Origin of the sequence: Streptomyces acidiscabies (genome assembly GCF_020010905.1) — a bacterium.
GTDB lineage: Bacteria > Actinomycetota > Actinomycetes > Streptomycetales > Streptomycetaceae > Streptomyces > Streptomyces acidiscabies.
On sequence record NZ_JAGJBY010000002.1, the window covers coordinates 519,045 to 747,959 of the forward strand.

The following is a 228,915-nucleotide window of genomic DNA, read 5'->3' on the forward strand; positions in this document are numbered from 1 at the left end:
GGCGGGACCGACATCAACCGCGCGCTCGCGTACTGCCAGGCGCGCATCGAGCGGCCCGCCGGCACCGTCGTCGTACTGATCAGTGATCTCTACGAGGGAGGGATCCGGGGCGAGATGCTCAAGCGCGTCGCCGCGATGAAGGCGGCGGGTGTCGAGTTCGTCGCCCTCCTCTCCCTCTCCGACGAAGGGGCTCCGGCCTACGACCGGGAACACGCCGCCGCGCTGGCGGCCCTGGGCGTACCCGCCTTCGCCTGCACCCCGGAGCTGTTCCCCGAGGTGATGGCCGCGGCGCTGGAGGGGAGACCGCTGCCGGTGCCGGAGGCGGGCTGAGGGGCCGGGGGCGGGGGGAGGGGGGTTCCGGCTCCCCTCGTCCCGCCTCCCCTCGTACCCGTCCCTCCCCTCACCCCGCCACCCCCGTCTCCAGGACCAGCACAGACGGCACGCGGTGCCAGGAAAGGGGCCGTCAGACGGCATCATGTGACAGGTATCACCGCTCAGGTGTGACCCGCGATTTAGAGGGGGTCGCATGGCAGGGATAACCTGCGAGACGGACATGCCGCGCGCTCGGACACCGTGTGCGCCCTGCTTGTGACACACGCGGTCGTCACGTTGCCCTTCGCGGCACGCCCACGCATCCAACGAACCGCGAGATCACTGATAGGGACGGACGCGCGTGGACCTGTTCGAGTACCAGGCGAGGGACCTCTTCGCCAAGCACGATGTACCGGTGCTGGCCGGTGAAGTCATCGACACGCCTGAGGCGGCCCGCGCAGCCACCGAGCGGCTCGGCGGCAAGTCCGTCGTCAAGGCCCAGGTCAAGGTCGGTGGCCGCGGCAAGGCCGGCGGCGTGAAGCTGGCGGCCACCCCCGACGAGGCGGTCGAGCACGCGACCAACATCCTCGGCATGGACATCAAGGGCCACACGGTCCACAAGGTGATGATGGCCGAGACCGCGCCGGAGATCGTGGAGGAGTACTACGTCTCCTTCCTGCTGGACCGCGCGAACCGTACCTTCCTCTCCATCGCGTCCGTCGAGGGCGGCATGGAGATCGAGGAGGTCGCCGAGAAGCGTCCCGAGGCCGTCGCCAAGACGCCGATCGACGCCATCGAGGGCGTGACCCCCGAGAAGGCGCAGGAGATCGTCAAGGCCGCGAAGTTCCCGGCCGAGGTCGCGGACAAGGTCGCCGACGTCCTCGTCAAGCTGTGGGACACCTTCATCAAGGAGGACGCCCTCCTGGTCGAGGTGAACCCGCTGGCGAAGGTCGCCTCCGGCGATGTCATCGCGCTGGACGGCAAGGTCTCGCTGGACGACAACGCCGAGTTCCGCCACCCCGACTTCGAGGAGCTCCACGACAAGGCCGCGGCGAACCCGCTTGAGGCCGCGGCGAAGGAGAAGGGCCTCAACTACGTCAAGCTTGAGGGCGAGGTCGGCATCATCGGCAACGGCGCGGGTCTCGTCATGAGCACCCTCGACGTCGTCGCCTACGCCGGCGAGAACCACGGCGGCGTCAAGCCGGCCAACTTCCTGGACATCGGCGGTGGCGCCTCCGCCCAGGTCATGGCCAACGGCCTGGAGATCATCCTGGGCGACCCGGACGTCAAGTCCGTGTTCGTGAACGTCTTCGGTGGCATCACCGCCTGTGACGAGGTCGCCAACGGCATCGTCCAGGCCCTGAAGCTCCTCGAGGACCGCGGCGAGGACGTCTCCAAGCCGCTCGTCGTCCGCCTCGACGGCAACAACGCCGAGCTGGGCCGCAAGATCCTCACCGACGCCGCGCACCCGCTGGTGCAGCGCGTCGACACCATGGACGGCGCGGCCGACAAGGCCGCCGAGCTGGCCGCCGCCAAGTAAGCACTCAGGACGAGGACACCGACACACCATGGCTATCTGGCTCAACAAGGACAGCAAGGTCATCGTCCAGGGCATGACCGGCGCCACCGGGCAGAAGCACACCAAGCTGATGCTGTCCGACGGCACCAACGTCGTGGGCGGCGTGAACCCCCGCAAGGCCGGTACGACCGTCGACTTCGACGGCACCGAGGTACCCGTGTTCGGGACCGTGGCCGAGGCGATCGAGAAGACGGGCGCGAACGTCTCCGTCATCTTCGTGCCGGAGAAGTTCACGAAGGACGCCGTCGTCGAGGCCATCGACGCCGAGATCGAGCTGGCCGTCGTGATCACCGAGGGCATCGCCGTGCACGACTCCGCGTCGTTCTGGGCGTACGCCGGCAAGAAGGGCAACAAGACCCGGATCATCGGCCCGAACTGCCCCGGCATCATCACGCCCGGTCAGTCGAACGTCGGCATCATCCCCGGCGACATCACCAAGCCGGGCCGCATCGGGCTGGTCTCGAAGTCCGGCACGCTGACGTACCAGATGATGTACGAGCTGCGTGACCTCGGCTTCTCGACCGCCGTCGGCATCGGTGGCGACCCGATCATCGGCACCACGCACATCGACGCGCTCGCCGCGTTCGAGGCCGACGCCGACACCGACCTGATCGTGATGATCGGCGAGATCGGTGGCGACGCCGAGGAGCGTGCCGCCGACTACATCGCGAAGAACGTGACGAAGCCGGTCGTCGGCTACGTCGCGGGCTTCACCGCGCCCGAGGGCAAGACCATGGGCCACGCCGGCGCCATCGTCTCCGGTTCGTCCGGCACCGCCCAGGCGAAGAAGGAGGCCCTTGAGGCCGCGGGCGTCAAGGTCGGCAAGACGCCGACCGAGACGGCCAAGCTGGCCCGGGAGATCCTGGCCGGCTGACGCCGACCGGCTCCCTGTCGATGGGCCCGCTCCCCGAACGGGGGGCGGGCCCATCGGCGTACTCGGTGTCATCTGACGTCCGGTACGAGCCTCTCCGGGCCGTTGCTCGTCTCCTTGCGCAGCTTCGCCCGCAGTGCCAGCTCCGCGTCCGACAGCGCGCCCGGCGCCTGCCTCGGCGGGACCCCGCTGACCGTCGCCCCCGGCGGGACCGGCGGTTCGTAGTGCGTGGGCGCCGTGTTCAGGGTCAGGGCCGTCGCACCGATGATCGCGACCGTGAACGCGATGGCCGCACGCGTCCAGAAACTCGCCCGGCGCTCCCCCGACAGCCGTACCGTCCTGGGCCTCGGCGTACGCAGGCGCTCCGCCGAGGCGACCTCCGCCAGGCGCCGGTGGAGGGTGGCCGGGTCGGCGAGTTCGGGCAGGCGGGTGGCGAGGGCCTCGCGCGCGTGCAGCACGCGGTTGGCCGCCGCCGGGGTGCTCGACTCCGTCTCCGCCGCCGTCTCCGGCAGGTCGAGGCCGACCCCGTCGTACAGGACGAGCGTGCGGCGGTAGGACGGGGGGAGCCGCAGGAGTACGTCGAGGAGGGCGCGGTCGGGGGCGTAGGCGGGCGGGGGTTCGGGGTGCCGGTAGCGGGGGCGCAGCCGGTGCCAGGGGGAGAGCGCGTACTCGTACGCCGTGGCGCGGATCCAGCCCGCCGGGTCGCGGTCCGTCGCGACCTCGGGCCAGCGCTGCCACGCCGACTGGAAGGCGCGCTCCACCGATTCGCGGGCCAGCTCGCGGCGGCCGGTGAGGAGGTAGGCCTGGCGGACGAGGGCGGGGGCGCAGAAGGCGTACAGGGCGTCGAACGCCTGGGCCGGGGTGAGGGGTGAGCGCTCGGGCTCGCCGGGGGCGGGCTGTTCTGCCTGGAGAGACGCGGCCACCGGTGGTTGAGGTTGCGTCACTTCCTGAAATTTCGTCACTTCTTTTTCCAGCGACGCCAGGAGCCTCGCGTACGCCTCCCGTGTGGTGCCGCGCGGCGTCGTACGGCCGGTCTCCCAGGCGCGCACCGTCTCTCGGGTGACGCCGACCGTCGAGGCGACCTGAGCCTGCGTCAGCGCGTGGGCCTCGCGCAGGCGTCGGCGTTCCTTGGGAGGGGGGAGGGGAGCGGCTTGGCTCTGGGTCACCTGGCACCCTTCCGTACGAAAAAGTACATAAAACTATTTTGGGTGACACGGCGAACGTTCGCCTGTTACGCCGGGAAAGCGCGTGTCGTTGGGAGCATGACGGGCGTGAACCCGATGACCGTCCGCCGCCCGCTGCTGTCGTCCCTCCCCGCGCGCGTGCGCGAACGCTCGCCCGGACTCGCCGCCGGCCTCCTCGGCGGCGCACTCGCCGCAGGCCTGGGGCTCGGGTCGTTCGCGGTGCTCGTCATGGTCCTGTGGATCAGCTCCCCGTACCCCGACAGCGGGCCCGGCGGCGCGCTCCACGTCGCCGTCTCCCTGTGGCTCCTCGCGCACGGCGCGGAACTCGTCCGCGTCGACACACTTTCGGGTGCGCCCGCACCCATGGGGGTGACGCCGCTGCTGCTCGTCCTGCTGCCGGTGTGGCTCGTACGGCGCGCGGCGCGCGACGCGGACGGGGGCGGCGCCGGGTGGGCCGGCGTCGTCGCTGGGTACCTCCTCGTCGCGGCGGGGGCGGCCTGGTACGCGGCCGGGGGCGCGCTGCGGCCCTCCTGGGGGTGGACCGGCGTGTGCGTGCCGGTCGTCGTCGGCGCCGCTGCGGCGGCGGGCGCCTGGAGCGGTTCCGGGGGGATCGGCGCGGGGTGGTTCGGTTTCGGAGGGCTCGTACGGGGGGAGGACGCCGCATCCGTCCGTGTCGCCGCGCTTCTGCGGAGGCTCGGCGGAGGACCGTCAGAGCCGGGCGCCCAGAAGGCCGACGGCGAGGGGTGGGACGTCCGGGAGTGGTGCGGCGTCGCCTTCCGCGCCGGGTTCGCCGGTGCCGGGGTTCTCCTCGGCGGCGGTGCGCTGCTGGTCGCCGTCTCCACCGTCCTGCACGGGGGCGCCGCGCGCGGGTCGTTCCTCCATCTGACGGAGGGCTGGTCGGGGCGGTTCGCCGTCCTGCTGCTCTGCGTCGTCCTCGTCCCCAACGCGGCCGTCTGGGGCGCCTCCTACGCCCTCGGCCCCGGCTTCGTCCTCGGCGCCGGGCACCCCGTCACGCCCCTCGTCTCCGACCCCGCCGCCCTTCTGCCGCCCTTCCCGCTCCTCGCCGCCGTCCCCGACGTCGGCAACGGCGGACCGTCGACCTGGGCCGCCGCCGGCGTCGCCCTCGCGGGCGCGCTGGCCGTCGGGTGCTTCCTCGCGCGCGCGGGCGCCGCGTGGTCCTGGGGGCGGACCGCCGGGGGCGCCGTCGCGGCGGCCGTCGTCTTCGCGGTGGTCATGGCCGTCGCGGCAGGGGTCGCCGGGGGCTCGCTCGGGGTGGGCGCGCTGTCCCGGTTCGGGCCGGTGTGGTGGCAGGTCGGGGGCGCGGCGTTCGTCTGGGGGGTGGGGGTCGGGGTGCCTGTGGCTCTGGGGGTACGGGGGTGGTCCTGCCGGGAACGGGGGGCGAGGACCGTGCGGTGGTGGGGGGTTCGGAAGGTGTCGGGTGTGGGGGAGAGCGGGCGGGACGCGGGGAGTTCGGAGAGCGGGCGGGAGTGGGAGCTGCTGGTCGACGGGGCTGCTTGGGAAGCGGGGGTGCCGGGAGACGGGCAGGAGAAGGGGGCGGAGGAAGCCGGCCGGGAGGGGAGTGGCCGGCGGTGGTGGCAGCGGAGGCGTGGGCCGGAGCACGAGGTGCGGGAAAGCGGGGGCGAGCCGGGAGCGTTCGAGGACGGGTACGAGGGGGAGGCGGCGCGGCGACGCCGTACGTGGTTCCCGTCGCCGACCGGGCTGTTCCGTACGGCGGAGAAAGTGCCCGACCTTTCCGAGGCCGCGGTTCCCCGTACCGACGATCCCGTCTACGCGTCTCTCCTCAAAGACACCTCCGACGGCGCCGGCGCCTCCGACAGCCTTTTCGAGCCGTACGACTTCCTCACCACGTCCCCCGATCCGGCCTGGCACGACGACACGGCCCGCGAGGCTCGCTGGGCGGCGTTGAGGGAGGCTTCGAGGCCGTGGGAGGAGGCGGAGACGGGGCCGGAGGCGGAGCTGCCGGGGGAGAAGAAGGGGGAGAAGGGGGAGGGGTGAGGGGCGGGTTCTGGCGGGGCGGAAATTTTTTCGCGGGGAAGTGAACCGGGCGGCGGGGTCAAAACGATGAGGGGGTAGAGGGGCAGGGCGGAAAGGCCGGACAAGGAGGAGGTGAGGCCCAGGACCTCAGTCGTTGGTACCCAGGAATTCCCTCAACTTCTCAGGAAGGAGATCGTCGCAGGACTGCTGGGCCTCGTTGGTGAGGGCGTCCGCCCGGCAGGTGTAGTAGTCCCGGTAGACGAGCTGCGCGGTGAAGCCGGCGCCGACGAGAGCGAGGGCCAGGGACGCGGTGACGAGCCCGGTGATCGCGGCGGTCTTCTGGGGCCGGCCGCCGGAGGAGCCGGTGGAGTTGCCGAGGGCGGACGGGTTGGCGGGGCCGTTCGCGGCGGGGGCGTCGGAGCCGTTCTGGCGGGGACGGGCTCGCAGAGCACTGATCGCCCAGTAGAGGGAGAGCGCACCGAGAAGGAGGGCGACATAGGCCCAGCCGAAGAGGACGAAGAAGAAAGCCCACATGCCGCCGAGCAAGGAGTACCGCGCACGGCGCTGAGCCGGATCGGTCGGGTCCCACCGAGGACCGGGGGCCTGGTTGCCCCCCTGTCCCTCGGGCCCCGCACCGGGCCGATCCCCGAACCCGCCCTGCGAGCGCCCCGGCTGCCGGTCGCTCCACCGCCCCCAGGGTGAACCCCCCTCCCTGTCGCCCCCTTCTCCCTGCGCGGGTTCCCGGGGCCGCCAGGGCTGATCCGGAGCTCCCTCGGGCGGCGGAGCGAAGGGATTCTCACCCCGACCCCCCTGAGTCTCGTCACCCTCGGAGGAACCCCGCCCCTCCGGACTCTGATCCTTGTCAACTCCAGAGAGTGCCTGAGCCTCAGCGCCCTGGCCCTCCGCACCCCGAGCCCCTTGGCCGTCAGGCCCCTCACCCGGTCCAAGGGTCTCCGGCCCGGAGGTCTGGGGAGCCCGGCTCTCGTCGGTGCCCTGGGGGACCCGGTCCGTGTCGGAGGGGAGGTGGCCCTCGCGCAGGAGGGGGGAGTGGGTGGAGGGTCGCAGACTGCGGTCCGGCATCAAGTGAGCGTCTTCCCTAGGTGAGTCGGAGGTCAGTCGGACGGGCAGGGCGGTCCGGTGGACGCCCTGTTCGGACCGGCCGGTGAGGAGGGGGTGGCGCACCCACCCCCCATGTGCCGATCGGTCTGAAATGAGCTGTCACTCCGGGAACGTGCCACACCACCGCCGCGTTCCCGAGTCCGCTCCCCGCAGACGCTACCTCCCGGCCCCGCCCCCGTCCCGTGGGGGCCGCCGGGTGTGCCGGTATCGTTGCTGACGGTCGGCCGCTTCGTAGACTTCCCCGTATCCGAGGGCGCGAAGCATTCGTACGACCGCACAAAAACCGACCGTGAGAAAGGTCCCCGAACGTGGCCGACCCGGCCCCCGCCCCCAAACGCCTGGTCGTCCTGGTCTCCGGCTCCGGTACGAACCTCCAGGCCCTGCTCGACCACATCGCCGAGACCGGAGCGCGGGAGTACGGCGCCGAGGTCGTGGCGGTCGGCGCGGACCGTGCCGGGATCGAGGGTCTCGCCAGGGCCGAGCGCGCGGGGATCCCGACGTTCGTCGTCCGGGTGAAGGACCACGGGACGCGGGACGGGTGGGACGCCGCGCTCGCCGGGGCGGTCGCGGCGTACGAACCGGACCTGGTCGTCTCGGCGGGGTTCATGAAGATCGTCGGCAAGGAGTTCCTGGCCCTGTTCGGCGGCCGGTTCGTGAACACGCACCCCGCGCTGCTGCCGAGTTTCCCCGGAGCCCACGGAGTGCGGGACGCGCTCGCGTACGGGGCGAAGGTCACCGGCTGCACCGTCCACTTCGTCGACGACGGCGTCGACACCGGTCCGATCATCGCGCAGGGCGTGGTCGAGGTCCGGGACGAGGACGACGAGAACACGCTGCACGAGCGCATCAAGGAAGTCGAGCGAAGGCTGCTCGTCGAGGTCGTGGGGCGCATCGCCCGCAACGGCCACCGCATTGAGGGACGAAAGGTAGTTATCCCGTGACCGCCGAGGCTGTGACTTCAGAGGCCGTAATTTCTGAGAACGTGCGCCCGATCCGCCGCGCGCTCGTCAGCGTGTACGACAAGACCGGCCTGGAGGAGCTGGCCCAGGGCCTGCACGCGGCCGGCGTCCAGCTCGTCTCCACCGGCTCCACCGCCGCGCGCATCGCCGGCGCCGGTGTCCCCGTCACGAAGGTCGAGGAGCTGACCGGGTTCCCCGAGTGCCTCGACGGCAGGGTCAAGACCCTGCACCCCAAGGTGCACGCCGGGATCCTCGCGGACCTGCGGCTGGAGAGCCACCGTGAGCAGCTCGCCGAGCTGGGGGTCGAGCCGTTCGACCTGGTGGTGGTGAACCTGTACCCGTTCCGGGAGACGGTGGAGTCCGGGGCGAGCGCGGACGAGTGCGTGGAGCAGATCGACATCGGCGGGCCGTCGATGGTGCGGGCCGCCGCGAAGAACCACCCGTCGGTGGCCGTGGTGACGAGCCCGGCGCGGTACGCGGACGTCCTGAAGGCCGTCTCGGGCGACGGGTTCGACCTGGCCACGCGCAAGCGGCTCGCGGCGGAGGCGTTCCAGCACACGGCCGCGTACGACGTGGCGGTGGCGTCGTGGTTCGCGTCCGGGTACGCGCCGGTGGACGAGTCGCAGTTCCCCGACTTCCTGGGCGCGACCTGGGCCCGCGAGAACACGCTGCGCTACGGGGAGAACCCGCACCAGCCGGCCGCGCTGTACGTCGACGGCAGCGGGACCGGGCTCGCGGTCGCCGAGCAGTTGCACGGCAAGGAGATGTCGTACAACAACTACACGGACACGGACGCCGCGCACCGGGCCGCGTACGACCACGACGAGCCGGCCGTCGCGATCATCAAGCACGCGAACCCCTGTGGGATCGCGGTCGGTTCGGACGTCGCGGAGGCGCACCGGAAGGCGCACGCGTGTGACCCGCTGTCGGCGTTCGGTGGGGTCATCGCCGTGAACCGGCCGGTGTCGAAGGAGCTGGCCGAGCAGGTCGCGGAGATCTTCACGGAGGTCATCGTGGCGCCGGACTACGAGGAGGGCGCGCTCGAAGCGCTCGCCAAGAAGAAGAACATCCGGGTGCTGAAGGCGCCGCAGGGGCCGTCCGCGCCGGTCGAGCTGAAGCCCATCGGGGGCGGGGCGCTGCTCCAGGTCGCCGACCGGCTCCAGGCCGACGGCGACGATCCGGCGAACTGGACGCTGGCGACCGGGGAGGCCCTCTCCGCCGAGGAGCTGGCCGAGCTGGCGTTCGCGTGGAAGGCGTGCCGGGCGGTCAAGTCCAACGCGATCCTGCTGGCCAAGGACGGGGCGTCCGTGGGCGTGGGCATGGGGCAGGTCAACCGGGTCGACTCCGCGAAGCTCGCGGTCGAGCGGGCGGGCGCCGAGCGCGCGCAGGGTTCGTACGCCGCGTCCGACGCGTTCTTCCCCTTCCCCGACGGGCTGGAGATCCTCACCGCGGCCGGCGTCAAGGCGGTCGTCCAGCCCGGTGGTTCGGTCCGTGACGAGCTGGTGGTCGAGGCGGCGCAGAAGGCGGGCGTGACGATGTACTTCACGGGGACGCGGCACTTCTTCCACTGAGCCGCTTCCCGGGAAGACCGGTGCGAGGCCGGGGGCGGGCCCCTGATACCTGTCAGGTACCCAGGGTCCGCCTCGGCCGGAAGACTGACAGGCGTCACACCGAGTCAGAGGGAAGGAACACGGAATGCGACGCCTCGTTCTGTCGAAGGCGCTGGTCAGCGCGGCAGCAGTGGTCGGTCTCGCCGCCGGGGGGCTCGCGACGGCGGCCCCGAGTTTCGCGGCGCCGGCCGCGCAGGAGCGGGTGGTGGGGGCCGAGGCGGCGTCCACGCACGCTGTCGTCAACTTCGGCCTGAGCCGTGCGCAGGCCAAGAACGTCCAGCGCTGGCTGGCCGAGTTCTGGGGGTACGACGACGCCGTCGACGGCCTGCTCGGCGCCAAGAGCTGGAAGGCGTACCAGCGCTGCCTCCAGAACTGGGGCTACACGGGCCCGATCGACGGAATCGTCGGCGACGGCACGATCAGGGCGCTCCAGACCCAGTTGCAGTCGACGTCGGGTTACGCCGGCCCGGTCGACGGGTACGTCGGCCCGCTGACCCGGGCCGCGTTCGCCCGGTTCGCCGACGACCACGCCTAGGCGTATCAGGGCCCCTTCCGCAGCGCCGACCAGGTGCGCGGCCCCACCACTCCGTCCGCGTCCAGTCCCGCGCGTTTCTGGAAGGTGACGACCGCGCCGTGGGTCAGCGGGCCGAAGTCGCCGTCCGCCTTGCCGACTTCGGGGATTTTGTGCAGGTTCCGCAGCAGGCACTGGAGTTCACGGACCTGGCTGCCGCCGTCGCCGCGTTTGATGGTGAAGTCCCAGGTGCCGTTCCAGCCGGCGGTGTAGCCGCTGCCGTACGTCGGGTCGGAGTACAGCGCGGGTCTCTCGCAGGTCGGCGGGGCCGAGGTGGCCGGCTCCTGGTCGCGCAGGGCCGCGTACGTCGCGGAACCGGCGCCCAGCAGGGCCACGGTGAGCAGGGCGGCGAGGACGGGTCGCCGCCAGCGCGGGGGGCGCAGGCGGGGGAGGCGGGCCGAGCGGGTGGTGCCCGCCGCCGACTCCACCCGGCGCAGCAGCTCCTTCGCGGTGATGCGTGAGCTGTGGTCCGGCGTCAGGCAGTCCCGCACGATCTCCCGCCACTCGGCGGGGAGTTCGGCGCTGAGGCGCAGCTCCTGCGTGCCGCGGGCGTGGCGCAGGGCCGCGTCCGTGCGGGCCTGGGGGGTGGCGCCCGGGAGGGGGTGGGTGCCGGTGAGGAGTACGTGGGCGAGGATGCCGAAGGCCCAGGTGTCGGCGCTGGGGCGGATGAGGGTGCCGCGTTCGCTCACCTCCGGCCAGAGGAGCTCCGGCGGGGTGTAGTCGGGGGTGGTGAAGAGGGGCGCGTAGGCGTGGGTGCCCTCCAGTTCCGCCGCCGTGCTGAAGTCGGCCAGCCGTACCGAACCGTCCTTCATCAGCAGGACGTTGGCCGGTTTCAGGTCGCCGTGGACCCAGCCCGCGTGGTGCAGCTGGTGCAGGCCCTCGCAGATCTGGGCCAGGACCTGAGGGGTTCGTAAGGGGAGGGTGTCCAGGGAGCCTTCGGCGCGTTCGAGGACGAGGACGGTGGCGCCGTCCAGCTCCGGCCGTTCGGGGTCCTCCACCGTCACGACGTCGTGCATCCGGATCAGCCGGGGCGTCCGCAGCCGGGACAGCAACTCGACCTCGCGGTCGGCGAGTTCGCGCAGGTGGCGGAGTTGGCGGGGGGTGCGGGTGCCGGTGGGGAGGAACTTGAGGGCGACGTCGCGGGGGAGGCCGGGGGCGCTGCTGGAACGACTGGAGTGCCGCCCCGCGTACACCGTCGCGAACGCCCCCGAGGCCAGCGGCTCGCGTACCTCCCAGTCCCCGACCCGGTATCCCTTCGGCACGGTGGTGTTCATCGCGCCTCCCGCAAGGCCGGCGCCGACAGGAGGACGAGGTCGTCCTCCTGGACCAGGTCGAAGCGCAGGGCGAGGGAGACCAGGGTTTCCTTCTTGCCGTTGAGGCGTCGGCCGCCGGGCTCGGCCGTGTCCTCGCGCAGGCGGAGCTTCACCGCGAGGTAGTCGATGTTCCAGTAGACGGCGGAGCGGGTGACGCCGGGCCAGACGTCGCGGAGGCGGTCCACGAGGTCCTCGACGGCGGGCAGCGGGGCGTGGGGTTCGCCGCGCAGGCGGGGTTCGCACAGGGCCGTGAGGACGGCGAAGTAGCGCTTCGTACGGTCCAGGGAGAACGCCGGGGTCGTCGCCGCCCCGCTCAGCCCCCGCCGGGACACGCTGTGGAAGGCGTGGCGCGGGGCCCAGACGTCGAAGGCGAGGAGGTCCCCCGCGGCGGGCAGCACCACGCGGGCGAACTCGAAGGGGACCGGGGCCTCCAGCCGGCCCGGCGCGACCTTGACGTGCTCACCGGCGCCCTCGGGGTTCTCGACGACGTACGTCTGGTCCTCGCTGTGGTTGCTGAGCAGCCAGAACGTACGGTCGGGAACGATCTCGCCGGCGACCCGGGGCACCCCCTCGTGCGCGATGACGAGCCCGCCGTCCGCCCTCCCGAACGGCAGCCGGTCCCCCGCACCGAGTCTGATCTGGCCGTTCGCGCTCGCACACGACGGTGGTACGACGATGAGGCTGTGCATGGAGTCGTCCCCTTCTCCGGGCAAGCCAGGGGGCTCGGCCCCCCGATCCGATGGGCCTGAGAGTAAGGGGAGCTTGGTGGTGTCCGCCACGCTTTGCCCGATAACGCAATATCCGCGAGGGCGAACAGCACTCAGGCGTGCACGCCCGGAGCCGGTCCGAGGGTGCACGCCTGAGGGTCGAAACCGCCGGCCGCGTTACCGGTTGTGGATGACCATCGTCTTGGACGCCTTGTCGTGCCAGCCTTGCTGGCGGCCCGACTTGTCCCAGAACGGGGACAGGTAGACGAGGAGCTGACCGATGCCGCAGGCGAAGCTGCCGACCATCGGGATGATCCAGCGGATGAACGAGGACCCCATGCCGGGCTTCTGGCCGGTCTCGACGTTCACGACGCGCAGCCCCACGGCGAGCTTGCCGAGGGTGGCGCCCTTGAGGCCGACCATCAGCCACTCGTACACGAAGCTGACGACGGTCAGCAGGAGGGCTATCGCGGTGAACTTGCCCACGACGTCGCTCGCGGCGTCGTTCACGCACGCCTCGTAGACGGCCGAGGAGGCGTTCGCGTCACAGTCGTTGACGGAGCTGACGCTCCCCGCGAGACCGGCGATCGCGAAGGCCAGGTACACGACGAAGATGATGGCGCCGTCGATGAGGCGCGCACCGAGGCGGCGGCCCATCGACGCGACCTGCGGGGCGCCGGTGTTGTAGCCGGGCGGCGGGTAGCCGCCGGGGCTCTGCGGGTAGCTCGGGTAGCCCTGCGGCGGCTGCTGCCCGTACTGCTGCTGGTCCTGGGGGTAGCCGTAGCCCTGCGGGGGCTGGCCGTATCCGGGCTGCTGCTGCGGCTGGCCGTAGCCGCCGGGCTGCGGCTGCTGGGGCTGCTGGCCGTAGGGGTTGCCGGGCGGCGGCGCGCCGAAACTCATGGCTGGATTCCTCCGTTGGACTACGCGGGGACGGCGCGGGCAAGCGGAGGAATGTCGATAAGTGAGCGGTTCTTCCCCCGACCTGACCGCTGATGTGCGGTTTTCATCGTTGATGGTCGGGCGAGTTCTTGTCCAGCCCGATTCGCCGGGTGTTGTGCAAGTGCAACATCGGTGACAGGAGTGACCGGATTGGAAGCGGGGACCCGTCATCCGCGAGGATGGCCGCATGACCGCCCAGATTCTCGATGGCCGGGCCACCGCGGCCGAGATCAAGTCGGAGCTGACCACGCGCGTGGCGGCGCTGAGAGACCGGGGCGTCGTGCCCGGCCTCGGCACCGTCCTCGTCGGCGACGACCCCGGCAGCCGCAAGTACGTCGCCGGCAAGCACCGGGACTGCGCGGAGGTCGGCATCGCCTCCATCCAGCGTGAACTCCCCGCGACGGCCACGCAGGAGGAGATCGAGAAGGCCGTCCACGAGCTGAACGAGGACGCGTCCTGCACCGGTTACATCGTCCAGCTCCCGCTCCCCGCGGGCATCGACGAGAACCGCATCCTCGGCCTCATGGACCCGGCCAAGGACGCGGACGGCCTCCACCCCACCAACCTCGGCCGCCTCGTCCTCGGCGAACCCGCGCCCCTGCCCTGCACGCCGAACGGCATCCTCACGCTCCTGCGCCGCCACGGCGTCCGGATCGACGGCGCGGAGGTGGTCGTCGTCGGACGCGGTGTCACGATCGGCCGCCCGATGCCGCTGCTGCTGACCCGGCGCAGCGAGAACGCGACGGTGACGCAGTGTCATACGGGTACGAGGGATCTGGCGGCGCACCTGCGGCGGGCGGACATCGTCATCGCGGCGGCGGGGTCTCCCCACCTGGTCCGCGCGCAGGATGTGAAGCCGGGGGCGGCTGTGCTGGACGTGGGGGTGTCGCGGGGGGCCGACGGGAAGATCGTCGGGGATGTCCATCCTGACGTGCGTGAGGTCGCCGCGTGGATCTCGCCGAACCCGGGCGGGGTCGGGCCCATGACCCGAGCGCATCTGCTGGTCAACGTGGTCGAGGCGGCGGAGCGCGGTGCCGGGCGATAAGGGGGAGGCCGAGAAGGGGTCGGCCGGGGAAGGGACGGCTGGGGAGAGGATGGCCGGGGAGAGGGCGATCGGGGCGGGGAGGGCCAGGGCGGGGGCGGTCGGAGCGGGTGCGCCCGTGGCGGAGCCTTCCGCGACCGAACCCCCTGCGGCGGAACCTCCCGTGACACGGTCTTCCGCAACCGAACCCCCCACCCCCGGCCTCCCTACAAGTGCGGCCTCCCCGTCGCGCGACACTGGACAGCAGCGTACGAACGATCGAGGCGAGGAGCCCGTGGCCGAAGAGGCAGTCAACCGGCGTGGCAGCAGGCGGTTTCCGCGGATCACGCGGGACACGGCGCGGCCCGAGGGGAGTGGGCGGGCGGTCGCCGGGGCGTCGTCCGTGCCGGCGCGGCAGTGGCCGATGCTGGCGGTGTTCGGGACGGTGGCGCTCGGGCTGCTGATCACCGCGCTGGACCAGTTCCGGGTGGGGACGATCATCATCGGGGTGGCGCTGTTGGGCGGGGCCGTCATGCGGTGGCTGCTGCCGGGCGTGGGGATGCTGGCCGTGCGGTCGCGGTTCACCGACATCGTGACGTACGGGGTGCTGGGGCTGGCGATCGTGCTGCTCGCGCTGATGGCCCAGCCGAACCCGCTGCTCCAGATCCCCTTCCTCAAGGACACCCTGCACTTCACGGTCAAGACCTGAGGTGCTGTCGACTCATCGACAATTCCCTCCCGGTGCCTGTCGATTCCGGCGCTGAACCGGACTAACGTCTCTGAACGGGACGGACTGTCACTGGGGGGACACGATGGCTCGCTGGAAGCCTCTGCCGGACGAACTCGACCCGCGGATGGTCGAGTTCGTCGTCCACATGCGGCGTGCGGTCGACCGCAGCGGGCTGAGTACGCCGGCGCTGGCCGAGCGCACGGGCTACAGCCGTACGTCGTGGGAACGCTTCCTGGACGGCCGCCTCCTGGCTCCCCGCCGGGCGGTCGACGCCTTCGCCGAGGCCACGGGGATCTCGCCGGTCCACCTGACGACGCTGTGGGAACTCGCGGAACAGTCCTGGGGCCCCGGCTCCCACGACCGTGCGACCGCCCAACTCCGGGTACCTCCAACGGCGTTGCCGACGAGGGAGGTGGGCGGCCCGACGGAGGGGAACTCTTGGGGGTTGGCGGGGTACAAGGGGCCGTCGCGGGTGGGGGGTTCGGGGGAGGGCGGGGGTAACGGGGCGGCGGGGGCTGGGAGTTCGGCGGAGGGTGGTGGACAGGGGGCGGCGAGGGCCGGTGGCTTGGCGGAGAGCGGTAGCAAGGGGGCGGTGGGGGCCGGGGGTTCGGCGGAGGAGGGCGCCAAGGAGCCGGTGGAGCGCGAGAGTTCCCTCGCTACGGCCGTCCGTTCCGAAGCCGGCGTCAAGTCCGCCCCCCGCTGGCTCACCTTCGTCGCAGGGGCGCTCGGCGTCGTCGCCCTCGCCGGTGCCGCCTTCCTCCTGACGGATAGCGGCCCCGACGACACCCCCGCCGCAGCCACCAACTCCCCCTCCCCGTCCACGAGTTTCCGCCCCACCCTCCCACCCGGCGTCAAATGCAACGGCCCCACCTGCACCGGCAAGGACGCGGAGACGATGGGCTGCGCCGACGACCTGGTGACAACAACGGCAAGGGCGACGGTCGCCGGAACACAGGTCGAGGTGCGGTACAGCAAGACGTGCGGCGCGGCGTGGGGCCGGATCGTGCAGGCGGGCCCGGGGGACGTCGTACAGGTAACGGTGGGGAGGACACACCAACGGGGCGAGATCACGACGACGGACGACACGATCGCGTACACACCGATGATCGCGGTACGAACGCCGGGAGAGGCGAGGGCGTGCGCGGAACTGGCGTCGGGAAGGCGGGGGTGTACGGGGTAGGAGGCGCAGGGGCTATGTGCGGCTACTGCCGAGAGGACGCGACGGGCCACGCGTACCCGCAGCCGACCGCCGGACAGCCCCCCGTCTTTTAGGGGCGCGGGGCTGTATCGATGTGCGGCTCCGCCGCGTGGGCGCGACTAGCCACGACGCACCCGCACCCCGCCAAGCACAGTCCCACCCCCTCGGAACCCGCCCCCAACAAACCCGCCCCCGAAATTTCCGGCCCCCCGTGTTTGTCCCCCCAACTCCAGGGCACGCGCACTACAACCCCACGGGAGCCCGGCTCGCCCGGCCGCCGCCCCCGTCCTGGCGGTCGTCGGTCACTCCTCTCCCGGACCGGCGACCGCCATTTCGCGTACCCACCCCCCACCCACCAAGATCTGTGGGCTGAGCCACACAACCCCGCGCACCCCCCATCCCGGATGCGCGATAGCCTGACCGCTGGATTCTCTTGATGCCAAGAGATCGATCATCCGGGGCAGGGACGCCCCACCGCCAGCTGTCATACGGAGAACGCCATGACCCGCACTCCCGTGAACGTCACCGTCACCGGCGCGGCCGGCCAGATCGGTTACGCCCTCCTCTTCCGCATCGCCTCCGGCCAGCTGCTCGGCGCGGACGTGCCGGTCAAGCTCCGCCTCCTGGAGATCACCCCGGCGCTGAAGGCCGCCGAGGGCACCGCCATGGAGCTGGACGACTGCGCGTTCCCCCTGCTCCAGGGCATCGACATCACGGACGACCCGAACGTGGCGTTCGACGGCACGAACGTCGCCCTCCTCGTCGGCGCCCGCCCCCGCACGGCCGGCATGGAGCGCGGTGACCTCCTCTCCGCGAACGGCGGCATCTTCAAGCCGCAGGGCAAGGCGATCAACGACAACGCGGCGGACGACGTCAAGATCCTGGTCGTCGGCAACCCGGCGAACACGAACGCGCTGATCGCGCAGGCCGCCGCCCCGGACGTACCGGCCGAGCGCTTCACGGCGATGACGCGCCTGGACCACAACCGCGCGCTGACGCAGCTCGCGAAGAAGACCGGCACGACGGTCGCCGACATCAAGCGCCTCACCATCTGGGGCAACCACTCGGCGACGCAGTACCCGGACATCTTCCACGCGACGGTCGCCGGCAAGAACGCGGCCGAGGTCGTCAGCGACGAGCAGTGGCTGGCCGACGACTTCATTCCCACCGTCGCCAAGCGCGGCGCGGCGATCATCGAGGCCCGTGGCGCGTCCTCCGCCGCGTCCGCCGCGAACGCCGCGATCGACCACGTCCACACGTGGGTCAACGGCACGGCCGAGGGCGACTGGGTCTCGATGGGTATCCCGTCGGACGGTTCGTACGGCGTCCCCGAGGGCCTCATCTCCTCCTTCCCGGTCACCACGAAGGACGGCGTGTACGAGATCGTCCAGGGCCTGGAGATCAACGAGTTCTCCCGCGCGCGCATCGACGCGTCCGTGAAGGAGCTGGAGGAGGAGCGCGAGGCGGTCCGCGCGCTCGGCCTGATCTGAGTCTGATCGGTTACGACCGAATCGAGGCCCCCGGGTGACCGTATCGTCGCCCGGGGGCCGGCGTTTTTGGCGAACCCGGTCTCCCGCACGCCCCTTTCGGGCACGGTGGAGCCATGCGTGATTTCCGGGACAGCGCGCCGTCCTACCTCACCGTCCGCGTCACCCCGCAGGCGGGCCCGCTCGCCGCGTTCGCGGAGCAGGAGGCGGCGGAGGCGATGGAGCGGTACCCGATGGTCGTCGGCCTCGGGGCGCCGCAGTTCTTCCCCACCCGCGAGTGCGAGACGGGGGGTTGGGAGATCCTCAGCGCCGGATGCGGTGAGCCGCAGGGCGCGCGGGACGACCTCGGCAGCCACTTCCGTACGTACGCGGGGAACGCCGACGACGAGGCCGTGCGCCGTAAGTGGATGGCCGCGGCGGAGCGGATCGAGCGGGAGGTCGTCGACGAGTTCCGGGTACGGGGGGAGAGGTTCCGTATCGCGCGTGCGGGACAGTTCGTCCGTCTGGGCCCCAACGGCCCCGAGCCGCCCCGCCCTTCCGACCGCGACACCGCCGACGTCGGCGCGGCGTACCGCCTCGACCACCGGGACGACGGGTTCGTCATCGACCCCTACACCCCGACGGGTCTCTCCGACGGACTCCTCAAACTGGAGTTGCTCAGCCTCGCCGGGCCGGCCGGTGACGTACCGCAGGAGGTACGGGACGACGCCGTCGCGGCGCAGTACGACTATCCCGGCGGGGTGCTGCTGACGCCGGTCTTCGTCATCTCCCGGCGGGAGCGCGGCGGCGGTTGGTCCCCGGCGAACCCTGACGCGACGCACGCGACCCCCCAGGGCGCGCGGGACTCCCTCTCCCACTGGCTCCGGGTCACCGGCCCCTGGAGCAAGGACCTCGACGACGCGAAGAAGGCGGAGTGGGCGGCGCTGGCGGACCGCCTCGACGAGACCCGCAAGAACGTCCTGACCGTCGACGGCGTCCGCTACCGGATCACCCGGGTCGACCGCATCGTCCGCATGGGCCCCGACGGCCCCGAGACCCCCCGCCCCTCCGACCCGGACCCCGAGCCCCCCATCACCGTCCACGTCCAGCAGCTCAAGGAGGCGGGCCTGTGGGAGGACGACGAGCACAAGCCCATCGAACTCGACGAGAGAACTCTGGAGTACCAGTCCCTCGTGGAGGAGGAAGAGGCGAGGCAGAGGGAGTGGAGGAGGGCCCGGGGGCTGCGGGACCCGGACTAGCCGGTGTCACCCCCCGAACGCACGGTGGTGCGACCGAATCCTCAAGACAGGGCAATTGGCATGTCTGCCCACCCCCTCAACCGGGCACGGTACGTGCATGACCGATTACCAGGACAACCATCCGGCCTACCTCACGTTCCGGATGACCGTCCCGGAAAGCCCCCTCGCTCAGTTCGCGGACCAGGAAGCGTGGCGGGCACGGGACCGGTACCCGCAGGTGATGGGGCTGGGGCTGCCGGAGTTCTTCTACATGGGGGAGTGCGAGCAGGGGGGTTGGGAGGTGCTGGGGTACGGGAACATCACTCCCCAGGCCGCCCGCGACTCCCTCGGCAGCCACTTCCGCATGAGCGCGAAGGACGCCGAGGACGCCGGTGACGAGAAGAACCGCCGTAAGTGGATGGCGGCGGCGAAGCGCATGGACCGCGAGGTCGTGAACGACCTGACCGTCCAGGGCCGTCGCTATCGGATCGTCCGGGTCAGCCGTTTCCTGAGGATGGGCCCCAACGGCCCCGAGCCGCCCCGCCCTTCGGACCGCGACACGGGCGAGGTCGGAGGCGGTGACGTCCCCGGCCCGAAGGACCAGGGCCACATCGTCGACGTCTTCGCCTGGACCGGCCTCTCCGAAGGCATCCTGAAGATGGAACTCGTCGACTTCGTGAACGCCCGCGACCACACGACCGAGGAGGGGTACGAGGATTCCCGCAGGGCCCGCCGCGAGTACCCCGGCGGCGTCCTGATGCCCCCCGTGTTCACGGTCTCCGAGCGCCGCGACGGCCAGTGGGGCGCGTTCAACATCGCCTCCTCGTACGCGACGGCGCAAGGCGCCCGCGACGCCCTCGCCTCGTACCTCCGGCTGCACGGCCCGTGGGAACTCGGCCTCGACGAGAAGACGAAGGCCGAGTGGGCGGCGCACGCCGACCGGCTCGACGAGACCCGCGCCAACGCCCTTGTCGTGGACGGCGTCCGCTACCGCGTCACCCGCGTGGAACGCCTCGTCCGCATGGGCCCTGACGGCCCCGAGCCGCCCCGCCGCTCCGACTACGACCCCGACGAGCCCTCCGACGTCCAGGTCAAGCGCCTCAAGGACGCGGGGCTGTGGAAGGACGAGGAGGACGACACTCCGACCGACCCGGAGATCAGCAAGCAGATGGAGGAGTACCACGCCTTGTGGGAGGCGGAACGCGCGCGGAAGAAGGCGTGGCGGAAGGCTAGGGGGATGCGGGACCTGGACAAGTAGGTGCGCCGGGGACGCGCGTTGGGTCCCCGGCGTCTCAAGTGACGTCCGCTGCGAGGGACTTCAACGCCGGGTGCTGTTCACGTGGCGTTCGCCGGTGTGGATGCCGGTTCCTTTTCCTCTGTGGGCTTCGGCTTGCATGGTGCCCTGAACTCCGTTATTACCAAGGCCGTTGACACCAGGACCGTGATTCCTACGATCCGCAGTGCCGAGCCCATCCCCGACGCGAGGTCGGTGTGGTGGGCCAGCAGTGTGCCGGACACGGCTACTCCGAGCGCCGCGCCGATCTCCCGTGCGGATGTGCCGAGTCCGGAGCCGAGGCCGGTCTGGTGAGGGGGGAGGGATGTCGCGACGCCCAGAGTCAGCGCCGGCATCGCCAGGCCCGTACCCACCGAGATCGTCAACAGCCAGCAGGCGTACAGGAGATACGGCGTTCCCGCGTCCGCCGTCGACGTCCCCAGCAGGCCGAGGCCGATCAGTGCGAGGCCCGCGCCGACCACCGGACGCGGGTGCGCGGACCAGCGTGCCGCGAACTTCGGGACCAGCGCCATGCCGACGATCACGGGGAGGATCGCGACGCCGGTGACACCGGGCCCGTACCCCTTGACCTCTTGCAGGTACTGCGAGTTGACGAAGAAGAGGGCGAAGAGGCCGAAGAACCCGGTGGCCAACCCGAGGACGGTGGCGCGGAGTTGGGGGGAACGGAAGAGGCGGGGGTCGAAGAGGGGGGCTCTGTACGAGGGTTGCGCGCCGAGGCCGGTCTCCGGAACCGCTGAGTCCACCCGCCGCGCCGCCCTCACCGACCTCCCCGCGAACCCCCCGATCAACCCGGCCCCCACCCCGAACGCCGCCAGGATCACCCCCGACGTCCACCCGTGCTCGGGACTCTCGATGATCCCGAACAGCACCGCCACCAACCCGGCGGTGAGCAGCAACGTCCCCACCGGATCAAGGGAGTTGCGCGGCGAACGATCCGTACGCGGGGTCGTCACCGCGACGACGATCGCCAGCACCCCGGCAAGCGGCACCATCGCCCCGAACAGCGCCCGCCACGTGAGGAATTGGCCCACCAACCCGCCCCCGAGGTTCCCCACCATCCCACCCAGCCCGATCGCCAGCGTCCACGACGCCATCGCCTGCGCCCTGCGCGCGGGCCCCGCGAGGTGGACGACGAGGGACATGGTCGCCGGCGTGATGAGCGCGGCGCCGGCGCCGGAGACCCCCCGCCCGGCGATGAGCAGCGCGGGCGTCGTCGCCGACGCGCTGACCCCGGCCCCGATCGCGAACAGCGCGAGCCCGGCGAGAAGGGCACCCTTCCGCCCGTACCGATCCCCCAGCGCCCCCGCCGGGATCAGCAACCCGGCGAAGGCGATGACGTACGCGTCGACGGTCCACAAGATCTCGGCGTGCGAGGGCCGCAGATCCGACGCCGCGAGCTGCGGGATGAGGAGGTTGATCGCCGCGACCATGCTCTGCGCGACGAGCACGCAGGCGCACAGCGCGAGGAGGGTCGAGCGTTTCAGGGCAGGCGCGGACACGGCTCCTCCAGGGAGCTGGACGGTGTGGGATTCCCGGGTGCTTTCACCGTAGGCTCGACCTGTCCTGCTTTCCAGTGCAACCTTCGCAAGGGATGAATGCGTGTGACGCAATCCGTGGACCTCAACCTGCTCGTCGCGCTGGACGTCCTGCTGGAGGAGCGCAGCGTCCAGGGCGCGGCCCGGCGCCTGCACCTCTCCGAGCCCGCGATGAGCCGCACCCTCGGCCGCATCCGTACGGCGCTCGGCGATCCGGTGCTGGTCAGGGCGGGGCGGCGGATGGTCCCCACGCCGCGCGCGCTCGCCGTCCGCGCGGAGGTGAGTACGGTCGTCGAGCGGGCCCGAGCGGTGTTCACCCCGGCCGACACCGACCTCCGTACCGTCGTACGGACCTTCTCGATCCTCGGCCACGACGCCATAGCCGCTGCGCACGGGCCCGCTCTCCTCGCGCGCGCCGCCGCCGAGGCGCCCGGCATCCGGCTGCGGTTCCTCAGCGAGAGCCACCTCGACGCGCCGTTCCTCCGGGAGGGGACCGCCGACCTCGAAGTGGGCGTCGTCGACAGCACATCGCCCGAGGTACGGACCGAACTCCTCGCCGAGGACCGGATGGTGGGGGTCGTGCGGGCCGGACACCCGTTGCTGGAAGGGGAGTTGACGCCCGAACGGTTCGCCGTCGAGGCGGATCACCTGACCGTGTCCCGACGCGGCAAGCTGCATGGGCCGGTTGACGCGGCGCTCGCCGAACTCGGCTTGCAGCGCCGGGTGGTTGTGAGCGTCGGCTCGCTGCCCGCGTCCCTCTTCGTCCTGCGCGACACCGACCTCGTCGGGCTCAACACGGGGTGGGGGCTGTCGCTGGCGCGGACGTTGGGGCTCGTCCACTTCGAAGTGCCGTTGCCGCTGCCGCCGTTGAGGCTGGGGATGGCCTGGCATCCGCGCTATGACGCCGACCCGGCGCACGCGTGGCTGCGAGGGCTGGTGCGGGAGTGGATGCGCGGCGCACTGCCCAACTGAGTTTGAGGGTGCCCCCCGGACGATTCAGGTGCGTCCGGAAGGCACCCTCGCGAAAGCCGAGCCTTATGACCGGGGTGGAAACGAGAGCGGCTGAACCCGGTCCGCCGGCCCGGCGAAGGTCATACCTGCGGCGCGAGCCCCGCCGCGATCTCCCGCAGCGCCGCCGTCGCACACCGCTGCATCCCCGGCCCGAACGTCACCCGGGTGGCCCCCAGCGTGCCCAGATCCGCAGGCGTCGGGCCGTCCTCCGGGTGGCCGAGGACGTTGATCGGCCCCTTGACCCCCGCCCGCAGCAACGGCAGCGCGACCGGAGGCGCGAGGATCGGGTACACGCAGTCCGCGCCGGCCGCCACGTACAGCGCGGCCCGCTCGATCACCGCCTCCGGGGAGGCGATGCCGCGTACGAAGGTGTCGATGCGCGCGTTGACGAACAGCTCCCCGTCCGCCACCGCGCACACCTCCGCGAGCCAGTCGGCGTGCTCGTGCGGGTCCTTGAGGACTTCCCCACGTGAGTCCTCAAGGTTGCACCCCACGACGCCGGCCTCCAGGAGCCGTGCCACCAGCTCCCTCGGCGCCAGCCCGTACCCGTCCTCGACATCCGCCGACACCGGGACGTCCACCGCGCGCGCGATCCGCGACACCGCGGCGAACATCTCCAGGGCCGGGGTCTTCCCGTCCGCGTACCCGAGGCTCGCCGCCACCCCGGCGCTCGGCGTCGCCAGCGCCGGGAACCCCGCGTCCGCGAACACGCCCGCGCTCACCGCGTCCCACGCGCCGGCCAGGACGAGGGGGTCGTCCGGGCGGCGCCGCGAGTGCAGCGCGCGGAAAATCTCCACCTTGCTCATCCGGCGTCCACCGGCCGGGCCGAAGGCCTCCGCCCCGCTCATCCGGCGTCCTCCGGCAGGTACGTCCCCGCGACCATCCTCGTCGTCACGCCGATCCTGTTCCACGCGTTGATCACCGTGATCACCGAGATGAGCCGCGCCAGCTCCGTCTCCCCGAACAGCTTCGCCGCGTTGCCGTACACCTCGTCCGACACCGGGCCCTCCGTCAGCCGGGTCATTGCCTCGGCCAGCTCGATCGCCGCGACCTCGCGCTCGGTGTAGAAGTGCCGGGACTCCTTCCACACGGTCAGCTGCATCAGCCGCTCGACACTCTCGCCGTTCGCCAGCGCGTCCTTGCTGTGCATGTCCACGCAGAACGCACACCCGTTGACCTGCGAGACCCGCACCTTGACGAGGTACCTGAGCGTCGCGTCGACGCCCTGCTGAGCCGCCGCGTCCAGTCTCACCAACGCGCGATAGACCTCCGGCACCCTCTCCGCCAGCACCATCCGCGGACAGTGCGCCGCCCGCTCCCGCTCCGCTGTGCTCATGCAACCGACCCTAAAATGCAAGCAGCCCACGGATATGGTCCATTCCGTGACCGAAAACGTGGGCCAATCGGGAGGGGCCGAAGGTGGACGAGAACGGTGACGAACCCGTCGTCATGACCGGCCTGGCCGGTATCCCCACCTCCGAGGCCGTCCCCGTGTACGACAACCCCGGCCCCGACGAGCCCCAGGAAGCACCCCCCGCCCCACCCCCCGTCGGCCTAGGCATCGACCTCCACCTGGTCCCCACCGGCCCCCACCTCCGGCGCGGCCTCACCGACGCCCTGCGGGAGGCCGTACGCAGCGGCCGACTCGGGCCGGGGACGCGGCTGCCGTCGTCGCGGGTGCTGGCCGTCGATCTGGGGATCGCCCGGAACACCGTTGCCGATGCGTACGCCGATCTCGTCGCCGAGGGGTGGCTGACCGCGCGGCAGGGGTCCGGGACCCGGGTCGCCGAGCGGCCCGTGCCGCAACGGGAGACCAGGGGCGGCGGGCACCGGCGCGCTCCCGGCAAGCCGCGGTACAGCCTGCTGCCGGGCAGCCCCGACCTCGCCGCGTTCCCGCGCGCCGAGTGGCTCAAGGCGGCCCGGCGCGCCTTCACCGCCGCGCCCAACGACGTCCTCGGGTACGGCGACCCCCGCGGCCTGCCCGAACTGCGCGCCGCGCTCGCCGGTTACCTCGCCCGCGTACGCGGCGTCCGCACCGACCCCGAGCACCTCCTCATCTCCACCGGCTTCTCCCACAGCCTCCGCCTCCTCGGTGAACTCCTGCACGCGCGCGGCGTCCGCACCCTCGCCGTCGAGTCGTACGGCCTCCCGCCCCACTGGGCGATCCTCGAACGCGCCGGCCTCACCACGACCCCCCTCCCCTTCGACACCCACGGCACCCGCGTCGAGAACCTGCCCGCCAGTGCGGGCGCTGTCCTCCTCACCCCCTCCCACCAGTTCCCCCTCGGCGTCGCCCTGCGCCCCGAGCGCCGCGCGGAGATCGTCGACTGGGCGCGCCGCAGCGGCGGCCTGATCCTGGAGGACGACTACGACGGCGAGTTCCGCTACGACCGACAGCAGGTCGGCGCGCTCCAGGACCTGGCCCCCGACCACGTCGTCTACCTCGGCACCGCCAGCAAGTCCCTGGCCCCCGGCCTGCGCATCGCCTGGCTGGTCCTCCCCCCGTCCCTCACGGCGGAGGCGGCCCGCCTCAACGGCGCCCAATCGACCAGCGCCCTCGAACAGTTGACGCTCGCCGAGTTCATCGAATCCGGCGCGTACGACCGCCACGTACGCGCCTCCCGCCTCCGCTACCGGCGCCGCCGCGACGACCTGGTCACCGCCGTCACCACCCACGCCCCCGACGTCCGCGTCACCGGCATAGCCGCCGGCCTCCACGCGGTCCTCAGCCTCCCGCCGGGCACGGAGGACTCGGTCATCCACGCGGCGGCCTGGCAGAGCCTGGCCCTCTACGGCCTGACCCGCTTCCGCCACGCGACCCTGGACACACCCCGGGACGCGCTGGTCGTCGGCTACGGAACGCCGTCGGACCACACGTGGCCTGCGGCGCTGGCGGCGCTGTGCCGGGTGCTGCCTTGACATCCTCCCCTCCCCGAAAGGAGGGGATTTCTGGCTCAGGCTGCCTGCGGGAGCGGCGCTCCCGCAGGTCTTGTGCCTTCGGCACCAGCCGGGGTGAGACCAGCCCGGACGAGCATCACGCGGGCGGAGTTCTTGTCCCTGGGGGACGAGGCTCCGCACGTGGTGCAGGTGTAGGTACGTTCGGACAGTGGCAGTGCGTGCTTGGTTCTCGCTCCGCACGATGCGCAGTCCATGGTGGTGTGCGCGGGGTTGACGAGGCGGACGTCCCGCCCGTGTTTGCGGCCCATCTCGATCAGGGCCTTCTTCGTGGCGCCGATCGCCGCGTCAGCAGCTTTGCGGGCCATGGTGGTCTTCGCGAGGAACTTCGGCCGGAAGTTCTCGACAGCGATGGCGTCGTGATCGCGCACGACGCGCTTGGCCCACTTGCGGGCTGTGTCCTGCCGCTGCCGGGCGATCTTCGCGTACGTGTTCGCCCGCCACCTCTTCGCGTCCCGATACCCCTTCGACAATGCCTGCCCCCTCGCCGGCTTGCGACGGGACACCATCCGGTCGTACCGAGTCAGCCTGCCTTGAGTAGTACGCCCGTGCTGGGGGTGAGGAAGGTCGTAGGCGTCCGAGGTGGTGGTGGCGGTCTCTCTGACTCCCCAGTCCACGCCGAGCACACGGCCCGTGTCGGGCAACAGCTGGGTTTCGGTGGCGACGACGAACGAGGCGTACCAGTGCCCCACCGCGTCCCGGTACACCCGTACCGACGAAGGCACGGACGGGAGTTCACGCGACCACACCACGGTCAGCACGATGTCGCCCGCGAGATGCAGACGGCCGTCCTTCAGCCGGAACCCGCGCTGTGTGTAGTTGAGCGTGGGCAGCGCCTCACGCTTCTTCTTGTGCCGGGGCATGCCCGCGCGCTGCCGCATCGGCAGACGCTTCTCGACGTCCTTCAGTGCCTTCGAACGGGACCTGGCGAAGTCCCGGATGATCTGCTGTTGCGGCACCGAAGCACCCTCACGCAGCCACGGCGTGCGGGCGCGGGCCTCAGTCAGCATCCTGTCGAGCTGAGCCGGGCCGCACGTCAGCCTGCTCTCGGAATGCGCCCGATTATGGGCGTGTACAGCACGGGACTTGGCCACGCACTCGTTCCACACCCACCGGCACCGGTCCCACTCCACGAGCAGAGCGGTGCGGGCGGTCGACGACACACGAAGCCGGTAGGTGTACCGGGCGTGCCCGGTATCCTCCGAAACCTTCTTTGGTGTCGCCATGACGTCATTCTGCCGCTCAAACAGTGCCCATGACCCTCTAATCTGGAGTCATGGATGAAGAGAAGCGCATCACCCTTCGCCTGCCCGCCGACCTACACGGGTGGCTGGTCACCCAGGCCAAGTCCGCCCGCAGGTCCCTCAACTCCGAAATCGTCTACCGGCTGGAGACCGAGCGTGACGCCGCCGTGGCGGACGCCGAATTGCCCTGACGGCGCTTCGGCTTTCCCTGCCCCTCGGCCTCGAAGGCTCGGGCATTCCCGCAGGAACCCGGTGAACGCCGGCTGTGGGGACCGGTCAGCTGTTTACAGCGAGATACCCGTCCTCTTTGCGATCCTGGTCAACCGCTCGTTGCTCCGCTTGTGTTTCGACACCAGGACTCGGGTCAGTTCCTGAGACGTGGGGTGAACGGCGGCCATCTCGGGCGCCACCGCCCATGCCTTTTCGAGGCTCTCAAGAGTGCTTTCTTGATCCCCGAGAGCGAGCTGGGAACGTCCGAGGTTCATGTAGAGCGGCCCCACCCTTGTGGCGGGAAGGTTGAGTCCCGCCCGGATCAAGGCATCCGCCGTGTCCAACGCCTTACGGTGCTGTTCCATGTCGGAAGCCGTCGCGATGACATGTGTGGCCGTGTTTTCGGGGCCGAAATGGATGCCGTGCTCGACGATGTCCTCCGGGAATTCTTCGGCCACTTCCCAAGCCGCTTCGATGTGCCGGTTCGCCGTCTGCTTGTCCTTGAGCCGTCCGGCCAGGGTCAGGCCGCGAAGATGCAGGATCCCCAACGCGTACGCACGGTCCCGACCGGTGAGCATCGACTCCGTCCGGACGATCGCACGGTCGACGACGGCCAGGCCGCCGGCGAAATCCCCCGAGTTCAGGAACGTCCCCGCGTCATCGCGTGCCGCGACGATCGCCGCGATCGGGTCGGCCCGCTCGGAAGCCATGCGCTGTTTCATGGTCGCCAGCTCGGCAAGGTGCATCCACCTGTGCCTCGCGGCCAGCCAGTAGACGATCCCGTACACATCGGCGACCAGAGTCCAAGCCCCCGGACGCTGTACCAGATGAGCGTGGTTCGTGACCCTGGAGAGCACTCCGGGAAGCCTCTGGAGAACCAGGGACAGTTCTGTGTTCTGCCGAAGCTGGTTGAGGTCGTCGACTTCCCGCTGAAGAGTTTCGGGATGCTCAGGTGGCGGTCCGGGGACATCGAACCTGCGAATGACAAAGTTGAGTTCACTCAGATTCTTCTCGGGTGCGCTGCCCAGGAGTTCGTCAAGGGTGAGGTTCAATGCTCGCGCGATGGCGGCACCCACCCCTTGAGTGAGCGCTCGGTCCCCGACTTCGACCTTGCTCAGCAGGGACACGGACACCCCTGATTTCCGGGCGAGAGCCACCTGGCTGAGTCGTTGTTCCTTACGGCGCTTGGCCACGTTCGAGCCAGGCCCAGGTACGTGTGCAGCGTCCATGTCCGACGCCTTCCCCACTTGGTGACGTTCTCCCCTCCAGGGTCCCAAAACCTCGTTGAGCGCGCTGGGTGACTGTGCAAGAAGTGTGCAAGTCGCCTGCTGACCTCCGGCGTTGACTGTTGTAACGACAAACCCCCGCGACGTTCGAGCGTCCGGGGGCATGGCCACCAACCCCCAGAAGGACGGCGCACCGAACGAGAACTACGACCCGTCGGCCGCGAGCGACGCGGCCGTCCTGTGGAAGATGCACGTCACGAACACGCACCCCGGGAAGTCGAAGTGAGGCCCCCGAACCCATTGGGTGAACCCCGCCTCGTCCAACTCCTCGACGGCACCGAAGACCCCGACTGGCGAACCGCGTACGGCGGCACCCTCAACCCCACCACGGGCAAGGTCGAACTCCCCACCCCGGCCTACAAGAACTGCCCCGAGTGCGCCCGGGAGGCAACCCGTGGTCACCGCTGAACACATCGGCAAGACCGTCACCGACGGCCAACGCACCGGAATCCTCATGGACTTGATCCCGTGGGAGAACCCCGACCAACCTCCCGCCCACCGCCGCTCGCAACTCATGGCGTACGTCCGCCCCGAAGGCGGCGGCACCGAATGGGACGCACCCCCGTCCACGCTGGACCCCGCATGAAGGCCATGTGCACCATCGTCGTCGTCCTCGCAGCGCTCATGTGGGTCGTGACCGTCGCATGGATCGTCGCCGGAGTGACGACCTGGACCAGCACGGCTGAGAAGCACCCGCTGCGCCCCGATCGGCCCCGCCCGACATGGTCGTTCCCCCGAGACCTGTCGGGTGGGGTCTTCTCCGATCAGACCCGACTGGTGAACCCGAGTCGAGCAGAGCAGCCTCCGTTGTCGGTCGGTCCCCTGCGTGTCAGTCAGCGTCCCGTTCCCGGCCAGGGAAGAAGTCCGCGCTCTGGACGTACTCCATGGCCTTCGTGAACTCCGGGTCGGTCAGGCGGGGTTCCATCTCCTCCAGGGTCAGGTCCTCCACCCGGGTCTGGATCCAGTACAGGTTGCCCAAGGGGTCGCGGACCCGGCCCACCCGGTCGCCGAAGAACAAGTGGGTGACCTCCGTGACCGACGTGCCGCCCGCCGCGACGGCCCGGCGGTGGACCGCGTCGGCGTCCTCGACGTACAGGCGGAGGAAGCCGGGGGTCGGGGGCCACTCCGGGCGGGTGTCGAACATCATCACCACCGAGTCGCCGATACGGACCTCCGCGTGCGCGACGGAGCCGTCCTCGCCCTTGAGGCAGGCGAGTTCCTCGGCGTCGAAGGCGCGCTTCAGGTAGTCGATGAGCTGCACGGTGTCGCGCGAGATGAGCCACGGTGTCACGGTGGTGTAGCCCTCGGGAATCGGCTTGACGGGCATCTGACCTCCTGGGTTCCCGGCGACGCTAGGCCCCGGGTAGGTCAGTCCCGGTCCTACACGGAGCGGACGTACTCCAGGATCCGGTACCGCAGCCCCGACACCGAGGTCAGCCAGTCACCCTCCTCGGTGACCCGCCAACCGCCGTCCAGCGCGGGCGCGTACGTGTCGCCCGTCACCTGTACGTCGATCTCCGTCACCGAGAGCCGTGCAGCGAACTCCATCGCCGCCCGGTAGATCTCGCCCCCGCCGATCACCCACGCGTCCGGCGCTGAGGCAAGCGCCTCAGGAAGCGAGGCTGCTCGTTCAGCGCCGGACGCCGTCCATGAAGCATCCCGGGTCAGCACGATGTTGCGGCGCCCGGGAAGGGGCCGGAAGCGCGGCGGGAGGGAGTCCCACGTACGGCGACCCATCACCACCGGGTGCCCCAGCGTCGTCGCCTTGAAGTGGGCCAGGTCCTCGGGCAGACGCCAGGGAATCGTGGAGTCCGCGCCGATCACGCCGTCCAGCGTCTGCGCCCAGATGAGTCCGACGCTCATACCGCGACCGGCGCCTTGATGGCGGGGTGGTGCCGGTAGTCGACCACCTCTACGTCGTCGTAGGTGTACGAGAAGAGGTCGTCGGCCTGGCGCAGCTGAAGCCGGGGGAAGTCCAGCGGCGTACGGGAGAGCTGTTCCGTCACCTGCTCGACGTGGTTGTCGTAGATGTGGCAGTCGCCCCCGGTCCAGATGAAGTCACCCGGCTCCAGACCCGTCTGCTGCGCGACCATGTGCGTCAGCAGCGCATAGCTCGCGATGTTGAAGGGGACGCCGAGGAACAGGTCCGCACTGCGCTGGTAGAGCTGGCAGGAGAGGCGGCCGTCGGCGACGTAGAACTGGAAGAACGCGTGGCAGGGCGCGAGGGCCATCTCGGAGAGCTGGGCGACGTTCCACGCGGAGACGATGATCCGGCGCGAGTCGGGGTCGCGGCGGAGTGTGTCGAGGACCTCAGTGAGCTGGTCGATGTGACCGCCGTCCGGCGTCGGCCAGGAGCGCCACTGCACGCCGTACACGGGACCGAGTTCACCATCGGCGTCGGCCCACTCGTCCCAGATGCTGACGCCGTTGTCCTGGAGCCACTTGACGTTCGAGTCGCCGCGCAGGAACCACAGCAGCTCGTACACGATCGACTTGAGGTGCACTTTCTTCGTCGTGACCAGGGGGAACCCCTGCGCGAGGTCGTAGCGCAGTTGGTGTCCGAAGACACTCCGGGTACCGGTGCCGGTCCGGTCGGCCTTGGCCGTACCGGAGGTGAGCACTTGCCGCAACAGGTCTTCGTACTGGGTGTCCGCCACGTCGGCCGAGTCTACTGGGACGCCCGTGACGTGGGTGTCTCCCCCACCGGAGCCTCCTCCGGCGCCTCCCCGAACCGCGCCAGCGCCAGCGCCAGCGCCCCCGCCACAGCCACCCCGAACCCCAGCACCGCCAGCCACTCCAGCCCGCCCCGCGTCCGGTCCCCCAGCCAGATCACGCCGACGGCGGCAGGACCGACCGTCTCCCCGATCACCATCCCGGCGGTCGCGGCGGTCACCGACCCCCGCTGGATCGCCGAGGTGAGCAGCAGGAAGGCCGCCCCGCCACCGACGAGCAACGCGTACGAAGCCGGATTCGCCAGCAACGAAAAGGATTCCACGGAATCGATCAGCCGCACCCCCACCTCCACCACCCCGAACCCGAACCCGGCACCGAGCCCGAGAGTCAGCGCGCGCCCCCGCTCCGGCAGCCGCCCCCCGACGGTCCCCAGCAGCAGAATGCAGACGGCGGCCCCGAGCGCCGACCACTTCAGTACGTCGGACCCGTGCCGAGACCCTTCCTCGCCGGACGCCAGAGCCAGCATCCCCAGCCCCGCGCACACCACCGCGACCGCGCCCCACTCGGTCCGGCTCAGCCGCACCTTCAGCATCCGCGCCGCCACGACCGCCGTCACCGCGAGGCTCGCCGCGAGCGCCGCGCCGACCGCGTAGATCGGTACGGACCGCAGCGCCAGCACCTGGAACACGAACCCGAGCCCGTCGAGCCCGAGCCCGGCGACGTACCGCCACTGCCGTACGGCACGCAGCAGCAGCGCGGCGTCACCGCGAGAGGAACCGCCCGCCGCCGCTTCCCTGGTCGCCACCGCCTGCCACACCGTCGCCGTACCGAAACAGACCGCAGCGGCGAGTGCGCACACCATCCCAAACATCACAAACGGACTGTAGGGGAGGGGCGGGCGGCGGGGGTACTCGAACGGGAACTCTCACCGATCTCTAGGCTGATCGTCGAACACACGCATCCATTACACGGGGAGATCAGGACATGGCGGACACGACCAGAAGGCTGCGCTCGAACGCGGTCGTCCTCGGCGGCGTGGGGATCCTCGCGGTGGCGCTCACCGCGTGCTCCTCCGACCCGGACAAGCGGTGCGTCGACCGCGACAGCTACGACTCCCTGAAGGGCTACAAGGTCGTCTCCGACAAGAACTGCAAGTCGTCGAGCGGTTCGTCGCACACCGTCTGGTACTACGGCGGCAACCGGAGCAACGGCTACGTGGACGGCGGTTCGCTCACCAAGTCCCGTAAATCGTCCGGTGGTTCATCAAGCTCCAGCGGTGGGTCCGGCGGCGTCGACCGGGGCGGCTTCGGCGGCAGCGACGGCGGCCACGGCAGCTCCGGCGGCTGAGCGCGCCGTGATACGCCACCGCATCGAACCCCGCCCCGACTGGCAGCGGACGGTGGAGGCGCAGGGCCTCGTCTACCCGCTCTCCCGGTACCCGGACGGGGAGTTGTACCCCTACTGGGACGAGAGCGCGTACTACTCCTTCACCCTCGACGAGGTCGAGGCGCTGGAGGAGACGGTCGAGGAGCTGCACCGGATGTGCCTCGCCGCCGCCGAACTCATCGTCGCCGAGGGCCGTTTCGCCGACCTCGGCATCACCGATCCCCAAGTCGCCGACGCCGTCGCCGAGTCCTGGCGCCGACGGGCCGAACTCCCGTCCGTGTACGGCCGGTTCGACCTGCGCTACGACGGCACCGGGCCCGCGAAGATGCTGGAGTACAACGCCGACACGCCCACGTCCCTCGTGGAGGCGGCGTCCCCCCAGTGGTTCTGGATGGAGGACCGCTTCCCCGGCGCCGACCAGTGGAACTCCTTGCACGAGCGGCTCGTTGCCGCCTGGAAGCGACAGGGCGACCTGCTGCCGCCCGGCAGTCCCCTCTACTTCGCGCACTCCACCGCCGACGAACTCGGCGAGGACCTCATGACCGTCGCCTACCTCAAGGAGACGGCCGAACAGGCGGGGCTCGACACGGAGTGGATCCCCGTCGAGGACATCGGCTTCGACCGGCTCTCGGGGCGGTTCGTCGACAACAAGCTCCGGTTCATCCGGAGTTGCTTCAAGCTGTACCCCTGGGAGTGGCTCACGACTGACCGCTTCGGCGGGCATGTGCTGGACACGCTCGACAACGGGGGCGGCACGGGCAGCACGCTGTGGATCGAGCCGGCGTGGAAGATGCTGCTCAGCAACAAGGCGTTGCTGGCGGTGCTTTGGGAGATCTACCCCGGCCACCCCAACCTCCTCCCCGCATACCTGGACGGGCCCCGGGAGTTGGCCGAGTACGTCTCGAAACCCTTGCTGGGGCGCGAGGGTGCCGGGGTCGTGGTGCATCAGAAGGGCGCCGAGCCGGTCGTACCTGTAGAGCCTTGCTGCTACCAGCAGTTGGCGCCGCTCCCCGCCTTCGACGGGAACCATGTCGTCCTCGGCGCGTGGACCGTCGAGGGGGAGGCGGCGGGGCTCGGTATCCGGGAGTCGGCCGGGTTGGTCACGGATGTGTACGCGAGGTTCCTGCCGCACATCATCCAGTGAGATCCGGCCACCTTTCGTCCCGGAACATCCCGTTTTCGCCATTCATTCTTTGCTGTTATTTTACTCGGCGGCGGATGCTGGGATCGTTCCGGGCGGGAGCCCTGCCACGGGGGTGAGGGCGCCACACCCAGGGGGCCGGATGCTGCGTATCCACTTCACGCCCGAAGACCTCGCACGGGTCCGGATCGCCGGATCGCCCGACCCGCTCTGGGAGGTCGCCTTCAGCCTCCACCGGCTCCAGGACACCCGGGGGCGGCGGGCCTACGCCGACTGGTTCCGCGTGGCGCTGCCGAAGCTGACCCGTACGCCGCTCGGCGCCGCCGTACGGGGGACGCTGCACCAACTCCTGCCCCGCGCCGACTACTTCCCCGACTTCCTCACCCCGCCCGAGGCCGCCGACGGTCTTGACGCCGGGTTCGCGGCGATCCTCGACACGCCTCCCGAGCGGGTGCGGCGGGAACTGGAGACCCTCGCGAGACGGGTCGGGGCGCCGAGTTGGGCGGGCGGGCTGGTGCAGCGGCGGGCCCGCGAGGAGATCGTGGGCGTGCTGCGCGCCTACCACTCCGCCGTGATCGCACCCCACCACGACCGGATGCGGGCGGAGTTCGACAGCGAGCGGGCGACGCTCGGGCGGGCCCTTCTCGACGGGGGTGTGGACGGGCTGCTGGGCGGTCTCGGGCCGGGGGTGCGGTGGCGGTCGCCGGTGCTGGAGGTCGACTACGTCGAGGACCGCGACGTGTATCTGAACGGGCGCGGACTGCGCCTGGTCCCCTCGTACTTCTGCCGGTACCGGCCGGTCACCTTCGCCGATCCGGAGCGGGAACCTGCGCTGCTCTATCCGCTGAGCCACGCCGGTACGGGGGCGGCGCCCGGCGGCGCCTCGCTCGACGCGCTGCTCGGGCAGACCCGGGCCGCCGCGCTGCGGGTCGCCGGGGTGGGGGCCACGACCACGGAACTCGCCCGTGCGCTGGATGTTTCGCCGGCCACGGCCAGCTATCACACGTCCGTGTTGCGGGAGGCGGGGCTGATCTTCAGTCGGCGGTGCTCGAATACGGTGCTGCATACGTTGACGCCGACGGGGGCGGCGTTGTTGCGGACGAGGTGAGCTGGGTGTTTCTACCGCCCTCGAAAGTACTGTCTGGGCTGGTCGGCGGGGTGCGACGGTGGCGGGACAGCCGAAACAGATGGGGGCAGAACATGACGTCGTCCAGGAAAATCGCCGCGCTGGCCGGTGGGTTGGCCATGACCGCGGGACTTCTTGTGGGAGGGGCGGGGAGTGCGGGTGCGGCAGAGCAAGGGGTTCGGGCCGCTTGTCACGACGGGGACCTCACCTTCAACAAGGGAGCGGGCAGCTTCTACTACCCGATCAGCGCCAGCAGTCGCCTGACGACAAGTAGCAACTGCAACGACATCAACCTGCGGATCACCAACGGTGCGCGCAACGTCAAGGTGTGCTTCTACCCGAGCTCCGGCGGTGTGGACTGCCAGGAGAACTACACGTACGTCGGCTCCAGTTGGACCGTGGTCGCCGAAGACGTGCTCGACGGCACCAAGTACCGCTTCCGGTTCCTGACCGACCCCGCGGCAGGTGGCCAGTACGCCGACTGAGGTCTGCACCCCTGTTGAGACTTTTCGGCGATCCATCAGGGCCACTCGCCGAAAAGTCTCACAGGGCGCCTCAATGAAACGATAGAAGGCATGACGACCGCGAAATTCGTGCTCGAAGTCTCCGTCGACCCCGAACGTCCCGCCGAGGAACTCGGCCGCATCCTCCGTTACTGGGGCGGCAACCTCCACCACTACGACCTGAAACCCGGCGACGGCAGCGCCGTCTACGACTCCGCGCACCAGGACGTGGGCCAGTGGCGGATCGAGGTCACCGGGTAGGCTGACCGAGGGCCGTGACTGGCGCGCTGGGATGGGACCGACCATCGGGGAGCGGCCCGGAACGACGAGTGCCGTGCGCCTGGGCCGAACCTGAACGCCGAACGCCGTAGCCCTACGTCCGGAGGTCTCATGTCCGAGCCCCTGTCCCCCCAGTCCACCGCCTTCCGCGCCGCCCTCGACGTGATCCGCGCGGTCGAGCCGCGCGTCGCCGACGCGATCGGCCAGGAGGTCCACGACCAGCGCGAGATGCTCAAGCTGATCGCGTCCGAGAACTACGCGTCCCCGGCGACCCTCCTGGCCATGGGGAACTGGTTCAGCGACAAGTACGCGGAGGGCACGGTCGGGCGGCGCTTCTACGCCGGGTGCCGGAACGTCGACACCGTCGAGTCGCTCGCCGCCGAGCACGCGCGTGAGCTGTTCGGGGCGCGGCACGCGTACGTCCAGCCGCACTCCGGGATCGATGCCAACCTCGTAGCCTTCTGGGCCGTACTCGCCGACCGCGTCGAGGTGCCGTTCCTCGCGAAGACCGGGGTCCGCCAGATCAACGACCTCTCCGAGGCGGACTGGGCCGAGCTGCGGCAGGCCTTCGGCAACCAGCGGATGCTCGGCATGTCCCTCGACGCGGGCGGCCACCTCACGCACGGCTTCCGGCCCAACATCTCCGGCAAGATGTTCGACCAGCGGTCGTACGGCACGGACCCCGCGACCGGCCTCATCGACTACGACGCGTTGCGTGCCCAGGCGCGTGAGTTCAAGCCGTTGATCCTGGTCGCCGGGTACTCGGCGTACCCCCGGCTGGTGAACTTCCGTGTCATGCGGGAGATCGCGGACGAGGTCGGTGCGACGCTCATGGTCGACATGGCGCACTTCGCCGGTCTCGTCGCGGGCAAGGTCCTCACCGGCGACTTCGACCCGGTCCCGCACGCGCAGATCGTCACGACGACGACCCACAAGTCCCTGCGCGGCCCGCGCGGCGGCATGGTCCTGTGCGACGACTCCCTCAAGGACCAGGTCGACCGGGGCTGCCCGATGGTCCTCGGCGGCCCGCTCCCCCACGTCATGGCGGCCAAGGCCGTCGCCCTGGCCGAGGCCCGCCAGCCGTCGTTCCAGGACTACGCCCAGCGCATCGTCGACAACTCGCGCGCGCTCGCGGAAGGCCTGATGCGACGCGGCGCGACCCTGGTGACCGGCGGCACGGACAACCACCTCAACCTCATCGACGTATCCACGTCGTACGGCCTCACCGGCCGCCAGGCGGAATCGGCCCTCCTCGACTCCGGCATCGTCACCAACCGCAACGCGATCCCCGCCGACCCCAACGGCGCCTGGTACACCTCCGGCATCCGCATCGGCACCCCCGCCCTCACAACACGCGGCCTCGGCACATCCGAGATGGACGAGGTCGCGGGCCTCATCGACCGCGTCCTCACGGCAACGGAACAGGGCACGACGAAATCGGGCGCGGTGTCGAAAGCGGCGCACGTCCTGGACGAGAAGGTGTCCCAGGAGATCGCCCAACGCGCGACGGACCTCGTCCAGGGCTTCCCGCTGTACCCGGAGATCGACCTCGGCTGAGAAGCCTGACCGAAGTTCCGTCGCTGGAGTCGCCTTCCTGCGACGGAGCTTCACCGTTGGTTCGGAAGATCCTGCTCCACTCACAGCTCGATCAGCTCCTGCCGAGGCCCATCCCGAGGCGGCCCCCCTCCACGCCGCCCCGCCAAGCGGCGTACGAGGAGCATCCCCCCGGCCCCCAACACCACCCCCACACCGCCCGGCACCAGCCACCCCCCTCCAGAACCAGAACCCGGCGTCGAAGGCGCGACCCCCGTGAACCCCCCCTCCCGCTCCCACCGCTCATACGCCGACCGCGGCGCCGGATGCCACCGGATGTCCGCGTCCTCGACCTCCGGCGCGACATCTCTCCGTACCCACGGCGTCCCGTCCCCCGCCAGCACCACCTGATCCACCTGGTCGACCGCCACGTCCCCGCCCGGCGGCCGGTTGTCCTGGGGCCATCCGCCGACCCCGCTGCGGCCCCACACGACGGTGAACCGCACCGCCGGATAGTGCCCCGCCTCCCACCCCACAGGCACCCGCACCGTCCCCGTGTACGTCGGGTCGAGCAGCTCCCAGAGCCGGTCGAAGTCGGCCTCGCGGGAGCGTACGGCCAGGGTCTGTCCCGACGTGCCGTCGATGAGCATCGCCACATCGGGTATCCGCAGCGGCGGCCCCGGTCACGGGCAGCGCGGACAACGCCAGTGCCAGTACCGCGATCCGTCTCACAGACACCCCCGCCCTGTTCCCTACCTCTCCCCTGAACCTGAGAGAATGAACCCATGGCCTCTGCTCGACCCCGTGTGCTCTCCGGCATCCAGCCCACCGCCGGCTCGTTCCACCTCGGCAACTACCTCGGCGCGGTGCGCCAGTGGGTGGCGCTCCAGGAGTCGCATGACGCGTTCTACATGGTCGTCGACCTGCACGCGATCACGCTTCCGCAGGACCCGGCGGAGCTGCGGGCGAACACCCGGCTGGCGACGGCGCAGCTGCTGGCGGCGGGCCTCGACCCCGAGCGCTGCACGCTGTTCGTCCAGAGCCACGTCCCGGAGCACGCGCAGCTCGCGTGGGTGATGAACTGCCTGACCGGCTTCGGCGAGGCGTCGCGGATGACGCAGTTCAAGGACAAGTCGGCGCGCCAGGGCGCGGAGAGCGCCAGCGTCGGCCTGTTCACGTACCCGATCCTCCAGGTCGCGGACATCCTGCTGTACCAGGCGCACGAGGTGCCGGTCGGCGAGGACCAGCGCCAGCACATCGAGCTGACCCGGGACCTCGCGGAGCGTTTCAACGGCCGTTTCGGGGAGACGTTCACGATCCCGAAGCCGTACATCCTCAAGGAGACGGCGAAGATCTACGACCTCCAGGACCCGGCGGTCAAGATGAGCAAGTCGGCGTCGACGCCGAAGGGCCTCATCAACCTGCTGGACGACCCGAAGGCGACCGCGAAGAAGGTCAAGAGCGCGGTCACGGACACGGACACGGTCGTCCGCTACGACGCGGAGAACAAGCCGGGCGTCAGCAACCTCCTGACGATCTACTCGACGCTGACCGGCAAGAGCATCGCCGAGCTGGAGGCGGAGTACGAGGGCAAGATGTACGGCGCCCTCAAGACGGACCTCGCGGACGTCGTCGTAGATTTCGTGACCCCGTTCAGGGAGCGCACCCAGCAGTACCTGGACGACCCGGAGACGCTGGACGCGATCCTCGCGAAGGGCGCGGAGAAGGCGCGCTCCGTGGCCGCCGAGACCCTCGCGAACACGTACGACCGCGTCGGCTTCCTGCCCGCGAAGCACTGAGCGCGCACGCACGCACCGTACGAACACGGCGTCCGCCGGGGAAGAGCGCTGCACATCACTACGGCTGCGCCTGCCCACACGCGGGCCGTGGCCGTACAGTCGATAGCCGACTGCCACGGACGGCAGCGACCAGACGACCCGGACGACAGGGAGACGACGTGGGGACCGTAACGATCGGTGTGTCGATCGCGGTCCCGGAGCCTCACGGCAGCCAGCTCCAGGAGCTGCGCGCGGGCTTCGGCGACGCCGCCGCGCACGGCATCCCCACGCACGTCACGCTGCTGCCGCCGACCGAGGTCGACGACGAGGCGCTGTCGGCCGTACAGACGCACCTGACGGACGTCGCGCGCGCGGGGCGGCCGTTCCCGATGCGGCTGTCGGGGACGGGTACGTTCCGGCCGCTGTCGCCGGTCGTCTTCGTGCGGGTCGTCGAGGGCGCCGAGGCGTGCGCGTGGCTCCAGCAGCGGGTCAGGGACGCGTCGGGGCCGCTCGCGCGCGAGCTCCAGTTCCCCTACCACCCGCACGTGACGGTCGCCCACGGCATCGACGAGGCCGCGATGGACCGCGCGTACGAGGAACTCGCCGGGTACGAGGCGGACTGGTCCTGCACCGGCTTCGCGTTCTACGCGCAGGGACCGGACGGGGTGTGGCGCAAGCTGCGCGAGTACCCGTTCGGCAGCCCGGTGGTCCCGCCGCAGGCGTCGGCGCCGGTGGACTCGGTCCCCAGCCTCTAGAGGTTCTACTAGAGGGGCAGCCTGCGGAACACCCCGCGCGGGACGTGCCGCAGCGCCGACATCACCACCCGCAGCACCCCCGGCACCCACACCGTCTCCGCGCGCCGCCGCAGCCCCGCCTCGATCGCCGTCGCGACCGCCTCGGGGGTCGTCGCGAGCGGTGCCTCGGGGAGGTCCGCCGTCATCCTCGTCCGGACGAAGCCGGGGCGTACGACCATGACGTGGACGCCCGTCCCGTGCAGCGCGTCCCCGAGGCCCTGCGCGAACGCGTCGAGGCCCGCCTTGCTGGAGCCGTAGATGAAGTTCGCGCGCCGCGCGCGTTCCCCGGCGACGGAGGACAGGACGACCAGCGAGCCGTGGCCCTGCGTCTGGAGCGCGCGGGCGGCGACCAGGCCGGAGGAGACGGCGCCGGTGTAGTTCGTCTGCGCCACGCGCGCGGCGGCGAGGGGGTCACGCTCGTCGTTCGCCTGGTCCCCGAGCACGCCGAACGCGAGGAGTACGACGTCGATGTCCCCCTCCGCGAAGACCTTGCCGAGGGCCGTCTCGTGGGACTCGGCGTCGAGGGCGTCGAAGGGGACGGTACGGACGTCGGCGCCGAGCGCCCGGAGACTCTCGGCGGCGTCCTCCAGCGCGGGGGAGGGCCGCCCGGCGAGCCACACCGTACGCGCGCGGCGGGCGATCAGGCGGCGGGCGGTGGCGAGGGCGATCTCGGAGGTGCCGCCGAGGATCAGGAGGGACTGGGGGAGGCCGAAGGCGTCTTTCACGGTGTCTCCTAGAGATTGAGCCGGCGTGCGAGGTCCGACACGAACACCCCGCGCGGGTCCAGTTGTGCGCGCAGCTCGCGGAACGCGTCCGCGCGCGGGTACATCGCGTCGAGAAGATCCGGCCGCAGCCGTGAGTCCTTCGCGAGGTACACCCGGCCCCCCGCCCCCGCGACCTCCTCGTCCAGCTCGTCCAGGAACGCCGCGAGGCCGGGCAGGGCGGCCGGGATGTCCAGGGCGAGGGTCCAGCCGGGGCGGGGGAAGGAGAGCCAGCCGGGGTCGGACTCGCCGAACCGCTTGAGGACGGCGAGGAAGGACGGGCAGCGGCGCTCGGAGATGCGGTGGACGATCCGGCGCAGGGCTTCCTCCTGGCCGTGCCCGACGACGAACTGGTACTGCACGAAGCCGCCCCGCCCGTAGATCCGGTTCCAGTGGGGGACGCCGTCCAGGGGGTGGAAGAACGCCGGGATCCGCTGGAGCTCACCCGCACGCGCGCGAGGGGCGCGCCGGTACCAGAGCTCGTTGAAGAGGCCGACGGTCGTCCGCGTGAGCAGCCCGCCGGGGACGAAGGAGGGGGCGGCGGGGAGGACGGCGGGCCGGAAGGACAGCGGGGCCCGCCGCTTTCGCGCAGGCAGCGCGTCCAGCGGCGCGTGGTCCCCGCGCGTGAGGACCGCCCGTCCCGTCGACGCCCCGCGCGCGAGGAGGTCGATCCAGGCGACGGAGTACCGGTGGTGCCGGTCGCCCTCGGTCAGCCGGGCCATCAGGTCGTCGAGGTCGGCGGCGCGCTCCGTGTCGACGGCCATCAGGGACGTCTCGACGGGATGCAGGCGCACGCGCGCGGTGAGGATCACGCCGGTCAGGCCCATGCCCCCGGCGGTCGCGTCGAACAGGGGCGTGCCCTGGCGGACCGTACGGATCGTGCCGTCCGCCGTGAGCAGCTCGAACGACGGGACGTGGCGCGCGAAGGAGCCGGACGCGTGGTGGTTCTTGCCGTGGATGTCCGCGCCGATCGCGCCGCCGACGGTGACGTACCGGGTCCCCGGGGTGACCGGCACGAACCAGCCCAGCGGGAGGAGGACCTCCATCAGGCGGTGCAGGGAGATCCCCGCGTCGCACAGGACGATCCCCTCGGAGGCGTCGATCGCGTGGACGCGGTCGAGGCCGGTCATGTCCAGGACGGCGCCGCCGGCGTTCTGCGCCGCGTCGCCGTACGCCCTTCCCAGGCCCCGGGGGATGCCGCCCCGGGCTCCCACACCCCGGACGGCCTCCACGGCCTCCTCGTACGTCCCTGGGCGGATCAGACGGGCCGTGGAGGGGGCGGTGCGGCCCCATCCGGTGACGGAAGCGGTCTCGGCAGGCATGTCGGTGACCGTAGCGCCCCTATTTGTCCGGAAACCTCGTCAACATCAAATCCCCTCCCCGAAATGGGTGATAAATGGGATTTCGCCCAATATTGCCGGTCCTGCGGCCGTTCGGGCGTGAACAGTGGGCTGATATGGACGAGAACTACGACCGGCGCCTCCTCACCGCGCTCCACGCGCGCGGCGCCGACCCCCGGGTCGCGAACGCCGCGCGCGCCCTGTCGTGGGCCGGCGAGCACGGCGCGGTGTGGCTCGCGGCGGGCCTCGCCGGAGCGACCCTCGACACAGGCCGGCGCAGCGCCTGGCTGCGGGCGACGGCACTCTGCGCGGGCGCGCACGCGGTGAGCGTCGCCGCGAAACGCGTCGTACGGCGGCCCCGGCCGTCCCACGTGCGTCCGCTGGTCCGCACCGCCGGGCGGCACTCCTTCCCCAGCTCCCACGCGACGTCGGCCGCCGCTGCGGCGTACGCGTACGGGGCGCTCGGCGCGTACGCGTACGCCCCTGTCGCCGTCGCCATGGGGGTGTCCCGGCTGGTGGCGGGCGTGCACTATCCGTCGGACGTCGCTGCGGGGGCGGTGCTCGGTGTGGTCACCGCGCGCGTGGGTGCGCGGTGGATGCTGGCGGGCGTACGCGGATGACGCAGACCGCGCCCGAACTCCGCGAGCAGCGCACGCGCGTGGGGCAGCCGCCTGTGGTCGTTCCCGCGCGCGGGGTGCTGCTCGGGCTCCTGGTGACCGCCCGGCCCAAGCAGTGGGTCAAGAACGTCCTCGTCGTCGCCGCGCCGGCTGCCGCCGGACGGCTGTTGTCCTGGCCCGCCGCCGCTCAACTCGCCCTCGTCTTCGTCCTGTTCACCGCCTGCGCGGCGGCCGTCTACCTCGTCAACGACGCGCGCGACGCCGACGCGGACCGGGCCCACCCCACGAAACGCCTCCGGCCCGTCGCCGCCGGACAGGTCCCCGTACCCCTCGCGTACGCCGTGGGCGGCCTTCTCGCGGCCTCCGGGCCCCTCCTGGCCCTGCGGCTGACCACACCCGGCGTCGCGGCCCTCCTGGCGGCGTACGTGGCCATGCAGCTCGCGTACTGCGTCAGCCTCAAGCACGTCCTCGTCGTCGACCTCGTCGTCGTGTCGACCGGGTTCCTCATGCGGGCCACCGCCGGGGGGCTCGCGCTCGGCATCCCGCTGTCCCGGTGGTTCCTCATCACCACCGGGTTCGGGGCGCTGTTCATGGTCGCCGCCAAGCGGTACTCCGAGGCCGTGCAGATGGACGGGACGGCGGGGGCCACGCGCGCGCTGCTCACCGAGTACACGACCGGGTACCTGCGGTTCGTGTGGCAGCTCGCCGCCGGGGTCGCCGTCCTCGGGTACTGCCTGTGGGCGCTGGAGGGCGGCGCGTACGCGAGTGTTGTGCCGTGGCGTCAGCTGTCGATGGTCGCGTTCATCCTCGCGGTGCTGCGGTACGCCGTCTTCGCGGACCGGGGGACCGCCGGGGAGCCCGAGGAGGTCGTGCTGGGGGACCGCGCGCTCGCGCTGATCGGGGTGGCGTGGATCGCCATGTACGGCCTGGCGGTGGCTCGTTGGTGAGGGTCGGCTACAGTCCCGCCTTCCGGGGCACCCGGACATGGGTTTTCCGGCACACAGGTGAGGCAGAGTTCCGGGCATGGACTGGCTGAAGAGGCTTCCCGTCGTCGGGCCGTTCGTGGTGCGGCTGACGGCCACGCACGCGTGGCGGTCGTACGAGCGGCTCGACAAGGTGAAGTGGACGCGGCTCGCCGCCGCGATGACGTTCGTCAGCTTCATCTCGCTGTTCCCGCTGCTGACGCTGGCCGCCGCCGTCACGGCCGCGACCCTCAGCGGCGACCAGCAAAAACGCCTCGAAGGCCGCATCGCCGACCAGGTCCCCGGCATCTCGGGACAGCTCGACGTCGCGTCCCTCGTGCAGAACGCCGGCACGGTCGGCCTCATCGCCGGCGCGATCCTGCTCTTCACGGGCCTCGGCTGGGTCTCGCAGATACGGGACTGCCTGCGCGCGGTCTGGGAACTCCCCGACGACGACGGCAACCCCGTCCTGATCAAGGCCAAGGACGCGGGCGTCCTCGTGGGCTTCGGCGGCGCGGTCCTGGTGACCTTCGCGGCGTCCACGGTCGCGACATGGGCGGTGGGCGCCCTCGCGGACGCCCTGGGCCTGGACGAACACGGCTGGGGCACCGCACTCCTGCGCGTGGCCGCGTTCGCGGTGGCGGTCCTGGCCGACTTCCTGCTCCTGCTGTACGTCCTGACCCTCCTCCCCGGCGCCGACCCCCCGCGCCGCCGCCTCCTCGAAGCGGCGCTGATCGGCGCGCTCGGCTTCGAACTCCTCAAGCTCGTCCTGAGCGGCTACCTCCAGGGCGTCGCCACGAAGACGATGTACGGCGCTTTCGGCGTCCCGGTCGCGCTCCTGCTGTGGATCAACCTGACGGCGAAGCTGGTGCTGTACTGCGCGGCGTGGTCGGCGACACGGAGCGTGGAGGTGGAGAAGGGGGAGGTGGAGGTGGAGGCGTGAGGGGGGATTCGCTGCACGCGCGCGAGGTGCGAGCGCACACTTTGAACGCGCGCGCGGAGTGCGAGCCGACGTCCCTCCTCAGGCCCCCGGCGTCTCCTCCGGCTCTCCGGCCCCCGTCTCACCCGCCCGCGCGGCCCTCCCCGAAGGCCACTTGCGGTTGACCAAAAACACACCCCCGGCGAGCAGCACCAGCACCCCGCCCGTGATGCCCATCGCCGTACCCATCCCGCCGGAGCCGCCGGGGGCCGTCTTCGCGGCGACCGGGGAACCCGACGCGTCGCCCGCGCCCCCGGCCTGGCCCGTCGGCTCGGACGGTGTCGAGGTGCTGGTGGAACCCTGCTGGGCGGTCGCGTTCTTCGGGGGGACCAGTTCGCCGATGGGGCGGGTCTTGCCGGCCGCCTGGAAACCCCAGTCCAGGAGCGCGGCGGTCTCCTTGTAGACCTCGTTGTGGGCTTCCTTCGAGGGGTTCATCACCGTGACGAGCAGGACCCGGCCCGCGCGTTCGGCGACGCCCGTGAAGGTCGCGCCGGCGTTGGTCGTGTTGCCGTTCTTGACGCCCGCGATGCCCGGGTACTGGGCGATGTCGGAGTCGCCGCTGAGCAGGCGGTTGGTGTTCTGGATCTCGAAGGGGGTCCGGGTGACCTTGCCCGTCTTGGCGTCCTTCTTCGTCTCGCCCGGGAACTTCGCCTTGACCGTCGACGCGTACTCCCGGAAGTCCTTCTTCTGGAGCCCGGAGCGCGCGATGAGGGTGAGGTCGTAGGCGGACGAGACCTGCCCGGGGGCGTCGTACCCGTCCGGCGAGACGACGCTCGTGTCGAGCGCCTGGAGCTCCTCCGCGTGCGCGTTCATGTCGGCCACCGTCGCGGGGACGCCGCCGTTCATGGCGGACAGGACGCGCACCGCGTCGTTCCCGGAGCGCAGGAAGACCCCGAGCCACAGGTCGTGGACGGAGTAGGTCTCGTTCTCCTTTATGCCGACGGTGCTGGAACCGGCCCCCATGCCGGAGAGCTCGGCCGGCGCCACCTTGTGCTGCGTGGTCCTCGGGAAGCGCGGCAGCACCGTGTCAGCGAACAGCATCTTCATCGTGCTGGCCGGCGGCAGCCGCCAGTGCGCGTTGTGCGCCGCGAGCACGTCCCCCGACTCCGCGTCGGCGACGATCCAGGACCGCGCGGTGATGTCCTTGGGCAGCACGGGCGCGCCGCCCGCGAGGTCGGCCTGCGTCCCCGGCAGTCCCAGCCGCGCACCCCCGACCGTCGACATGCGCGCGGGCGGCGTCACGGAGGGGCTCGGCGACGGGCTGGGCGCGGCGACGGCGAACGGCGCGGTGAGCGAGGCGGTCGCGAGCGTGGCGGCGGTGACCGTCAGGGATCGCCTGACGGCCCGTTTCATGGGTGCGGGCACGACGCCGAACGTACCCGCAGCCCCGGCGGAAGTCCCACCGCGCTCCCCACCCGCCTCCGGGAACCGGACACCCGACGGCGATACTGGGCGCATGAAGCTCACCCGCCCCCTCTCGTGGTTCCTGCTCGCCTTCGGGGTCTGGTCGTGGGTCATCTGGGTCACTTTCGTAAAGAATCTGATCAAAGACGGCAGCGGCCTGGCGTTCGACGACGGACATCCCACGGCCTACTTCTGGGTGCACCTGACGCTCGCGGTCGTGTCCTTCGTATTGGGGACGGCCATCGGGCTCATCGGGTTGCGTTCCCTGCGCGCGCTGCGCGCCACGTCGTAGCGGATCGAGCCGGGCAAGTGGCCAGCGGAACAAGGGGTTTACGACAGTCATGGTGATCGTCTTCGGCGCGCTCGCGCTGGCCGTCCTGGTGACCGGCAACTGGTACCTGTGGCGCCGGCTGTTCCGCGACACGACACGGGGCCCGGGCTGGGCGCGCCGCGCGGGCGCCGTCCTCATCGGGGCCGGCTGGACCCTCGCGATCACGGGTCTGGTGGCCGAGCGCACGGGTGCGCCTTTCTGGCTGCAACGGGTCCTGGCCTGGCCGGGCTTCCTGTGGCTGGCGGTGGCGATGTACCTGCTGCTGGCGGTCCTGGCGGGGGAGGCCGTACGCCCGCTGCTGCGGCTGTTCCTGGAGCGGCGGGCGGCGAGACGGGCCACGGATGCCGCCCCCGAGCCCCTGAAGGCCCCTCAGGAGCCCGTACGCACCCTCTCCGAGGTTCCGGCATCGCCGGACGCCACGAAGGCCCCTGAGGTCGCACAGGCGCCTTCGGCGCCCGAGGGAACCGCAGGCACCCCCGAAACCGCCACCCCCGCCGGCCCCACCCGCCGCCTCTTCGTCTCCCGAGTCGTCGCCGGCGCCGCAGCCACCGCCGCCGTAGGCACCGTCGGCTACGGCACCTACGGCGTCCTGCGCGGCCCGAAGGTGAAACGCGTCACGGTCCCCCTCGCGAAGCTCCCGCGCGCGGCCCACGGCTACCGCATCGCGGTCGTGAGCGACATCCACCTCAGCCCGATCCTGGGCCGGGGCTTCGCGCAGAAGGTCGTCGACACGATCAACGGCACCCAGCCCGACCTGATCGCGGTGGTGGGCGACTTGGTCGACGGCAGCGTCAAGGACCTCGGCCCGGCAGCCGCCCCCCTCGCGCAACTGACGGCCCGTCAGGGAAAATTTTTCGTCACGGGTAACCACGAGTACTTCTCCGGCGCCGAGCAGTGGGTCGAGGAGGTCCGCCGCCTCGGCATCCGCCCCCTCCAGAACGAGCGCACCGAACTCCCCTGGTTCGACCTCGCCGGGGTCAACGACATCGCGGGCGAGAGCGAGGGCCAGGGCCCGGACTTCGCGAAGGCGCTCGGCGACCGCGACACCGCGCGCACGGCCGTACTCCTCGCGCACCAGCCCGTGCAGATCCACGACGCGGTGGACCACGGCGTCGACCTCCAGCTCTCGGGCCACACGCACGGCGGCCAGCTCTGGCCCGGCAAGTACTTCGCCGAGGCCGCGAACCCGACGGTCTCCGGCCTGGAGCGGTACGACGACACACAGCTGTACGTCTCCAACGGCGCGGGCGCGTGGGGTCCGCCCACGCGCGTGGGCGCGCCGTCCGACGTCACGGTGATCGAACTGGCCTCCCTGAGGGCCTGAACCCCCGCACACCTGTGAAGGGGCTGTGAAACCGGACCGAAACAACTGTTCGGGTAAGTTCTCTCTCATCTCGTCCGATTAACCTTCCCTGGGCGAAACCGTGTGTGATTAGGTGAGCCGGCCATTCAGGGGAGTGGCCTCTTTTTCGTAGGTAGGACTGGGCCCGTTCACCGGGCCTGGGGAGGCAGGGCACCACCATGCGATCTGTTCGCATGCGGATCATCGCGGCGCTCGCCGTACTGGCCGCTGTCGGCGTGGGCGGCTGGCAGTTGCTGCCGTCGGACAGTGGCGACGGCAAGGCCATCGTGGTCGGCACCACCGACACGGTCACGTCCCTCGACCCGGCGGGCTCGTACGACTCGGGCTCCTGGGCGCTGTACAGCAACGTCTACCAGTCGCTGCTGACGTTCGCGCCGGGCGGCGTCCAGCCCGTCCCGGACGCGGCCAAGAGCTGCGCCTTCCAGGGCGGCGGGCTGACGACGTACCAGTGCGAGCTGCGCGACGACCTCAAGTTCCCGAGCGGGCGCAAGGTCACGCCGAAGGACGTCAAGTACTCGATCGACCGCATCAAGAAGATCAACTCTCCGGTCGGCCCCCAGCCGCTGCTGTCCACCCTCAAGTCGGTCGACACGGAGGGCGACACCGTCACCTTCCACCTGTCGTCCGCCGACGCGACGTTCCCGTTCAAGCTGGCGACCGGCGTCGGCTCGATCGTCGACAGCACCAAGTACCCCGAGAACAAGCTCCGTACGGACGACGGTGTCGACGGCACCGGCCCGTACACGATCACCGGGTACACCAAGGACGAGCGGGTCGACCTCAAGCCCAACGCCGACTACAAGGGCGCCTTCAAGCCCGGCGAGCCCGTCGAGCTGAAGTACTACAAGGACTCCGCGCAGCTGGAGAGCGCCTGGCAGGCGAAGGCCGTCTCCGTCGCCACCCGGCAGCTCCCGCCGAAGATGCTCGCCTCCCTCAACGCCAGCGACCCGAACCAGCGGGTCACCGAGGCGGAGAGCTCCGAGACGCGCAACCTGTACTTCAACACCCGCGCCGGTTCCCCGCTGCACGACGCACGCGTGCGCAGGGCCGCCGCCTGGCTGATCAACCGCGAACAGCTCGCGACGACCGTGTACGACGGCACCGTCGACCCGCTGTACTCGCTGATCCCGACCGGCATCACCGGCCACGCCACGTCGTTCTTCGACGCCTACCCCAAGCCGGACGTCGACAAAGCCAAGGACCTCCTGAAGGCCGCCGGCGTCTCCCTGCCCGTCACGATCACCTACGGCTACGGCAAGCGGGGCGTCGCCGAGCAGGAGACCGCCGCGGTGAAGGCCCAGCTCGAAGCGGGCGGCCTGTTCAAGGTGGACGTCAAGGGCTACGAGTGGAGCGACTTCCAGAAGGAGTGGGCCACCGGCAAGCTCGACGCGTACCCCGTCGGCTGGGTCGCCGACTACCCGGACGCCGACACCTTCGCCGCGCCCCTCGTCGGCAGCGACTCCACGATGAACACCGGCTACAGCAGCAAGGCCGTCGACAAGCTCATCCTCGACAGCCAGCAGTACGCCGACCGCAGCCGCGTCTCCGACGACTTCCGCCGCCTCCAGGACGACGTCGCCGAGGACGCGCCCGTCATCCCGCTGTGGCAGCGCAAGGAGTACGTCGTCGCCACGGAGGACGTCGGCGGCAGCCAGTACCTCGCGGACGGCAACGGCGTGTTCCGGCTGTGGAGCCTCAACTGGATCTAGGTCCGCCAGATTTGGTACGGCCGGATCCGGTACGGCTGGATCTCGTACGGCACCTCGGGAACTCCCGGGGTGCCGTCGCCCGTTTCAGGAGCAACCAGGACGCTCGGGCAGCTCCACCGTCGCCGTCAGCCCCTCCCCGGGCGCCGTACGGACGCTGATCGTGCCGTTGTGGGACTCCACCGCCCGCTGGACGATCGCGAGCCCGAGGCCGCTGCCCGCCGCGCTGCCGGTGCGGAAGAAGCGGTCGAAGACGCGCGAGGCGTTCTCGGCGCTCAGCCCCGGCCCCTTGTCGGCGACGGTCAGGGTGATCCGGTCGCCCGCGCGCCGCGCCGAGAGGTGCACGGGAACGTCGGCGGGCGTGTGGGTGCGGACGTTGGCGACGAGGTTGCCGAGGATCTGCCGCAGCCCCGACTCGTCGGCCTGGAGCAGCAGGGTGCCCGAGGCGTCCACGGTGACCGGGCGGGCCGGCTGCTGGGCGCGCAGGTCCTGCGCCGCGTCCCGCACCAGACGCGTGACGTCGACGGACCGCAGCCGCAGCTCCGGGTGCTGGTCGAGGCGGGCCAGCGTGAGGAGTTCGTCCACCAGCCGCCCCATCCGGTCGACCTCGGCGTTCATCCGGTCCCAGGCGCGCCGCCGCTCCTCCTCCTCGCGCAGCATCCCCTTGTCGTACAGCTGGAGGTAGCCCCGGATCGCCGCCAGCGGGGTGCGCAGTTCGTGCGAGGCGTCCGCGACGAACGACCGGAGCTGGGCGGCGCTGCGCTCGCGCGTGCGGTACGCGGTCTCCACCTGGTGCAGCATCGAGTTCAGCGCGAGGCGCAGTTGCTCGACCTCCTGCGTGGCCTCGCAGTTGGACGGCACCCGGCGCGTCAGATCGCCCTCCGCGATCGCCGACGACGTCTCCACCATGTCCTCAAGGGGCCGCATCCGCCGTCGCACGTTGAACAGCGTCAGACACGCCAGCAGCGCCAGCAGCAGCGTCCCGACGGTGACATCGGCTCGCAGCGCCTTCGCCATCCCCTTGTGCAGGCCGTCGGTGGAGGTCGCCATCAGGACGTACGTACCGTCCCTCAGGCGCGTCGCCGTCGCCCGGTAGGGGGCGCCGTGCAGGTCGACGTCCTGCGGGGAGCTGTGCCGTACGAGACCGGCGGGCGAGCCGACCGCCTTCGCGATGCCCTTCTGCGCCTCGGTCGGCTGGATGCCGAACAGCGGCAGCGCCGTCCCCTTGGCGTCGACGGCGGCGAACACCGAGTCCGGCGTGGCCTGTTCGCGTTCCGCCTCGGGGAGCACCTGGTCGCTGATGAACGCGAGCACGGTCAGCGAGTCGACGTCCCGCAGGGTGAGCCGCGAACTCTCCAGCGAGGAGCGGGTCTTGGTCAGCCCGGAGTCGATCTGGTCGATCAGGTAGTGCCGCATCGCCATCAGGCTCACGGCCGTTGCCGCCGTGATGCCGAGTGCGAGCAGTGCGACGTTCGCCAGTGTCAGCTTCACCCGCAGGGAGCGCATCGCCCACGCGCGCGGGATGCCCATCACGCCAGCCCGTAGCCGACGCCGCGCCGCGTGGTGATCACCGGCGGGCCCAGGGCGGCCAGTTTGCGCCGCAGATAGCTGATGTACGTCTCGACGACCGTCGATTCGGGCGGCGTGTGTTCGTACTGCCAGACGTGGCGCAGGAGTTGCTCCTTGGGGACGACCCGGCCGCCGTTGCGCACCAGGAACCGCAGCAGCGCGTACTCCGTCGGCGTCAGCTCCACCGTGCGCCCCGCGCGGTGCACGCTGTACGTCGTCTCGTCCAGCTCCAGGTCGCCGTAGCGCAGGGGCGGGCGCTGCGGCAGGACGTCGGCCGCGCGCGTGCGCCGGAGCACCGCGCCGATGCGCGCGACGACGACGTCGATGTCGAACGGCTTGGTGATGTAGTCGTCGCCGAAGCCGAGCGCGCCCACGATCTCGGCGGGCGAGTCCCGCGCGGTCAGGAACACGATCGCCAGGTCGGCGCGCCGGGTGCGCAGTTCGCGGCCGAGGGCGCGGCCGTCGCCGTCCGGGAGGATCACGTCGAGGAGCGCCACGTCGGGACGGGTGCGTCCGACGAGCGCGAGCGCCTCGCGCACCGTACCCGCGACCATCACCTCGAAACCGTGGAAGCGCAGCGCGATGGCGAGGACGTCCGCGATGCTCGGCTCGTCCTCCACGACCAGCACGGTGCCAGGGGCCGTCGTCATGTCCCCAGTATCGACGGAGACTTGGCCGCCGGCGCGGAGTTGGTCTTTGGAGTTCCTTGAGAGTCATGGCCAGTGGATGTCCAGCCGCGCGTACTCCTGTCGATGCTGTCGGTCAGGACCTGGGGGACCGACCGAACCGACCGACATGGAAAAGGAGTTGAAGCGTGGCGGCATTGGCACGCTGGTGCTATCGGCACCGGCTGGTGGTCCTGTTGCTGTGGGTGGGGGCACTGTTCGGCATGGGGTTCGCGGCGTCGGCCGCCGGAACCAACTACGCGAACGTCTTCTCGCTACCGGACACGGACTCCAAGAAGGCGTACGACCTGATGGAGAAGGCGTTCCCCGCACGCGCGGGCGACACCGACACCATCGTGTGGAAGACCGACAGCGGCAGCGTCCGCGACGACGCCGTACGGCAGCGGATCGAACCCGCGCTGAAGGAGATCGCGGGGCTGGACGGCGTCGGGGACGTCGCCGGGCCGTACGCGGGCGCGGGCGGGGCGGCGCAGATCAGCCGCGACGGGAAGATCGCCTACGCGCAGGTGACGTTCACCAAGCAGGCCAACGAAGTACCCAAGGACATCATCCAGAAGGTCGTGGACACCGCTCAGGAGGCCCGGCAGGACGGCCTGAAGGTCGAGCTGGGGGGACAGGCGATCCTGCGCGTCCAGGAGCCGCCCACGGGCCTCGCCGAGATGGTCGGGCTCGCCGCGGCGGCGATCGTGCTGTTCCTCGCGTTCGGCTCGTTCTTCGCGATGCTCCTGCCGATCGCCATCGCGATCTTCGGCGTCGGCATGGGCCTGTTCGGCACGCAGCTCCTCAGCCACACCACCGACATCCCCGACCTGGCGCCCCTGCTGGCCTCCCTGATCGGCCTCGGCGTCGGCATCGACTACGCGCTGTTCATCGTCACCCGGCACCGCAAGGGCGTCCTGCGCGGGCTCGACCCCGAGGAGTCGGCGGTCACCGCGCTCAACACCTCCGGGCGCGCGGTGCTGTTCGCGGGCGGCACCGTCTGCATCGCCCTCGCCGGGATGCTCGTCACCAACCTGCGCTTCCTCGACGGCGTCGTCATCGGTACGTCCCTGACGGTCGTCCTCAGCGTCCTCGCCGCGACGACGCTGCTGCCCGCGCTCCTCGGGTTCCTCGGGCAGCGGGTGCTCAGCCGCAAGCAGCGGCGCCGGCTCGCCGCCTCCGGGCCCGAGCCGGAGACGACGAGCGGGCCCGCCGCGCGCTGGTCCGGGCAGGTCCAGCGGCGGCCCCGGTCCATCGCGGCGCTCGCCCTCGCCGTCATGGTCGTCCTCGCGCTGCCGGTGCTGTCGCTGCGGCTCGGCACGACCGACCAGGGCAACAACGACACGACCACGACGACCCGCCAGGCGTACGACCTCCTCGCGGAGGGCTTCGGGCCCGGGTTCAACGGGCCGCTCCAGGTCGTCGCCGACGGCGGGGACACGGCCGCGCTGGTGCGGGGCATCGAGGCGACCGAGGGGGTCGCGCGGGTCGCCGCGCTGCCGCCGTCCGCCGGTGTCACCGTCGTCCAGGTCGTGCCGACCACCTCTCCGCAGTCCCGGGAGACCGACGACCTCATCGACACCCTGCGCGATCGCGTCATCCCGCAGGCGGGCGCGCAGGCGCACGTCGGGGGTGTCACGGCCGTCTCCAAGGACTTCGCGACCGTCACCGGCGACCGGCTGCCGCTGTTCGTCGCGACGATCATCGGGCTCGGGTTCCTGTTGCTCCTGGTGGCGTTCAGATCGCTGGTTGTGCCGCTGACGGCGGCCCTCATGAACCTCATCGCCGCGGCGGCCTCGTTCGGCGTCCTGGTGGCGATCTTCCAGTGGGGCTGGGGGCTTGAGCTGCTCGGCCTCGGCAAGGAGGGGCCCATCAACGCCTTCCTGCCGGTCATCATGCTGTCCCTGCTGTTCGGGCTCTCCATGGACTACCAGGTCTTCCTCGTCAGCCGTATGCACGAGGAGTGGGTCCACACCCGCGACAACGCGCGCGCGGTACGCGTCGGCCTCGCGGAGACGTCCCGCGTCATCAACTCCGCCGCGCTGATCATGGTGTGCGTGTTCCTCGCGTTCGTCCTGAGCGGGGACTCCGGGGCGGCGATGGCGGGCGTCGGGCTCGCGGTCGCGGTCGCCCTGGACGCGTTCATCCTGCGCACGGCGCTGGTCCCGGCGGCGATGCACCTCTTGGGTACGTCGAACTGGTGGCTTCCGGCGTGGCTGGAGAAGCGGCTGCCGCACTTGGCGGTGGAGCCCCAGGAAGAGGCGTCGCCCGTCGCTTCCGACGGCCCCGCCTCCGCGGTCCACGGCTTCGTCCGCGACCCGGAGGGAGCCCCGGTCGCCGACGCCGCGGTCACCCTCCTCTCCTCAGGAGGAGGCCGTCAGCTCGACCACGTGGTCACCCTCGCGGACGGCTCCTACATCCTGTCGGTCCCGACCCCGGGCACGTACCTCCTGGCGGTCACCGCACCCGCGTACGGCTCGTCCGCACGGCACGTGAACGTGGGGGAGGGGCCGGTGGTGCAGGACGTGGAGCTGCGGGAGGGGGAGGTGGACGCGGTCAGTTAGCCCTTGGGCTGCCCGTACTTGATGATCTGGGCCACGTCGAGAGTCACTTCGGCGCCGATCGAGTCGGGCAGCGTGACCGTCTCGCCGGGGGCGTGTACGCGGTGGCTGCCGTACTCGTCCCCGGAGGGCTCGGTCAGGACGTGGAGCCGCTGGTGCTTGCGGTCGACGACGACGTACACGGGCACCTTGGCCTCGGCGTAGGCGCGGACCTTGGTCTTGAGGTCGTCCCTCCAGTTCCCGGAGGTGACCTCCAGGACGAGGCGGAAGCAGACCGGGTCGTACGCGTTCTTCTCGATGAGGTGATCGTCGATGTCGGCGTCCACGATCACCAGATCCGGGATGACGTAGTCCTCGGCGGCGTTGGGCAGCCAGAGGCCCATGCCCTGGTGAACCTCCGAGTCACCGTCGTCCAGTCCGGCTGCGATGAACGGACGCATCAGCTTGGTCAGCGTGCGTGAGTGACCAGAGTCCGGTGAGGGGGTCACGAGGAGATGGCCTCCAATGATCTCGACGCGATAGCCCGGATGACGTTCCATGATCTCGTCGGCAATGACCGCGAGGGAGAACGGCTCGTCGTCGAAAGGCTGCTCGACGGATGCTGCGGACATCACGTGCCTCCCATGGGCTGGTGTCGAGGGCATCATCGTAGACAGACGGCGTCCCCGATGTCCGAATGAGTTACTTGATCAAAAGTGATCATTTGTCGCTCCCCTTCGCTCCCGGGTCCGGCAGCATCCTCGTCATCCCCGGCAGGAAGTCCGTGAACAGTTCGTGTACCTCTCGCACCAGGGGGCGCAGGACGCGGAAGCGGGACAGGGCCACTCCGCGTGCGGTGAGGCGGGCTCCCCGTTCCGCCAGGCGGTAGCTGCGTTCTCTGTTCGGGGTGCGGTCGAAGATCCAGTAGAGGACCAGGCCCATCTGGGAGAGCCACATCAGCTCGGGGAGGACGTCCTTCAGGTCGTCCGCGACCTTGGTTTTTGTGGCGCCTCGCAGGATTTCCCGGTGGACCGAGATCGCCTCCTCGCGCGCGTGCTCCGATTCCGGGGAGAAGGGGCTCAAGGGGCTGTCGGGGTCCGCCGCGTTCTTGAAGAACTGGACCGCGAACTCGTGGTACGGCGTCGCCAGGTCGAGCCACAGGCGCAGGACCCCGGCGAGGCGGGCCTCGAAGTCGGTCTCGCGGGCGAGGAGGGGGCGGACGGCTGCGCGGTGCTCGGCGGCGAGGCGGTCGTAGAACCCCTGGATGAGATGTTCCTTGCCGGCGAAGTAGTAGTACGCGTTGCCGACGGAGACCCCCGCCTCCTGGGCGATGGCCCGCATGGTCGTCTTGTCGTACCCGCGCTCCTGGAAGAGCCGCATGGCGGTCTCCAGGATGAGCGCGCGGGTCTGCTCGGACTTGCTGGGAGCTGCGGCGGGGCTGTCGTTGTTCGCGGACACGGTCGCGAGCCTAACCAGTGGAGCAGGAGCCGCTGTCACAGGCGTACTCCCACCCGCGCGCGGGGTCGTAGGCCCACCCGTCGTCCCGCGCGTACGTGTCACCACCCCACCCGGCCTCCCGGAGCTTCGCCGCCGCGAGCAGCGCGCCCCGCGCGAGCCGCGCACCGGACGGCGTGCTGAGCCGGTGCGCGAGGGGCCGGTGCTCGCGCAGCGCCCACAGGACGACGACCCAGGCGTCGGCGCCCCGGTAGAGCTGGCCGCTGTCGCCGACGACGGTGATCTCGGTGAGCGTGAGCCCGTGGTCGAGGCCGGGGAAGAGGGCGTGGGCGGCGTCGGAGGCGGCCGGTACGAGGTCCAGCGGGACGAGTTTGGGCTGGCGGGCCAGCCAGGCGCTGAGCGTGCGGCACAGGCCGCACTCCGCGTCGTACAGGACGGTCAGCCGGCGGACCGGGACGCGCGCGGCGTCCCGGTCGGCGGCGACGGTCTCGCCGGTCATGCCTGGGCCGGCTTCGTCGGCGCGACCCACGCGCGCGGGGCGACCGGCGGCACGTCCTCGCGCTCCAGCATGCCCCGGCGCCGTATGCGGCTCAGGACGTACACGTTGCCCAGGTGCATCGCGCCGAGGACCAGCAGGACCACGCCGAGCTTCGTCGACAGGGCCTCGAAGATCTCGCGGGTGTTCGACAGGGCCTCGTCGCCGCTCAGGTAGAGGGCGACGAAGCCCAGGTTCACGAGGTAGAAGCCGACCACCAGGAGGTGGTTCACCGCGTCGGCGAGCTTCTCGTCGCCGCGCAGGACGTCCGCGAGGAAGATGCGGCCGTTGCGGCTGAGGGTCCGGGCGACCCAGATGGTCAGCGCGATGCTGACGGCCAGGTAGACGACGTAGGCGATGACCGTGCGGTCCATGTCCCCACCACTTTCTTGAACACGTTCAAAAGTCTGTCACGGGTGACTGTAGACCTGTTTTTGAACGTGTTCAACATGGATGGGCCCAGGGTTTCAGCGCCTCGCCAGCTCCGGGCGCTTCGTGTAGTCCGTGAAGCCGACGACGTTGCCCCAGGGGTCGGCGATCTCCACCGTCCAGCCCGTCGCGACGGACGCCGGTTTGTCGATCGCGGCGACCCCTGCCGCCGTCAGCCTGCGCGCGACCGCCCGGGCGTCCGGGACCTCCATCCACACGCGCGCGCAGCCCCACGGCGGGGGGCGGTGGGCCAGAGCCTCCTCCTCCCGCAGCAGGATGCCCGGCGTCTCCGGGCCCACCTTCAGCGACGCGATCCCGCCCTCGTCGAAGCGGAACCCCACCGCGAACCCGGCGCGCTCGTAGAACCCCACCGCCTCGGCGAGGTTCCCGACCGGCAGCAGCACGTTGTCGAACCCGAGCAGCTCGTACGACTCGTCATCAGACATAACGTCACAATAGGTGTATTGCTGGCTGGATCGGGTGATTGTCGGTGGTGGCGTCGGTGCTGGGGTAAGTGCCGGGTTCGGGAGGGGTGGGGCTGTGGTGTGGCGGGGTGCGGGTGGGGTGTTGCTGAGTGGTTGAGTGCGGATGCGTTGTGGAGGCGGGGGTGAGGGGGCGCCGTATCCCCCTCTGCCCATGAGATCCCCGTGTCGCCGTCACACATCCATGTGCTCCGGCGCAGAGAAGTCGGGCAAGATGGCGGCATCCGATTGTCAGACCTTGGGGGAGTACCACCGTGACGGAACAGCCGAAGCAGCCCTACGAGCCTCCGGGGTACGGGTACCCGAACAACAACCCCTACAGCCAGCCGCCGCCGCAGCAGCCGCAGCCGGGGTACGGGTACCAGCAGCCGCCGCAGGGCCAGGGGTACCCGCCGCCCCCTCAGGGACAGCCGGGGCCGGGCTATCCGCCTCCGCAGGGGCAGCCGGGGCCGGGTTACCCCCCGCCCCCGCAGGGCTATGGGTACCCCGGGGGCCAGATGCCGCCCGGCGCCGGTTACCAGCCGCCCGGCACCTACACCGGTGACCCGTACGCCCCTTACGGCTACGACGCCTACGGCCGCCCCTACTCCGACAAGTCGAAGATCGTCGCGGGGATCCTTCAGCTCTTCCTGGGCACCCTCGGCGTCGGCCGGTTCTATATCGGACACGTCGGCCTCGGGCTCGCCCAGCTCTTCACCTGCGGCGGCTTCGGCATCTGGGCCCTGATCGACGGCATCATCCTGCTGACCAGCGACAGCACGACGGACGGGCAGGGCCGGGTCCTCCGTGGCTGAAACGCCGCCCGCGCCGACCGGGGAGGCCCCTACGCCACCCAGGAAGGCGCGCGCGTCGTCCGAACGCGAGCCGCCTGAGGAGGCGCCCGCACTGTCGGGACGGGCGTCTACGGGGACCGGGGCTGCGTCCACGCCGAAACCCTCGGCGCCGGGATCGGCGTACACATCGACGCCCGCCTCCTGCGGACCGGCGTCCATGCCTCCTGAGCCCGCAGTGCTCGGGTCGGCGTCCGCGTCCAAGCCCCCCACCCCCGGGCCGGCGTACACCGTCAAGCTCGCCCCCCTCCTCCGGCACCCGGCGACAGCCCCCCTCGCGGTGCTTGTCGCCGGAGCCGCTGGGGCGGCGTATCTGTACGGGACCGATCCCCATCAACCCGGCCACCTCCTCCCCCAGTGCCCCTTCCGGCTCGTCACCGGGTTGTTGTGTCCCGCCTGTGGTGGCACCCGCATGGTGTACGACCTGATGCACGGCCGTCTCGGCGCGGCGTGGGTCGATAATCGGGTGCTTCTGCTTGCCTCGCCGTTCGCGCTCGCGTTGTTGGGGCGGTGGATGTGGGAGGGGGTGCGGGGGCGTCGGTGGAGGCCTCAAGTCAGTGGGCGTGTGCAGGTGTTGATTCTTGGGGTTGCCGTTGGGTGGGCTGTTGTCCGGAACCTTTGCTGACGCCACGCACCGTGGTGTGCGCGGGTTGAGCAGGGTGACCGAAGTGGCCGGAACCAGCCGTAAGTTGGCGCGAGTTTTGTCACGGTAAGGGAACGATCGTTCGACGGAGGTGCCGTACCGCGCCCGCCCCTGCCTACGCTCAGCGCTCACCCGGGGGGACGGCCGAGGCATGGGCTGACGTGCGCGCTCCCCGGTTCTCGCATCCCGAGCAGTTCCGTCAGGAGAGCAGTTCTTATGACCGTCCCCGTCCCCAACGCCGAGGCCCCTTACGGCTACGACCCGCAGGGCCGCCCGTACTCCGACAAGTCCAAGCTCGTCGCCGGCCTTCTCCAGATCTTCCTGGGCACCCTCGGCATCGGCCGCTTCTACGTCGGCAACGTCGGCGTCGGCATCGCCCAGCTCCTGACCTGCGGCGGCTTCGGCCTCTGGGCGCTGATCGACGGGATCATGTTCCTCGTCAGCAACGACCGCACGGACAAGCAGGGCCGCGTCCTGCGCGGCTGACCCCCCGCGGGGTTCACGGGTCCACCCCTGGGCTCCTCCCAGGGGTGGACCCCCACGGCTTCAGCAGCCGGTACGCCGCGGACCCACCGCGATGTCGGCCATCCGCACGTCGTACGACGACGGGCTCGGGTTCGCCTGGTACAGCTGCCAGCCGAGCTTCAGCTTGTCGAACGTCGGGAACACGAAGTCGTCGGCGGTCCCGCCGTGGTTCTTCGTCGACACGGTCAGGTCGGGGTTCTCGACCCCGTCGAAGTACACCGTGACCTTGTTGTCGGACGCGTCGAGGTGGAACTCCAGGCACTGCCAGACGCCCGCGGCGGCCGGCGCCGAGGTCCGCCAGTTCGTCCAGTCGCCGGTCACGCCCAGGTCCGAGCCGACGCCGTAGAAGTTGCCCTTGTCGGTCGGCGCGTACTGCCCGCCCAACGGCCGTACCAGCGTGGGCGAATCACTCCCGGACGCCTCCGCGAGCGTCCAGTGCGCCCAGTCGGGCGAGAGCGGAACGGCCCCCAGCTTCACCCGCGCGCGGGCCCAAAGACTATTCCCCGGAAGGTACTTGAGCGGCAGGACGACGAACGCCTTGCCGTTGCCCTCGGTGTGGAAGAGAAGTTCCTTGCCGGGACGCCCACTTGTGCTGGGCACCACCGTGATCGTGCTGCCGGCGGACGTCTCCGTCGTCCACGCGGGGGAGGCCGAGGCAGTGGGGGGTATCGCGAAGAGCACGGCGGTCAGGGCCAGTGAGGCCGTCGCCGCTTTTCTCAGGATTGCCATGCGCCAGAGTCTGGCTTGAACTCTCAAGTAGATCAAGGTGAGTTGAGACATCAAGCCAAGGCATCAAGCCGACGCGCAGGGCCCCGCTCCGGAGGAACGGGGCCCAGTACGACGTACCAAGAACCTAGAAGCGGCGCGTGATCAGCGCCCGCTTCACCTCCTGGATCGCCTTCGTGACCTCGATGCCGCGCGGGCAGGCGTCCGTGCAGTTGAACGTCGTGCGGCAACGCCACACGCCGTCACGGTCGTTGAGGATCTCGAGGCGCTGCTCGCCCGCCTCGTCGCGCGAGTCGAAGATGAAGCGGTGCGCGTTGACGATCGCCGCCGGGCCGAAGTACTGGCCGTCGTTCCAGAAGACCGGGCACGAGGACGTGCAGGCCGCGCAGAGGATGCACTTCGTCGTGTCGTCGAAGCGCTCGCGGTCCTCGGCCGTTTGGAGGCGCTCGCGGGTCGGTTCGTTCGTGTCCTTCGTGATGAGGAAGGGCATGACGTCGCGGTACGCCTGGAAGAACGGCTCCATGTCCACGACCAGGTCCTTCAGGACCGTGAGGCCCTTGATGGGCTCGATCGTGATCGGCTTGGCCGGGTTGATGTCCTTGATCAGGGTCTTGCAGGCCAGCCGGTTCTTGCCGTTGATCCGCATGGCGTCCGAACCGCAGATGCCGTGCGCGCAGGAGCGGCGGAACGTGAGCGTGCCGTCCAGGTCCCACTTGATCTTGTGGAGGCCGTCGAGGACGCGCTCCTTGGGGTCGATCTCCAGCAGGAAGTCTTCCCAGGTCGCCTCCGCCGAGACCTCCGGGTTGAACCGGCGGACGCGGAACGTGACGGTGATGAGGTGGTCCGAGGCCGCGGCCTCCGCCTCCACCTTGTCCAGAACGGGAGTTGCCATCAGTACTTACGCTCCATCGGCTGGTAGCGGGTCTGCACGACCGGCTTGTAGTCGAGACGAATCGAGTCCGTGCCGTCGTCGCCGACCTCGCGGTACGCCATGGTGTGGCGCATGAAGTTGACGTCGTCGCGGTTGGGGTAGTCCTCGCGGTAGTGACCGCCGCGCGACTCCTTGCGGGCCAGCGCGGACACGGCCATCACCTCGGCCAGGTCGAGCAGGTTGCCCAGCTCGATGGCCTCCAGGAGGTCCGTGTTGAACCGGCGGCCCTTGTCCTGCACCGAGACGTTCTTGTACCGCTCGCGCAGCTCGGCGATCTTCTCGACGGCCGTCTTGATCGTCTGCTCGGTCCGGAACACCATGACGTTCGCGTCCATGGTCTCCTGGAGCTCCTTGCGCAGCACCGCCACCCGCTCGGTGCCGGTCGCCGCACGCAGCTGCTCCACCTGGTCGACGACCAACTGCGCCGGGTTCTCCGGGAGTTCGACGAAGTCGGCGCCCTGCGAGTACTCGGCCGCCGCGATGCCGGCCCGCTTGCCGAACACGTTGATGTCCAGCAGCGAGTTGGTGCCGAGGCGGTTCGCGCCGTGCACGGAGACGCAGGCGACCTCGCCGGCGGCGTACAGACCCGGAACGACCGTGGTGTTGTCCGAGAGGACCTCACCCTGGACGTTCGTCGGGATGCCGCCCATCGCGTAGTGCGCGGTGGGCTGGATCGGGATCGGGTCCGTGTACGGCTCGATGCCGAGGTAGGTGCGCGCGAACTCCGTGATGTCCGGGAGCTTCGCGTCGAGCTGCTCCGGCGGGAGGTGCGTGAGGTCGAGGTAGACGTGGTCGCCCTCGGGACCGCAGCCGCGGCCCTCACGGATCTCCGTGTAGATGGAGCGCGAGACGACGTCACGGGACGCGAGGTCCTTCATGACCGGCGCGTACTTCTCCATGAAGCGCTCGCCGTCCTTGTTGCGCAGGATGCCGCCCTCACCGCGGGCGCCCTCCGTCAGCAGGATGCCCATGCGCCAGATGCCGGTCGGGTGGAACTGGAAGAACTCCATGTCCTCCAGCGGCAGCCCCCGGCGGTAGCAGGCGGCCTGCCCGTCACCGGTCAGGGTGTGCGCGTTGGACGTCACCTTGAAGAACTTGCCGGTGCCGCCGGACGCGTAGATCACGGCCTTCGCCTGGAAGACGTGGATCTCGCCGGTCGCCAGCTCGTACGCCACCACACCGGCCGACTTCTTGACGCCGTCGACCTCGGTGAGCAGCTGGTCGAGGACGTAGAACTCGTTGAAGAACTCCACGCCCTCCTTCACGCAGTTCTGGTACAGCGTCTGGAGGATCATGTGACCGGTGCGGTCGGCCGCGTAGCAGGAGCGGCGCACCGGCGCCTCGCCGTGGTTGCGGCTGTGCCCGCCGAAGCGGCGCTGGTCGATCGTCCCGTCGGGCGTCCGGTTGAACGGCAGCCCCATCTTCTCCAGGTCGAGGACGGCGTCGATGGCCTCCTTCGCCAGGATCTCGGCGGCGTCCTGGTCGACCAGGTAGTCACCGCCCTTGACCGTGTCGAAGGTGTGCCACTCCCAGTTGTCCTCCTCCACGTTCGCCAGCGCGGCGGCCATGCCGCCCTGCGCCGCGCCCGTGTGGGAGCGGGTCGGGTAGAGCTTCGTCAGCACGGCGGTGCGGCTGCGCTTCGTCGACTCGATGGCCGCGCGCATACCGGCGCCGCCCGCGCCGACGATGACGGTGTCGTACTTGTGGATCTTCATGTTGGTCGCAGCCCCGTGCCTAGCGGATGTTCGGGTCGAAGGTGAAGATCACCAGCGTGCCCAGCAGGATGGTGAACACCGTGGCGGTGTAGAGCAGGCCCTTGAGCCACAGCCGGGTGTTCGCGCGCTCCGCGTAGTCGTTGATGACCGTACGCAGGCCGTTCGCGCCGTGCAGCATCGCCAGCCACAGCATCAGCAGGTCCCAGACCTGCCAGAACGGGGACGCCCAGCGGCCCGCGACGAACGCGAAGCCGATCTTGGAGACGCCGCCGTCCAGCACGAGCTGGATCAGCAGGTGGCCGATGACCAGCACGACCAGGACGATGCCGGACAGGCGCATGAACAGCCACGCCGCCAGCTCGAAGTTGCCCCGCGTCGACTTCGGGGTCTTCTTCGTGCGCTTGCGCGGGGCCTCGATGTACGGGGCCGGGTTGTCGACGTCGTACAGCGAACCGCCCTCTACGGGGCCGATGCCGGACGCGGTGGTTTCGGTGGTGGCCATCGGTGTCAGCTCCCGAAGAGTTCGCGGGCCGCGTGGCCGAGGACGGGGTAGATCGCGCCGATCATCAGCACGACCCACAGGCCGACGACCGTCCAGAGCATCTGCTTCTGGTAGCGCGGGCCCTTCGACCAGAAGTCGACGGCGATGACGCGGAGGCCGTTGAGCGCGTGGAAGAGGATGGCGGCGACGAGGCCGTACTCAAGGCACGCGACGATCGGCGTCTTGTACGTGGCTACGACCTTGTCGTAGTCCTCGGGGGAGACACGCACGAGAGCGGTGTCGAGTACGTGGACAAACAGGAAGAAGAAGATGAGGACGCCGGTGACTCGATGAGCCACCCAGGACCACATTCCTTCCCGGCCGCGGTACAGCGTTCCAGCCGGCACGGAAGTCCCTCCGGGAGCGGGGTTCGGGGCCTGCCGGCTTGTGCTGTCGGTCGGCCCGGCCGGGTACGGTCCACCGGCCCCCAGCATGTTAGCTACGCAGTGGGGGCGGGTTTACGGCGGGCCTACCGGTGTGATCAAAGTGGCACGCGGATGGGTGAAGCTGTGGCGGCATCTGGGGTGGTGGGTGCTGTTATGTGCCGGGTGCGGGTTCGTTGTGGCTGGTCGCGCCCCGCGGCGGAGCCGCTATGTCACGGCCCCGCGCCCCTGACGGCGTTCACCAAACGTTGCTTTGCCAGCTTGCGGAGTTCTTCTGCTGCCAGCACCCGTTCGTCCTCCGGATCGTTCAGCAAACGTGACCGGATGGCTTCCAGGGTGTGATCGATGGTTTCGGCCATGATGACGAATGCGTGGCCGAATTTCGACTCGTATGCCGCGTGTGCGGCGCTCAGCGCCATGTGGGCCGCTACGTATGTCCCCGGCGGGAGTTGGGGCATTTTTTCCGCCGCCAGTGCTTCCGCCAAGTCGGCCCTCGTCAGGTCGTACGCCGCCTCGTCCGCCGCCGCCAAAAGTGCGTCGACCGTCGGGTACGGGCGGTGGGTTGCCACCCTTGCCGCCCAGGTTTCGCTGTGGAGGCAGGTGAGGAGGACTGTGTACGCCTCCGCCGGGGGCGCGGCGTTGAACGCTGTGAGGCGGGTGTGCGTAGGTGATGGTTGTTCGGGTAGGGCCGGTATGGCCACGCGGTGGGCGGGCAGCTGTGGTCCTCGTGTCACGGGGGGCTGGTGTGGCGTCACCGTATCGAGAGTGGTCGTGGTGTGTCCGACAGTTGCCCGAATTTCACTCGATCGGGAGAGTTTCGGAACGTGTGGTGGACGACAGGTGGTCGGCCTTGAGTCATAGGTTGACGGCGTGAGCAGGCATAGGCACAAGCGCGGCAAGCGGCAGGGCGGTGGGCGGCGGGGAGCCGTCGTCGCCGGGGCGTTCGTGGTGACCGTGGGGCTCGGGGTGGGGGTCGGGGTGTGGGCCTCGTCCGGGTCCTCGGGGTCCGGGTCGCCGACCGAGGCGTCCGCGCGGGCCTCCCGTAGTACTGCTAGTACTGCTAGTACTGGGCCCAGCGCCTCCCGTTCCGTCCGGCCCCCCTCCTCCTACCCCCTCTCCACCAGCCCCCGCACCATCCCCGCCGTCGCCTCCCACACCCCGGCGCGCGGTCCCGGGTGGCGGCCCGCGCGGGGCTTCCGGGTCGTCGTCGTCGACGACTCCCGGCTCGCGGACGAAGGGCAGCTGATCGCCGGGGAGTTGGGGATGTCGTACGGGGGTGAGGCGGCCGACAGCCGGGACGGCGACGTACGGCTCGAACTCGGCGAAGAGGGGCCCTCGGAGTCGTACAGCATGACCGTGAGCGGGGGGAAGGTCACCGTCAGCGGGGCGTCCGAGGCGGGGGTGTTCTACGGGACGCGGACGCTGAAGCAGGAGGTGCGCGGGGGCGGGGCGGCGCCCGAAGGGGTCGTGCGGGACCGGCCCGCCAAGCCCGTACGGGGGTTCATGCTCGACATCGCGCGCAAGAACTTCTCGGCGTCCTGGATCGAGGACCGGGTACGGGAGCTGGGCGACCTGAAGTTCAATCAGCTCGGGCTGCACTTCTCCGACGACCAGGGGTTCCGGATCGCCTCCGATTCGCACCCGGAGGTCGTGTCGAAGGTGCATCTCACCAAATCCGAGGTGAAGTCGATCGTCTCCCTCGCGGCGTCCCGGCATATCGAGATCGTGCCGGAGATCGATTCGCCGGGGCACCTCGGGGCGGTCATCTCGGCGCACCCGGAATTGCAGCTCCGCAATGTGAACGGCGTGCCCACGAAAGGCGCCGTCGACATCTCCAAGGGCGCCTCCGCGCAGATCGTCGACGAACTGCTCCGTGAATACGCGGAGTTGTTCCCCGGCTCTTCCTGGCATCTCGGCGGCGACGAGTACCAGGCCCTGACCGTGCCCAACCCCGGCGCCCTCTACCCCCAGCTCGCCGCCGCCGCGCGGAACGAGTACGGGGCCGGTGCGGGCGTCGCCGATCTCGCCACCGCGTGGCTCAACGACCGGGCGAAGGCGGTCGCCGGGCGGACCGTGCGGGCCTGGAACGACGGGTTCTACCGGGGGACGTCGGTCAAGGCCGCCGACGGGATCCAGGTCGCGTACTGGACCGGGAAGGAGTTGGGGGCGCGGAAACCGGTCGAGTATCTCTCCGCCGGGCGGAAGGTCGTCAATTACAACGACGAGTTCCTCTATTACGTGCTCGGGGAGCCGAACACCTTCGTCTATCCGACGGGGCAGCGGATTTACGAGCAGTGGAATCCTCGGGTGCTGCGGGGGGCTGCCGCGGTTCCCTCGTCCTACGATTCGCAGATTCTCGGCGGGGTTTTCGCCGTGTGGTGCGATCTGTCGCAGTCGCAGACGCAGGCTCAGGTCGCTGCGGGGATTCGGATGCCGTTGCGGGCGGTCTCGCAGAAGCTGTGGGACTCCCGTACACCGGATTTGTCGTGGGCGCGGTTCCGGGAGTTGGCGGGGCGGGTGAGCTGAGGGGGCCTGTGCTGCCGTTGCTCCCGTGCGAGAATGCGCGTTCCGGGTCTGGGGAGGCCCGGAATTCTCATTACTTGGGGGGATTTCATGTCTGTTGCGTGGTTGCGTTCGCCGGTGTGGCTGGGGAGAGCCACGGCCGTGCTGCTCGGAGCCGTCGTCGTCGCGCGGGTGTTCTCGGTGTGGGTGGGGAGCGTGAGGTACGGCGCCTACGGCGACCTCGCGGACGGGATCGACAACGTCGAAGCCGCGGTGGACGCGGACCGGTTGCAGGATCTGGCGGCGATGATCCAGGCACCTCCGTTCATGGCCGTCATCGTCGTCTACCTCTGCTGGTTCTGGCGGGTCCGCGTGAACGCGGAGGTCTTCGAGCCGGGGGGACACGCCAAGACGCGGGGGTGGACCGTCGGCGGCTGGTTCATGCCGGTCCTCAACCTCTGGTTCCCGCGGCGGGTGATGGTCGACGTGTGGAAGGCGAGCGCGCCGCTGGGGCGGACGGTGTCGCATGGACTCGTCGATGCGTGGTGGGTGGCGTGGGTGCTGTCGATCTACTCCAGCTGGGCGATGGGAGTGAAGTACCGACGTGCGGAAACCGCTGCGGAGCTTCGGGAGTTCGCCGGGGTGACCATGGTCACGGACGCGATGGGGGCGCTGGCGGGGGTGCTGGCGATTCTTGTCGTGCTGCGGGTGACTCGGATGCAGAACGAGAAGGCGATGGCGAGGGCCGCGTTGCCGGTGGGGTGACGCCGGTGTCGTTGGGGGGCCTGTGAAGCGGGCGTCGACTGTGGGCGTCAACTGTGGGTGTCAGTTGTGGTCATCGACCCGGCATATGCCCCACCCCGCCTCTTTCCGTTTCCCGGCCGGTTTCTCCCCTCTCTCGGCCACTTCTGGCTGGAAATCTCCGTTCCGTTTGCCCTGGCGTATCGGGTGGTGGCCCTGTGAGACTGGGGCGCCACAGGGAAAAAGGGGCTTCGTACGGGGGTGGGGCCCAGGGGAGGGAGAAGTCGATGAACCTGGTCGAACTGTTGGCGGGGGCCGACGAACTGACGCTGGCCGCGAGCGGGTTGGCTTGTTTGGATCGGTGCGTGTCTCTGCTGGGAGGCGACGACGAGGTCCTGAGACCTCTGTGGGGAAACCTCGCGCCCGGCGGCGACCCCGCCGCCTGGCCGGCCCTCCTCCAGCAGATCCAGTCGAAGCTGGACGGCTCCGCCGAGTCCGAGGACGACGCCGTACTCCTCACCCGCGCGATGCTCGACGGCACACCCGCCGAACGTACGGGGCAGGCGCTCCGCGACTGGGCCGACACCTGCTCCCTGGCGGCCCTCCGCGTCCACCTCCTCCTCGACCCGGCCACGGGCCCCGCGGAAATCCCCCGCGACGGCCACACCGAGGGCCTGCCGCCGCTGGTCGTCGCGGAACTCCGGCGGCAGGTGACGGTGTTGGAGGTGGTTGCGGGGCATGGGGGTGCGGGGTTGCGGCGGGCGGTGGATGTGTCCACGGAGGGGCGGCGGGTGGTGCGGGCGGTGGTTTCTCGGCGGGGGCGGGTGGCTGTTCCCTAGACCGGGAACGGGCAGGGGGCTACAGCCTTTCTCGTTCGAAGCGTTTCATCCGCTCCAGGACCTGGTCGGTGTCCGGGCGGCGGATCTCGTCCACGACACGGCCGTCGGCCAGGAACACGACACGGTCCGCGAAGGCCGCGGCGGCAGGGTCGTGGGTCACCATGACGATGGTCTGAGCCATCGTGCGGACCAGCTCACGGAAGAGAGCGAGCACCTCCGCGGCGGCCCGGGTGTCGAGGTTGCCCGTCGGCTCGTCCGCGAAGATGAGCTCGGGCCGGCCGGCCAGGGCCCGCGCACAGGCGACGCGCTGCTGCTGGCCGCCGGACAGTTCGCCGGGCCGGTGGGTGAGCCGCTGTTCCAGACCGAGTGTCGTCACCACCTGCTCCAGCCACCGCTGGTCCGGACGCTTGCCCGCGATGGTGAGCGGAAGGGTGATGTTCTCCGCCACCGTCAGGGTCGGCAGCAGATGGAACGCCTGGAAGACGAAACCGATGCGCTCACGGCGCAGCAGGGTCAGACGCCGGTCCGAGAGCCGCGACAACTCGGCGTCACCGATGCGGACCGAGCCGGACGTCGGTGTGTCCAGTCCCGCCAGACACTGCATCAACGTCGACTTGCCCGATCCGGACGGCCCCATGATCGCGGTGAACCGCTCGCGCCGGAACGCCACCGAGACCCGGTCGAGGGCCACGACCCGGCGCGCGCCCGTGCCGTACACCTTGGTGAGATCCACCGCCGCCGCGGCCGAGTGCTGGTCGTAGGGCCCGGGGCCGGTGTCGCTGTGGGGATGTGCCGAGGTCATGCGGTGCTCCGTGGTGGTGGTTCGGACGGGCTGGGGGACAGGCCGGTTCGGGCGGCGAGGAAGGCCAGGACACGCGAGCCCAGCTGCCGTGCGGCGCTGCCCGACCGCCCCTGGTGCCCGGAGTTCTCCTGGTGGTCGAGGAGGATCGGCGCCGGGCCCGAGGTCGCCCGCTGGAGCGCCGCGCAGAGTTTCCACGCGTGCCACGGCGGGACCCGGGCATCCTGTCCGCCGGTGATCAGGAGAGTCGCCGGATACGGTTCGCCCTCGCGTACCCGGTGATACGGGGAGTACGTGAGGAGCGCCCGCAACGTGTCCGGGTCCGCGGGATCGCCGTACTCCGCACGCCAGAGCGGGCCGAGGCCGTCGACGTCGTAACGCGCCATGTCCGTCAGCGGAGCCGCGCAGGCCACCGCGGCGAAGACGGCGGGGGCGCGGACCAGGGCGCCGGCCAGCACCAGACCGCCGTTGCTGGCGGCCAGCGCCGCCAGCCGGCCCGGACGTGCCTCGCCGTGCGCGACCAGGTGCTGCGCCGCCGCGCACAGGTCGTCGACGGTGTCCGACTTGCCGGAGCCGCGCCCTGCCGCCGCCCAGCGCGGGCCGAACTCGCCGCCCCCGCGCGCGTGCACCCAGGCGACCCGGCCGCCGGCGGTCAGCCATGCCGCGGTGATCGGGTCCCAGGAGGGTTCGAGCGGTACGCCGAAGCCGCCGTAGACGGTGATCAAGGTCGGAACCGGACCTGCCTCGGGCACGGTCGGCAGGCCGTACGGGTCGCACACGGTGACGGGTACGGCGGTGCCGTCGCGACTGGTGGTCGTCAGAACCCTGAGGGAGGACCGGTCGGCGGGGGCGGCGTCGACGGGCGCGCCGGCGACCACGCGGCGGACCCAGCGGCCGTGGACGGGGTCGTCGCCGAGGATCCACAGCGCGTCGCCGAGGCCGCCGTCGTCCCGGCGCGTGCAGGAACCGAGCCGCAGCCGGGCGTGCCAGGTGAAGGACGTGCTTTCCGCGTCCCCGCACAGGCTCCTGACATCGAGGTGACGGACGGTGCCGTCCTGCTTCAGGGCCATCAGGTACGGCGCCCCGGCCGGACCCAGCACGCGCAGGCCTCTGATCTCCGTCCCCGTTCCGGACGGAGCGGGGACGCCTGCGGTGAGACCGCGTTCCGGGGCCGAGAGGTCCAGTGCCGAGAGCTGCCCGTCCACCGCGAGATGCAGCGTGTCCTCGCCGAGGGCGAAGGCGGTGACGTTCGAGCCGTCCAGGGGAAGAGGCTGCCATTCCACCGGACTTCGGCCGTCCCACCGTGTGCACCACCAGCGCGGCGACGGGGCGCCGGGAGTCCGGGTGCGCAGCAGCAGGTGGCCTTGCGGAGTGGTGTGCAGGGACAGCCGTACCGGTGCCGGGACCGGAAGCTCCAGGGTGCGCGGGGGGCCGCCGTCCAGGTGCCGGGCGCACAGTACGTGCTCGGTGCGCGTACCGGCGCTGTACAGCAGCAGATCCTGGAGGAAGGCGACGGCGGGGTGCGGTGCCGCCTCGGCCAGGTGCTGTGTGTCGCCGTCGACCGGGACCAGGGTGAGACCGCCGTTCTCGCGGCCGTCGTGGTGGAGCTGGACCACGACCGTCCGGCCGGTGGGGTCCGGCTGCCAGGACGCGATACGGACGTCCGAGGAACCGCCGGCCGTGTCGAGGAGGGTCCGGGTGCGGCCCTGCGTGTCGGACACGGTCAGCGCTCGGCTGCCGGACGTGGTCATGACGTGCTGGAACAGCATCCCGCCGGCTTCCGCGGGCGGGTCGAGCGGCCGGCCCGCCGTGGCATCGCCGATGCCGGCCAGCAGCGACTCCCAGGCGTGTTCCCCGGAGTGCTCCGCCCGCCGCTCCAGGAGGTGCCGCTGGGAGCGGAGCCAGGAGCGCGTCCGACGGGAGTCCTCCTCCAGCCAGCGGTACGGATCGGGTGCGGTGTCAGCCACGCCGGGCCTCCATGGGCGGGACGTCGGCCGGGTCGGCGGGCACGGTGCGGCTGCCGGATGTCAGCCACCCCGCGACGGCGAGTAGCAGGACGAGTACGGCGACTCCGGTCACCGTCGGTGCCAGCCCGAACGCATGGGCGCTCGCCCCGGCGAGCGTGGGACCGAGCGGGGCGACCGCTTGGGCGAGGAACCCCCCGGCGCTGTGGACACGGCCCTGGAGCCTCGGCGGGGTGAGGCGCATCTGGGTCGACGAGATGATCACGGTGATCACCGGCCCCGCGGCGGCGGCCACCGCGAGCAGGAGGGCCGCCAGCCCCGTGCTGCGCGTGGTGGCGAAGCCGAGGAGTGCGACCGCGACGACCCCGGTGGCGAGTGCGACGCCCCGGCCGGCCGCGAGCCGTCGCGCCGCGGGAACGGCGAGCAGGGAACCCGTGAGGGCACCGGCTCCCAGGGCCGCCGTCTGCACCGCCACGTCCATGGAGCCCGCGCCGCCGTCCCCGGAGGAGGCGATGACCACGATCAGCAGGCCGTTGAAGACCAGATTCAGCACGGTGGAATTGATCGCGCCGTAGCGCAGGAAGGGAGAACGCCACAGGAAGCGCAGACCTTCGAGCACCGCGCGGAACGCGGGCTGCTCGTCCCGTCCGGCACCGGTCCCGGACGGCAGCAGGAAGGAGCAGCAGGCCGCGACGGAGTAGGTACCGGCGTCGGCACCGAACACCCAGGCGGCGTCGACCTTCAGCAGCACACCCCCCACGAGCGGCCCGACGATCAGCGCGAAGGCGGCGCGGCTCTGGAGCAGGGCCAGCGCTCTCGGCAGCAGGTCGGGCTGGACGAAGGCACGCACGGCCACGTTCTCGGCGGGCGCCAGGGTGCTGCCCACGGCGCCGAGCAGGAAAGCCGCGGCCAGCAGCACCGCCGGGTGGCCGGCGTCCGCCCACTGGAGCAGGGCGAGCGCGCCGAGCACCAGTGCACCGAGCGCGTTGCAGACGAAGAGGAGCAGACGGCGCTCGTACCGGTCCGCGAGCACTCCGGCGGGCAGCCTGGCCAGGACGATGCCGAGGGACAGGGCCGTACTGGTGAATCCGGCCTGCCGGACGTCGCCGCTCGCCTGGTAGGCGACCAGCGGCAGGGCGATGACCGAGGCCGCCGTGCCGACGGCGGAGGCGGACTCCCCGCAGAACAGCAGCCAGAACGTCGTACCGAGCCGCTGTTTCGGACGGGGCGGGCTCATCCCGTCCTCCTGGCGAACTGTTCCTGGACGCTCGCCAGCGGACGGGCCGTCATCGCCGAGGGGACGGCGAGCGCCAGGACGGAGCCCAGGAGGACACCGGCGGTCCACGGCACGTCGAGGGTGGGCAGGACGCCGATGCCGAGAACCACGGCCAGCGGGACCAGACAGGCCAGGGTGGTGACGGCGGCCAGGGCCACGCCGACCGCCGCCGTGCCCACCGACTCGTACAGCAGACAGCGCAGCAACTGGCCCTTGCCCAGGCCGAGGGCGCGGAGGTGGGCCTGCTGGGTGCGGCGGTCGCGCTGGGCCAGGGACGAGGTGTTGGCGGCTGCCAGCAGCGCGTAACCGGAGACGACGGCGACGATGAGGCGGGAGGCGAAGTCGTCGGCCGCGCTGCGCGGTTGCAGGTCGTGGAGGTACTGGTCCCGGGACATGACCGTCTGGCCGTGCGGCGCCGGCCAGGAGCGGTAGGAGCCGGTCAGCAGGATGCGGTCGGCGTACGGGGAGTCGGCGTGGTCCAGGGCCGTGGACCGGGAGACGACGAACTCCGGGAAGGCGATGTCCCGTTCGTAGACGGCCACCAGCGTCAGCGTCGTCCTCGAACCGTCGGTGAGGGTGAGGCCCACCCGGTCACCGACGTGCCACTTCTGGGCCTCGGCCACCGCCGAGCCCGCCGCGAAGGTGCCCTCCCGCACCGCGGACAGGTCGCCTTCCCGCCCGTCGAGGTCGAGGACCCCGGCGAGCGAAGGGCCGTCGACCCCCCATGCCTTCACCGCCTTGGGGCTGCTGTCGAGGTCGGTCGGCGGCGCGGTGACCTCGGCGGCCACCAGCGCGGTCGCGGTGCCGCCGGGGAACGTCGTCCCCGGATCGGCGGGCAGCCGGGTTCCGGGAGCGGCGGTGACGACTCCGGCGGCGCGCAGCCCGTCCTCCGTCTCGCGCTGGACCGCCGTACCCATGGTGGCCCCGGCGCCGAGCAGGCAGACGGCGATTCCCACGGCGAGCAGGACGGGTACCGCCATGGCCGTCGTCCGGGCGGGCGCCGCGCGCAGACCCGCCGCGGCGATCCGGCCGACCTGCCGGTCCACGACCCGCAGGACGCCGCAGACCGGCAGGAGCAGGGGCGGCACGATCCACGGGGCCAGGACCGCGAGCGTGGGGATCAGCATCAGTGCGAGGCCGGGGGCGACAGCGGCGCGCACCGTGGCCGGGAGGTCCATGAACGCCATCACGTACAACAGCGGTGCGCACAGCATGAGCGCCATGGCCAGACCGGTGAACCCCCGGGCCGTGCTGCGGGAGGTCGCCGAGGCGGCCTCCGCGTCCTTCATGAGCGCACCGGGGCTCACCCGGCCCGCCGCGAGGACACTGGCCAGGGCCGCCAGGACGGCCACGGCAGCGGTGGCCGCGCAGACGCCTGCGGCCACTGTCCAGGTCGCGCCGGCCGATGGCAGTCCGGCCGTCCCGGGATAGAGCCGGCGGTCCTCCAGCAGACGGTGTCCGAGCCGGGCCAGCGGCACCATGCCGACGGCCGTGCCCACGGCGGCCGACAGGAACGCGAGTCCCGCCACGTCACCGGCGACGAGGACCCGAAGACGCCCCGACGTGACACCGAGGGCGCGCAGCACGGCGAACTGCCCGAGCCGTTGCCCCGTCCACAGGGAGACGGTGGAGCCGATCACCATCACCGCGCACATCAGGAGCAGGGACAGCAGCAGGGACAGCAGATCCTGGGCGTCCCGCGTCTCGTCGGCCGCCACGGAGTTCTCGGGAAGGTCCAGGCCGGTGGTGCCGAGATACAGCAGGACACACGCGCCGAGGCCCGCCGCGGTCACGGCACAGGCCAGCGCGGCGCCGGCCAGGCGGCCGGGGTGGGCCCGCGCCTCGGAGACGGCCAGGCGGCGCATGCTCGTCGGACCGACGAGGGAGGCTGGGGGGCGGGACGCAACGGGCACTGTCCTCTGTCCTTCACGGGGCGTAATCTGGAAGGAGTCCGGGGAGGCCACCCATACCGTGGCCTCCCCGGACTTGTCTGCCGCGCGGGTACGCGGCGGGCCGTGACCGTGCGTCAGTCGCACACCACGACACTGAGCGTGCTGATCGGGGCGTCGACGACCGTCTCCTCGTCGAGTTCCTGGAGAGCGAGGACATCCATCATGGGAAGGCACCCCCTCTCAGGGCGCGAAGGGACGGAGCGGGCTCCGATCACACCGCCGGGGCGGTTCAGCAGCCGCCGAGGCTGATGGTGCTGATCGGGGCGTCGACGACGATTTCCTCGTCGAGCTCCTGGAGCACGAGAACGTCCGTCATGCGAAGTCACCTCCTTCCGGGGGCGGTCGGTGCGGACTGCGGTCCGGCTGTGCGCCGGACCGGGGTCAGCAGTTGACGACGGAGACGGTGCTGATGGGGGCGTCGACGACGGTCTCCTCGTCGAGCTCCTGGAGGGCGAGAACGTTCAGCATGTGGAGTCACCTCTTTTTCGGGGTTGGCCGGAGTCAGCAGTTGACGAAGGAAGCGGTGCTGATGGGGGCGTCGACGACGGTCTCCTCGTCGAGCTCCTGGAGGGCGAGAACGTTCAGCATGTGAGGTCACCTCCTTTCGGGGCTGGTCGGGACAGGTACCGGCGGCAGGCTCCTCCGGTCGGCGTCCGTCCGGGTCACGGATGGGCGCCGGGGAGCAGTCGGCTGCCGGGGCTCTGGGCGGCTTTCAGCGCGAGGACCGCGCCGGCGGAGCCGGTCGCCAGGTCCGTCGAGAGACGGACCAACTGGTCGCCGTGCAGGACGTGGGCGTCCTCGTACGGCGCGAGGTGCAGGGACAGGGCGCGCAGGTGGTCGTGGAGTTCCCCGGTCCAGCGCGGTTCCCGGGCCACGAGGTGCGACAGCAGGTAGGCCAGTCCGGACCGGCCGTTGAACAGCCCGCCCTGGAGCACCACTTGTACGGCGCCGGCCCGGACGGCGCCCGCCACCAGGGCGTCCGCGCCGAGCGAGGCGGCCTGGGCATCGGGGAGGGCCAGCGCCGCGAAGGCCACGCCCGCGGAGCCCTCCGCCAAGTAGGGCAGCAGCTTGTGGGAACTGTGCATCTGGAGCATGCCGTCCACGTCGCGGGCGTGCCGCAGATCGCAGCGCACAGCCTGCTCGGCGGCTTGGAGCCACGCCGGGTCGCCGGTCACGCCGGAGCAGCGGGCGAACAGGACCGCGGGGCCCGACCAGCCGTACATCAAGCCCGGCCGGTCCAGCAGACCCGCCGTCCCGACCCGTTCACGCACGCGCAGGGCGAGCCGCAGGGCCTCCTCCTTCAGCCCGGAGTCGAGAAGGACGTGCGCGATGCCGGTGAGGCCGCCGAAGAGACCCGGCGAGGCGGGCAGTGGGCCGGCCAGCAGACGGTCGATCAGGTTCGCGCCCTCCGGATGCCCGAGCCGCTGCAACAGCCAGGCGGTGCCGCCCAGGCCGTCGTACAGTCCGGCCGGCGTGTCCGCGGGCGCGCGGCGCGCGGCCCGGATCAGCCAGTCCAGGTGCGCGTCGGCCGGGGCGGTGCCGGCTGCCTGCTGGGCCCAGAGCACTCCCGGGGCGCCGTACGCGAGCCCGAGACAGGCTCCTGGCCGGTGTCCGGCCACATCGCCGGGGAACAGCCGGTCCGTACGCTCGACGTCCGCCGCGCGCGCGATGCCGCGCAGCAGCGTGTCCGTGGCCGGCGCCGTCGGGGAGGGGACCTGGGAACGGGTGACGTACGGCCTGAGCGCGGGTGACAGTGCCAGGCGCTCGGTCATCTTCTTCACGAACCGGTCGGGGAGGTCCGGGAACGAGGTGGTGGCCAGCTCGATCAGCGCGGCCACGCTCGACGGAGTGCGCAGGGTCAGGACGGTGAGGGGGACGAGAACAGCGAGCTGGCAGCAGCCCAGGGCGAACTGATCGGCCTCACGCGGGTCTTCGATCGTGGGATCCGTGAAGCCGGGCGCCCCCAGGGCCGCGGTACGGACGGCGTCGGTTCGCGTGGCGAGTTCGAAGTCCACGAGCGCGACCGTGCCGTCGGGCCGGATGAGGATGTTGCGGTGGTGCAGGTCGCCGAAGGCCACGCCCGCCCGGTGCAGAGCCTCGACGCACTCCTCGACCTGTTCCATGCGGTGGACGGCGAGAGCCGCGAAAGCCGCGCGCGCTTCCCGCGTGGGCCGGTGGCGGGTGAGCGGGTAGTCCCGGCCCAGCCAGGCGTTGACCGTCTCCCCCTCGATGTACTCCATCGCGAGGTAATGGTGTTCCCAGGCGGTGAAGGAATCGAACAGGCGGGGGACGAAGGGCAGATGGGCCACTTTCCGCAGGACCGCCTCCTCGGTGCGTAATCGCTCCACCGCGTCCACACCGTTGCCGTCCAGACCGGCATGCGGCCGGGCCTCCTTGAGGACGACATTCCTGCCTCGGCCGTCCTCCGCGAGATAGACACCCCCGCCGTTGGAGAAATGCAGTGCCTTGTGGATGCGGTGGCCGTTCAGCGTCGCGGATTCACCGGCCGGCCGGGGCGTGAGGAATTCCGGTACCTCGGCCCACTCGGGGGTGGTGAAGACAGGGCGGCGGGGGTCCGGCACCAGCTGCCCCCGGGGATCGCGCAGGGCGGGCACCCGGGCGCCGTCGGAGAGTTCACACCACATCAGGGTGAAGGCGCCGTATCGCACGGAGACCGGGCCGTCGTTCCACCGCTGGTCGGACAGGACGTACGGGCCGGGCCGTCCGCCCAGGAGCGAGTCCAGTGCGGTCAGGGCGGTCCGCAGTTCGTCCGTGGTGCGGGGATAGACGGTCACCGCCTTGCCGCTCGAAGCGCGGTGGGCGTACTTGGTGTTCAGGGCGGTGACGATCAGCCGGCTGCGCAGGAACTTCCACGGCAGCCCGAGCCGCCGGCACACCAGCCATGCCGCCTCGATCGTCTCCTCGGCGGTGTCGGGCGTCGTGCTGACGTGGATCTTCCAGCCCTGCTCCGGCAGTTCCCCGGCCGCGGCGGGTGTCAGGAACTCCCAGACGCCGTGGTGCTCCCGCCGCCAGTCCTCGGGGATTTCCCGCACGGCGAGGGAGAAGAGGGACTGCTCGTCCTTGCAGCGGTCCAACGGCTCGTACCAGAAGGGGTCGGCGATGGTGAATGCCTCGTACCTCGGGTCCATGCACCCTCCCCATACTCGCCTTGTCCGGGAATCCGCCATCGGGAAATCCGTCATCGGGAATTCTGACGGGAAATCGCTTTCCTCGTCGTCGTGTTCGATCCTCGGGGATTCGTCCGCCGAAGGGCAACTGGATAAGCCCAGACTTAACTGCATGCTCCGGATTCCGTTTTCCGACTGCTCGGCTCGCGCCATCCTGGCCGGAAAGCATGTCTTGCCCATGACGGGGCGCACTTCCGGGAAGTCGATCATGCGATCATGGATTCCATGACGACGCGCATCGTACTCGCGGACGACCAGGCCAGTATCCGTATGGGATTCCGGCGCATTCTGGATTCCCAACCGGATATGCGGGTCGTGGCCGAGGCGGAGAACGGTGTCGCCGCCCTGGAGGTGGCCCAGAAGCTGACCCCTGACGTGCTCCTGGCGGACATCCGTATGCCGGAGATGGACGGCCTGGAGCTGACCCGGCGGATCGGCCGGTCCGTCCCCTCCGTCCGGGTGGTCGTCGTCACGACCTTCGAGCTCGACGAGTACGTTCACACGGCGCTGCGCGAGGGTGCCTGCGGTTTCCTCCTCAAGCGGTCCCGGTCCGCCGTGCTCGTCGAAGCCGTACGGGCCGCCGCCGCGGGCGATTCGATGATCAGTCCCGAAATCACCGCACGGCTGCTCGGCCGGTTCCGGCACCCGTACCCCACGGCGGGCCGGCCGCGAGAACTGCTGACCGCACGGGAACAGGAGGTCGCCCAACTGGTGGCCGAAGGGCTGACCAACTCCGACATCGGTGCCGAACTGTTCATCTCGCCCGGCACGGTGAAGACTCATCTGATGCATCTCCAGAAGAAGCTGAAGGTCCGCAACCGCGTCGGCATCGCCGCGTGGGTGTGGGAGTCCGGACTGATGCCGGGGGCCCGACGGGACGATCTGCCGAACGGCTGATATCGGAATGCGGGCGGTCTACGGCAGCATGGGCGACATGCCGACCACACCGACCGCCCGTACTGCCTGGCGGGACTGCGCCGTCGAGGGGCGAGGCGCCGGGGCCGGATGCCGCTGCGCGGCCTCTCCTTGCAGGAGAAGGCGGCCGAGAGGGGTGACGGTGTGAATCATCCGGCTCCGGTTGCGGCGGGTGCGGATCAGTCCGGCGGACCGCAGGACGGCCGTGTGCTGGCTCACCGCGGCCGTCGACACTCCGAGCCGTTCGGCCAGTTCGGTGTTGGTGCACCCCTCTTTCACGGCGTGGAGCGTGGCCGCCCGGGTCCTTCCCACCAGTGCGGCGAGGGCGCAGTGCGGGTCGTTCGCGCGGTGCTCACCGAGGATGCGCGCGACGTCGTCGGGCCCCGGGCGGTCGGCGAACGCCAGCAGGGCCGCACCTCCCGCCCCTCGCCCGCCGGCCGGGATCACCTTGCCGGTGTGCTGGAGGAACAGGGACGGCGTCAGGACCAGACCGCCGCCGCCCGGCCTCGACTCGCCGGGCCGGACACCGGAGATGCTCAGAACGGGTGCGTTCCAGCTGATTCCCGGGCCCAGGCTGTTGAGGAGCACTTCGACGCCGTCCCGGGCCATGATGCCGCGCAGTGTCTCCCGCGCCGCGTCCAGATGGGCCTGGAGGCGGGCTCGGTGCGGCGCGACAGCCGTCCGGAGAAACTTCAGGGCGGCGGAGCAGGCGGCCGGCGGCGGGATCTCCGCGTCGGTACAGATCTCCAGCAACCTTTCGGGGCCGCCGGGAATGTGGAGGATTTTGGCCACTTCCGTCTTTCCCGGATCGGTTCCGGGGGCGCTTAACCAGACTCGTCGACGCCACATCCTGAATTCTTCTCCACTGCTCTCCCCGAGAGCCTCCAGAGCGAAGATCGACTCGATGTGCGTAGTGTCCGACTCGCTGATGGTGATACGTGTCAGGTCGGTTGCGGAAAGAATCACTTGGTGCATGGGAAAACCTCCTGGGCATGGTGGACCAATGATGCGGGCCGGAATCTCTCAGGAATCTGTGGCGCGAATGCGTATGGTTCCCTCTTCGGTGTGGGCGACGATGTGCCGGGCGGCGGACGGGAGGTCGAGGACGCCGACGTACACGCTGTCCCGGTCCCGGGCCTCGGCGTCGACGCGGTACCAGGCACGGGGCAGTTCGATGCGGATGTCCCCGATCTCCGAGGTGGCGACGGCAGACCGGGGCGGCTCGGAGAACGCGAGGGAGACCGGGCCGCGTGTCGCGTGGGCGTCCACGGTCTGTGACGTGGAGTCCAGGACCTGGACACGCCCCCGCGTCGAGCGCAGCGACAGCGGCCCGGAAGCCTTGCGGACGCTGATGTTCCCGTCCCCCGTGGCGACTTCGAGCGTGCGGTTCAGCCCGAGCGCGGAGACACCCGAGGAGGCGTCGACCGACACCGCCACGCCGCGGGGTATCCGGACGACGAATTCACCCCGGCAGTTCATGGCCCAGCCGGTGCACCAGGCGGACAGCCGGAGGGTGTTGCCGTCCAGGTCCCAGCCCGAGTTGCCCTCCCGGGCCGCGGCTCCCGCCAGCTCACGCTCGACGGCGAGATCGTCCCCGGGCCCCTGCTCCAGCCGGACCCGCCCGTCGCCTCGTACGACGATGTCCAGCCGGCTGCCGTCGAAAGCGAACCGGCGCTGCCCGTTGCGTGGCGCGGCGTCCAGGTCGTTCAGGGCCTCCGTGCTCAGCAGAGCCGACGAGACGAGTACGGTCACCGCCAGCGTCAAAGCAATCCGTCCCCCCGTACGCCCAGCCATGCGGATCATGCTGTCAGCCTGATCCGCGAACCGGTATCAGCCGTTCGGCAGATTGCGGGAAGCCCGTGTCTCCTGGGCCGGGGGCGTTCCGGTGAGGGGCAGGAGCACGGTGACGTGCCAGCCGTGGGGCTGGCGCGGCCCCGCGGTGAGCTCTCCGCCCAGCTCCGCCACGCGCGCGGACAGTCCCTTGATCCCGGTGCTTCCGGTGCCCGCCGGCCGCTCGGGAAGGCCGGGTTCGGCCTGCGGGCGGTGCGCGTCGTCGCTGACCTGGAGCGACAGGGCGCCGGCCGCGGTGCGCAGCGAGATGTCCACGCGGGACGCCGTGCCGGCGTGCCGGCGCACGTTGGTCAGGGCTTCCACGACCACCCGGTAGCCCACCGCACTGACCTCGGCCGGAAGTTCGTCCACCAGGCCCTCGGCCATGTCGAGCACGGCTTCGGGGCGGCCCGTCCGGTTGAACCTCTCCACCAGCGAAGGGAGTTCACCGAGATCTCGCCGGGACCGGCTGCCGATACGGAGGTGGCGTGCGCTCTCGCTGTCGCGTACCGCACGCTCCGGCTGCCCGGCCGCCGTGGGTTCGGCCAGCAGCTGCACCGTACGGTCCATGGCCTCAAGCGCCTGGGTGCCGGCCGCGCCGATCTCCGGCAGTAGGTCCAGGGCCTGCCGGGGATCCTTCTCCGCCATGACCCGGGCAGCCTCGACGAGGACGACCACCGCCGTGATGTCGTGAGCGGCGTAGTCGTGGAGGTCGCGGGCGAGGTGCATGCGCTGGGCCTGCCGCTCGGCGGCCACCGCGGCCCGGCTACGGGCGTCCAGGCTGCGCAGATACGCGCCGATGCCTCCGGCGCTCATCGCGAACAGGGCCCACAGCAGGCACAGTTGAACCGTCTCGTCGTGACCGGCCGGTGGGGTCATGTTGAGGGTGATCCGCAGCGGGGAGAGCGTGATCGCCGACGCCAGCAGCAGGCTCAGCCCGACCGACGTGCGCGGACGCGGTCTGCGGACGGCGGCGGCCACCAGCGCCGTGAACGCCAGGGTCTCCGCCGTCCACCAGTTGGCGGTGGCCGAGCGGGCGGGCCCCTGATAGGCGAAGGTCACGGTCAGGGAGACCGCTGTCACGCCGAGCACGGTGAGCGGCAGGACCCTCGGCTGGGGAGGGTTCCACACGGTGAGAACCAGTGCCGCGACGACGGCCGCCGTTCCCGCCCCACTGATGAGCGGCCCGACCGACGCGGTGGTGGCGGCTGCGACGGCCAGCGTCGCCATGACCAGAATCGCGCAGACGAAGCTGCGCACCGGTAACCCTCTTCGCACTGTCACGTGGGTAAAGGTTAGCGATCGGCCTTCGCCGCACCCACGGGTGCGGCGAAGGCCGCCCTCCTCTACACGTCCGGCCCCAGTGCCCCCGCGTCGATCGCCCCCGCCACTGCCCCGTACCCCGCCGCCGTGAGGTTCACATGGTCCCCGGCGTCCGCCTCGGGGCTCAGGCTCAGCGGGGGCGGGTCCGCCGGGCTCGTCGTGTCCGGGACCGCCACGGCCGCTTCCGTGTCGGCGTAGCTCACCGTGGGCGTGTTCGCGTCGAACTGGTCCGTGATCCAGGTGTTGGCGCCGACCCGGCTCGCGTCGGCCGCTGCCGTGCAGGGGGCGTAGCCGGTGCACGGGATGAGGGTGGTGAAGACGACCTTGACGCCCCAGCCTCTGAGCTGCGTGCGCAGTAGGTCGTACGCGGCTTCGAGGCCGGTCTCGTCGGTGCCGGAGACGAGGTCCTGGAGCCCCTCGTCGACGACGACCGTGGAGAGGCCGGGCAGGTCGAGGACGTCCCGGTCGAGGCGGGTGAGGACGGCCGGGCCGCCCTGCCCGGCGAGGTCGGTCGCGAGCCGGTTGGCCTCGATGCCGGTGCCGACGACACCGTACGAAGGACCGGTGAGCGCGTCGGAGAGGCGCGGTGCGCCGAGGACGGCCTTGGTGGCGGCGTCGAAGGGGCTGACGAGGTTGTCGCCGAGGACCGCCACGGTCGGCCGGTTCCCGTCGGCGACGACGTCGATGCCGGTGACGACGTCCGTGAACGAACCCCAGGTGGTCCCCGTCCCGCTGAACGCGGTCGTCGCCGTGTCGGCGGTGTGGTCGCCGGAGCCGACGGCGCTGACGTACATGGTGGTCCCGGCGGCCCAGCTGTGCTGGACGAGATAGGGCGTGTCGTTCACCAGGTGCAGGCTGACCATGACGCGCTTGCCGGGCGTGGCCGCGTAACTCACCGGGTCGCTGTAGACCTCGCCGCCGACCGGGATCGTCACCGCCCTGCCGCCGCCGAAGGTGAGGTCGGCCGGCGTCGCGGTGGGGGCCGCGCCGGAGGACTGGGTGGCGAGGGTGGTGTGGTCGATGGTCAGCGGGCTGCGGCCGAGCGCGTTGGACAGCCGGACGCGGATGCTCGACCCGGCGATGCTCGGCGCGGCGGTGACGCGGAACGTCTGGTCCTTGTAGTCGGTGGTCTCGTAGTTGAACGCCCCTTCGTTCGGCGCGCTCCACGCCCCCGTCCAGTGCGCGCCGCCCGGCGCGGCCGTCGTGTCGCGGACCGCCATGCCGAAGATGTGCAGCCCCGGCACGTCGACGCGGGCCGTGTCGGTGAGGTCGGGCAGGGTGACCGAGCTGAGCGCGGCGCCCGCCTTGAGGGGGACGGCGAAGGCGTAGACGTTCGTGGAGCGGGTCTCCTGCGTGCCGTCGGCGTGGTTGCGGTGGGGCAGGGTGAGCGCCGCCAGGGACGGGGAGCCGTACACCCAGTCCGGGACCGTCAGGTGGTACTGCTGCGCGGCGGAGCCGTCGGCATAGGTGACCGTGCCGAACGGGCCGCCCGCGCGGCAGTCCTCGTACTGCCCGTTGCCGAGCGTGCACTCGGTCCCGCCGACCGAGGTGCCGTCGGGCACGGCGGGGCTGGTGACGTCGGCGTCGGCGCGCTGCGAGGAGACGAACCCGTACGTCGAAGACGCGAGGAACACCAACGCCCGCCCGCTGCCGCTCAGTTGGACGGTCTGGTTCGCCGCGAGGACGTTGTCGCCGCCCGCCGCGCCGAAGGAGGGCAGCGTGAACGTGGCGCCGTCCACGGTGACCTTGCCGCCGGGCTGCCAGCCGGCCGCCTTGAGGTCCTGGAGGGAGAAGGTCGCGCCGTTGCCGTCCGCGTCGCCGGCCGCGCGGTGGGCGTCGTCGGTGACGGCGGTGTTGTCGAAGGCCGCCTGGAGGCTCGGGTACGTCGTACCGGCGTGGCCGAGGGCGGTGAACTGGTACTGCTGCTGCGCCGATACGTTCCCGGCCGCGTCGACCGCGTACACGTACAGGGTGTGGGTGCCGGGGGCGGGCGGGGTGACGGTGACGGTCGCCTTATTGCCGGAGGCGGTGACGGTCTGGGCCGCCGGGGTGTTCGAGGTCGGCGGGCTGACGTCGAGGCGGTAGAGGAACTTGGCCGCGCTGTCGGTGCTGAGGGTGAAGCGGCCCGCCGTGCCCGCCGCCGTCGTACCCGCCGCGTCCTCGATGTAGAGGTTGTCGGCGCTGGTGACGGCCGGAGGGGCCGGGGCGGTGAGGTCGACGGTGAAGTGGCAGGTGGAGGAGGGGGAGCTGGTGTCCTTGCCGTCGCTCGCGGTGACGTTCCAGTTGACGACGTCCCCGCTCCTGAGGCCGCTCATGAACGTGGACGACAGCTGCTTCGGCGCGTTCGTGCCGCTCGCGACCGTCGCGCTGGCCGTCGTGGTCGCGCTGCCGCTGCCGACCCAGTACGTGTACGTCGCCGCGAGGGCGTCCTTGTCGCCGTCGCTCACCACGGAGTTGAGGGTCGGCGGGGTCGTCGCGAGGGTCTTGCCGATCACCGGGTACGGCGCCGTCGTGCCGCAACCCGCCGAGTGCGTACCGAACTTGGCGGCGAGGGCGCTCGGCTTGGTCGGGACGTGGTTGTACTCGACGGACATCGAGGGGTTGTTGGCGAACCGCTTGAAGTAGTTGCCGTCGCCGCTGCCCTCCTGGCTGTTCACCAGCGCGAAGGTCCAGCTCGACGCCTTCGCGGCGGCCAGCCTGGCGATCGTCGAGGTGACGGAGAAGCCGCCCGAGGGTTCGCTGGAGCAGGCGGGGCCGAAGCTCTTGGCTCCCAAGTAGGTGGACAGGGCGGGCCTGTTGGACCAGGTCGTGCCGGAGCCGATCGCGCCCGTGAGGTACAGCTTCACGTCGGAGGAGAGGCTGCAGCTCGCCGAGTAGTTCTCCTTGGCGTCGACGGTCGCGGCGACGATGTGGGTGCCCCAGGCCGCCGAGGGGATCGCGAGCTGGAAGTACGAGCGCTCGACGCCGATGCAGCCCGACCAGCTGTTGTAGCCGACGCCGGGGTCGCCGTACTGGGTGGAGTCGTAGTTCTTCGCGGAGGGGCAGCCCTGCTGGGTCTCGATGTAGTGCTGCTTGGCGCCGGAGGCGTAGTGCGGGTTCCAGGTGGGGTCGATGTAGACCGGGTAGCGGGTGGAGGCGCCGGTGAGGAGGGTCCGGTCGGGGGTGAGGGAGAGGGTGGAGCCGGTGACGTCGTCGGTGACGTGGGCGGTGCGGGCGCCGGGGGCGGGGCCGGTGGTCGTGGTGGCCGAGGCGGCTGTGGTGGTCGTGGTGGCCGTGCCCGAGTCGCTCGTCTCCGCGAGGAGTTGAGGTTTCACCGAGTTCGTGGCTGTGCTCGTCGTCGAGTCCCACATCAGGGGCTGCGGCGCGCTGAACATCACCTGGCCGTTCGGCGTGGCCGCCTGGAGGTTGTCGTGGCCGTCGTCGGTGACGGTCAGACCCGTTGTGTGCGTGGCGAGTTGGAGCTTCGTCAGGGCGGGGTTCGCGGCGGCGGTCGCCGTCTTGACGACGATCAGCTCCGAGAAGCCGCCGGTCGTGTCCGCCGTGAGTCTCAGGTCGACGTCCTGGAGGACGTCCGGGTAGGTGATCGTCGGGCCCGAGACCGTGGGCGCGGGGAGTGACGTCGGCCAGGAGAAGGCGAGTTGGGACTTCCCGGCGGTCATCGTGACGAGCGGGCCGGTGCCGCCGCCGGAGAAGGTGAGCGGCTCGGCGGAGGCGGCGGGGCTGTAGCCGCCGGCGTCGGCGCGGAGGGTGGCGTCGACCGGGACCCAGGTGCCGTTCTGCCGGACGCGGGCCGGCAGCAGGCTGCCGGTCCAGGTGACCGTGCCCGACGGGTTGGCCTGCGCGGTGGAGGTCTCGGTGGTGAGCGCGTCGACGGTGACGGGGCTGCCGCTCGCGGACGCCTTCGCCTGGGCGGTGGCCAGCGCGGATTCCTGGGCCGGCGTCAACCCCGAGTCGTCGGGCTGGAGTTGGGTGCCCGCAGGGCCGTCGGGGCGGGTGGCGGTGAGTGGCGGGGCCGGGACTCCGGGCGAGGGGGCGGCGCTGTCGGCCGTGGCGGGGGCGGCTGTCAGGCCCACCGCGATCAGGGGTGCGAGAAGCGCCAGGGTCACGGCTCTTCGTATCTCGGGCATGCGGATTTCCCCCCGGCCGGGCGAGTGCGTCTGATGCGCACACCCTAGGGAGAAGCCTTTTCTCATTTCGGGCGATAAGGGGCGGATTGCTGTCGCATTCCTGATCCTTTGAGTGCGCTTTGAGCTCTTTGGCATATGCACGCAGTCTCTTTATTCGTTCCTTAACCTCCCCATCTGCGGTGTCGGTTAGCTTCACGGGGCCTTCACTAGGGGATGGGGATATCAGGTGACTCGCGGCACGCGATTGGTTCGAAATTTCGGAAGAATTGGCAGACGCAGATCCACGGCCCGGATCTGGCTGATTCTCACGACGACACTCGCCCTGCTCCTCTCCCTCTCCGCCACCCAGACCGCGCTCGCGGCGGCCACCCCCGCCCCCGGTCACCTGGTGAAGCCCCAGAAGGACCGCTCGGTCCCGGTCACCCCCGTCCACGGACACGCCGTCCCCGCGACCCGCATGCCGTCCTGGAACCCGAAGACCGCCTGGCCGGCGGCCGGAGCCGCCGACACCACCCTCGCCGCGAAGTCCCGCGCCGGCCGCCTCCCCGTCACCGTCACCCCCACGGGCCCGCACCACGCCCCCGCCACGACGAAGCTCCACATCTCCCTTCCCGGCCGGCAGGCGGCCCAGAAGCTGAACCTGCCCGGCGTCCTGCTCACCGTCCAGCCCAGGAGCGCCACCCCCGGCGGCAGCGCCCAAGTCGCCCTGGACTACGCAGCGTTCAAGGACGCGTACGGCGGCGACTGGGCCACCCGCCTGCGCCTCGTCCAGCTCCCCGCCTGCGCCCTGACCACCCCGGCCGCCCCCCGCTGCCGCACCCGCACCCCGCTGCCCTCGGCCAACGACGCGCGCCACGAGCAGGTCACCGCGACCGTCCAGGTCCCCCGCACGACCGTGTCCCCCATGGTGCTCGCGGCCGTCGCCGCGGCGACGGGCGGCGGCGGAAGCTACGCGGCCACCTCCCTCGCCCCCTCCGGGCAGTGGTCGGCCGGCGGCTCCAGCGGCGCGTTCAGCTACTCGTACCCCGTCCCCGTCCCGGACGTCCCCGGCAGCCTCGCCCCGAGCGTCTCCCTCGACTACAGCTCCCAGGCCGTGGACGGACGGACCTCCTCCACCAACGCCCAAGCCTCCTGGATCGGCGACGGCTGGGACTACGCGCCCGGCTTCGTCGAGCGCGGCTACGCCTCCTGCGCCGACGACACCGCGAACGGCAGCCCGAAGACCTCCGACGAGTGCTGGTCGGACGACGCCGACTCGCTCACCCTGTCCCTCAACGGCTCCTCCAACACCCTCGTCCACGACGACGCCACCGGCACCTGGCGCCCGCAGGACGACAACGGCGAGAAGATCCAGGTCAAGACGGACACCGTCAACGGCGACAACGACAACGAGTACTTCGTCGTCACCACCGCCGACGGCACCCAGTACTACTTCGGCCTCAACCGCCTCCCCGGCTGGACCACCGGCGCCGCCACCACCAACTCGGTGTTCACCGCCCCCGTCTACGGCAACGACACCGGCGAACCCTGCCACGCCGCGACCTTCGCCGCCTCCTGGTGCCAGCAGGGCTACCGCTGGAACCTCGACTACACGGTCGACCCGCACGGCAACGCCATCAGCTACTGGTACACGCCGGAGACCGGCTACTACGGCCGCGACAACGCGACCACCCCCACGCCCTACACGCGCTCCGGCTCCCTCGCGAAGATCCAGTACGGCCAGCTCGCCGGGAAGGTCTACGACACGGCGTCACCGGCCGCCGCCCAGGTCCTCTTCGACACCGCCGAGCGCTGCCTGCCCGACGCGAACTTCGACTGCGCGACCGCCAAGATGACGTCCGCCAACGCCACCCACTGGCCGGACGTCCCCGTCGACCAGGTCTGCCCGTCCACCGGCACCTGCGACAACCACGGCCCCGCGTTCTTCAGCAGCCGCCGCCTCACCGGCATCCGCACCCAGACGCTCGTCGGCACCGCCTACTCCGACGTCGACGCCTGGACGCTCGCCCACACCTTCCCGGCCACCGGGGACACCACGACCCCGGCCCTGTGGCTGTCGTCCATCACCCGCACCGGCAAGGACGGCGGCAGCCTCGCCCTGCCGCCCATCACGTTCACCGGACAGGCCCTCGCCAACCGGGTCGACGGACTCGACGGCTACCAGCCGATCACCCGCTACCGGATCACCAAGGTCACCACCGAGTCCGGCGGCACCACCACCGTCAACTACACGGGCCCCCAGTGCCACCGCACCGGCACCCCCGTCCTGCCGTCGGCCGCCGACACCAACACCCTGCGCTGCTACCCCCAGTACTGGACCCCGCCGGGCCAGACCTCGCCGCAGCTCGACTGGTTCAACAAGTTCGTCGTCACCTCCGTCACCGAGCAGGACCAGACCGGCGGCGGCCTGCCCGTCCAGACCACCTACAGCTACCTCGGCGACCCCGCCTGGCACTACAACGACGACCCGCTCACCCAGGCCAAGTACCGCACCTGGAACCAGTGGCGCGGCTACGGGAAGGTCGAGTCCCGCACCGGGACCTCACCCGGCACGCTCACCCTCTCCCGGCAGACCTACTTCCGGGGCATGGACGGCGACAAGACGTCCACCGGCACCCGCTCCGTCACCCTCGACGCCGCGATCGGCGCCGACTCCCAGAAGGACTCCGACTGGCTGACCGGCCAGGTCTTCGAGACCCAGTCGTACGACGGCGACGGCGGCGCGCTCCTGTCCGACGGCGTCACCGACCCCTGGACCTCGGCGGCGACGGCCACCCAGTCCCGTACGAAGACCGGGCTCGACCCGCTCGTCGCGCGCCGCACCAACATGCAGCGCGCCCGCAGCGTCAGCACCAAGGCCGACGGCACCAAGCAGACCACCGAGATCGACTACACCCTCGACCCCGCGACCGGCCTGCCCACGTCGGTCGACGACCAGGGCGACACCTCGACCACGGCCGACGACACCTGCACCCGCACCTGGTACGCCAAGGACTCCGCCGGCGCGACCCTGCCCGCGCCCCGCCGGGTCCAGGAGGTCTCCGTCTCCTGCGCGGCCACCCCCACCTACCCGAAGAACCTGGTCAGCGACGACCTCACCTTCTTCGACGGCTCCACGGACAACACCGCGCCGCCCACCAAGGGCGACGTGACGATGGTCCAGAAGGCCGACTCGGTCGCCGCCGACGGCACCCCGCACTACATCACCGCCCTGAAGACCGGATACGACTCCTACGGCCGCGAACACACCGAGACCGACGGGGACGGCCGTACCACCACCACCGACTTCACCCCGGCGAGCGGCGCCTCACCCACCTCCGTCAAGATCACCCGCCCCCAGGTCACCGGCCAGACGGCCGCCTTCACCACCACCTCCACGCTCGACCCGGCACGCGGCACCGACCTCAGGACGACGGACGCCGCCGGGTACGCGACCAACAGCACCTACGACCCGCTGGGCCGCCTCACCGCCGTATGGAACCCGGGGTTCGCCACCACCGCGAACCCCAACACCAAGTACGCCTACGACCTGAACCCGGGCGCCCCCTCGACGGTCACCACCCAGAGCCTCCAGGACGACAACACCTACCGGACGTCGATCTCCCTCTACGACGCGCTGCTGCGTCCGCGCGAGACGCAGACGGCGACCGTGGACGGCGGCCGGGTCATCACCGACACGGTGTACGACTCCCACGGCTGGGCGGTCAGCGCGTCGGCCCCGTACTACAACACCGGCGCGCCCTCCGGGACGCTCGTGGACGCCGCCGACAACCAGACGCCGTCCCAGACCGGCACGGTCTACGACGGCGCGGGCCGGGCCACGGCCTCCATCGCCTACCACTTCGCCACTGAGACCTGGCGCACCACGACCGCCTACCCCGGCTCGGACCGGGTGGACGTCACACCCCCCGCAGGTACTACCCCGACGACGACCTACACGGACGCGCGAGGCCGCCTGTCCAAGCTCCTGCGCTACCACGGGACTACCCCCACAGGGGTAGCGGACACCGTCACCTATACGTATGACGCGGCGGGCAACCAGACCGGTCAGGACGACGGCCAGGGCCACGTCTGGAGCAGCGGCTACGACCTCCTCGGCCGCCGCACCACCCAGACCGACCCCGACACGGGCACCTCGACCTCGGCGTACGACAACGCGGGCCAGCTCCTGTCCACCACGGACGCCCGGCACAAGACGATCGGCTACCAGTACGACGAACTGGGCCGCAAGAAGGCCGAGTTCGACCTCACCGGCGGCGCCGACCCGACCACCGCGAACGAGCTGGCCTCCTGGACGTACGACACCCTCAAGAAGGACCGGCCCACCTCCTCCACCCGCTACGCCGGCGGCACCTCCGGCGCGGCGTACACGAAGAAGGTCCTCGGCTACGACAGCCACGGCTGGGTCCAGGGCACCCAACTGGTGATCCCCTCGACGGAGGGCGCGCTCGCCGGGAACTACACGACGTCCAACCACTACAAGCTCACGGGCACCCTTTCGGAGTACTCCGAAGGTCTCCCGACGACGGTCACCCTTCCGGGGGAGACCGTCGGCTACACCTACGACAAGTACGGGCGCCCCATCGATGTCGAGGGTGACATCAACGGCTGGGCGTACGTCAGCGATCTGAAGTACACCGAGTTCGACGAACCCTCCCAGTTCACCTACGGGACCGACGGCAACTTCACCCAGCAGACCCTGGCGTACGACGACCAGACCCACCGCCTGACCGGCTCCACCCTCACCACCAAGTCCGGCGCGGCGATCTCCGACCAGACGAAGTACGCCTACCAGCCCTCCGGCAACATCACGAAGATCACCGACAAGCTGGAGACCGGCGCCACCGACACCCAGTGCTACTCCTACGACTGGGCGCAGCGCCTCAGCGCGGCCTGGACGGCGAAGGACGACTGCGCGGGGGCGCCCGGCGCGGCCACGGTGGGCGGGCCCTCGCCGTACTGGCAGAGCTGGACCTACGACGGGACCGGTGCCCGGCTCACCCAGACCGACCACGACGCGACCGGCTCCTCGGACACGACGGCGACCTACACGCCGTTCGCGGCCGGCCAGGGCCCCGCGCACGCGGTCTCCCAGGTCACGCGGACCGGCCCGACGGACTCGACGGTCAACACGTACGGGTACGACGCCGCCGGCAACGCCACCACCCGCACGACCCGCGCCGGCACCGACACCCTCACGTACGACGACGAGGGCGACCTCTCCGAGCTGTCCTCGACCGGAACGGCCGCCGACACGACCTACCAGTACGACGCCGACGGCACCCTCCTGCTGCGCCGGAGCCCCGACGCGACGACCCTCTACGCCGGCGACGAGGAACTCACCCTCAAGAAGGGCGCCACCAGCGCCGACGGGATCCGGTACATCTCCATCGCCGGGGAGACGGTCGCCACGCACTCCTCCGACGGCCACTTCACATACCTGATCCCCGACCACCAGGGCACCGGCACACTCGCCGTCGACTCGCAGACCCAGGCCGTCACCCGGCGTCAGTACAAGCCCTTCGGGGAGGCCCGGGACCAGACCGGGGCGTGGGTCGGGCAGCGTGGGTTCGTCGGGGGTGTGCAGGACGACAACACGGGGCTGACGAATCTGGGGGCGCGGGAGTACGACCCGTCCATCGGGCGGTTCCTGAGTCCTGACCCGGTGCTGGACAGTGGGGCGCCGCAGAGCTGGAACGCGTACGACTACGCGGCCGACTCCCCGGTGACGCTGTCCGACCCGTCCGGGCTGTGTCCCGCTGACCTGTGCGGTATCGGGTACCCCATCGGGGGTACGGGGACCGGCCCGAACAACCCGGTCCGCTACATCACCGACGGTCCCGTCGACCCGGGTGGCCCCAACCACGCCACCTGCCACCACGGACGCTGCTCCGACGGGCACGCCTACGGGGCCAGCGGCGGGAACATCAGCAAGAAGACGTACGACCCGCAGGCCGAGGCGCGTGCGGTCGCCCGCGCGAAATCCACCGCGAACGCTGCCGCAGCCGCCGCCAAGAAGCAGGTCACCGGCCTCAAACACCAGCTCCTCAACCTCGTCGCCGACGTCCTCGGCGTCACCGACGCCTACAACTGCTTCACCAAGGGCGACGTCATGGGCTGCCTCAACACAGCCCTCACCGCCGTCCCCTGGGGCAAAGCGTTCAAGGCCATCAAGGTCGGCGTCGAAGCCTTCAAGATCTGGCGCCAGCTGGACCGGGCGTACACGGCGGTCAAGGACGCGGAGGAAGCAGCACGGGTCGCGGAGGACGCCGCCCGCAGTGAGCGGGCGATGGCCGATGCGGAACGGGCCGGGGGTGATGCCGAGGGTGCCGCGAGCTGCGAGGTCCACAGCTTCACACCGACGACACCGGTGCGCCTGGCCGACGGCACATCCAAACCGATCAGCAAGATCCAGCCCGGCGACAAGGTCCTGGCCACAGACCCCCAGACAGGCGTCACCTCACCCGAACCGGTCCAAAAAGTCATCGTCACCCACAACGACCACGACTTCACGATCCTCACCCTGTCCGTCGCACCGGTCCGCGGCCCGCCCTCCTCCGACAACACCCCGGGCAAGCCCCAGACCCTGACAACCACCTGGCACCACCCCTTCTGGGACGCCGGCCACCAACGATGGACCGACGCCCACGACCTGACCCCGGGCACAAAACTCCGCCAACCCGACGGCTCGACCGTCGTCGTGACGGGGGTGCTGAACGTCCACCGAGGCGGGGTCACTTATGACCTGACGGTCGGGAAACTGCATACGTACTATGTGCTGGCGGGGGACACTCCGGTCCTGGTTCACAACTGCAATAGTGGCGCAAGCGATGCCATGAATGCGGCTCAGCTGAAGCGCTACTATTCGCAAAGTGAGAAGTACGGAAAAGATGGAACGAAGGCGCTTGAGAGCGGGAGGATTCGCTTCTACGGAAATATCACGCCGGCCCGTAACCCTGGAGAGATGGTCGGCCGTCGCCTTGTACGTGAATGGGACCCCAAGACGGATTTCACTCGGATTTGGCATGAGACGCTTGACACTTCAGGGAACGTGCGGATCGTGCGACCTGATGTGAGTGTCACAGGTGGGAGCAAGGTGCATTACTTGTTCAATTCCGAAGGAAACTTCACAGGAACTTTTTGAGGTGCCGTGAGCGAAGGTATTCGAGCGCTGGTAGGTAGTCACTTGAATCGGCTCGCTGAGGGGCTTATCTCTCCCGATGAGGCAGCTGATTGGGCGCTGTGTGTAATGGAGAGTGAGATTTCCGAAGGCGTGGACCCGAAGGTCTGGCGCGCTTTGGATCGGCTTGCGGGTGCTGACTTGCTCGAATCTCCCGGTAGATATCTTCATGGACCCGAAGATTTCGTGTGCTGGCGAGACGAATTTGAGGATGATTCTCACCTTTGAGCTCTTGCGGCCTGACCATTGGGAAGCTGTGCACGTACTGCTATTGATCCGAGACGGTAGGTGTTCCGGGTAATTGTTCCCTGCATGGGTGAAGTGGCGCCGGTGGTCGGGAGGCGCTGGTCACTCCTCTTCGTGGCAAGCCGGCCAGGGGGTGGGAAGGTACCCACGGCGGTGGGACTTGTCCTTCCAGCGCTCGGAGAAGTGGGCTGTCAAGCAGGCCCCGGAAGCCGCCCGAGTCTGACGGGCGGAGATCTGACCGGGGTGATCCGCGTGAACGCGCAGGTCAAGGGAGGTGAGGTGCTCTTCGCTATCAGGTCTGTATCCGTTCCGGCCAGGTCACCGGCCGCACTTCATGGTGTTCAGCGAGACCTTTGACGCTCACCTGAAGCGCAGCCCTATCATGCGCAGCCGGGTTCTTTTGAGTTCGACCGGGTCGGGTCGGACCGGCTGGCAAGGTGGTGCATGGTGATCCATATGCAGGTGCGTACAGAGCGCGGCGAAGTCGTGGTGCGCGGAGCTGGCGGGCTGGATTCGATGAAAACCGTTCAATGCGTCGATGGAGGCAGATTGGTTCTTTGGTGACCGAATTTAAGCGAAAGCCTTCGAGTGCTGATTGCCGGGCTGATTCGATGCGTGTCGAGAAGTTGGGGGATCTCGCGAGTGGTGATCCGGGCCGGGCGACTCGCGCGCTCCTTCACCTCACCTACGAGGACCCGGACCGGTGTTGGCTCGAAGGGCTCCTGCTTGAGCAGGTGCGGGAGGGGAGCGATCCTCAACTGCGTGCGCTGGCGGTGACGTGTATGGGGCACGTGGGGCGGATACGTGGAGTCGTCAGTGGTGAGGTGAGGGCCTGTCTGGAGGGTCTTCTCGGAGACCCTGTGCTCGGCGGGATCGCCGAGGACGCTCTGGGGGACATCGAGTTCTTCGCCGTGTGACCCGTTCCACACCCCAACCCCGTGATGCTTTCCGGTCGTTCGTCGCTGGACACAGTGAGGGCCGCGTCGCGGACCGGCGGCCGGTGCGGTCCCACGGGGGTGGGCCGCGCGGGCGTCGCCCTCGGACTTCGGCATCAAACGGGGACTTGTTGTGGGGCAGGGTGGGGAACCCCGGCGCCCTCAGGCGGCGTTCGACGGGGAGCTCGGGGTGGCCGTCGCCCGTGCCCAGGAGGGCGATGAGGTGGCGTTCGGGGTTGTCTATCGGATCGTGCAGCCCGGGTTACTCGGGTATCTGAAGGGGATCGTCGGCGACGAGGCCGAAGACGTCGCCTCCGAGGCCTGGCTGGAGATCGCCCGCGACCTGGGCCGGTTCCGCGGGGACGGCGCCGGGTTCCGGGGCTGGTCCGCGACCATCGCGCGGCACCGCGCCCTCGACCACCTGCGCCGCATGAAGGTACGTCCCGTACGCGGCGGTTCGCTGGAGGACGTCGATCCCGTCGCCCCGCACGACACGTACGACGAAGTCGCCGAGGCCCTCTCCACGGAGCGCGCCCTCACCCTCGTCCGGATGCTGCCGCCCGACCAGGCGGAAGCCGTACTCCTGCGCGTCGTCGTCGGCCTCGACGGTCCCGCCGCCGCCCGCGTCCTCGGTAAGCGACCCGGCGCCGTACGCACCGCTGCACACCGCGGACTCCGCCGCCTGGCAAAGGAGTTGGGCATCGAATGACCGACCTCCCCCGCCTCCTCGCCGACGCGCTGACCCCTCCCGACCCCGACCTCGACGCGGAGGCCGAGGCGCTGGCCGCGTTTCGGGTGGCGCGGGATTCGGGGGCGCTGTGTGCGCCTACCCGGCGGTGCGACGACTGGCGGCGAGGGGACGACGTACTTCGCGACGGGCCGTCGTAAGACGGGTTGTCGTAAGGACGTGCAGACAGGCGACGACCGGGGTCGCCACCCCCCACAGGAGAGACCCCGGCCGTCGTTGTACGGGTCGCGCGGCGGCCCGTGTTCTGTACAGCGTCGGGAGGGCGGTTTCTGTCACACCGGGGCGGGGGCGGCGTGGACGGGGCGCGGACGGAGGTCGTAACGTGCCTTTCGCGCCGGGGAGCGGGGTGGGTGACCGACCGTCCTGTTCAGGGATCTTCGGTGGCGCGAATCAGACGGATCAGACGGACTAGAGACCAGGGTGCCGGGGTGCTGGGGGACGACGCGGAGCTGACTGCCGCGGTGCTCGGTGCGCAGGGCGGGGACGAGGACGCGTTCCGGGCCGTGTACCGCGCCGTGCATCCTCGGCTGCTCGGGTACGTGCGGACCCTGGTGGGGGAGGCGGACGCGGAGGATGTGACGTCCGAGGCGTGGTTGCAGATCGCCCGGGACCTGGAGCGGTTCAGCGGCGACGCCGACCGGTTCCGGGGGTGGGCCGCGCGGATCGCGCGCAACCGTGCTCTTGATCACATCCGGATGCGGGGGCGCCGGCCCGCCATCGGCGGCGACGAGACCGAGCTGACCGGGCACGCCGCCGAGTCGGACACCGCGGGGGAGGCCATCGAGGCGCTCGCCACCGGCCGTACGCTCTCCCTGATCGCGCGGCTCCCGCAGGACCAGGCCGAGGCCGTCGTGCTGCGGGTCGTGATGGGGCTCGACGCGAAGACCGCCGCCGAGACGCTGGGCAAGCGCCCCGGCGCCGTACGGACCGCCGCGCATCGCGGACTGAAGAAGCTCGCCGAGCTGATCGGGGAGGATCCCGGCGCCTCGGGCGTGCTCGACGCGCTGCCGCAGCAGTCGGGGCCGGGTGTGACGCATGCGTGCGCGCGTACGCAGAAGGACATGTGATGGCCGACGAGCAGTACAGGTGGCTGGACTCCGACACGGCGGAACGGCTGCTGAGCGGGGAGTCGCCCGACGTCGTCGAGCCCGCGGACCGGGAGCGGGCGGCGCGTCTCGCGCACACGCTCGGCTCGCTGACGTCGGCCGGACCGCAGGACGGTGCGGAGCTGCCGGGCGAGGCCGCCGCGCTGGCCGCGTTCCGCAAGGTGCGCGCGGAGCGGGGCTTCGCCGGGGCGCCGGTGGGGGACGCCGGTGAGGTCGGAGACGTCGTCCAGCTCGGGGTGCCTGTCGTGTCCGCCGGGGTGTCGCGGCGGCAGCGGGCGGCCCGGTTCGGGCTCGCGGCTGTGCTGGCGCTGGGGGTCGCGGGGGGTGCGGCCGTGGTGGCCGGGGTGGGGTCCGGGGGGTCGGGTACGCCCGAGCCGGGGGCGACCGTGTCCGCCGCTGCCACGCCTACGCCTGGGGAGTCCCAGGGGGGTACGCCGGTGCCTGAGCCGGGGGTCAGTGCCGAAGGCGTAGTACCTGACGGTGGGGGGGCCGGGGGTACTACGGGGGGAGGCCCGTCCGGCGGGGCCGGTGGGTCCGCCGTGTCCGGGGCATCCGGGGGGACTACTTCAGGGGGAGACGGCGGGACTGGCGCCCAGGAGAACGAGGCCCTCGGTACTACGTGCCGGGACCTCGCGCTGGGGCGTTCCGTGGACGGGGCACGGCGTAGGTCCCTGGAGGGAGCCGCCGGGGGTGCGGCCAAGGTGCCCGCGTACTGCGCGGGGGTACTTCAGGGGGACAAGGGTGACAAGGGCGGGTGGGGCAACGGGGGTTCCGGCGGCGGGGCGTCCGGCGGGAACGGCGGGGGCAGCGGGAACGGCGGGAACGGCGGGAACGGTGGGACCCAGGGGGGCTCCTCCGGAGGGGGCAACGGGGGTAGTACGGGTACGGGGTCGAACGGCGGGTCCAGATCCGGCGGGGGGTCCGGCTCCGCGGGTAGCTCTCAGGGGGGATGGGGAGCGGGGTTCGCGTCCGGAGGGTCTGCGGGGAGCACCAAGGGTGCCTGGGGCGGAGGGGGTAACTCCGGAGGGGTACATGGTGGGGGGTACAGCGGTGGTACGTACGGCGGTGGCGGTGGTCACGGCGGTGGCGGCCACAGCGGCGGAGGCGGCGTACGTCCGCATGGCGGCGCACAGCTCCTCGCCTAGCCCTGACCTGCATTTTTCCTGCGTTCAGAAAAAATCTCCCTGAGGGTGTGACACTTTCCCGCCCCCCGGCGCAGTACCAAGTGAGCCGACTGGTCATCGGCCCTCGCACAGAGCCGGGGTTCCCCCCGTACCTACGGCTCCGTGCACCTGGCGCGGGCGGGACACGTTCCCCCGGTCCCGTCCGCGCTCTTTTTCTTCCACGGGACGACCGCCCCCCGCTGAGCCAAGATGGTGCCGAGGCCCACAGCTCACCGAGAGGCGGCGACACCATGACGCGCGAGTCGGAGTCCGGACTCCCCATCGAACCGGTCTACGGGCCGGAGTCACTTGAGGGCTGGGACCCGGCCGAGAAGCTGGGGGTACCCGGGGAGTACCCGTACACCCGGGGCGTGTACCCGTCGATGTACACCGGCCGCCCCTGGACGATGCGCCAGTACGCCGGTTTCGGCACGGCCGTGGAGTCCAACGCCCGCTACCGCCACCTCATCGCGAACGGCACGACGGGCCTGTCCGTCGCCTTCGACCTCCCCACGCAGATGGGCCACGACTCGGACGCCCCGATCGCCTCCGGCGAGGTCGGCAAGGTGGGCGTCGCGATCGACTCCGTGGACGACATGAAGGTGCTGTTCGACGGCATCCCCCTGGACCAGGTGTCGACGTCGATGACGATCAACGCCCCCGCCGCGCTGCTGCTGTTGATGTACCAGCTCGTCGCGGAGGAACAGGGCGTCGGCGCGGGCGAGTTGACGGGGACGATCCAGAACGACGTACTCAAGGAGTACATCGCGAGGGGGACGTACATCTTCCCGCCCAAGCCCTCCCTGAGGCTGACCGCCGACATCTTCAAGTACTGCAAGGCCGAGATCCCGAGGTGGAACACGATCTCGATCTCCGGGTACCACATGGCGGAGGCCGGTGCGAGCCCCGCGCAGGAGATCGCGTTCACGCTGGCCGACGGGATCGAGTACGTCCGTACGGCGGTCGCCGCCGGCATGGACGTCGACGACTTCGCGCCCCGCCTCTCGTTCTTCTTCGTCGCGCGGACGACGATCCTGGAGGAGGTCGCCAAGTTCCGCGCGGCGCGCAGGATTTGGGCCCGTGTGATGCGGGACGAGTTCGGTGCGAAGAACCCCAAGTCCCTGATGCTGAGGTTCCACACGCAGACCGCCGGGGTCCAACTCACCGCGCAGCAGCCTGAGGTGAATCTCGTCCGGGTCGCGGTCCAGGCCCTCGGCGCGGTGTTCGGCGGTACGCAGTCCCTGCACACGAACTCCTTCGACGAGGCGATCGCCCTGCCGACCGACAAGAGCGCGCGGCTCGCGCTCCGTACACAGCAGGTGCTGGCGTACGAGACCGACGTGACCGCCACCGTCGACCCCTTCGCAGGGTCGTACGTCGTCGAGCGGATGACGGACGAGGTGGCGGACGCCGCGCTCGAACTCATGGGCAAGGTCGAGGAGTTGGGCGGGGCCGTCGCCGCGATCGAGCACGGGTTCCAGAAGGGCGAGATCGAGCGCAGCGCGTACCGGATCGCGCAGGAGCAGGACGCCGGGGAGCGGGTCGTCGTCGGCGTCAACCGGTTCCGCCTCGACGAGGAGGAGCCGTACGAGCCGTTGCGCGTCGACCCGGCGATCGAGGCGCAACAGGCGCGCAGGCTGGCGGAGTTGAGGGCGGGCCGGGACCAAGGGGCGGTGGACACCGCGCTGGACGCGCTGCGGAAGGCGGCGTCGGGGGAGGACAACGTGCTGTATCCGATGAGGGAGGCGCTGCGGGCGCGGGCGACGGTGGGCGAGGTGTGCAACGCGCTGCGGGAGGTGTGGGGGACGTATATCCCCAGTGATGCCTTCTGACCCATGCCACACTCGGTCCCATGCTTGGTGTCATAGACCTCCCCACCTACCTCGTCGGCCTGATGGTGATCGTCCTGCTCCCGGGGCCCAACTCGCTGTACGTCCTCTCCGTCGCCGCCCGGCGAGGCATCCGCGCCGGATACACCGCCGCGGCCGGCGTCTGGTGCGGGGACACCGTGCTGATGACCCTCTCCGCAGCCGGTGTGGCCTCCCTGCTCCAGGGGAACGCCCTGTTGTTCGGGATCGTGAAGTACATCGGCGCCGGATACCTGAGCTGGCTCGCGGTCGGGATGCTGCGGGCCGCGTGGGGGATGTGGAAGGCGCGGCGGGTGGCGGAGGAGCCGACTCCCGCTGTCGCGGGGGGAGATGAGCGGCCCTTCCGGCGGGCGTTCGTCGTCAGCCTGCTCAACCCGAAGGCGATCCTGTTCTTCATCGCGTTCTTCGTGCAGTTCGTCGACCCCGGATACGCCTACCCCGCGCTGTCGTTCGTGGTGCTCGGCGCGATCGCGCAAGCCTTCAGCGTGTTGTACCTGAGTGCGTTGATCTTCGGCGGGACGCGGCTGGCCACCGCCTTCCGTAGCCGCAAGAGGCTTGCCGCCGGGGCGACTTCGGCGGCCGGTGCGCTGTTCCTCGGGTTCGCCGTGAAGCTGTCGACGGCGAGCGTGTGATGCGGGCGACTGAGTGTGTGTCCAGGGAGGCTTACAGGTGAGTCCGGGCCCCGACCTCTGCCGCGTATTCGGCCAGGCCCTCGCGCGAGGCCCCCGCCCAGCCGACGTACCCGTCCGGCCGGACGAGGAACACGCCCTCGGGGAGGGTGAGTTCGCTCCAGTGCGGGCCCCGGATCAGGGCGTGCAGGTCGATGCCGTGCAGGGAGTCGGGGACGCGGTCCCCGGCGCGTAGCCCGGACGGCGCCGTCCGGGTCTCCCGGGACAGCGTCGACTTCCGGTGGTTCAGGTCGAGTTGACGGGTGGCCCGGCCCCGCCGCACCTCCCCGCGCTGGACGGCCGTCGCGAGCGCGAGCATGTCGGTGGCGTTCGCCCTGCGCTCCTCCTCGTACGTGTCGAGCAGCGCGACGGGCGCGCCCTGCAGTACCGCGCCCAGTTTCCAGCCGAGGTTGTAGGCGTCCTGGACGCCGGTGTTGAGGCCCTGTCCGCCGGTCGGCGGGTGGACGTGCGCGGCGTCTCCGGCGAGGAAGACGCGGCCCGCGCGGAAGCGGTCGGCGAGGGCGCTGCGGGGGCGGAAGACCGAGTGCCAGGTGAGGTCGGTCGCCCCGGTGAGGTGGGTGCGCTCCCGCAGGAGGGCGCTGACCGTCGTCAATGAGACGTCCTCGGGCGGGAGTTGGGCGATGAGCTGGAACTGGTCGGTGCCGGCGAGCGGGCACAGGCCCACGATGCCTGCCTCGGCGAGGAAGAAGTGCCAGCGGTCGCGGCTGAGGCCCGGGACCCGAACGTCCCCGACGAGGAACGGGTCCGCCTCGGGCGCCCCGTCGCCGGTCATCCCGATGCCGAGGGCCTGGCGCAGGGGTGAGCGTCCGCCGTCCGCCGCGACGACGTACCGGGCGCGGACCGTCGTCCCGTCGTCGCACGTCACGGTCACGCCATCGGGGTCCTGATCGAGCGTCAACGCCTCGTGCCCGAACAGTACTTGGCCGCCGAGGGCGCGTAGTCGGCCGTACAGGATCTCCTGCGTACGCCACTGGGGGATCATCCACGGGATCGTGAAGCGGGAGCCCTCCTCGCCCTCCTTCGCGGGGTCGAACATCTGCTCCTCGCCGAACGGGGCGCCGTTCTTCCAGTTCACCCGGAGGGGGTAGGGGCCGCCGGCCGCGAGGACCTCGTCGACGACACCGAGGTCCTGGAAGATCTCCAGGGTGCGGGGCTGGAGGCCCTTGCCGCGGGAGCCGGGGGAGAGGGTGCCGTCCTTCTCCACGACGAGGGTGTCGACGCCGTGGCGGGCCAGGTCGATGCCGAGGGTGAGGCCGGTGGGGCCGGCGCCGACGATCAGGACGTCTGCGTGTTGCACGGCCATCATCTCCTTAACGTTGTTAAATGGCTGCGCCTCCGAGGGTGCCCTTAACGTCGTTAAGGTGTCAAGCTGTTTCCCGTGACGACCGAACGCCGCGCCCCCCTCGACCGCACCCGCGTAGCCGAAACCGCCCTCGCGCTGCTCAACGACGTCGGCCTCGAAGGGCTCACCCTGCGGGCCATCGCCAAGGAACTGGACGTCAAGGCGCCCGCGCTGTACTGGCACTTCAAGGACAAGCAGGCGCTGCTGGACGAGATGGCGACCGTGATGTTCCGGCGGATGGAGGCGGGCGTCGTCCTCGACCCGGGCGACATCTGGCAGGACCGGATCAGGGGCGCCTGCGTCGGGCTGCGGGCCGCGCTGCTGTCCTACCGGGACGGCGCGAAGGTGTTCAGCGGCTCACGGTTCACCGGGACCGAGCACGCCGTGCGCATGGAGGAGAACCTGCGCCTCTTCCTCGACGCGGGGTTCTCGCCGGCCGACGGGGTACGGGCGTACAGCACCGCCACCAACTACACCCTCGGGTTCGTCATCGAGGAACAAGGCGTCGTACCTCTCCCCGGCGAACGACGGGAGGGGTACGACCTCGACGAACGGGCAAGCAGACTCGCGGAGTTCCCGCTGAGCGCGGCGGCCGGGCCGGAGATCTTCGCCGACTACGACCGGCACTTCGAGGAAGGACTGGAGATCGTCATCGACGGGATCGCCGCCAGGTACGGCAAGAAGTACAAGAAGTAAGGGACTAGCGGGACTTCAGAAGTGCCGTCCGCAGCTTGGGAGTCAGCGGCTTCTCGACGAACCGGTAGATCAAGTACGCCAGCACCAGCATCCCCCCGATCGTCAGGAAGAACGTCGGGATCGCCGGGACGTCCAGCTTCCTGTGCAGCGCCCAGATCACCACCCAGCCCAGATGTTCGTGCAGCAGGTAGAACGGGTACGTCAGCGCCCCCGCGATCGTCAGCCACTTCCAGTTCGCCCAGTTCAGCCAGCCCAGCGCGATCGCCGCCACCGCGATGAAGCCGAACGCGACGATCGCGACTATGCCGAACGTCGTACGGTGGGCGAACGCGTTGGGGTCCGCCGCGTTCCAGAGGTCCTTGACCGCGTAGTGCTGGCCGATGAGGAAGCCGGCGGCGGCCAGGCCCCAGGCGTAGATGTCGGTGCGGTCGCGGTGGACGAGGTAGAGGCCCATGCCGCCGATGAAGTACGGGGCGTACTCGGGCATGACGACCAGGTCGAGGAACGGCAGGTGGGAGGCCTGCGCGATCGGGATGGCGAAGAGCCAGCCGATCGAGAACATCAGGACGCGGCGGCGGTTGGCGCCGGGGATGACGACGAGGAGCGCGAAGAGCGCGTAGAACCGGATCTCGACCCACAGCGTCCAGCACACGCCGAGGACGCGCTCCGCGCCGATCGGCTGTTGCAGGAGCGTGAAGTTGATCAGCGCGTCGCTCGGCGAGACCCCCTTGAAGGGGACGGCAGGCAGCGCCATGACGACGATGAGCAGGGCGACCGCGAACCAGTACGCCGGCATCAGCCGCGAGACACGGGACGCGAAGAACGACTGGAGGGACCGCCCCCAGCCGCTCATGCAGATCACGAACCCGCTGATCACGAAGAAGACCTGGACACCGAGACAGCCGTACGTCGCGAACTGGTGCAGCGTCGGGAACTCGGTCTTCGGCGAGGCACCCCACGACGTGGAGACCTGCGCGCCGCGCCCCGCGTAGTGGTACATGGCGACCATGAGCGCGGCCACGAGCCGCAGCCCGTCGAGGGCGCGCAGCCGGTTCACCCGGGGAGGCTTGGGTGCGGCTGTCGGCTCCGCCGGGGACTCCGTGGTTCTTACGGCCGTCTCGGTCACGCTGGTATCCCTCGTACGGGAGAGGTGGTCATGGGGGATCGTAGGGCGCCGGTTGGGTACGTCTGTGCGAGGAACGGACCGTGCGTCCACTCGTCGCCGAATGTTCATCCCGGCGCCCTGCCGGGTTACTTCTTCACGGACTTCTTCAGCGCGCGGGCCCGTCGTACGACCCTGCGCGCGGTGGCGTTGCGGGGCAGGAACGCGAGGCGGGCCGGGATGCCGCCGGGCAGGCCGAGCGCGGTGAGGCGGCGGCGCCGGAAGTAGCGCTGGGTGCGCGGGGTGAGGCGGGAGGCGAGGTACTTCTCCGCCACGGGCCGCAGGTACGGGTAGATCTGGGCCTGCATGACGAAGCCCATCGTCTCCAACAGGTCGTCCATGGCGACGGGTTGGTCCTTGCCCTCCAGGTCGGGCAGCAGCGCGTCCGCGAGGATCACCGGTACGCGGTTGCTGTTCTGGAAGGGGACGAGCCGCTCCAGCATCAGCGGCGTGCCGACCCGCGCGACGGGGATGCCGTAGAACTCCTTCGCCGTGAACAGAGCGGTGGAGAAGCAGCCCACGACCAGGGCCGGTTCGGCGGTCGCGAACAGCACCTCCGCGAGGACCGGCGTGTCCAGCACCAGGAGTTCCGCGCCGACTTCCCGCGCCGCCGCCTCAAGTGCCTTGCTGTACCCGGCCGGTGCGGAGGGGTGCGGCTTGAACGCGATCGAGGTGTGCCCCTTGGCGACCGCGCCGCGCAACATCCGTACGTGCAGCTCCTCTTCCTCCTCGACGGTGAGGATGTCGAGGGCGGCGAGGTACTGGCCCAGCAGCAGCGCCGAGTTGACCGGCAGACGCGGCAACTCCTCGGCGGTGTCCGTGATTTCGCCGAGCACCTTGAGGAACGCGTCCGTCGGCACGATCTCGGCGGGGACCCCGAACTCCGTGAGCGCCAGCGGGACTTCGCCGGGGACCAGGTCCAGGTGCAGGACCCGGCGGACCCGCGTGCCGATCAGCGGATCGACCTTGTTGCGGGTCGGGCCGTACGTCATCAGGCCGTCCGCGTACACGTCGACCGGGGCGCCGAAGAAGCAAGCGGCGATCGCCTGGGCGGGGTTGACCTGGAGCGACTCCAGGACGATCTCGATCCGGTCGTCCCCGAGGTCCCACAGCATCCTCAGGTACCGCTCGAAGAGCACGGTGTCGTCGGCGCGCGGCGACCAGGTGCTCGGGTGGAACGGGCTGATCGCGTCGTTCCAGGACAGCACTCCGTCGAACCGGCGGCGCAGCGGCGCGAACCCCGGCATCGCCTCCAACGTGTCCACCGTCTCAGGGGCGTTGGCGTTGTTGCACACCAGCAGCAGCCTGCGGTCCGCCGCCGGGAAGACGTCCGAGTCCATCGCGGCGGCGATCGTCGCCACGCCGTACAGCGTGGAGGCGACGTAGATCTGGGTCGTGCGGGGCATCAGGCAGCCGCCTTCGCTGTCGTGACCTTGCGGCGCAGCCGCCGCAGCTTGGCGGAGCGCTCGATGTCCATGGTGTCGAGCACGTCCGTGAGGAGTCCCTGCGGCAGCCGCTGGATGGCGGCGGCGCTGCGCACCCGCAGCAGTTTGGCCACCGCCGGCTCGAACTTCTCGATCTCCGACAGATGGTGGGCGATGATCGCGAGGTACGTACGGACCGCCTTCGGCAGCAGCCGGTCGGCGTCCGGGTCCTTCGAGGTCTCCGCGATCACCTGGTCGAAGGCGCGGATGAAGTCCAGTTGGCGCACATCGCCGATCTGGGTAAGGGAGTTGGCGACGCCCCGCCGGTAGAAGATGCCGTGCAGGTCGGCCACCGCGAACGACTCGGCCTCGCGGTGCAGCTTCCAGATCCAGGGCCGGTCCTCGGCGGTGCGCAGCCCGTCCGTGAAGTGCAGCAGACCCTTGTCGACGAGGCGGCGGTGGTAGACACCGGCCCACGCGTAGGGGTAGTCGACCGAGGACGAGCGGTCCGCCGGGAGGATCGAGTCGCGGGGGTCCAGGACGACGTTCCGGCGGCCCTCGGGGTGGCGGAAGATCGCGCGGGCGCGGGCCGTCGTCTGCACATGATCGACACGGACGAAATCACAGCCGAGTTTCTCGATCGAATCGACCAATTCGGCCAGGAAACCGCGGGCGTACCAGTCGTCGCCGTCCAGGAATGTCAGATATTCACCGCGCGCCACATTCAGTCCGTTATTACGCGCGGTGGCCAGTCCGCCGTTCTTCTCGGGGCGGACGACCTGCACCTGGGAGACTTTCGAGAGGGTCTCGGCCGCGCGTTCCAGAACAGCCGCGGTGTCGTCCTTCGACTTGTCGTCGACAAGGACGAACTCGAAATCCTCGCGCGCGTTCGCCTGGAGGCTTCTGAGGGTGTCCAGTACGAGGTGCTGCACGTTGTAACAGGGCACGATCACGGAGAGCTTGGGCACCTGAGTGAGCCTAGGAGGCGGCGCGGCGGGAGAAGCGTCCGGAAGCTGTACGGGCGGTGAACTCGATGCGTCGGGAATGTGCATCCTGGCTGCTTTCCATGATTCCACGGCCCAGTTGGCCGCTCGGTAGGGTGCTGTTCACTTTTTGTTGAGTCTTGGTTTTCGCGATGCCGGATTTTGCCTTACTAGTCTCTCGTGCTGTGCCACCACGTACTTCGACACCCCTCAAGATCGCTGTCCTGGCGGACTCCGACACTCGCTGGAAATGGGGAGCCCGCACCGCACGGCGCATAGCTCCCGACAGCGGCCGGGAACCCATTCTGGACGGTTATCTGCTGCGCGGACGCGCGACCCCCACACCCCGGCAGCTCGCCGAGGTGGGGATCGCCGCGGACTCGCTGCGCGAGGTCACGGCCGTCGAGTTCCTGCGCGCGATGGGCGCCGAGTCCTACGACGTCCTCGTCCTGTCGCTCGTCGGCGGCGGCGTGCAGGCCATGCTCCACGGCCTGAAGCGCGTCTGGGAGGACAAGCCCCGGCCCGTCGTCGTCACCGGGTACGTCGGTGTCGTCTACGAGAAGCTCGCCGACGGCCTGCTCCTGCGGCACGGCGCGGACCTCGTCCTCGCCAACTCCCGCCAGGACGCGGACCGTTTCAAGGCCGTGTACGACGGGGTCGGCGCCGACTCCTCGGCGGTGACCGAAGTCGCCCTGCCGTTCCTGGGGGGTGCGCCCTACACGGGTGAACACCAGCCGTACACCGTGGTGTTCGCCGCGCAGCCCTCCGTGCCGGAGAGCCGCAAGGACCGTACGTACCTGCTGGACCGCCTCGTCCAGCACGCCCGGCTGCACCCCGACCGCGAGGTGCTGCTCAAGCTGCGCTCCCGGCCGGGTGAACACACCACCCACATCGAGGAGTTGCCCTACCAGAAGCTCGCCCAGAGCAAGGACCTCCCGGCCAACTTCCGGCTGGTGTACGGGAACATGGGCGAGGTCCTCGACCGCACCGACCTGCTGGTGACCATCAGCTCCACGGCCGCGCTCGAATCGCTCCACCGCCGCATCCCGACCGTCGTCCTCACCGACCTCGGCATCCGGGAATCCCTCGGCAACCACCACTTCGTCGGCTCCGGGTGCCTCGCGTCCTGGGAGCAACTCGACGCCGGGCACCGGCCGGTGGCGGACGAGGAGTGGGTGTCGCGGCAGGGCGTCTGCGCCGACGGCACGTACGAGAACGCCTTCGACGCGGCCCGCGAGCGGATCGCCAAGCTGCTCGACCGGTCGGGGCTTCCGGCGCTCCAGCCGTACTACACGCAGGCCACCGCGCCGGGTTACCTCCCCGGCATCCTCGCCCGCCACCACCTCGGCCCCGACGGCACGCCGCTGCCCGGTGCCCCGGCCGCCGACAAGACACCCGGCCCCGTCCGCCAGATCGTCCGCCGCGCCGCCCGGGGCGCCTACCGGCACGGGGTGCAGCGCGTGGCGCCGGTGATCCGGCGGATGGGCGAGCTGTGAGCGGCGCGGCTGCCTCAGGTGCGCGCCACAGCTCCCCGGTGCCCCCCGATTCCGTACAAGGAGTTCCCTCCATGTCCAACTCGCAAGCAGCGCAAGGCGGTTCGTCGCGTCGGGTGCTTGCCGTGATTCCCGCGCGGGGCGGCTCCAAGGGTGTGCCCGCGAAGAACCTCGCGCCGGTCGGGGGTGTGCCGCTGGTGGCGAGAGCCGTACGGGAGTGCCTGGCCGCGCGCCTGGTCACCGATGTCGTCGTCTCCACCGACGATCACAGCATCGCCGCCGCCGCGCGCGAGGCCGGGGCCGAAGTCGTGCTGCGGCCCGCCGTCATCGCCGGGGACACCGCGACCTCCGAGGCCGCCGTCCTGCACGCGATGGACGCCCACGAGGCCGCGCACGGTGCGCCCGTGGACGTCGTGCTGCTCGTGCAGTGCACCAGCCCGTTCGTGAGCCGCGAGGACGTCGAGGGGGTCGCCGCCGCCGTCGTCGAGAAGGGCGCCGACACCGCCGTAACTGTCGCCGCGTTCCACGGATTCGTGTGGCGCGAGGAGACCGAGGGCGGGCAGGGCGTCAACCACGACAAGGCGTACCGGCCCCGCCGCCAGGACCGGCCGCAGGACTTCCTGGAGACCGGCGCCGCGTACGCGATGAACGCGGCCGGGTTCCGCACCCACAACCACCGCTTCTTCGGCCGCACCGAACTCGTCCGCACCGACCCCGCACGGGTGTTGGAGATCGACGACCCCCACGACCTCGCGCGCGCAAGGGCGTTGGCGCCCCTCTTCGACTCCGAGAGGGCCGGCGGTCTGCCGACCGGCGTCGAAGTCGACGCCGTCGTCATCGACTTCGACGGGACGCAGACCGACGACCGGGTCATGATCGACCAGGACGGCCGGGAGTTCGTCTCCGTGCACCGGGGCGACGGACTCGGCATCGCCGCCCTGCGCCGCAGCGGCAAGAAGCTGCTCATCCTCTCCACCGAGCTGAACCCCGTGGTCGCCGCCCGCGCCCGCAAGCTCAAGATCCCCGTCCTGCACGGCATCGACCGCAAGGACCTCGCGCTCAAGCAGTGGTGCGAGGAACAGGGCATCTCGCCCGAGCGCGTCCTCTACGCCGGCAATGACGTCAACGACCTTCCCTGCTTCGCCCTCGTCGGCTGGCCGGTGGCTGTGGCCAGCGCCCACGACGTCGTCCGGGGCGCCGCCCGCGCGGTCACCGCCACAGCAGGCGGCGACGGAGCGATCCGCGAGATCGCCGGCTGGCTCCTCGGACCCTCGCTCGACACCCTCACCCAGTAAGGAAACGCCCCGCCATGAGCACCAACTCCCGTATCCGCAGCTTCGGTTCGCGCGAGGCCGGCCCCGGTCGCCCCGTCTACATCTGCGGTGAGATCGGCATCAACCACAACGGTGACCTCGACAACGCGTTCAAGCTGATCGACGCCGCCGCCGAAGCCGGCTGCGACGCCGTCAAGTTCCAGAAGCGCACCCCCGAGATCTGCACGCCGCGCGACCAGTGGGACATCGAGCGGGACACCCCCTGGGGCCGGATGACGTACATCGACTACCGCCACCGCGTCGAGTTCGGCGAGGACGAGTACCGCAAGATCGACGAGTACTGCAAGGCGAAGGGGATCGCCTGGTTCGCGTCCCCGTGGGACACCGAGGCCGTCGCGTTCCTGGAGAAGTTCGACGTCCCCGCGCACAAGGTCGCCTCCGCGTCCCTCACCGACGACGAGCTGCTGCGCGCCCTGCGCGGTACCGGCCGTACGGTCATCCTCTCCACCGGGATGTCCACGCCGAAGCAGATCCGGCACGCCGTCGAGGTCCTCGGCTCCGACAACATCCTTCTCTGCCACGCCACTTCGACCTACCCGGCGAAGGCGGAGGAGCTGAACCTGCGCGTCATCAACACCCTCCAGGCCGAGTACCCCAACGTCCCGATCGGCTACTCCGGCCACGAGACGGGCCTCCAGACCACGCTGGCCGCCGTCGCCCTCGGCGCGGCCTTCGTCGAGCGCCACATCACCCTCGACCGCGCGATGTGGGGCTCCGACCAGGCCGCTTCCGTCGAGCCCGGCGGCCTCACGCGCCTCGTCCGCGACATCCGCACCATCGAGGAGTCCCTCGGCGACGGCGTCAAGAAGGTCTACGACTCCGAGCTGGGCCCCATGAAGAAGCTCCGCCGCGTCACCGGCGTCATCGCCGAGGCCGAGATCGCGGACGCCGCGGGCGAGCCCCTCACCGTCTGACCCCTGTGCCCCGCTACGCCTTACGACGGATTGGCCGTACGAGGATGACCCCGCGCGCCGACACGCCCACGACTCTCGCGTTCGTCGAGAGTCCGGTGCAGCTGCTCAATGTCCTGGAGTGGGCGCATGCCCGCGAGTTGGGGGCGGGGCGGGGTGACTCGGCCCACGCTTCCGGCACCGATGGGGTGTCGGGGGCGGGGGACGAGGGTGGGCTTGTGCTGGTTGTGCTCGCTCCCAACGACCCCATGACCCGGGGGCAGTTGAGGCGTATGGCCGAACTCGCCCGCGAGGAAGGGCATGTGGTGCGCTGGGAGGAGGCGCGTGGGGGAACCTCCGCTCCGTTCAGGACAGTTGGGGGGCTGTCCCGGCTGCTGCGCAGGGCTCGGCGGGTCGTCATGGGCGATCCCTTCTCCCGGTACGTGCAGTTGTTGCTGACCATCACCAAAGCCACCGAACTCGTCGTCGTCGACGACGGGACCGCGACCATGGAGTTCGTCGGTCAACTCGCCCGTGGGGAACGGCTCGTGCGGTGGCACCGCAAGGGTGGGCGGCCCGGGCCGCGTGACCTCGTCTTCGCGCCGGTGTCCTCCTCCGCGCGGCGCCGGCTCACGCCCTCCGCGCGGCGGCGTGTCGAGGTGTTCTCGGCGATGCCCATCGAGGATGTGCCCGAGGGGGTGCGGATCACGGAGAACACGTTCGCGTGGACGCGGGACCGGTTCGGGCCGCCGACCGTCACCAAGGGGGCCGACATGGTCGGAACGTCCCTTGTGGAGACGGGAGTTGTGGACCAGGAGCGGTATCTGGAGGCCGTCCAGAACCTCGCGAAGACCCACGGTGTGACCCGTTACTTCGCGCACCGCCGTGAGTCCACCGAGAAGCTCCACCGCCTCCAGACCGAGTCCGGCCTGGAGATCGTCCGCCCCGAGCTCCCCCTCGAACTCATCGCCCGCCGGGGGCCCATCGGCCGTACGATCCTGAGCTTTCCCTCAACTGTCGTGCACACTCTGCCGATTGCCCTGGTCGGTACGGGTGTCCGTGTCACCGTCTGCGATATCGACCCGAAGTGGCTGACGACCAATGCGTCGCCCCGGGCGCAGGGTTTTCTGTCGGGCGTGACGGGGACGGCGCGGGATGTGCATCGGCTGGCGTCGGTGAGTACTGCCTGACGGGGCGTGTGGTGAGGCTCTGGCCTGCGTCGTCGCTCTTCCGGCGTACGTACATGCCATCTGTCGGACCGCGGGCTTGTGTATCCGTGGCCCTGATGTGGATGCTGCGTTCCGTCGGAGGATCGGGGCAGGAGAGCGCATGGACGAGAACGCGCCGGAGAAGTATCCGCGGGAGGGGGTTCCGCTGGGGCGGGACACGGGGGAGGTACCGGTGGGACGGCCGTACGGCACCGGCTCGGCCCGGTGGCGCGCGCTGTGGTGGCGGGTTCGGGGTGCGCTGCGGTGGCCGGTGCGCAACCGTGGATGAATCCCCCGTGAAGTCCGACGATGTCGTGTCCGTCGTGATGGCCGCGTCCCGGCTGGTGATGGGGATCTCGGCGCGGGCGCTCGCCGAAGTCGACGAGTCGCTGTCGCTGGCCCAGTTGCGGACGCTGGTCGCGCTGGAGGGGTGCGGGCCGGTCAAGTTGGCTGTGCTGGCTGAGGTGTTGGGCGTGAACTCCTCCACCGCGCTGCGGTCCGTGATGCGACTGGAACAGGTCGGGCTGGTCGATCGCCGGGCCAGCGAGGTCAGCCGCCGGGAGGTCGTCCTTCGCCTCACCGGGCGCGGCGAGGATCTCGTACAGCGAGTCCTGGACCACCGCCGCTGCGAGGTGGAGAAACTGGTCGAGGGGGTGGCTCCGGGGGTGCGGGCCGGGTTGGTGGAGGGGTTGCGGGCGTTGCTGGAGACGGCGGGGGACAGGTCGATCGTGATTCCGGGGGCGGCGGAGGAGTTCAGGGAGGGGGCGGAGTGAGGGAACGGGGAGGAGGGGGTGGTTAGTTGGGGCGGCATAGGTGTGGGTGCGGGTGGTGAGTACGTGAGCGGTGTGGGGCGAGGTGGAGGGGTGTGCGGTGGGTGCGGCGCGGCTCGGCAAAGCGGCGGAGGGGCGCGTGGCATGGCTCGGCGAGGTGGAGTGAGGGGGTGAGGAAGGGGGGCGGCGAGTACGCGAGCGGCGTGGGTGCGGGCGGCGGGTATGCGGGAGGTGTGCGCCGGGTGCTGCGGAGCTGGCCGCTTCGCGAGTCAACTCGGGTCGTATGTAGGGGTGTTGCTCACCAAGCCACGTACGCCTGACGGTCGCGCACCGACGCCGTACGCCGCTTCGCTGAGCTGTGCTGCCTTGAGCCTGCCGCGCGTTGCTTCACCGAGCCGCGTCGTGTCGCACCGTGCTTGCCGTACGCACCCCGCTTCGCTGAGCCGCGTGCTGCCCTGAGCCTGCCATGCGCAGCTTCACCGTCCCCTGCCGCTTCGCTGAGCCGCGTTGCCGCTCCCTGTGCCCGCACGCCGCTTTGCCAAGCTGAGCCGCCAGCGCCTGCTGTACCTCGCTCCACCGAGCCGCGCCACGGCCGCCGCACGGCCTCGCGGCCCTCCGCCCCGCTCCTCCTGCCGCCTCGGCCCCGCGCCCCTACCCCTTCCTCGCCAGCAAGATCGCCCTCGGTCTGTTCGCCCCCTCCGGGGGTTCCAGGATGCAGTGGGCCTCTACCAAGAGGCCCGCTTCCGCGAGGAGTTGGGCGAAGCGCGTTGGGTCGTGCCAGTAGTAGTCGAGGGTGATGTCGTGGCCGAAGCGTTCGGTGAGGCGCAGGCGGGTGGTCGTGTCGGTCTGGAAGCAGAGGAACGCGTAGCCGCCGGGGACCAGGACGCGGCTGAACTCCTTGCACAGGGCCGGGAGTTCGGCGTCCGGGACGTGGATGACCGAGAAGAGGGAGAAGATGCCGCCCAGGGTCTGGTCCGGCAGGTCCAGCGCGGTCATCGAGCCGACGTGGAAGCGGAGGCCGGGGTGGGTCCGGCGGGCCAGCGCCACCATCCGGGGGGAGATGTCGACGCCGAAGACCTGGAGGCCGAGGTCGCGGAGGTGGGCCGTCACGTGGCCCGGCCCGCTGCCGAGGTCGGCGACGGGTTCGGTGCCTCTTGCCCGTACCAACTCCGCGAAGGCGCGCACCAGTCCGTGGTCCACGGGGCGGTCGCCGAGTCCGCTGGGGAACTGCTCCGTGTAGTCCTCGGCGATCTTGTCGTACGAGTCCCGGGTGTTGTGTATGAAGTCCGCGTCCGTCACGAGGGGGACTGTATCCGCCGGACCTTACGGGCCCGTTCTCCCGAAGAACTTTTGCAAAAACTCTTTGGGAAACGTGGTGCAAGCGGTTACCGTCACCGCTCATGGACAGTGACGACAGCCAGGGCCGCGTCCTCGACCCCACCCGGGACGCCGCCGCGCTCAAGGCCCTCACGCATCCCTTGCGTATCCAACTCCTCGGCCTGCTCCGGCAGTTCGGTCCGGCGACGGCGAGTGAACTGGCCGTGCGGACGGGGGAGTCCTCGGCGTCGGCGAGCTATCACCTGCGGGTGCTGGCGAAGTACGCGTTCATTGCGGAGGCCGAGCACCGTGACAGTCGTGAGCGCCGTTGGAAGGCTGTCCACCGGGTGACGTCCTGGGACAACGCGGCGATGGAGAAGGACCCTGTCGGTCAGGAGTTCGTCGGCATTTCGAGGCGCCTCCAGGCGGACCACCTCGCGGCATCGGCGCGGCGGTACGAGAGCGATGTCGCCGTGGGGCTCCTGGGGGAGGAGTGGACCGGGGCGGCGGGCATCTCGGACACGCTGATCCGGCTGACCCCTGAATCCCTCCTGGAACTCACGGAGTTGCTCGACGCGAAGGTGGAGGAACTCCGACGCCGGGACGCCGACGACCCGCGCGCCCGTCAAGTCGCCGTGATTTTCGCGGGGTTGCCGCGGGCGGATGTGTAGGGCGGGGGTGGGGATGGGAGCGGGAGGTGCTGCGAGATGCCGGTGAACTCCGGGCTGTGGGGAGGGTGGGAGCGGGGCGGTGGGAGTGGAGGTGGTGGCGGAGGAGGAACAGGGAGCCGAGGGCGGGAGGCGCCGCGAGATGCTGGCGAACTTGTGGTCGGTGGGAAGGAGGGGGCGAGTTGGAGGGCGGGCCGGGGAGAAGTCGCGGGGGCGCGGGCGATGGCGATTCCCGGGCCGACCCGGCTTCCGTACCCCGCGGACCCTCACCCCTCGTCCCCCGGAGGCCACCCGTGACCCACCCCGTCCGGCGCCGCTACGTCACGAACACCGCCCTCTACTGGTTCCCCGTCGGCCTCGGTGTCGCCCCCCTCGTCCTCCTCCTCGCCGGGCGCGGTCTCTCGCCCGGCACCGTCGCCGCGCTGATCTCCGTGCACTCCTTCACCGCCGCCGCGCTGGAACTGCCGACCGGCGGACTCTCCGACGTCCTCGGCCGCAGGGGTGTCCTGGCCGCCGCCGGCATCCTCATGTGCGCCGCGTTCCTGCTGATCGGCCTCGGCGGTACGGCCGTGCTGCTCGGCGTAGGCACAGGCCTGCTCGGCGCCGCGCGGGCCCTCTCCAGCGGCCCGGCCGAGGCCTGGTACGTCGACTCGGTACGCGCCGAGGAGGGCCCGGCCGCTGACCTGCGTACGGGCCTCGCACGGGGCGCGACCGCGTCGTCCGTGGCGCTGGCGGTCGGGACGGTCACCGGGGGAGCGCTGCCGTGGGCACTGGACGGATACGGCGACGAGCTGCGCAGAGCGACCGGCGGAACCATCGTCCCCCTGTCGACCCCGATGCTGCTCGCGTCACTGTTCGCACTGGCCCTCACAGCCCACTCCCTCATCGCCCTGCACGACCCGCCCCGCCCCCGGACACATCTCGGGGATGCCCGGCGCGAACCACCTCCGGCGGGCCTCGGGGGCACCCGGCGTGAGTCGTCCCGGCCTCGGCCCACCCTCGGGGGTGTCCTCCGTGCGGTCCCCAGTACCGTCCTCGACGGTCTTCGGCTCGCCGTACGCGATGCCGTCGTTCGGCGTGTGATGTTCAGTGCCGCCGCAGCAGGTAGTGCGCTCGCCGTTGTCGAGTTGCTTACGCCGGGGCGCGTCGCCGCGTTTACCGGTGCTGCCGAGTCCGGTGCCGTTGGGTATGCCGGGCTTGCGACCCTCGGGTTTCTGTGTTCCGCCGGGGGGAGTCAGGTCGCGCCGTTGTTGGGGGGCGGGCGGCGGGTCGTTGTCGTGGGGACCGGGGTTGTCGCGGGGGCGCTCGGGTTGCTCGCTGTCGGTGGGGATCTCGTCGCCGTTGCTGGGTACGTCGTGTTTTACGTCACTCTCGGTGTCGTCAATCCCAACCTCAACGAGCTGCTTCATCACCGCGTCCCCGACGATCGGCGGGCCACCGCGCTCTCCGTCCAGTCCCTTGCGCTCCAACTCACCGCCGGAGCAACGGGGTTGATCATCGGGCCGTTCGCCACGGACGGCGTCCTGCCCTGGCTGTTTCCGCTCGGTGCCGTTCTCGCCGTGACCCTGCTCTGGGCCCGACCGCTACGCAAAGTCACCACTGGGCAACCGGTTTCACCAGGTGGACAGGAACCGCGTGCTGTCGATCTCTCGTGATAAGGGTGGGGGTCCGGGTAACCCCGGACGGGTTTGCGGAACGCCCCTTGCGGTACCCCTCGCACGAGCGGGCGAGTTTACCCATCCGCCCTGCCAGCCATGCGCCGCGCGGCCATTTTTCTTCGCCTGACGGGCTGAAGTTTTGTGGATCGCGGGTCAGTTGACCACCTCGGCGTCCTACCCTTCAGAGGGTGAAGCAACTGATGTCCCGAGAGTCCGAGGCCGACCCCGTCGGCGGAACCCAGCTCCCCGGCGTCCTTCCGGAGGCCCTGTTCGCCGAACTCGTGGCCTTCCGCCGCGACGTCCACATGCACCCCGAACTCGGCAACCAGGAGTTCCGCACGACGGCCGCGATCAAGGCCCGCCTGGAGAAGGCGGGCCTGAAGCCGCGCGTCCTGGCAGGGGGCACCGGACTCGTATGCGACATCGGCGTGGAGGAGGATGCGGAGGCGGAAGCCGCGAGCACGGAGAGGGCACCCGGCACCACAGCCACCGCCCTCACCGCGCCCGGCACAAAGCCCCCCACCCCCGCCACTTCCACCGCCCCCGGCGCAAGGGCTCCCCTGGACGCCGCTCCACCGGCCCTCGGCGTAAAGGCTCCCGGCACCGCCACTCCGCCGGTTCCCGGCGCAAAGGCCCCCCTGGACGCTGCTTCGACGGCCCCCGGAGTGAGGGCTCCTCTGGACGCCGCTCTGCTGGCCCCCGGCGTAAAGGCTCCCGGCACCGCCACTCCCACCGCCCCCGGCGTGAAGGCTCCCGTGGCCGCCGCTTCGACGGCCCCCGGCGTGAAGGCTCCCGTGGCCGCCGCTTCGACGGCCCCCGGCGTGAAGGCTCCCGTGGCCGCCGCTTCGACGGCCCCCGGCGTGAAGGCCACCCTCGCCGCGACTTCCCCCGCCCCCGGCGTAAGCGCCTCCCTGGACGCCACTCCGCCAGCCCTCGGCGTGAAGACCCCCGCCGCCGCGACTCCCACCGCCCCCGGCGTAAGCACCTCCCTGGACGCTGCTCCGCCAGCCCTCGGCGTGAAGACCCCCGCCGCCGCGACTCCCACCGCCCCCGGCGTAAGCACCTCCCTGAACGCCGCTCCACCGGCCCCCGGCGTCAAGGCCACCGCCGCCCTGTCGACCCCCGGCGTGAACGCCCCCGCCCCCGCCACCTCCACCGCCCCCGGCGTAACCGCCTCCCTGGACGCCGCTCCACCGGCCCCCGGCGTAAAGGCCCCCCTGAACGCCGACCCAGCCACCCCCGCCGTAAAACCCCCCGGCATCTTCGCCCTCCGCGCAGACATCGACGCCCTCCCCATCCCCGACACCAAAACCACCTCCCCCTACCGCTCCACCGTCCCCGACCGAGCCCACGCCTGCGGCCACGACGTCCACACCACCGTCGTCCTCGGCGCCGGCCTGGTCCTCGCGGACCTGCACCGGCGAGGCAAGCTCCCCCGCCCCGTACGCCTGATCTTCCAGCCAGCGGAGGAGATCCTCCCCGGCGGAGCATCGGACGCGATCGAGGACGGCGTGCTCGACGGCGTAGGGCGGATCATCGCCGTCCACTGCGACCCCCGAGTGGACGCCGGCAAGATCGGCCTGAGGGAGGGCGCCATCACCTCCGCCTGCGACCGCCTCGAAATCGCTCTGGACGGCCCCGGCGGCCACACCGCCCGCCCCCACCTCACCACGGACCTGGTCACAGCGGCGGCCCGCGTGGTCGTCGACGTACCCGCCCTGGTCGGCCGCCGCGTCGACACCCGCGCGGGACTCGCCGTCACCTGGGGAAGGATCGAGTGCGGCCACGCCCCGAACGTGATCCCGCAGCACGCGGAACTGTCGGGAACGGTCCGCTGCCTCGACATCGAGGCCTGGCGCCAGGCCCCGGACATCGTCGTCGCAGCGATCGACGAGGTCGCGAACATGCACCACGCGAAGTCGGAGATCAACTACGTCAGGGGCGTCCCCCCGGTCGTCAACGACCCCGAGGTCACCGGCCTGTTGAGGGACGCGATGACCGCGAGGCGCGGCACGGAGTCCGTGGAGGGCACCGAACAGAGCCTGGGCGGCGAGGACTTCTCCTGGTACCTGGAGCAAGTCCCGGGCGCGATGGCGAGGTTGGGGGTACGGACACCGGGTGAGCGAACCGTCCGCGACCTGCACCAGGGCAACTTCGACGCGGATGAGCACGCCATCACCGTAGGTGTGGAACTGTTCACCGCAGCCGCACTGCTGGACGCGGCGACGAGGACGTCGTAACCGCTTTCAGCAACAGCCGGGAAGGGGTGCGCCGGAGTTACCGGAATGCACCCCTTCGTCGTATTGCGTCACTCTCATGTAACCCCGCGTGCGTGGACGTAACGCGGCACCGGCACGAATCGGTAACGGCAGAGAGAAACCCTGTTCCCCTGCCCGTCTACGCGCGTTACGGTGCCCGAAATCGCCACCGAGAACGGCTTGTTGGGGGAGCCTTCACGGAGGGCTCCGCCATGGGGAAAACGGGCCGCACGCGGTGCCGTGGGGAAGTAAGGGGTGCTTGCCATGCGTCAGTTGTCCAGGAGTGCGAGAGTCGCCACCGCGATCGCGGTCGTCGCGCTCGCCGCTGCCGGCTGCGGTGAGTCCAGCAGTTCGAGCAGCACCAAGCCGTCGTCGTCCGGTTCCAGCGGGTCGAGCGGCTACTCCGGCAAGGGGATCGGCCTCGCGTACGACATCGGCGGCAAGGGCGACCAGTCCTTCAACGACGCCGCGTACGCCGGTATGGAGAAGGCGATGACCGACTTCAAGATCCCGGGCCGGGACGTCGAGCCGCAGGACGGCGAGTCGGACGCGGACAAGGTCCAGCGCCTCACGCAGCTCGCGCAGGCCGGGTACAACCCGGTGATCGGCGTCGGCTTCGTGTACGCGCCCGCCGTCAAGGCGGTCGCCGCGAAGTTCCCGAACACCAGCTTCGGGATCATCGACGACGAGACGATCAAGGCCGCGAACGTCGCCGACATGGTCTTCCACGAGGAGCAGGGCTCCTACCTCGCGGGCGTCGCCGCGGCCAAGGCCACGAAGAAGAAGCACGTCGGCTTCATCGGCGGCGTGAACATCCCGCTGATCCAGAAGTTCGAGGCGGGCTTCCGCCAAGGCGTCACGGACACGGACAAGAGCGTCAAGATCGAGTCCCAGTACCTGACGGAGACCCCCGCCGAGGGCGGCTTCTCCAGCCCCGACAAGGGCAAGGCGGGTGCCAGCGGCCAGATCGACGCCGGCGCGGACGTCATCTACGGCGCGGCGGGCCTCTCCGGCCAGGGCATCATCAGCGAGGCCGCCGCCAAGAAGGTGTGGGCGATCGGTGTCGACTCCGACCAGTACAGCCAGTCCGCGCTGGCGGCGTACAAGGACTACATCCTCGGCTCGGCCACGAAGAACGTCGGCGGCGCGGTGTACGACCTGGTCAAGTCGGTCGTGGACGGAAAGCCGCTGACCGGCGTGGTGCGCGGGTCGCTGTCCAACGACGGCGTCGGGTTCTCCGACACCAACCCGAAGTACAAGGCGATGACGGACGTCGTCGCGGCCGTGGACAAGGCGAAGAAGGACATCATCGACGGCAAGGTGACGATCAAGATCACCAAGTGATCCTGGCTTTTCACCCGTACGCCCCTCGCATGAAGCGAGGGGCGTATTGCTGTCCGTAATCTGAAACCCGAATGTGGCCACAGGTCGGTAACGGAGCGGACAGAAGGGTTTTTCCTGCTGGTCTACGCGCGTTACGCTGCCGCGGAACCAGCGCCTGGTATCAGGGCGCTTGCACAAAGGAGTCTCGCACCATGCGCCGGGTTTCCCGTCTCACCCTCGCGGGTGTCTGTACCGCGGCTCTCGCCGTGACCGTTTCCGCCTGCGGATCCTCTTCCACGTCGACCTCGTCGTCGGCCGGTGAGAAGAAGAACCTGGGCCTCGCGCTCGCCTACGACGTCGGCGGCAAGGGCGACCAGTCCTTCAACGACGCGGCGACCGCCGGTCTGGACAAGGCCGACAAGGAGTTCGGCTACAAGTCCAACGCGGTCGAGCCGCAGGACGGCGAGTCCGACGCGGACAAGGTGCAGCGCCTGGAGAGCCTTGCGAAGCAGGGCTACAACCCGGTGATCGGCGTCGGCTACGCGTACGCGCCCGCCGTCAAGGACGTCGCCGCGAAGTACCCGAAGGTCACCTTCGGCATCGTCGACGACAACACGATCAAGGCCGCGAACGTCGCCGACCTCGTCTTCCACGAGGAGCAGGCGTCCTACCTCGCGGGCGTCGCCGCCGCGAAGGCCACCAAGACCAAGACCGTCGGCTTCGTCGGCGGCGTCAACGTACCGCTGATCCAGAAGTTCGAGGCGGGCTTCCGGCAGGGCGTCACGGACACCGACAAGAGCGTCAAGGTCAAGTCGCAGTACCTGACCGAGACCGCCGCCGAGGGTGGCTTCTCCAGCCCCGACAAGGGCGAGTCCGCCGCGGACGGTCAGATCGACGCGGGCGCGGACGTCATCTACGCCGCCGCCGGTCTCTCCGGCCAGGGCGTCATCAAGGCCGCCGCCGCGAAGAAGATCTGGGCGATCGGCGTCGACTCCGACCAGTACAACCAGACCGCGCTGGCCGCGTACAAGGCGTACATCCTCACGTCGGCCATGAAGAACGTCGAGGGCGCCGTCTACGACCTCGCCAAGTCCGTCCACGACGGCAAGCCGCAGTCCGGCGAGATCCGCGGCTCCCTGGCCAACGGCGGCGTCTCCCTCGCGAACTCGAACCCGAAGTTCGCGTCGGACACGGCGATCCAGGACGCGGTGAAGAAGGCGGAAGCCGGCATCAAGGCGGGCACGATCAAGGTCAAGACGACGGTCTGACCGATCGGATCGGCTGTCGTAATGACACCGTTACCGCTCTTGAACGGGGTACGTGGAGGATCGCCTCTCCGTGCCCCGTTCGCGCGGCACAATGCTCGGAACGGATCGTGACCGAAAAGAACCGATCGGATCCGGGCTCTATTTAAAGTAGGGGCGCTACGCGCGTAGATGGCCCCTTTCTCAAGGAGAGTGCGCCATCGACGCGTCCAGCAGCCCTCCGCTCACCGCAGAGCCGACGATCGCGGTGGAGCTGGCGGGCATCACCAAACGCTTCCCCGGTGTCGTCGCCAACCACGACATCCACCTGACCGTCCGCACCGGCACCGTCCACGCGCTGGTCGGCGAGAACGGCGCCGGCAAGTCGACCCTGATGAAGATCCTCTACGGCATGCAGAAGCCGGACGAGGGCACGATCACGGTCGACGGCGAGCAGGTCGCCTTCGCGAGCCCCGGCGACGCGATCGCGCGCGGCATCGGCATGGTCCACCAGCACTTCATGCTGGCCGACAACCTCACCGTCCTGGAGAACGTCGTCCTCGGCAGCGAGAAGCTGTACGGGATCGGCGCCGGCGCCCGCAGGAAGATCAAGGAGATCTCCGACCGGTACGGCCTCGGCGTCCGCCCCGACGCCCTCGTCGAGGACCTCGGTGTCGCCGAACGCCAGCGCGTCGAGATCCTCAAGGTCCTCTTCCGGGGCGCGCGCACCCTGATCCTCGACGAGCCGACCGCCGTCCTCGTCCCGCAGGAGGTCGCCGCGCTCTTCGGCAACCTCCGCGAGCTGAAGTCCGAGGGCCTCTCGGTCATCTTCATCAGCCACAAGCTCGGCGAGGTCCTCTCCGTCGCGGACGAGATCACCGTCATCCGGCGCGGTACGACGGTGGGGACGGCGATCCCCGCCGAGACGACCCCCCGCCAGCTCGCGGAGCTGATGGTCGGCAGCGAACTCCCGACGCCGGAGACCTCGGAGTCGACGGTCACCGACCGCGCGGTCGTGACGGTCGAGGACCTGACGGTGTACGCGGCCGGCGGGGCCTCCCTCGGCGCGGTCGCCGGGGTCGAGGGCCAGCCCGCCGGCGAGGTCAAGAAGGTCCTGGACGGCGTCTCCTTCACCATCCACGCGGGCGAGGTCATGGGCATCGCCGGCGTCGAGGGCAACGGCCAGACCGAGCTGATCGACGCGCTGATCGGCACGAAGAACGCCGACTCCGGGACGATCGCCTTCCTCGGCGAGGACATCACGCCCTGGCCGACCCGCAAGCGCCGCGAGTCCGGCGTCGGCTACATCCCCGAGGACCGGCACCGTCAGGGGCTCCTCCTGGAGTCCCCGCTCTGGGAGAACCGCATCCTCGGCCACGTCACCGAGAAGCCCAACGCGAAGGGCTTCTGGCTCGACCCCAAGGGCGCGCAGGCCGACACGCGGCGGATCGTCGAGGAGTACGACGTCCGCACGCCCGGCATCGACGTCACGGCGGCGTCCCTGTCCGGCGGCAACCAGCAGAAGCTGATCGTCGGCCGCGAGATGAGCCACGACCCGAAGTTCCTGATCGCCGCGCACCCGACGCGTGGCGTGGACGTCGGCGCACAGGCCCAGATCTGGGACCGCATCCGGGAGGCGCGCCGCGAGGGCCTCGCAGTCCTGCTGATCTCCGCCGACCTCGACGAGCTGATCGGCCTCTCCGACACGCTCCGCGTCATCTACGACGGCAAGCTGGTCGCGGACGCGGACCCGGCGACGATCACGCCGGAGGAGCTGGGGTCGGCGATGACGGGGGCGGCGAGCGGGCACTTGGAGCACGCGGACGACGCCGAGGCTGGTGAGGTCGGCGGCGACGATGCCGATGGGGCCCCCATCGACGTACAAGCCGATAATCAGCCCACCGAGCCCGCAGCCGAAGCCGCTCCCGCGCCCGACGCCGAGCCCGCGCCCGAATCCGCATCCCAGCCCGAGCCGTCCCGGGAGGACGACGCCCGATGAAGAAGTTCGACAAGGAGCGCGTGCTCCTCGCGGTGGCCGGCCCGGTCATCGCGCTCGTCGCGGCGATCCTGCTGACCTCGGTCGTGCTGCTCGCCTCCGGCAAGAACCCGATCGAGCCGTACCGGCTGATGCTGGAGCAGATCCCCTACTCCGACATCCAGGTCCTGATCATCAACCAGGCGTCGATGTACTACATCGCGGCGCTGGCGGTGGCCCTCGGCTTCCGCATGAACCTGTTCAACATCGGCGTCGACGGCCAGTACCGCCTCGGCGCGCTGGTCACCGCGATCGTCGGCGCGCACGTCGCGCTGCCCGGGTTCCTCCAGATCCCCCTGCTGCTGCTCGTCGGCGCGCTGACCGGCGCGATGTGGGCCGGTATCGCGGGCATCCTCAAGGTCACCCGGGGCGTCTCCGAGGTCGTCGCGACGATCATGCTGAACTCGATCGCGACCAGCCTCATCGGCTACCTCACCCTGCGCGACAACTTCGGCGTCCTGGTCGGTGACAACGTCACGACCGGGATCATGAAGGACTCGGGCTGGATGCCCGGCATCAACCTCGGCGCGGACGTCGGCGAGATCTACGGCCTGGTCTTCCTCGCGATCGCCCTCGGCATCGCGTACTGGGTCGTCCTCAACCGCACCCGCTTCGGCTTCGACCTGCGCGCGACCGGCGAGTCGGAGACGGCCGCCGCCGCGTCCGGCGTCGACGCGAAGCGGATGGTCGTCACCGCGATGCTGGTCTCCGGCGCGGTCGCCGGTATCTCCGGCCTCCCGCTGCTGCTCGGCGACGCGCACACCTACAGCCTGAGCTTCCCGGCGGGCCTCGGCTTCACCGCCATCGGCATCGCCCTCCTCGGCCGCAACAACCCCGGCGGCATCGCGCTCGCCGCGCTGCTGTGGGCCTTCCTCGACAAGGCGTCCCCCGCGCTCGACTACGCCATGCCGGTGGCGTACGAGAAGGAGATCGCCACGATCATGCAGGGCCTGATCGTCTTCGCCGTCGTCATCAGTTACGAAGCCGTACGGCAGTGGGGTCTGCGCCGCCAGCAGAAGCAGGTCGGCGCGCAGCTCGCCGCCGAAGCCGCTCAGAACGTCAAGAAGGAGGTGGCGGTCTGATGGCCACCGCGACCGTCGCCAAGCCCCCGGCGAAGCAGCCCGGCAAGGGCAGCCGCAAACTCTCCCTGCCCGTACTCCTGCTGATCATCGCGGGTGTGCTGGTCCTGACCTCGATCGTGCGCCTGATCTCCGGCGCCGACGGCATCACCTCCACCGGCCAGATGTCCACGGCGCTGCGCCTCGCCGTACCGATCGGGCTCGCCGGGCTCGGCGGGCTGTGGGCCGAGCGCGCGGGCGTCGTCAACATCGGCCTCGAAGGCATGATGATCCTCGGCACCTGGTTCGGCGCGTGGGCCGGGTACCAGTGGGGTCCGTGGACGGGTGTCGTGTTCGGCATTCTCGGCGGCGCGCTCGGCGCCGTCCTGCACGCGATCGCCACCGTCACCTTCAACGTCAACCACATCGTCTCCGGTGTGGCGCTCAACATCCTCGCGCTCGGCCTGACCCGCTACCTCTCGAAGTTCACCTTCGAGGACGCGCCGCAGGGTTCCTCCAAGCAGTCCCCGCCGATCGACTCGCTCGGCAACTTCGACATCCCAGGGCTGTCGAGCTGGCTGGAGACCCTGAACGACAAACACTGGTTCCTGATCTCCGACATCGCGGGCCTCGTCGGCGGGCTGGTCACGAACCTGTCCCCGCTGACCGTCGTCGCCGTCGCGCTCGTGCCGCTGACGTGGTGGGTGCTGTGGCGTACGGCGTTCGGTCTGCGCCTGCGGTCCTGCGGTGAGAACCCGGTCGCGGCGGAGTCCCTCGGCGTCAACGTCTACAAGTACAAGTACCTCGCGGTCATCATTTCGGGTGGTTTCGCGGGTCTTGGCGGGGCGTTCCTGTCGATCGTCGCGTCGAATGTGTACCTGGACGGCCAGACCGCCGGGCGCGGGTACATCGGCCTCGCGGCCATGATCTTCGGCAACTGGATGCCAGGCGGGCTCGCGCTGGGTGCCGGACTCTTCGGCTACACCGACAGCCTCAACCTCCGGGGCGGTACGACCAACGTGCACGCGCTGCTCCTGCTGCTCGCGCTGGTGCTGGTGGTGGCCGCCGCGTACCAGATCTGGAAGAAGAAGTACGTGTCGGCGGCGATCTCCCTGGTGATCTCCGTCGTGATGTTCATCTGGTACGCCAACACGGACGAGGTCCCGCGCCAGCTCGTCACCGCCGCGCCGTACCTCGTCACCCTCCTCGTCCTCTCCTTCTCCGCGCAGCGCCTGCGGATGCCGAAGGCGGACGGGCTGCCGTACCGGAAGGGGCAGGGCAAGTGACGGTGGACTGGTCCTCGCTGCGCGCGGTCGCCCACGAGGCGATGACCCGCGCGTACGCCCCTTACTCCGGCTACCCCGTGGGGGTCGCGGCGCTGGTCGACGACGGGCGCACGGTCTCCGGCTGCAACGTCGAGAACGCGTCGTACGGCATCGGCCTGTGCGCGGAGTGCGGGCTGGTGTCCGAGCTGCACCGCACCGGGGGCGGGCGGCTGACCCACTTCACGTGCGTCGACGGCAACGGCGACGTGCTGGTCCCGTGCGGTCGGTGCCGCCAGCTCCTGTACGAGCACGGCGGTCCTGACCTGCTGCTGGAAACCCCCGAGGGGATCCTCCCTCTCTCCGAGATGCTCCCCCAGGCCTTCGGGCCGGGACACCTCACCAAGTAACTCCTGTGCGGCCCCCCTTGCTTGTCCGGGGGGCCGCATTTCTTCGGAAGGACACCCACCCCATGGCCATGGACGCCATCTCCGTCATCCGCACCAAGCGGGACCGCGCCGAACTCACCGACGAGCAGATCGACTGGGTCATCGACGCGTACACCCGTGGCGAGGTCGCCGACGAGCAGATGTCCTCGCTCGCCATGGCCATCCTCCTCAACGGCATGAACCGCCGCGAGATCGCGCGCTGGACGGCGGCGATGATCGCGTCCGGCGAGCGGATGGAGTTCTCGTCGCTGTCGCGCCCGACGGCGGACAAGCACTCGACGGGCGGCGTCGGCGACAAGATCACGCTCCCGCTGGCCCCGCTGGTCGCCGCGTGCGGCGCGGCCGTCCCCCAGCTCTCCGGCCGGGGCCTCGGCCACACGGGCGGCACGCTGGACAAGCTGGAGTCGATCCCGGGCTGGCGCGCGCTCCTGTCGAACGAGGAGATGCTGTCGGTGCTGGACGGCACGGGCGCGGTGATCTGCGCGGCGGGCGACGGCCTGGCACCGGCCGACAAGAAGCTGTACGCCCTCCGGGATGTCACCGGCACGGTCGAGGCGATTCCCCTGATCGCGTCCTCGATCATGTCGAAGAAGATCGCGGAGGGCACGGGGTCGCTGGTCCTGGACGTGAAGGTGGGTACGGGTGCCTTCATGAAGACCATCGAGGACGCGCGGGAGTTGGCGTCGACGATGGTGGGCCTCGGCACGGACCACGGCGTGAAGACGGTCGCCCTGCTGACGGACATGTCGACGCCGCTCGGCCTCACGGCGGGCAACGCGCTGGAGGTCCGGGAGTCGGTGGAGGTCCTGGCGGGCGGGGGCCCGGCGGACGTGGTGGAACTGACGATCGCGCTGGCCCGGGAAATGCTGGACGCGGCGGGCGTACGCGACGCCGACCCGGCGAAGGCGTTGGCGGACGGCTCGGCGATGGACGTATGGCGCCGGATGATCGCGGCACAGGGAGGCGACCCGGACGCGGCGCTGCCGGTGGCGCGAGAGCAGCACGTGATCACAGCAGGGGCCTCGGGCGTCCTGACCCGCCTGGACGCGTACGACATCGGCCTCGCGGCGTGGCGCTTGGGCGCGGGCCGTGCGCGCAAGGAGGACCCGGTGCAGGCGGGCGCGGGGGTGGAGCTCCACGCGAAGCCGGGGGACACGGTGACGGCGGGCCAGCCGCTGCTGACGTTGCACACGGACACGCCGGACCGCTTCGCGTACGCGCTGGAGGCTGTGGAGGGCTCCTACGACGTGGCCGCACCGGGGACGGACTTCAAGGCGTCGCCGGTGGTGCTGGAGCGCATCGCCTGATCCTTCTTTGACGCCACAACCCCGCCCTGTCAGTCAGAAACTCGGGCGGGGTTGTGGCGTTCGGTACGACCGTCAGACGCGCGGCTCGGCGGAGGCCAGCTCGACGAAACCACTCCATGCGTCGCGGGAGACGGAGAAGTGGGGGAGGCTGGTGTCTTTGGAGTCGCGGACGTGTACGGCTGTGGTGCGGGCCGAGACCTCGACGCACTGGCCGCCTTCGGCGCCGCTGTAGCTGCTCTTGAACCAGGTGAGACCGGAAGCGGCGGTCGAGGACTCGGCGTTGTTCATAGCGATCCCAGCACTCCTTCGGTCTGTTTCATTACTCGATGCCCCCACGAACCGCTGCGCCTATGCCGGGTTGCCCGCCGGATCACGCGCGTACGTGAACAGCGACTCCGCCTCGACGGCGATGAAAACCCCGTTCCCCCAGTCCGACACCCGCGTTCCACGTGCCTGGAACTGTGCTTCCTCGACCGCCGCGAACTCGGGATCGGAGGCATCCATGATCCGTCCGGTGCCGTGCACGATCAACGCGAACCCGTCCTCGGCCGACAGACTGAGGCTCAGGGCGGGACGCTCCGTGAGGTTGCGGGCCCGATGAGATTGGGCGCCGGTCGGGACGTACAGCTTTCCCCCGACGATCAACGCCCCCACCGGCGCGCACCTGGGGGCTCCCGAAGCGGTGACGGTGGCCAGGACCACCTGGAACACACCTGCGCACCGCTGTACCAACTGTGCTGCGGACAGCGACTGTTCGGGCAGTCCGAACGACGCGCGCAGCGATGGAGAGGCACGGCGGACGCTGTCGTCGATGAGCTCCTGGAGCTCGGCCAGTTCCGCCGCTGATTCGTTCATCCGGCTGTTCTACCGATCACCTCGGAAAAACGGAAGTCCACCTGTTTGTGACTGACGGTGTTGTTCGGGCGCACCGATGAGTTGAGCCGCCCGCCGGGGTCTACCCCACGTGGACCCTGAAGGACTCCCCGTAGTCATCCCGCGCAGCCCCTTCACCCCGGATGTGGTGGAGGGGCTCTCCGACGAGGTGCGGAGGTTGTTGGCCGTGGCTGTTGAGAAGGTGGTCGTTGTCGATGTGGGCGGGCTCGGGCCGCCGGGGTTGGCGCAGGTCGACCTGGTTGCCCGGTTGCAGCTCGTGGCCAAGCGGGCCGGGGGGCGGATACGGCTCAGAGACCCCGGCCCGGCGTTCGTCGCGCTGCTAGGGCTGGTCGGTCTCGTCCTTGAGGTGGAGGGGGAAGCCGAAGAGGGGGAACCAGCGGGGGGTGTCGAGGTAGAAGTGGAAACCGGTTAGGCGGCCGTCCGAGATCTCCAGGACCTGGATGGACCAGGGCGACCAGCCGCCCTTCTCCGGGTCCGGCTTGTAGTGCGCGAACCCGGGCAGCCCGTTGACCTGGACGGGGAAGAGGCGGGAGTTCTCGCAGCCCGAGCCGAGGGTGGTCATGAAGCCGGTGATGTCCGCGTGACCGGTGAGCCACAGGTCGAACGGCGGCATCGTCATGATCGCGTCCTCGTGGAGGAGCGCGGTGAGGGCGGTCATGTCGTACCCCTCGAAGGCGGCGACGTACCGCTCCAGGAGTTTCTTCTGCTCGTCGTCGAGGGAGTTGAAGACGTCGGCGGCGGCGCCCTTGTCCTCGGGCTGCTCGGCGAGGGTCGCGCGGGCGCGCTGGAGGGCGCTGTTCACCGAGGCGACCGACGTGTCGAGCAGCTCCGCGACCTCGCTGGCCTTCCACGCGAGGACCTCGCGGAGGATGAGGACGGCCCGCTGCTTGGGCGGGAGCTGCTGGAGCGCCGCCATGAACGCCAGCCGGATGGATTCCTTGGCCACGGCCGCCTCCGCCGGGTCCTCGACGGTGGGGAGCGCTCGCGCGTCCGGGATGGGTTCGAGCCAGGTGTTCTCGGGGCGCGGGGAGAGCGCGGCCTGCGCGAGGGGCGTCGCCTCGCTGAGGTCGATCGGCCGGGCGCGCTTGTTGCCCGCGTTCAGCATGTCCAGGCACACGTTCGTCGCGATCCGGTACAGCCACGAGCGCAGGCTGGACCGGCCCTCGAACTTCTCGTAGTTCCGCCAGGCCCGCACCAGCGTGTCCTGGACCGCGTCCTCCGCCTCGAAGGTCGAGCCCAGCATCCGGTAGCAGTACCCGGTCAGCTCGACCCGGTGCTTCTCCAGCCGCACATCGAGGTCCGCCACCGCTGTCGTACCGTCACTCATTCCTCGTCCACCCACCCCTGTGGCCTTCGTGTCACGCGCCTTCGCGTCCACCTCCTCGGAAGCTACCGCACCCCACTGACAATCACCCCTGGACTTGACAAATCCGCTGGTCAGCGCAGTAGGAACGAGGCCATGACAACACCCGGCACCACCCGCCCCGCCGACCTCACACGCCTCGCGGCCACACCGGCGTCAAGCTGCCGCCTCGGCGCCAAGCCACCGCACCGGCATCAAGCCGCCGCCACAACCTCCCGCCGAGCCGCCGCCCGAGCCGCCCGAGTCCCCGCCACCGTGATCGCCACGACCCCCGCCACCGCCAGCAACCCCACCGAGACGGTCCCACCCCACCCACCGGCGTGGAAGGCGATCGCCCCGACGGTCGACCCGACGCTGGACCCGATGTAGTACGCCGACTGGTACAGCGCCGAAGCCTGCGCCCGCCCGCTCGTCGCCGTCTTGCTCACCGACGACGACGCCACCGCGTGCCCCGCGAAGAACCCGGCGGTGATGAGGACCAGCCCGAGCAGGACGAGCACCAGCGACCCGGCGAGGGACAGCAGCAGCCCCGTAGCCGTCGTACCCCCGGAGAGGTACAGCGCACCCCGCCGCCCGACGCGCCCGACCAGCCGCCCGGCGGTGGAGGCCGACACCGTACCTACGAGGTAGACGAGGAACACCGACCCCACGATGCCCTGCGGCAGCGAGAACGGCGCTTCGGTCAGCCGGTACCCGATGACCGTGTACACGCCCCCGAAAACGGTCATGAAGAGCGCACCGATGGCGTACAACCTCCGGAGGAGGGGGTTACCCAGATGACCCCGTACGGTGCCCAGCAGCACCCGGGGCCGCAGCGACCCCGGCGTGAAGTGGCGCGGAGCGGGCAGCAGCGCGCGGAACGCGACTGCGCACACCACCGCGAGCCCCCCGATCACCCCTACGGCGACCCGCCAGCCCCACTCCTGCGCGACCCACCCGGTGATGACGCGCCCGCTCATCCCGCCGACGCTGTTGCCCGCGACGAACAGCCCGATGGCCGTGACCAGCGCCTTCGGCCGGACCTCCTCCGCGAGGTACGCGGTCGCGGAGGCCGGCAGCCCGGCCAGCGCGGCACCCTGCACACCCCGCAGCACGACGAGCGCGCCGAGCGACGGCGCGAACGGCACCAGCATCCCGACGGTCACCGCGACCGCGAGCGACGCGGTCATGACCGTACGGCGCCCGTAGCGCTCGGACAGCGCGCTCATCGGCAGGACGAACAGCGCGAGTCCGCCGGTCGCGGCGGCCACGGTCCAGCTCGCATCGCTCGCGGCGACGCCGAACTCGCCGGAGATCAGGGGGAGTAGAGCCTGCGTGGAGTACAGCAGCGCGAAGGTCGCGACGCCCGCGAGGAACAGCGCGAAGCTCATCCGGCGGTAATCGGTTTCACCGGGTTGCATACGGGTGTCGGCGGAGGGGACGGCTGCGCGGGCGCCCGTGGTGACGGGCGCCTCGGTACTGGCGGAAGGCATACGTCGACGGTAGGCCGACCTGCGTTGATGCGTCCAATGCACGGACTCGTCATAATCGTTCCCATGGTGCATCAACCGAGGTCACAGGGTCATCTGTCACCGTCCGGTGACACGGAAGACATGACGACGCTGCTCGCTCCGAGGCTCGCGTACTTCGCCGGGGTGGCCCGTACGGAGCATGTGACCCGGGCCGCTCAGGAGCTACAGGTCCCGCAGTCGACGCTGTCGCGGGCGATGGTCCGGCTGGAGCGGGACCTCGGGGTGGACCTGTTCGCGCGCCGGGGCCGTACGGTCTCGCTGACGCCCGCCGGACGGACCTTTCTCGCCTCTGTGGAACGGGCGTTGGGGGAGATCCAGAAGGCGGCCGACGCGGTACGGGCGGACGCGGACGCGGCAACGGGCAAGGTGGCGTTCGGATTTCTGCACACGATGGGCGCGGAGACCGTGCCGGCGCTGATCCACGCCTTCCGCGCGGACCATCCCCGGGTGCGGTTCAGCCTCGTGCAGAACTACGGCGAGGCGATGATCGAGCGTTTGCGGACAGGGGAGTTGGACCTCTGCCTGACCTCCCCGGTACCGGACGCACCGGACCTGGTGGCCCGCCGCCTGGACGAACAGAAACTCCGCCTGGTGGTCCCGGCGGACCACCGCCTGGCGACCCGCAGACGCGTACGGCTCTCCGAGGCGGCCGACGAGACGTTCGTAACCCTGGAACCGGGCTACGGCCTACGCCGCATCACGGACGACCTGTGCCAACAGGCGGGCTTCCGCCCGAGGATCGCGTTCGAGGGGGAGGAGGCGGAGACGCTAAGGGGGTTGGTGGCGGCGGGACTTGGGGTGGCGCTGCTGCCACCTCCAGCGGTGAGGAGACCAGGGGTGGCGGAGCTAACGGTGACGTCACCAAGGGCGGTGAGGGAAATCGGGGTGGCCTGGCTGGACGGCCACCCGGACACACCCCCGGTGGCGGCGTTCAAGAAGTTCTTGCTGTCAAGAAGGGGCACCTTGCTGCCCTAAGGGGCGCGGGGCTGTGTCAATTTGCGGCTCCGCCGCGCGGGCGCGACAAGCCACAACGAGCCCGCACCCGAAGTCACTTCCGCAACGACGCCCCGAACCCCACAGCAAGCGGCATCCTCAACCCCAACGGCGGCGGAGCAGCAAGCGCATCCTCCAACGGCCTCGCGAACCCCCGCCCGTACAACGTCCCCATCACGAAGTCCTCAGCCAACGCCTGCACTTCACCCCGATACTGATGCAACCCGTGCCCATCGGAGTGCACTTCGAACCGACACACATCCCGATTCGCCTTCTTCGCCCGAGCGGCAAGCCGAAACGACAACTCCGGATCCGTACGCTCGTCATTGGTCCCGTGGACGATCAACACCCGCCGCCCCACAAGCTGCTTGACTGGCTCAGGAGACGCCGCCACATCCTCCTCCGGCAACCAAGGAGCAAGCGCGAGAACGGAGTTGACGGCATCATGCCCGGCAGCCCGCAACGCGGCCCGCGCCCCCATCCCGACCCCGGCGAGACAGACGGGAACGTCACCGTACCGGCGCACGACCTCCTCGGCCCCCCAGAGGGCATCCGCCGCGAGATGCGCCTCCGTCCCGTTCCACCCGCGATAGCGGTAGTGGACGGCGTGGACGGCGAGCCCCTCGGCGCGCCCCGCACGGGCGAGGCGGCGGCCGAGGGCGCGTACGGAGGACGTCGCCCACATGGGGGACGGCTTGCGCTCGGAGAGCTCCTCGCCGCCGGGGAGGAGCAGAACCGCTCCGCTGACGGAGGTCGGCTCGGGGCCGATCGCCTTGCCCAGGTGGGCGGTTCGGAGCGGCGTCACATGCTGTGCCATGGCAGAACAGTGTCAGAAGCGGCGGTGTACTCCACCCGTCCGTGGGGTCACCTTTGCGTATCGGCGGTGCGCTGAGCCGGGCCGTCTACGCGCGTAGGAGTTACTGTGCCGGGATGACGAGCCAGAGCATCCCCAGGGGCGTCACCCCGACACCGGACCAGATCCGTCGGGCGCCCAAGGTTCTGTTGCACGACCACCTCGACGGCGGGCTGCGTCCCGGCACGATCGTCGACCTAGCCCGCGAGTATGGGTACTCGGGGCTACCTGAGAGTGACCCCGACAAGCTCGGCGTCTGGTTCCGCGAGGCCGCCGACTCCGGTTCGCTGGAGCGGTACCTGGAGACCTTCTCGCACACCGTCGCCGTCATGCAGACGCGCGACGCGCTGGTCAGGGTCGCCGCCGAGTGCGCGGAGGACCTCGCCGAGGACGGTGTGGTCTACGCGGAGGTGCGGTACGCCCCCGAGCAGCACCTCGACGGCGGGCTGAGCCTCGAAGAGGTCGTCGAGGCGGTCACCGAGGGCTTCCGCGAGGGCGAACGCCGGGCCCGCGAGAACGGCCACCGCATCCGCGTCGGCGCCCTCCTCACCGCGATGCGGCACGCCGCCCGCGCCCTGGAGATCGCCGAACTCGCCAACACGTACCGTGACTCGGGCGTCGTCGGCTTCGACATCGCGGGCGCCGAGGCCGGTCACCCGCCGACCCGGCACCTCGACGCCTTCGAGTACCTGAAGCGCGAGAACAACCACTTCACGATCCACGCCGGCGAGGCTTTCGGGCTGCCGTCGATCTGGCAGGCTCTCCAGTGGTGCGGCGCCGACCGGCTCGGCCACGGCGTACGGATCATCGACGACATCGAGGTCGCGGACGACGGGAGTGTGACCCTCGGGCGGCTCGCCGCGTACGTCCGCGACAAGCGGATCCCGCTGGAGCTGTGCCCCAGCTCCAACCTCCAGACCGGCGCCGCCGCCTCCTACGCCGAGCACCCCATCGGACTGCTGCGGCGGCTGCATTTCCGGGCCACCGTCAACACGGACAACCGCCTGATGTCCGGGACGAGCATGAGCCGGGAATTCGAGCACCTGGTCGACGCGTTCGGTTATACGCTCGACGACATGCAGTGGTTCTCAGTCAATGCTATGAAATCGGCGTTCATTCCTTTCGATGAACGAATCGCCATGATCAATGACGTGATCAAGCCGGGGTATGCCGAGCTGAAATCCGAATGGCTGTTCCAGCAGACGGCCTCCACCAGCGGTTCTTCCATCGGACAGGGCCGGTAGCAGAGGCTTTGGGGCTCCGGGATGCGGACGAGTGTTCACCACTCGTCCGCATTTCGATGTTTGCGGTGGGTGCCTCCGCATGTTTACGGTCGGGGACTGCTCGTATTCCCGTACATTCCCCGTTGCCCCCTTCGAGTTCGAGGACGCAATTCCCATGAAGCAGTCTGCTGCCAAGACCCTCGGTGTCGCCGCCCTCGGTGCCGCCATCGCCGCCGTCGGCGCGGGTGCCGCCTCCGCCGCCCCCGCCCTGCCGGACGCCACGCAGGCCCTCGGCGGCGTCACCGGCGCGCTGCCGGGCGCCGGCGAGCTCGTCAACCAGGCCCAGCCCGCCCTCACGACGAGCGCCTCCACCGTCGCCCCGATCGCCCAGCGCGCGCTGGCCGACGGCCCCACCGCCCCCGTCGCCGGTCTCCTCGGCGGCCTCCCGATCGGCAAGGGCCTGCCCACCCACGGCCTGCCGCTCAACGGCATCCCGCTCGGCTGACGTACCCCGCTTCTGTTCTCCCCGGCCCTTCTCACGGCGGCCCTTCTCACGGCGCCGGAATGACCTCGATCCGCTCCCCGTTCAGCAGGTACAGCGGCAGCAGCCGCTCCTTCTGCGGCACCGGGAACTCCTGCGACCCGGCGAGGCTCGCCAGCGCCAGCAGCCCCAGCGACACCTGTGCGCGCGGCGCCGGGGAGTCGCCCCAGTACAGCGCGTGCTTCTCCAGCGCGTCCGCCAGCGTCTTCGCGAACTGCTCGTCGTCGTTCGCGATCATCCGGTGGAACAGCGCGGCCGGCTGGTAGTCGACCTGGTCGGAGAACCCGGTCGGCGTGTACGCGACGGCCTTCGGATGCCCCGCCTGCATCGTCGCCAGCAGCTTCTGCACGATGTCGTCCATCGGCCCGCGCGACAGGTACGTCCGCAGCGTGTCGATCCAGTGCAGCACGTACTCGTCGACCGACTCGTCCTCCCGCAGCCGCTCCAGCGGCACCTCCACCAGCCGGGACACCCGGCCCCACTCCCGGCACACCAGCGCGAGGTACAGCGCGTCCAGCCAGGCCCGCGCGTCCGCCGGCGGCTCCGCCGGGAACGCGGGGAGGCGCACCTCCAGGTCGTCGAAGAGGAACTCCCGCGCCTCACCGCCCGTGAACAGCAGCGTCCCGAGCTGGACCGCCGCCGACCAGGCGTCCCACGTGGCGAGTTCGGACGCGTCCGGGTCGACGACACACCGCGCGTGCGCCAGCGTCACCGTCGAGGCGAAGGCGTCCGCGAGCACCGACGGGTCCTGGGCCAGCCGCTCCAGCAGCCCCGCCGTGTCCCGCGCCAGCGCCTCGGCGTCCGGCGCCCGCCCGGTCAGCGCCGTCCGCAGCCGGCCCGCGCCGTCCAGCCGGACCAGGCCCTTCATCGCCGCGAGCAGCTCCGGCGGCGGCTGGATGGAGAAGCTGCGGTTCTCCTCGTCGATGACCGTCAGGGACGTCAGCTTCCCCCGGTACCACCAGTACACGCGCGGCGAAAGGCGCCCCTCGCCGCTCTGGTGCGCCCCCAGCGCGAACTGCGCGAGCGCGTTCAGCGCGTCCACGACCGTGCCGTCCGCGATCGGGTGGTACACGAGGTTGTCGCGGGTCGGTACGACGAACAGCGCGCCGTGCTCCGGCAGCGGCTCGCCGGTGACGCGGCGGGCCACCTCCCCCAGGTACAGGGCCTTGCTCGCGACGAACGGGGAGTCGCCGTAGAGGCTGTGCAGCGTCGTGTGCTCGCCGACCTGCACCACGTCGTGCTCGACCGGGACGCGCGCCAGGTTGTCGTACCCCGCCTTGCCGAGCGCTTCGAGGCCCGCGCGCTCCACGTCCCCGTCGGTGAGGATCCGTACGCTCGTCGGGCCGTCCAGGGCGTACGCGAAGACCAGGCCGTCGGCCACCACGCGCGCGTACGTCAGGTCGGCAGCGATCTCCGGGCCGATCGACTCGGCGGGCAGCAGCCGGACATGCGCGTCCCTCAGCAGCTCCTCGGCGCTCTCGCCGCCCTCGCTCGCCTGCCGCAGCTGACCGAAGTGGGCGTCCACCAGCGCGGGCCACTCCTCCACAGCGGACCGGGCGCAGCGGACGGCCAGGTCGTGCAGGGAGTACCGGTGGCCGTCTCGGAGATGCGGAGCGGCCAGCGAGCGCAGGTGATCGGCCTGCGCCGCCGTCAGCAGGGGGAGTTCGGCGTCGGGGGTCGTCTCTGGTGCTTCGTCGAAAGTCACCCGGATGACTCTATGAGGGTTTCGGCCACCCCCGTGACCCGACGGCGGTTACCAGGCGGCGCTCCCCGTCGTCCGCGCCTTCTCCTCCGACGGGAAGAGGATCCACAGCGCGATGTAGAGCAGGAACTGAGGCCCCGGCAGGAGGCAGGACAGGACGAATATCACGCGCATCGTCGTGGCCGACGTGCCGAAGCGGTTGGCCAGCGCGGCGCACACGCCGCCGATCATGCGGCCGTGGGTGGGACGGGCGAGGCGGGACATCTGGGGCTCCTTCACAGCGTGAGCTTCGATCGAGGTGCGGCCCCTGTCGGCCGCCTCTCCATGACTCAAAGCTACGAGGACGAAGCGGATGAAGCGTCACTCTACGGAGCTATCCCGACCCTGGGAATCGTCGGGGTACGACCCTGAGACAGCTCCTCCTGACGGACGGCGGTCCGTCGTCGCCGCGGCGTACGCCTACGCAGCAGGTACCTCCCGGCGGGTACCACCAGGGTATGAGCCAGGGCGACGCCGAGGGTGTTCAGGAGGACCGCGTCGACGTCCACGACCTGGCCCGGTACGCCGGTCTGCAACAGCTCCACCGTCACCGAGAGCATCGCCCCGGCGGCGGACGTACGCACCAGCGAGCCGAACGGGGAGACCCGCAGCCTGCCGTGCACCAGGGGGAGGAGTACTCCGAGGGGAGCCAGCAGCAGGAGACCCCGCCCGATCCGGCGGACCGCCTCGTGCCACCCCAGACCGAGGTCGGTGCGGATGCCGTCGAGCGGGTGCAGGTTGGCCGGCATCACCCAGGGGACGTCCAGCGGTCGCAGCGAGTACCAAACGACGAACGCGAGATGAGCGGCGAGGAGAACACCTCCCGCCACACGGACACGGATCACGGCGCTGCCGCCGATGGGGCCTTGACGCTGCACGACCCCCAAGACGCACCGCTCACGGCGAATGGTTCCGCAGGGGCCTCAGGGAGGGGGGTGAGTCCTTCACCACACCCCCACACACGAGGATTTGATCACGGTGAGTCACGGCGACTGTCGCAACTCACGTACCGATCCTCCTACTTCGCCACCTTCGACGACGGCGGCAGCTTGGTCCCCGGCCGCTGCTTCACCTCGTCCGTGCACTCGTAGCGCGTCAACTCCCGGCCTGCGGGCCCGCCGAGGACCACGGAGCCGTCGCCGTCGGAGGCGGCCGAGTCGGAGAGGGTGCAGACGACCTGCGCGAGGGCGTACGGCGAGAGCGTCTCCGGCGCGACGGTGAGGCGGAGCGCGTCGTCGGGGTCGGTGCCGGTCAGCGGCGGGAGGACGGTCACGCCCTCGCGCACGTCGGTCGTGTACCCCGACTCCTTCTCCTGGGACGACGGGCTGGCCTCCAGCTCGTTCAGCAGCCCCTGGGCGACCAGCACCCGACGCTTGGCACCAACTGCCCCGTCCGGTACGGGAACCGCCCGGTCGACGGCGACGAGCGACGCCCCGCACAGCAGGAACACCTGCACCGGCACCCGGCCCGACATCTGCGCGGCGGTCGTACCCGACTCGGCGGCGGAGCACCGGACGCGGGAGGGCGCCGCACCGAAGTCGGTCGGCACTTCGGTCGCCCGGATACCGCACCCGGAGAGGACGAGTCCGAGCGCGGCGACGAGCAGCAGTCGCGTACGCCCCTTGGTGGGGGCGCGGGTTGAGGCCACCCGGGCCGGGACGCCCTTTTCTGGCACGGCAGTTGAGGCCGCCCCGTTCGTGACATCTTCCGTCAGCCTCACGACGCCGTCCCCCCGTCCTCGTCCTCCTGCTCCACGACTTCCCAGCTCCCCCGGGGCAGTTTCAGCGTGAACACCGCACCGCCTTCAGGGGAGTTGGCGGCGCTGATCTCGCCGCCGTGGATGTGCGCGTTCTCCAGCGCGATGGAGAGCCCGAGCCCGCTGCCTTCCGAACGCGGCCTGGACGCACTGGCCTTGTAGAACCGGTCGAAGACATGCGGCAGCACTTCCTCGGGGATACCGGGCCCGTGGTCGCGCACGGCGATGACCATCTCGTCGGCGCTCTCCCGCACGGACACCCGCACCGGAGACCCCCCGTGCTTGAGGGCGTTGCCGATGAGGTTCGCGAGGATGACGTCGAGCCGGCGCGGATCGAGCTGCGCGTGAATCCCGCGCTCGGCGTCGAGGTCGACCGCGTCCAGCCAGGCGCGCGCGTCGATGCAGGCGGTGATCTGGTCGGCCACGTCGACGACGTCGAGCACCAGCCGGGCCGTCCCCGCGTCGAAGCGGGTGACCTCCATCAGGTTCTCGACGAGGTCGTTGAGCCGCCGCGTCTCGCTCACCACGAGCCGTACGGCGGGCTCGATCATCGGGTCCATGCTGCCGGTCTCGGCCTCAAGTTCCTCTTCCAGAACTTCGGTTACGGCCGTGATCGCGGTGAGCGGCGTCCGCAGCTCGTGGCTCATGTCGGCGACGAACCGCCGCGACGCCTCGTCCCGCGCGGCCATGTCCGCGACCCGCTTCTCCAGCGCCTCGGCGGCACGGTTGAACGTCCGTGACAGATCGGCGAGTTCGTCCGTACCGGACACCTGGAGCCGGGTATCGAGCCGCCCCTCGCCGAGATGCCGCGCGGCAACTCCCAGCCGGTGCACGGGTTTCAGCACGGTCGTGGACGCGGCCTGCGCGATCAGCGCCGCCCCGATCAGCGCGAGCCCGGTGGCGATCCCCAGCGACCAGGCAAGGGAGTTGAGGTCCTTCGCCTCGGGCTCCAGCGACTTGCGCATGTACCCGGTCGGACCACCCCCGTCGACCTTCGTCCCGGCGACCAGATACGGCGTGCCGTGATCGACGACGCGCTGCCAAAAGAGGTGGTACGGCGCCCTGTTGGCCCCCGACACCGACTGCTGCTTGTTCACCGCGCGCCGCAGCGACTCCGGCACGTCGTCCAGCGAGAACCCGCTCAGACCACCGGAGTTGCCGTACACCGTCCGCCCGACGTCGTCGGCCGCGACCAGCAACACACTGAAACGCTGACTGGAGTTGGCCATCTGCGCGGCCGTGCGCTGGAGTTCGGTCTGCGAGGGACGCTCGGGGAGCGCGCCCGCGCGGTTCTGCATCTCCGTACGGAAGTCCTTCAGCACCGCGTCCTGCGCGCGCGTCAGCACGGCCTCGCGGTTGAGCCAGTAGGCGATGCCGGACGCCGAGACGGCCGTGGCGAGCGCGACCGCGCCGAACACGACGACCAGCCGCAGGCGCAGGCTCGTGAAGCGCAGCCGGGACAGGACCACTTTGCGAAACGCGGGCCAGCCGCGGAAACCTGGTGCGGCCTGGGTCACTGAGGCGCGTCCAGGCGGTAGCCGACACCCCGGACGGTACGGATCAGCGTGGGCGACGACGGCACGTCCTCGATCTTGGCGCGCAGCCGCTGGACACACGCGTCCACCAGCCGCGAGTCACCGAGGTAGTCGTGCTCCCACACGAGCCGCAGCAACTGCTGCCGCGACAGGGCCTGTCCGGGCCGCCGGCTCAGTTCGAGCAGCAACCGCAGTTCGGTGGGCGTGAGTTGGAGGTCCTGGCCGTTCTTCGTCACCGTCATCGCCGAACGGTCGATGACGAGGCTGCCGAACGTCGCCGAGTCGCTCGACTCCCGCTCGCCGCGCCGTAGCACGGCCCGGATCCGGGCGTCCAGCACCCGGCCCTGGACCGGCTTCACGACGTAGTCGTCCGCGCCGGACTCCAGGCCCACCACGACGTCGATGTCGTCGTTGCGCGCGGTCAGCAGGATGATCGGCAACTGGTCCGTGCGCCGGATGCGCCGGCACACCTCGAACCCGTCGATGCCGGGCAGCATCACATCCAGCACGATCAGATCCGGTCGCTGCTCACGCAGCAGTTTCAGACCGTCCTCTCCACTGGCAGCGGTCGCCACGCGGTGCCCCTGGCGCGTCAGTGAGAGCTCCAGGGCCGTACGGATGGCGTCGTCGTCCTCGATCAGCAACAGGGAAGGCACGGCCTCATTCTGGCCCATACAGGGGGTGAGGTTCGACAGGTGGGGGCTTATAACGCCTTTACGAGCCCCCACAGGTACTACCCGGTTACACCCTGATCCCCAACCGCCACAGCGAGGTCACCTCCGCACTGCGGACCGTATACAACGGGTCACTCCGGTCCTTCGCACGCCGGTGCCGGGGGCGTACGTCGTGCCTTCCTACGACGGTGAGGCCACTGGCGCGAAAAAGTCGCAGCAACTCTTTCCGCGTCCTCAGCCCGAGCAGCTCGGCGAGATCCGACATGATCAGCCAGCCCTCGCCCTGCGGTAGCAACCGGTTGCGCAACCCGGCGAGGAATTCCTGGAGCATCCCGCTGTCCTGGTCGTACACCCCCAGCTCAAGACCGGCGCTCGGCGTGCCCGGCAGCCACGGGGGGTTGCAGACGACGAGGTCGGCGCGGCCCTGCGGCGGGTACAGCGCCGGTCCCTGTACGTCGATCCGGTCGCCGTGTCCGAGGCGGCGCGCGTTCTCCTCGGCGCAGGCGAGGGCGCGCGGGTTGACGTCGGTCGCGATGATCCGCCCGACCCCTCGGTGGGCCAGCACGGCCGCCAGTACGCCGGTCCCGGTGCCGAGGTCGAAGGCGGTGCGGCAGGGGCGGGGGAGGGGGGTGGAGGCGACGAGGTCGACGTACTCCCCTCGTACGGGGGAGAAGACGCTGTAACGGGGGTGAATGCGGTTGCTGAGAGCGGGGACCTCGATGCCCCTCAGCTGCCACTGGTGGGCGCCGATCACTCCCAGGAGTTCCCTCAGAGGTACGACGGAGGGGCCGGTGGGCGGGCCGTACGCGGCGCGGCAGGCCTCGCGGACGTCGGGGGCGCGGCGCAGGGAGAGGGCGTGGTCCGCGTCGAGTTCCACGAGGAGACGGTTCAGTGTCTGGGCCCGGCGGGCGCGGTCACGGCGCTGGAGGCGGAAGATCTCCGCCGGGGAACCCGCCTCGTCGTAACGGGAGTTCGGGATGCGGCGGCTCAACGCCGTAAGCATCTGGCGGGCGTTGACGTAGTCGCCCCGCCAGAGGAGCGCTGTGCCGGTGGAGGTCAGGCGGTGTGCGGTGGAGGCGCGGAGGGTGTCGTCGACGGGGACGTACCCGGTGCGGGGCGCGGTCTCGTTCCGGGGCTCGCGGGAGGGCATGGGGATGCTCCTGGAAGTCGTAAGTGCCGTGGGAGCGGAGGCACTTCGACGGGGCGAGGAGCAGGGGGAACGGCTGGGGACCCGCTGTCACCGCCGCGCCGAAGCGCGGGGGAGCGGGTCGCCGAGGACCATGCCGTAACCCATGTCCGCAAGGGTCCCATGGGGGTGGTGAGGAGGCCAAACGCACCGGTCTACCGCCGACGCCTTTGAAGCCGCTGTGGTGTCGCCGTGAGGGGCCCCTGTGACAGCTCTGTGACAGTCGGCGGACACGGCCATGAAGGTCCCCCGGCAAGCTTCTCGGCACAGGGCAAGACGGCCTGGCGCAAGAGCACCAGAGGTCCACGACGGGAGGCGCGACATGTCGCTGCACAGCATGAACACCAGCGCAGTGGTCACGCGTCTCCACGACGTCCGGTGGGGCTCGGAGAAGTCCGGTGTTGTGAGCGGGCGGGGGTGCGCTCGCAACGCCGGGCGTCAACACACCACGTACATCACGGTGGTTGACGCGAAAACGGGGGATGCGGTTCCGGGGGGAGCCGCGTACAGGGAGGACACGGGGGAGCGTCGCTCCATCAGCGAGGCGGAGTTCACCGCCTACGTCCAGGAGCGCCGCGCCTCCCTGTACGCCACCGCGTACCACCTGACCGGCGACCGGTTCGAGGCCGAGGACCTGCTCCAGAGCGCGCTGTTCTCGACGTACCGGGCCTGGGACCGGATCAGTGACAAAGCGGCAGTAGGCGGTTATCTGCGCCGCACCATGACGAACCTGCACATCAGCGCGTGGCGCCGCCGCAAGCTGAACGAGTACCCGACCGAGGAACTGCCGGAGACGCCCGGCGACACGGACGCGATGCGCGGCACCGAGCTGCGCGCGGTCCTGTGGCAGGCGCTGTCCCGGCTGCCGGAACTCCAGCGGACGATGCTGGTCCTCAGGTATTACGAGGGCCGTACCGACCCGGAGATCGCGGAGATCCTCGACATCAGTGTCGGCACGGTGAAGTCCAGCATCTGGCGGTCGCTCCGCCGGCTGCGCGAGGACGAGGTCCTCAGCTTCGGCCGTGACGAGGAGAGCGCCTTCGGGGAGCTTGTCGCCTGAAGGCTGACCCCGGCTCCGCTCTGGGGGGAGCGGTGGCGGGGGTATCGGGGGAATGCGGGGGAGCGGTACCGGGGGGACCTTCGGGGGACGGCGTTCGGGGGAGCGTCGCGGGGAGCGGTACCGCAGGGGGGGAGCACGGGGGAACAGAGAGCGGGGCTGGAGGGCCGGGGGGTCTGTCCAGTCCCGTTTCTTTGTTCCCCTTCCCGTGTCTTTGTTTCTTTTTGTCTCAACTGCGGCAGAGATCAAGGCGGTTCACTTTCCGGAGAAAGGACCGCCTTGCGCCGTCTGGTCGCCCTGCTCGCCGCCGTCTTCTTCTTTCCGTTACTGTCCGCGCCCGCCGCCGGGGCCGCGCCGCTCGAATCCACCGTCTGGCTGTGCAGGCCGGGGATGCCGGCGAACCCCTGCGGGCAGGACGCCCGGGGGAATCCGGTCGATTCCGTTCTGACGGGTCGTTATATCGCGGGCGGGAGTACGGAGTTCGACGATCGGCGTGCCGGCGGAACGGGTGAGCTGCTTCCCGGCGCGGTCGATCCTCCCGTCGACTGTTTCTACGTGTATCCGACCGTCGATCTGCTGCCCAACCCCCTGCTGCGGCTGGGGAGTCTGCCGCCCGTCCCGCAGAACAACGCGCTGGCCGTGACGTTCGCGCAGGCGCAGCGGTTCGCCGGGGAGTGCCGGGTGTTTGCGCCGGTCTACCGTCAACTCACCTTGCTGGAGTTGGCCGGTGGGGTTCTGACCGGGACGAGTCCCGACCCTTCGGTGGGGTTCGGGGATGTGGAGAAGGCGTTCGCGGACTACTGGGCCCACGACAACGTCGACCCTGTCACCGGGGAGCGGCGGGGTGTCGTCCTCATCGGGCATTCGCAGGGGGCCGCGGCGTTGAGTGCCTTGATGCGGTCCACTTTCGACGGGGACGCGGGGATGCGGCGGCAGTTGGTCGCGGCGTATCTGCTCGGTGGGGATGTGCAGGTGCCGGTGGGCGGGGTGCGGGGTGGGGGCGGGGATCCGGACTCGACGTTCCAGAACGTGCCCGTGTGCACGCGGGCGGCTGGGGCTTCGGTTCCGGTGGGGTGTGTGGTCGCCTACTCCTCCTTCGACCTGGCGGACGGGGGTGTGCCCACGAGCTTCGGTCGGAGTACCGCGCCGGGGCATCGGAAGGTGTGCGTCAATCCGGCGGCGTTGGTGCGGGGTGCGGCTGCGGGGGACCGGGTGCCGTTGGACGCGCTGATGCCGACGCGGCGGCTCGTCGGGGGTAACGCACTAGTACCTGCGGGGTACCTGGCTCCCGTCATGGGGGGTTACCCGTTCCCCGATCTGCCTGCCGGGTTCGCCCGGTACCCGTCGTCGGTGACCGGTGCCTGTGAGAGCGCGGTGGGTACCGACGGGGTACGGGTGGACTGGTTGCAGGTCGAGGGGGACCTGTCGCTGTTCGCCGCGGACTCCCGTACGAACGCGCTGGGGCTGCATGTCGCCGACGTGAATGTGGCGCTCGGGGATCTGACCGCGCTCGCGGGTGAGCAGATCGCCGAGTGGCGTTCTCGGTAGTCCTTCCGGGGTACCCGGTTACGTCGCCGGTGCGGTCGCCTCCGTGGGGCGGCCGGTGGCGTCCGCCAGGCGGGTCAGCGCCTCGTCGCGGTCGCAGGCGTGTGCGCCGAGCGCGGTCTGGCGGGCGACGATGGCCCGCTCGGCGCGCATCAGGCGCCAGCCCCGGCGCAGCAGGAAGGGGACCGACTTGCGGCCCTCCTTGAGGTCCCGCAGAAAACGCCTGCGGAACGTCTTCACCGGGCCCCGGCGCAGGCACAGCGCGTCCGCGAGTACCCCCTCCTCGCGGCACCGCTCGACGATCTCGGCGGCGAAGATGCCCTCCGCGATGAATACCGGAGTACCACCGAAGTCGACCGTCTCGCTGCCGGTGCGCGCGCTGAGTGAGATGTCGTACACGGGTACATCCGTGGAGCCACTGCGGCACAGCTCCGTGATCGCCGTGACGGCCGTCTCCGTGTCCCACGACGCCGGGTGGTCCCAGTCGATGTCGGAGCTTCCCTCGACCTGCGGCAGCGTCGGGTCGTCGCCCTCCTTGTAGAAGTCGTCGAGCCGCAGCACCGGGAGGCCGGAGCGGGCCGAGACGAGGGACTTGCCGGAGCCGGAGGGGCCGCACAGCAGTACGACCCGCGTGGGGGTGGAAAGGGAACTCACGGGACACCAGTGTGCGGCATGTGCCCTGCTCGGCACGAGTCCACGGGGTGCCATTGAAGCGCGCGTCACATCATCGCGGGTCGCCTTTGATGCGTACGGCGCCCTTCAACTACCCTCTGCGTCGACTCGATTACTCCCCGCATCGAAAAGGTGGCAGCGAGATGCCTCAGCACGAGAACGTCCCCTCCTCTTCAACCGGCCGCCGCGCGCTGGCCGCCTTCGCGACCGCAGGGGTCGCCCTCGGGGCCGGCGCCGGGGTGGCTGCCGCCGCCGACGAGCCGGTCGTCGACGCCGTCCGCACGAACCCCTCCGCGGTCGGCCAGATCGACCCCCAGGCGGGCCTCCAAGGAGCGCTGGGCTCACTCCCGTACGCGACCGGCGCGGTGACCGCCCTCAAGCCGAACCCCCTCGCCGGCACCGGCGTCGACCCCCTCGACAACGGGGCGGGCACCCAACTCGCCGACTTCCAGCCGATCGCGACCCAGGCACTGACCGGGCCGGTGGCTCAGGCGCAGTCGATCGGGTCGTTGCCGGTGGTGGGGCAGGTGGCGGGGTTGCTGAAGGGATGAGGGGGTTCCGGGAGCCTCGGGGCGCCGGCGCTCAGTGAACGCGGGTACCCCGTGAGAGTGCGACGGCCCTGCGGCAAATGCCTTTGCCGCAGGGCCGTTTGAGCAACCGTCAGTAGGCGGAGCCGGACGCGCCCAGCGAACCCGTCGTGTGCCAGACCGTCTTCGTCTCCAGGAACGCCGTCAGGCGGTCCGTGCCCTGCGGGTCGTTCCAGTCCACAGGCTGTGGACGCAGGACGCGCTTCAGGTTGTCCGCCGCCGCGATCTCCAGCTCCTTCGCCAACTCCTCGTCCGCGCCCGCCAGATCGATCGCGTTGACGTCCTGGTGGGAGGCCAGGGACGGGGTGATCTCGGCGGTGCGGCCGGAGAGGATGTTCACAACTCCGCCCGGGACGTCGGACGTTGCCAGGACCTCGCCCAGAGAGAGCGCGGGGAGCGGGGACTTCTCGGAGGCGATGAGCACGGCCGTATTGCCGGTCGCGATGACCGGGGCCAGCACCGAGATCAGGCCCAGGAACGACGAGTCCTGGGGCGCCAACACCGCTACCACGCCGGTCGGTTCGGGCGTGGAGAGGTTGAAGTACGGCCCCGCCACCGGGTTCGCGCCGCCCACGATCTGCGCGATCTTGTCGGTCCACCCCGCGTACCAGACCCACCGGTCGATCGCCGCGTCCACCTGAGCCGCGGCCTTGGACTTCGACAGCCCCTCCGCCTCGGCCACTTCACGCGTGAACTGCTCGCGGCGCCCCTCCAGCATCTCGGCGATGCGGTACAGGATCTGACCCCGGTTGTACGCGGTCGCGCCCGACCACCCGCCGAACGCCTTGCGCGCGGCGACGACCGCGTCACGGGCGTCCTTGCGGCTCGACTGGGGCGCGTTGGCCAGCCAGTTGCCCTTCGAGTCCGTCACCTCGTACACCCGGCCGCTCTCGGAACGCGGGAACTTCCCGCCGACGTACAGCTTGTAGGTCTTGAACACAGTGAGTCGGTCAGACATCGAGGTACGCCTCCAGGCCATGGCGACCGCCCTCGCGGCCGTAACCCGACTCCTTGTAACCGCCGAACGGCGAGGTCGGATCGAACTTGTTGAACGTGTTGGACCAGATGACACCCGCGCGCAGCTTGCTCGCGACGGCGAGGATGCGGGAGCCCTTGTCGGTCCAGATACCGGCGGAGAGGCCGTACTGGGTGTTGTTGGCCTTGGCGACGGCCTCGTCCGGCGTACGGAAGGTCAGCACGGACAGGACGGGGCCGAAGATCTCGTCGCGCGCGATGGTGTGCGCCTGCGTGACGTTCGTGAAGAGCGTCGGCGCGAACCAGTAACCGGAGGACGGGAGTTCACAGGCGGGCGACCACCGCTCGGCGCCCTCCGCCTCACCCTGCTCCGTCAACGCCGTGATGCGCGCGAGCTGTTCGGCGGAGTTGATCGCTCCGATGTCCGTGTTCTTGTCGAGCGGGTCACCGAGGCGCAGCGTGGACAGGCGGCGCTTCAACGCGTCCAGCAGCTCGTCCTGGATGGACTCCTGGACCAGCAACCGGCTTCCTGCGCAGCAGACTTGGCCCTGGTTGAAGAAGATCCCGTCGACGATGCCCTCGACGGCCTGGTCGATCGGCGCGTCGTCGAAGACGATGTTCGCGCCCTTGCCGCCGAGTTCGAGCGTCAGCTTCTTGCGGGTACCGGCGACGCTGCGGGCGATCTCCTTGCCGACGGCGGTCGAGCCGGTGAAGGCGACCTTGTTGACATCCGGGTGCGCGACGAGCGCGGCGCCCGAATCCCCGTACCCCGTAAGGATGTTGACGACGCCCTTGGGGAGACCGGCCTGACGGCAGATGTCGGCGAAGAACAGCGCGGACAGGGGAGTTGTCTCCGCCGGCTTCAGGACGACCGTGTTGCCGGTCGCGAGAGCGGGCGCGATCTTCCACGCCAGCATGAGCAACGGGAAGTTCCACGGGATGACTTGACCGGCGACGCCGAGCGGCTGCGGGTTGGCCCCGCTGTGCCCATTTGTCGTCCTCCGGCCGAACCCTGCGTGGTCCAACTTGTCGGCCCAGCCCGCGTAGTAGAAGAAGTGCGCGGCGACGAGGGGGAGGTCGGCGTCCCGCGTCTCCTTGATCGGCTTGCCGTTGTCCAGCGTTTCCAGGACGGCCAGTTCGCGGCTGCGCTCCTGGATGATGCGGGCGATGCGGAAGAGGTACTTCGCGCGCTCGGAGCCGGGCAGCGCGGACCACTTCTCGAACGCCTTGCGGGCGGCCTTGACCGCGCGGTCGACGTCGGCCTCACCGGCCTGCGCGACCTCCGCCAACACCTCTTCCGTGGAAGGGGAGATGGACTTGAAAACCTTGCCGTCCGCCGCGTCGGTGAACTCGCCGTCGATGAACAGGCCGTAGGACGGCGCGATGTCGACGACCGAGCGGGACTCGGGTGCGGGTGCGTACTCGAAAGCCATGGGGAATCAGTCCACCGTCACGTAGTCGGGACCGGAGTAGCGGCCGGTGGCCAGCTTCTGACGCTGCATCAGCAGATCGTTGAGGAGGGAGGAGGCGCCGAAACGGAACCAGTGGTTGTCCAGCCAGTCCGCACCGGCCGTCTCGTTCACCAGCACGAGGAACTTGACCGCGTCCTTCGTCGTACGGATGCCGCCCGCGGGCTTCACCCCGACCTGTACGCCGGTCTGCGCGCGGAAGTCGCGCACCGCCTCCAGCATCAACAGGGTGTTCGCGGGAGTCGCGTTGACGGCGACCTTGCCGGTGGACGTCTTGATGAAGTCCGCGCCCGCGATCATGCCCAGCCAGCTCGCGCGCCGGATGTTGTCGTACGTCGACAGCTCGCCGGTCTCGAAGATGACCTTGAGCCGGGCGGCGCCGGACGCCTCCTTCACGGCCACGATCTCGTCGTACACCTTGAGGTAGTTCCCGGCGAGGAACGCGCCCCGGTCGATGACCATGTCGATCTCGTCGGCACCGGCGGCCACGGCGTCACGGACGTCGGCCAGCTTGACGTCGAGCGCGGCGCGGCCGGCGGGGAAGGCGGTCGCCACCGACGCGACCTTCACGCCGGAACCGGCGACGGCCGCCTTCGCGGTCGCGACCATGTCCGGGTACACGCAGACGGCCGCCGTCGCGGGCGTCGTGCGGTCGGTCGGGTCGGGGTGGACGGCCTTCGCGCCGAGCGCCCGGACCTTGCCGGGGGTGTCCGCGCCTTCCAGCGTCGTCAGGTCGACCATGGAAATCGCCAGGTCGATGGCGTACGCCTTCGCGGTGGTCTTGATCGAACGGGTCCCGAGCGAGGCGGCACGGGCCTCCAGGCCGACCGCGTCGACACCGGGGAGGCCGTGCAGGAAGCGCCGCAGCGTGCTGTCGGACGCGGCGACGTCGGCGAGCGCCGAGCGGGCAGCAGGGGGTGCAGTGGTGGGCATGGTCACCAGATGAGCATATCTACGCGCGTAGCGGATGTATAGGGCCGGTGGGCCTTACAGGGGGCTCCGGGGAGTTCCGGGGAGCTACGGGTATGACGCCGGGGTGGCTCCTGGGTATGAGGCCCGCGACTGGCTCCTCCGGGGGATGGGTACCCCCTACTGGGGTCTGAGATGGCCCAGGGAGACCCTTCGGGCAGAATCGGGCGCATGACGACCCCCGCACACGAGCCGCAGCCCTCCGGTCCCGCGTACCCGGACCGCGTCTACCGCTCACCCGCCGGCATCGTCGGTGGAGTCCTGCTGCTCGGCATCGGCGGCTGGCTCGGCATCGACGCGGTCGTCGTCGGGCACGGCCGCACGCCGTGGCTGGCGCTCGCGGCGCTCCTGCTCGCCGTACCCCTGGTGGCGGCCTTCACGATCCGCCCTGCGGTGTACGCCAACGAGGAACGCCTCCGCATCCGCAACCCCTTCCGTGTGATCGTCCTCCCCTGGTCCGAGGTCGCGGTGGTCCGCTCGAACTACACGAACGAGGCGGTCAGCAACGCGGGCGACAAGTTCCAGCTCTGGGCCATCCCGGTCTCCCTCCGGGGCCGCAAGAAGGCGACACGCCGCGCCGCTCGGGGCAGCGCCGGCGGGGGGATGTCGCTGTTCGGCGCCGGGATGCGTACGACGGACGTCGACACGGGGGACGACCTCGCCTCCGGCGACCGCTCCATGGCGGACCTGCGGTCCCTGCACGAGGGCTACCGTCCGGGGACCGAGTCCACCGACGCCCCGACCGAGGTGAGCGTCCGCTGGGCGTGGGAGGTACTGGGACCCGTCGTCGCCGGGGCCGTAGTCCTGGTGATTCTGCTGGCGGTGGGGTAATTCACGCGGCTCGCCCGCTCCGCGTCATACCGCATGGCGATCTCTCGCATGTATGTACGACGTACCCCTGGGGGAGGGTGTACCCAGCGACTTGAGAGCTAGGGGGAGCCGTGGTCAAAACTCGGCGGCAGTGGCGTGCCCGGGGTGGGGCGAAGCGTGTCGTACCCGGGCGGGGGAGACGGGTGCTCGGTGTCGTCGGCCGACGGCTTAGGGCGCACCGGGGCTGGGTGGCGGGAGCCGCCGCGCTCGCCATGCTCGGATCGATCGGGTTCGCGCTGTTCGGCGGCGGTGACGAGGGGACCACGAGCACTCCCCCCGACACGCGCGCGCGGGAGTATCGGGACTTCGACGCGTGCCTGCTGACCGGGGCGGACGGCATCGCGCGCGGGACGGTCGCGGCGACCGTGTGGGACGGCATGCAGCAGGCGTCGAAGGAGACCCGCGCTCGCGTGACCTACGTACCCGTCACGGGGGAGCAGACCGCCGACAACGCGCGACCGTTCGTGAACGGGCTCGTCCAGCGGCAGTGCGACGTCGTCCTGGCCGTGGGTACCCCACAGGTACGAGCCGCGGAGACCGCCGCAGGCCAGCACCCCTCGGTGTCGTTCCTCGTGGTCGGCGACGGGGAGGCGGCACGGGACAACATCACCGTCGTACGGCCCGGGGAGGGCCTCAAGAGCGCGGTGGTGAAGGGGATTCGGGGCGCGATGGTGTGAAGTGCCCGCAGGTTCCTACCAATTGGCAAAGATCGAACAAAATTGCCGAGATTGTAGTGAACATTTGTTCGTCCTTGGGGATGCCCTTCGGAGTTCTGTAGGGGATCTTGCGGGGGCGGGACATGCGTAGACACAGGCTGAGATCGATCGCTCTTTCGGTGCTCGTCTTCTTCTCGTTCATGCTCACGACCGAAACGGCGGCGGCGAACGGTGCCACCCTCCCGGCGCTGAGCATGCCGAAGCTGTCGCTCTCGGTCCTGTGGGCCTGGGCCAACACCTCCCCGCTCGACACCCCCGACCAGGCGAGCGGCACCGCTGAGGGCAAGAGCCACATCGCCTCCACGGCGGCCACCAGCGCGGACGGCGGCAGCGGGCGCGCCGCCGGTGAGGGCCAGGGTCAACTCGACCCGTACGAACGGCCGGTGGCCGAGACCGAGCAGGTCACCACCGGACCCGCCGCCCCCACCGAGGGCAGCTTCGACCCCGCCACCAGCGAGCGCGACGCGGCCAAGTCCACCGCCACCTCGGACCACTTCGTCAACGCGGACGGCTCCACCACGGTCCGCCACTACACCGGACGCACCAACTTCCAGGGACCGGACGGCAGTTGGCAGCCGATCGACACGAGCCTGGTGGAAGGCGCGGACGGCCGGTACACCCAGGACGCCAACTCCCTCGACGTCGAGTTCGCCGCGCACGCGAACGACGCCGCACTGGCCTCCGTCTCCCTGGGCGACGGACGCGCCCTGTCGTACACCCTGGACGGCGCACGGCAGGTCACGGCGGTCGAGAACGCCGACGGCACCCTCGTCTACCCGCAGGTCGTCCCTGGCACGGACGTCCAACTCGTGCCGATCGCCGACGGGTTCAAGGAGAACCTCGTCCTGAACTCGCCGGCCGCGGCGAACTCCTGGCTCTTCAGGCTGGACGCCGAGGGGCTGACCCCGCGCCTCGCCGAAACCGGCGACGTCGAGTTCACCGGCGCGGACGGCAAGGTCGCCGCGACGGTCCCGCACGCCTACATGGTCGACTCGAAGACCGACCCGCGCTCCGGCGAGGGCGCGCGTTCGGCGCAGGTGTCGTACGAACTGACCACGGTGGACGGGCAGTCGGCGCTGCGGATGACCGCCGACCGGAGCTGGCTGGACGACCCCGAGCGGGTCTACCCGGTGACCGTCGACCCGACGACCGTCGTCTCGGCGAGCGAGGGGACGTACGTGCAGAGCGACGCCGCTCTGAACCGCTCCACCGAGACGCAGATCAAGGTCGGTTCGTACGACGCGGGCACCAACAAGGCCAACTCCTTCCTCCAGTTCTCCTCGCTGGCCTCGAAGATCGCCGGACAGAAGGTGTCCGCCGCGACCCTCAACGTGTGGGCGCTGTGGGCCTCGGTCTGCGACCCCACGCCGTTCTCGGTGTACCCGGTGACCCAGGCGTGGGTGCCGTCGACGACCACGACCTACCCCGGCCCGACGGTCGGCACCGCCATCGGCACCGCGTCCGTGAACCCCGGCGCCGCCTGCAAGAACCCGGACGGCAGCGTCGACGTCGGCGTGAAGATGCCGGTGACGCTGTCGACGTCCTGGTTCACGCAGGTCGCCACCGGCGGCGCCAACTACGGCCTGGCGATGGCCGCTCCGACCGGTGACGGACTGCACTGGAAGCGTTTCCACTCCGACAACTCCGCGACCGCCGCCTGGCGTCCCTCGCTGGACCTGACCTACGCCGCCAACACCCAGCCGCAGGTCAACGCGCAGTACCCGCCGGAGAACTTCCAGGCCAACACGCTCCAGCCGGAGCTGCTGGTCTACGCGAGCGACGCCGACAAGTGGCCCAATACGGCGCTGAGTTACGAGTTCGAGGTGTACGACGCCGACTCGGCGAGCACCACCCCGGTCGTCACCTCCGGCAGCCTCGCCAAGAGCAGCTGGAAGATACCCGCCGGCAAACTGAAGTGGTCGAAGAACTACGCCTGGTACGTGGGCGTTTCGGACGGCTACGACGAAGTGACGTACTCCAGCCGCTTCACCACCGCCGTGCCGCAGCCGCCGGTCACCTCCGGCCTCGCGCAGAACACGGACGGCCACGAGTTCGACCCCTCGGACGGCAACTACACCACCGAGGACACCGACGCGGACCTCGACGTCGTCGGCCCCTCCCTCCAGATCGACCGCTCCTACAACAGCCTCGACCCGCGCACGGACGGCGCGTTCGGTGCCGGCTGGTCGACGATCGCCGACATGAAGGCCGCCGAGGCCAAGGACCCCTCGGGCGTGGTCACCAGCGTGATCGTCACCTACCCCGGCGGCGAGCAGGTCGCCTTCGGTCGCAACAGCGACGGCACCTTCCAGCCGCCGCTCGGCCGGTACGCTCGGCTGCTCGCGGTCTCCGGCGGCGGATACACGCTGACCGACAAGGAGTTCACCGAGTACGCCTTCAAGCAGACCACCGCGAAGGCCGGCACGTACGCGATCTCCGCGATCAAGGACTACGCGGGCCGCGGCGAGACGTTCGCCTACAACACGGCCAAGCAGCTCACGAAGATCACGAACGACACGGCCAAGCGGTCCCTGTCACTGACCTGGACCACCCCCACCGGCGCTACCGCCGCGCACGTCGACACCGTGTTCACCGCACCCGCCGACCCCAACGACGCGTCGTCCACGCAGACTTGGAAGTACGGCTACTCCGGCGACCAGCTCACGTCGGTCTGCCCGCCCGCCGACCAGTCGCGCTGCACGGTGTACCGCTACACCACCGGCAACCACTACCGCACCACGGTCCTGGACGCCGATCCGTACGCCTACTGGCGGCTCGGCGAGGCGAGCGGGACGGGCGTCGCCAAGGACTCCGTCGACACCAACCAGGGCCGCTACAACGGTACTTACCGCAACGTGACCCTGGGAAGCTCGGCCTTCCTCGCCGGTTCGACGCAGACCACGGCGACCTTCAACGGCACGACGTCCTACGTCGAGATGCCGTCCGCACCCGGCGCGACACCGTCCTACATGACCGTCTCGCTCTGGTTCAGGACGACCACCGCCGGCGGGGTGCTCTTCTACTACGGAGACAAGCCGCTCAGCGACGCCGATCCGGTCGCCAGCACGACGAAGAACACCCCGGCGGTGTACGTCGGCACGGACGGGAAGCTGCGCGGTTGCCTTGCCATGTCGCCGAGTTGCAGTCCCACGGCGGTCTCCTCGGCGACCGTCACGGACGGGCAGTGGCACAACGCGGTCCTCACCGGACAGGCCAGCAGTCAGACTCTCTACCTGGACGGCGTCGCCCAGGGCTCGCTGACCGGGGCCATCAACGACTGGGAGCAGCCCTACATCTCGCTGGGCGCGGGCGTGAACACGCAGGGCTGGCCCGCGATGAACACGAACGACCAACTCGGCCACTACACCGGGCAGATGGCCGAGGCGGCGATCTACTCCGAGCCGCTCGACCCGTCCGTGATCACCGCCCAGTACCAGGCCGCCAAGCGGTCCGCCGGGCTCCTCGACAAGATCACCACACCGAACGGGAAGGTCCAGGCACAGGTCGAGTACGGGAAGACCGACGACCTCGTGCAGCGGGTCACCGACGGCGAGGGCGGCGTCTGGAAGCTCAACACCCCCACCGTCACCGGCTCTTCGCAGGTCTACCGCTCGGCGGTGATGGGGTCCGCGCCGACCGGGTACTGGCGGCTGGGCGACACCCTCGGCGCACCCGAGGCCGCGAACGAGGTGCACACCGGGTTCGGCACGTACAACACCGTCACGCAGGGCGCCGCCGGGCCGTTCGGCGCCGGAGACTCAACTGCCGCGACGTTCAACGGGACTTCGTCGTACGCGGAGATACCGTTCACGCCCTGGCACAGCTCCTCGGCGCGCGCTGTCGAACTGTGGTTCAAGACCGCGAGCCCGGGTGTGCTCCTCTCGGACCAGTCGCAGCCTCCCAACCTCTCGACGCCGGCCGGTACTTGGAGTCCGCTGCTGTACGTCGGAGCGGACGGGAAGCTGCACGGACACTGGTGGAGCGGCGGCAACGCCGGAGCCGCGTTCGGGTCGACGGGTGCGGTCAACGACAACGCCTGGCACCACGCGGTCCTCACCGCCGACGGCACGACCCAGACCCTGTACGTCGACGGCGCCAAGCAGGCCGACCTGACCAGCGGCGTCAACGACCAGTCCAACACCCGCACGTTCGTCGGGGCCGGCTTCGTCAAGAGCGGCTGGGTCAGCTCACCCGGCGACGTCAGCTACTTCAAGGGCTCGATCGCCGAAGTCGCCGCGTACGGACACTCCCTGACGGAGGATCAGGTCGGGCAGCACTGGTCCGCGTACAAGGCGTCCTCCGGCGTCGCCCCGGTGCGCACCGTCACGCTCACCGACCCCGCCGACAAGACCCTCACCTACGTGTACGACGCCGAGCTGGGCAACCGGCTGCTCGCCGCGATCGACACCAACGGCAAGCGCACGACGTACGGTTACGACACCTCCGGCTTCCTGCACACGGTGACCGACGCCAACGGCAACCGCGGCATCACCGGCCACGACATCCGCGGCAACACGGTCTCCCAGACCGACTGCCAGGACACGGCCGCCGGTAGGTGCGCCACCGAGTACTACACGTACTACCCCGACTCGACGACCGCGTTCCCCGCGATGGACCCGCGCAACGACCTGCTCCTCACCGAACGGGACGCGCGCTCCTCGTCCGCGACGGACACCACGTACCTGACGAGCTACGCGTACGACACCGGCGGCAACCTCCTGTCGGTGACCGGCCCGCCGGTCGCCGGACACCCCAACGGGCGTACGGCGACGACCAGTTACACGACCTCCGGCACGGTCGCCGCCGAAGGGGGTACGGCCGTCGCCCCCGCCGGTCTGGTCGACACGGTGACCACACCCGGCGGCAGACGCACCAAGTACGTCTACTACGCCAACGGCGACCTCGCCGAGACCACCGACGCGAACGGCGCGAAGGCCAAGTACACCTACGACAGCCTCGGCCGCCAACTGTCCCGTACGGAGGTCTCCGACGCGCAGCCGGACGGGCTCGTCACCTCCTGGACGTACGACAAGAACGACCAGGTCCTCACCGAGACCAGCCCGGCCGTCACCAACCGGGTCAGCGGCGCCGAGCACCGGGCCAGGACGTTCACCGCCTTCGACGCGGACGGCAACGTCGTCTCGCAGACGGTCTCCGACCTCAGCGGCGGCGACACCGCGCGCATCACCTCGATGACGTACGACCCCTACAACCGCCTTGCCTCGCGCACCGATCCGGGCGGCGGCGTCACCTCGTACGAGTACGACGCCTACGGCAACAAGGTGAAGGAGACCGACCCCGGGGGGAACGTCAGCACCTACACCTACGACGCCGAGGGACGCCCCCTCACCACCAACTTGCTGGACTACACCGGCGATCCGCAGAACCCGCAGTCGCCGGCCACCCTTGTCCAGGAGTCCCGGGCCTACGACCCGGCGGGCCGGCTCGCCTCGCTCACCGACGCGATGGGCTGGGTCACGGCGTACACCTACACCGACGACGGCCTCACCGCCTCGGTGGTCCGCAAGGACCCGGCGACCGGCAAGCAGTTCGTCGAGCAGGCCAACACCTATGACCTGGCGGGGAACTTGACCCGGCAGATCACCAACGACGGCCGCACCACGACCACGTTCGAGGTCGACGCCGCCGACCGCGTCACCTCCTCGGTGCTCGACCCGGCCGGCGCGGGCCGCACCACGAAGGTGGCCTACGACCCGGACGACAACGTCGTGACAGAGTCGGAGTACGACCCGGCGACCGCCGACACCGACATCCGCGACACCCGGTACGACCGCCTCGGCAACGTCACCGGGACCACCGTCCACGACGGCACCGCCGCACCCGTCGCCCGCTGGAAGCTCGCCGAGACCAGCGGCCTCGCCGCCGGGGACTCCTCGGGCGGCAACAACAAGGTGACACTGGGCAGTTCGGTCACCCGCTCCACCGAAAAGGGCGGCGCGGCGGTCTTCAACGCGACCGCGAACGCCTACGGCAAGGCGGACGGACCGGCCGTCAACACCAGCGGCAGCTTCACCGTCTCGGCGTGGGTCAAGCTCGGCTCGACGAGCGCCAACAGCACCTTCGTCGCGCAGGACGGCGACGTCGCGAGCGGCTTCCAGCTGTACTACGCCACCGGCGCCGGCTGGACCTTCAACCGGCACTCCGCGGACGTCGCCAACCCCACCATCACCCGTGCGTCCTCCGGCACTTCGGCGGTGACCACCAACACCTGGACCCATCTCACCGGCGTCTACGACCAGTTGGCGGGCGCGCTGCGCCTGTACGTCAACGGCACCCAGGCAGGCACCGCCGCCTTCACCACACCGTGGGAGTCCACCGGCCCGCTCCAGCTCGGCCGCCGCCTCTACCAGGGCGCCTACGGCGAGAACGCGCAGGGCCAGATCGCCGACGTCCAGGTCTACGGCGAGGCGCTGACCGCCGCGCAGGTGTCGGCGGTGTACGGCAACACCCTTCCCGCGTCCGGCAGTTCGGTCCGCACGACGAGCTGGAAGCTGGACCAGCGGGGCCTGCCGACCTCGATGACCGACCCGGCGGGCAACACCACCGACTACGCCTACGACACGGCGGCCCAGCAGACCGTGGTCACCGAACCGGCCGTCAACGCCGAACACGACGGCGGCGCACCCGAGTTGATCCGTCCGATCTCGATGACCGGGTACAACACCTTCGGCGAGGTCACGGAGACGTACGACCCGAGCGGCCGGAAGGTCGTCACCGCCTACGACGCGGACGGCCAGGAGACCTCGACCACCCTGCCCGGCTACACCCCGCCGGGTTCCACCACACCGGTCACGGCGACCTCCTGGAACGAGTACAACAAACTCGGCCAGGTCACCGCCGAGGTCGACCCGCTCGGCAACCGCACGACGTACACCTACACCCAGCTCGGCGACCTCGCCTCGGTCACCGAACCGGGCGGCGGGAAGTCGGCGTTCGCCTACACCCCGAACGGCGACCTGCTGTCGGCGACCCGGCCGGGCGGCGCCCGCGAGGAGTCCACCTGGGACTACCTCGGACGCGAGCTGACCAGTACGGACATCGTGCGCCAGCCGACGCAGAGGGCGTACACGGCGATCAACGAGTACGACGCGCCCGGCGGCGACCTCTCCCGGACCGTCAGCCCCACGGGGGTCACGCAGTCCTACGTGTACAACGCGCTCGGCGAGGTCACCGAGGCCACGGACGGCGCCGGGAACACGTCCAAGTACACGTACACGATGGACGGCGAGGTCCTCACCGCGACCGACCCGGACGGCACCAGTACCCGTAGTACCTACGACGGATACGGCCAGTTGACGGCCGTCAGCGACGTGGACGCGGGCGGCCTGGTGCTGCGCACCAGCCGTACGGCCTACGACCGGTCCGGCAACCCGGTGACGGCGACCGACCCCCGGGGTCATACCGCCACTCTCACGTACGACGCGACGGGCCTGGTCACGAAGTCGGTCGAGCCGGTCTCCGCGACCGAGTCGGTCACCACGTCCTACGGGTACGACGCGGCGGGCAACCTCACGCGGTACACGGACGGCCGGGGCAACCCGTACATCACCACGTACAACGCGTGGGGCCTGCCGGAGTCGGCGATCGAACCCTCCACGCCGTCCCATCCGGCCCTCGCGGACCGCACGTTCACCACGGTGTACGACGCGGCCGGACGCCCGTCCGAGCAGCGGTCGCCGGGTGGAGTCGTCGTCACCCAGGAGTACGACGCGAAGAGCCGGCTGGTGAAACAGACCGGCACGGGTGCGGAGGCGGCGACCGCCGACCACACGTACACCTACGACTCCGACGACCGCGTCACCTCGGTGACGGGCACCGACGCCGGAAGGAACACGTTCACCTACGACGACCGGGGGCTCCTGCTGTCGGCGTCCGGCCCGTCCGGCGACTCCTCCTTCGCCTACGACGGCGACGGCGGGATGACCTCGCGGACCGACGCCTCAGGGACCTCGACGTACGCCTACGACACGGCGGGCCGGGTCAAGACGGTCGGCGACGCGGCCACCGGGAGCAGCCAGTCGTACACCTACGACGTCAACAGCCGTGTCAGACAGGTCGATTACGGCAGCGGCAAGTCCAAGAGGGACTACGCCTACGACGGCTTGGACCGGCCGACCTCGGACAAGCTGACCTCGCCGACCGGCAGGACGGTGGCGTCGGTCGCGTACGGGTGGGACGAGAACGACAACCTGACGTCGAAGACGACGACAGGGGTCGCCGGTGCCTCCACGAACACGTACACCTACGACTGGGCGGACCGGCTGGCCTCGTGGAACAACGGGACCGCCACTGAGGTCTACGGGTACGACGCCTCCGGCAACCGGACCCGGGTCGGCGGCGATACGTACACCTACGACGCGCGCAGCCGGCTCACCTCGGACGGACACACGTCGTACGCGTACACCCCGAGAGGGACCCTGCGGAGTAGTACCGCCGAGGACGGCACCCAGACCTCGGTCGCGGCCGACGCCTTCAACCGGGTGATCAGCGAGGGCGACCGGACGTACGCGTACGACGGACTCGACCGGGTGCTGGGAGCCAAGGACCAGAACGGGGCAGAGGTCTACGCCTTCCAGTACAGCGGCGTCGGCAACGATGTGGCGTCGGACGGGACCGCGACGTACAGCCGTAATACCGACGGGTCGCTGCTGGGCGTGAAGACGCCGGTGTCGTCGGCGCTGGTGTGGACGGACCTCCACGACGACGTGGTCGGGCAGTTCACGGACACCGGGGAGAGCCTGTCCGGGTCGGCGAGCTACACGCCGTTCGGGAAGGTCACCTCCTCGACCGGGCTGGTCGGCAATCTCGGTTACCAGTCCGGGTGGACCGATCCGGAGACCGCCAAGGTCAATATGGCGGCGCGGTGGTATTCGCCGGAGGCCGGGCAATTCCTGAGCCGCGACACGGTGTCCAACAGTCCGCTGCCGGATTCCGTGAACGCGAACCGGTACGCGTACGCCAACCAGAATCCGATGACGGGGACGGACCCGACCGGGCACGGGTTCTTCAGCGGCCTCAAGAAGGTCGGCAAGAAGCTCGCGTCGAAGGCCAAAGCCAAGGCGAAGAGCGTCGCGAAGTCCGCGTGGAAGCGGGCGCCCGCGGTCGTCAAGAAGGCCGCCACGAAGGCGAAGAAGACCGTGGCGGCGGTCAAGAAGGTCGCGAAGGCGGCCGGGCGGCAGGTGTATCGCTCGGTCAAGAAGAAAGTGCGGTACGTCCAGGACACGTACAAAAAGGCCAAGCGGTATGTCAAGCGGACGTACCGGGCGGTGAAACGGAAGGCCCACAAGGTCGTCCAGAACGCCAAGAAAACGGCTCGGGTTCTTTCGGATATCGGCAAGAGCGTGGCGAGGAAAGCCGTCGCGACGGGGAAGAAGGCCGCGAAGAAGATCGGCAGCGGTGCCGCGAAGGCGGTGAAGGCGTCCGCCAACTTCGTGAAGAAGCATGCCGCGACGATCGTGTCGGTCGCGGTGGGGGTGGCGGTCTTCGCGGGGTGCACGGCGGCGACGGCGGGCGCCGGTGTGGTGGCCTGCGGGGCGCTCGCGGGAGCGGCTGCCAATGGCGCCGGCTACCTGATGAGCGACGGTTCCAAGTCCCTGGGCGGGTTCCTGGGTGCGGCGGCCATCGGTGGTCTCACCGGCGCGCTCGGTGGTGCGGCGGGTGGTCTGGCCACGAACGCGGTGGGGCGTCTGCTGGCGGGTGTCGGCGGGAAGGTGGCGCAGGGGGCGGCGCTGGGAGGGGCCGGTGGCGCGGCCGAGGGGGCGGTCGGGTACGGCACTTCCTGTGCGGCGAGCGAGGAAGGGTGCAGCGGGAGTGGGGCCGCGAAGGCGGCCACGCTCGGGGCGTTGACGGGGGGTCTGTTCGGGGCGGCGGTCAGTAAGTACGGGCCGAAGGGGAAGCAGAAGGCGGCTTCGGAAGAGCCCTCTGGCCCGAGTTGCCGCGTCAAGGTCCCGCACAGCTTCACGGGGCTGACTGGCGTGCTGATGGCCAACGGCACGGTGAAGCCGATCTCCGAGGTCAAGGCCGGCGACTACGTCCTGACGGCCGAGCCCGGCAAGGAGAAGAAGGAGAAGCACCGCGTCAAGGAAGTGATCGTCACCAAGACGGACCGTGACTATGTCGATGTCGTCGTCGACCAGGGCTCGATCAAGTTCCGTGAGTGTCCGGGGTGTTGGTGATGCCCAGGATGGCGAGTGCTCGTTCGGGTTCGTGGCGGATGGCGCGGGTGGTCTTGGCGATGTTGTCGGCTCCGAGGATCTTCAGGGTGCCGATGGCGAGGTTGCGGATGGTGGCCATGGCGCGGGGCGTGGTGCCGGCGTGAATGGTCGAGGCGTCCTCGGCGAACGTGACGTCTCGGATGTAGTGGGAGGAATTTTCGATTCCCCAGTGCCCGCGAATGGCGGTGGCGAGGTCGGCGGGGCGGGTTTGGTGGGCGGCGAGGCTGGTGACCGCGTAGACGTTCTCGCGGGTTTCGGGCCGACCGGTGGGCTTGCGGCGGCGGTGGACCCGGATGGCGAGGTGGGCGTGGGGGAAAGCGATGCCGCCGAGGTTGTCGGCGATGGCGCAGGTCTTGATCGAGCGGGACTCGCGGCGGCCGTGGGCGGTGGCGGAGGTGGTGTGCTGGACCTTGATCGACGTCCAGGGCAGGGCGGCGAGCTGGGCGTAGGCGGTGGGCTGGTTGGTCTTGATGACGGCGATGTAGTGGGCCTTCTTCGTCTCGGCCAGCCAGGTGATGTTGGCCTTCACCGAGTGGAGGGCATCGAAGGTGACGACGGTGCCGGCGAGGTCGAGTGGCGCCAGCAGGGGCTTGAAGTGGCGCACTTCGTTGGTCTTCGCACCGACCTCGACCTGGGCAATCGTGGCGACGCGGTCGTGGGTGACCGCCGAGAGCAGGTGACGGCGCGGCGCGGCCAGGCGGGCTGAGCCCCTGAGGGCCTTGCCGTCCACGGCGATGACCTGCCGCGATCGGGCCTCGGGCACTTCCGCGGACGCGGTGATGCGGTGCCGGTCGGCCAGGTAGGCGCCCACAGCCTGGTCCAGGGCGTCGCCGTCAAGTGCCGAAAGAACGCGTCCGAGAGTGACCGGCCTGGGGCTGCGCCGCCAGCCGAGCAGGTGACGGCGTACCCCGAGGGATGCCAGCAGCGAGTTCGTGGCCCGCTCGCCGAACTCGGCGAGCTCGTCGATGCTCTTCGCTCCGCAGACGGCCGCGCAGGCACACACCAGCAAGATCGCCGTCAGCGAGTACCACCGGCCCCGGCGCGAGCGCGGATCCGGAACCGATTCGAGGTAGGGACGCAGGTCAGCGATCCGGTCCGCATCCAGCGGACCCAGCTTCTCCAGCACGGCAGGGATAGGGGAAGATGCAACAGCAGGCACGGGACGTCCTCGTGATCATCTGGCTTCGACACCACAATGATCACGAACCCCCGTGCCTGCTCTGCTGTCCGCCCCTACCGGCCTGATCGCCAACCCTCCACGCAATCACGGAACTTGACGGAGCCCTGGTCGTCGACACGAAGTCGGGGCCGAAGACGATCCAGACGACTGAGCATCACCAGTTCTATGAGGTCAGCGAGAACAGGTGGACGCAGGCGGGGGATCTCAAGGCGGGGCAGACGCTCCAGAACGGTGAGGGCGCTCCGGCCGATATCTCGGACGTGGTGTCGTACACCGCAGAGCGGGTGACCTACGACCTGAGCGTCGAGGGCTTGCACACGTACTATGTGCTGGCGGGTGACACTCCGGTACTTGTTCATAACTGTGGAGATGACCCTCGGGTATTCGCGGTAGATTCCGCAGGTGAGACCGAAATATTGCCCGTGCATGTGATTGACTCCAGCACACATGCTCCACAAGCGCTTAATGCGCAGAGGGCGACAGCGAATGGATCGCCTGCGATCCTTACCAGGCATACGAGTAGTGCCTTGGAGAGGCGTAACAGGCGAGCTGCTCAAGCGCACGCCCCGAGGCCGCGCCAGTTTGCCCCCAATGCGACATGGGAGGAGTATCCGTTCGCCCATACCCTCGAAGGTGGCGCGGGTGCAACTCTGACACTCTCGCCAGGGTCGGTAAAATCCAGTCATGGATCGTTGCTGAGGTGGTTCTGGACCAGAAACAACGTCGGCAACGGTGATCGTTTCGCGGTTCGAGTTCAGTAAGGAAAGGAGAGTGCGAGAGATGCTCGTTCGATCACTTGAGCGACTCTGGGCCGAGGTGGAGAACCTCAACCGCCCAGTCGCTGGATCTCGCGTACCCGGTGTGATGGAGAGCGAGGTCGAAGAGGTTTTGGGGGGTGCTGTGCCGGAGGACATCGTCACATGGTTTGGCTGGTCGAACGGCGTCGAGTACCTTCCTGGGCAGATTCAGGACGACGCTTTCCTGGTACCCGGTTATGAGCCGCTCTCCTTGCGTGAAGCGCGAGCGGTGCGAGAGTCGTACGGCATTGATGAAGCAGTTCTAGGTGAACACTGGACCCCGCTTCTTGCGACTGGTGGCGGAGACTTCTACGCAGCCGTGCATGGAACCTCCCTCAAGGATTCGAGAGTGGTACACGTCATGATGGGTGGCGAATCACTCATCGTGTATAAAACGGTTGAGGAAATGGTGAATGCTTTCTGTGGGTTCTATCGTTCGGGGGTCTTCTTTGTTAGTGCTCAAGGAACCCTTGAGGCGGACGACGAGATTTGGGTTGCGGCCGAGTTGGAGTCCGGGTCAGCCGCGTGATTTTCACCTTCCCGCGTTGAATGAATCGCTTTAATTCTGTCCTGTATGGGTGCGGGGTGGTGAATGTTCAATAAAAGCTATTTCTTTGCATGATTAACGAAAAAACCCATGCCGAAGGAGTGAGTACGAGTGCGGGACCGTTCGAGTTCTTGCTGTCTGGACAGGGATGATTCCCGGGGCCGCCGCCGTCTCCAGGCAACTTTGGTCTCCGCTTGAATGTGACGATTTGAACCAGTCGAAGCCGGTGGCTGCAGCGTTCGGGAAGTGCGTTATCAAGAGTCTTCTTCCATTTCCTGTATGGCGAGGCGGATACGTGCCATGGATTCGTCTGCGGGAAGAGCTTCCGAGTTGAGGCGGCGGAACAGGGTGGTGAAGATTTCCACCTGGGCCGGTTCCTCGTAGTGGACGGTGTCGATCAGGCCGTCCGCGTAGACGACATCGGTCTCGACGGGTTCGGGGAAGGCGAGGATGCCGAAGGGGTCGTGCAGGGCCGAGTTGATCGAGGCCTCCTGGGTGGTACCTGCACCTGGATGTTGGCTTCCGATGCCTGTGCGGCGAGGATCGCTCACAGCCGTGGAGGCGGGCTGTGAGTGAAGACCTGTCGGCCTTGTCCGGGCGTTGCTCCCGGACGACCGCCTCGGTGTAGGCGGGGGCCTGGAGGAGGTGGGAAATCAGGCGGCCGGGTGCGAGCGTCACCCCCTGGCTGAGGCGGAACGCGTGATCAGTGACAACTCCTACGGGAGCCGACCGGACTATCTTCCGGACTTCGTCAACGACATCCAGGGCTGGGGAGATCGCCAGGTCCGGCTGCTGAACCATGCGGAGAGCCGCGAGTTGGAAGCCGTCAGTCTGAGCAGGTTCCCGGCCGCCACGAGCTCGGCTCTTGACTGGGGCGCCGTTCCGTTCGAGGAGCGCATGTGGTGGGACGGCGAGGATGACTGGACGAGGATGGCGGCAGAGATTCTCGCGCCCTACCTACAGAACGGGAGACAGGTCGCCGTCTTCTGGGGAAATCTCGTGATGCCCACCGTGACCATGCCCGCGACCCTGGCCGTTCAGCAGGCCCGTGAAATTCTTGATGCGGCACCGCATTTCTGGGTTTATCCGCTGGGTGGTTCGGTCCTTGTCGAGTGTCTGTTGGACGGGCAGGTGACAGTCGCGAAGAAGAAGTCTCGTGCAGGGGCAAAGGGTGCGCGGGGTAATGCTCCGTAGGTCCAGGCTCATAAGCGGGGGATGGTTGGGGACCAAGTCATCGACACCGGTGGTAACTACCGGTAGGCCCGTCGTAGAGCTTCAGCTGTTCTGGATGTGGCGGGCCGCAGCTACGAGGTCGGTGGGGAGGGAGGGGGCCGCGCAGGCGTGGTTGAGTAGTACGTTTCTGTATGCGGTGTTCGGGAGATTTGGGGCCAGTTCGAGGAGTTCGGTCAGCGCTGTGGGGGAGCCGGTGAGGTGGGTGCGGTAGGCGGCGTTCGCTGCTCGGAGGGTGGGTTCGGTGGGCTCGTGGGTCAGGCCCTGGGTGGTCAGTTGGACTGCGGCGGTGAAGTTGCCTTGTTCGACCCGTATGTCGGCCAGGTCGAGATAAAGGGACCAGTTGGTCGGGTCCAGGATCAGGGCACGCTCGAATGCTGCCGCCGTTTGTTCGGGGTCGCCCAGCTTGCGCCAGGTGCCCGCTCGGACTACCTCCGTCAGCATGGTGCGTTCCACGGTGTCCGCCCGGTCGCACAGGGTGAATGACGCGTCCGTGAGGCCGCAGGCGCGCAGCAGGATCGCCATTTTGGCCAGCGCGTCCGGCAGCGGCTGGCGGGTGGAGACCGTGTCGATGGCGTGGAACCAGGGCTGGAACCGCTCCCGCATGCTGTCGGTGTCCAGGTCGTGGCCGTAGTCCATCGTCCGCATCGCGGCTTCGGCCAGCGCGTCGGCGCTCACCGCATCGAGGAAACGTGCGTCGCTGAACCAGGGAGCCGCGCCCCACGCGATGTCGGGCCGCGCGCCCGTGACCGAGCCGAGAGCCAGGGCCGCGCCGTCCATGTCGCCCTTGAGGAAGCTGATGTACGACTGCGCCAGTACCGCTTCCAGGGAGTCGTTCCGCATGAGGCCGGCCAGTTCGGTCGGCCTGTCCCGCCACAACTCGGCGAGCACCGTATAGGGCTCGGGATCCGAGGGGGCGGAGGCGATGGCCCTCGTCAGATGGCGCAGGGCCGCCGCCGGGTCACCCCCGCAGTGCGCCAGCACCCGCGCGAGACCGACTCCGGCTGACACCGTTCGATTTTGCATCGGCCGACAATATCCCTGGTCCGGCTGAGGGGTGCCCCCGTGGGAGTAGGTACCTAGTACTACGGGGCTACGGCGCGCTCGGCCAGACGAGTGCCATGTACGCGCTGAAGTACGCCGATGCTGTCACCGCCGTACCCAGCGCGAGCCAGCGGAAGCGGCGGGAGGCTTTCGTGAGGTGGGTGGCGATCGGGAGGAGTAGGGGGAATGCCGGGAGGAGGAAGCGGGCCCGGGGGAAGTAGACGCCGCCGCTGCCCAGGACGATGGCCAGCATTGCGCCGGTGAAGATCAGGAGCGGTGTCGGCTGGCGGTCCCAAATCGACAGTGCGTAGAGGGCCGTTGCCGCGATCAGTGTCAGGGTTACGCCGATCAGGAACAGTTCCGGTCGTGAGTCCTGGCCCAGGAGTTCGCGGAAGCGGCGCAGGGTTTCCTGGCCGCCGTTCCATTCGTTGTGCCAGAGGCGTTGGACCGCGAAGTAGCCGTCCCAGCGGTGGAGGCGCAGGCCGACCCAGGTGACGTAGGCGCACCAGCCGAGGGGGGCGGTGATTACCGCGAGGGCGGCTTTGTGCGAGCGGTGGTGTCGTAGCGACAGCAGGGCTGCCAGCGAGACCGCCGCCGCTACCGCGATGCCCGTGGGGCGGGTCAGGCCCGCCAGGATCGCCAAACCCGCTGCGGGGAGCCAGCGTTGGGTGAGGACCGCGTACAGGGACCAGGCCGCCAAGGCCGTGAAGAGGGACTCCGTGTACGCCATCCACTGGACCAGGGCGACCGGCCAGGCCGCCCACAGGACCGTCAGGAGGATGCCGGTGCGGCGGTCGTGGAGGTGGTCGCCGATCGCGAAGATGCCCCAGGCCGCTAGGAGGGAGGACGTGAGAGCTACGGCCAGGCCCGTACTGGAGAGGGAGAGGGGGGTGATCGCCGAGAGGGTTTTCACCACGTACGGGTACAGGGGGAAGAACGCCAGGTTGTTCGCGTCGTACGCCGTGCCGAGGGTGTGCGTGTAGCCGTGGGTGGCAATACCCCAGTACCACTTCGCGTCCCACTCCAGAGCCAGGATCGGGCGGACGCCGTGGTGGCGGCGGTGGGCCCAAGTCGCCAGTACCGCAAGGGAGATGAGGCGGACCGCTAGGTAGGCGGCGAGGGCGGGGGCCGCGTGGCGCAGGGCGGCGGTGCGAGGGCTCGGCGGGGGAGTCGGCGCCGTCGGAGGGGGTGGGGTGGGGGTGGTCAGGGTGGTCACGGCGGCGGGCTCCAAGTCGGGTGGGGTCCGGTACTACCGGTCCACCGTTCACCCGAGGAGGCGTGCGGGGCGGGGCGCGCGGGGGCTGTCGCCGGGAAATCACCCTATGGGAGCAGATGGTTGCGCGAGGGGCGGGGTACGGGGTTCAGTCGTCCGGTGCGGGTCTGAACCCCGTAGTCCCCGTGTACATCTCAGGTATTAGATGCCTGCCGCCGTCGAGAAGTCCCGCTTGATCTCCGTGAGGAGGTGCGCTGCCTTCTCCTTGGCCGCCGGGAGCGCCGAGTGGTCCTCGACCGGGATCACTACCTCCAGGTAGCACTTGAGCTTCGGTTCCGTGCCGCTCGGGCGGACGATGACCCGGGCGCCGTCCAGGGTGTAGCGCAGGCCGTCCGTGGGCGGGAGCTTGTCCGTGCCCTGCGTGAGGTCCTCCGCCTTCGTGACCGGCAGGCCCGCCAGGCTCGTCGGGGGGTGTTCCCGCAGGCGGGTCATCGCGTCCGCGATCAGGCTCAAGTCCTCGACACGGACCGAGAGTTGGTCCGTCGCGTGCAGGCCGTGCTCCACCGCGAGGTCGTCCAGGAGGTCCAGGAGCGTACGGCCCTGCTCCTTCAGCTCCGACGCCAGTTCCGTGATCAGGAGGGCCGCCGTGATGCCGTCCTTGTCTCGGACGCCCTCCGGGTCCACGCAGTAGCCGAGGGCCTCCTCGTAGCCGTACCGCAGGCCCTCCACCCTCGCGATCCACTTGAAGCCCGTCAGGGTCTCCTCGTACGGGAGGTTTGCCTTCTCCGCGATGCGGCCCAGCAAGGAGGAGGACACGATCGACTCCGCGAACGTTCCCTGCGCACCCCTCTTGACCAGGTGGGATGCCAGGAGTGCGCCCACCTCGTCGCCCCTCAGCATGCGCCAGTCGTCGCCGTCCCTTACCGCCGCCGCGCAGCGGTCCGCGTCCGGGTCGTTCGCGATGATCAGGTCCGGGGTCGTCTCCCTCGCCTTCGCGAACGCCAGGTCCATCGCGCCCGGTTCCTCCGGGTTCGGGAACGCTACCGTCGGGAAGTCCGGGTCCGGGTCCGCCTGTTCGGGGACCAGGACGGGGGTGGGGAAGCCTGCTCGGTCGAAGGCTGCGAGGAGTACGTCCCTGCCTACGCCGTGCAGCGGGGTGTAGACCGTGCGGGCCGTTCTTGCGGACGTGGGGGACAGCACCTTGTCCGTACGTGCGAGGTACGCCTCCAGTACTGTTTCGTCCAGGGTTTCCCAGCCACCCTCCGGGCGGGGGACGTTGTTCAGGGACTCGATCGCTTCGATCTCCGCCGCGATCTCGCTGTCCGACGGGGGGACGATCTGGGAGCCGTCGCCCAGGTACACCTTGTAGCCGTTGTCCCTCGGGGGGTTGTGGCTCGCCGTTACCTCTACGCCTGCTGCTGCGCCCAAGTGCCTTATGGCGTACGCCAGTACGGGGGTCGGGAGGGGGCGGGGGAGGAGTGCTGCGCGTAGGCCTGCGCCTGTCATCACCGCGGCCGTGTCCCTCGCGAAGTCCTCCGACTTGTGGCGGGCGTCGTAGCCGATGACTACCAGGGCGTTCGGTTCGCCCTTGGTCCTCAGGTATGACGCCAGGCCTGCTGCTGCTCTGATGACGACCGTGCGGTTCATGCGCATGGGGCCTGCGCCGAGTTCGCCTCTCAGGCCGGCTGTGCCGAACTGGAGGGTGCCGGTGAAACGGGCGGCGAGTTCTGTGATGTCGCCGGCCTCGATCAGTTTCGCCAGTTCGTCTCGGGTTTCGGGGTCGGGGTCCTCCGCGAGCCAGGTTCTGGCCCGGGTCATGAGGTCGTCGTGCACTGCGGGTCAGCCTTTCGTTGTACGTCGTGGGTGGTACGGCTCGGAGTTTTCTCGCCCCCGCCGCCCCTACCCGTCCCATCCTCCAGGGGCTGCTGCCCCTTCGACCCCGCTTCAGGGGGCTCCGCCCCATGGGCCCCGGGTGGGTGGGGGAGGTGGGGGAAGCATTCTGTGGGTGGGTGGTGATCGGCCCTGAAGGGGCCTCGTCCTCAAACGCCGGACGGGCTGAAAGGGGTGGTGGGTGGTAGTCGGCTCCGGAAGGGCCTTGTCCTCAAGCGCCGGACGGGCTGAAAAGAGATGGGGCGGGGTGGGTGTGGGGCAGCCCCGAAAGGCTTCGTCCTCAAGCGCCGGACTAGCTGAGGGCGTCGGACGGGCTGAGGTTGTCGAGCGGGTGGGCAAGCTGGGCCCCGTCCTCAAGCGTCGGACGGGCTGGGGGCGGCCCTGGAAGGGCCTCGGCCTCAAGTGGCCGGGGCCTGGGCTTGGGGGTTCGGTGGGCTGAGGGTGCCGGGACCGTTGTTTCGTCCGGTCACCTTCCTGCCGCCGTTTCGGGCTCAAGTGCCGGACCCGTTGTTCCGCGTCCGGCACCCCAAGCCCCCGTCCGGTACTACAGCCGGCCCAGCACCCGCGTCAGCAGTTCGCCCATCCTCGCCGCGCTGTCCCGGCCCGCCTGGAGGACCTCCTCGTGGTTCAGGGGCTCGCCCGTCATGCCTGCCGCGAGGTTTGTTACCAGGGAGATGCCCAGGATTTCCGCGCCCGCCTCGCGGGCCGCGATCGCTTCGAGGGCCGTGGACATGCCTACCAGGTCCGCGCCGATTACGCGGGCCATGCGGATTTCCGCGGGGGTCTCGTAGTGGGGGCCCGTGAATTGGGCGTAGACGCCCTCCTCCAGCGTTTCGTCGACCTCCTTGCAGAGGGCGCGCAGGCGCGGGGAGTAGAGGTCCGTGAGGTCGACGAAGTTCGCGCCGACGATCGGGGACGCCGCCGTCAGGTTGATGTGGTCGCTGATGAGGACCGGCTGGCCGGGACGCATGCCCTCGCGCAGGCCGCCGCAGCCGTTCGTCAGGACGATCGTCTTGCAGCCGGCGGCGACCGCGGTGCGGACTCCGTGCGCGACGGAGGCGACCCCCCGGCCCTCGTAGTAGTGCGTGCGGCCCAGGAAGACCAGCGCGCGCTTCTCTCCGATCTTGTACGAGCGGATCTTGCCGCCGTGGCCCTCGACGGCGGGCGGCGGGAAGCCGGGGAGCGCCGTGACCGGGAACTCCGCGTCGGGCGCGCCGAGCGCGTCGACGGCCGGTGCCCAGCCGGAGCCCATCACGAGGGCGACGTCATGCGTCTCGGCACCCGTTAGCTCACGCAGTCGCGCGGCGGCGCTGTCGGCGGCGGTGTAGGGGTTGCCCTGAATGTCGTCCGGGATGTCGTCCGGCAGAAGAGATGCGTTCACGCGGATGAGCGTAGCCGGTCCATGCCTACGCGCGTAGATGACAGACCTTACGGCTCGACGATCGTTGTCTTGTCGTTTCCGACCAATTCCGGTCGGCCGCGATCAAGGAGATCTCAACAAGGCCGCTTCCGCAGCTCCATCACATAGTCGTGCGGCGCCCCCGCCGACTCCGCCGCGTCCGCGATCTCGCCGAGGTAGCGGGCGGAGGGGAGACCCCCCTCGTACCCGTTGAGAACGTATGTCCACGCGCCCTCTTCGCCCTCCAGGGTGTGGACGCGCATACGTGTACGGCGGTAGATCCCGAGGCCGGTGCCCTCCCAGCGGTCGAGGGACTCCTCGTCCATGGGGGCGATGTCGTACAGGCCGACGAATACCTGAGAGCCAGGCTCCTCGACGATCGTCGCCAGCGCGCCCTCCCAGCCCATCTGCTCGCCGCCGAAGGTGAGCCGCCAGCCGTTCAGCCAGCCCGTCGCACGCAGCGGGGAGTGGGGAGCGCGGCGGGTCATCAGCCGCGCGTCGAGGTTGCCGGCGTACGCGGCGTAGAGCGACATGGGGGAGAGGGTACGGCAGTGACGCCGGGGGTCCGGTGCGCAGTCGTCGTACCCGTAGCTCCCCGGTATCAGTACCGCCGGTGATACCTGCCCCGTCGCCCGCTCGGCCCCCCGAATCCCGCCTCCCCCGTGGCGTACGGGACAATGGGGTATGTGACTCGGATCGTGATCATTGGTGGCGGGCCCGGCGGGTACGAGGCGGCGTTGGTCGCTGCCCAGCTCGGGGCGGAGGTGACCGTCGTGGACTGCGACGGTCTGGGCGGTGCGTCGGTGCTTACCGACTGCGTGCCGTCCAAGACGCTCATCGCCACGGCGGAGGTGATGACGACCTTCGACTCCTCGTACGAGGAGCTGGGCATCATCGTCGCCGACGACACGCCACCCCTGGAGCAGGCGGCCAGGGTCGTCGGCGTGGACCTCGGCAAGGTCAACCGGCGGGTGAAGCGCCTCGCGCTCGCCCAGTCGCACGACATCACGGCCTCGGTGACGCGCGCCGGCGCCAAGGTGATGCGCGGCCGGGCCCGCCTGGAGGGCATGCAGTCGCTCGACGGCTCCCGCAAGGTCGTCGTCGCGACCCCGGACGGCAACGAGCAGACGCTCACCGCCGACGCCGTACTCATCGCGACGGGTGCTCACCCCCGGGAGCTACCTGATGCGCAGCCCGACGGCGAGCGGATCCTCAACTGGACGCAGGTCTACGACCTGACCGAGCTGCCCGACGAGTTGATCGTCGTCGGCTCCGGTGTCACCGGCGCGGAGTTCGCCGGGGCGTACCAGGCGCTCGGCTCGAAGGTCACCCTCGTCTCGTCCCGCGACCGGGTACTACCCGGGGAGGACCCGGACGCCGCCGCCGTACTGGAAGAGGTCTTCCGGCGCCGCGGCATGAACGTCATGGCCCGCTCCCGCGCCGAGTCCGCGAAGCGGGTCGGCGACCGCGTCGAGGTGACCCTCGCGGACGGCCGTGTCATCACCGGCAGCCACTGCCTGATGGCCGTCGGCGCGATCCCCAACAGCGCCGGGCTCGGCCTGGAGGAGGCTGGCGTCAAGGTCCGCGAGTCCGGGCACATCTGGACCGACAAGGTGTCCCGCACTACAGCTCCGGGGGTATACGCCGCCGGCGACGTCACCGGCATCTTCGCGCTCGCCTCGGTCGCCGCGATGCAGGGACGTATCGCCATGTACCACTTCCTCGGCGACGCGGTGGCCCCCCTCAACCTCAAGACGGTCTCCTCGAACGTCTTCACCGACCCCGAGATCGCGACCGTCGGCTACAGCCAGGCCGACGTCGACGGCGGCAAGATCGACGCGCGCGTCGTCAAGCTGCCGCTGCTGCGCAACCCCCGCGCGAAGATGCAGGGCATCCGCGACGGCTTCGTCAAGATCTTCTGCCGTCCCGGTACGGGGATCGTCGTCGGCGGCGTGGTCGTCGCGCCGCGCGCTTCGGAACTGATCCACCCCATCTCGATCGCCGTCGACAACAATCTGACGGTCGAACAGATCGCGAACGCGTTCACCGTGTACCCGTCCCTGTCGGGCTCGATCGCCGAGGTGGCACGGCAGTTGCACACGAGGAAGGCGGCGGGCGAGAGCTGACGGCCGAAAGCAACTCCCCGTCGGTCACGGGGAGTTGCCAGGGTTGGTGACGGCGTGGGGCGGGTAGCCGAGCCCCTATACCACTTCACCCACTCCTGTGCGAACAACTTCGTTTATTCGACGCAAACACCTGAAAACAGACGGTCGCCCGCGTTACTGTCAGTTTCGTGTTCGCTGCTGAACGTCGCCAATTGATCCTCGAAATGGTGCGAGCGAACGGGGCCGTGTCGCTCCGTGAGCTCGCCCGCGTCGTCCAGACCTCCGAAGTGACCGTACGGCGGGACGTGCGCGCGCTGGAGGCAGAAGGACTCCTCGACCGCCGGCATGGCGGTGCGGTACTGCCGGGTGGATTCACGCGAGAATCCGGCTTTCCGCAAAAGTCCCATCTCGCGACCGCCGAGAAGACGGCCATCGCCGATCTCGCGGCGGGATTCGTCCAGGAGGGCGAGGCCATCGTCGTCGGGGCCGGTACGACCACGCAGGAGCTGGCCCGCCGGCTCGCGCGGGTCCCCGGGCTGACCGTGGTCACCAACTCCCTTCTTGTCGCCCAGGCGTTGGCCCATGCGAATCGGGTGGAGGTCGTCATGACCGGTGGGACCCTGCGGGGGTCCAACTACGCGCTCGTCGGGAGTGGTGCCGAGCAGTCCCTTCAAGGGCTGCGTGTTTCCCGGGCGTTCCTGTCCGGGAGCGGGCTCACTGCCGAACGGGGGCTGTCCACGTCCAACATGCTGTCCGCGTCCGTCGATCGTGCGCTTGTGCAGGCCGCCGCTGAGGTTGTAGTCCTTGCGGACCACACCAAGTTGGGGACCGACACGATGTTCCAGACGGTGCCTACCGATGTCATCACGCGGCTTGTCACCGATGATCCTCCGGCCCATGACGACCGTGCGGCAACCGAGTTGCAGGCGCTGGCTGATCAGGGGGTGCAGATCGCTGTCGCCGGTGCGGGGGCCTCCGGCGGTGAGGCGGTTCCTGCTCGGCAGCATCCTCCGCAACGTCGGGATGTTGCGCTGCCCACGCCTCGGAGGGGGCAACTGCCCGGCTCCGCCGGGGGGTTGAGGGCGGCGGCGATGGGGGAGCAGGTGCAGAGTGAGAGGGCGCGGGTGGCTGATCTCCGGCGCAGTAGGTAGGGGCGGGTTGAGGCTCGTGTGCGACTGACGGTCGTATGTGGCTGGTCGCGCAGTTCCCCGCGCCCCTAAAAGACGTGGTTGCGGCTGTAGTTCGGCCGCGGGTTCTGGGTGGAGTCTGCTGGCGCAGCCTCCACCCAGAACGTCGTGGCTTTCAACGCCGGGCAGGTCCAACGCCGTTAGGGGCGCGGGGAACTGCGCGACCAGCCACAGCGGACAGGCAGACTCGTACGATCCGAGTCCACCCCTCCGCTACCGAGCCCGGCCTAGTCCTTGATCTCGCAGATCGCCGCGCCCGACGTCAACGACGCCCCCACCTCCGCCGACAACCCCTTGATCACGCCCGCCTTGTGCGCGTTCAGCGGCTGTTCCATCTTCATCGCCTCCAGGACGACCACGAGGTCACCTTCCTTGACCTCCTGGCCCTCCTCGACCGCGACCTTGACGATGGTGCCCTGCATCGGGGACGCGAGGGTGTCGCCCGAGGCCACCGGGCCCGACTTCTTCGCCGCCCGGCGCTTCGGCTTGGCGCCGGCCGCGAGGCCCGTGCGCGCCAGGGACATGCCGAGGGAGACGGGGAGGGAGACCTCGAGACGCTTGCCGCCCACCTCGACGACGATCGTCTCGCGGTCGGCGTCGTCCTCGGCCTCCGCATCGGCCGGCGCCGAGAACGCGGGGATCTCGTTGACGAACTCCGTCTCGATCCACCGCGTGTGGACGGTGAACGGCTCGCTGGAGCCCGTGAGTTCGGGCGCGAACGCCGGATCGCGAACCACCGCACGGTGGAAGGGAATCGCGGTCGCCATCCCCTCGACCTGGAACTCCTCCAGCGCCCGGGCGGCCCGCTGCAACGCCTGTTCGCGCGTGGCCCCCGTAACGATGAGCTTGGCCAGCAGCGAGTCCCACGCGGGCCCGATGACCGACCCGGACTCGACGCCCGCGTCCAGCCGCACCCCGGGACCCGACGGCGGCGCGAACGCCGTCACCGTGCCCGGCGCGGGCAGGAACCCACGCCCGGGGTCCTCCCCGTTGATGCGGAACTCGAAGGAATGGCCCCGGAGTTCGGGATCGCCGTACCCGAGCGCCTCGCCGTCGGCGATACGGAACATCTCGCGGACGAGGTCGATGCCGGCGACCTCCTCGGTGACCGGATGCTCCACCTGGAGACGGGTGTTGACCTCAAGGAAGGAGATGGTCCCGTCGACCCCGACGAGGAACTCGACGGTACCGGCGCCGACATAGCCGGCTTCCTTCAAAATGGCCTTGGACGACGAGTACAGCTCGGCGACCTGAGCCTCCGTCAGGAACGGCGCGGGCGCCTCCTCGACGAGCTTCTGGTGGCGCCGCTGGAGCGAGCAGTCACGCGTGGAGACGACGACGACGTTGCCGTGCGAGTCCGCGAGGCACTGCGTCTCGACGTGCCGGGGCTTGTCGAGGTACCGCTCCACGAAGCACTCACCGCGCCCGAAGGCGGCGACGGCCTCGCGCACGGCGGACTCGTACAGCTCCGGCACTTCCTCCAAAGTCCGCGCGACCTTCAGCCCGCGCCCGCCACCGCCGAACGCGGCCTTGATCGCGATCGGCAGCCCGTGCGCCTCGGCGAACGCGACGACCTCGTCGGCGCCGGACACGGGGTCGGGCGTACCGGCGACGAGCGGCGCGCCCGCGCGCTGGGCGATGTGCCGGGCGGCGACCTTGTCACCGAGGTCGCGGATGGCCTGCGGCGGCGGGCCGATCCAGACCAGGCCCGCGTCGAGCACCGCCTGGGCGAAGTCGGCGTTCTCGGACAGGAATCCGTACCCGGGGTGGATGGCGTCCGCGCCGGACTCCCGGGCCGCGTTCAGGACCTTCTCGATGTCGAGGTAGCTGCTCGCCGGGGTGTCACCGCCCAGGGCGAACGCCTCATCCGCGGCGCGGACATGCAGCGCGTCCCGGTCCGGGTCGGCATAGACGGCCACACTGGCGATACCGGCATCCCGGCACGCGCGAGCCACGCGGACTGCGATTTCGCCACGGTTGGCGATGAGCACCTTGCGCACGATTGAGGCTCCTTCCTGGAAACAAGCCGAGTTTAGGGACTGCCGACACGGCGCATCGACCCGTCCCCAAAGGTGAGCTTGCCCACACGGAGCGTGACACCAGGCTCGCTCGACCCGCGAAATCCCTTGTCGTACGGCTGTACGCAGGACTCCTCGGAAAACCCTAGCCCTCCGATGTGGTCAAGGTCTCTGTGAAGGGGTGCTGCGGCCCACTCCGTTTCTTTGTCGGGTCCCTACGAACGACGCTCCGGATCTTTGCGCCGACGCGAACCATTGTCCTGAGCTTTACCAGTCAGTAGCGTTCCCTGTGACTCGAACGTACTTCGGGTGGGCACAGAATCGCTCCAGCACGGGTCGAAAGCAGGTGGTGACGATGGTCCGCAGGCCGGTGGCATGGGTGGTCGCGGTCGTCCTCCTCGTGGAGGCGTTCGGCGTCGCGCTCCTGAACTGGATCCTCGGGACGCTCGTCGGCCGCCAGCACATGTCCCTCGCGGGCCTCGACCCGGACGTGATGGCGAACTCCTCGAAGATCTCCGGCTTCGTCTTCGCCGCCTACTTCGCCTTCTGCGCGCTCGTCGCACTCCTGGTCGCGCTGCGCGGCCACCGCCCGGCGGGCCTCGGCCGCGTCCTGCTGATCAGCGCGGCCGTCGTCCACGGCCTGCTGGCCGCCGTCGCCTGGGGCCTGGTGGGCGCCACGGCCTTCGCCGGGATGGTCGTGGTCATGGCCCTGATCGTGCTGCTGCTGATGACGCACGACGGGTACGAGGATGTCGCGCCGAAGTCGGAAGGCAGCCCGCGCGGCAGCGGGCCGGGGCCGCTCACGCCTCCGTCGGTGCCCACAACTCCGTGATCCCGATGCCGAGTTCGCCTAGCAACCGGCGAACGAGCGGCAGGCTGAGGCCGATTACGTTGCCGTGGTCGCCGTCGATGCCGTCGATGAACGGCGCCGAGCGGCCGTCGAGCGTGAACGCCCCGGCGACGTAAAGGGGTTCGCCCGTCGCGACGTACGCCGCGATCTCGTCGTCCGTCGGTTCGCCGAAGCGGACGACCGTGGAGGCGACGGCGGACGTCCAGCGGCCGTCGGCGTACACGCAGTGGCCGGTCTGGAGGGTGCCCGCGCGGCCCCGCATCGACTTCCAGCGGGCGGTGGCCTCCTCGGCGTCGGCGGGCTTGCCGAGCGCCTGGCCGTCGAGGTCGAGGACCGAGTCGCAGCCGATCACCACCGCGCCCTTGGCCTCCGGGCGGGCGGCGACCACGGACGCCTTGGCCTCCGCGAGGGCCCGCGCCAGTTCGGCGGGGGTGGGGGCGGTGACCGCGTCCTCGTCGACGCCGCTCACGATCTTCTCGGGCGCGAAACCGGCGTCCCGCAGCAGCTTGAGGCGGGCCGGGGACTGGGAGGCGAGGATGAGGCGGCGAGGTGCGGTGGTCATGGCGTTCAGCGTATCCGCGCCGGTTCAGCGCCTCGTCTCAGCGCCTCATCTCAGGCCGATGACGAACATCGCCAGCACCATGGCCACCGCCATGAGAACGCCCAGTCTCCGCAACATCACCTGCATGTCGCGGAGTTCCTTGGGAGGTTCGTTCTCAGGGTCGGACCACAGCATGGTGTCCAGGATGCGACGGAAAGGTGGCGAAGACCTGAGTACTAGTACTCAAGTCTTCCGCTTACCGGGTCATACCCGTCTGGTCACTTCGGCCAGTACGTCCGCGCCCACGCCGTGGCACCCGCCCGGGGCACGCCCCGCGCGGCGATTCTCGCCGGGTCGGACCACGCGTCCTTCGCCTTCGGGGCGTCGGTCTCAGGAGCTACCGACGCCCTCGCTCTCACCACCGCGAGTGCGGCGGCCAACTCCTCCGGGGTCGGGTTCCCCCGGACGACCTTGATGTTCATCGCGGCTCCTGGTCGGCTGGCTCTACAGAGGGATGTTGCCGTGCTTCTTCGGGGGGAGCGACTCCCGCTTCGTCCTCAGCTGCCGCAGCCCCCGTACGACGTGCCGCCGCGTGTCCGACGGCCTGACCACCGCGTCGACGTACCCGCGCTCGGCGGCGATGTACGGGTTGAGGAGGGTGTCCTCGTACTCCTGGATGAGGCGAGCCCGCACCGCCTCGACGTCCTCCCCGTTCGCCTCCGCTTCGGCGATCGTCCGCCGGTGCAGGATGTTGACAGCGCCCTGCGCGCCCATGACGGCGATCTGCGCGGTCGGCCAGGCGAGGTTGAGGTCGGCGCCGAGGTGCTTGGACCCCATCACGTCGTACGCGCCGCCGTACGCCTTGCGGGTGATGACGGTGATGAGGGGGACCGTGGCCTCCGCGTAGGCGTAGATCAGCTTCGCGCCCCGGCGGATGATGCCGTCGTGCTCCTGGTCGACGCCGGGGAGGAAGCCGGGGACGTCGACGAACGTGAGCACCGGGATGTTGAACGCGTCGCAGGTCCGTACGAACCGGGCCGCCTTCTCGCTCGCCTTGATGTCCAGGCAACCGGCGTACTGCATCGGCTGGTTGGCGACGATCCCGACCGGCTGGCCCTCCACCCGCCCGAACCCGGTGAGGATGTTCGGCGCGTACAGCGGCTGCGTCTCGAAGAACTCCGCGTCGTCCAGGACGTGTTCGACGACGGTGTGCATGTCGTACGGCTGGTTCGCGGAGTCCGGGACGAGGGTGTCCAGCTCCAAGTCCTCGTCGGTGACGGCGAGATCGGCCTCCTCGGGGAAGACCGGCGCCTCGGAGAGGTTGTTGGACGGCAGGTACGACAGCAGCTGCTTGACGTACTCGACCGCGTCCTTCTCGTCCCCGGCCATGTGATGGGCCACGCCGGACACGGAGTTGTGCGTGCGCGCGCCGCCCAGCTCCTCGAAGCCGACGTCCTCGCCGGTCACCGTCTTGATGACGTCCGGGCCCGTGATGAACATGTGCGAGGTCTGGTCGACCATCACCGTGAAGTCGGTGATCGCGGGCGAGTAGACCGCTCCACCCGCGCACGGGCCGACGACCAGGCTGATCTGCGGGATGACCCCGGAGGCATGGGTATTACGCCGGAAGATCTCGCCGTACGCCCCCAGCGAGGCGACCCCCTCCTGGATGCGCGCGCCGCCCGAGTCGTTGATCCCGATCACCGGGCAGCCCGTCTTCAGCGCGAAGTCCATGACCTTCACGATCTTCTGGCCGTACGTCTCGCCGAGCGCGCCGCCGAACACGGTGAAGTCCTGCGAGAACACGGCGACCGGACGGCCGTCGACCGTGCCGTACCCGGTGACGACCCCGTCGCCGTACGGCCGGTTCTGGTCCAGGCCGAAGTTGGTGGAGCGGTGCCGGGCGAACTCGTCCAGCTCGACGAACGAGCCCTCGTCCAGCAGGAGTTCGATCCTCTCACGGGCCGTCAGCTTGCCCTTCGCGTGCTGTTTCTCGACGGCCCGCCCCGACCCGGCGTGCGTCGCCTCCTCTACGCGGCGCTGGAGATCCGCGAGCTTCCCCGCGGTCGTGTGGATGTCGATCTCATGGCGCGTTTCCGGCTCGGACATCGGGATGCGGCTCCCTGCCTGCTCAAGAGAGGGGACGGTTACTCGTTCGTAGAGTAGTGGTGCGCCTACGGGACAGCAGTGCGGCGTTGGCCACACCTAGGGTGGGTGGTATGACACCCCGCGACGCCGCAGACCCGAGCCCCTGGTCCGACCTCGAACGCCCCCCGCTGAACGCGACAGCGCTCCGCCGGGGACTGATCCACGAGGGTGGGCTGTGGCGGGAGGTCCGGGTGGTCCGGCAGACGGGCTCCACGAACACGGACCTGGCGTCCGCGGCCGACGAGACTCCCGAGGGCACGGTCCTCATCGCCGAGGAACAGACCGAGGCGAGGGGCCGCCTGGACCGCCGCTGGACGGCACCCCCGCGCTCGGGCCTCTTCTTCTCGGTCCTCCTGCGTCCCTCTCAGGTACCGGTCCACCGCTGGGGCTGGCTCCCTCTCCTGACCGGCGTGGCGGTGGCGACAGGGCTGGCGAGGTCGGCAGGAGTGGACACGTCCCTGAAATGGCCGAACGACCTCCTGGTAAAGGTCGGGGGCGAGGAACGCAAGGCGGGAGGCATCCTCGCGGAGCGCGCGGGCAAGGACGCGGTGATCATCGGCGTAGGCATCAACGTAACCCTCAGGTCTGACGAACTCCCCGTACCCCAGGCGGGCTCCCTGGCCTTGGCAGGCTCGGTAAGCACGGACAGGGACCCCCTGCTGAGGGCCGTACTCCGCGCGTTGGAGGAGTGGTACGGAAAGTGGCGCGACGCAGAGGGCGACCCTCTGACGAGCGGCCTCCAGGAAACGTACGCGGCGGGCTGCGCAACGCTGGGGAGGACGGTGAGGGCGGAGCTGCCGGGGGAGAGGTCGGTAGTGGGGGAGGCGGTGGCGGTGGACGGGGACGGCAGGCTGGTACTGGCGACAGAGGAGGGGGTGAGGGAGCCGGTAGGGGCAGGGGACATCGTGCATTTGAGGCCGGCGTAGAGAAGGGGACCTTTTGAGGCTGGCGTGGGGTGCATGTCCTTTAGGGGCGCGGGGAACTGCGCGACCAGCCACAGCGGACCTGAGGCCGACAGCGGACCCATTGCGGCGGGGGTCTAGGGGGCAGCGCCCCCTAGGTAGACGCCCACACCAGCACCGGCAACCAGCAAACCGGCGTTCACCAGATCCCCCGGTTCCCCTTCCCAGCGTGAGCTACCGCACATCTGCCGTAAAGTTGACCCCGGTCGATACCTGACCGTGGCAGACCGGAAAGGCAGCAGGCGTGACCGTCGACGACACCGGCTCCGACGTGGGCGAGGACGCCGCCGACCCCGGCGAGGACCCCCTCGCGCTGCGCCTGGAGGGCCTGATCCTGGGTGCGGAGCGCCGTTACACCCCGTTCCAGGCGGCCCGCAGCGCGGGCGTGTCGATGGAACTGGCGTCGAGGTTCTGGCGGGCGATGGGCTTCGCGGACATCGGCCAGGCGAAGGCCCTGACGGAGGCGGACGTCCTGGCCCTGCGCCGCCTCGCGGGCCTCGTGGAAGCGGGCCTGCTGAGCGAGGCGATGGCCGTACAGGTGGCCCGTTCGACGGGCCAGACGACCGCCCGCCTGGCGGAATGGCAGATCGACTCGTTCCTGGAGGGCCTCACCGAGCCCCCGGAACCGGGCATGACCCGCACCGAGGTCACGTACCCGATCGTCGAGCTGCTCCTCCCCGAGCTGGAGGAGTTCCTCGTGTACGTCTGGCGCCGCCAGCTCGCCGCGTCGGCGGGCCGCGTCGTGCAGACGGCGGACGACGAGGAGATGGTGGACCGGCGTCTCGCCGTCGGCTTCGCCGACCTCGTCGGGTTCACGCGGCTGACCCGCCGCATGGAGGAGGAGGAACTCGGCGAACTGGTCGAGGCGTTCGAGACGACGGCGGCCGACCTGGTCGCCGCGCACGGCGGCCGGCTGATCAAGACGCTGGGCGACGAGGTCCTGTACGCGGCGGACGACGCCGGTACGGCCGCGGAGATCGGCCTGCGCCTCATCGAGACGATGGCGAACGACGAGACGATGCCGGAACTCCGCGTCGGCATGGCTTTCGGCACGGTCACCACCCGGATGGGCGACGTCTTCGGTACGACCGTGAACCTCGCCTCCCGCCTCACCTCCATAGCCCCCCGGGACGCGGTCCTCGTGGACTCGGCGTTCGCGGAGGACCTGATCCGCAGCGGCGACGCGCCCGCCTCGGAGGCGCAAGCGGCGGAGGAGGCGGCGACGGCGGAGAAGGAGGGGGAGGAGCCCCCGGCGTACCGGTTCGCGCTGCAACCGATGTGGCAGCGGCCGGTGCGGGGTCTGGGCGTGGTGGAACCGTGGCTGCTGAGCAGGCGGGGCGGGGAGGACGAGGAGCGCTGAGGAGGGGGCTCAGGGGCCTCAGGGGTTCGGTTCGATGAACGGTGTGTCCACGCAGAGGCCGATGGCCGGTATGCAGATGTCGTGGGGGTCGTCGGGGGTGGGGGTAGTACTCGGGGTGTGGCTCTCAGGGGGTACGACCGTGGGGGTAGGGGCCGGAGCGGGAGGCGCGGGGCGCGCGGTGCGGGTGGGGGTATCAGGGGTCGGGGTAGGGGATACCGGTAGCTCCTGAGAGGGAGCCGAAGGACGGGGTACGCCGGAGGTACGGGGGGTACTACGAGGGTCCGGGACCCTGGAGACGGCTCCCCCTGGAGTACTACGGGTATCACCGGTGCCGTGCGTAGCACCGGGCCCGACCGAGGGGACCGGCACCGCAGCCGCCGCGTTCGTCGCGAGATCGGTGACGCCACCGGCGTACCCCTCACGACTGACCTCACCCTCCCCTACTCCAGTACTAGTACCTCCTCCGCCGCCCCCGTCCGGCACCACCCGCAGCAGCCCCAGCACTCCCGCCGCGAACGCCAGCCCGCCCGCCGCGAGGACCACCTTGCGGGGCCGGGGACGCCGATGCCGCCCCCGGGGGCGGAACGCCCCTGAGCGTGCCGTCGCCGGATCGTCTCCCTCGTACATGTCCCCTCCCGATGGGCCGCAGCGACGGTATGCGGCGGGGTGGGAGCTAAGGGGCGTAGTCCGGAGGTATGTCACTCGAACGGGTAGTCGGACCCCGAACCCGCCACCCTTCCCCGGGCGGGGGATGTACTGCGATGATCGCCCCGGACGAAGTGTTAACCACCGTTAACGACGTGACCCCGGAGGATGCCATGAGCAGCGAGGAACGGTTCGGCGAGCATGTCCTGGTCCGGCGCGACGCCGATGGACACGTGGCGGAGCTGGTCCTGGACCGGCCGAAGGCGATGAACGCGGTCTCGACGGACCTGGCCCGCGCGATCACCGCCGCGTGTAGCTCTCTGGGGGTAGACCCCGAGGTACGGGTCGTGGTCCTCACGTCGTCCAACGACCGAGCGTTCTGCGTAGGCGCGGACCTGAAGGAACGCAACTCGTTCACGGACACGGACCTACGCCTCCAACGCCCGACGACCCGGGCCGCGTACACGTCCGTCCTGGACCTCCCCGTCCCGGCGATCGCGGCGGTCAACGGTTTCGCGCTGGGGGGCGGCTTCGAACTGGCCCTGTCCTGCGATGTGATCGTGGCGGACAGCACGGCGGTGGTGGGGTTGCCGGAAGTATCGGTGGGGGTGATCCCGGGAGGCGGCGGCACACAGTTGCTCCCCCGCCGGGTAGGGGCGGCCCGCGCTGCCGAACTGATCTTCTCGGCGAGGCGCGTGGAGGCGGCGGAGGCAAGGGAGTTGGGGTTGGTGGACGTACTGGTGGAGGAGGGAAGGGCGAGGGAGGAAGCGCTGACCCTGGCGACAAGGATGGCCGCGAACTCCCCGCTGGGCCTACGGGCGGCGAAGAAGGCGCTACGCCTGGGCCAGGGCCTGGACATCAGGGCGGGCCTGGAGGTGGAGGACGCGGCATGGAGGACGGTGGCGTTCTCGGGGGACAGGGCGGAGGGGGTGAGGGCGTTCAACGAGAAGCGGAAGCCGAACTGGCCGGGTGAGTGAGGGCGTCCTTCGGGGGCTGGGTGGCTGGTGAGTCTTTTAGGGGGCTTGGGAGAGGCTGGGCGAGGGTGGATCTTTTTGGGGGTGCCTGTGGAAGGGCGGGCGGCGGGTGGATCTTTCGGGGGCGCTTTTGAAACGCCGGGCGACGGGTGGATCTTGTAGGGGTGCCTTCGGATCGCCGGCGACGGTCTGGTTCTTTTAGGGGCGCGGGGCTGTATCAATTTGCGGCTCCGCCGCGTGGGCGCGACCAGCCACGACGCACCCGCACCCCGAATCCGACAGAACCCCCCACTCGGACCGCCCCGAACCCCCCTTTCACCCCAAATATCCCTAGCCTGAACTAATGGGCGACGAAAGACACCTCGCGGCAGTGGTGAAGCTCGCGCAGGGACTCGCAGCCGCACGCACCCCCAGGGACACCTGGACCGCTGCGGCCACAGGTGCATGCCACGCCCTCGACGGAACCTTCGCAGCCCTCTCCGTCTGGGAACGGGAGCTAGGCCGACTACGGGTACTGGTCAACGTAGGAGACAGAGCCCCGGGCGAGGACCAGTACCCCGAGACGGAGTCATACCCGGTCCACCAGTTCCCCGAGATCGCGGAGTTCCTGCACGAACGCTGGGCAACCGGCGGCGAGCCAAACGCCTGGGTGGAAACCGCGGAGGAGGGCCCAACAAGCGGCACCCCGGGCTACGTACACCAACGCGTCGCAGCGCTACGACGCAGAGGCCGAGGCTCCTGCGTAGTCGCCCCGATCGTCCTGAACGGCAGAGCATGGGGCGAGCTGTACGTAGCAAGGCCGACCCGGACACCCCCCTTCGACCGCGCGGACGCGGACTTCGCAACCGTCCTCGCCTCGGTCGTAGCCGCAGGCCTCGCCCAGACGGAACGCCTGGAGGAGGCCCGCCGCCTCGCCTTCACGGACGCCCTGACGGGCCTGGCGAACCGCAGAGCCGTGGACGTCCGCCTGGACGAGGCGATCGAGGAGCACAAGGAGAAGGGCACAACGGTCAGCCTCGTCGTCTGCGACCTGAACGGCCTGAAGAAGGTGAACGACACACAGGGCCACGCGGCGGGCGACCGCCTGCTGGAACGGTTCGGCTCGATCCTGTCCCTCTGCGGAGCCATGCTCCCTGGCGCGCTCGCGGCACGCCTGGGCGGTGACGAGTTCTGCCTCCTCGCGGTGGGCCCGACGGCGGACGAGGTCGTGCTGGCGGCGACCGAACTGTGCCGCAGGGCAGGCGAGTTGGACCTAGGCGAGGGCGTGGCCTGCGGCATCGCGTCCACGGCGGACCCGATCGGCCCGATCCGCACGGCCCGCCGCCTCTTCCGCCTCGCGGACGCGGCCCAGTACCGCGCGAAGGCGGAACGCGCGGGGTACCCGGTGGTCGCGGGCCGCAAGGGCCCCGAGGACCCCGTAGTACTTCTGGCGGACACCCCACCCCCTACCGGCGCCGAACGCCGCCGCTTCCGGGGCGACCGCACCGGTAAGGGGTGAAACGGTGCTCCGATGGTGACAGCGTCCTCTTCAATGCGTACGCTCCTGAATATGGATATGCACACTGTGGTGGTGGGGACCTCCGGGGTCACCGCGTCCGACGTTCTCGCCGTGGCCCGGGGCGGAGCCCGGATCGAGCTGTCGGCCGAGGCGCTCGCGGCGCTCGCGGCGGCGCGGGAGATCGTGGACGCGCTGGCGGCGAAGCCGGAGCCGGTCTACGGGGTGTCCACCGGGTTCGGCGCGCTGGCCTCCCGGCACATCGGCCAGGAGCTGCGCACCCAGCTCCAGCGCAACATCGTCCGCTCGCACGCCGCCGGGATGGGCCCGCACGTGGAGCGGGAGGTCGTCCGGGCGCTGATGTTCCTGCGGCTGAAGACGGTCTGCTCGGGTCATACCGGAGTACGACCCGAGGTCGCGCAGACCATGGCCGACATCCTGAACGCGGGTATTACCCCGGTAGTCCACGAGTACGGCTCCCTCGGCTGCTCCGGCGACCTCGCCCCCCTCTCGCACTGCGCCCTGACCCTCATGGGCGAGGGTGACGCGGAGGGCCCCGACGGCACCGTACGCCCGGCCGCCGAGCTGCTCGCGGCGCACGGTATTACGCCCGTGGAGCTACGCGAGAAGGAAGGCCTCGCGCTCCTCAACGGCACCGACGGCATGCTCGGCATGCTGCTGATGGCGCTCGCCGACCTCGACGCCCTCTACAAGGCCGCCGACATCACCGCGGCCCTCTCCCTGGAGGCGCTCCTCGGCTCCGCGAAGGTCCTCGCGCCCGAGCTGCACGCGATCCGCCCGCACCCCGGCCAGGGCGACTCGGCCGCCAACATGCTTGCCGTACTGGACGGTTCGGAGCTGACCGGGCACCACCAGGACGACGCGCCGCGCGTCCAGGACGCGTACTCCGTGCGGTGCGCTCCGCAGGTCGCCGGGGCCGGGCGGGACACGATCGCGCACGCGCGGCTCGTGGCGGAACGGGAGTTGGCGTCCGCCGTCGACAACCCCGTGGTCCTCCCCGACGGCCGGGTCGAGTCCAACGGCAACTTCCACGGGGCGCCCGTCGCCTACGTGCTCGATTTCCTCGCCATCGCCGCCGCCGACCTCGCGTCCATCGCCGAGCGGCGCACCGACCGGCTGCTCGACAAGAACCGCAGCCACGGGCTGCCGCCGTTCCTCGCGGACGACGCCGGCGTCGACTCCGGGCTGATGATCGCCCAGTACACGCAGGCGGCGCTGGTCAGCGAGCTGAAGCGGCTCGCCGTACCGGCGTCGGCCGACTCCATCCCGTCCTCGGCGATGCAGGAGGACCACGTGTCGATGGGGTGGTCGGCGGCGCGCAAGCTGCGGACGGCCGTCGACAATCTGACGCGGGTGCTGGCGGTGGAGCTGTACGCGGCGACGCGGGCGGTGGAGCTGCGCGAGGGGCTGACGCCGGCACCGGCTACGCAGGCCGTCGTCAGCGCCGTACGCGGGGCGGGTGTTCAGGGTCCGGGGCCGGACCGGTTCCTCGCGCCGGATCTCGCTGCGGCGGACGCGTTCGTGCGGAGCGGGGGGCTCGTGGAGGCGGTGGAGAAGGTGACGGGGGCGCTGCGGTAGGCGGTTGCGCAAAGGGTTGGGCCCCTGTCCCTCGTACGTATGAGAGACAGGGGCCCGTAGTACTCGGGTACTACCCGGTTACTTCAGCTTGGTGAGCTGGGCCGTGATGATGGCCGGGGGGTTCATCGGCATCTTGCCGTCGCCCGCGAAGGCGGAGAAGTTGACCGTGTAGAAGGTGGCGACCGTGTTGCCCTTGCGGATCACCTCGCCGTGGACGGTGGCGGTCTCGCCGCCCACGTCCACGGTCTCGACGAAGGCCAGGGCCTCGTCACCGCCGCCGGTGCCCTTCTCCGCGGCGACCTTGGTGACCTTGCTGGCCTCGCCGTCGGTGGTCGAGGTGTAGCCGGTCGCGCAGGCCGTGATGCTGTCGGAGACCGACTTCATGGCCTTCTGGGCGCCGTCACCGTCGTACGAGGACAGGCCCACGAGCGTGCGGGTGGCGTCCAGGAGCGCGGCGGCGTCGAGGCTGCCGGAGGTCGGCGGCTTCTTGTCCTCCTTGAGGGAGTTGCTGACGCCGACGGTGGTGTCACCCGGGGGCAGGGCCAGCGAGGACCAGACCAGCGGTCCGCACGCCGCCTTGTCGAGCTTCGCCTCGGTCTTGGCCGTCGGCACGAGACCTTCGGTCGCCTCGATCGTGTAGCCGGTGGCGTCCCCCGCCACCAGCAGCAGCTTCTTCAGCTCCGCAGCCGTCGACGCCTTCGCAGCCGGCGCCGCCGCAGCCGTCGCCTTCGCGTCCGCCGCTGTGTCCTTCTTGCCCTCGTCCGAATCCGACGAGCAGCCCGTGATGAATGCGAGCGAGAGCGCGCTCGCGGCGGCCGTCATCGACAGCCGCACCCCCCAGGAACGGTTCATGACGCGAACTATGAAGTTAAAGCCAAGTAACAGTCAAATTCGGCTCAAAAATCCAGGCGTTCCCGGCGAACCGAATAAAGCACGAATCCCGCACCCAAGGTGAGGAAAACACTCCCGCCGACAACGTACGGCGTCGTGTCGAAACTCCCCGTGTCGGCGAGTTGTGCGCCGGAGGAATCGGCGGCGGGTACGGCGCGCGCCTGCTGGGAGGCGCTGTGCGTCGTCGGCGCCTGGGGTGTGGTGGCGACCGTGTCGGCCTTGGCGGACGGGACGAACCACAGGGCGCACAGGAGGGTCCCCGCGGCGGTGGCGGTCAGCAGGGGACGGCGGGCGGAGGACACGGGATATCGATCTCCTTGTGCGCTGGAGAATGTGGCCGTGGGGGCGAGCTTAGTGAAAGGCGAGGGTCACGGGAAAGTCACGGGGGAGAGAGATCGTACGCTCCCGGCATGAGCAATGAAGGAACCTCGCGCTTTGTCCGCCTTCGCGTGGATATCGTGCTGGAACTCGATGACGAAGGCGCTGTGACGAGCGCCGCGCTGGAGCGGCTCGCGGCGGATCCGGAGCTTCCGGACGCCGAGCGCGCGCACGCCGAGAGCGCTGTGACGGAAGACACCGCTGAGGCGCTCGCTTATCTCGTCGACCCGTTCGGCCTGGTCAGCGGGGTGCCGGGCGTGGAGCTCGTACAGGCTTCCTGGTCCACCGAGCGCATCGACTACGACCCCGATTCGCCTGAGTGGGACCTCGACGAGGATGATGACCAGGAGGACGGCGCCATGGACCGTAACGGTTGAGCGTCCTGGGGAACCAGTGAAACCCGCGGCCCCCGGACGGAAACCGCGTCCGGGGTTTCGTCGTCTCAGGCAGTACGCGGGCCACCGCCGCCCCGGTGCCGTGTCGCCCGCATGACGACGTGGCGATGCCCACATGACGGGAACATGTGGAACGTGGAGCGGCAGTCAGCGCGTTGAATAGGCAAGAGGATCCCGGGGATTGGGGAATCCTCGGGGAAACGGGGACGTCCGGGTTCCGGGTAATCGGCAACGTATGGAGAAGCGAGTGATAGCGAACAGTAAGCGGCGCAAGGGTCTGCGGGCCGCGTCCGTACTGCTCGGGGGGGTCCTGGTGCTCTCCGCGTGTTCCGGTGGCGACGACGACGCCTCCGGCAGCGGGAGCGGCGAGTCCTCGCAGGCCAAGGCCGACGAGGCGGCGGCCCAGAAGGCGTCCGTGGCGGACATCAAGATCACGCCCGCGGACGGCTCCGCCAACGCCTCCATCAACAACTCCGCAGCGGTCACGGTCAGCAAGGGCACGCTCACGGCGGTCACGATGACGACGTCCGACGGTACGGCCGTCAAGGGCGAGCTCTCCGCCGACAAGCTGACCTGGAAGCCCAGCGACCAGCTGGAGCGCTCCACGACGTACAAGATCGCCGCCGAGGCCAAGGACTCCGAGGGCCGCGTCGCCCACGAGAACGGGTCGTTCACGACCGTCTCGCCGGCCAACAGCTTCATCGGCAACTTCACGCCGGACGCCGGTTCCACGGTCGGCGTGGGCATGCCCGTCTCGATCAACTTCAACAAGTCGATCGCGAACAAGGCCGCCGTCCAGAAGGGCATCACGGTCACCTCCAGCAGCGGTCAGGAGGTCGTCGGCCACTGGTTCGGTGCCAACCGCCTCGACTTCCGTCCCGAGCAGTACTGGACGGAGAACTCCACCGTCACGCTGAAGCTCGCGCTCGACGGGGTCGAGGGTGCGCCGGGCGTCGTGGGCGTCCAGCAGAAGACCGTCACCTTCAAGGTCGGCCGCAACCAGGTCAGTTACGTCGACGCGAAGACCAAGCAGATGAAGGTCACGCAGGACGGCAAGACCATCAAGACCATCCCGATCTCCGCCGGTTCGCCCGACAACAAGACGTACGAGGGCACGATGGTGATGTCGGAGAAGTTCAAGGAGACGCGCATGAACGGCGCGACCGTGGGCTTCACCGACGACGACGGCAAGGGCGAGTACGACATCAAGGACGTGCCGCACGCCATCCGGCTGACCAACTCCGGGACGTTCATCCACGGCAACTACTGGGGTGCGAAGTCCATCTTCGGCAGCACCAACACCAGTCACGGGTGTGTGGGTCTTTCGGACACGAAGGGCGCCAACGACACGGGTACGGCCGGGTATTGGTTCTACACGAACTCGATCGTCGGTGACGTCGTGGTCGTGCAGAACACGGGTGACAAGACTGTCGCGCCGGACAACGGGCTCAACGGCTGGAACATGAGCTGGGCGGACTGGAAGGCCGGGTCCGCCGCCTGACGCATACGGTTTGATCGATGCCGCCTCCCTTGTCGGGGGGCGGCATCGGTGTTTCTGAAGTGGCTTGCGGCGTCGGCGAGTTGACGCACAGGGCGTTCGGGGTGGCGCGCAGAGCCCTTTGAGGCGATGCACAGGGCCTTCTCATCCGGCTCTTATGCGCTGCTTATCGAGTCATCACGCGGCGTACCTACTTTTCGGCGCATGTTCTTCACCTACCTGAGGCGCGAGCTGCGCCGCCGCAGAAAAGCGGCCCTCGTCGTCGCCTCCGGACTCGCGCTGGGTATCGCGCTGGTCATCGTGGTCAACTCCGTGTCCTCCGGCATGGGGAAGGCCCAGGACAAGGTCCTCCAGTCGCTCTACGGACTCGGCACGGACATGACCGTCACCAAGGCGGCGGCTGCCGGTGGCACCGGCGCCGGGCGGCCCCGCTTCCAGTTCGACGCGCAGAACAGTGACAGTGATGCGCAGCAGAGCAGCGATGTCGTGATGGTGCGGGGGTTCCAGACGCTCGCGACCTCGACCGTGACGCAGGTCGGGAAGCAGAGCGGTGTCGCCGACGCGGTGGGCGGGCTCAGCCTTCAAGTCATCAAGGTGGACGGGCAGTTCACACGCGGGCAGTTCCAGCAGAACGGTGGCGGTGGCGGTACGGGGGGCGGTCGCGGCGGTGCTGGTGGTCAGCCGCAGGGTGAAGTCCAGGGCGGGGGCGCCAACTTCGACGTCAACAACTACTCCGTGTACGGAACCGACGTCGCCAAGCCGGAGTTGGGGCCGCTGACCTCCTCGAAGATCACCAGCGGGCGGACGTTCAAGACGTCCGAGACCGACGCGAAGGTCGCCGTCGTCGACGCGTCGTACGCCAAGGAGAAGTCCCTCAAGGTCGGTTCGACCGTCACGATCAAGACCGTCAAGTTCTCCGTCATCGGCATCGCGACCGCCGACAGCGGTGACTCCGCGGCCAACCTGTACGTTCCCCTCGCCCAGGCGCAGACCCTCGCCGACGCGAAGGACAAGGTCACCACGATCTATGTCAAGGCCACCGACTCCCAGCAGATCGACGGCGTCAAGTCTTCTATCCAGAAGAACATTTCGGGTACGACGGTGACGACGTCGGCGGATCTCGCGGACACGGTGTCGGGGTCGCTGTCGACGGCGTCCTCCCTCGCGACGAACGTCGGCAAGTGGCTGTCGATCGCGGTGCTCGTCGCGGCGTTCCTGGTCGCTGGTCTGCTGACCTCCTCCGCTGTCTCTCGCCGGGTGCGGGAGTTCGGCACGCTCAAGGCGCTCGGCTGGAAGTCGGGGCGGGTGACGCGGCAGGTGGTCGGTGAGGCGATGGTCAACGGGCTGCTCGGGGGTGCGCTCGGTATCGCGCTGGGGCTTGCGGGGGCGTATGCCGTGACGGCCATCAGCCCTACGTTGCAAGCCCAGTTGGGCGGCGGTAACGGGGGTGGCGGCGGAGGCGGCGGCGGTTTCGGGGGCGGCGGTCCCGGGCGTGCGGCTGCCGCTCGCACCCTTGACGTCGCGCTGACGGCGCCGGTCAGCGTCTCGACGGTCGCGTTGGCCGTGGGGCTCGCGGTCGCCGGTGGGCTCATCGCCGGGGCGTTCGGGGGCTGGCGGGCGTCCCGTCTGCGTCCCGCCGATGCGCTGCGCCGTGTCGAGTAGTTGGCCCTGACCCCCTTACTGCACCGAGGAGTTGCTCACCCCATGTACGAACTCAGAAACGTCACCAAGCGCTACACGCGGGGCAAGGATGCCGTACTCGCCCTGGACAACGTCGACTTGACGATCCCGGACGGCGACCGCCTGGTCATCCAGGGGCCCACCGGCGGCGGCAAGTCCACGCTGCTCCAGATGATCGGCGGCCTCGACCGCCCGACGTCCGGTGAAGTCGTCCTGGACGGCACGGACTTGGCGAAGCTCTCCGAGTCCAAGCTGACGAAGGTCCGCAGCGAGAACATCGGCTTCGTGTTCCAGTCGTTCAACCTCATCCCGACGCTGACGGCTCAGGAGAACGTGGAAACGGCGTTGGTCCCGCTGGGCCTGAAGGTCAAGGAACGCCGCGAACGGGCCGCCGAAGCACTGGAGTCGGTGGGCCTCGGCGAGCGACTGTCCCACCTCCCCTCGGAGATGTCCGGCGGCCAGCAGCAACGTGTGGCGATAGCGCGGGCGTTGGTGAAGAAGCCGAAGGTGCTGCTGGCCGACGAGCCCACCGGCAACCTCGACGAAAGCATGCGGGACGAGATCATGGACGTGCTGGTGACGCTGTGGAAGGAACACGGCTTGACCTTCATCATGGTCACCCACGACTCCTCGATCGCGAAGAAGGCGCCTCGCCTGGTGACGATCAGGAAGGGGCGGATCACGGTGACGGAGAAGGCGACGTCCTGACTGCCTTGCTGTGTCCGGGCGTGCACCTCTGTCGTAGGACTACGGGGGTGTACGCCTGGAGGGTTCGGCCATCCGGGTGGGAACCGGAGCGATCGGCGGCTTACGGGTGTCACGATGGTCGCGCTTGCCACCGCGACGGCCACGGCTCTATTGCTGACCAACTCCCCGTACGCGTGGCAGTCCTCCTCCGGCACCCTGTCGAAGATCAAGGTCCGTGCCGACTCCGCTACCACCGTCAACGACCTCGAATGGCGCGACTACGACCGTGCCGACGGTCGTGCCGCCTACTACCACTACCGTGGCGGCGTCGCGGAAACCGACTACATCTACCTCAACAAACGGATCCTCGACAGCCGCGAACACGGCACCCGGGACTACCGGCGGGCGACCGCCGCGCATGAACTCGGGCACGCGCTCGGGTTGTGCCACAAGTCAGGCCGCGTGCTGTCGCTGATGTGGACGTCCGTCGATCCGGTGATCACCGCGCCCACCGACACCGATCAGGCCAACTACCGACGGCTGTGGGGTTGATGCCGTGAAGTACATCCGTCTTCCGGCCGTCGCCGCAGCCGCGACCGCCGTGCTCTGTGCTACGGCTGCCGGTGTCTGGTACGCCGGGTCCTCCGGGGGTGACGAGATCGCCAGTGTCTGTGTTCCCGCGTACGAGCGGGACGTCGACAAGGCCGGTTACGTCGCTGTCGTGGCCGTCGTCACCGTCACCCGTACGGCGGGATACCTGGAGGAGGAACCCGAACTCCCCGGTGGGGTCCTCATGTCCACCCTGCGTGTCGATGAACCGCTCAAAGGGACGCCACCCGCCGAGTTGACTGTTGGGCAGGGGGTCGGTCGTACCTCTGAGGGGGGCTATACGACCGACAAACCTGAGAGTTACCCCGTGCTGTCACCTGGTCATCGGTACGTCGTGGGTACGACCCCGAGTGCCTCGTACCGCGACGGGTGGGTCTGGTTCGCCGTCCCCGCGGATACGGGGCTCGATGCGCAGCGCGTCCGCTGGGTGAAGGCCGTCGCGGATCAGGTGTCGCCGCATCCCGATCCGCGCTGCACCGGTGACGTCGTCACGAGTCGCTGATCTCGCACCACACCGTCTTGCGGCCGGCCGCCCACTCCACGCCCCAACGCCGGGCGAGGGCCGTGAGGAGGGCGAGGCCTCGGCCCGACTCGTCGTCCGTGGTGGCCTGTTGGAGTATCGGGAGGGCGTTGGGGGCGGGGTCCGTGACCTCGATGCGGGTGTGGCCGGGGGCCGTGGGGAGGACGCGGATCGTCACGGGGGTGCCGTCGCCGACGTGGTCGATCACGTTCGTGATCAGTTCCGTCGCGCACAGGCGGACGTCGTACGAGTGCTCGCGGAGGCGGTGCCGGAGGTCCGGTACCGCCTTCGGCGTTGCCAACAGGCTGTGCTCGAAGCTCACTTGGGTGCGGCCTCGCGGAGGATGGCGGCGAGGGCCAGGGCGGTGGTGGTGGGGCAGTTGCCGAGGGAGAGGAGGTTGAGGGGCGGGCTGTAGCGGCTGGCGTAGCTGATGATGTCGAGGCCGAGGGAGGGGAATTGGAGGTTGTGGAGGGCGAGGGCCTGGCGGAGTTCTTCGACGCAGGCGGGGATGTCGTTGGGGGAGGGGGAGTTGTCGGGCATGTGGGGGAGTCGCTTTCTGTGCGGTGTGTGACGAATGCCTCACAGGGTGTCGTGTTGGCCGCTACCGTGAAAGGGGTTTTGAGTCCGCAGCGCACGCTGCGGAGGGCCCAGTCAAGGGGTGAGGAACATGGCGCGAGGCAAGGACATCGACGGTTCGGAGGGCGTTTCGACCTTCTACGGCAAGGAGTTGCGCTGGAAGCGGGAGGAGGCGGGGATGTCGCTGGAGGAGTTGCTCGCCGGGAGCTTCTACGGCAAGACGCACCTCAGCGACATCGAGCGCGGGGAGCGCAGCATGCCGATCGACCTGGCGCGGCATGTGGACCAACGGCTCGGTACGGACGGGTACTTCGAGCGGAACTGTGAGGACGTGCGGAAGTCGAGGCGGAAGGGTCACGCCAAGTACTTCGAGAAGGTGCTGGAGGCGGAGAAGTTTGCGCTGACCATCGAGGAGTGGTGCCCGATCCTGATTCCCGGGCTGCTCCAAACTCCGGCCTACGCGAGGGCAGTTGTCCTGGCGGGGTTTCCGTACTCGACCGACGAGGAGGTGGAGGAGAAGGTCACCGGCCGCATGGAGCGCGCGGTTCTCTTCGAGCCCGGACGCCGGACCCCGGAGTACTGGGCGATCATGCACGAGTCGCTGATCACTGACGCGATCCTGCCGTGCCAGGAGATGGCCGAACAGCTTGACCAGATCGTAGAGTTGGCGGAGCGGCGCCGGATCACTCCGCAACTCATCCTGCGGAAGTTCGGTGCGCACCCCCTCATGACCGGTCCGGCGATGATCATGACCTTCCCCGACGCCCCACCGTTGTTCTACACGGAGGCGCTGCACAGCGGTGACACCATCGATGATCCGGGACTCGTGGTGCAGTACCGCAGGTCGTACGATCTGCTGAGGGCCGCCGCGCTAGCACCGAAGGCGTCTCTGGCCATGATCAAAGCAGCGGCAGAGGATTACCGAAATGGCAAGCAGCCGAGTCGACTTGAGTGATGCGCACTGGCTCAAGAGCAGCTACAGCAACGCAGGTGGCGGTAACTGCGTAGAGACCGCCACCAACCTCCCTGCCCTCGTCTCCGTCCGCGACACCAAACTCCCCCACAGCCCCACCCTCCTCTTCCCCGCCACCGCCTGGACCCCTTTCCTCGCCTCCCTCGCCTGATCACACCCCCGTCACCAACTCCCGCGCCTCATGGCCGTACACCTAGAGCGCCGAGATGGACCCCGGCGCGCGTTCGGCGCGGCTCAACGCGCGCAGCACGTTCGTCGCGCCATGGCGCCGCAGCGCGATCCGTGACAGCACGTCCACGACCGTCTCGACGGCCCGCGCCGGGAACTCCGGCGTCGGCAGCCCGACGCTGTGAGCGAGGTCGTCGGAGTGGACGACGATCTCCAGGGTCCGGCTGGTGATGAAGTCGTCGAGGGTGATCGACCACGGCCCCCAGGTAGGGCGGCGGACCAGGCGATGCGGCGCGGTGGGCAAAGTGCCCCGCAGTTCCTCGACACACGCGGCGACCCTGGCGGCCAGCATGGCGGGACCGTCGGCTGCCTCCTCCTCGCCGCCGGAGCGGATGCCCTGGTTGAACGGTGTGTCGAGGTCCGAGCCGATCCAGCTCACCCGCGCGTAGTACTCGTGGATCGAGATGGCGGGCTCGGAGGGGACCGCCTCGGCCAGCACCGCGGGAATGAAGAAGACCTGCCCGGCCAGGTGGCCCGCCAGCCCCTGGACGCTGAGCTTCGCCAGCGCCGAGGGCTGGTGCCAACGGTCTGCGACCTCCGGTGCGCCCAGCAGCTTCGCCGCCGTGTCCGCCACGCTGAGGTAGAGCTCCCTGGCCTGCGTCACCTTGCTGGTTCCTCTCTCGGCGGTGAGTGTCTGCCGGCGCGGTCGTGACGCACCTGCGCACGCTCAGGCCCGTTCCACCCGAACCGCATCCGCCCCCCAACTCGCCAGCAGCCGCAGCCCCTCCGCGCTGGGGGAGTCCGGCTCCGCGTGGTAGGTCACCAACGTCTGCTCAGGGTCCGCCCCCAGGCTGAACCCCTCGAAGGACAAGGTGAGTTCACCAACGAGCGGATGGTTCAGGTGTTTTACGCCGTTCTTCTTCTGCTTGACGTCATGCGCAGCCCACAGCCGCCGGAACTCCTCGCTCTTGACGGAGAGTTCACCGACGAGGGCGGAGAGCCGAGGGTCGTCGGGATAGCACCCGGCCTCCCAGCGAAGCGTCGCGACGATGTCGCTCGCCTTCTCCTCCCACGGCGTGAACAGGTCCCGGTAGTCGGGGCGCAGGAAGGTCAGGCGGGCCCAGTTCCGCTCAGCGGCGGGCAGTTCGGACCAGTCGCCGAAGAGAGCCGCGGCGAGCCGGTTCCACGCGAGGATCTCGGAACGCCGCCCGATGATGTACGCGGGGACACCGTCCATGGCGGTGAGGAGATGGTGCAGGGAGACGCGGACCTGCTGAGGCCGCCCACCCCCCGCCTTCTTCTTGTGCTGCTTCGGCTTCGCGAGGTGCATGAGGTGCGCGTGCTCGGCCTCGGTGAGCCGCAGCGTCCGCGCGATCGAGTCGAGGATCTCCGCCGAGACGTTCCGCCCGTTGCCCTGCTCAAGACGCGTGTAATACGCAACGGACACCCCGGCGAGCTGCGCCAGCTCCTCCCGCCGCAGCCCGGGTACCCGCCGGTGCCGTCCGTACCCCGAAAGTCCTACGTCCTCCGGCTTCAGCCGGGCCCGCCGGGTCCGCAGAAACTCACTCAGCTCGGCCCGCCGGTCCAGCCCTGTCGGCAGCTCCTCGTCCATACACCCAGTATCAGCCACGTCGTACCGTCGTACGATCCTGATCCTGTCCCCGCCAGTAGTACGACCAGCGGACGTAGGCAGGGCTGTGACCTGGGTAAACCCTCGACGCCGTGGCACGCTGGAGTACGTGCCCGGCCCGAAGGCAGGCCGGGACACCCCCCTCGCTAGGAGAACCTCGGCATGACCACCGTCGCCGCGTACGCCGCACCCGCCGCCAAGGCACCGCTCGCCCGCACCACCATCGAGCGCCGCCCGGTCGGCGAGTTCGACGTCCAGATCGACATCAAGTTCGCCGGAATCTGTCACTCCGACATCCACCAGGCCCGCGAAGGCTGGGGCACCGCCATCTTCCCGATGGTCCCGGGCCACGAGATCGCCGGCGTCGTCTCCGAGGTCGGCCCTGGCGTCACGAAGTACCAGGTCGGCGACCGGGTCGGCGTCGGCTGCATGGTCGACTCGTGCGGCGAGTGCGAGAACTGCAAGGCCGGCGTCGAGCAGTTCTGCACGCAGGGCAACGTCGGCACGTACAACGCCATCGGCAAGGACGGCGAGCCCACGTACGGCGGCTATTCGCAGCAGGTCGTCGTCACGGAGGGCTTCGTCGTCCGCATCCCCGACGGCCTCGCGCTCGACGTCGCCGCGCCCCTGCTGTGCGCCGGCATCACCACGTACTCCCCGCTGAAGCACTGGGGCGCGGGCCCCGGCAAGAAGGTAGCCGTCATCGGCCTCGGCGGGCTCGGCCACATGGCCGTCAAGATCGGTGCCGCGCTCGGCGCCGAGGTCACCGTCCTCTCGCAGACCCTCAGCAAGAAGGACGACGGCCTCAAGCTCGGCGCCACGCACTACTACGCGACCAGCGACGCCGACACGTTCAAGCAGCTCGAAGGCGCTTTCGACCTGATCATCTCGACGGTTTCCGCGCCGCTGAACTTCGGCGCCTATCTCTCCCTCCTCAAGACCGGCGGCGCGATCGTCAACGTCGGCGCCCCCGAGGAGCCCGTCTCCCTCAACCTCTTCTCCCTCATCGGCGGCAACAAGACCCTCGCCGGTTCGATGATCGGCGGCATCGCCGAGACCCAGGAGATGCTCGACTTCTGCGCCGAGCACAACCTGGGCTCCGAGATCGAGCTGATCTCGGCGGAGGAGATCAACGAGGCGTACGAGCGGGTCGTGAACAGCGACGTCCGGTACCGGTTCGTGATCGACGCCGCGACGATCTGACCCTGACGGTCGTACGACGCTGAGGCTGGTCCTCCGGTATCCCCTACCGGAGGACCAGCCTCATGTTCGTCTCCCCAGCAGCCACAGCAGGTACGGCCCCCCGACCAGCGCGGTGAGGGCCCCCACAGGTATCTCCACCGGAGGTACTAGTACCCGTGCCACCAGATCCGCCGTCACGAGGACGACCGCCCCGGTCAGCCCCGACGCGACGAGCGGCAGTTGCGGTGTACGAGTGAGCCTGCGCGCCAGCTGCGGAGACGTGAGCGCCACGAAGCTGATCGGTCCGGCAGCGCCGGTTGCTGCGGCGGCGAGTACTACACCCAGGACCGTCAACCCCAGCCGCATCCGGTTCACCCGTACCCCTAGTCCCGCAGCGGTATCCGCGTCCAGCCCCAGGGGCCGCACCGCACGGCTCGCCCACACCAGCGCCGGAAGCGCCAGCAGGAGTACGGCGGCGAGGGGCCGCGCCTGCTCCCAGCCGCGCCCGTTGAGGCTCCCTGTCAGCCACAGCTTGAGCTGCTCGGCGGCGTCCAGCTCGCTGTCGGCCAGGTACAGCTGGACCACAGCGGAGAGGGCCACCCCGATGCCCACGCCGGTCAGCACGAACCGGTTCGGCTGAAGCCCGTTCCGCCAGGCCAGGGCGTACACGAGGGCCGCAGCGGCGAGGCCGCCCAGCACGGATACGGCGGGCATCGCGGACGGCGACGAGACGATGCCGGTGGCCAGCGCACCGACGGTCGCCGCAGCCGCCCCGTGCCCGACGCCGATCACGTCGGGACTGGCGAGCGGGTTGCGGGTCACGGTCTGGATCAGGGCACCGGAGACACCGAGCGCGAGCCCCACGAGGGCGCCGACGACGATGCGGGGGACCCGTAGCTCCGTCACCACCAGGTCGTACGGCCCCGGCGTCCCCCTGAGGGCGGACCACACGTCACCCGGGGGTACCAGGGTCTGACCCAGACAGGCGGAGGCGAGCATCGCGGCGCCGAGGAGGACGAGGAGGGTGACGGCGACGGCGAGGGAACGCCGGTGGAGGAGGAGGGAGAGGCGGGGGGTAGGGCGTAGTACCAGGGAGCCAGGGTGTACGCCGCTGGTGGGACCGGCGGGGGTCGGGCGGGCGGGGTTCGGGTCGCCGGGGTTCTTCGGGGCGCCGGGCAGCGGACCGCCGGGGTTCGGGTTGCCGGGGTCGACCGAAGGTGTGCCGGAGAGCCTCATACGACCGCCTTCTTCCGCCGCACCAGCACCACCAGCACCGGCACCCCCACCAACGCCGTCATCACCCCGGCCGGCACCTCAGCCGGGGCCCGCACCACCCGTCCGGCCACATCCGCGAGGACCAGCAGCGCCGCACCCAACAGCGCCGACAGCGGCAACAACGAACGATGCCCTCCCCTGCGTACCAGCCGACGCGCGACATGCGGCACCACCAGCCCCACAAACACGATCGGCCCGGCGGCGGCCACAGCGGACGCCGTCAGCAGCGTCGCCCCCAACGCCGCAGCCCCGCGCACGAGTTGCACCCGATGCCCCAGCCCCCGAGCCGTCTCGTCCCCGAGGGCCAGCGCATCAAGACCCGGCGCGCACACCATCACCAGCACCGCCCCCACCAGCAGAAACGGCAGCATCTGTACGACGCTCCCAGCGTCCCGCCCGCTGAGCGCACCGACCTGCCAGAACCGGAACTGGTCGAGCGTCGCGGACGACGAGGTGAGGACGACGGTCGTGCCGCCCGCTGTCATCGCCGCCAACGCCGTGCCCGCGAGGGCGAGTTTGACCGGCGAGGCACCACCCCGGCCGCGCGAGGCGACCGCGTACACGAGACACGCGGCGACGACCGCACCCGCGAACGCGAACCACACGTACCCGCTGAAGCCGTTCGCCCAGCCGAACGCGATCGCTGTGACGACACCGGCCGCCGCACCCTGGCTGAGGCCGAGGATGCCGGGGTCGGCCAGCGGATTCCTGGTGACAGCTTGCAGCGCGGCCCCCGCGAGCCCCAGCGCGGCACCGGCCGTGAGCCCGATCTCGGTGCGGGGCAGCCGCAGGGACCGTACTACCAGGGCATCAGGGGACTCCCCCTGATGGAGCAGCGCGTCCAGGACCGCCGACGGGGGTACGGCTCTAGTACCTACGGCGAGGCTGAGCACGACGGCGGCGGCCACCACGAGGGCAGCCGCCGGCCAGACGATCAGGCGCCGGGTCACTTGGCCAGGTGCTCCGCGAGCTCCCCGACGACCAGGCGCGCGGCGGTGGGACCGGCGTTCAGGTACCAGGGGTCGTCGTCGACCTGCACGGCGTGACCCGCCTTGACCCCCTTCATGCCCTTCCACAGCGGGCCCGCGACCGTGCTCGCCGCGTCCGTCTTCGACGCGTCGCCCTGCACCGAGTAGAAGATCCAGTCGCCGTCCGCCGTATCGATCTTCTCGCTGCTGATGTCCTGCGAGATGGCCTTGAACTGCTGCGACGCGGGACGGGTGAGACCCATGTCGACAGCGAGCGAGCCCGTGAAGGAGGAGACACCGAACATGCGGGTGCGGTCAGGGGTGAAGCGGATCATGGAGACGGTGGGGGCATCCTTGACGCCGGACCCCTTGGACTTGGCGTCCGCGACGATGCCGTTCAGCAGGGTCCGCGCCGCCTGGCCCTTGCCGACCGCGTCCCCCACAAGTATGAGATCGCGCTTCCAGTTGATGCCCTGACCTGCGGTGACGACTGTCGGCGCGATCTTCGACAGCTTCGGGTACAGGTCGGAGAGCGACTTGTTGACCAGGATCAGGTCCGGCTTCGCCGTCGCGAGGGACTCCAGGTTGGGGGCCTGGCGGGTGCCGGCGTCCGACATCTTGGCCAGCTCCGGCTTGTACTGCGGGAACGTAGCGCTCAGGTAGTCAGGTACTAGTCCCGCGTTCGTAGCGCGCGTCGAGGCGGTCGGTACGACACCGAGGGTGAGGAGGTCGTCGAGCTGGCCGGTGCTCAGTACGGCGATCTTCGTGGGCGCCGCCTTGATCGTCGTACTCCCCTCGTAGTGCTTGACCGTCCTCGGGAAGGTGCCGTCCTTGGCGACGTCCGAGCCCATGCCGGCGGCGAGCGCGGCGGGCGCGGCGGCGGGGCCCTCGGAGGCGCCGGCGACCTTGTTGACGCCGCCGGGGGTCTTGGCGTCGGTGGTGCCGTCCGAGTCGGTCGAGCAGCCGGTCAGGACGGTGCCTGCGATGAGGGCGGCGGTCAGGACTGCTGTCGGCTTGGACGTGCGCACGGGGGGACTCCGGGGGGCATAAGGGGCTTGCCCAGGCAAGGGGGTCTCGCTAAGGCAAGGCTTACCTTAACCTCTCTTTTTGTGGCGGGGTTTTGCGGGGGGCTGGTCAGCGGGCGCCGTGGTCCTCGGGGCGTTCGATGGGGAGGTTCGTGATGCCGAGGTCCCTGCGCATGTGCTGGCGTACCTCGTAGAGGCTCTCGGACGCGTTCTTCAGGCGGTCGAGGAGTTCGTCCAGAGACTCCGGGGCCTGGTTGCCGGGGGAGTTCTGCTCGTGCCTCGCCAACTGGGTGTGGATGCGCTGGAGTTGGTGCACGAGGCGGCCCGCCGCCTGCAATACGTCGTCCGTGACGACGAGTTGGGCCGTCGCGTACGCCTCCCTCAACTCGCGTTGGGCGTCGGCGCGTTCGGCGGTCTGGGCGGCCGGGTCGCCCGCCCGGGTCGCCAGCGCCTCCCGGTGCTGCCACAGCAACAGGTGCAACTCCCTTATCGCCCGGTTCAGTTGCACGTACGACGCCCTGCGCGCCTCCACGTTCTCCCGCCGCTCCACCGCCTCCCGCTCCGCCTCCCTCTCCACCCTCGCGTGCTCCAGCTCCATCGACGTGGAGCGCAGTGCGCCTCGGTGTGCGAGGACGCCGGACAGGAGGGTGCCGGCGACACCGACGACGGCGACGATGAGGGCACTGGTCGAGGGCGACATGGAGGGACGGTAACTCAGCGGCCCAGCCCCTCGTACGCCGTCGTCACCATCTCCAACCCCCGGTTGTCCTCGCCGGGGCGGCGCATCTGGTTCGTCACGTACGCGACCGTCATACCGGCGTCCGGGTCCACGAGGACCAGGGAACCTCCCCAGCCGCCCCAGCCGAGGGTGTTGCCGAAGAGGCCGTACCCCAGGCCGTACTGGACGGACATGCCGAGGAGCTTGTCCTCGCCGGTGAACTGGGTGCGGCGCGCGAGGTCGAGGACGGGGCCGGTGAGGCGGCGGGACTGGACCAGGGCCACCGAGCGGGCGTTGCCGTAGCCGCTCGCGGCGGGGATCTGGGAGCGGCGCCAGGAGGGGGAGTTGCCATGCCGGACGCGTATGGGGGTGGGGGCGGTGGTGGAGGTCGCCGGGGTCGCCGAGTCCGTGTGCCCCGGTGCGCTGGCGGCGTACTCCTCCGTCTCCCCCTCGGGAGGGACGCTCGCGGCGACCCGGTGGTCGTGCTCGGCGGCCAGCCCGATGTGGAAGTCCGCCCCGAGGGGCCCCGCGATCTCCGCCGCGAAGTAGTCCCCGAGAGGTACCCCGGTAATCCTCCGGACCAACTCGCCCACCAGGTACCCCTGGGTCAGCGAGTGATACCCCGCCTCCGTACCCGGCTCCCACTGCGGAGTGAGACCCGCGAGCCGCGCGGTCGCGGCGTCCCAGTCGTACAGCTCCTCCACCGTGCCCGGCCAGTCGGGGAGCCCGGCGGTGTGCGAGAGGACATGCCGTACGAGAACGTCCTTCGCCCCGAACTCCGGCCAGTACCGGGCGACTTCGGCGTCCGGGTCCAGTGAGCCCCGCTCGATCAGCGTCAGCGCAGTCAGCGCGGTCATTGTCTTCGTCACCGACCACACGTTCGTGATCGTGTCCCGCTGCCAGGGGACGCGGCGCGCGGCGTCCGTGTACCCGCCCCACACGTCCACGACGGGCTCACCGCCCACGAACACGGCGACCGAGCCTCCCGCGTCACCCTCGTCCAGCAGCCGGGCGAGGAGGTTGGGGACGGCGAGGAAGAGGTCGTCGTAGGTGCCCTGGATGTCGGCCATGCAGTGCATTAGCGGGGTCGGGACGGGTGGATGGCAACCGAATTACCTTGGCAGGAACGGGAGTTGGTGGTTCCGGCTGGTCAACTGGGCGCGTTCGTCACGCTCATGGCGTACGCGAGGAGGCGCCCGAAGCGCAGGTAGTCCAGCGGCGCGAATCCGGGCAGGGTGAGCGCTTCGATCCCGTCGAGCGTGTCGGCCAACTCCTTCGCGGCATCGGGTCCTTGCCGACCGAGATCCGCCAAGTACGCGACGGCGCAGGCGTCCAGTCGCGCGTGCAGCTCGGCAAGAGGGGTCTCCTCGACCGAGGCCGGCCAACTCCGAAACGCCGTATGCCTGTTAGCAACCGCCGCGATCAACCCGAGCCGCGACGGAGGCACCGTACCCGGCCAACAGGGAGCCGCACCCCGAACTCCCGGAGTCCGCCACCCCGCAGCCTTCTCGCCCCGCCGCCGCGCCGCGAACTCCCTTTCCTGAAGCAGGAATACGCCCCTGCTCTCCTCCAGGACGGCCAGCGCACGCGGCAGCGCAGCGGGTTCCGTACGCAGGTCCGGCGCGAGCGTCGCGAGATAGGCCCACGTCGCGTTGAATCCGAGCGGACAGTACCGCCCGACGGCACACCTCAACTCCCCGCGCCTGCGCACGAACGGCAGACTCTCGTCACGAACCCGACGAGCATGAACGGCGAAACTCACGCCCGGTAAGTCACCCCCGTACCTCCCAACCCGCAGTACCCGCCCGGATTATGGGCCAGATACTGCTGATGCAGCGAACTGGCGGGATAGAACGGATACTCCGCCGCCGCCAGAATCTCGGTGGTGATCTCCCCGTACCCAGCCTCGGCAAGACACTTCTGATAGGCATCCCGAGACGACTCGGCGGCCTCCACTTCGGCGGACGTACGAGTAAAGATCAGCGACCGGACATGCGTCCCCACATCATTACCCTGCCGAAACCCTTGCGTGGGATCGTGCCCTTCCCAAAAAACCCGCAACAAGGCGTCATAAGAAACCACTTCAGGCTCATACACAACCCGCACGGTCTCCGCATGCCCGGTCAACCCGGTCCGCACCTCATCATCAACGGGAAACGACGTAAACCCACCCTGAAACCCAACGGCGGTAGTCCAAACCCCCGCAGGCAGCTGCCAATACCGCCGCTCCCCACCCCAAAAACACCCCAACGCAAACTCGGCCACCCGACACCCCTCGGGATAAGGCCCCTGCAAAGCAGTCCCGAGCACCGCATGCAGCTCCGGCACGGCATACGCCAACTCCCCCCGCCCAACCGGCGCTTCCTCCCGCGTAGGCATCCGCAACTCCCGCCTCCGACCGAACACCACGACAGCCCCTCCCTACCCACACGGACACGAACTCCCCATTGTCCGACGGACCTTGCTCCCCGCACAGAGCCCACCCGGCCGGGGGAGAACGCGTTTCGGCCGTTGCCGGGCGCGAGTTGCCTCATCCGGCAAGTTGAACATCCTCCGGTGCGCCCCTTCAATGGCGGCATGACGACGGCACAGACGCCAGCTTCCGCAACGGTGGCCGACACCGTTCCACTCGACGCGGTCATGGCCCAACTGGGCCGCCACAGACCCGTCTTCCACTCCGAGGCCGACCTGCAACACGGTTTCGCCCGGGTGCTGTGGGAACTGGCGCCGGACGTGGAATCCAGGTTGGAGGTGCCGCAGCGCGAGGAGCCGGGGCGGCGGAGGTACCTGGACCTGCTGTGCATCAGCCGGACCCGTACCGCGATCGAGTTCAAGTACTTCACCCGGGGGTGGACGGGTACCTCAGGGGTACCCCCTGAGGACTACGCCTTGAAGGACCACGCTGCGACAGATCTGGCCCGCCTGCACTTCGTACGCGACATAGCCCGGCTGGAGCGTTTCTGCGCGGGACGGCAGCAGAACGGCCTAGCCGTCATGGTGACCAATGAAGCGTCCCTGTGGACTCCCCCCGCCCCCGGCCGCAAGCCGACCCGCGACGAGGATTTCCGCATCCACCAAGGGCGCACGCTCACCGGCACGTTGCTGTGGGCCGGGGGAACGTACGAGCGCAACACCTGCACCCTGCTGGGAACTTACGGCCTCACCTGGAAGCCGTACTCCGAACTCGGCGGCCAGGGAGGGGAGTTCCGCTACCTGGCCGTGGAGGTCGGGTCGGTCTCCTGACGGGACGCGGCTCAGTCGGCCGCCTTCGCGACGCCGATCGGGCAGGAGACTCCCGTGCCGCCGATGCCGCAGTAACCCGCCGGGTTCTTGTCGAGGTACTGCTGGTGGTAGGGCTCGGCGGGGTAGAAGGGGCGGGTGTCGGCGGGGAGGATCTCTGTGGTGATCTCCGGGTGGCCGGCGTTCGCCAGGACCTTCTGGTACGACGTGCGGGAGGACTCCGCCTCGGTGGCCTGCGCGGGGGAGTGGGTGTAGATCGCCGAGCGGTACTGGGTGCCCACGTCGTTGCCCTGGCGGAAACCCTGCGTCGGGTTGTGGGACTCCCAGAACGTGCGCAGGAGGGTGTCGTACGAGACGACCGCGGGGTCGAAGACCACGCGGACCACCTCCGTGTGCCCGGTCATCCCCGAGCAGACCTCTTCGTACGTCGGGTTCTCGGTGTGACCGCCCTGGTAGCCGACGAGGGTCGTCCACACGCCCGCCGGGAGCTGCCAGAACTTCCGCTCGGCACCCCAGAAGCAGCCCATCGCGAAGTCGGCGACCTCGTACCCCTCGGGGTAAGGGCCCTGAAGGGGCGTGTCCAGCACGGTGTGCCGCTCCGGAACCTGGTACACGGGCGCCGCCCGGCCGGGGAGCGCCTGCTCCGGGGTGGGCAGTTGGGGTGTACGGCCGAAGAGCATCGCGTCTCCCTGTGGATCTGGGGCGGGTCCGCCGTCGCGGGTGGCGGCGCCCGGTACAACGTCCGGGACGCCGCGAGCATTCCGCGGGGCGGGATGGAGGCGGGAGGCAGGGGTGGGGCGCCGGCCGGAGGTCCGCTGCGACACATATGCCCGAGGGAGGGACGGATACGCCGGTGCGGGGGCCGTAGCTCTCCGGTACTACCCGGGTACGTCCCTGGAGCCGCCCCCCCGTACCCCGCCGTGAACGCCGCACGGCCCCCGGTACTACCCGGGTAATACCCGGCCCCCTCGAACTCCGCCGGCGGCCTCCCCCCTCACGCCTGCAACGTCGCCGGACTCCCCCCATTCGCCTCGTACCCCGCCACCGCCAGCGCCCGGTACACCGCGAACTCGCCCGCCGGGTCCTCCGACAGCGTCCACGGCAGCGCGCCCACATGGCCGTCGACGTGGACGAGCTGGTTCATCGCCTCGGCCCACCGTTCGCTGCGGACGAGGAAGAACACCAGCAGATGCCGGACGTGCGCGAGCATCGGGTCGTCGCGGCGCGCGGAGTGCACCGCGTGCAGTGCGCCGTGCATCGCCTTGGTGACGACCTCGCTCTGGTAGAAGCCGCGCACGAGGTTGACCTCGGGAAGGTGCTCGAAGACGGCGAACAGCGGCATTGCCGAGAGCAGCGAACCCTGCGGCGCGCGGGCGGCGGCGGCCTCCGCGAAGGACTGGGCGATCTCCCGCGAACCGTGCCACTTCTCGCACCAGTAGTGCAGGGCCGAGAGATGCGCGCCCATGTGGTTCGGGGCGCGGTCCAGGATCTTCAGCCAGAGCTGCTCGAACTCCTCGCGGGAGTAGTTCAGCCCGCGCGCGATGGACAGCTCGACGATGTACGGGACCGGGTCACCGGGGGCGAGCAGCGCCGCCTGCCCGCACGCCTCCTTCGCCTCCTCCATGATGATCCGGAAGTCGTCGGTCCCCGGCGCGGACGTCCGCCACGCCTGCTGCACCAGGAACTCGGCGTGCACCGCCGCCCCGCCCGCGTCCTTCGGCTGCTCGGCACGCCACACCCGCAGCCACTGCCCGCCCGGGCTGTCGCTCACCCCGCCCGGCCGCTGCTGCAACTCCAGCGAGGCCGCTCCCGCGAACGCCTGCACCCGCTGCCACCGCACCTCGCCGTCCTTCGCGGTGCCCGCCAGCAACTGCTGCGCCGCGCGATAGTCCTGCGACCGCTGCACCACGTCCAGCACATCGACCAGGTCCCGGTCGGGGCCCGGCAGCCGGACGTCCAGCTCCTCCTCCAGCGTGAAGCCGTAGTTCGCCGGGTCCGCCGCGTCCGGGTGCCCCGGCGAGACCAGCTCGATCCCGCCTCGCCTGCGCCGCAGGAACGGCAGCAGCACGAAGCTCAGAAGCAGCGCCGCGATCAGGACCAAGAGAATCTCCATGCCCAAAGCGAACCAGACTTGACCGACAATTGGCGAACCCCCTCCCACGGCCTGTGGATAACTTTGCGAGCCCCGAACCCGTACAGCACCACCGCTCCGAGCGCACTACCCTCGGAACCCATGAGCGACAGGCACATCAGTCAGCACTTCGAGACGCTCGCCATCCACGCGGGCAACACGGCGGACCCCCTGACCGGGGCGGTCGTACCGCCGATCTACCAGGTCTCGACCTACAAGCAGGACGGCGTCGGCGGTCTGCGCGGCGGCTACGAGTACAGCCGCAGCGCCAACCCGACGCGCACGGCGCTGGAGGAGAACCTCGCGGCGCTGGAGGGCGGCCGTCGAGGGCTCGCGTTCGCGTCGGGGCTGGCGGCCGAGGACTGCCTGCTGCGCACCCTGCTGAGCCCGGGCGACCACGTGGTCATCCCCAACGACGCGTACGGCGGCACGTTCCGGCTGTTCGCGAAGGTCGTCGCCCGCTGGGGCGTGGAGTGGTCGGTCGCCGACACCAGCGACCTCGCGGCCGTGCGCGCGGCGATCACGCCGAAGACGAAGGCCGTGTGGGTCGAGACCCCCTCCAACCCGCTGCTCGGCATCACCGACATCGCCGCCGTCGCGCAGGTCGCGCACAGCGCGGGCGCGCGGCTCGTCGTCGACAACACGTTCGCGACGCCCTACCTCCAGCAGCCCCTCGCGCTCGGCGCGGACGTCGTCGTGCACTCGCTGACGAAGTACATGGGCGGCCACTCCGACGTCGTCGGCGGCGCCCTGGTCACCGCTGACGAGGCGCTCGGCGAGGAACTGGCGTACCACCAGAACGCGATGGGCGCGGTCGCCGGGCCCTTCGACTCCTGGCTGGTGCTGCGCGGCGCGAAGACGCTGTCCGTGCGCATGGACCGGCACAGCGAGAACGCCGTGAAGGTCGCCGACATGCTGACCCGGCACGCGCGCGTGACGAACGTCCTCTACCCCGGTCTGCCGGACCACCCCGGGCACGAGGTCGCGGCCAAGCAGATGCGGTCCTTCGGCGGGATGATCTCCTTCCAGGTGACCGGCGGCGAGGAGGCGGCCGTCGAGGTGTGCAACCGCGCGAAGGTGTTCACGCTGGGCGAGTCCCTCGGCGGCGTCGAGTCCCTGATCGAGCACCCGGGCCGGATGACGCACGCGTCGGTCGCCGGTTCCGCCCTGGAGGTCCCGGCCGACCTGGTCCGCCTCTCCGTGGGCATCGAGAACGTCGAGGACCTCCTGGAGGACCTCAAGCAGGCGCTCGGCTGACCTACCAGCCGACCACGGGTGGGGTCGTCTCGGACGGCGGCTCCACCCACGGCTGTGCCACGGCGGCCCACACGGCGAACGCGACGACCCCCGCGACCAGCACCGTCCACATCACCCGCCGCGCCAGCCGCCGCCACCACAGCAGCCGCCCACCGCGCCGCACGGCCTCGGCGACCACCTCCGCCGGCACCACCAGCACCGGCCCGTCCATCATCCGCCGCACGGTCACCTCACGGTTCGACCGGCTGCTCATGAACACACCTCGCGCGCGTGCGCCCCGCCCCTCACGACGGCACCGCCTTCGCCCCGCCCACCACCGGCGCGGGACCCCGGGGCGGATGCAGGAGGTTCGTGGTGGCGCGGTGGCAGATCGCGCGGGCGCGTTCGGGGGAGAGGCCGAGGAGGGCGGCGATCTGTTCCTCCGCGATGCCCTCGTGGTGGCGCAGGACCAGGATCAGGCGCTCCTGGGGGGTGAGGCGGGCCAGCGGGGAGCCGGGGTGGGTGGTGTGGTGGCGCCACGCGGAGTGGGCGAAGCGGGTGGCCAGCTCCCCGCGCGCGTGGTCGTACGGGTCGCTGTCCTGGACGCGGTCCCACGACGCGTACGTGCGCGCGAGGGCGAGCGCCAGCAGGCGTCGCGCGCGCGGGTTGTCGTCCGCGACCTCGCCGGTGATGAGCGTGGCCGTCCACAGCAGCCGCCCCCCGGCCCCTGCGACGAACGCCTCGAACTCCCGCACCCGGCACCTCCCGCGCCGCCTCGACCGTCCTCATCTGAGACCGGCGACCCCCGACCGGTCAACCCCCGTGCCCGGTGAAGCGTCTGACGACGTGAAGACCCTCAGGACTCCTGTGCGGGCTCCGCCCCCGGCAGGCCCTGGGAGGACATGCGCGCGGAGAGGGCGGTGTTGAAGCGGGTGAGCAGGGAGCAGAACACCTCGCGCTCCTCGGGCTGCCAGTCCTGCGTCAGCTCGGCCATCAGCTGGCGCCGGGAGGACCGCACCTCCTCCAGGCGGGACGTGCCGCGCGGCGACAGCTGGAGGACGACGGCGCGGCCGTCCTCGGGGTGCGAGGTGCGCTTGACGAGGCCGGTGTCGACGAGGGGCGCGACCTGCCGGGTGACCGTCGAGGAGTCGATGCCCATGCTCGCGGCGAGCGCCTTCACGCCCATCGGGCCCTCTTTGTCGAGGCGGTTCAGCAGCAGGTACGCGGCGCGGTCCATGGAGTTGCGGACCTGGCCCACGCCCCCGAGCCGGGTCTGCTCGGCGCGGCGGGCGAAGAGGGCGACCTCGTGCTGGAGATCGTCGAGAAGACCGGTGTCACCGACGGTCGTCATGTCCATCGACATTTCAGGTGTTGTGGGCATGGCCGGGGGCTCGCTCCATCATGGGGGTGCTGGGTTGGGGGACAGGGTACGCGGCCGGACGGGCAGTCGTACCGGCGCTGCGCAAACCCGTCCCGCGCCTTGGTCGGCGGACTCGTTCCCGCCTGTGAACTGCGATGCTGGAGGCATGAGCTACAGCACGGCTGACTCCTTCCGGCCCGTCACTCTCGACGACGTCCGGGGCGCCCAGAAGATGCTTTCGGGTGTGGCCCGCATGACGGCCATGGAGGGCAGCCGGCACCTCACCCAGCTCGTCGGTTCCCCGGTGCACCTCAAGTGCGAGAACCTCCAGCGCACGGGTTCGTTCAAGCTGCGTGGCGCGTACGTACGGATCGCCGGTCTGCTCCCCGAGGAGCGCGCGGCCGGTGTCGTCGCCGCGAGCGCGGGCAACCACGCGCAGGGTGTCGCGCTCGCCTCGGCGCTGCTCGGCGTGCACGCGACGGTCTTCATGCCGCAGGGCGCGCCCCTCCCGAAGATCAGCGCGACCCGTGAGTACGGCGCGGAGGTCCGCCTGCACGGCCAGGTGGTCGACGAGACGCTCACGGCGGCGCAGGAGTACGCCGACGAGACGGGCGCGGTGCTCATCCACCCCTTCGACCACCCGGACGTCATCGCGGGCCAGGGCACGGTGGGCCTGGAGATCCTGGAGCAGTGCCCGGAGGTCCGCACGATCGTCGTCGGCATCGGCGGGGGCGGGCTCGCGGCGGGCATCGCGGTCGCCGTGAAGGCGCTGCGCCCCGACGTACGGATCGTCGGCGTCCAGGCGTCCGGCGCCGCCGCGTACCCGCCCTCGCTCGCGGCCGGGCGGCCCGTGTCGGTGCGCGGCCCGCTGACGATGGCCGACGGCATCAGGGTCGGGCGCCCCGGTGACGTGCCGTTCGCGATCGTCCGCGACCTGGTCGACGAGGTGCGTACGGTCTCGGAGGACGCCCTGTCGGCCGCGCTGCTGCTGTGCCTGGAGCGGGCCAAGCTGGTCGTCGAACCGGCGGGCGCGAGCCCCGTCGCCGCGCTGCTGAGCGAGCCCGGCGCGTTCGAGGGGCCGGTCGTGGCGGTGCTGTCGGGCGGGAACGTCGACCCGGTGCTGATGCAACGCGTCCTGCGGCACGGAATGGCCGCGCAGGGCCGCTACCTCGCCGTACGGCTGCGGCTCACGGACCGGCCCGGTGCCCTGGCGACGCTGCTGGGGGTGCTGTCGGAGGCCGATGCGAACGTCCTCGACATCAGCCATGTCCGCACCGACCCGCGGCTCGGGCTGGCCGAGGCCGAGGTCGAACTCCACCTGGAGACCAAGGGCCCGGCCCACTGCACCGAGGTCGGACAGGCTCTGCGGGCCGCCGGCTACACCGTCATCGACTAGGGAACCGCAGGTCACGAGAGTGCCGCTAGCCCGGACGGGTGAAGTGCATTGAGCGACGCGATACATCGCGTTATGGTGTGTCGTACGTCGCTCGAACGTTCTGTCGGGCGATCCGGAAGGCACGAACCTACGCTTTTCGCACGACCCGTTTCACCTGATCCGAAGAATCCCCGAACACCCCGAAGACGTGGAGAGCCCAATGCCGGGTGCCATCTACGCCGAAGGACTCGTCAAGACCTTCGGTGACGTCAAAGCCCTCGACGGCGTCGACCTCGACGTCCCCGAAGGCACGGTCCTGGGCCTGCTCGGCCCCAACGGCGCGGGCAAGACCACCGCCGTACGCTGCCTGACGACCCTGCTGCGCCCCGACAGCGGGCGGGCGGTCGTCGCCGGGCTCGACGTCCTCAAGCAGCCCAACGAAGTACGCCGCTCCATCGGCCTGTCCGGCCAGTTCGCCGCGGTCGACGAGTACCTGACCGGCCGGGAGAACCTCGTCATGGTCGGCCGCCTCTATCAGATGGCACCCCGGCAGGCGAAGGCCCGCGCCGCCGAACTCCTCGACCGCTTCGACCTCATGGACGCCGCCGACCGCACCGCCAAGACGTACTCCGGCGGCATGCGCCGACGCCTCGACCTCGCCGCCGCGCTCGTCGTCTCGCCGCCGGTCATGTTCATGGACGAACCGACGACCGGCCTCGACCCCCGCAACCGCCTGCTCCTGTGGGACGTCATCAAGAACCTCGTCGCCGGCGGCACGACGCTGCTGCTCACGACGCAGTACCTGGAGGAGGCCGACCAGCTCGCGCACGACATCGCCGTCGTCGACCACGGCCGGGTCATCGCGCGCGGTACGTCCGACCAGCTCAAGGCGCGGACCGGCGGCGAGCGCGTCGAGGTCGTCGTCCACGACCGGGCACACATCCCCGTCGCCGCCGACCTCCTCACCGCCTCCGGCAAGGGCTCCGTCACCGTCGAGGAGCACACCCGCAGGCTCACCGTCCCCGTCACCGGCGGCGCCAAGCTCCTCGCCGAGATCATCCGCGAACTCGACCTGCGCGGCATCGAGATCGACGACATCGGGCTGCGCAGGCCCACCCTCGACGACGTCTTCCTCTCCCTCACCGGGCACGTCGCCGAGGAGAAGACCGACAACGGCAACGGCAGCGAGAAGACCGAGAAGAAGGGCAGGGCCACGGCATGACCACCACCGAGCCCCGCGTCGTCCCCGCCCCGCCGCACCCCGCCGTGCAGTCCTTCCGGGACTCCATGGTCGTCGCCAAGCGGAACCTGATCCGCATGTCCCGCATCCCCGAGATGGTGCTGTTCGGGGTCATCCAGCCGGTCATGTTCGTCGTGCTGTTCGCCTACGTCTTCGGCGGGTCCATGAAGATCGGGAACAGCACCGACCCCGGCGTCTACAAGAACTTCCTGATGGCCGGGATCTTCGCGCAGACCGTGACCTTCGCGACCGCCGGAGCGGGCGCCGGGATCGCCGACGACATGCACAAGGGCCTCATCGACCGGTTCCGCTCCCTGCCCATGGCGCGCGGCGCCGTCCTCACCGGCCGTACGGTCGCCGACCTCGTCCAGACCGCGCTCACCCTCGTCGTCCTCGCCGTCGTCGCCCTCCTCGTCGGCTGGCGCCTCGGCACCGCGCAGCCCACCAACTTCGGCAAGATCCTCGGCGGGTTCGGCCTCCTGCTCCTCCTCGGCTACGCCTTCACATGGATCGGCGCGCTGATCGGCCTCTCGGTGCGCACGCCCGAGGCGGCCACCTCCGGCGGCCTCATCTGGCTCTTCCCGGTCACCTTCATCTCCAACGCGTTCGTCGACTCCGGCCAGATGACCCCCTGGCTGCGGCACATCGCCGAATGGAACCCCTTCAGCGCGACCGTCCAGGCCTGCCGCCAGCTCTTCGGCGACCCCGGCCTGTCCCGCTCCGACGCCTGGCCCATGCAGCACCCCGTCTGGGCCTCGGTCCTCTACTCCCTGCTGATCATCGTCGTCTTCCGCACACTGGCGGTCCGCAAGTACCGGTCGGCGACGGCATGATCACCCCCCTCGCCCCCGTACACGACGAAACCCCCGGCACCGAGGCGGCGGGGGTCTGTCGAGGGCGTGGGGTGGGTCAGCCGTTGTACGGGACCGCCTTCAGGATGCGGACCATCGCCTTCCTGCCGTTGGGGAGTTCGTACTCCGCGTCCTCGCCGACCTTGTGGCCGATGACGCCGGAGCCCAGGGGCGACTGGGGCGAGTACGTCTCGATCTCCGTGCTCGCGTATTCGCGGGAGGCCAGGAGGAACACCAGGGTGTCGTCCTCGTCGCCGTCGAAGGCGATGGTGACGACCATGCCGGGAGCGACCGTGCCGTCCGTGGACTGCGGGGTCTCGCCGACCTTGGCGCTCTCCAGCAACTGCGTGAGCTGGCGCACGCGAAGCTCCTGCTTGCCCTGCTCCTCCTTGGCCGCGTGGTACCCGCCGTTCTCGCGCAGGTCACCTTCCTCGCGCGCCGCCGCGATCTTCGCGGTGATCTCCGAGCGCGCGGGACCAGTAAGGTGCGCAAGCTCGTCCTTGAGCTTGTTGTACGCCTCCTGGGTCAGCCAGGTGACGTTCTCGCTGGTCTGGGTCACAGGTGCTCCTCGTCGGTACTGGGAATACAAAGCATCGCCCTACCCCGAAGCATGTTCCTTCAGGGACGGGCGAAACCACGAGCCTAACAATTCGACGGCGGAAGGGGGAGGACATAAGTCACCGGAAAACCGTCACCGCAGGTCACGGCTGCCCCGCAGGCGGGATACGTCGAACGGGTGAGCGCAGGACTCAGCCCGGATGGCACCCGAGCAGCTCGGCGGTCGTCCCCCGGGCCGTCGTACGGAGCGTGACGACCTTGTCGATCCGGGTGTCCGAGCCGGTGAAGCGGAAGTCCGCGCGGCCGACCTCGGCGCCGTTCTCCGCCTGGGAGCGGACCGTGCAGTAGCCGCTGGTACCGGAGTCCTTGCGCACTTCGAGGTGGACCGAGACGGAGGAGTCGGAGACCTGGAAGGCGATCAGCTCACCGCTGATCTCGTTCTGGCCGACGTAGTGCCAGCCGAACCAGCCGATGACGCCGAGGAACAGGACGCTCAGGACCCCGCCGAGAACCTTCAGCCGGTGGTCGGCCCGCGCGTCGGACGTACGGCCGTAGCGCCCCTCGGGCGCGCTCGCATGTGCCGTACTCATGATGGTCCTCCGGGCCCCGGAACAATTCGTCCCCCGATTCGGTCACTATAGAAGCCCCCCGCGCGCGGGCGACCACCGCCCCTCGGCGACCTCCTTATGGGGCGGACCGACGTGATTGCACACCGGACGACCGGGTGCCGACTGACTGAGGATGAGTCTTGACTGATCAGCTGCGACTGATGGCCGTCCACGCCCACCCCGACGACGAGTCGAGCAAGGGCGCGGCCACCATGGCGAAGTATGTGGCCGAGGGGGTGGACGTCCTGGTGGTCACCTGCACGGGCGGGGAGCGCGGCTCCATCCTGAACCCGAAGCTCCAGGGTGACGCGTACATCGAGGCGCACATCCACGAGGTGCGCAAGAAAGAGATGGACGAGGCCCGCGAGATCCTCGGGATCAAGCAGGAGTGGCTCGGCTTCGTCGACTCCGGCCTGCCCGAGGGCGACCCGCTGCCGCCGCTCCCGGAGGGCTGTTTCGCCCTTGAGGACGAAGACAAGGCGGCCGGGGAACTCGTACGCAAGATCCGTTCGTTCCGTCCACAAGTGATCACCACTTACGACGAGAACGGCGGCTACCCCCACCCCGACCACATCATGACCCACAAGATCTCGATGATCGCCTTCGATGCGGCGGCGGACACCGAGAAGTACCCCGAGTCCGAGTACGGGCCCGCGTACCAGCCGCGGAAGCTGTACTACAACCAGGGCTTCAACCGGCAGCGCACCCAGGCCCTGCACGACGCGATGATCTCGCGCGGCATGGAGTCCCCGTACGCGGACTGGCTGAAGCGCTGGGACGAGTTCGAAGCCGTCGAGCGCGTCCTGACCACGCACGTCCCGTGCGCCGACTACTACGAGATCCGCGACAAGGCGCTCCTCGCGCACGCCACCCAGATCGACCCCGACGGCGGCTGGTTCCGCGTTCCGATGGAGCTCCAGAGGGAGGTCTGGCCGACCGAGGAGTACGAGCTCGCGAAGGCTCTCGTCGATACGTCCATCCCCGAGGACGACCTCTTTGCGGGCATCCGCGACAATGCCTGATATGAGCGCAAGCGTGAGCCCGGCAATGACGCACTTCGTCCTCCTCGCCAAGGAGGTCGACGAGAACAAGGTCACCCCTGGCGTCCTCGGCTTCATCGTGTTCGCCGCCATGGCGTTGGCCGTGTGGGGGCTGATGAAGAGCATGAGCAAGCACATGAACCGGGTCGACTTCAAGGAACCCGGGGGTCCCTCCGCGCAGGAGGCCCCGGCGTCGGCTCCCGCAGCTGAGAAGCCGGCCAAGGGCTGACCGGTCGGTGGCTCGGTCGTACTACGGGTACGTCGTGACGACCGGGCCGCACAGTGTCGCGTGACGTGTGTCACAGCACTGGTGCGGCCCGCTCCAGCCGTCGGTCCATTCCGCAGTGCAGCGCGTACGCGAACCCCAGCGGGTTGTGGAACGTGTCCGCGAAGTGCCGGGCCAGCGTGTGGGCGATCTCGCCCGCTGTGTCGGCTGCGCCCAGGTAGCGGGTGACGAACGCGTACGCGTACTCCGCCGCGAACACCTGCGGCATCTCGATCTGCGGGCCGAGTACGCCGCCCGCGCCCGCCGTGATCAGTGCGCCGCCGAGGTATGTGAGGTCTGCGCTGCCCGGCAGGCCCGCGTAGCACGCGTTGAACAGCACCAGTGGACGGTGCGGCAGCAGGCCTGCCGTCCGTCTTGCCAATACCGTGTGCGCGTCGATGTCCTGACTGTCTGTCAGGCGTACGACTAGTGCTCTGACCGGGAAGGTTCGCCGGGTTGGTGGTCGCGGCGGTTGGATGTCCGGTGACGTCCGTTCGTCCGATCGCTGGGGGTGTGGTGGCTGAGCCTGTCCGTGTGCGCAGGTTGACCGACCAGGAGGGGCAGAAGCTGCAGCAGATCGTGCGCCGGGGCAGCACCAGTTCGGTGCGCTACCGGCGCGCGATGATGCTGCTGGCGTCGGCCGGCGGGAACCGGGTCCCGGTGATTGCCCTGCTGGTGCAGGCAGACGAGGACACCGTCCGCGACGTGATCCACCGGTTCAACGAGATCGGCCTGGCCTGCCTGGACCCTCAGTGGGCGGGAGGCCGTCCCCGCCTGCTCAGTCCTGACGACGAGGACTTCGTCGTCGCGACGGCCACCACCCGCCCGACCAAGCTCGGCCAGCCCTTCACCCGCTGGTCCGTCCGCAAACTTGCCGCCCACCTGCGACGCGTGCACGGTCGCGTGATCAGGATTGGCCGCGAGGCGTTACGGTGCCTGCTCGCCCGCCGCGGCATCACCTTCCAGCGCACCAAGACATGGAAGGAATCACCCGACCCCGAGCGTGACACCAAGCTCGACCGGATCGAGCACGTCCTGGAGCGGTTCCCGGACCGGGTGTTCGCGTTCGACGAGTTCGGCCCGCTCGGCATCCGCCCCACCGGCGGTTGCGGCTGGGCCCCTGCCGGCTACCCCGAGCGGCACCCCGCGACCTATCACCGCACCCACGGCGTCCGCTACTTCCACGGCTGCTACTCGATCGGCGACGACACCCTGTGGGGCGTCAACCGCTGCAAGAAGGGCGCCGCGAACGCCCTGGCCGCGCTGAAGTCGATCCGCACGGCCCGCCCGGACGGCGCGCCGGTCTACGTCATCTTGGACAACCTGTCTGCCCACAAGGGCGAGATGATCCGGCGCTGGGCCAGGAGGAACAGGGTCGAGTTGTGCTTCACGCCCACCTACGCATCCTGGGCCAACCCGATCGAGGCCCACTTCGGACCACTGCGGCAGTTCACCGTCGCTAACTCCAACCACCGCAGCCACCCCACCCAGACCCGGGCTTTGCACGCCTACCTGCGCTGGCGCAACAAGAACGCCCGACACCCCGACGTGCTGGCCGCCCAGCGCAAGGAGCGTGCCCGGATCCGCAGCGAGAAGGGCATCCGCTGGGGCGGACGCCCCCTCAGCACAGCATCCTGACCCAACTGGTGTTGCTATCCGGTTGGATCTTTAATCGTCGAACTCGAAGCCCGAAGTTTCCGCCCGGGCGATGATCTCGCGGACTGCCTCGGGGCTGGTGATGACTGATTCAACGGCCGTCTTGAGAAGCGCGAGGTCGCTCGGACTCCCGACCGCGCAGAACATGCCGGCCTCACTGTCGAAGTCGAGGCGCTCGGCGATGTCTGGCCAGGCAAACCGCACGAGACCTTCCCAGAAGTATCCGTTCGGCTCGTGTTCTGCATCGACCACTGCGGCATCAGCAGCCAGGCCACCGACATCCAACGTCAGCGAGTGTTCGCCGTCGAAGTCATGAAGCTTGATGGTCACGGCCGCGATCCTCTCACGCCCGGCCCACGGACCGTCCGCTCCCTCCAGAGGCTCACCCGCTCCCGACCCCGGTGAACCTTTCCGGTCACAGCACTAGCAACGGTGCGCTTGCGTCCTGTGCCGCCTCGAATCTGCCGTGGCACCAGAAGTACATCAACTGGTCGTCCATGCGGCCCGACTTGAGTGCTGTGAGTAGTTCGTCGCGGCGGGAGCGTTCTACGCATACGGTGCCCTGCGTGAGCGCCGTTGCCACGTCCGCCGCTCTTGTGCGGCCGTACGGGTCGATGTTCTTGTCGTGGTTCAGGCTTACGACCGGGACGGGTGGGGGGAGTTGAGGGTCGGACTCGTCCGGGAAGTCTGCGTATCTGCCGCCTGTCTGTTCCATCTGGTGGCGGTAGCCCAGGAAGCGGTGCAGGGGGTTTTCCTCAACTCCCTTTGGGAGCGCGAGCATTGGCCAGGGTAGGAACAGGGGGGAGTCCACTCTGATTCTGAGCGGCTTCTCGCTGGTCAGGGCTTCCTGTACGACCTTCCGCAGGCGGTCGGCTCCTCGGCCGTCCGCGCCTAGGAGTTCGTGCCATAGGAGGTAGGCGCCCTGTTCTGCCAACTCGTCGAGGATCTCTGCGAGTTCGGGTTCGTCTGTGAGGTCCATGCGGGTTGCGTAGGGCTCGCTCACCGGTATGCCGGTTGCCTGGTCGATCGGCTCGTATGCCACCAACTCCCTTTTCCACAGGGTTCGTAGACGTGCCGCGCTGGTTCGGATCGTTGTCGGGGAGACGTCCAGGCGGGCCGTGTACTCGTGGGGGGACGGGGGGAGGGCTGTGCCGTATGCGCGGGCTGTGATGTGGTTCTCCGCGTATGTGTCCAGGGTCAGGACCAGGTCCGGGTGGCGGATCGTTGACGAGGGGTGGCGGGTGAAGCCGTGGCTGGGGTCTTGGGTGATGCGGAGGGGGAGTTCTTTTGGCACCGGTCAGGTCCTCCTGAGGGAGGTGGGGGTGGTGCCGGTTAGGTCGGTGCCGGGGGTGTCTGTTACGTCGAACTCTGTCTCCAGTTCTTGGAGGACTGTGCCGGTTAGGTGGTGTTCTACGGTGAAGCGGATGCGGTGGTGGCCTGGGCGGTGGGGGGTGAAGTGGAACTCGGCGCCGGTGTCTGTGTTGTCTGGGGGGCCGGGGCGGATGGGGACCGCGTGCTCCGGTTCGATGTCCGCCGGGGTGAGGGGGGTGGCCCTCGCGGTGAGCCAGGGGAGGGTGGGGGTGGTGGACCACGGGTGGTGGCGGCCGGGGATGACCTGGAGGGTGAGGCGGTTGTCGTCGTGGAGGGTGAGGCGGACGCGGGATTCTGTTGTGGGGAGGCGGAGTTGGGTGGCTTCGTAGCGGGGCTCCGGGATGAGGAGGCGGGCTGCGAAGGGGATGCGGAAACGGCCGTGTTCCCAGGGCCATTCGGTGGTGGCTAGGAGGGCGGGTGGGTAGCGGCGGGAGAGTTCGTGTAGGGCTTCGGGGGGTGGGTCTTCGTTGTTGGCGAGGGCTTGGGCGAGGGTTACCCAGGCTTGGCCGGCTTCGTCGCCGATGGATTGGAAGCGGGCTCGGGCTTTGGCGAAGGCGTGAGGGCTGGAGGGGAGGTGGGGGGTGCGGATGGCCAGTTCGAGGGAGGCCCAGGCTTCGCCGTGGGGGCAGCCTAGGTGGGCGAACGCCCCGACGCTCCGGGTCAGTTCGATGATCAAGTCTGTGTCGGAGTACGGGAATTGCAGGGGCCCTACGCAGGCGAAGTGCCGTGCCCAGGCCGCGCACAACTGGTCCGAGGACATGAGCGGTGTCCGGCGCAGCTGGGAGGAGGTCTGCGACAGTGCGAAGAACAAGTCGGCCCAGTCGTTGACCCGCCCGATCTCCTGACGCGGTCTCGTGGATCTGGGGTCGAGAGAGGCGTCGCTCACGAAACCGCTGATACTCAACAGCAGGGTGAGCCGCTGCTGTTCGACGCCCGCCCATTCCATGCCCGCAGTGTCATGGACGTCCTGGAAAGCCACCCGAGCGGCGTCGATCACCTTTTCCGCCTCGTCGAAGTCGCCGCTCAGCAGCCGCCAGTGACCGTAGTGGAGCATCGCCCACGCCTCACCGCGCCGGCCCCCGGCGACCTGGTGCGCCTCGATCGCGCGGCGCAGCAAGGGACCTACGCCGCGCAGGTCGCCTCGGTCGCAGGCGACGGCGGCACGCGTGTGCAGGACCCAGCCGTCGGCGGGGCGGCGTTCGGGGATCTCGGCGAGCAATCGGGTGGCGGTGCGGAGATCGCCCTCTTCCCATTCGGCCACGGCGAGTGTGAATCGCGAGGAGGTCGCAACTGGTGAACTCGCGAACAGTGATAGCGCGGCCAGCGCCAACGCCTGCTGGGACCGTCTCAGTTCCTCGGCCAGGGAACCCACGGTGGCCTTGGACGTCAGGCCCGGGGAAAGGTCCAGGAGGCGTCCGGCGAGTTGGACGTACGTCCAGCCGAACCGGTCGACCGTTTCGGGCCGACACGTGCCCAACAACCGGCTCAGTGCCACGACGGCACGGATGCGGGTCTCGCCAGCGGACCAGTGTTGTGTGATCTCGGCGGCGGCCGTGCTGTGCAGCCGTATCCCGTTGCTGTTCATGTCGGCCAGGCCAGCTCTCGTCAACTGGCGGGTGGATTCGGGTGGCAGGTCCGACACGAGAGCGAGCGGCACCCGAAGAGGACCGGTCGTGGTCAGCGCGGCCAGTCTCTCGCACAGGCGCAACGCTTCGGGATCCAGCGTCTCCGGGAAGCGCTGCGGCACATCCTGCGGCGCGGTGACGGCCAGCACCATGACCACCCCGCTCGTCGCCAGCGACTCCATGACATCGAGCAACGGCTGTCCGGGTCCGTCGAGTCGCAGGACCAAGCCTTCGAACCTCGGCAGCACCTGACGGCACAACTCGACGACGAACTCCGCGAACTCCCGGAGGGAGCCGAGCAGTTCCTCGACGTCTGAGTACCCACCCTGGTCCAGCGCCCCCAGCACCCGCAGCAACGTCACCTCCGGCGGCTCGGACACCCCAATGTCCTCGACCCGGATCACCGGCACCCCAGGAGGGAGCCGCACCTCCCTGTCCAGCACCACCATCCGACGCCGGAGAAGTTCCCGATAAACGTCCACCCCGCCCCCTCCCTAAGCCGCCCCGGCAGACACCGCCACCCCCATAACTTCCCGAGCATGCCTCCCCGGCACCATCCGCAACCGCCAAGCCTGCCACCCCGCCTCCAAATTCACCCCCCGCTCCAGCACCAACCCATACGCCTCGACGAAGTCACCAAGCTTCTCGTCCCGCAAGTCATGCCCCTCCCGCCCAAGTTGGACCAACTCCTCCTGCGCGACAGCGGTCCCGATCTCAACCCCGCCGGGCGAGGCATACGGCAACAACGTGCACCGCAGGAACCGCGCCCAGTCCTCCCCCCGCCGATCCCCGTACGACGCGAACAGAGCCACCGCCTCGTCGCACAGCGAAAGCGCCTGCGCCGTACGCGCATTGCCCGCATCGACGACGGCGAGTTCGAGGCACGTCCACGCCTCCCCGTGCGCGACCCCGATCCGCTGGAAATCGGCGCGCGCGTCCACCAGCAACTGCCGCGCGAACCCGGAGTTACGCAGGGACCCGGTCTGCGCGGCACGCTGATCGCGGGTGACGCGGGCGGAGTGGTGGCGGGCGCAGGCGAGACCGTACACGTCGCGCATACGGGAGAACATGGTCCGAGAGCGCTCCAACTCGCGCACCGAGCGGTCGAGTTGACCCGTCTCCTCCAGGGCGAGCCCCAGGTAGTAGACGGTCCACGCCTCTCCCCGCGCGTCCTCGTTCTCCCGGTGCCGCGCGGCGGCGGCCCGCAGATCCTCGGCCGCGAGCGCCGCGTCCCCGGCCATCAGCCGGGCCCGCGCGAGCTGCGTCAACGCCCACGCCTCACCCCGGGAGTCACGGGTACGCCCGTACAGCTCGATCGCCCGGTTCAACTCCCCGAACGCCGCGTCGAGTTCACCGCGCCGCAGGTTCAACTGCCCCAACTGGTAGTGCGCCCACGCCTCCCCGTGCACGGACCCGCCCCGCCGATGCAGGACGAGCGACTCGGTGAGCAGCTCCAGCGCCTCGGGCAACCGCGCCCGGTCCCGCTCGACGGCGGCCAGCGCGTGCATGCTCCACGCCCGGTCGGTCGCCAACTCCGGTGTCTGTTGCAGGTCGATGGCCTCGCGCAGCTTCACGGCGGCCTCGACCAGGTTCCCCTGGTGATGCAGCGTGATCCCGAGCGAGCACAGCGCCCGCGCGGCCCCGGCGTCGTGATGCGACTGGAGATACAGGTCGACGACGGACGTCAGCGTCGTGCGCGCCTTGTCCAGCTCACCGAGCTGCCGCGCGGCGATCCCGGTACGCCACTGCACGGACCGCACCAGCAGCCCTCGGTCGATGGACTGCGCCAACTCGCTGATCTCACCGAGCCGGTAGAGGTCGCCGCGCAGCAGGCAGTAGTCGCACAGCGCGCCCAGCAGCGAGAGCACGGCGGCTTGGTCGACGCCCTCGGCGTGCCGCAGCGTCGAGGTGATGAAGCTCGACTCGTCGTCGAGCCAGCGCAACGCCTCGTCCAGGGACGTGAATCCGTGCGGACTGAACCGGTCGGAACGCGTCGACATGTTGCCGTCGACCAACCGGAGTACGGAGTCGGCGAGTTCGGAGTAGCTGACGATCAACCGCTCCTGCGCGGCGACGAGTTCGCTCGTCTCCTCCTCGTCCTGCAACCGCGCGGCGGCGAACGTCCGCACCACGTCGTGCAGCCGGAACCGGTCCCCGCGCACCCGGTCGATCAGCCCGGCCCGCGCCAACTCGCCCAGCAGCCGGGCCGCTTCGGTCCGGTCCGTGGCGAGGAGCGCGGCAGCGGCGGCGGCCCCCAGCGAGGCCCGCCCGGCGAGCGCGAGCCGGCGCAGCAGACGCCGGGTCTGCTCGGGCTGGTCGGTGTAACGCAGCCACAGCGCACGGTCGATGGGCTGTACGGGGCCGTACGCGCCCAGTTCCAGGGCGAGTTGACGCGGCGAACGCGGGCCCAGCGCGGAACCGGCGATGCGCAGCGCCAACGGGAGGCCGCCGCACAGGTCCAGGACCCGGTCGGTGGACTCCGCGTCGTACGGGCCCGTGCTGTCCTGCGCGGCGGCGGCCAGCAGCTCCTCCGCGCCGGCCGCCTCCAGCGGGCGTACCGGCAACTCGTGGACCCACGCGCCGAGTTCGGTGGGCAGCGGGAGCGGCGTACGGGACGTCACCAGGACCAGGCTGTCCGAGCGCTCCGGGATCAGGGTGCGGACCTGCGCCGGGTCCGAGGCGTCGTCCAGGACGACCGTGACCGGGAGCTTCGTCAGGTGCTGGTAGTACAGCTCGCTCAGCCGCTTCACCTGCTGGTCCGCCGACGACCGCTCCCGGAACAGGAGTTGCTCGCGCGGCGCGCCCAGCCGGTTCAGCAGGTGCAGCAGCGCGTCCCGCGTCGACAGCGGGCCTTCGTCCGAACCGCCGCGCAGGTCCACGACACACGCACCCCGGAACTGGTCGCGCAGATCGTGCGCCGCGCGCACCGCGAGTGCCGTACGCCCGCTGCCGGGTTCGCCGTGCAGCACCACCACCGTGGGCCGTGTCCGCGTGGACGCCCGGCCCGCCTGCACCCACTGCCTGATCTTCGCCAGCTCCTGCCGCCGCCCCGCGAACACCCCGGACGACTCGGGGAGTTGGGCGTACGACTGCTCAAGCAGCGTACGGCCGCGCGCGGCTGCGCTCTTGTCGGCGCCCTTCAGCTGCGGGCCGGTCGCCTTCGGGCCCGTCGACGCGCTCAGCACCCGCTGCTGGTCGAGGAACGGGCGGATGCCCCGTACCTCCAACGCCGTCAGCCACTGGAGCCTCAACTGCTCGGCTCCGCCCGGCTGTCCGGCCGCACCGGCGCGGCGGCTCGCGGCCGGCAGATGCGTGCCGGCGACCTTCACGACCGTCGCGGCGGCGCCGACGACCCCGACCGCGAGGCCCGCGCCGAACGCCGTACCGGTGTCCGTCCCGAGCACCAGGTCGGCCAGCGTCGTCGTCACCGCGGCAACGCCCGCCACCAGCAGGGGAGTTCGGCCGCCCTCCTCGGCGTACCGCTTCCCGAAGCTCACGTTCGCCGCCTCGGTCTCGCTCAACGCCCGCGTGTACGCCTCGTACTCGGCGCCGGCGGTCTCCGCCATGGCGTCCAGCGCCCCGCGCGCCCGCCCGAGCAGCACCTTCCCGTCGGTCCGCCCCCCGGACCTCCGCACCTCCTCCTCAACAGCCCGAACCACCAACCGCTCGGCCTCGACCCGATGACTGTCGCGCATGTCCCGTCCCCCTCCGGCGGCAACAGCTGTCCTTGGTCAAGTGTGCGGCGGGGGGCGCCCGGATGCGAAGGGCAGAACTGGCACCGTCCTGTCACAACTCGTTGCCGGGGGCCGGCAGGGGTCGACAACCGGGGTGAGGATCGGCGTGGCTGAAGCCGAGGGCCTTGAGCAAGGCGTTCCACGACTCGGCCTCGGCTCCGCAGAGAGCGAGCAGGTGAGGCAGAGCGAGGCCGGGTTCGGTGACGATGTCGGTCGCGGGAGTGCAAAGCCATCGGGCCTGGCCGGGCATCGCGTCGGCCGACGTAGGTTCTCGGAGGTGCGCCGGTGGGTTTCCCAGGGCCGTCGGCGCCCCCGTACGGTGGCTTCGGCGTCCGCGTAGGCCGTTCGGCACTGTCGGTGGCGGCGGCTAGGGTGCTTCTGATGGATATCCGTGGATGAAGGAGCGGCGTTCGGTGCGTGCTCTCGGGGTGCCGCGTGGAAGTCCTCGTAGCGGAGCTACGGGGGCTTTCGCGCGGTGCCGCGAGAGTGCGTGCCGGGCGTCGCGACGCCGCGGAGATCCATCAGAAGCGCCCTAGCATTTTGGGCAGGGCACGGGAGGAAGACACAGGATGACGCAGGCCGAGGTGGGCGGGGTGGACGAGCGGGTGCCGGGGCGCCGGTGGACGGTGCGGCTGGACCCCGTCGGCCGGGGCGGGGTGGTGCGGGTGTCGTGCAGTCGTCCCGCCTGTGCCGAGCAGCGCTTTCCGACGGCGGCCGAGGGGCGGGCGGCTGCGGTCGCTCACCTCAAGGCGCATCTGCGTGCCGCGCCGGCTCCTCGGGAGGGGGTGTACTGCGCGTGCAGGGCCGATGGGTGTCGTACGCACATGCCTGCCGTCGGGCGGAACCCTCGGGCCGAGCCCTGGCGGTGTGGTGGGCCGGTTGTGCTGGCTGTGGTCACCGATCGGGAGGGGCGGTGGTGGCAGGCCATGGAGTGTTGTTCGCGGTGTGTGGCGGCTACGCCTGGGGCTCGGACGGTGGGTGCCGCGCAGGGGGCCGGGGGGCAGGGGGCTGACCGGTCAGGCGTTGCGGGCGCAGGCGCGAGCGCGGGTGGGGCGGGTACGGCCGCAGGCGCGGGCGGGAGCGCAGGTACGGGCGCAGGCGTGGGCGGGGGCGCGCAGCACTCCGCGTACGCCCCCGCAGGCACCGGCGCGCACTCCGCCGCAGCCACGGCCCCCGGCACAGGCACGCCCGCAGGCTCCGGCACCGGTACGCCCCCCGGCCGCCCCGCCGTCCCTCAGTTCTCCGACCACCAGCCCATCACCCCCCAGTTCTCCGACCACCAGCCCGCCGCCCCCCTCCCTGCCCCCCGCCCCGCACCCAAGACGGCCCCCGCCCGCCGCCGCCCGCAGATCGCGAAGATCGCCCAGCGCATCATCCCCAACGACCTGCGCCCGGTCGAACTGCGGGACGAGCTCATCGAGTTGGGGAACCTCTTCCGCGCCTACCAGAAGCGCGACAAGCCCGACCTCGCGGTCCTGGCCGACCTCCAGGAACGCAAGGCGCGCGCCTTCGTCGCGTGGGCGGACGCCACCTTGGAGGGCGTCCTGCGGTTCGAGGCGCAGCGTGCCGAGCAGGCCGCCGCCACGATCCGGATGCAGCACGAGCAGCGCACCGGCACGGGTACCGGCATCGCCTACAGCGGCCCGGTCGACGGGGTCATCGACGGCGACGGCCCGGCCGTGACCCGGCTGCTGACCGGCCTGACCCAGTGGGAGCACGCGCGCGCGGTCCTGGCGTACGTCGCCGAGCACACGCCCCTGCCCGGCCCGGAGGCCCGTCTCGCGGTGCTGATGCTGACGCTGCGGACGGCGCACACGGGCACCGGCAACCTCGTCGGCCAGGACCTCACGGGCCTGGGCCTGACCGATCCGCAGGCCCTCGTCGAGGAGCTGACCGGCAGCGGCTGGCTGGAGATCCCGTGCACGGCCGAGGAGTTGCTCGCCTCCCGCCCGGAGAACCCCACCCCGATCACGGTCCCCTCGCTGGTGCCGGCCGAGGACGAGGCGGGCCCGTTCACGTTCGGCAAGAAGATGCGGCCCAAGCTCTCCGGCTGGGCGCAGCGGGTCGTCTCGGACAAGAAGCTCCGCAAGAAGAAGGCCCCGGCCACCACCCGGCTGCTCACCCTGGCCCTGGCGGCCCAGACCGACGCGTCGGGCCGTCTCGGCCCCGGCGGGGGCGGCATCGCGCTGGACCGGCTCACCGCGTGGGTCCCGGTCGACGCCGCCGAACTCAAGGACCTGGTCGAGCAGTTGACGACGGCGGACTGGCTGGCGGAGGCGGACCTCACGGACACGCACCTCACGGGGCAGCTGTCCGAGCGGGTGCTGCCGGTGAGCTGCCCGCTGCGCAAGGCGGAATGACGCACGCAGCGAGCCCCGCACCCGGTCAAGTGCCGGGTACGGGGCTCCAGTTGCCCACCTGGAAAGGTCAGCCGCGCTTCACGTCCTTCGCGTCGCACGCCACCTTGTTGCGGTTCGGGTCCAACCCCAGCGGATCGTCACCGCCGTTGACGTTCAGACGGCCGTACTCGTTCTTGGCGAGCCACGCGCAGCGCGCGGCCGTCGTCTTCTTCACCTCGGCCGGGAAGGCCGTCGGTACGCAGACGTTGACCGAGCCGTAGTGGCGGTCGCAGCCGGAGATGGTCGGACTGACCTGCTGGGACTGCTTCTTGGCGCCGGGGCCGGTGACCTTGCCGGTCAGCTTGGCGGCGAAATCGTGGACATGGGGTGCGGCCTGGGTCTTGGCGAGCGAGAGCGCCTTCGGCCCGGTCAGGTGGACCCACTTCGCCACCGAGGGAACGCCGTTGGCGTCGACGGCGAACAGCATGTACCAGCCGGGCGGCGCCAGGTTGGGGTTGCTGGTGACGTTCAGGTCGACGTTGTTGCCGCTCACCGACAGCGGCAGGTCCACGAACCGCTGGTTGGGGTCGGAGGAGTGCGTGACCGCCGCCGGACGGATCAACTCGGCCTTGGCGATGGGCCGGTCGACGGTGATGCGCTGGGTGTCGCCGTACTGCCACTCGGTGTCGATGAGTGAAGTGATCGCCGGACGCGGGCCCTTGAAGAGATAGGGCGGCGAGTAGACGGACACGTTGTGGTTCCAGGTGCCGTTGCCGGGGTTGTCGCCGGTCGTCAACACCCGCCCGTCCGGGAGGAGTACGGCCGAGGAGTGGTAGCCGCGCGCCTCGGGATCGGCGGCCACCTGGTCGAACGTGCCCGCCGCCGGGTCGTACAGCGAGGACTCGTACACGGGGTTGGCGCGGTTGTGCAGCGCGCCGCCGGTCTCCAGGACCTTGCCGTCGGGCAGGAGGACCGCCGAAACGTACATCTTCCCCTGGTTGCCGGTCTCTTGGACGGGGCCGTTGCCGAGGTCGACGGTGCCCTGCGGAATCGGCGGGCCGGCGACGTACGCCGGGTTGGGCTGCTTCAGGTCGATGACGTCCGTGAGGCGGTTGCCCTCGGGGTTGGAGTCGATGTTGCCGCCGCCGAGGGTGAGGACCCTCTGGTCCTGCGCCGGGGGCAGCAACACGCTGGCGGACTGGTCGCGCTGGTCCTTGTTCTGGAGGCCGGGGATCTGGGTGACGGTGTTCGCGCCGTAGTCGTAAACGGCCGAACCTGTCCCCGGGATGTTGTTCCCGAAGACATGGCTGCCGGTGTAGAAGAGCCGGCCGTCCTGCATGAGGACCATCGCCGGGTACAGCCCCCAGTACGACCAGGTCTGGTTGACCTTCCACAGCGGCAGCCACTGCTGCTCCGCGTCGGACCAGCGCTCGGCGGTCACCGACCCGGAGGAGTCCTCGCGCAGCCCGCCGAAGGAGAGCACGTCACCGTCGCCGAGGACGGTCGCGGACGGGTACCAGTGGCCGTCGTTCAGGTCGTTGGTCTTGCTGTACGTCTCGGTGACCGGGTCGAAGATGTACGAGTCCTTGTACCCCTCGTAGCCGTGGCCGCCGACGACCGGGTACGCCTTGTTGCCGCTCATCACCAGCACGCGCCCGTCCTGGAGCTGGACGTGCCCGGAGCAGAACATGTCCTTCGGTGTGGGGACGACCTTGTACGTGCCGTTCGCCGGGTCGTACACGGCGGAGGTGAACGTGCCGGCCGCGAACTGCTCCTCGCTGTTCCCGGAGCCGGCGATCATCAGCACCTTGCCGTTGTTGAGGACGACGGAGTGCATCGAGCGGACCGGGTTCTGCGTCGGGAGGACGTTCCAACTTCCGTCCTCACACTGGGCGTTGGTGCCCGTGCAGGCCGGTGGCGGGGTGACGTCCGGGACCTGCTCCATCGTGTAGTCGTCGGTCGTCGCCGAGCCGGTGCCGTACACGGAGACGCCCCAGGTGATCCGGTCGGTGCCGGCCGGGACCTCCGGGGTGCGGACGCTCGCCTTGGTCCAGGTCGGCGCCAGGTCAAGGGTCTTGAGGTCGGTCCAGTACTGCCAGCCGGCGGTGGCGTCGTGCCGGAAGAGGGTGAGGGAGGTGTCGGGGGTCGTCGACTTGTACCAGAGGGACAGGTCGTACTGCTTGCCCGCTACGACCGTCGGCGCGCAGGCCGCGGACTCGGTGATCAGGGCCTTGCGGTCGCCGCTCACGCGCCGGGTCAGCTCGACCTTCATCGCCTTCGACCCGGAGTGCGCGTCCGAGGTCGTGGTGAACGTGAAGTCGTTGTCGCCCCAGCCGGACTTCTCCCAGCAGTACGGCATGTCGCCCGAACCGGCCGTCTCGAAGCCGGGGTTGAGGACGAGGTTCGCGGCGGAGGCGGGCTGCGGGGAGGTGAGGAGCAGGCCACCGGTGAGACCGGCGACGGCCAACAGGGCGGTCTTTCTGCGGTACTTGAGGGGCAGTTTCATGCGGCTCCCTTCGGGGATCGGGCAACCGGCCGACGCCGGGCGGCTCTTGGCCGGCGTCGGGCGGGGTTGGGTGAGGCGTCGCACGGCGTCGCGCGCATTCCGGCGACCGGCCTCGACAGGCTGCTCAGGAGCAGGTCACGCGGTCGTGCGCTTCTTCTTCCTCGGCAGGTACACCAGCGCCTCGGTCCCCACGAACCGCAGCACGAACGTCGTCACCAGCGCGAGCGCGGTCGCGGAGAGCGCGCCCATCCCGAACCGGTGCACGAACAGCGCGATCAGCGGGATCCGCAGGACCAGGTCCGCGTTGGCGAGCAGCGCGAACCTGCCGACCCGGTCCCACCAGCGGCGGTGTTCACGCCGGTCGCGGAAGAGCAGGTGCTCGATGAGGACGAAGTTCCAGGCCACGCCGAACTGGTTGGCGAGGATCTCGGCGGGCAGGTAGTGCAGCCCGGTACGGGTCAGCGCCCACAGCGCGACCAGGTTGGGCAGGAACCCGCTCAGCCCGATCAGCCCGAAGCCGATCATGCGGGCGAGCGGCGAGGCGGTACGCAGCCCGAGGAGGTGCCGCAGGAACCGCACCCCTTCCGCCGCCGTCGACTTGGACTCCCCGGCGTACCGCTCCTGGAACACGAACGGCACCTCGGCGACCCGCTCCGGCCTGCTGCGGACGGCGAGTTCGAGGAGGATCTTGTAGCCGAGGGGCTTGAGGACATCGGCGCTCACCACGCTGCGCCGGATCGCGAAGAACCCGCTCATCGGGTCGCTGATCCCGCGCAGCCTGCGCGGGAAGAGGGACTTGGTGAGCCAGGTCGCGCCCTTCGAGACGGCGACCCGGTAGCCGCCGGCGAGCCCGGCGCGGCTGCCGCCCTTGATGTACCGGGAGGCGACGACGAGTACGGCGCCGGAGCGCTCGCCGGTCGCCACCAACTCCGGTACCAGGGACGGGGGATGCTGGCAGTCGCCGTCCATCACGACGACCCAGTCCGACCCGGCGGTCCTGATCCCCTCGACGACGGCGCCGCCGAGGCCGCCCACCGGTTCCTCGCGGTGCAGGACGGTCACCGGGAACGGGCAGTCCTTGGCCGCGTCCCGGATCACCTCGGGGGTGTCGTCCGTGGAGTCGTCCACGAAGACGACCTCGCAGGGGAGGCTGCGGGGGACCGACTCCCGGATCTGGCGCAGGAGTTGGCGGATGTTCGCGGACTCGTTGAAGGTGGGGACGACAATGGTGACGGCGCCGGGTTCGGGGATGTCGTCCTCGCGGACGTCCGGGACCGGTGCGGTGTATTCGTGGCTCACAGCGCGCCTCCGACCTTGCGGATCTCGATGCGGTCCTCGCCGATGCCGAACACGGCGACGGGCGTTGAGTGCGTCAGCGCCGCCTTCACGGTCGGCAGGTCGCGCGCGTCGCGCCGTACCGTCGGGGAGGCCACCACGTAGTCGACGTCCTTCCAGCCGTTCGGGAGGGTCTTGGTGACCGCCGGGTCGAGGTCGGCCTTGTAGAACCAGATGGCGCCCAGGCCGGGTTGGTACCCGGCGTGCACGAGGTCGAGCCAGAGGGCGTCGTCGACGAGGACGCGGGTGCCGGCGGGGTCGGCGACCTCGTGGTCCAGCCACTTCGCCGCCGACCGGTAGGGACCGTTCGCGTCGGCGGTGACGGCGGTGTGGTCGCCGTCGTACCAGCGGGGTACGACGTACAGCGCGGCGGCGACAGCGAGCGACGCCGCGACCGCGTACCGCCCGTACCTGACCCAGTGGTGCTCGGCGGAGCCGCGCCGCTTGTGCAGGATCGTGTGCGCGAGCGAGGAGACCGCTCCGGCGAGGACCAGGGCGAGGAACGGCAGCGCCTGGATGACGTACATCGCGGGGAGGTAGCCGCCGGGGCGCAGCGCGACGACGGCCAGGATCGCGACGGCGAGCGAGGGCCCGGCGAGCGCGCGGGCGGTGACCGACCAGCGCCAGGTGACCAGGAGCAGCAGCGCGCCCGCGAGGCCGCCGACGATCAGGACGGTGTCGTAGTAGAGCCAGGACTGCAACACCCCGTGCCCGCCCGAGCCGTTGTCGAGGATGAAGCCCGAACCCGGCCTGGTCATCTGGTACTTCATGCCGTCCCACAGCGAGACGTGCCCGCCGCCCGGGAGCAACTCGCCCTTCAGCAGGGCGAAGAGGGGGTACGAGACGCCGATCAGGACGCATGCGGTGATCGCGCCGGTGAGGGCGAACTTGCGGGTGTCGCGGTGGCTGTGGCGCCACATGGTGAGCAGCACGGCGGGCAGGACGAAGAGCATCGTCTCCTTCGTCAGGACGGCCGTCGCGGCGGCGATCCCGGCGCCGAAGTGGTGCCACAGGTGGCGGCTCGGGGAGGCGGCCAGCGTGAACGCGAGGAGCGTCCACATCACCGCGAGGTTGTCGAGGAAGATCTCCCGCTGGAGGACGACGGAGAGCGGCGAGAGCCCGAAGAGGGCCATGCCGAGCCCGGCGGCCCAGCGCGGGAGGGAGAGGCGGCGGCCGAGGACGTACAGCAGGGTGGCGCTGCACGCCGTCACGACGAGCATCACCGCGCGCATCGAGCCGACGGTCATCGTGCCGGGGTCGAGGGCCTTGGGGATCCAGGTCAGCAGGGCCAACTGGAGCCAGCCGAGCGGGGGATGGTCGTACCAGTAGGTGTAGTGGGCGAGGCCCTTGCCCTCCTGGACGGCCCACGCCTGGGCGAGGTAGGTGCCCTCGTCGTCGCTGAGGGTCGGGTAGGCGGCTATGTTCCAGCCCTGGACCACGAGGATCACGGTCAACAGGGCGCCGCACAGCAGGAGATCGGGTTTTTTCGAGAGGCGTGTGCGGGACGCCGGGGGTGTCAGGGGCGCGACGGTGCGCTGGACGGGAATCTTCGGGGTGGTCACCGTCGGGAGCGTGGAGGTCACGCGGCAACGTCCTCTCGGGTGGTCAGGTGCGCACCGGTGTGTTCGGTCAACTCCCATTCGCTCTGCCCGCGTTGCTCGCGCCACACTGCGCGGATCGCGGCACCCGCGAGGAGGACCTGGTAGAAGGGGCCGCCCACGACGAGCTTGACGTAGTGGACGAAGCGCACGCGCAGGCCGTACTGCTTGCCGAAGTCGTGCAGTCCGACGAGTTCGAAGACGAACGTCACGAGCGCGGTGACGGCCGGCAGGAAGGTGACGAAGGCGATGCCGACGGGCACGTCGAGGAAGAGCGCGATCGCCGCGTTCAGCGGGATGACGACGCCGGAGAACGCCTGGAGGAACGGGGTCATGAGGGTGTAGCGGGCCAGCAACCGCTGCCCGAAGCCCGGGAGTTGCTTCCAGTCCTTCTTCCGGTAGACCTGAAGGAAGCCCTGGTTCCAGCGAGTTCGCTGCTTGAGCAGGGACATGAGCGAGCCCGGGGTCTCCTCGCGGGTCACCATGTCTGAGTCGTAGGCGACGACGACCTTCTTGCCGACGGACGACAGCCGGACGCCCAAGTCGCAGTCCTCGGCGAGGCAGTTGGAGTCCCATCCGCCCGCTTCCCGCAGGACGTCGGTGCGGACGAAGACCGTGTTGCCGCCGAGCGGGATGAACCCCTTCTGCGCGTGCAGGTGGAGCCGGGAGCGGAACCAGAAGAAATACTCCAGGCAGTTGCGCAGGCTGTACCAGCTGGAGTGGAAGTTGATGAGCTGGACGCCGCCCTGGACGACGTCGGCGCCGGTGGTGCGGAAGGCGTGGTCGACGTGCGCGAGGAGCTCGGGGTGGACCTGGTCCTCGGCGTCGAAGACCCCGACGACGCCGCCCCGGCAGTGCGGG

211 protein-coding genes, 1 pseudogene and 1 riboswitch (2 of these 213 running past the window's edge) are annotated in these 228,915 nt (G+C 70.0%); of the genes and pseudogenes, 107 read left to right on the forward strand and 105 right to left on the reverse strand.

Going from position 1 to position 228,915, the window contains the following annotated elements; translation table 11 throughout:
* The 3 genes from J8M50_RS29365 to sucD form a co-directional block, all read left to right on the forward strand.
* Positions 1-330, forward strand: partial view of a VWA domain-containing protein gene (locus J8M50_RS29365; RefSeq protein WP_078480527.1) — the 3' end only. The gene continues 891 nt to the left of window position 1, outside the view; 330 of the gene's 1,221 nt are visible here — the last part of the coding sequence; its start codon lies off the left edge, out of view; the stop codon is at positions 328-330.
* A gap of 343 nt (positions 331-673) precedes the next feature.
* Complete coding sequence (gene sucC / locus J8M50_RS29370) at positions 674-1,852, forward strand: ADP-forming succinate--CoA ligase subunit beta (RefSeq protein ID WP_010351798.1); 1,179 nt, start codon at positions 674-676, stop codon at positions 1,850-1,852.
* Between the two features lie 28 nt (positions 1,853-1,880).
* Positions 1,881-2,765, forward strand: a complete 885-nt coding sequence (gene sucD / locus J8M50_RS29375) for a succinate--CoA ligase subunit alpha (RefSeq protein WP_010351799.1) — start codon at positions 1,881-1,883, stop codon at positions 2,763-2,765.
* A 68-nt stretch (positions 2,766-2,833) separates the two neighbouring features.
* Here sucD and J8M50_RS29380 read toward each other — a convergent pair whose 3' ends face one another.
* Positions 2,834-3,928, reverse strand: a complete 1,095-nt coding sequence (locus tag J8M50_RS29380; protein WP_010351800.1) for a helix-turn-helix domain-containing protein — start codon at positions 3,926-3,928, stop codon at positions 2,834-2,836.
* 96 nt (positions 3,929-4,024) lie between these two features.
* On the opposite strand from J8M50_RS29380, the gene J8M50_RS29385 reads away from it, so the two are divergent.
* The gene (locus tag J8M50_RS29385; RefSeq protein ID WP_010351801.1) at positions 4,025-5,962 is read left to right on the forward strand and encodes a cell division protein PerM; all 1,938 of its coding nucleotides are present in this window, start codon (positions 4,025-4,027) and stop codon (positions 5,960-5,962) included.
* 126 nt (positions 5,963-6,088) lie between these two features.
* On the opposite strand, the gene J8M50_RS29390 is transcribed toward J8M50_RS29385, so the two are convergent.
* The gene (locus J8M50_RS29390; protein ID WP_075661268.1) at positions 6,089-7,021 is read right to left on the reverse strand and encodes a hypothetical protein; all 933 of its coding nucleotides are present in this window, start codon (positions 7,019-7,021) and stop codon (positions 6,089-6,091) included.
* A 347-nt stretch (positions 7,022-7,368) separates the two neighbouring features.
* Between J8M50_RS29390 and purN the strand changes: the two genes are divergently transcribed.
* The 3 genes from purN to J8M50_RS29405 all read left to right on the forward strand — a co-directional run bounded on the left by purN (position 7,369) and on the right by J8M50_RS29405 (position 10,164).
* Complete coding sequence (gene purN, locus J8M50_RS29395) at positions 7,369-8,001, forward strand: phosphoribosylglycinamide formyltransferase (protein ID WP_010351804.1); 633 nt, start codon at positions 7,369-7,371, stop codon at positions 7,999-8,001.
* A gap of 29 nt (positions 8,002-8,030) precedes the next feature.
* Positions 8,031-9,590, forward strand: a complete 1,560-nt coding sequence (purH, locus tag J8M50_RS29400; protein WP_370516611.1) for a bifunctional phosphoribosylaminoimidazolecarboxamide formyltransferase/IMP cyclohydrolase — start codon at positions 8,031-8,033, stop codon at positions 9,588-9,590.
* A 124-nt stretch (positions 9,591-9,714) separates the two neighbouring features.
* A complete protein-coding gene (locus J8M50_RS29405; protein WP_010351807.1) occupies positions 9,715-10,164 on the forward strand; it encodes a peptidoglycan-binding domain-containing protein in 450 nt (149 codons plus the stop codon).
* A gap of 5 nt (positions 10,165-10,169) precedes the next feature.
* On the opposite strand, the gene J8M50_RS29410 is transcribed toward J8M50_RS29405, so the two are convergent.
* From J8M50_RS29410 to J8M50_RS29420, 3 genes are all read right to left on the reverse strand, one after another.
* Positions 10,170-11,474 (reverse strand): serine/threonine-protein kinase, encoded by a 1,305-nt coding sequence (locus tag J8M50_RS29410; protein WP_010351808.1) that lies wholly within the window; start codon positions 11,472-11,474, stop codon positions 10,170-10,172.
* Positions 11,471-12,202, reverse strand: a complete 732-nt coding sequence (locus tag J8M50_RS29415) for a hypothetical protein (RefSeq protein WP_010351809.1) — start codon at positions 12,200-12,202, stop codon at positions 11,471-11,473. The genes J8M50_RS29410 and J8M50_RS29415 overlap by 4 nt, the downstream gene beginning before the upstream one ends.
* 195 nt (positions 12,203-12,397) lie before the next feature.
* Positions 12,398-13,120 (reverse strand): RDD family protein, encoded by a 723-nt coding sequence (locus J8M50_RS29420; RefSeq protein WP_010351810.1) that lies wholly within the window; start codon positions 13,118-13,120, stop codon positions 12,398-12,400.
* Positions 13,121-13,346: 226 nt separating this feature from the next.
* Here J8M50_RS29420 and J8M50_RS29425 point away from each other — a divergent pair, with 226 nt between their 5' ends.
* From J8M50_RS29425 to J8M50_RS29460, 6 genes are all read left to right on the forward strand, one after another.
* Complete coding sequence (locus tag J8M50_RS29425) at positions 13,347-14,204, forward strand: bifunctional methylenetetrahydrofolate dehydrogenase/methenyltetrahydrofolate cyclohydrolase (protein ID WP_010351811.1); 858 nt, start codon at positions 13,347-13,349, stop codon at positions 14,202-14,204.
* Positions 14,205-14,475: 271 nt separating this feature from the next.
* Positions 14,476-14,889, forward strand: a complete 414-nt coding sequence (locus tag J8M50_RS29430; RefSeq protein ID WP_010351812.1) for a DUF3017 domain-containing protein — start codon at positions 14,476-14,478, stop codon at positions 14,887-14,889.
* Positions 14,890-14,992: 103 nt separating this feature from the next.
* Entirely contained in the window at positions 14,993-16,090 is a 1,098-nt protein-coding gene (locus tag J8M50_RS49310; RefSeq protein WP_010351813.1) for a helix-turn-helix domain-containing protein, read from the forward strand.
* A 518-nt stretch (positions 16,091-16,608) separates the two neighbouring features.
* Positions 16,609-17,598: a malate dehydrogenase gene (locus J8M50_RS29450; protein ID WP_010351814.1), complete on the forward strand. Its 990-nt coding sequence runs from the start codon at positions 16,609-16,611 to the stop codon at positions 17,596-17,598.
* 113 nt (positions 17,599-17,711) lie between these two features.
* Entirely contained in the window at positions 17,712-18,833 is a 1,122-nt protein-coding gene (locus J8M50_RS29455) for a DUF5954 family protein (RefSeq protein ID WP_010351815.1), read from the forward strand.
* Between the two features lie 97 nt (positions 18,834-18,930).
* The gene (locus J8M50_RS29460; RefSeq protein WP_010351816.1) at positions 18,931-20,070 is read left to right on the forward strand and encodes a DUF5954 family protein; all 1,140 of its coding nucleotides are present in this window, start codon (positions 18,931-18,933) and stop codon (positions 20,068-20,070) included.
* Positions 20,071-20,147: 77 nt separating this feature from the next.
* Here the strand turns inward: J8M50_RS29460 and J8M50_RS29465 are convergent, their stop codons facing one another.
* Entirely contained in the window at positions 20,148-21,605 is a 1,458-nt protein-coding gene (locus J8M50_RS29465) for an MFS transporter (RefSeq protein ID WP_010351817.1), read from the reverse strand.
* Between the two features lie 96 nt (positions 21,606-21,701).
* Here J8M50_RS29465 and J8M50_RS29470 point away from each other — a divergent pair, with 96 nt between their 5' ends.
* On the forward strand, positions 21,702-22,613 hold the full coding sequence (locus J8M50_RS29470; protein ID WP_029183591.1) for a LysR family transcriptional regulator: 912 nt from the start codon (positions 21,702-21,704) through the stop codon (positions 22,611-22,613).
* A 119-nt stretch (positions 22,614-22,732) separates the two neighbouring features.
* On the opposite strand, the gene J8M50_RS29475 is transcribed toward J8M50_RS29470, so the two are convergent.
* Positions 22,733-23,458 carry an isocitrate lyase/PEP mutase family protein gene (locus J8M50_RS29475; protein WP_029183592.1) on the reverse strand — a complete coding sequence of 242 codons (726 nt, stop codon included), beginning with the start codon at positions 23,456-23,458 and terminating at the stop codon, positions 22,733-22,735.
* Between the two features lie 38 nt (positions 23,459-23,496).
* Positions 23,497-23,988, reverse strand: a complete 492-nt coding sequence (locus J8M50_RS29480) for a carboxymuconolactone decarboxylase family protein (RefSeq protein WP_050373093.1) — start codon at positions 23,986-23,988, stop codon at positions 23,497-23,499.
* 83 nt (positions 23,989-24,071) lie between these two features.
* Here J8M50_RS29480 and pdxR point away from each other — a divergent pair, with 83 nt between their 5' ends.
* Entirely contained in the window at positions 24,072-25,571 is a 1,500-nt protein-coding gene (gene pdxR, locus J8M50_RS29485) for a MocR-like pyridoxine biosynthesis transcription factor PdxR (RefSeq protein ID WP_010351821.1), read from the forward strand.
* A 35-nt stretch (positions 25,572-25,606) separates the two neighbouring features.
* Here pdxR and J8M50_RS29490 read toward each other — a convergent pair whose 3' ends face one another.
* A complete protein-coding gene (locus J8M50_RS29490; protein ID WP_029183594.1) occupies positions 25,607-26,833 on the reverse strand; it encodes an RNA-guided endonuclease InsQ/TnpB family protein in 1,227 nt (408 codons plus the stop codon).
* 50 nt (positions 26,834-26,883) lie between these two features.
* Between J8M50_RS29490 and J8M50_RS29495 the strand changes: the two genes are divergently transcribed.
* Positions 26,884-27,042 (forward strand): Arc family DNA-binding protein, encoded by a 159-nt coding sequence (locus J8M50_RS29495; protein ID WP_040835705.1) that lies wholly within the window; start codon positions 26,884-26,886, stop codon positions 27,040-27,042.
* A gap of 93 nt (positions 27,043-27,135) precedes the next feature.
* Here the strand turns inward: J8M50_RS29495 and J8M50_RS29500 are convergent, their stop codons facing one another.
* The gene (locus J8M50_RS29500; RefSeq protein WP_029183595.1) at positions 27,136-28,290 is read right to left on the reverse strand and encodes a helix-turn-helix domain-containing protein; all 1,155 of its coding nucleotides are present in this window, start codon (positions 28,288-28,290) and stop codon (positions 27,136-27,138) included.
* Between the two features lie 160 nt (positions 28,291-28,450).
* On the opposite strand from J8M50_RS29500, the gene J8M50_RS49315 reads away from it, so the two are divergent.
* The 3 genes from J8M50_RS49315 to J8M50_RS29510 are packed head-to-tail and all read left to right on the forward strand — an operon-like array spanning position 28,451 to position 28,933.
* Positions 28,451-28,573, forward strand: coding sequence for a hypothetical protein (locus J8M50_RS49315; protein ID WP_256725241.1), 123 nt, complete (start codon positions 28,451-28,453; stop codon positions 28,571-28,573).
* Positions 28,570-28,755 (forward strand): hypothetical protein, encoded by a 186-nt coding sequence (locus tag J8M50_RS29505; protein ID WP_075661262.1) that lies wholly within the window; start codon positions 28,570-28,572, stop codon positions 28,753-28,755. Before J8M50_RS49315 ends, J8M50_RS29505 begins: the two co-directional genes overlap by 4 nt.
* On the forward strand, positions 28,742-28,933 hold the full coding sequence (locus J8M50_RS29510; RefSeq protein ID WP_010351825.1) for a hypothetical protein: 192 nt from the start codon (positions 28,742-28,744) through the stop codon (positions 28,931-28,933). Before J8M50_RS29505 ends, J8M50_RS29510 begins: the two co-directional genes overlap by 14 nt.
* Before the next feature lie 243 nt (positions 28,934-29,176).
* Here the strand turns inward: J8M50_RS29510 and J8M50_RS29515 are convergent, their stop codons facing one another.
* Genes J8M50_RS29515 through J8M50_RS29530 form a run of 4 tightly spaced genes read right to left on the reverse strand, consistent with a single transcriptional unit; the run spans position 29,177 to position 31,882 of the window.
* A complete protein-coding gene (locus J8M50_RS29515) occupies positions 29,177-29,674 on the reverse strand; it encodes a VOC family protein (RefSeq protein WP_010351826.1) in 498 nt (165 codons plus the stop codon).
* A 53-nt stretch (positions 29,675-29,727) separates the two neighbouring features.
* The gene (locus J8M50_RS29520) at positions 29,728-30,210 is read right to left on the reverse strand and encodes a dihydrofolate reductase (protein WP_010351827.1); all 483 of its coding nucleotides are present in this window, start codon (positions 30,208-30,210) and stop codon (positions 29,728-29,730) included.
* Positions 30,207-31,004 carry a thymidylate synthase gene (locus tag J8M50_RS29525; protein WP_010351828.1) on the reverse strand — a complete coding sequence of 266 codons (798 nt, stop codon included), beginning with the start codon at positions 31,002-31,004 and terminating at the stop codon, positions 30,207-30,209. Before J8M50_RS29525 ends, J8M50_RS29520 begins: the two co-directional genes overlap by 4 nt.
* Before the next feature lie 11 nt (positions 31,005-31,015).
* Positions 31,016-31,882 carry a DMT family protein gene (locus J8M50_RS29530; protein ID WP_010351829.1) on the reverse strand — a complete coding sequence of 289 codons (867 nt, stop codon included), beginning with the start codon at positions 31,880-31,882 and terminating at the stop codon, positions 31,016-31,018.
* Positions 31,883-32,004: 122 nt separating this feature from the next.
* Between J8M50_RS29530 and J8M50_RS29535 the strand changes: the two genes are divergently transcribed.
* The 6 genes from J8M50_RS29535 (at position 32,005) to J8M50_RS29560 (ending at position 37,012) form a co-directional block, all read left to right on the forward strand.
* Positions 32,005-32,367, forward strand: a complete 363-nt coding sequence (locus J8M50_RS29535; protein WP_010351830.1) for a hypothetical protein — start codon at positions 32,005-32,007, stop codon at positions 32,365-32,367.
* Between the two features lie 7 nt (positions 32,368-32,374).
* On the forward strand, positions 32,375-33,550 hold the full coding sequence (locus J8M50_RS29540) for a glutathionylspermidine synthase family protein (RefSeq protein ID WP_010351831.1): 1,176 nt from the start codon (positions 32,375-32,377) through the stop codon (positions 33,548-33,550).
* 139 nt (positions 33,551-33,689) lie between these two features.
* Entirely contained in the window at positions 33,690-34,655 is a 966-nt protein-coding gene (locus J8M50_RS29545; protein WP_010351832.1) for an ArsR/SmtB family transcription factor, read from the forward strand.
* A 92-nt stretch (positions 34,656-34,747) separates the two neighbouring features.
* The gene (locus J8M50_RS29550; protein ID WP_141655548.1) at positions 34,748-35,158 is read left to right on the forward strand and encodes a hypothetical protein; all 411 of its coding nucleotides are present in this window, start codon (positions 34,748-34,750) and stop codon (positions 35,156-35,158) included.
* Positions 35,159-35,248: 90 nt separating this feature from the next.
* On the forward strand, positions 35,249-35,437 hold the full coding sequence (locus tag J8M50_RS29555; RefSeq protein ID WP_010351834.1) for a hypothetical protein: 189 nt from the start codon (positions 35,249-35,251) through the stop codon (positions 35,435-35,437).
* A gap of 4 nt (positions 35,438-35,441) precedes the next feature.
* Positions 35,442-35,529, forward strand: a riboswitch (ZMP/ZTP riboswitch).
* Between the two features lie 37 nt (positions 35,530-35,566).
* A complete protein-coding gene (locus J8M50_RS29560; protein WP_010351835.1) occupies positions 35,567-37,012 on the forward strand; it encodes a glycine hydroxymethyltransferase in 1,446 nt (481 codons plus the stop codon).
* An 80-nt stretch (positions 37,013-37,092) separates the two neighbouring features.
* Here the strand turns inward: J8M50_RS29560 and J8M50_RS29565 are convergent, their stop codons facing one another.
* Positions 37,093-37,638, reverse strand: coding sequence for a hypothetical protein (locus J8M50_RS29565; RefSeq protein ID WP_040835732.1), 546 nt, complete (start codon positions 37,636-37,638; stop codon positions 37,093-37,095).
* Positions 37,639-37,773: 135 nt separating this feature from the next.
* On the opposite strand from J8M50_RS29565, the gene trpS reads away from it, so the two are divergent.
* Both trpS and J8M50_RS29575 read left to right on the forward strand, forming a co-directional pair.
* Complete coding sequence (gene trpS / locus J8M50_RS29570; RefSeq protein WP_010351837.1) at positions 37,774-38,787, forward strand: tryptophan--tRNA ligase; 1,014 nt, start codon at positions 37,774-37,776, stop codon at positions 38,785-38,787.
* A gap of 158 nt (positions 38,788-38,945) precedes the next feature.
* On the forward strand, positions 38,946-39,521 hold the full coding sequence (locus tag J8M50_RS29575) for a 2'-5' RNA ligase family protein (RefSeq protein WP_010351838.1): 576 nt from the start codon (positions 38,946-38,948) through the stop codon (positions 39,519-39,521).
* Positions 39,522-39,529: 8 nt separating this feature from the next.
* On the opposite strand, the gene dprE2 is transcribed toward J8M50_RS29575, so the two are convergent.
* Both dprE2 and dprE1 read right to left on the reverse strand, forming a co-directional pair.
* Positions 39,530-40,285, reverse strand: a complete 756-nt coding sequence (dprE2, locus tag J8M50_RS29580) for a decaprenylphospho-beta-D-erythro-pentofuranosid-2-ulose 2-reductase (RefSeq protein ID WP_010351839.1) — start codon at positions 40,283-40,285, stop codon at positions 39,530-39,532.
* 8 nt (positions 40,286-40,293) lie between these two features.
* Positions 40,294-41,643 (reverse strand): decaprenylphosphoryl-beta-D-ribose oxidase, encoded by a 1,350-nt coding sequence (gene dprE1 / locus J8M50_RS29585; protein WP_010351840.1) that lies wholly within the window; start codon positions 41,641-41,643, stop codon positions 40,294-40,296.
* Between the two features lie 134 nt (positions 41,644-41,777).
* On the opposite strand from dprE1, the gene J8M50_RS29590 reads away from it, so the two are divergent.
* From J8M50_RS29590 to J8M50_RS29600, 3 genes are all read left to right on the forward strand, one after another.
* Entirely contained in the window at positions 41,778-42,281 is a 504-nt protein-coding gene (locus tag J8M50_RS29590) for a phosphatase PAP2 family protein (RefSeq protein ID WP_010351841.1), read from the forward strand.
* On the forward strand, positions 42,278-43,225 hold the full coding sequence (locus J8M50_RS29595) for a decaprenyl-phosphate phosphoribosyltransferase (RefSeq protein WP_010351842.1): 948 nt from the start codon (positions 42,278-42,280) through the stop codon (positions 43,223-43,225). The genes J8M50_RS29590 and J8M50_RS29595 overlap by 4 nt, the downstream gene beginning before the upstream one ends.
* A gap of 76 nt (positions 43,226-43,301) precedes the next feature.
* On the forward strand, positions 43,302-44,183 hold the full coding sequence (locus J8M50_RS29600) for a YihY/virulence factor BrkB family protein (RefSeq protein WP_010351843.1): 882 nt from the start codon (positions 43,302-43,304) through the stop codon (positions 44,181-44,183).
* A gap of 78 nt (positions 44,184-44,261) precedes the next feature.
* Here the strand turns inward: J8M50_RS29600 and J8M50_RS29605 are convergent, their stop codons facing one another.
* Entirely contained in the window at positions 44,262-45,584 is a 1,323-nt protein-coding gene (locus tag J8M50_RS29605; RefSeq protein WP_050987157.1) for a D-alanyl-D-alanine carboxypeptidase family protein, read from the reverse strand.
* A 91-nt stretch (positions 45,585-45,675) separates the two neighbouring features.
* On the opposite strand from J8M50_RS29605, the gene J8M50_RS29610 reads away from it, so the two are divergent.
* The 3 genes from J8M50_RS29610 to J8M50_RS29620 all read left to right on the forward strand — a co-directional run bounded on the left by J8M50_RS29610 (position 45,676) and on the right by J8M50_RS29620 (position 49,026).
* Positions 45,676-45,915, forward strand: coding sequence for an SCO4848 family membrane protein (locus J8M50_RS29610; RefSeq protein WP_010351845.1), 240 nt, complete (start codon positions 45,676-45,678; stop codon positions 45,913-45,915).
* A gap of 49 nt (positions 45,916-45,964) precedes the next feature.
* Positions 45,965-47,278 (forward strand): metallophosphoesterase, encoded by a 1,314-nt coding sequence (locus tag J8M50_RS29615; protein WP_010351846.1) that lies wholly within the window; start codon positions 45,965-45,967, stop codon positions 47,276-47,278.
* Between the two features lie 197 nt (positions 47,279-47,475).
* Entirely contained in the window at positions 47,476-49,026 is a 1,551-nt protein-coding gene (locus tag J8M50_RS29620; protein ID WP_040835710.1) for an ABC transporter substrate-binding protein, read from the forward strand.
* An 84-nt stretch (positions 49,027-49,110) separates the two neighbouring features.
* On the opposite strand, the gene J8M50_RS29625 is transcribed toward J8M50_RS29620, so the two are convergent.
* Positions 49,111-50,553 (reverse strand): HAMP domain-containing sensor histidine kinase, encoded by a 1,443-nt coding sequence (locus J8M50_RS29625; RefSeq protein ID WP_010351848.1) that lies wholly within the window; start codon positions 50,551-50,553, stop codon positions 49,111-49,113.
* On the reverse strand, positions 50,553-51,242 hold the full coding sequence (locus tag J8M50_RS29630) for a response regulator transcription factor (protein WP_010351849.1): 690 nt from the start codon (positions 51,240-51,242) through the stop codon (positions 50,553-50,555). Before J8M50_RS29630 ends, J8M50_RS29625 begins: the two co-directional genes overlap by 1 nt.
* Positions 51,243-51,415: 173 nt before the next feature.
* Here J8M50_RS29630 and J8M50_RS29635 point away from each other — a divergent pair, with 173 nt between their 5' ends.
* Entirely contained in the window at positions 51,416-53,821 is a 2,406-nt protein-coding gene (locus tag J8M50_RS29635) for an MMPL family transporter (RefSeq protein WP_010351850.1), read from the forward strand.
* Here the strand turns inward: J8M50_RS29635 and J8M50_RS29640 are convergent.
* The 5 genes from J8M50_RS29640 to J8M50_RS29660 form a co-directional block, all read right to left on the reverse strand.
* Positions 53,818-54,429: a Uma2 family endonuclease gene (locus J8M50_RS29640; protein WP_010351851.1), complete on the reverse strand. Its 612-nt coding sequence runs from the start codon at positions 54,427-54,429 to the stop codon at positions 53,818-53,820. The genes J8M50_RS29635 and J8M50_RS29640 overlap by 4 nt on opposite strands.
* 88 nt (positions 54,430-54,517) lie before the next feature.
* Complete coding sequence (locus J8M50_RS29645) at positions 54,518-55,255, reverse strand: TetR/AcrR family transcriptional regulator (protein ID WP_010351852.1); 738 nt, start codon at positions 55,253-55,255, stop codon at positions 54,518-54,520.
* Between the two features lie 10 nt (positions 55,256-55,265).
* On the reverse strand, positions 55,266-55,751 hold the full coding sequence (locus tag J8M50_RS29650) for a thiol-disulfide oxidoreductase DCC family protein (RefSeq protein WP_010351853.1): 486 nt from the start codon (positions 55,749-55,751) through the stop codon (positions 55,266-55,268).
* Complete coding sequence (locus J8M50_RS29655; protein ID WP_010351854.1) at positions 55,748-56,161, reverse strand: hypothetical protein; 414 nt, start codon at positions 56,159-56,161, stop codon at positions 55,748-55,750. The genes J8M50_RS29650 and J8M50_RS29655 overlap by 4 nt, the downstream gene beginning before the upstream one ends.
* Positions 56,162-56,254: 93 nt before the next feature.
* Positions 56,255-56,662, reverse strand: coding sequence for a VOC family protein (locus J8M50_RS29660; protein ID WP_010351855.1), 408 nt, complete (start codon positions 56,660-56,662; stop codon positions 56,255-56,257).
* A 290-nt stretch (positions 56,663-56,952) separates the two neighbouring features.
* Here J8M50_RS29660 and J8M50_RS29665 point away from each other — a divergent pair, with 290 nt between their 5' ends.
* The 3 genes from J8M50_RS29665 to J8M50_RS29675 all read left to right on the forward strand — a co-directional run bounded on the left by J8M50_RS29665 (position 56,953) and on the right by J8M50_RS29675 (position 58,657).
* The gene (locus tag J8M50_RS29665; RefSeq protein ID WP_029183597.1) at positions 56,953-57,492 is read left to right on the forward strand and encodes a TM2 domain-containing protein; all 540 of its coding nucleotides are present in this window, start codon (positions 56,953-56,955) and stop codon (positions 57,490-57,492) included.
* A 214-nt stretch (positions 57,493-57,706) separates the two neighbouring features.
* Entirely contained in the window at positions 57,707-58,153 is a 447-nt protein-coding gene (locus J8M50_RS29670; RefSeq protein ID WP_010351857.1) for a DUF2752 domain-containing protein, read from the forward strand.
* Between the two features lie 234 nt (positions 58,154-58,387).
* A complete protein-coding gene (locus J8M50_RS29675) occupies positions 58,388-58,657 on the forward strand; it encodes a TM2 domain-containing protein (protein ID WP_010351858.1) in 270 nt (89 codons plus the stop codon).
* Between the two features lie 60 nt (positions 58,658-58,717).
* Here the strand turns inward: J8M50_RS29675 and J8M50_RS29680 are convergent, their stop codons facing one another.
* The 6 genes from J8M50_RS29680 to J8M50_RS29705 form a co-directional block, all read right to left on the reverse strand.
* Positions 58,718-59,425 carry a LamG-like jellyroll fold domain-containing protein gene (locus J8M50_RS29680; protein ID WP_010351859.1) on the reverse strand — a complete coding sequence of 236 codons (708 nt, stop codon included), beginning with the start codon at positions 59,423-59,425 and terminating at the stop codon, positions 58,718-58,720.
* 124 nt (positions 59,426-59,549) lie between these two features.
* The gene (locus tag J8M50_RS29685; RefSeq protein WP_010351860.1) at positions 59,550-60,314 is read right to left on the reverse strand and encodes a succinate dehydrogenase iron-sulfur subunit; all 765 of its coding nucleotides are present in this window, start codon (positions 60,312-60,314) and stop codon (positions 59,550-59,552) included.
* The gene (gene sdhA, locus J8M50_RS29690) at positions 60,314-62,068 is read right to left on the reverse strand and encodes a succinate dehydrogenase flavoprotein subunit (RefSeq protein ID WP_010351861.1); all 1,755 of its coding nucleotides are present in this window, start codon (positions 62,066-62,068) and stop codon (positions 60,314-60,316) included. The genes J8M50_RS29685 and sdhA overlap by 1 nt, the downstream gene beginning before the upstream one ends.
* 19 nt (positions 62,069-62,087) lie before the next feature.
* Positions 62,088-62,570, reverse strand: a complete 483-nt coding sequence (locus tag J8M50_RS29695) for a succinate dehydrogenase hydrophobic membrane anchor subunit (protein WP_010351862.1) — start codon at positions 62,568-62,570, stop codon at positions 62,088-62,090.
* Positions 62,571-62,575: 5 nt separating this feature from the next.
* Complete coding sequence (gene sdhC / locus J8M50_RS29700) at positions 62,576-62,956, reverse strand: succinate dehydrogenase, cytochrome b556 subunit (protein WP_010351863.1); 381 nt, start codon at positions 62,954-62,956, stop codon at positions 62,576-62,578.
* 248 nt (positions 62,957-63,204) lie between these two features.
* Positions 63,205-63,747, reverse strand: coding sequence for a 2-oxo-4-hydroxy-4-carboxy-5-ureidoimidazoline decarboxylase (locus tag J8M50_RS29705; RefSeq protein WP_370516612.1), 543 nt, complete (start codon positions 63,745-63,747; stop codon positions 63,205-63,207).
* A gap of 115 nt (positions 63,748-63,862) precedes the next feature.
* Here J8M50_RS29705 and J8M50_RS29710 point away from each other — a divergent pair, with 115 nt between their 5' ends.
* The 3 genes from J8M50_RS29710 (at position 63,863) to J8M50_RS29720 (ending at position 67,074) form a co-directional block, all read left to right on the forward strand.
* Complete coding sequence (locus J8M50_RS29710) at positions 63,863-65,518, forward strand: beta-N-acetylhexosaminidase (protein WP_075661253.1); 1,656 nt, start codon at positions 63,863-63,865, stop codon at positions 65,516-65,518.
* A gap of 87 nt (positions 65,519-65,605) precedes the next feature.
* Positions 65,606-66,259, forward strand: coding sequence for a DUF4328 domain-containing protein (locus J8M50_RS29715; protein WP_078480537.1), 654 nt, complete (start codon positions 65,606-65,608; stop codon positions 66,257-66,259).
* Between the two features lie 263 nt (positions 66,260-66,522).
* Entirely contained in the window at positions 66,523-67,074 is a 552-nt protein-coding gene (locus J8M50_RS29720) for a hypothetical protein (RefSeq protein WP_059043260.1), read from the forward strand.
* A 19-nt stretch (positions 67,075-67,093) separates the two neighbouring features.
* On the opposite strand, the gene J8M50_RS29725 is transcribed toward J8M50_RS29720, so the two are convergent.
* The 8 genes from J8M50_RS29725 to lanKC all read right to left on the reverse strand — a co-directional run bounded on the left by J8M50_RS29725 (position 67,094) and on the right by lanKC (position 76,214).
* Entirely contained in the window at positions 67,094-67,876 is a 783-nt protein-coding gene (locus J8M50_RS29725) for an ABC transporter ATP-binding protein (RefSeq protein ID WP_010351867.1), read from the reverse strand.
* Positions 67,873-69,840 (reverse strand): prolyl oligopeptidase family serine peptidase, encoded by a 1,968-nt coding sequence (locus tag J8M50_RS49795; RefSeq protein WP_010351868.1) that lies wholly within the window; start codon positions 69,838-69,840, stop codon positions 67,873-67,875. The genes J8M50_RS29725 and J8M50_RS49795 overlap by 4 nt, the downstream gene beginning before the upstream one ends.
* A complete protein-coding gene (locus J8M50_RS29735) occupies positions 69,833-71,074 on the reverse strand; it encodes an MFS transporter (RefSeq protein WP_010351869.1) in 1,242 nt (413 codons plus the stop codon). Before J8M50_RS29735 ends, J8M50_RS49795 begins: the two co-directional genes overlap by 8 nt.
* Positions 71,071-73,026, reverse strand: a complete 1,956-nt coding sequence (locus J8M50_RS29740; protein ID WP_010351870.1) for an FtsX-like permease family protein — start codon at positions 73,024-73,026, stop codon at positions 71,071-71,073. Before J8M50_RS29740 ends, J8M50_RS29735 begins: the two co-directional genes overlap by 4 nt.
* 113 nt (positions 73,027-73,139) lie before the next feature.
* Positions 73,140-73,229, reverse strand: coding sequence for a class III lanthipeptide (locus tag J8M50_RS29745; RefSeq protein ID WP_193383829.1), 90 nt, complete (start codon positions 73,227-73,229; stop codon positions 73,140-73,142).
* Positions 73,230-73,446: 217 nt separating this feature from the next.
* A complete protein-coding gene (locus tag J8M50_RS50180) occupies positions 73,447-73,533 on the reverse strand; it encodes a class III lanthipeptide (protein WP_193383830.1) in 87 nt (28 codons plus the stop codon).
* Between the two features lie 33 nt (positions 73,534-73,566).
* Positions 73,567-73,653, reverse strand: a complete 87-nt coding sequence (locus J8M50_RS50185; RefSeq protein ID WP_193383831.1) for a class III lanthipeptide — start codon at positions 73,651-73,653, stop codon at positions 73,567-73,569.
* A 74-nt stretch (positions 73,654-73,727) separates the two neighbouring features.
* Entirely contained in the window at positions 73,728-76,214 is a 2,487-nt protein-coding gene (gene lanKC, locus J8M50_RS29760; RefSeq protein ID WP_010351871.1) for a class III lanthionine synthetase LanKC, read from the reverse strand.
* Positions 76,215-76,469: 255 nt separating this feature from the next.
* Between lanKC and J8M50_RS29765 the strand changes: the two genes are divergently transcribed.
* The gene (locus J8M50_RS29765) at positions 76,470-77,150 is read left to right on the forward strand and encodes a response regulator (RefSeq protein ID WP_010351873.1); all 681 of its coding nucleotides are present in this window, start codon (positions 76,470-76,472) and stop codon (positions 77,148-77,150) included.
* A gap of 18 nt (positions 77,151-77,168) precedes the next feature.
* Here J8M50_RS29765 and J8M50_RS29770 read toward each other — a convergent pair whose 3' ends face one another.
* The 4 genes from J8M50_RS29770 to J8M50_RS29785 all read right to left on the reverse strand — a co-directional run bounded on the left by J8M50_RS29770 (position 77,169) and on the right by J8M50_RS29785 (position 84,448).
* The gene (locus tag J8M50_RS29770) at positions 77,169-77,960 is read right to left on the reverse strand and encodes an ArsR/SmtB family transcription factor (protein ID WP_010351874.1); all 792 of its coding nucleotides are present in this window, start codon (positions 77,958-77,960) and stop codon (positions 77,169-77,171) included.
* A 231-nt stretch (positions 77,961-78,191) separates the two neighbouring features.
* Positions 78,192-78,971 (reverse strand): DUF4097 family beta strand repeat-containing protein, encoded by a 780-nt coding sequence (locus J8M50_RS29775; RefSeq protein ID WP_141655549.1) that lies wholly within the window; start codon positions 78,969-78,971, stop codon positions 78,192-78,194.
* Between the two features lie 27 nt (positions 78,972-78,998).
* The gene (locus J8M50_RS49800) at positions 78,999-80,258 is read right to left on the reverse strand and encodes a sensor histidine kinase (protein WP_010351876.1); all 1,260 of its coding nucleotides are present in this window, start codon (positions 80,256-80,258) and stop codon (positions 78,999-79,001) included.
* A gap of 86 nt (positions 80,259-80,344) precedes the next feature.
* Positions 80,345-84,448, reverse strand: coding sequence for a beta-sandwich domain-containing protein (locus J8M50_RS29785; RefSeq protein ID WP_010351877.1), 4,104 nt, complete (start codon positions 84,446-84,448; stop codon positions 80,345-80,347).
* 388 nt (positions 84,449-84,836) lie between these two features.
* Between J8M50_RS29785 and J8M50_RS49330 the strand changes: the two genes are divergently transcribed.
* The 9 genes from J8M50_RS49330 to leuE all read left to right on the forward strand — a co-directional run bounded on the left by J8M50_RS49330 (position 84,837) and on the right by leuE (position 98,326).
* On the forward strand, positions 84,837-91,592 hold the full coding sequence (locus J8M50_RS49330; RefSeq protein WP_269149505.1) for an RHS repeat-associated core domain-containing protein: 6,756 nt from the start codon (positions 84,837-84,839) through the stop codon (positions 91,590-91,592).
* 6 nt (positions 91,593-91,598) lie between these two features.
* Positions 91,599-91,856 carry a YxzC family protein gene (locus J8M50_RS50540; protein WP_075661248.1) on the forward strand — a complete coding sequence of 86 codons (258 nt, stop codon included), beginning with the start codon at positions 91,599-91,601 and terminating at the stop codon, positions 91,854-91,856.
* A 629-nt stretch (positions 91,857-92,485) separates the two neighbouring features.
* Positions 92,486-92,791 (forward strand): hypothetical protein, encoded by a 306-nt coding sequence (locus J8M50_RS29805; protein WP_010351879.1) that lies wholly within the window; start codon positions 92,486-92,488, stop codon positions 92,789-92,791.
* A gap of 151 nt (positions 92,792-92,942) precedes the next feature.
* Positions 92,943-93,518 (forward strand): RNA polymerase sigma factor, encoded by a 576-nt coding sequence (locus J8M50_RS29810; RefSeq protein WP_010351880.1) that lies wholly within the window; start codon positions 92,943-92,945, stop codon positions 93,516-93,518.
* The gene (locus tag J8M50_RS29815; protein ID WP_010351881.1) at positions 93,515-93,697 is read left to right on the forward strand and encodes a hypothetical protein; all 183 of its coding nucleotides are present in this window, start codon (positions 93,515-93,517) and stop codon (positions 93,695-93,697) included. The genes J8M50_RS29810 and J8M50_RS29815 overlap by 4 nt, the downstream gene beginning before the upstream one ends.
* A gap of 288 nt (positions 93,698-93,985) precedes the next feature.
* Positions 93,986-94,624 (forward strand): RNA polymerase sigma factor, encoded by a 639-nt coding sequence (locus tag J8M50_RS29820; protein WP_010351882.1) that lies wholly within the window; start codon positions 93,986-93,988, stop codon positions 94,622-94,624.
* A complete protein-coding gene (locus tag J8M50_RS29825; protein WP_010351883.1) occupies positions 94,624-95,808 on the forward strand; it encodes a hypothetical protein in 1,185 nt (394 codons plus the stop codon). The genes J8M50_RS29820 and J8M50_RS29825 overlap by 1 nt, the downstream gene beginning before the upstream one ends.
* A gap of 269 nt (positions 95,809-96,077) precedes the next feature.
* A complete protein-coding gene (locus tag J8M50_RS29830; RefSeq protein ID WP_010351884.1) occupies positions 96,078-97,658 on the forward strand; it encodes an acyl-CoA mutase large subunit family protein in 1,581 nt (526 codons plus the stop codon).
* 20 nt (positions 97,659-97,678) lie between these two features.
* Entirely contained in the window at positions 97,679-98,326 is a 648-nt protein-coding gene (gene leuE / locus J8M50_RS29835) for a leucine efflux protein LeuE (protein WP_010351885.1), read from the forward strand.
* 31 nt (positions 98,327-98,357) lie between these two features.
* Here leuE and J8M50_RS29840 read toward each other — a convergent pair whose 3' ends face one another.
* The gene (locus J8M50_RS29840; RefSeq protein ID WP_010351886.1) at positions 98,358-99,686 is read right to left on the reverse strand and encodes an FAD-dependent monooxygenase; all 1,329 of its coding nucleotides are present in this window, start codon (positions 99,684-99,686) and stop codon (positions 98,358-98,360) included.
* A gap of 75 nt (positions 99,687-99,761) precedes the next feature.
* Between J8M50_RS29840 and J8M50_RS29845 the strand changes: the two genes are divergently transcribed.
* Positions 99,762-100,421: a TetR/AcrR family transcriptional regulator C-terminal domain-containing protein gene (locus J8M50_RS29845; protein WP_010351887.1), complete on the forward strand. Its 660-nt coding sequence runs from the start codon at positions 99,762-99,764 to the stop codon at positions 100,419-100,421.
* A 4-nt stretch (positions 100,422-100,425) separates the two neighbouring features.
* Here J8M50_RS29845 and J8M50_RS29850 read toward each other — a convergent pair whose 3' ends face one another.
* The 3 genes from J8M50_RS29850 to J8M50_RS29860 all read right to left on the reverse strand — a co-directional run bounded on the left by J8M50_RS29850 (position 100,426) and on the right by J8M50_RS29860 (position 103,975).
* Positions 100,426-101,547 (reverse strand): acyltransferase family protein, encoded by a 1,122-nt coding sequence (locus tag J8M50_RS29850; RefSeq protein WP_010351888.1) that lies wholly within the window; start codon positions 101,545-101,547, stop codon positions 100,426-100,428.
* Positions 101,548-101,672: 125 nt separating this feature from the next.
* Positions 101,673-102,989: an alpha-2,8-polysialyltransferase family protein gene (locus J8M50_RS29855; protein ID WP_010351889.1), complete on the reverse strand. Its 1,317-nt coding sequence runs from the start codon at positions 102,987-102,989 to the stop codon at positions 101,673-101,675.
* Positions 102,989-103,975 carry a glycosyltransferase family 2 protein gene (locus J8M50_RS29860; protein WP_010351890.1) on the reverse strand — a complete coding sequence of 329 codons (987 nt, stop codon included), beginning with the start codon at positions 103,973-103,975 and terminating at the stop codon, positions 102,989-102,991. The genes J8M50_RS29855 and J8M50_RS29860 overlap by 1 nt, the downstream gene beginning before the upstream one ends.
* Positions 103,976-104,175: 200 nt before the next feature.
* Between J8M50_RS29860 and J8M50_RS29865 the strand changes: the two genes are divergently transcribed.
* The 6 genes from J8M50_RS29865 to J8M50_RS29890 all read left to right on the forward strand — a co-directional run bounded on the left by J8M50_RS29865 (position 104,176) and on the right by J8M50_RS29890 (position 109,688).
* A complete protein-coding gene (locus tag J8M50_RS29865; protein ID WP_029183601.1) occupies positions 104,176-105,486 on the forward strand; it encodes a DUF6716 putative glycosyltransferase in 1,311 nt (436 codons plus the stop codon).
* 71 nt (positions 105,487-105,557) lie between these two features.
* Positions 105,558-106,778, forward strand: coding sequence for an acylneuraminate cytidylyltransferase (locus J8M50_RS29870; RefSeq protein WP_029183602.1), 1,221 nt, complete (start codon positions 105,558-105,560; stop codon positions 106,776-106,778).
* 14 nt (positions 106,779-106,792) lie between these two features.
* Positions 106,793-107,731: an N-acetylneuraminate synthase family protein gene (locus tag J8M50_RS29875; RefSeq protein ID WP_010351893.1), complete on the forward strand. Its 939-nt coding sequence runs from the start codon at positions 106,793-106,795 to the stop codon at positions 107,729-107,731.
* A gap of 44 nt (positions 107,732-107,775) precedes the next feature.
* Positions 107,776-108,897: a hypothetical protein gene (locus tag J8M50_RS29880; RefSeq protein ID WP_010351894.1), complete on the forward strand. Its 1,122-nt coding sequence runs from the start codon at positions 107,776-107,778 to the stop codon at positions 108,895-108,897.
* Positions 108,898-109,036: 139 nt separating this feature from the next.
* A complete protein-coding gene (locus J8M50_RS29885) occupies positions 109,037-109,204 on the forward strand; it encodes a hypothetical protein (RefSeq protein ID WP_010351895.1) in 168 nt (55 codons plus the stop codon).
* Between the two features lie 7 nt (positions 109,205-109,211).
* Positions 109,212-109,688 carry a MarR family winged helix-turn-helix transcriptional regulator gene (locus J8M50_RS29890; RefSeq protein ID WP_010351896.1) on the forward strand — a complete coding sequence of 159 codons (477 nt, stop codon included), beginning with the start codon at positions 109,212-109,214 and terminating at the stop codon, positions 109,686-109,688.
* Positions 109,689-110,336: 648 nt separating this feature from the next.
* On the opposite strand, the gene J8M50_RS29895 is transcribed toward J8M50_RS29890, so the two are convergent.
* Positions 110,337-110,984, reverse strand: coding sequence for a class I SAM-dependent DNA methyltransferase (locus J8M50_RS29895; RefSeq protein ID WP_010351897.1), 648 nt, complete (start codon positions 110,982-110,984; stop codon positions 110,337-110,339).
* A gap of 101 nt (positions 110,985-111,085) precedes the next feature.
* Between J8M50_RS29895 and J8M50_RS29900 the strand changes: the two genes are divergently transcribed.
* The 11 genes and pseudogenes from J8M50_RS29900 (at position 111,086) to J8M50_RS29950 (ending at position 124,264) form a co-directional block, all read left to right on the forward strand.
* Positions 111,086-111,673, forward strand: coding sequence for a winged helix-turn-helix domain-containing protein (locus J8M50_RS29900; protein ID WP_010351898.1), 588 nt, complete (start codon positions 111,086-111,088; stop codon positions 111,671-111,673).
* Positions 111,674-111,963: 290 nt separating this feature from the next.
* Positions 111,964-113,325 (forward strand): MFS transporter, encoded by a 1,362-nt coding sequence (locus tag J8M50_RS29905; RefSeq protein ID WP_010351899.1) that lies wholly within the window; start codon positions 111,964-111,966, stop codon positions 113,323-113,325.
* 203 nt (positions 113,326-113,528) lie between these two features.
* Positions 113,529-113,873: pseudogene (locus J8M50_RS29910) on the forward strand (amidohydrolase); the annotation flags it as partial.
* A 567-nt stretch (positions 113,874-114,440) separates the two neighbouring features.
* Positions 114,441-115,568 (forward strand): amidohydrolase, encoded by a 1,128-nt coding sequence (locus tag J8M50_RS29915; protein ID WP_238565833.1) that lies wholly within the window; start codon positions 114,441-114,443, stop codon positions 115,566-115,568.
* Between the two features lie 282 nt (positions 115,569-115,850).
* The gene (locus tag J8M50_RS29920; RefSeq protein WP_010352532.1) at positions 115,851-116,930 is read left to right on the forward strand and encodes a BMP family lipoprotein; all 1,080 of its coding nucleotides are present in this window, start codon (positions 115,851-115,853) and stop codon (positions 116,928-116,930) included.
* Between the two features lie 191 nt (positions 116,931-117,121).
* Complete coding sequence (locus J8M50_RS29925; protein WP_010352533.1) at positions 117,122-118,177, forward strand: BMP family lipoprotein; 1,056 nt, start codon at positions 117,122-117,124, stop codon at positions 118,175-118,177.
* Between the two features lie 238 nt (positions 118,178-118,415).
* Positions 118,416-120,152: an ABC transporter ATP-binding protein gene (locus tag J8M50_RS29930; protein WP_050987184.1), complete on the forward strand. Its 1,737-nt coding sequence runs from the start codon at positions 118,416-118,418 to the stop codon at positions 120,150-120,152.
* Positions 120,149-121,270: an ABC transporter permease gene (locus J8M50_RS29935; RefSeq protein WP_010352535.1), complete on the forward strand. Its 1,122-nt coding sequence runs from the start codon at positions 120,149-120,151 to the stop codon at positions 121,268-121,270. The genes J8M50_RS29930 and J8M50_RS29935 overlap by 4 nt, the downstream gene beginning before the upstream one ends.
* Positions 121,270-122,532 carry an ABC transporter permease gene (locus J8M50_RS29940; protein WP_010352536.1) on the forward strand — a complete coding sequence of 421 codons (1,263 nt, stop codon included), beginning with the start codon at positions 121,270-121,272 and terminating at the stop codon, positions 122,530-122,532. The genes J8M50_RS29935 and J8M50_RS29940 overlap by 1 nt, the downstream gene beginning before the upstream one ends.
* Positions 122,529-122,918 (forward strand): cytidine deaminase, encoded by a 390-nt coding sequence (locus J8M50_RS29945; protein WP_010352537.1) that lies wholly within the window; start codon positions 122,529-122,531, stop codon positions 122,916-122,918. The genes J8M50_RS29940 and J8M50_RS29945 overlap by 4 nt, the downstream gene beginning before the upstream one ends.
* A gap of 62 nt (positions 122,919-122,980) precedes the next feature.
* Complete coding sequence (locus tag J8M50_RS29950) at positions 122,981-124,264, forward strand: thymidine phosphorylase (protein ID WP_029183686.1); 1,284 nt, start codon at positions 122,981-122,983, stop codon at positions 124,262-124,264.
* A gap of 72 nt (positions 124,265-124,336) precedes the next feature.
* Here J8M50_RS29950 and J8M50_RS29955 read toward each other — a convergent pair whose 3' ends face one another.
* The 4 genes from J8M50_RS29955 to J8M50_RS29975 all read right to left on the reverse strand — a co-directional run bounded on the left by J8M50_RS29955 (position 124,337) and on the right by J8M50_RS29975 (position 127,993).
* A complete protein-coding gene (locus J8M50_RS29955) occupies positions 124,337-124,552 on the reverse strand; it encodes a DUF397 domain-containing protein (RefSeq protein ID WP_010352540.1) in 216 nt (71 codons plus the stop codon).
* Between the two features lie 60 nt (positions 124,553-124,612).
* Complete coding sequence (locus J8M50_RS29960) at positions 124,613-125,119, reverse strand: pyridoxamine 5'-phosphate oxidase family protein (RefSeq protein ID WP_010352542.1); 507 nt, start codon at positions 125,117-125,119, stop codon at positions 124,613-124,615.
* 358 nt (positions 125,120-125,477) lie between these two features.
* Positions 125,478-126,485, reverse strand: coding sequence for a sigma-70 family RNA polymerase sigma factor (locus tag J8M50_RS29970; RefSeq protein ID WP_029183687.1), 1,008 nt, complete (start codon positions 126,483-126,485; stop codon positions 125,478-125,480).
* A gap of 230 nt (positions 126,486-126,715) precedes the next feature.
* Positions 126,716-127,993 (reverse strand): MFS transporter, encoded by a 1,278-nt coding sequence (locus J8M50_RS29975; protein ID WP_010352545.1) that lies wholly within the window; start codon positions 127,991-127,993, stop codon positions 126,716-126,718.
* Between the two features lie 63 nt (positions 127,994-128,056).
* Between J8M50_RS29975 and J8M50_RS29980 the strand changes: the two genes are divergently transcribed.
* Positions 128,057-129,007 carry a LysR family transcriptional regulator gene (locus J8M50_RS29980; RefSeq protein ID WP_029183688.1) on the forward strand — a complete coding sequence of 317 codons (951 nt, stop codon included), beginning with the start codon at positions 128,057-128,059 and terminating at the stop codon, positions 129,005-129,007.
* 73 nt (positions 129,008-129,080) lie between these two features.
* On the opposite strand, the gene J8M50_RS29985 is transcribed toward J8M50_RS29980, so the two are convergent.
* Entirely contained in the window at positions 129,081-129,842 is a 762-nt protein-coding gene (locus J8M50_RS29985; RefSeq protein ID WP_010352547.1) for an alpha/beta hydrolase, read from the reverse strand.
* A 113-nt stretch (positions 129,843-129,955) separates the two neighbouring features.
* Here J8M50_RS29985 and J8M50_RS29990 point away from each other — a divergent pair, with 113 nt between their 5' ends.
* Both J8M50_RS29990 and J8M50_RS29995 read left to right on the forward strand, forming a co-directional pair.
* Positions 129,956-131,122: an adenosine deaminase gene (locus J8M50_RS29990; protein ID WP_010352548.1), complete on the forward strand. Its 1,167-nt coding sequence runs from the start codon at positions 129,956-129,958 to the stop codon at positions 131,120-131,122.
* Positions 131,123-131,276: 154 nt separating this feature from the next.
* Complete coding sequence (locus J8M50_RS29995; RefSeq protein ID WP_010352549.1) at positions 131,277-131,606, forward strand: hypothetical protein; 330 nt, start codon at positions 131,277-131,279, stop codon at positions 131,604-131,606.
* Positions 131,607-131,652: 46 nt separating this feature from the next.
* On the opposite strand, the gene J8M50_RS30000 is transcribed toward J8M50_RS29995, so the two are convergent.
* From J8M50_RS30000 to J8M50_RS30030, 7 genes are all read right to left on the reverse strand, one after another.
* Complete coding sequence (locus J8M50_RS30000) at positions 131,653-133,347, reverse strand: immunity 49 family protein (RefSeq protein ID WP_010352550.1); 1,695 nt, start codon at positions 133,345-133,347, stop codon at positions 131,653-131,655.
* 48 nt (positions 133,348-133,395) lie between these two features.
* On the reverse strand, positions 133,396-133,608 hold the full coding sequence (locus tag J8M50_RS30005; protein WP_010352551.1) for a PspC domain-containing protein: 213 nt from the start codon (positions 133,606-133,608) through the stop codon (positions 133,396-133,398).
* A 101-nt stretch (positions 133,609-133,709) separates the two neighbouring features.
* Complete coding sequence (locus J8M50_RS30010; protein WP_029183689.1) at positions 133,710-134,261, reverse strand: VanZ family protein; 552 nt, start codon at positions 134,259-134,261, stop codon at positions 133,710-133,712.
* A 140-nt stretch (positions 134,262-134,401) separates the two neighbouring features.
* Positions 134,402-135,031, reverse strand: coding sequence for a hypothetical protein (locus tag J8M50_RS30015; RefSeq protein ID WP_010352553.1), 630 nt, complete (start codon positions 135,029-135,031; stop codon positions 134,402-134,404).
* Between the two features lie 68 nt (positions 135,032-135,099).
* Positions 135,100-136,656 (reverse strand): ATP-binding protein, encoded by a 1,557-nt coding sequence (locus J8M50_RS30020; RefSeq protein ID WP_010352554.1) that lies wholly within the window; start codon positions 136,654-136,656, stop codon positions 135,100-135,102.
* The gene (afsQ1, locus tag J8M50_RS30025; protein WP_010352555.1) at positions 136,653-137,330 is read right to left on the reverse strand and encodes a two-component system response regulator AfsQ1; all 678 of its coding nucleotides are present in this window, start codon (positions 137,328-137,330) and stop codon (positions 136,653-136,655) included. The genes J8M50_RS30020 and afsQ1 overlap by 4 nt, the downstream gene beginning before the upstream one ends.
* Before the next feature lie 85 nt (positions 137,331-137,415).
* A complete protein-coding gene (locus tag J8M50_RS30030; RefSeq protein WP_010352556.1) occupies positions 137,416-138,498 on the reverse strand; it encodes a methyltransferase in 1,083 nt (360 codons plus the stop codon).
* Positions 138,499-138,856: 358 nt separating this feature from the next.
* Between J8M50_RS30030 and J8M50_RS30035 the strand changes: the two genes are divergently transcribed.
* Together J8M50_RS30035 and J8M50_RS30040 are read left to right on the forward strand one after the other, a co-directional pair.
* A complete protein-coding gene (locus tag J8M50_RS30035; protein WP_010352557.1) occupies positions 138,857-139,594 on the forward strand; it encodes a SigE family RNA polymerase sigma factor in 738 nt (245 codons plus the stop codon).
* Between the two features lie 276 nt (positions 139,595-139,870).
* Positions 139,871-141,139: a DUF3089 domain-containing protein gene (locus J8M50_RS30040; protein WP_010352558.1), complete on the forward strand. Its 1,269-nt coding sequence runs from the start codon at positions 139,871-139,873 to the stop codon at positions 141,137-141,139.
* Positions 141,140-141,157: 18 nt separating this feature from the next.
* Here J8M50_RS30040 and J8M50_RS30045 read toward each other — a convergent pair whose 3' ends face one another.
* Positions 141,158-141,844 (reverse strand): uridine kinase family protein, encoded by a 687-nt coding sequence (locus J8M50_RS30045; protein WP_075661242.1) that lies wholly within the window; start codon positions 141,842-141,844, stop codon positions 141,158-141,160.
* 107 nt (positions 141,845-141,951) lie between these two features.
* Here J8M50_RS30045 and J8M50_RS30050 point away from each other — a divergent pair, with 107 nt between their 5' ends.
* Positions 141,952-142,359, forward strand: coding sequence for a hypothetical protein (locus J8M50_RS30050; RefSeq protein WP_010352560.1), 408 nt, complete (start codon positions 141,952-141,954; stop codon positions 142,357-142,359).
* Between the two features lie 109 nt (positions 142,360-142,468).
* Here the strand turns inward: J8M50_RS30050 and J8M50_RS30055 are convergent, their stop codons facing one another.
* From J8M50_RS30055 to deoC, 3 genes are read right to left on the reverse strand one after another with little or no spacing between them, the layout of a single operon-like run.
* Positions 142,469-143,353 carry an aldehyde dehydrogenase family protein gene (locus J8M50_RS30055; RefSeq protein WP_010352561.1) on the reverse strand — a complete coding sequence of 295 codons (885 nt, stop codon included), beginning with the start codon at positions 143,351-143,353 and terminating at the stop codon, positions 142,469-142,471.
* Complete coding sequence (locus tag J8M50_RS30060; RefSeq protein ID WP_010352562.1) at positions 143,346-144,803, reverse strand: aldehyde dehydrogenase family protein; 1,458 nt, start codon at positions 144,801-144,803, stop codon at positions 143,346-143,348. Before J8M50_RS30060 ends, J8M50_RS30055 begins: the two co-directional genes overlap by 8 nt.
* 6 nt (positions 144,804-144,809) lie before the next feature.
* Positions 144,810-145,772 carry a deoxyribose-phosphate aldolase gene (gene deoC / locus J8M50_RS30065; RefSeq protein ID WP_010352563.1) on the reverse strand — a complete coding sequence of 321 codons (963 nt, stop codon included), beginning with the start codon at positions 145,770-145,772 and terminating at the stop codon, positions 144,810-144,812.
* Between the two features lie 207 nt (positions 145,773-145,979).
* On the opposite strand from deoC, the gene J8M50_RS30070 reads away from it, so the two are divergent.
* The 3 genes from J8M50_RS30070 (at position 145,980) to J8M50_RS30080 (ending at position 157,590) form a co-directional block, all read left to right on the forward strand.
* On the forward strand, positions 145,980-146,639 hold the full coding sequence (locus J8M50_RS30070; protein ID WP_010352564.1) for a PH domain-containing protein: 660 nt from the start codon (positions 145,980-145,982) through the stop codon (positions 146,637-146,639).
* A 182-nt stretch (positions 146,640-146,821) separates the two neighbouring features.
* On the forward strand, positions 146,822-147,355 hold the full coding sequence (locus J8M50_RS30075; RefSeq protein WP_141655562.1) for a type 1 periplasmic-binding domain-containing protein: 534 nt from the start codon (positions 146,822-146,824) through the stop codon (positions 147,353-147,355).
* A 122-nt stretch (positions 147,356-147,477) separates the two neighbouring features.
* Complete coding sequence (locus J8M50_RS30080) at positions 147,478-157,590, forward strand: LamG-like jellyroll fold domain-containing protein (protein WP_100216714.1); 10,113 nt, start codon at positions 147,478-147,480, stop codon at positions 157,588-157,590.
* On the opposite strand, the gene J8M50_RS30085 is transcribed toward J8M50_RS30080, so the two are convergent.
* Positions 157,559-158,755, reverse strand: coding sequence for an ISAs1 family transposase (locus J8M50_RS30085; RefSeq protein ID WP_079187963.1), 1,197 nt, complete (start codon positions 158,753-158,755; stop codon positions 157,559-157,561). The genes J8M50_RS30080 and J8M50_RS30085 overlap by 32 nt on opposite strands.
* 158 nt (positions 158,756-158,913) lie before the next feature.
* On the opposite strand from J8M50_RS30085, the gene J8M50_RS50190 reads away from it, so the two are divergent.
* Together J8M50_RS50190 and J8M50_RS30095 are read left to right on the forward strand one after the other, a co-directional pair.
* A complete protein-coding gene (locus J8M50_RS50190) occupies positions 158,914-159,570 on the forward strand; it encodes a NucA/NucB deoxyribonuclease domain-containing protein (protein WP_368431535.1) in 657 nt (218 codons plus the stop codon).
* A gap of 10 nt (positions 159,571-159,580) precedes the next feature.
* Entirely contained in the window at positions 159,581-160,135 is a 555-nt protein-coding gene (locus tag J8M50_RS30095) for an SMI1/KNR4 family protein (protein ID WP_141655589.1), read from the forward strand.
* A 272-nt stretch (positions 160,136-160,407) separates the two neighbouring features.
* Here J8M50_RS30095 and J8M50_RS30100 read toward each other — a convergent pair whose 3' ends face one another.
* A complete protein-coding gene (locus tag J8M50_RS30100) occupies positions 160,408-160,704 on the reverse strand; it encodes a Scr1 family TA system antitoxin-like transcriptional regulator (protein ID WP_010354556.1) in 297 nt (98 codons plus the stop codon).
* 148 nt (positions 160,705-160,852) lie between these two features.
* Between J8M50_RS30100 and J8M50_RS30105 the strand changes: the two genes are divergently transcribed.
* The gene (locus J8M50_RS30105) at positions 160,853-161,347 is read left to right on the forward strand and encodes a hypothetical protein (protein ID WP_100216777.1); all 495 of its coding nucleotides are present in this window, start codon (positions 160,853-160,855) and stop codon (positions 161,345-161,347) included.
* 81 nt (positions 161,348-161,428) lie between these two features.
* Here J8M50_RS30105 and J8M50_RS30110 read toward each other — a convergent pair whose 3' ends face one another.
* The 5 genes from J8M50_RS30110 to J8M50_RS30130 all read right to left on the reverse strand — a co-directional run bounded on the left by J8M50_RS30110 (position 161,429) and on the right by J8M50_RS30130 (position 167,462).
* Positions 161,429-162,394 (reverse strand): tetratricopeptide repeat protein, encoded by a 966-nt coding sequence (locus J8M50_RS30110; RefSeq protein ID WP_029183966.1) that lies wholly within the window; start codon positions 162,392-162,394, stop codon positions 161,429-161,431.
* Between the two features lie 82 nt (positions 162,395-162,476).
* Positions 162,477-163,643 (reverse strand): putative hexosyltransferase, encoded by a 1,167-nt coding sequence (locus J8M50_RS30115; protein WP_010354559.1) that lies wholly within the window; start codon positions 163,641-163,643, stop codon positions 162,477-162,479.
* Between the two features lie 198 nt (positions 163,644-163,841).
* A complete protein-coding gene (locus J8M50_RS30120) occupies positions 163,842-165,473 on the reverse strand; it encodes a phospho-sugar mutase (RefSeq protein WP_010354560.1) in 1,632 nt (543 codons plus the stop codon).
* A 601-nt stretch (positions 165,474-166,074) separates the two neighbouring features.
* Positions 166,075-166,911, reverse strand: coding sequence for a purine-nucleoside phosphorylase (locus J8M50_RS30125; RefSeq protein WP_010354561.1), 837 nt, complete (start codon positions 166,909-166,911; stop codon positions 166,075-166,077).
* Positions 166,912-167,024: 113 nt separating this feature from the next.
* Entirely contained in the window at positions 167,025-167,462 is a 438-nt protein-coding gene (locus J8M50_RS30130; protein ID WP_010354562.1) for a gamma-glutamylcyclotransferase family protein, read from the reverse strand.
* 129 nt (positions 167,463-167,591) lie between these two features.
* Between J8M50_RS30130 and J8M50_RS30135 the strand changes: the two genes are divergently transcribed.
* Positions 167,592-169,055, forward strand: a complete 1,464-nt coding sequence (locus tag J8M50_RS30135) for an NAD(P)H-quinone dehydrogenase (protein WP_223786350.1) — start codon at positions 167,592-167,594, stop codon at positions 169,053-169,055.
* Between the two features lie 167 nt (positions 169,056-169,222).
* On the forward strand, positions 169,223-170,185 hold the full coding sequence (locus tag J8M50_RS30140) for a DeoR/GlpR family DNA-binding transcription regulator (protein WP_075692893.1): 963 nt from the start codon (positions 169,223-169,225) through the stop codon (positions 170,183-170,185).
* 263 nt (positions 170,186-170,448) lie between these two features.
* On the opposite strand, the gene J8M50_RS30145 is transcribed toward J8M50_RS30140, so the two are convergent.
* Entirely contained in the window at positions 170,449-172,221 is a 1,773-nt protein-coding gene (locus J8M50_RS30145; protein WP_010354566.1) for an acetyl/propionyl/methylcrotonyl-CoA carboxylase subunit alpha, read from the reverse strand.
* A gap of 373 nt (positions 172,222-172,594) precedes the next feature.
* Between J8M50_RS30145 and J8M50_RS30150 the strand changes: the two genes are divergently transcribed.
* Entirely contained in the window at positions 172,595-173,071 is a 477-nt protein-coding gene (locus J8M50_RS30150) for a hypothetical protein (RefSeq protein WP_029183968.1), read from the forward strand.
* Here the strand turns inward: J8M50_RS30150 and J8M50_RS30155 are convergent.
* The 4 genes from J8M50_RS30155 to J8M50_RS30165 form a co-directional block, all read right to left on the reverse strand.
* Complete coding sequence (locus tag J8M50_RS30155; RefSeq protein ID WP_010354569.1) at positions 173,040-173,651, reverse strand: Maf family protein; 612 nt, start codon at positions 173,649-173,651, stop codon at positions 173,040-173,042. The genes J8M50_RS30150 and J8M50_RS30155 overlap by 32 nt on opposite strands.
* Before the next feature lie 45 nt (positions 173,652-173,696).
* Entirely contained in the window at positions 173,697-173,825 is a 129-nt protein-coding gene (mmpB, locus tag J8M50_RS49335; RefSeq protein ID WP_010354570.1) for a morphogenic membrane protein MmpB, read from the reverse strand.
* Positions 173,826-173,908: 83 nt separating this feature from the next.
* On the reverse strand, positions 173,909-174,112 hold the full coding sequence (locus J8M50_RS30160) for an acyl-CoA carboxylase epsilon subunit (protein ID WP_010354571.1): 204 nt from the start codon (positions 174,110-174,112) through the stop codon (positions 173,909-173,911).
* A 22-nt stretch (positions 174,113-174,134) separates the two neighbouring features.
* Positions 174,135-175,739 carry an acyl-CoA carboxylase subunit beta gene (locus tag J8M50_RS30165; protein ID WP_010354572.1) on the reverse strand — a complete coding sequence of 535 codons (1,605 nt, stop codon included), beginning with the start codon at positions 175,737-175,739 and terminating at the stop codon, positions 174,135-174,137.
* 110 nt (positions 175,740-175,849) lie between these two features.
* Here J8M50_RS30165 and J8M50_RS30170 point away from each other — a divergent pair, with 110 nt between their 5' ends.
* The 6 genes from J8M50_RS30170 to hutH all read left to right on the forward strand — a co-directional run bounded on the left by J8M50_RS30170 (position 175,850) and on the right by hutH (position 182,813).
* Complete coding sequence (locus J8M50_RS30170) at positions 175,850-176,704, forward strand: biotin--[acetyl-CoA-carboxylase] ligase (RefSeq protein WP_010354573.1); 855 nt, start codon at positions 175,850-175,852, stop codon at positions 176,702-176,704.
* Between the two features lie 280 nt (positions 176,705-176,984).
* Positions 176,985-178,100, forward strand: a complete 1,116-nt coding sequence (locus tag J8M50_RS30175) for an adenylate/guanylate cyclase domain-containing protein (protein ID WP_010354574.1) — start codon at positions 176,985-176,987, stop codon at positions 178,098-178,100.
* Between the two features lie 333 nt (positions 178,101-178,433).
* Entirely contained in the window at positions 178,434-178,694 is a 261-nt protein-coding gene (locus J8M50_RS30180; RefSeq protein WP_158002803.1) for a hypothetical protein, read from the forward strand.
* Between the two features lie 224 nt (positions 178,695-178,918).
* Positions 178,919-179,722 carry an enoyl-CoA hydratase/isomerase family protein gene (locus J8M50_RS30185; protein WP_040836788.1) on the forward strand — a complete coding sequence of 268 codons (804 nt, stop codon included), beginning with the start codon at positions 178,919-178,921 and terminating at the stop codon, positions 179,720-179,722.
* Positions 179,723-180,062: 340 nt separating this feature from the next.
* Positions 180,063-181,217 (forward strand): GGDEF domain-containing protein, encoded by a 1,155-nt coding sequence (locus tag J8M50_RS30190; RefSeq protein ID WP_029183970.1) that lies wholly within the window; start codon positions 180,063-180,065, stop codon positions 181,215-181,217.
* A 57-nt stretch (positions 181,218-181,274) separates the two neighbouring features.
* Positions 181,275-182,813, forward strand: coding sequence for a histidine ammonia-lyase (gene hutH / locus J8M50_RS30195; protein ID WP_029183971.1), 1,539 nt, complete (start codon positions 181,275-181,277; stop codon positions 182,811-182,813).
* Positions 182,814-182,891: 78 nt separating this feature from the next.
* Here the strand turns inward: hutH and J8M50_RS30200 are convergent, their stop codons facing one another.
* Both J8M50_RS30200 and J8M50_RS30205 read right to left on the reverse strand, forming a co-directional pair.
* Positions 182,892-183,665, reverse strand: a complete 774-nt coding sequence (locus tag J8M50_RS30200; RefSeq protein WP_050987251.1) for a hypothetical protein — start codon at positions 183,663-183,665, stop codon at positions 182,892-182,894.
* 44 nt (positions 183,666-183,709) lie between these two features.
* Positions 183,710-184,006, reverse strand: a complete 297-nt coding sequence (locus J8M50_RS30205) for an LAETG motif-containing sortase-dependent surface protein (RefSeq protein WP_010354580.1) — start codon at positions 184,004-184,006, stop codon at positions 183,710-183,712.
* 108 nt (positions 184,007-184,114) lie between these two features.
* Here J8M50_RS30205 and J8M50_RS30210 point away from each other — a divergent pair, with 108 nt between their 5' ends.
* The 6 genes from J8M50_RS30210 to J8M50_RS30235 all read left to right on the forward strand — a co-directional run bounded on the left by J8M50_RS30210 (position 184,115) and on the right by J8M50_RS30235 (position 189,453).
* Complete coding sequence (locus tag J8M50_RS30210) at positions 184,115-184,459, forward strand: hypothetical protein (protein WP_010354581.1); 345 nt, start codon at positions 184,115-184,117, stop codon at positions 184,457-184,459.
* A 253-nt stretch (positions 184,460-184,712) separates the two neighbouring features.
* Entirely contained in the window at positions 184,713-185,978 is a 1,266-nt protein-coding gene (locus J8M50_RS30215) for a L,D-transpeptidase (RefSeq protein WP_010354582.1), read from the forward strand.
* A 201-nt stretch (positions 185,979-186,179) separates the two neighbouring features.
* Positions 186,180-187,637 (forward strand): ABC transporter permease, encoded by a 1,458-nt coding sequence (locus tag J8M50_RS30220; protein ID WP_010354583.1) that lies wholly within the window; start codon positions 186,180-186,182, stop codon positions 187,635-187,637.
* Positions 187,638-187,679: 42 nt separating this feature from the next.
* On the forward strand, positions 187,680-188,363 hold the full coding sequence (locus tag J8M50_RS30225; RefSeq protein WP_010354584.1) for an ABC transporter ATP-binding protein: 684 nt from the start codon (positions 187,680-187,682) through the stop codon (positions 188,361-188,363).
* 114 nt (positions 188,364-188,477) lie between these two features.
* The gene (locus J8M50_RS30230) at positions 188,478-188,894 is read left to right on the forward strand and encodes a zinc metalloprotease (protein WP_050987252.1); all 417 of its coding nucleotides are present in this window, start codon (positions 188,478-188,480) and stop codon (positions 188,892-188,894) included.
* 4 nt (positions 188,895-188,898) lie between these two features.
* Complete coding sequence (locus J8M50_RS30235) at positions 188,899-189,453, forward strand: hypothetical protein (protein ID WP_010354587.1); 555 nt, start codon at positions 188,899-188,901, stop codon at positions 189,451-189,453.
* On the opposite strand, the gene J8M50_RS30240 is transcribed toward J8M50_RS30235, so the two are convergent.
* The gene (locus tag J8M50_RS30240; protein WP_010354588.1) at positions 189,440-189,793 is read right to left on the reverse strand and encodes an ATP-binding protein; all 354 of its coding nucleotides are present in this window, start codon (positions 189,791-189,793) and stop codon (positions 189,440-189,442) included. The genes J8M50_RS30235 and J8M50_RS30240 overlap by 14 nt on opposite strands.
* Positions 189,790-190,011 carry a hypothetical protein gene (locus tag J8M50_RS30245; protein ID WP_010354589.1) on the reverse strand — a complete coding sequence of 74 codons (222 nt, stop codon included), beginning with the start codon at positions 190,009-190,011 and terminating at the stop codon, positions 189,790-189,792. Before J8M50_RS30245 ends, J8M50_RS30240 begins: the two co-directional genes overlap by 4 nt.
* Before the next feature lie 127 nt (positions 190,012-190,138).
* On the opposite strand from J8M50_RS30245, the gene J8M50_RS30250 reads away from it, so the two are divergent.
* Positions 190,139-191,002, forward strand: coding sequence for a helix-turn-helix domain-containing protein (locus J8M50_RS30250; protein ID WP_050987254.1), 864 nt, complete (start codon positions 190,139-190,141; stop codon positions 191,000-191,002).
* Positions 190,974-191,171, forward strand: a complete 198-nt coding sequence (locus J8M50_RS30255; protein ID WP_010354591.1) for a DUF397 domain-containing protein — start codon at positions 190,974-190,976, stop codon at positions 191,169-191,171. Before J8M50_RS30250 ends, J8M50_RS30255 begins: the two co-directional genes overlap by 29 nt.
* Before the next feature lie 42 nt (positions 191,172-191,213).
* Here J8M50_RS30255 and J8M50_RS30260 read toward each other — a convergent pair whose 3' ends face one another.
* Complete coding sequence (locus tag J8M50_RS30260; RefSeq protein WP_010354592.1) at positions 191,214-191,852, reverse strand: maleylpyruvate isomerase N-terminal domain-containing protein; 639 nt, start codon at positions 191,850-191,852, stop codon at positions 191,214-191,216.
* Between the two features lie 63 nt (positions 191,853-191,915).
* Entirely contained in the window at positions 191,916-192,800 is an 885-nt protein-coding gene (locus J8M50_RS30265; protein WP_010354593.1) for a helix-turn-helix domain-containing protein, read from the reverse strand.
* A gap of 180 nt (positions 192,801-192,980) precedes the next feature.
* Between J8M50_RS30265 and J8M50_RS30270 the strand changes: the two genes are divergently transcribed.
* On the forward strand, positions 192,981-194,021 hold the full coding sequence (locus tag J8M50_RS30270) for an NAD(P)-dependent alcohol dehydrogenase (protein WP_010354594.1): 1,041 nt from the start codon (positions 192,981-192,983) through the stop codon (positions 194,019-194,021).
* 60 nt (positions 194,022-194,081) lie between these two features.
* On the opposite strand, the gene J8M50_RS30275 is transcribed toward J8M50_RS30270, so the two are convergent.
* The 7 genes from J8M50_RS30275 to msrA (J8M50_RS30305) form a co-directional block, all read right to left on the reverse strand.
* The gene (locus J8M50_RS30275) at positions 194,082-195,236 is read right to left on the reverse strand and encodes a FecCD family ABC transporter permease (protein WP_010354595.1); all 1,155 of its coding nucleotides are present in this window, start codon (positions 195,234-195,236) and stop codon (positions 194,082-194,084) included.
* Entirely contained in the window at positions 195,233-196,225 is a 993-nt protein-coding gene (locus tag J8M50_RS30280; protein WP_010354596.1) for a FecCD family ABC transporter permease, read from the reverse strand. Before J8M50_RS30280 ends, J8M50_RS30275 begins: the two co-directional genes overlap by 4 nt.
* Complete coding sequence (locus J8M50_RS30285; protein WP_010354597.1) at positions 196,222-197,271, reverse strand: ABC transporter substrate-binding protein; 1,050 nt, start codon at positions 197,269-197,271, stop codon at positions 196,222-196,224. The genes J8M50_RS30280 and J8M50_RS30285 overlap by 4 nt, the downstream gene beginning before the upstream one ends.
* 106 nt (positions 197,272-197,377) lie before the next feature.
* Positions 197,378-197,968, reverse strand: a complete 591-nt coding sequence (locus J8M50_RS30290) for a hypothetical protein (RefSeq protein ID WP_010354598.1) — start codon at positions 197,966-197,968, stop codon at positions 197,378-197,380.
* Positions 197,969-197,982: 14 nt separating this feature from the next.
* On the reverse strand, positions 197,983-199,056 hold the full coding sequence (locus tag J8M50_RS30295; protein ID WP_010354599.1) for an EstA family serine hydrolase: 1,074 nt from the start codon (positions 199,054-199,056) through the stop codon (positions 197,983-197,985).
* Positions 199,057-199,136: 80 nt separating this feature from the next.
* Complete coding sequence (locus J8M50_RS30300; protein WP_010354600.1) at positions 199,137-199,697, reverse strand: hypothetical protein; 561 nt, start codon at positions 199,695-199,697, stop codon at positions 199,137-199,139.
* Between the two features lie 47 nt (positions 199,698-199,744).
* Positions 199,745-200,395: a peptide-methionine (S)-S-oxide reductase MsrA gene (msrA, locus tag J8M50_RS30305; RefSeq protein ID WP_010354601.1), complete on the reverse strand. Its 651-nt coding sequence runs from the start codon at positions 200,393-200,395 to the stop codon at positions 199,745-199,747.
* 168 nt (positions 200,396-200,563) lie between these two features.
* Between msrA (J8M50_RS30305) and J8M50_RS30310 the strand changes: the two genes are divergently transcribed.
* On the forward strand, positions 200,564-201,229 hold the full coding sequence (locus J8M50_RS30310; RefSeq protein WP_063748078.1) for a hypothetical protein: 666 nt from the start codon (positions 200,564-200,566) through the stop codon (positions 201,227-201,229).
* Between the two features lie 11 nt (positions 201,230-201,240).
* Here the strand turns inward: J8M50_RS30310 and msrA (J8M50_RS30315) are convergent, their stop codons facing one another.
* Both msrA (J8M50_RS30315) and J8M50_RS30320 read right to left on the reverse strand, forming a co-directional pair.
* A complete protein-coding gene (gene msrA / locus J8M50_RS30315; protein ID WP_010354603.1) occupies positions 201,241-201,906 on the reverse strand; it encodes a peptide-methionine (S)-S-oxide reductase MsrA in 666 nt (221 codons plus the stop codon).
* Between the two features lie 314 nt (positions 201,907-202,220).
* Entirely contained in the window at positions 202,221-203,339 is a 1,119-nt protein-coding gene (locus J8M50_RS30320; protein WP_029183974.1) for a hypothetical protein, read from the reverse strand.
* Positions 203,340-203,459: 120 nt separating this feature from the next.
* On the opposite strand from J8M50_RS30320, the gene J8M50_RS30325 reads away from it, so the two are divergent.
* Positions 203,460-204,614, forward strand: a complete 1,155-nt coding sequence (locus tag J8M50_RS30325) for a cystathionine gamma-synthase (protein WP_010354605.1) — start codon at positions 203,460-203,462, stop codon at positions 204,612-204,614.
* 1 nt (position 204,615) lies between these two features.
* Here J8M50_RS30325 and J8M50_RS30330 read toward each other — a convergent pair whose 3' ends face one another.
* From J8M50_RS30330 to J8M50_RS30340, 3 genes are all read right to left on the reverse strand, one after another.
* Entirely contained in the window at positions 204,616-204,867 is a 252-nt protein-coding gene (locus J8M50_RS30330; RefSeq protein WP_010354607.1) for a hypothetical protein, read from the reverse strand.
* Positions 204,868-204,898: 31 nt separating this feature from the next.
* Positions 204,899-205,348 (reverse strand): sigma factor-like helix-turn-helix DNA-binding protein, encoded by a 450-nt coding sequence (locus tag J8M50_RS30335; protein ID WP_010354608.1) that lies wholly within the window; start codon positions 205,346-205,348, stop codon positions 204,899-204,901.
* 101 nt (positions 205,349-205,449) lie between these two features.
* A complete protein-coding gene (locus J8M50_RS30340; protein WP_029183975.1) occupies positions 205,450-205,956 on the reverse strand; it encodes a MarR family winged helix-turn-helix transcriptional regulator in 507 nt (168 codons plus the stop codon).
* Positions 205,957-206,119: 163 nt separating this feature from the next.
* On the opposite strand from J8M50_RS30340, the gene ilvA reads away from it, so the two are divergent.
* From ilvA to J8M50_RS30355, 3 genes are all read left to right on the forward strand, one after another.
* Positions 206,120-207,349, forward strand: coding sequence for a threonine ammonia-lyase (ilvA, locus tag J8M50_RS30345; protein ID WP_010354610.1), 1,230 nt, complete (start codon positions 206,120-206,122; stop codon positions 207,347-207,349).
* A gap of 199 nt (positions 207,350-207,548) precedes the next feature.
* Positions 207,549-208,550 carry a daunorubicin resistance protein DrrA family ABC transporter ATP-binding protein gene (locus J8M50_RS30350; RefSeq protein ID WP_010354611.1) on the forward strand — a complete coding sequence of 334 codons (1,002 nt, stop codon included), beginning with the start codon at positions 207,549-207,551 and terminating at the stop codon, positions 208,548-208,550.
* A complete protein-coding gene (locus J8M50_RS30355; protein ID WP_010354612.1) occupies positions 208,547-209,401 on the forward strand; it encodes an ABC transporter permease in 855 nt (284 codons plus the stop codon). The genes J8M50_RS30350 and J8M50_RS30355 overlap by 4 nt, the downstream gene beginning before the upstream one ends.
* Positions 209,402-209,477: 76 nt before the next feature.
* On the opposite strand, the gene greA is transcribed toward J8M50_RS30355, so the two are convergent.
* Both greA and J8M50_RS30365 read right to left on the reverse strand, forming a co-directional pair.
* The gene (gene greA / locus J8M50_RS30360) at positions 209,478-209,978 is read right to left on the reverse strand and encodes a transcription elongation factor GreA (protein ID WP_010354613.1); all 501 of its coding nucleotides are present in this window, start codon (positions 209,976-209,978) and stop codon (positions 209,478-209,480) included.
* 190 nt (positions 209,979-210,168) lie between these two features.
* Entirely contained in the window at positions 210,169-210,567 is a 399-nt protein-coding gene (locus J8M50_RS30365; RefSeq protein ID WP_010354614.1) for a DUF4307 domain-containing protein, read from the reverse strand.
* 158 nt (positions 210,568-210,725) lie between these two features.
* Between J8M50_RS30365 and mca the strand changes: the two genes are divergently transcribed.
* Positions 210,726-211,607, forward strand: coding sequence for a mycothiol conjugate amidase Mca (gene mca, locus J8M50_RS30370; protein ID WP_010354615.1), 882 nt, complete (start codon positions 210,726-210,728; stop codon positions 211,605-211,607).
* Positions 211,600-211,854, forward strand: coding sequence for a hypothetical protein (locus J8M50_RS30375; RefSeq protein ID WP_075661235.1), 255 nt, complete (start codon positions 211,600-211,602; stop codon positions 211,852-211,854). The genes mca and J8M50_RS30375 overlap by 8 nt, the downstream gene beginning before the upstream one ends.
* A gap of 70 nt (positions 211,855-211,924) precedes the next feature.
* Here the strand turns inward: J8M50_RS30375 and J8M50_RS30380 are convergent, their stop codons facing one another.
* Positions 211,925-212,230 carry a hypothetical protein gene (locus J8M50_RS30380; RefSeq protein ID WP_029183976.1) on the reverse strand — a complete coding sequence of 102 codons (306 nt, stop codon included), beginning with the start codon at positions 212,228-212,230 and terminating at the stop codon, positions 211,925-211,927.
* Positions 212,231-212,406: 176 nt separating this feature from the next.
* Here J8M50_RS30380 and J8M50_RS30385 point away from each other — a divergent pair, with 176 nt between their 5' ends.
* Positions 212,407-213,528, forward strand: a complete 1,122-nt coding sequence (locus tag J8M50_RS30385) for an IS630 family transposase (protein ID WP_305793695.1) — start codon at positions 212,407-212,409, stop codon at positions 213,526-213,528.
* Between the two features lie 30 nt (positions 213,529-213,558).
* Here J8M50_RS30385 and J8M50_RS30390 read toward each other — a convergent pair whose 3' ends face one another.
* The 4 genes from J8M50_RS30390 to J8M50_RS30415 form a co-directional block, all read right to left on the reverse strand.
* Entirely contained in the window at positions 213,559-213,876 is a 318-nt protein-coding gene (locus tag J8M50_RS30390; protein ID WP_010349935.1) for an Imm51 family immunity protein, read from the reverse strand.
* Between the two features lie 85 nt (positions 213,877-213,961).
* The gene (locus J8M50_RS30395; RefSeq protein ID WP_010356830.1) at positions 213,962-214,840 is read right to left on the reverse strand and encodes a hypothetical protein; all 879 of its coding nucleotides are present in this window, start codon (positions 214,838-214,840) and stop codon (positions 213,962-213,964) included.
* A gap of 3 nt (positions 214,841-214,843) precedes the next feature.
* The gene (locus J8M50_RS49340) at positions 214,844-217,024 is read right to left on the reverse strand and encodes a tetratricopeptide repeat protein (protein ID WP_141655618.1); all 2,181 of its coding nucleotides are present in this window, start codon (positions 217,022-217,024) and stop codon (positions 214,844-214,846) included.
* A gap of 12 nt (positions 217,025-217,036) precedes the next feature.
* Entirely contained in the window at positions 217,037-220,237 is a 3,201-nt protein-coding gene (locus J8M50_RS30415) for a tetratricopeptide repeat protein (protein ID WP_010356832.1), read from the reverse strand.
* A gap of 608 nt (positions 220,238-220,845) precedes the next feature.
* Here J8M50_RS30415 and J8M50_RS30420 point away from each other — a divergent pair.
* On the forward strand, positions 220,846-222,636 hold the full coding sequence (locus J8M50_RS30420; RefSeq protein ID WP_050987329.1) for a hypothetical protein: 1,791 nt from the start codon (positions 220,846-220,848) through the stop codon (positions 222,634-222,636).
* 67 nt (positions 222,637-222,703) lie between these two features.
* Here the strand turns inward: J8M50_RS30420 and J8M50_RS30425 are convergent, their stop codons facing one another.
* From J8M50_RS30425 to J8M50_RS30440, 4 genes are all read right to left on the reverse strand, one after another.
* A complete protein-coding gene (locus J8M50_RS30425) occupies positions 222,704-225,121 on the reverse strand; it encodes a galactose oxidase family protein (protein ID WP_010356835.1) in 2,418 nt (805 codons plus the stop codon).
* A gap of 135 nt (positions 225,122-225,256) precedes the next feature.
* A complete protein-coding gene (locus tag J8M50_RS30430) occupies positions 225,257-226,420 on the reverse strand; it encodes a glycosyltransferase (RefSeq protein ID WP_010356836.1) in 1,164 nt (387 codons plus the stop codon).
* Positions 226,417-228,039, reverse strand: coding sequence for an ArnT family glycosyltransferase (locus J8M50_RS30435; protein WP_010356837.1), 1,623 nt, complete (start codon positions 228,037-228,039; stop codon positions 226,417-226,419). The genes J8M50_RS30430 and J8M50_RS30435 overlap by 4 nt, the downstream gene beginning before the upstream one ends.
* Positions 228,036-228,915 carry the 3' portion of a glycosyltransferase gene (locus J8M50_RS30440; protein WP_010356838.1) on the reverse strand. The gene runs 377 nt beyond the window's last position, so the window shows 880 of its 1,257 coding nt (coding positions 378-1,257); the start codon falls outside the window, past its right edge; its stop codon occupies positions 228,036-228,038. The genes J8M50_RS30435 and J8M50_RS30440 overlap by 4 nt, the downstream gene beginning before the upstream one ends.

Coding starts and splice junctions, on each gene's coding strand:
- J8M50_RS29695 (WP_010351862.1), bottom strand. CDS start 62,570: ATGGCCACCACCGAAACCACCGCGTCCGGCATCGGCCCCGTAGAGGGC.
- J8M50_RS29475 (WP_029183592.1), bottom strand. CDS start 23,458: ATGAGCAAGGTGGAGATTTTCCGCGCGCTGCACTCGCGGCGCCGCCCG.
- J8M50_RS29385 (WP_010351801.1), top strand. CDS start 4,025: ATGACGGGCGTGAACCCGATGACCGTCCGCCGCCCGCTGCTGTCGTCC.
- J8M50_RS29565 (WP_040835732.1), bottom strand. CDS start 37,638: ATGCTCATCGACGGCACGTCGGGACAGACCCTGGCCGTACGCTCCCGC.
- J8M50_RS30080 (WP_100216714.1), top strand. CDS start 147,478: ATGCGTAGACACAGGCTGAGATCGATCGCTCTTTCGGTGCTCGTCTTC.
- J8M50_RS29630 (WP_010351849.1), bottom strand. CDS start 51,242: ATGACGACGGCCCCTGGCACCGTGCTGGTCGTGGAGGACGAGCCGAGC.
- J8M50_RS29650 (WP_010351853.1), bottom strand. CDS start 55,751: ATGACCGGCGAGACCGTCGCCGCCGACCGGGACGCCGCGCGCGTCCCG.
- J8M50_RS30350 (WP_010354611.1), top strand. CDS start 207,549: ATGCCGGGTGCCATCTACGCCGAAGGACTCGTCAAGACCTTCGGTGAC.
- trpS (WP_010351837.1), top strand. CDS start 37,774: ATGGCCTCTGCTCGACCCCGTGTGCTCTCCGGCATCCAGCCCACCGCC.
- J8M50_RS29815 (WP_010351881.1), top strand. CDS start 93,515: ATGACCGACCTCCCCCGCCTCCTCGCCGACGCGCTGACCCCTCCCGAC.
- J8M50_RS30185 (WP_040836788.1), top strand. CDS start 178,919: ATGAGCAGCGAGGAACGGTTCGGCGAGCATGTCCTGGTCCGGCGCGAC.
- J8M50_RS29660 (WP_010351855.1), bottom strand. CDS start 56,662: ATGTCTGATGACGAGTCGTACGAGCTGCTCGGGTTCGACAACGTGCTG.
- J8M50_RS30255 (WP_010354591.1), top strand. CDS start 190,974: ATGGCAAGCAGCCGAGTCGACTTGAGTGATGCGCACTGGCTCAAGAGC.
- J8M50_RS30220 (WP_010354583.1), top strand. CDS start 186,180: ATGTTCTTCACCTACCTGAGGCGCGAGCTGCGCCGCCGCAGAAAAGCG.
- J8M50_RS30030 (WP_010352556.1), bottom strand. CDS start 138,498: ATGCCCTCCCGCGAGCCCCGGAACGAGACCGCGCCCCGCACCGGGTAC.
- ilvA (WP_010354610.1), top strand. CDS start 206,120: ATGAGCTACAGCACGGCTGACTCCTTCCGGCCCGTCACTCTCGACGAC.
- J8M50_RS30215 (WP_010354582.1), top strand. CDS start 184,713: ATGGAGAAGCGAGTGATAGCGAACAGTAAGCGGCGCAAGGGTCTGCGG.
- J8M50_RS29855 (WP_010351889.1), bottom strand. CDS start 102,989: ATGCCCCGCACGACCCAGATCTACGTCGCCTCCACGCTGTACGGCGTG.
- msrA (WP_010354603.1), bottom strand. CDS start 201,906: ATGCTCTTCGGCCGTACACCCCAACTGCCCACCCCGGAGCAGGCGCTC.
- J8M50_RS29950 (WP_029183686.1), top strand. CDS start 122,981: ATGGCCATGGACGCCATCTCCGTCATCCGCACCAAGCGGGACCGCGCC.
- J8M50_RS29880 (WP_010351894.1), top strand. CDS start 107,776: ATGACCCCGCGCGCCGACACGCCCACGACTCTCGCGTTCGTCGAGAGT.
- J8M50_RS29825 (WP_010351883.1), top strand. CDS start 94,624: ATGGCCGACGAGCAGTACAGGTGGCTGGACTCCGACACGGCGGAACGG.
- J8M50_RS29470 (WP_029183591.1), top strand. CDS start 21,702: ATGCGTGTGACGCAATCCGTGGACCTCAACCTGCTCGTCGCGCTGGAC.
- J8M50_RS30045 (WP_075661242.1), bottom strand. CDS start 141,844: ATGGCACCCCGTGGACTCGTGCCGAGCAGGGCACATGCCGCACACTGG.
- J8M50_RS29625 (WP_010351848.1), bottom strand. CDS start 50,553: ATGGGCATCCCGCGCGCGTGGGCGATGCGCTCCCTGCGGGTGAAGCTG.
- J8M50_RS30230 (WP_050987252.1), top strand. CDS start 188,478: ATGGTCGCGCTTGCCACCGCGACGGCCACGGCTCTATTGCTGACCAAC.
- J8M50_RS30190 (WP_029183970.1), top strand. CDS start 180,063: ATGGGCGACGAAAGACACCTCGCGGCAGTGGTGAAGCTCGCGCAGGGA.
- J8M50_RS29995 (WP_010352549.1), top strand. CDS start 131,277: ATGAAGCAGTCTGCTGCCAAGACCCTCGGTGTCGCCGCCCTCGGTGCC.
- J8M50_RS29920 (WP_010352532.1), top strand. CDS start 115,851: ATGCGTCAGTTGTCCAGGAGTGCGAGAGTCGCCACCGCGATCGCGGTC.
- J8M50_RS30055 (WP_010352561.1), bottom strand. CDS start 143,353: ATGTCTGACCGACTCACTGTGTTCAAGACCTACAAGCTGTACGTCGGC.
- J8M50_RS29775 (WP_141655549.1), bottom strand. CDS start 78,971: ATGATCCGCATGGCTGGGCGTACGGGGGGACGGATTGCTTTGACGCTG.
- J8M50_RS29765 (WP_010351873.1), top strand. CDS start 76,470: ATGGATTCCATGACGACGCGCATCGTACTCGCGGACGACCAGGCCAGT.
- J8M50_RS30250 (WP_050987254.1), top strand. CDS start 190,139: ATGGCGCGAGGCAAGGACATCGACGGTTCGGAGGGCGTTTCGACCTTC.
- J8M50_RS29970 (WP_029183687.1), bottom strand. CDS start 126,485: ATGAGTGACGGTACGACAGCGGTGGCGGACCTCGATGTGCGGCTGGAG.
- J8M50_RS30160 (WP_010354571.1), bottom strand. CDS start 174,112: ATGAACATCAAGGTCGTCCGGGGGAACCCGACCCCGGAGGAGTTGGCC.
- J8M50_RS30170 (WP_010354573.1), top strand. CDS start 175,850: ATGACACCCCGCGACGCCGCAGACCCGAGCCCCTGGTCCGACCTCGAA.
- J8M50_RS29545 (WP_010351832.1), top strand. CDS start 33,690: ATGCTGCGTATCCACTTCACGCCCGAAGACCTCGCACGGGTCCGGATC.
- J8M50_RS29560 (WP_010351835.1), top strand. CDS start 35,567: ATGTCCGAGCCCCTGTCCCCCCAGTCCACCGCCTTCCGCGCCGCCCTC.
- J8M50_RS30415 (WP_010356832.1), bottom strand. CDS start 220,237: ATGCGCGACAGTCATCGGGTCGAGGCCGAGCGGTTGGTGGTTCGGGCT.
- J8M50_RS30130 (WP_010354562.1), bottom strand. CDS start 167,462: ATGTCGCTCTACGCCGCGTACGCCGGCAACCTCGACGCGCGGCTGATG.
- J8M50_RS50185 (WP_193383831.1), bottom strand. CDS start 73,653: ATGCTGAACGTTCTCGCCCTCCAGGAGCTCGACGAGGAGACCGTCGTC.
- deoC (WP_010352563.1), bottom strand. CDS start 145,772: ATGCCCACCACTGCACCCCCTGCTGCCCGCTCGGCGCTCGCCGACGTC.
- J8M50_RS29410 (WP_010351808.1), bottom strand. CDS start 11,474: ATGAACACCACCGTGCCGAAGGGATACCGGGTCGGGGACTGGGAGGTA.
- J8M50_RS29735 (WP_010351869.1), bottom strand. CDS start 71,074: ATGAGCCCGCCCCGTCCGAAACAGCGGCTCGGTACGACGTTCTGGCTG.
- J8M50_RS30210 (WP_010354581.1), top strand. CDS start 184,115: ATGAGCAATGAAGGAACCTCGCGCTTTGTCCGCCTTCGCGTGGATATC.
- J8M50_RS29550 (WP_141655548.1), top strand. CDS start 34,748: ATGACGTCGTCCAGGAAAATCGCCGCGCTGGCCGGTGGGTTGGCCATG.
- J8M50_RS49315 (WP_256725241.1), top strand. CDS start 28,451: ATGGCCACCAACCCCCAGAAGGACGGCGCACCGAACGAGAACTACGAC.
- J8M50_RS29425 (WP_010351811.1), top strand. CDS start 13,347: ATGACCGCCCAGATTCTCGATGGCCGGGCCACCGCGGCCGAGATCAAG.
- J8M50_RS29455 (WP_010351815.1), top strand. CDS start 17,712: ATGCGTGATTTCCGGGACAGCGCGCCGTCCTACCTCACCGTCCGCGTC.
- sucD (WP_010351799.1), top strand. CDS start 1,881: ATGGCTATCTGGCTCAACAAGGACAGCAAGGTCATCGTCCAGGGCATG.
- J8M50_RS29615 (WP_010351846.1), top strand. CDS start 45,965: ATGGTGATCGTCTTCGGCGCGCTCGCGCTGGCCGTCCTGGTGACCGGC.
- J8M50_RS29680 (WP_010351859.1), bottom strand. CDS start 59,425: ATGGCAATCCTGAGAAAAGCGGCGACGGCCTCACTGGCCCTGACCGCC.
- J8M50_RS29840 (WP_010351886.1), bottom strand. CDS start 99,686: ATGGCCGTGCAACACGCAGACGTCCTGATCGTCGGCGCCGGCCCCACC.
- J8M50_RS29940 (WP_010352536.1), top strand. CDS start 121,270: ATGGCCACCGCGACCGTCGCCAAGCCCCCGGCGAAGCAGCCCGGCAAG.
- J8M50_RS29495 (WP_040835705.1), top strand. CDS start 26,884: ATGGATGAAGAGAAGCGCATCACCCTTCGCCTGCCCGCCGACCTACAC.
- J8M50_RS30270 (WP_010354594.1), top strand. CDS start 192,981: ATGACCACCGTCGCCGCGTACGCCGCACCCGCCGCCAAGGCACCGCTC.
- J8M50_RS29990 (WP_010352548.1), top strand. CDS start 129,956: ATGACGAGCCAGAGCATCCCCAGGGGCGTCACCCCGACACCGGACCAG.
- J8M50_RS29420 (WP_010351810.1), bottom strand. CDS start 13,120: ATGAGTTTCGGCGCGCCGCCGCCCGGCAACCCCTACGGCCAGCAGCCC.
- J8M50_RS29980 (WP_029183688.1), top strand. CDS start 128,057: ATGGTGCATCAACCGAGGTCACAGGGTCATCTGTCACCGTCCGGTGAC.
- J8M50_RS29515 (WP_010351826.1), bottom strand. CDS start 29,674: ATGCCCGTCAAGCCGATTCCCGAGGGCTACACCACCGTGACACCGTGG.
- J8M50_RS29595 (WP_010351842.1), top strand. CDS start 42,278: ATGACGCAGACCGCGCCCGAACTCCGCGAGCAGCGCACGCGCGTGGGG.
- J8M50_RS30165 (WP_010354572.1), bottom strand. CDS start 175,739: ATGTCCGAGCCGGAAACGCGCCATGAGATCGACATCCACACGACCGCG.
- J8M50_RS50180 (WP_193383830.1), bottom strand. CDS start 73,533: ATGCTGAACGTTCTCGCCCTCCAGGAGCTCGACGAGGAGACCGTCGTC.
- J8M50_RS30150 (WP_029183968.1), top strand. CDS start 172,595: ATGGTCCGCAGGCCGGTGGCATGGGTGGTCGCGGTCGTCCTCCTCGTG.
- J8M50_RS29975 (WP_010352545.1), bottom strand. CDS start 127,993: ATGCCTTCCGCCAGTACCGAGGCGCCCGTCACCACGGGCGCCCGCGCA.
- J8M50_RS30365 (WP_010354614.1), bottom strand. CDS start 210,567: ATGAGTACGGCACATGCGAGCGCGCCCGAGGGGCGCTACGGCCGTACG.
- J8M50_RS30060 (WP_010352562.1), bottom strand. CDS start 144,803: ATGGCTTTCGAGTACGCACCCGCACCCGAGTCCCGCTCGGTCGTCGAC.
- J8M50_RS29985 (WP_010352547.1), bottom strand. CDS start 129,842: ATGGCACAGCATGTGACGCCGCTCCGAACCGCCCACCTGGGCAAGGCG.
- J8M50_RS29745 (WP_193383829.1), bottom strand. CDS start 73,229: ATGATGGATGTCCTCGCTCTCCAGGAACTCGACGAGGAGACGGTCGTC.
- J8M50_RS30425 (WP_010356835.1), bottom strand. CDS start 225,121: ATGAAACTGCCCCTCAAGTACCGCAGAAAGACCGCCCTGTTGGCCGTC.
- J8M50_RS30050 (WP_010352560.1), top strand. CDS start 141,952: ATGCCTCAGCACGAGAACGTCCCCTCCTCTTCAACCGGCCGCCGCGCG.
- J8M50_RS29480 (WP_050373093.1), bottom strand. CDS start 23,988: ATGAGCACAGCGGAGCGGGAGCGGGCGGCGCACTGTCCGCGGATGGTG.
- J8M50_RS29460 (WP_010351816.1), top strand. CDS start 18,931: ATGACCGATTACCAGGACAACCATCCGGCCTACCTCACGTTCCGGATG.
- J8M50_RS29640 (WP_010351851.1), bottom strand. CDS start 54,429: ATGTCCGCAGCATCCGTCGAGCAGCCTTTCGACGACGAGCCGTTCTCC.
- J8M50_RS29655 (WP_010351854.1), bottom strand. CDS start 56,161: ATGGACCGCACGGTCATCGCCTACGTCGTCTACCTGGCCGTCAGCATC.
- J8M50_RS30265 (WP_010354593.1), bottom strand. CDS start 192,800: ATGGACGAGGAGCTGCCGACAGGGCTGGACCGGCGGGCCGAGCTGAGT.
- J8M50_RS30295 (WP_010354599.1), bottom strand. CDS start 199,056: ATGGCCGACATCCAGGGCACCTACGACGACCTCTTCCTCGCCGTCCCC.
- J8M50_RS30340 (WP_029183975.1), bottom strand. CDS start 205,956: ATGTCGATGGACATGACGACCGTCGGTGACACCGGTCTTCTCGACGAT.
- J8M50_RS29960 (WP_010352542.1), bottom strand. CDS start 125,119: ATGAACGAATCAGCGGCGGAACTGGCCGAGCTCCAGGAGCTCATCGAC.
- J8M50_RS29530 (WP_010351829.1), bottom strand. CDS start 31,882: ATGGTGTGCGCACTCGCCGCTGCGGTCTGTTTCGGTACGGCGACGGTG.
- J8M50_RS30200 (WP_050987251.1), bottom strand. CDS start 183,665: ATGAACCGTTCCTGGGGGGTGCGGCTGTCGATGACGGCCGCCGCGAGC.
- J8M50_RS29620 (WP_040835710.1), top strand. CDS start 47,476: ATGCGATCTGTTCGCATGCGGATCATCGCGGCGCTCGCCGTACTGGCC.
- J8M50_RS29555 (WP_010351834.1), top strand. CDS start 35,249: ATGACGACCGCGAAATTCGTGCTCGAAGTCTCCGTCGACCCCGAACGT.
- hutH (WP_029183971.1), top strand. CDS start 181,275: ATGCACACTGTGGTGGTGGGGACCTCCGGGGTCACCGCGTCCGACGTT.
- J8M50_RS30070 (WP_010352564.1), top strand. CDS start 145,980: ATGACGACCCCCGCACACGAGCCGCAGCCCTCCGGTCCCGCGTACCCG.
- J8M50_RS29450 (WP_010351814.1), top strand. CDS start 16,609: ATGACCCGCACTCCCGTGAACGTCACCGTCACCGGCGCGGCCGGCCAG.
- J8M50_RS29955 (WP_010352540.1), bottom strand. CDS start 124,552: ATGAACAACGCCGAGTCCTCGACCGCCGCTTCCGGTCTCACCTGGTTC.
- J8M50_RS29490 (WP_029183594.1), bottom strand. CDS start 26,833: ATGGCGACACCAAAGAAGGTTTCGGAGGATACCGGGCACGCCCGGTAC.
- J8M50_RS29500 (WP_029183595.1), bottom strand. CDS start 28,290: ATGGACGCTGCACACGTACCTGGGCCTGGCTCGAACGTGGCCAAGCGC.
- J8M50_RS29685 (WP_010351860.1), bottom strand. CDS start 60,314: ATGGCAACTCCCGTTCTGGACAAGGTGGAGGCGGAGGCCGCGGCCTCG.
- J8M50_RS29390 (WP_075661268.1), bottom strand. CDS start 7,021: ATGCCGGACCGCAGTCTGCGACCCTCCACCCACTCCCCCCTCCTGCGC.
- J8M50_RS29520 (WP_010351827.1), bottom strand. CDS start 30,210: ATGAGCGTCGGACTCATCTGGGCGCAGACGCTGGACGGCGTGATCGGC.
- J8M50_RS30155 (WP_010354569.1), bottom strand. CDS start 173,651: ATGACCACCGCACCTCGCCGCCTCATCCTCGCCTCCCAGTCCCCGGCC.
- J8M50_RS29900 (WP_010351898.1), top strand. CDS start 111,086: ATGGACAGTGACGACAGCCAGGGCCGCGTCCTCGACCCCACCCGGGAC.
- J8M50_RS30245 (WP_010354589.1), bottom strand. CDS start 190,011: ATGCCCGACAACTCCCCCTCCCCCAACGACATCCCCGCCTGCGTCGAA.
- J8M50_RS30355 (WP_010354612.1), top strand. CDS start 208,547: ATGACCACCACCGAGCCCCGCGTCGTCCCCGCCCCGCCGCACCCCGCC.
- J8M50_RS29875 (WP_010351893.1), top strand. CDS start 106,793: ATGAGCACCAACTCCCGTATCCGCAGCTTCGGTTCGCGCGAGGCCGGC.
- J8M50_RS49310 (WP_010351813.1), top strand. CDS start 14,993: ATGGCTCGCTGGAAGCCTCTGCCGGACGAACTCGACCCGCGGATGGTC.
- J8M50_RS29610 (WP_010351845.1), top strand. CDS start 45,676: ATGAAGCTCACCCGCCCCCTCTCGTGGTTCCTGCTCGCCTTCGGGGTC.
- J8M50_RS30420 (WP_050987329.1), top strand. CDS start 220,846: ATGACGCAGGCCGAGGTGGGCGGGGTGGACGAGCGGGTGCCGGGGCGC.
- J8M50_RS30225 (WP_010354584.1), top strand. CDS start 187,680: ATGTACGAACTCAGAAACGTCACCAAGCGCTACACGCGGGGCAAGGAT.
- J8M50_RS29720 (WP_059043260.1), top strand. CDS start 66,523: ATGAACCTGGTCGAACTGTTGGCGGGGGCCGACGAACTGACGCTGGCC.
- J8M50_RS30375 (WP_075661235.1), top strand. CDS start 211,600: ATGCCTGATATGAGCGCAAGCGTGAGCCCGGCAATGACGCACTTCGTC.
- J8M50_RS29885 (WP_010351895.1), top strand. CDS start 109,037: ATGGACGAGAACGCGCCGGAGAAGTATCCGCGGGAGGGGGTTCCGCTG.
- J8M50_RS29590 (WP_010351841.1), top strand. CDS start 41,778: ATGGACGAGAACTACGACCGGCGCCTCCTCACCGCGCTCCACGCGCGC.
- mmpB (WP_010354570.1), bottom strand. CDS start 173,825: ATGCTGTGGTCCGACCCTGAGAACGAACCTCCCAAGGAACTCCGCGAC.
- lanKC (WP_010351871.1), bottom strand. CDS start 76,214: ATGGACCCGAGGTACGAGGCATTCACCATCGCCGACCCCTTCTGGTAC.
- leuE (WP_010351885.1), top strand. CDS start 97,679: ATGCTTGGTGTCATAGACCTCCCCACCTACCTCGTCGGCCTGATGGTG.
- J8M50_RS30035 (WP_010352557.1), top strand. CDS start 138,857: ATGTCGCTGCACAGCATGAACACCAGCGCAGTGGTCACGCGTCTCCAC.
- J8M50_RS29405 (WP_010351807.1), top strand. CDS start 9,715: ATGCGACGCCTCGTTCTGTCGAAGGCGCTGGTCAGCGCGGCAGCAGTG.
- J8M50_RS29935 (WP_010352535.1), top strand. CDS start 120,149: ATGAAGAAGTTCGACAAGGAGCGCGTGCTCCTCGCGGTGGCCGGCCCG.
- J8M50_RS29535 (WP_010351830.1), top strand. CDS start 32,005: ATGGCGGACACGACCAGAAGGCTGCGCTCGAACGCGGTCGTCCTCGGC.
- J8M50_RS29600 (WP_010351843.1), top strand. CDS start 43,302: ATGGACTGGCTGAAGAGGCTTCCCGTCGTCGGGCCGTTCGTGGTGCGG.
- J8M50_RS30275 (WP_010354595.1), bottom strand. CDS start 195,236: ATGAGGCTCTCCGGCACACCTTCGGTCGACCCCGGCAACCCGAACCCC.
- J8M50_RS29870 (WP_029183602.1), top strand. CDS start 105,558: ATGTCCAACTCGCAAGCAGCGCAAGGCGGTTCGTCGCGTCGGGTGCTT.
- J8M50_RS30325 (WP_010354605.1), top strand. CDS start 203,460: ATGAGCGACAGGCACATCAGTCAGCACTTCGAGACGCTCGCCATCCAC.
- J8M50_RS29715 (WP_078480537.1), top strand. CDS start 65,606: ATGTCTGTTGCGTGGTTGCGTTCGCCGGTGTGGCTGGGGAGAGCCACG.
- J8M50_RS30310 (WP_063748078.1), top strand. CDS start 200,564: ATGACGACGGCACAGACGCCAGCTTCCGCAACGGTGGCCGACACCGTT.
- J8M50_RS29830 (WP_010351884.1), top strand. CDS start 96,078: ATGACGCGCGAGTCGGAGTCCGGACTCCCCATCGAACCGGTCTACGGG.
- J8M50_RS29675 (WP_010351858.1), top strand. CDS start 58,388: ATGACCGTCCCCGTCCCCAACGCCGAGGCCCCTTACGGCTACGACCCG.
- J8M50_RS30320 (WP_029183974.1), bottom strand. CDS start 203,339: ATGGAGATTCTCTTGGTCCTGATCGCGGCGCTGCTTCTGAGCTTCGTG.
- J8M50_RS30330 (WP_010354607.1), bottom strand. CDS start 204,867: ATGAGCAGCCGGTCGAACCGTGAGGTGACCGTGCGGCGGATGATGGAC.
- sdhA (WP_010351861.1), bottom strand. CDS start 62,068: ATGAAGATCCACAAGTACGACACCGTCATCGTCGGCGCGGGCGGCGCC.
- J8M50_RS29785 (WP_010351877.1), bottom strand. CDS start 84,448: ATGCCCGAGATACGAAGAGCCGTGACCCTGGCGCTTCTCGCACCCCTG.
- J8M50_RS29925 (WP_010352533.1), top strand. CDS start 117,122: ATGCGCCGGGTTTCCCGTCTCACCCTCGCGGGTGTCTGTACCGCGGCT.
- J8M50_RS29725 (WP_010351867.1), bottom strand. CDS start 67,876: ATGACCTCGGCACATCCCCACAGCGACACCGGCCCCGGGCCCTACGAC.
- J8M50_RS30005 (WP_010352551.1), bottom strand. CDS start 133,608: ATGTCCCGCCTCGCCCGTCCCACCCACGGCCGCATGATCGGCGGCGTG.
- J8M50_RS30290 (WP_010354598.1), bottom strand. CDS start 197,968: ATGTCGCCCTCGACCAGTGCCCTCATCGTCGCCGTCGTCGGTGTCGCC.
- dprE1 (WP_010351840.1), bottom strand. CDS start 41,643: ATGCCTGCCGAGACCGCTTCCGTCACCGGATGGGGCCGCACCGCCCCC.
- J8M50_RS29415 (WP_010351809.1), bottom strand. CDS start 12,202: ATGCACAGCCTCATCGTCGTACCACCGTCGTGTGCGAGCGCGAACGGC.
- J8M50_RS29805 (WP_010351879.1), top strand. CDS start 92,486: ATGCGTGTCGAGAAGTTGGGGGATCTCGCGAGTGGTGATCCGGGCCGG.